The sequence below is a fragment of the Cupriavidus pauculus genome (assembly GCF_022179805.1).
GTDB lineage: Bacteria > Pseudomonadota > Gammaproteobacteria > Burkholderiales > Burkholderiaceae > Cupriavidus > Cupriavidus pauculus_E.
Genome location: NZ_BPUO01000008.1, coordinates 56,302 through 283,766, shown reverse-complemented (window position 1 = coordinate 283,766; position 227,465 = coordinate 56,302). Strand labels below are relative to the sequence as shown.

The following is a 227,465-nucleotide window of genomic DNA, read 5'->3' as shown; positions in this document are numbered from 1 at the left end:
CCGCCTGCTCGGGAATCACGTGGTCGGCACGGTACAGCCGCTCGTCAGTCATCACCAGCGTGGCCAGGTTGCCAAACGTGAACGAGCGGTAGATCTGGATGTTCTGGAACGACGTATCGGCCTGGTTGAAGCTGACGTCGGCCGGCATGAATTCGAACCACGCCTGGCTGGCCGCGCGCCGGCGTGCGGTGCGCGGCGTGGCATCGTCGGTGGCGGTGTAGGTCTGGTGGTCCTGCCAGCAGTCGTCCGAGAACTCGTGGTCGTCCCAGATGCCGATCACCGGAAAGCGTGCGTGCAATGCCTGCAGGCGCGGATCGCTACGGTACGACTTGTAGAGATAGCGATAGTCGTCGATGGTGGTTGCGTAGGTGCCATCGGCGGTGGCCGTGCCGTTGGGCAGGGTCAGGTTCGCATGGCGGCTTTCGACCTTGCCGGTCTGGAACGCCGCGCCCACGGTCTCGTAGATGTAGTCGCCCATGTGGACCACGAAGTCGAGGTCCTCGTTGACGATCTCTTCCATGCCGGCCCAGTGGTTGACGCTCCAGTCCTGGCAGGTGATGAACGCGAACTTCAGTTGCGACACCGGCGTGCCGGCAGCAGGCGCGGTCTTGGTGCGGCCCACCGGGCTGGTCTGGCTGCCGACGACAAAGCGGTAGTAGTAGGTGGTGCTGGCGGCCAGCCCGGTCACCTTGTTGCGCAGCGTGTAATCCCAGTCCGGCAGGGCGCTCAGGGTGCTGTTGACGAGCAGTGTGCCGAAGTCCGCTTGCGTCGACACCTGCAACTGTACCTTGACGGCCTTGCCGCCATTGTTGCCATTGACGCGCGTCCAGAGCATGACGCTGTCGGGTTTCGGATCGCCGGAAGCCACGCCCTGCAGGAACGTGAAGGTGGGGCCGGGGTCGGTGGCGGGCGGGGTAGTGGGGGTGGTGGACGGGTTGTCATCGCCACCGCAGCCGGCGAGGCCAGTGGTGGCCACCGTCACGGTGACGAAACTTCCCCATTGCAGAAACTGGCGGCGATCCATCTGGCGTTCCCTCTCTTGTGAGATGTGATGTAGAGAACGCAAATTGTTCGGCCGCCCTGTGACCGCCTTGTGTCGGGATGCCGCCCCGATTAGAGCTTTCCTACGAAGTTCTTACGAAGCCTGGGCAGCCGCCGCGTCGGGCAGGCGGATATCGGACAGGTCCCAGCGCGGCGTGACGCCGTAGTCGTAGCCATGGCGCGCCAGTTGCGGCGCGGCCTGCAGGCGCATGGCGCCGGCAAACGCGATCATCGCGCCGTTGTCCGTGCAGAAGGCCAGGTCGGGGTAGTACACGTCCACCTTGCGACGCCGGCCCATTTCATTCAGGCGCTCGCGCAGCTGGCGATTGGCACCGACGCCGCCGGCCACCACCAGGCGCTTGTGGCCGGTCTGCTTCAGCGCGTTGAACGACTTGGCGGCCAGCACGTCGACGATGGCATCGACGAACGATCGCGCCAGGTTGGCCCGGTCCTGCTCGCAGGCATTGCCGAGCTTGCGCGTCTGCGTCAGCACGGCGGTCTTGAGACCTGCGAACGAAAAATCGAGATTGCCGGAATGCAGCATGGGCCGGGGCAGCTCGAACGCGCCCGGATTGCCGAATTCGGCCAGCCGCGACACCTCGGGGCCACCGGGGTAGCCCAGACCCAGCAGCTTGGCGGTCTTGTCGAACGCCTCGCCGGCGGCATCGTCCAGCGTTTCGCCCAGCAGCGTGTAGTCGCCGATGCCTTTGACTTCCATGAGCTGGGTATGGCCGCCCGACACCAGCAGCGCCACAAACGGGAACGGCGGCGGGGCGTCGGTCAGCAATGGCGACAGCAGGTGGCCTTCCAGATGATGGACGCCCACCATCGGCACGTTCAGCGCAAAACCGAGTGCATTGGCCACCGAAGCCCCCACCAGCAGCGCGCCGGCCAGGCCGGGACCCTGCGTGTAGGCGATGGCGTCGATGTCCTCGCGGCGGCGGTCGGCCTCGGTCAGCACCTGCTGCAGCAACGGCAGCACGCGGCGGATATGGTCGCGCGACGCCAGTTCGGGTACTACGCCACCATATTTGCGATGCATGGCGATCTGCGAGTGCAGCGCGTGCGAAAGCAGGCCGGCCCCGGTGTCATAGAGGGCCAACCCGGTTTCGTCGCAGGAGGATTCGATACCGAGGACAAGCATGGGGAATTCTGGTGCGGCCGGCTGGGTTCGGGCTGCAACTGCAGCGATCGTGCCGGCAAAAACGGAAGGTCAGCAGGGTAGCACACCCCGCCCGCATGCGCTCGTGCGGCCGTCATTCGCTACAATCGCGGCTTCTTGAAAGGGCAACATGACACAAGGCAGGCAGGACCGGTTCGACGTGGCGGTGCTGGGCGCGGGAGCGGCCGGCATGATGTGCGCCGCCGTGGCCGGACAGCGCGGCGCGCGGGTAGTACTGATCGACCATGCCACCCGGCTGGCCGAAAAGATCCGCATCTCGGGCGGCGGCCGCTGCAATTTCACGAACCTGCAGGCCGGCCCGGCCAATTACCTGTCGAACAATCCGCATTTCTGCCGCTCTGCGCTGGCGCGCTACACGCCACGCGATTTCCTGGACCTGCTGCGTCGCTACAACGTCGGCTGGCACGAGAAGCATCGCGGCCAGCTGTTCTGCAACGAGAGCGCCGAGGACATCATCGCGCTGCTGCGGGCCGAATGCGACGCCGGCAGCGTGCACTGGCAGACCGGCTGCGGCATCGACGAGATCCGCAAGGAAGGCGACGATTACCTGCTGCTGACCACCCAGGGCCCGGTGCGCGCCGGGGCCGTGGTGGTGGCCACGGGTGGATTGTCGATCCCGAAGATTGGCGCCACGGACCTGGGCTACGGTATCGCCCGCCAGTTCGGGCTGAAGACCGTGGAAACGCGGCCGGCCTTGGTGCCGCTGACGTTCGACGGGCAGGCATGGCAGCCGTTCGTGCCGCTGGCCGGGGTGTCGATGGAGATCGATATCGCCACAGGCAGCGGCAAGACGGCTGGCGCGTTCAAGGAAGACCTGCTGTGGACCCATCGCGGACTGTCGGGCCCGGCGGTGCTGCAAATCTCCAGCTTCTGGCGGCCCGGCACGCCCATCGAGATCGACTTGTTCGACGGCGAAGATGCCGCCGCCTGGCTGATCGGGCACAAGAAGGGCAGTCGCAAGCATCTGGATAACCTGCTGGCCGAGCGCCTGCCGTCGCGGCTGGCCGACGCCTGGTGCGCGGCGGTGGGCCTGTCCGGCGGGCAGCCGGTGGCTGACATGCCGGACAAGTCGCTGCGCCAGTTGGGCGAGACGCTGAACCGCTGGCGCCTGGTGCCGTCGGGCACCGAGGGCTACAAGAAAGCCGAAGTCACGCTGGGCGGCGTGGATACCAAGGGCCTGTCGTCGGCGACGATGATGGCCCGCGAGGTGGCCGGGCTGTACTTCATCGGCGAGGTGGTGGATGTGACCGGCTGGCTGGGCGGCTACAACTTCCAGTGGGCCTGGGCATCGGCCGTGGCAGCGGGAGAGGCCGCGGCGGAGGCGGCCCGAGGCGCCTCCGCCTAGTCCACCATGTGCAGTGTGGCAGGCCTTGCGATACAATCGATGCCTACAAGACGGCTGGCGGGGCGGCGACACCGAACGCTTCGCGCCAGCACGAAACCCGCTGTGGCCAATGGCCCCCGCGGGTTTTTGCGTTATGGTCCAAGTTGCACCTTAATTCTGGAAGATTGCCATGTCCCTGAAAGCCCGCGTCAATGAAGACATGAAGGCCGCCATGCGCGCCCGCGAAACCGAGCGCCTTGGCACGATCCGGCTGCTGCTGGCCGCCATCAAGCAGCGTGAAGTGGACGAACGCGTGGAACTGGACGATGCCGCCGTGACTGCCGTGATCGACAAGATGATCAAGCAGCGCAAGGACTCCATCAGCCAGTTCGAGCAGGCTGGCCGCGATGACCTGGTCGCCAAGGAGAAGGCCGAGCTGGACGTGCTGGTGGCCTATATGCCCGCGCAGATGTCCGAGGCCGAAGTGGCCGCCGAAGTGCAGAAGGCCGTCACGGAATCCGGCGCCGCCGGTCCGCAGGACATGGGCAAGGTCATGGGCCTGGTCAAGGCCCGCCTGGCAGGCCGCGCCGACATGACTGCCGTGTCCGCTCTGGTCAAGGCTGCGCTGGCGCCGAAATAATTGACAGTTGCATCAGATATAAGCAGGATTAGTAGTCGCGAAGCGCGGAGTTGCCGCCGGGTTGACGGCACTTGGCGGACAATGTCGGCAAAGGCCGGCACTCCGTTGCCGCTGCACTACAATGGTTCGATAGCTGCCGGGAGACGTTCCGGTCACGCATTTCATAAAAATGGCTGCTGGCGTGTCTGGCAAGCCTTGGTATCAGGACGGTCAGTCGGGTGATTCCGCAATCCTTCATTCAGGACCTGCTCAACCGCGTGGACATTGTCGACGTGGTGGGTAAGTACGTGCAGTTGAAGAAGGGCGGGGCCAACTTCATGGGGCTGTGCCCGTTCCACAACGAAAAATCCCCCTCGTTCACGGTATCGCCGACCAAGCAGTTCTATCACTGCTTCGGATGCGGTGCCCATGGGTCGGCCATCGGCTTCCTGATGGAATATTCCGGGCAGTCGTACCCCGATGCCGTGCGCGAGCTGGCCCAATCGGTCGGGGTGTCCGTCCCCGAGGAGCGCAACAGCCTGCCGCCGGCCCAGCGGGCGGAGCAGCAGGCCAAGTCCATTGCGCTGAGCGACGCCATGTTGCGCGCCACCGATTTCTACAAGAAACAGCTACGCGGCGCGCCGCAGGCCATCCAGTACCTGAAGGGCCGGGGCCTGACCGGCGAGATCGCGGTGCGCTTCGGCCTGGGCTATGCGCCGGACGACTGGCAGGGGCTTGAGGCGATATTCGGCAGTTATCGCGATGACGCCATCGCCGCGCCGCTGGTGGAAAACGGACTGCTGATCGAATCGCAGGACAAGCGCGACGCCGACGGGAAGCCCCGCCGGTATGACCGGTTCCGCGACCGGATCATGTTCCCGATCCGCAATACCAAGGGCAACGTGATTGGTTTTGGCGGCCGGGTCATGGGGCAGGGTGAGCCAAAGTACCTTAACTCCCCCGAAACACCGCTGTTCAGCAAGGGAACGGAGCTCTATGGCCTGTTCGAGGCGCGCCACGCGATCCGCGAGAATGGCTACGTACTGGTGGTGGAAGGCTACATGGATGTGGTGGCGCTGGCCCAGCTCGGGTTTGCCAACGCGGTGGCCACGCTGGGCACGGCATGTACGCCGGTGCATGTGCAGAAGCTGATGCGCCAGACTGACGCCGTGGTCTTCTCGTTCGACGGTGATGCCGCCGGCCGCCGGGCAGCCCGGCGTGCGCTGGAAGCCTGCCTGCCCCATGTGGCGGACAACAAGACGATCCGCTTCCTGTTCCTGCCCGCCGAGCACGATCCGGACAGCTATGTGCGCGAAGAAGGCACCGACGCGTTCGCGCGCCAGGTGCAGAACGCCATGCCGCTGTCGCGCTTCCTGCTCCAGATCGTCACGGAAGAGCAGGATCTGCGGCAGCCGGAAGGGCGCGCCCGGGCCCAGTTCGAGGCCAAGCCCCTGCTGCAGGCCATGCCGGCTGGCGGGCTGCGGCTACAGATTGTGCGCGAACTTGCCGATGCTACCGGTACGACGCCGGCCGAGATCGAGGCGGTGTGCGGCCTGGGCAGCGATTCGTCGCGTGTCGGACGCTTCTCGCAGCCACGCCCGCGCGCCCGTCGCCAGGCGCCGACGGGGCTGGAACAACAGGTGATCCAGTTGCTGATGAGCTATCCGGCCCTGGCCGGCCGGCTGGACGATGACGCCCGGGCGTTGCTGCTGGACCCCCATCGGCCCGAAACCGAGGTGCTGGCGCACCTTGTGGCGGCCTGCGATGGCATCCAGGGCACCACGAATTTCGCGGCCTTCAATGAGCAGCTGGCCCAGACTCCGTTCGCCGATGTGTATGCGGCGGCGCGGGCAGCGGTATTGAAGGATGAAATGGAAGAAGCGCAAGCGACACTTGAATTCGACGGCGCCGTCCACAAGCTGTTGGCAGACCCGTTGCAACGCGAACTCGAGGCGTTGCTGGGTGCAATTCAGGCGGGCACGGCTAGCGACGACGACAAGGCGCGCTATCGCTGGCTAATGCCGGAAGTGCAGCGTAGGCGACAGATGGGCTGGCGGCCGGTATCGGCCGAAGACGAGTAGTCGGCACGCAAAAAAACGGGAAGAACGTAGAAGACACGATTTTTGGCTTGAGCCTTGTGCAAGTGATCCCAACTGAAAGAAAGTTCGGGGGTCTAATCGCTTAAGCCTTGATTTTTCAGGTGAAAACCCCACCTGACAGGAAGCCGGGGATTGGCGACGTGCTACAATGCCCGGTTTGGATTGCGAAATCTCTCTCCATTACTGGCGAAAGTGAGCGTGCCAATGGCAAAGGCCAAAGCAACCGAAAGGGCAGCCGAGAAGGTGCCCTCCAAAGCTCCCCAATCAGGGAGCGGCAAGGCGTCCGTGAACACAACGGCGGCGAAGACATCGACCGCGTCAGTCAGGACGACATCAGCCCGGTCTGCGCCAGCAAAGTCCGCGGGGAGCACTTCGGTGCCCGCCGGAACCACTTCCGCCAGGAATCGCACATCCGAAAATTCAAAGCCCTCGACTTCGGCACGCGAGAGCAGCAGCAGCGCCAATACAAGCGGCAGCAATGCCGCTGCAACAGTGAAAGGCAAGAGTATCACCGTGGCGAAACAGCAGAATACCGAAGTCGAGAGCAAGCGTGCGGCAACGACGGCCGGCACCCGGACCAGCAGCGCCAAGGCAGGCGCCGCTGCAACCGCGCCGAAGGCCCGTGCCGCAACTCCCGCACCCGCAGCATCCGAGCGTCCCGCAGCGCCGGCAGTCAAGCCGGAGCCGAAGAAGCGTGGCCGCAAGCCTAAGGCCGAGATGCAGCAAGACAGCACAACCGAAGACGTGACTGAAGAGCTTTACGACAACGACGCGCCCGCCACGCCCGCGGCGGCTCCCAAGACCGAGAAGCAGAAGGCCAAGGACCGCAAGGCCAAGGAAAAGGCGCTGCTCAAGGAGTTTGCTTCTTCCAATCAGGCTGGTAGTGAAGAAGAACTCGAGGTCCGCCGCCAGAAGCTCAAGGCGCTGATCAAGCTGGGCAAGTCGCGTGGCTACCTGACCTATGCGGAAATCAACGATCACCTGCCGGACGACATGGTCGATTCGGAAACGATCGACACGCTGGTCGCCACGCTGAACGACATCGGTATCGCCGTCTACGAACAGGCGCCGGACGCCGAGACGCTGCTGCTGAACGACAACGCCCCGTCGGCCACCAGCGAGGAAGAGGCCGAGGAAGAAGCCGAAGCCGCGCTGTCGACCGTCGACTCCGAATTTGGCCGTACCACCGACCCGGTCCGCATGTACATGCGTGAAATGGGTACGGTGGAGCTGCTGACGCGCGAAGGCGAAATCGAGATCGCCAAGCGTATCGAAGCCGGTCTGAAAGACATGGTCATGGCCATTTCGGCCTGCCCGGTCACGATTTCGGAAATCCTGGCCAGCGCCGAGCGCGTGGCCAACGAAGAGATCAAGATCGACGAATTCGTCGATGGCCTGATCGACCCGAACGCCGAGGAAATGCCGGACAACTCGCCGGCCGCCCAGGCCGCTGCGGCGGATGACGAGGACGAGGAGTCCGAGGAAGACGGTGAAGAGGGCGAGGAAGACGAGGACGACGACGGCGGTGCCGGCGCCGGTGCCTCGGCACGCCAGCTCGAAGAACTCAAGGTTGCCGCACTGGAGAAATTCCGTGTGATCGCCGAGCAGTTCGACAAGATGCGCCGTGCGTTCGAGAAAGAAGGCTACAAGTCCAAGCCGTACGTGAAGGCCCAGGAAGCGATCCAGGCCGAGCTGATGGGCATCCGCTTCACCGCGCGTAACGTCGAGCGCCTGTGCGACACGCTGCGTGGCCAGGTGGACGAAGTCCGCAAGCTGGAACGCGCCATCCTGAACATCGTGGTGGACAAATGCGGCATGCCGCGTTCGGATTTCGTCGCCCGCTTCCCGGGCAACGAGACGAACCTGGACTGGATCGAGACCATCGTCGCCGACAACAAGGGCTACAGCATCATCGTCGAGCGCAACGTGCCGGCCGTGCACGAGCTGCAGCAGAAGCTGATCGACCTGCAGGCCCGCGTGGTGCTGCCGCTGAAGGAGCTGAAGGACGTCAATCGCAAGATGTCCGAAGGCGAGAAGCGCGCCCGCGAGGCCAAGCGTGAAATGACCGAGGCCAACCTGCGTCTGGTGATCTCGATCGCGAAGAAGTACACCAACCGTGGCCTGCAGTTCCTGGACCTGATCCAGGAAGGCAACATCGGCCTGATGAAGGCGGTGGACAAGTTCGAATACCGCCGTGGCTACAAGTTCTCCACGTACGCCACGTGGTGGATTCGCCAGGCCATCACGCGTTCGATCGCCGACCAGGCTCGTACGATCCGTATTCCGGTTCACATGATCGAAACGATCAACAAGATGAACCGGATCTCGCGCCAGATCCTGCAGGAAACCGGCAACGAGCCGGATCCGGCAACGCTGGCCGAGAAGATGGAGATGCCCGAGGACAAGATCCGCAAGATCATGAAGATCGCGAAGGAACCGATCTCCATGGAAACGCCGATCGGTGACGACGACGATTCGCATCTGGGCGACTTCATCGAAGACACGAACACGCTGGCCCCGGCCGAAGCGGCGCTGCATGGTTCGATGCGCGACGTGGTCAAGGACGTGCTGGACAGCCTGACGCCGCGCGAAGCCAAGGTGCTGCGCATGCGTTTCGGTATCGAAATGAGCACGGACCACACGCTGGAAGAAGTCGGCAAGCAGTTCGACGTCACCCGCGAGCGTATCCGTCAGATCGAGGCCAAGGCACTGCGCAAGCTGCGCCACCCGAGCCGCTCCGACAAGCTGAAGAGCTTCCTGGAAGGCAGCTAAGTATCACGCCTTCTAAGGGCCTCTAGCTCATGCCTGGTTAGAGCAGCGGACTCATAATCCGTTGGTGCCGTGTTCGACTCACGGGAGGCCCACCAACTTGCGTTGTAGAAAAAGGGGTTACGGTTATGCCGTAACCCCTTCTTTTTTGCCGGGGCGGTACTTGGCCGCCAAGCATCGATGTTGACTCCTCAAGCTTAGGGTTTCGTTCCCGTTAAGTATTCAGTGCGTGCCGGTGCCTTGCGTGTCGTGCACGCGGCTGAATATCGAAGGAACTAAACATGTTGCAAGATCGCGCTCCGTCTGCCGGAGCCAATGCGGCGGGCAAACCGCTGACATCCAGACAGGCCGCCTTGAGCGATATTGCCCGCTGGGCCGACATGGCGATGTTGCTGACGATGCTGTGCTCGGCAGCGGCGGCTGTCGCCATCGGCCTGCACTACTACACGCTGACACTGGCGCTGACGGTTGCCGTGGGGCTGGTGGCAGCCGGCGCCGGGGTATTCGCCGTGGCGCGCGGCACGCGGCTGAGTGGGGCTGTGCTGACTGCGGCAAACGTGGGCATGGTCGTACTGCATATCCAGTTGTCGCACGGCACGACGGAATTCCACTTTGGCGTTTTCGTGCTGCTGGGGCTGCTGCTCGTGTATCGCGACTGGCGTCCGCTGGTGTTTACCGCAGCGCTGTTCGCGGTTCACCATATCCTGTTCGATCGCCTGCAAGCGTGGAATTTTCCGTTCTACTGCACTTCCTCGGCCGACTTTGCGCGCGTGCTGCTGCATGCCGTGTACGTGGTCGTGCAGACCGGTATCGAAATAGTGCTGGCGTTGCAGTTGCGGCGGGCTGCCGTGGAAGGCGCGGAGTTGTCGGCGCTGGTGGCGCAGGTGGATAGCGGCGAGCGGATTTGCCTCGATGTGACGCACGTTGCGGTCAGCGTCCCGACGGCAGTGGCATTGCAGGCGGCCATCACGCGGATGGCGGGGGCGATGTCGGAAGTGCGCACGGCCGCCATGGCGGTTGAGGATGCCGCGTCGGAAATCGCCAGCGGCAGTATCGATCTGAGCGAGCGCACCGAGCGCCAGGCGTGGGACGTCCAGCAGACCGCTTTATCGATGCAGCAGATTCACGCCGCCGTGCAGAATGCCGCGCAAACGGCCGGCGAAGCGAATGCACTGGCGGGCGAAACATCGGACGCGGTGACCGAAGGTGGCGAAGCGGTCGGGCGCGTGGTACAGACGATGGACGGCATCTCGGCCTCGGCCGACCGGATCGCGGAGATCACGAGCCTGATCGACAGCATCGCGCTGCAGACCCATATTCTGTCGCTGAACGCATCGGTGGAGGCCGCCAGGTCGGGGGAAGCCGGCCGTGGGTTCTCGGTGGTGGCCACCGAAGTCCAGCAGTTGGCCCATCGCACGTCGACGGCGGCGCGCCAGATTCGCGAGCTGATCGGCGAAAGCAGCGCGTGCGTGGAGCAGGGCAGGCAGCAGGTAGCCGCCGCGCATGGCGGAATGACGCATATCGTGAGCAAGGCGCGTCGCGTCAGCGAACTGATCCGGAAGATTTCAAGCTCCACCGATCAGCAGGCGCAGGGCGTCGGGCATGTGGGCGAAGCGGTGGCCCATATCGACGATACGACCCGGCAGAACGCTGCGCTGGTGGAAGAGAGCGCGGCGGCAGCCGAAAGCCTCAAGAGCCAGGCGGTGCGACTGAACGCGGTGGTGGATCGCTTCAATCTCAGGGGTGCTGGCGCGGGGCTTACTTCCATGCGTACTTGAGCCCCACCCGCACCGCGTACTGGTAGTAGCTCTGCTGCCCCCAGGATCCCGACACGTTGGTCCAGGCCGTGAAGCCCTTGCCGAGGTCGGCGTTCAACCCGAGCTTCAGCTCCAGGCGATTGTGCGGATAGAGCGTGCCCACCGGCACCTGGTTGAACGAGATGCTGCTGTCGGTGTCGCTGTACCACCAGTTCACGGTCACGTAGGGCTGGTACTTGCGGCCGTCGGTGCGCTCGTAGGTGCGATGGGTGCGGATGCCCAGCCGGGTGATGATGCCGGAGCTGTCGGTGCCGCGCACGCGCGTGCCGTTGGGCTCGGTGATGTCGTCCTCGTTGTAGTCCACGTAGATCAGTTGCGCCTGCGGCTCCGCCACCCAGCCATCGCGCAGCGGCAGCGCGTAGCCGACCTCGCCTGACAGCCCCAGTCCCTGGGCGTTGTACTTCACGGCGGGCAGCAGGTCGCCCTCCACGCGGTTGGTGAACCAGCCGTACTGGAACCACGTATCGACGTAGGTGCCCAGCCGGTTCTCGTCATTCTGGTACCACGTGCCATAGGCGCCCACGCTCCAGCCTTCGACCTTGCCCTTCGCGTGGAACACGTTGCCGGCGGCGTCGGCGGAGGTGCTTGCGTTGCCATAGCTGGCCATCAGGCCCGCGTGCGCGCGATCCGTTTCCGAACCCACCTGCCATTTGGCGATCTCGAGGCCGCCATGCAGCAGAAAGGCGTCGGTACTGGTCTTGTTGATGCCATCCTTGCTGCGACTGCCTTGCCAGTTGCCGACCACGCGCAGCCAGCCGGCCCGTGGCTTGTCGTCGGGCTTGGTGAAGCCTTGCGTTTCCACATACTGCGGTTCGCCCAGCCGGTCGTGCAGGCTGTGCACGAACATCTGGCCGGCAAGCCTCTGGTTGGCCAGATAGGCGGCCACTTCGGGCCGGTACAGTGCCTGCGGGTTTGGGGTGGGTGCGGCCCCGCGTTCGGAGCGCAGGTACCAGACGTCGGGATTCGCGCCGTTCTGGTCGCCCCGGAACAACCCATACTCGTAGACGCCGGCCACCGCGCGGCCGTTCAGCGCGAACGCGTTGGGGTCGCTGGCGGAGGGCGATGGATTCGTGAGTGCCACCACGGCGATGCCCGAGCCCTGCGTCAGCGCGCCGTCGCCGCCCACGTTGTTCACGGCAATGCGGGTGGCGCCGCGCGCCCCGGTGGACCTGGCGTCCACGACGAGCATGTCGGCTGTTAGCGCCGCCTTCATTCAGCACGGCATTGAGCTTGAGTGGCCCTCCGTTGGAGACAAAGGTGCCGCCGCCGTTGGCGCCGGCCGTCTGTCCGCCCGTAATCAGCAGCACATTACCGACAGCGGTGCCGCCGCCAGCAACGTCGACGATGCCGTTGTTTGTGAACGTCTTCACACACAGCAATTGGCCTTGCACGGCGCCACCCTGCGTGGGGGGTGTTTGCGGCCTGGCCGAGTGGCAGGTAGGCGCCCGTGGTGTCGAAGCTGACGATGGCATCCGCCGGCGCGCGAATCGTCGCGCTGCTGCCGGGCTGCGGTGCAAGCAGCAACGTGCCGCTGTTGTCGATGATGTTGGCCTGGCTGGTGCCCGGGTTGGCGATGGCCACTTGCCAGGCGTCGCGCTGGCCCGATCCCGTGCTGTCCTGGAACCTGCGCAGGGTCCACTGGCCGCTGTTCGTCAGTTGCGTGGACGATGTCGCGGCGGTCACGATGCCGGTCATCTGGCCCGTGTTCCGTAAGATAAGGCTGCCGGCCGCGCCCGAGTCGGCCTGCACGGCGATGTCGCTCAGTGCGGAGAGGCTCCCGCTGTTCGTCACCGACTGGGCCGGGCCTCCCACAAGGATGGCGGCGCTAGTGCCCCACCCGGCGGAGATCGGCTGGCTGCTGCCCACGTCGACGTTGCTTTGCGTGGTGGCCTCGATGCCCGACGAATTGTTGCCGATGGTCTGGATGGTGCCGTTGCCGGCGACCGAAACCGTCGCGGCGCCGGTACCCTGCGCCACAATGCCTTGCGAGTTCGTACTGCCCAGCGTCTGGATCGATCCCGTGTTGACGATCTGGTGCGCATCCGTGGCCGAGTAGCTCCACAGGCCGCGCTGGTTGTTGCCGCGCGCCAGCAGCGCGCCCGCATTCGAGATGGTGACCGTGCCCGTGCCGGTACCGCCGCCGAACGCTGAGCCGGCCACGATGACGGCGCCCGATCCGTTCACGTCGATCAGTGGCCCCGTGTAGGTGATGCTGACCAGGCTGCCCAGCGTGGTGGCCTGCAGGCCGAACGATCCGCCCGCCGAACCGTCGCTGCCACCATTGTTGGCATGGGTGATGATCGTGCCGCCCGCGCTGATCGACACCGGCGCGGTGGCCGAGTTGTTGGTGGCGTAGATGCCCTTGGCATTGGCATTGAAGGTTTCGAGGCGGGTACCGCTGTAGTTGACCGACACCGCGTTCGTATTCGAATGGGCCCGGATGGCTCCCGAACCGTCGCCAGACGCCGAGATGGCGCCGCTGTAGTCCACGACCGCCGTACCGTTCTCGGCCGACATGATGATGCCGTACGCCCGGCCCGTGCTCAGCGCGCCAATCACGTTGATGTCGCCCGTGCCGATGACCTGGGCGTTGCCCGTGCCCCGGGCAATCACATAGATGCCGCGCGAGCCCTCGGCCGCGCCGGCATTGGTGGCGCTGCCCACGGTCAGCGTGCAGTTGTTGACGATCTGCACATCGCCGCCCGCCAGGCCGCCCATGGCATAGATGCCGTGTCCCTGTATGCCCGTGGTAGTCACGCCGCCGCTGTTGACGATGGTAACCGCGCCGCCAGTACTGCTGGCCCGGATGCCGCTGCCGGCCGTGCCGTTCGTGGAGATGGTGCCGGTGTTCGCGATGGAGATCGGCCCGGTCACCGCTTCGGCCAGGATGCCGAACGCGTTCTCCTCGATTGCGCGGACGTTCGCGCCGTTGGTGATCGTGACGCTGCCACTGCCCGTATTCTTCGCGCACGCCGGCGTGGTTCGCGCGGCCAGCCTCGGGGCCCGGATCACTGGGGTCTTCCACGCCATTCGTGTTGTCGACGACGATGGAGACACCTTGCGCCACCTCCACGGTGGCGGCACCTGCGCCGGTGGTCTTGGCCCACATGCCATTGCCGCCCACCACGGAAATCTCGCCGGCACCCTTGTGGAACACGTTGGCCGCGCCCCCACCTGTGGCGTTGGCGTCCAGCCCTTCATGCTCGTTGCCATTGACCCCGTTCGTGATGTTGAGCGTGGTGCCGGCCGTGACCGTGATTGTGGCGGCGCCGAGCGTGTTGTTGGTGGCCGACGCGCCATCGAGCGCATTGACGCCGCCGAGCGTGACGTTGGTCGTGCCGCCGTCGAACGTAACCGTGGAATCGCCAAGTCCACCGAGCACCTGGGTCTGCACGGCGCTGGCATTGGCGGTGGCCGAGTTGTTCGTGATCGTCGATTCGTTCACGGTCACCGATACGTTGGCCTCGCGCGCGGTCGCACGGATGCTGGACCCGGCCAGGGAGCCAAATACAGAGCCGGCCGATACACCGATGTCCGCCGGCGTGCCGGTGGCCGGGGTGCAGATCAGACCGCCTGGGAATGTGCTGGAGATGTCGGTGCCGCAGCGATTCGTCACCTGTGCGACCGCGGGCGAAGTCTGGACGCCACCGAGCCCGACCGCCGCAGCCGTTCCTAGGCAGATACCGCGCACGCGTATCCCGGGCGGTGGCGTGTGCCTGTGTGTGGGTCTCCGGTGCTCAGTCGTGCGCCAGCCAGCCATGGCGTGCCCCTTGTTCTTGTCGAATCCCGGGGTTTCATTGTTGGGTGCGGCGGCAGAGACCGTTACTGAAAGATTTCTTTCTGCGAATCAAATTAAAATGCAAAAATCGACAAATGAGCGAGTGTTCGACGAACCGCCAGGACTGTGGTGACGTTGCATGCACCCGTCGATGAGGCAAGCCTCACATGCGATGGTCGTGCATGGCGCCGCCGCTCAGGTCCACCATGTCGGCCGTCACCTCGGCAAAGCGCAGCACCTTGCCGCCATGGGCGTCGCAAAACCGGCGCGCCGCGTCTTCCTTGCGGAACCCGGCGATAGTGGGGCCCATCGACCCACGGCGCGCGTTGCCCACCACATAGAAGCCGGTCCGGGCGTCGAACCAGTGCCCGCGCGGCTGCTCCCAGTCGGCCAGTTCCATGTCCTGCGTGAACACGGCGGTGACCTTGCGAACCTGCTCGGGCCGCAACAGCGTGCTGAACATCTCCACGGTGTCGCAGTACCAGACGGGGCGCGTTTGCTCGCCGAAGAAGATCTGCGCCTTCGGGCCGGGGTAGTCGGCCAGCAGCATGCCGTCCAGGTCGCACGTGGTGGCCGCATCGAATGCAGCGGGAGAGATCGCAACCGACGCCTTGGGCGAGCACGCGGTCAGCAGACCGTGCAGTGGAAGAAGGGCCAGTCCGCCAAGCAACTGGCGACGGGCTGATCGGATCGAGGTCATGCGCGGAATCTCCAGATGGCAAGCAGCAGTGGCGCGGCGATCCACGCCAGCATGGCGCCGGCAAGTGCCCAAGGGTTGGCCAGCGCGGCCGGTACCACGCTGGACAGACCGTACAGGTCGCGTACGGCGTCCAGCGAAAACACGTTGACGATGCGGAACAGGTCGGCCGGGTTCAGCAGCAGCATCGCGGCCACGGCCGCATCGCCAAGCCCGCCACCGGTGGCCACCAGCACGCCAAGCAGCAGCAGGTCGAAGACGAGCACGAAAAACAGCCAGAGCGCGATGGCCAGCCCCGACGCGCGGGCCCGATCGCGCGCCACCACCGACAGCAAGACGGCGATGCTCAGGAACGCCAGCCCCAGCAGCACGGCGCTGCCGACAAAGCGCAGGAACTGCGCGAGCATGTCTGGGCCGAACCGCGCGAACAGCAGCCCGCCCACCGTGGCAAAGCCGGCTAGCGTCGACAGCGTCAGCGCCGCGGCCAGGCCCAGGTACTTGCCCAGCAGCAGCTCCAGGTGCGTGACCGGGTACGACAGCAGCAGGTCCAGCGACCCGCGCTCGCGCTCGCCGACGATGGCGTCGAATCCCAGCAGCAGCGCGATCATCGGAATCAGGTAGATCGCCAGGCTGACCAGGCTGGCCACCACGAATGCGGCCGAGCGCATGCCGATCTCGCCCTGTTGCGCGCCGCCGAAGTAGCCGATGACCAGCGAGAACGCCGCGAAGACCAGCGCGATGGCCAGTACCCACCGATTGCGCAGCCGGTCGCGGAATTCCTTGTGCGCCACTGTGGCGATCTGGCGCCATTCAATGCACGGCATGGCGGGCCTCCGTGCCAAACAGCGCGTCTTCCAGCGTGGGCTCGACGACGCGCAGGTCGTCGATGCAATCGGCCAGCAGGTTGATCAGCGCCATCTTGCCTTCGCGCGGACAGTCGAGTCGCAAGTCCAGCCCGGCGCCGTCGAAGCCCACCTCGGGAAGCGCCTCCAGTCTGCGCAGGATCACGGGCAGTGTGCCGGGCACCATGCGTACGTCGATGCGCAGCGGCGTGCTGTGGCTCGCGCGCAGCGCGGCAACCGTACCCAGCGCCTGCACCTTGCCGTTGACCAGCAGCGCCAGACGGTCCACGCGCTCCTGCAGTTCGCTGAGGATGTGCGAAGTGATGACGATGGTGACGCCCGCCTGCCGCTGCTCGTGCAGGATCGCGTGCACGTCGCGCAGCGCCAGCGGGTCCAGGCCGTTGCTGGGCTCATCCAGGAACAGCACGCGCGGCGCGCCCAGCAGCGCCTGCGCAAAGCCCAGCCGCTGGCGCATGCCTTTCGAGTACTCCCGCACCGGGCGCCGCGCCGCGTGCGTCAGTCCGAAGCGGTCGAGCAGGGCGGGGCAGTCGCGCGGGTCCACGCCCTTCAGCCGGGCGAAGAAGCGCAGCGTCTCCAGTCCGTCGAGGTTGTCGTAGAGCACGAGGTTTTCCGGCAGGTAGCCGATGCGGCGGCGCGCCGCACGGAAAGCGGCGGTGCCGACGGTGGCGCCGTCGATCTCGATCGTGCCGTGCGATGCGGGCACCAGGCCCAGCATCATCTTGAACAGCGTGCTCTTGCCGGCGCCGTTGTGGCCGATCAGGCCGAACATCTCGCCGGCGTGTAGTTGCAGGCTCACGCCGTCGACGGCGCGTACAGTGCCGTAGTGCCGGGCCACGTCGCGCAGCACTACCGTTGCGGCCGCATCGCGGTGGGCTTCAGGGTTTTTCATGCCACTGCCTCCATGACGAGGGCGGGTGATCGGGCGTCATGCGCGGCGCGGCATCGACCACGCCCGGTACGCGCATGACGGGAAACTGCCGGGACACCACGCGCAGTGCCTGCACAGCCGGGCTGGCGAACAGCAGCTTGACGGCAGGGTGCTGCCACGTCAGGCGGTCCACCACGTCGTTGGCCTCGTAAGGCACGTCGCCAATGCCGTCGCCATTGCGGTCCCAGCCCAGGTAATTGCTCCAGTTATTGCCGCCGGGCTGCCCGGGCGCGTCGCCCCAGCGCTCGTCGCGGGCGCCTACATAGCGCACCTGCTCGCGGTTGCCGATGAAGTCGTTGCGCTGAACCACGTTGCGCGTGGAGCCGGCCGACAGGTGCACGCCCACGCGGTTGCCCACCACCAGGTTGCCGCGCAGCGTGATGTACTCGGCGTCGTAGATGAAGAAGCCGCGCGCGTTGTCGGCGACGATGTTGTGCTCGACCACCGCGTCCTGCACCGTGCGCAGCATGATGCCGTGGTCGGCATTGCCCCACGTGCGGTTGTTGCGCACGGTCTGGTCGCGTACCTCCATCAACGCCAACCCGCCCCGGTTGCGGTAGCTGTCGTTGTCCTCCCAGAGGTTGTAGTACGAATTCATGTAGTGGCTGCCGTAGCGGCTGTGGTGCAGCCGGTTGCCACGAAACACCGCGTGGTGCGAGACATCGACGTAGAGCGCGTCGCGCACGAAGCTGATCTGGTTGTCGACGATGCGCGCGCCGCGCGTGTTGTAGAGCTGGATGCCATTGCCGCGCTGCGACGACTGGTAGTCGCGCTTGCCGGTAATCACGTTGCCCGTCACGCGCACGTCGTTGGCTTTCTCGATCCAGAGCCCGAACAGGTTGTAGGTGAGTTCGCAGCCCGAGACGATGGCGCGGTGCGCGCCCGGCATGATGTAGATGCCGGATTCCTGATGCTTCAGGCTGTCGCCCGAATCGCTGACGATTAGGCCATCGAGCGTCACGTCGGTGGCGGTCACGGTAATCGTGTTGCCACGCAGCCCGCCACTGATCGTAGGCCGCCCGATGCCGCGCAGTACCAGTGGCTTGTCGACGCGCAGGTTCTCTGCGTAGCGGCCGCGCGCAATCCGGATCTCGTCGCCTGCATGTGCCGCCGCGATGGCATGCTGGATCGATTCGCCGGGCCGCACGTCGATCACGGCCGCGCCCGCCAGGTTTGACAGCAGCGCGGCGCCGAGCAGCGAGAGCCGGAGGCGGTTGATCATGGCGATGCCTGCTTGTCGGTGGTGTCGGCAACCGGCACTATCGGGATGTAGTACCCGTCGCGGCCGATGGCCGTCACCGGCAGGCCCGCACGTTCGCGCCGCTTGCGTTCCTTGGCCAGCGGCGGGCACGCGTGGGTATCGGTATAGAGCACCATGCAGTCCAGGCACAGCAGGCATTCGCGCGGATCGATGCGGCCCTTCGCGTCGATGGCCTGTGATCCACAGCCGACGGCACAGGCCTTGCAGCGTGTGCAATCGGGTTTGCGGCGCAGCGCGAACAGCCGGAACATGCTGGGGATGGCCAGCGACGCGCCCAGCGGGCACAGGTACTTGCAGTAGGGGCGTTCCACGAACAGCGACACGCCCAGGATCGCGCAGACAAACAGCCCGAACGGCCACGCACGGTTCTGGATGCCAACCAGGAACGTGGTCTTGAACGGCTCCACCTCGGCAAGCTTCTCGGCCAGTCCCATCGACAGAAGCGACACGCCCAGCAACCCGGCGAACACCGCGTATTTGAGCCACTTGAGTGTGTGGTGCACTTTGGCCGGCAACTGGAACTGGAAGCGCCTGAGCCCGATCAGCCGGCCGACCTTGAACATCGCCTCGGACAGCGACCCGAACGGGCACAGCCATCCGCAGAACAGCCCGCGTCCCCACAGCAGCACGGTAACGGCGATAAAGATCCAGAACAGGAACAGGAACGGGTCCGACAGGAACAGCGACCAGCGCCACTGGAACAGCAGCGCGTGCACCCACGTCAGCACCTGCGTGACCGACGGCTGGGCCATCGCCCCGAAGCCGACGAATACGATGCTGACGGCCCAGGCGCTGTACTTGAACGCATTGACCGGCCACTTGTTACGCTGGGTGGCGCGGCGCGTGAGCTTGTCGCGCAGGGCGTGCACCACGGCCACGGCGATCAGGAAGACGGCGAACAGGCCGATGCCGACGGCACGGCTTTTCCAGACCCGCACCCAGGGCGGGGCGGGCGTCTCCACCTTGGGCCGTCCGCCTTCGAGCAGGCTGGCGGGTAGCCAGTACTCGGCGTCGAAGTTCGCGAACGTGCGCGCGCCGGTGGCGCGGTCGACGCGATTGCCAAGGAACACCAGCTTCCACGGCCACGCCGCCGAAAAGGCGCTCGAACGCACGATGAAGATCGCCGACTCGGTGGGCGCCGGCGCGTCGTCGGGCGCCAGGCCGTAGAGGTTCAGGTAGTCGAGATCGCGAAACGTGAAGGTGTCATCGCCCTGGCGGATCTGCACGCGATCATAGAGGCCGCCACGCACGAAGCCGGAGCCCTTGAACGATTCCCGGCCCGCCGTGCGAATCACAAAGATCGCATGGTCTCCCGCGCGCAGGCCCTGCCGCAGGTTCTGCCAGCCGCGTTCGCCCAGCACTGCGCGGCCGACATCGGGATGATTGAGGTCACCGAACCACAGCTCGATGAACGGCTCCGATGATGCCTCCAGGCCAACCTGCTTGGCCTCGATACGCAGGCGCTGCACCAGTCCCTGGGCCACCATGTCCTTCCACTTCGGCGGAACGCTGGCCGAGGCGAAACGCGCCGGCTCGCGCCGCACCGGCGCCAATATGCCGACTTGCCGGGCTACCGCCGCACCCGAAGTCGTCACCACCTGGTTCTGGGCGATGACGGTCACGGTGGCGCCCGAGATGGCATCTACGCCGAGCACGCCCTCGTCGGGGCGCGCGCTGCCGATCTCGATCTTGTCGGTCACGGACTTGCCAAGGTACTGCGCATTGAAGCGCGGCAGCGCGGTTTCCGGAATGCCAAGCAGCAGGATGGGCTCGGAATGCTTGAGCACCTGGATGCCGACGAAGCGGCCGGTGCTATCCATGCCGATCAGCGTCACCACGGGCTTGCCGGAGTACGCCGGCGTGTCGGTGATATCGGTCGACAGCATCACGTAGCCGAGCTTCGGCCGCTTGCCATCAGCGCCGGCCGGGCCGTATGCCTCTACGTAGGGCGGCTGGCCCATGCGCGTGGAGAACGAAGTTGCGCCGGGAAACACGTCGCCGCAGGCCACGCGTGCGCACAAGTCGGGTGTGGTCGACAGGTCGGCGGGCAGATGCGCTTCGTAGGCCGAATCGGCCATGGCAGGCTGCCGCGCATGGGCGGCCAGAAACAGCACGGCCACCAGGACCGCGCGAAAGACGGAAGGGAGTGACATGGCTCGGGGGCGCCGCCAGCCACGCGTGTGGGACACGCGGCCGGCAGGGCAAGGTCAGGCTTCGACGATCATGCGCGTACGCATTTCCAGGTGCAGTGCGTGGCAGAAGTGCGTGCAGTAGCACCAGAACACGCCAGGCTGGTCCGCGATGAACGTCACCGAGGCTGTTTCCTGCGGATTCACGATGAAGTTGATGTTGTACTTCGGGATCGCAAAGCCGTGCGTCAGGTCCTCGACCTTGTCCAGGTTGGTCAGGATCAGCGTCACCTCGTCGCCTTTCTTGAGCTTGAACTCGCGCAGGCTGAACACCGGCGCCTGCGACGTCATGCGCACGGTGACCTTCCGGCCGTTGCGCGTCACGCCGGACTGGTCCGGGCTGACCGCCAGCGGGAAATCGCCCATCGTGTAGACCTGCTTGGGCTGCACGAGGTCGCGCTTGAAGATGATGAAGTCATGCGGCTCGCCGCGCACCGGGTGATCAGCCAGCAGCACCATCTTGTCGCCCGAGATATCGACGATCTGCTCGTTCTCGGCATGCAGCGGCCCTACCGGCAGAAACCGGTCCTTCGAGAACTTGCAGCCCACGGCCAGGTATTTGCCGTCGGCGGCCACCGTTTCCGATTGTGACGCGTTGACGTGCCCCGGCTGGTACTGCACGTCGAGCCGGTCCACCACGTACTTGGCGCTCTTGTCGCCCTGGTGGAAGCGGATGGCTGCGTCGACGTTCCACTTCACGAGCTGGCTGTCCAGGAACAGCGTGGTGTACGCGTTGCCGCGCCCGTCGAACGCGGTGTGCAGCGGCCCGAGGCCCAGTTCCACTTCGGCCACGATGGCGTCGTCGATCTTTTCCATCTTGCCGTCGAACCAGTCCAGCACCTTCGACAGTTCGATCACGGTGCACGTGGGAGACAGCTTGCCGGCGCAGATGAAGTACTTCTGGTCCGGGCTGGCGTTCACGCCGTGCGGGTTCTTCGGCACCGAGACGTAGGCGGTCAGCGCGGTCTTGGGGTCCTTGTTGGCGGCGTGGGTGCCGTCCACCACCGGCACCTTCGAGTCGCCGTAGGTCTTGAACTTGCCGGCCTTCACGGCGGCTTCGATGCGGGCGATGTTGAAGAACAGGCAGGCATCGCGCTCGGCGGACATCATGTCCTCGAAGTGCGCGCCGTTCTCGGTGTTGTACTGGTTGGTGGCGGCCAGCTTGCCGTCGTAGGACGTGGCCACGAGGTCGCAGTTGCCGTCGATCAGCACCTGCCAGCGCACGGCCATGGTCTCGGCATCGACGCACGAAAACAGGCTGCGGTACTTCGTGCCGTCGTCGGTCGGCGTGTTGGGCAGCGGAATCGCGAACTCGGCGCCGCAGAACACGCGGGTGGTGTAGTTGATGGCCGGGTCCACCGGGTCGCGCTTGTCCGGGAAGATGCCGTGGAAGCCCTGGACGTTGGGCAGTTCGGTGATCTTGTCGCAAACGAAGTAGTCGAGCCGGATGCGCGCAATCCGCGAGTTGATCTTGTCGTTGATCCACGCGTAGCGGCCGTCGTAGTTGCCGTCCTTGTACGACGCGTGCGTGTGGTGCGTGTCGCCCACGGTGTAGCGCAGCGAGCCATCCGGCTTGGTGCCCATGACCCGCTTGGACTCGTTGGTGATGCCCCAGCCGACCAGCGCATCGGGAACGAAGCACGGAATGCGCAGCAGCTCGCGGCCCGACGGCATGCCCAGCACGCGCATGTCGCCTGTGTGGCCGCCGCTCCAGAGACCGTAGTACGTGTCGAGTTCACCGGGCTTCGGGTGCACCCCGGCGGCGCTGCCGCCATGCGCGGGCGCCGATGCGGGCTTGCCTTCGCTGCTGGCACCGGCCACGGCGGTGTTCTTGTCGGAACATGCGGCAATGCCTGCCAGACCGGCCATGGCGGCCGTGCCCAGGAACTGGCGGCGCCCAAATCCGCCGGCAGCGTTCCTGTTCTCGTTGTGATTGCTCATTGAGACCCTCGGGAGGAAAGTGGCCGGTAGCGCCGGCCTGTCATGAAATCGCACTGGAACTGGCGAGATATTCATGGCACTTCGGAGGAATGGGATTGATGGCGGTCAACGATTCAAGCGAATTGCGATTCCAAACAACACTCTCATCTGATCCACATCGCGCAGCTTGCCGCACGGGTTCGTGCGTTCCTAGAATGGCCGACGTACAAACGGAAACGGAGCGGGGTCATGCGGCAGCAGGCGACAGTGAGGTCGGCACGCGAAGCCATGCGGCGCAGGTGCGTCGCGGCGCTGCCGATGCTGGCCATCGCACCATGGCTGCCGGCGATGGCCGGCGGGCGCATCGCGCAGTCATCGCGCACGCTGATGGGCACGCGCGTCGACATCACGCTCGATGGCGTGGACGCATCGGTGGCGAATGCGGCGATGCGGGCTGCGTGGTCGGAGATGACGCGCCTGGCGGACATGATGAGCCGCTACCAATTGGGCAACGCGGTGCACGCCATGCACCTGTCGGCGGGGCTGCAGCCGGTTGTGGTGCCGGCCGAGATGATGCGCGTGTTGAGCGCGGGGCAGGCGGTAGCGGCGCGCAGCGAGGGCGCGTTCGACATGACCGTCGGCGCGTTGACGGCCTGGCGCTTTGATCAGTCGATCCCCGTGGTGCCGTCGGCCGATGAAATCGCCAGGGATCTGCCGCTCGTGGATTTTCGCGATGTTGTGCTGGACCCGCACCGGCAGACCGCGTTCCTGCGCCGCAGGGGCATGCGCGTCGACCTGGGCGGCATCGCCAAGCTGCCGATTCTGCAGGCTGGCATGGCGGTACTGAAGTCGCATGGCGTGACGTCAGCCATGATCAATGGCGGCGGCGATGTGCTGGTCATCGGCCAGCGAGGCGGCACAGGCTGGCGGATCGGCGTGCGCGATCCCGTGGCGCCGGACAGGCTGCTTGGCGTGCTCGGTGTGCAGGGCGATACCGTGGTGGCCGCATCAGGCGACTACGAGCGCGCGTTCACGGTGGCGGGCCGGCGCTATCACCATATCCTCGATCCGCGCACCGGCATGCCGGAACAACGCATGCGCGGCGTGGTGCTGCTGGCGCGCGATGTCGACGCAGTCAACGGCATGGGGCCGGCGATGATGGTGGCGGGGCAGGGGGCTGCCCGGCGCTGGCTGGCCGGCATGCCTGGGGTGGAGGCGCTGATGGTGGAAGCTTCCGGCGAACGCTGGATGTCCGCCGGCATGCGGCGCCGCCTGGCTTAGTGACTTAATGGCTCAGTCAGCCACGGCCACGGCCACCGTCACCTGCTTCAGCGCGTGGAACGGCTCTAGCTGCGATGGCGTGGCTTCGCCATCGGTCACCAGCGTCCAGGCGCGTTCGAGCGGGGTCCAGTGCTGCTGGCGCGCGCGGCCGAGCTTGGTCGAATCGACCAGCACGAAGATGTCGGCCGCCTGGCGGATGATGCATTCCTTCAGATACGCCTGTTCCGCGCTGGCCTCGCACAGGCCCACGCCGGCCACGACGCCATCGGCGCCCAGGAACGCCTTGTCGACGCTGATGCGTGACAGCGCCACCTGTGCCAGCGGGCCGAAGGTGCCCATGCTCGACGGCCGGACATCGCCGCCGATCAGCGTGACGCGGATCTTGGGTAGCCCGGCCAGGGCCGTTACGGCCAGCAGGTTGGTGGTGTAGACGTGCAGGTCTTCGCGCGCGGCCAGCAGGCGGGCCAGTGCGGCGGCCGTGGTGCCGCTGTCGAGCAGCACCGCGTCGCCGTCCTGCACGTAGCTTGCCGCCAGGCGCGCAATGGCGTCCTTCTGGTCGCGCTGCAGCGCCTTGCGTTCTTCGAGCGAGGCTTCGGGCTCGTGGCCGCCCACCTGCATCAGCGCGGCGGCGCCGCCGTAGGTGCGCACGATGCGGCCTTCGCGCGCCAGCGCGGTCAGGTCGCGGCGCACGGTGGCTTCCGACACGCCCAGGCTGGCGGTCAGGCGTTCGACGTTGGCCTCCTCGCCCGCAAGCACGAGTTGGAGGATGGCGCGGCGACGGTCGGCGGCTTTCATGACAGGGGCGGAATGAAAAGGGGGATCGAAAAATGATCCCCGATCTTACAGCAGCGCCAGCGCGATCAGGCGCGGCGCGTGGCCAGTTCGGCGCCCTGACGCAGCGCTTCGAGCAGGCTGCGTTCGTCGGCGATGCCCTTGCCGGCGATGTCGAACGCGGTGCCGTGGTCCACCGAGGTGCGGATCACCGGAAGGCCGACGGTGATGTTCACGCCTGCTTCCAGGCCCAGCACCTTCACGGGGCCGTGTCCCTGGTCGTGGTACATGGCCACCACGAGGTCGAAGTCGCCCCGGCCGGCGCGGTAGAACAGCGTGTCGGCCGGCAGTGGGCCTTCCACGTCCACGCCTTCGGCGCGCAGCGCTTCCACGGCCGGAATGATCTTCTGCTCTTCTTCGCCCTGGCCGAACAGGCCGTTCTCGCCCGCATGCGGGTTGATGCCGCAGACGCCGATGCGCGGTGCAGCGATGCCCGCGCGCTTGAGCGTGGTGTTGCCGCGCTCGATCGTACGACGCACCAGGCCCGGCTCGATCTTGCGGATCGCATCCATCAGGCCGATGTGCGTGGTCACGTGGATCACGCGCAGCTGGGGCGCCACGAGCATCATCGACACTTCCTGCGTGCCGGTCAGGTGCGCGAGCATCTCGGTGTGCCCCGGGAACTTGTGGCCACCTGCGTGCAGCGCTTCCTTGTTGAGCGGCGCGGTGCAGATGGCATCGATCTTGTCTTGCTGGGTCAGCTGCACGGCGCGCTCGATGTAGCGGAACGCGGCGTCGCCGGCCACGGCGGACAGCTTGCCAAACGGCAGGTCTTCAGGGATCAGGCCCAGGTCGATGACGTCGATGGTGCCTTGCTCGAAGCGGGCTTCGTCGGGCGACTGGATCGCGCGCATCTTGAGCGCCGAGCCGACCAGGCGGCCGGCCTGTTCCAGCCGGCGCGCATCGCCAATCACCAGCGGGCGGCATTGGGCGTAGACGCTGTCGTGCGCCAGGCTCTTGACGATGACTTCGGGGCCGATCCCCGTGGCATCACCCATCGTGATGCCGATTACCGGAATGTAGTCGCTCATTTGTCCATGTCCCGTTCGTGGGGAAAATCAATCTTGGCGCATGGCTTGCCAGGCAAGCCAAAGCGCGGCCTCGGTGCCGAACGCGCCCGCCTTGGTGGCAATGCGGCGCGTGGGGCCCGTTGTGGTTTCGGATAGCGGCACGCCGGCTTCTACCTCGCGCTTCAGCGCCAGTGCGCCGATGCCGGCGGCGGCCAGCATGGCACGCGCCGTCTCGCCGCCAGTGGCGATCAGGCCGCCAACGTGCTGGAAGCTGGGCAGGATCAACTGTGCCAGTGATGTCGACAGCTGCGGCCCTTCGGCCGGGTCGAATGCGTCGTCGCGGCCGATGCTCACCAGCATGTCGCGGCCTGCCGCCAGGCATTCGGCGATTTCCCGCGCGGCCTCGGTCCAGTCCGCGTGGCTGGCGCCTTCGCGCAGCGCTTGCGGCGGCACCACCAGCGAGTCGATGCCGGCGCGCTCGACCAAATAGCTGGCCTGCTTGCCGGACACGCCCGACATGCTGCCGACCAGCGTCAGGATCGGACCGGTGTGATAGTCGGGGGCGCTTGCCGTGCCAGTCTTGGCGACTGGTGCCGCCTGGGCCAGCGCGCGCGCCAGGCCGCCCGATCCCACCCAGAACACCGGGGTGTCGAGTTCGAGCGAAGCCTGGGCCAGCGCCAGCAGGTCCTGCTCGGCTTCGGCATCGCACACCACGGCCTGGAAGCCCTGGCCGAGCCATGCCTTCAGTTGGTCCTGCACCGCCGCCATGCCGGCGCGCAGCGTGTACAGCGAAATGCGCGCGGTGCGCACGCCTTGAGCGTCCAGCAGTGCCACCATGTCGGCGGTGCCGGTCAGGCCCTCAAGGCGCCAGATATCGGTGTCTTCGAGCGGTTGCCCGTTGACGAACATGCGGCCGTCGCGCGTGACGCGACCCGTGGCCGGAAACGCCGGCGCGACGATGGCCAGGCCGGCCACCGGCTGCAGCGCGGCGGTCTCGGCAGCCCAGTTGCCGCGCAGCGTGGAATCGATCTTCTTGTAGACCCGGCGATCGGCACCATTGCCGTGGAGCCAGGCCGACAGATTGCGAGCGGCCGCGTCGGCAGGCGCCATGCGGCGGCTGTCGACGTCGGTGGCCACCACCTGGGCACCGCCAACATCGGCGGCCGCGTCCAGCGTGACCACCGTGCGCGCGCCGTGCGCGGCAAAGCCAATCGCGCAGTCGGCGGCGCCGGACAGGTCGTCGGCGATGATCAGCCAGCTCATGCGGCGGTCCTGGCCAAGGCGGCGCCGGACTTCATCGCCACGCGGCGTGCCACGAAGGCGGTCAGCAGCGGGGTCAGCACGGCGGTTACCACCACGCAGGCTGCGACCAGGATCGTCGCGTGCTTGGCGGCTTCGGTATAGACCGGATTGGCCGCCGCCACCAGCGTTGGCACTGCTGCCGCGTTGCCGGCGGTACTGGCCGCGGCTACCCCGGCCACGCCGGTGCCGCCGCTCAGACGGTCGGCGATGTAGAGCGTGAAACCGGTCACGATCACCACGGCAACGCCCAGGCCCAGGCCGAGCATGCCGGCCTGCCACACCTTGTGCAGGTCCAGCCCGGCGCCCAGCGCCAGCGCGAAGAACGGAATCATCACCGGCACGGCCTTGCTCAGGAAGTCGCGCATCTCGCGGTCGAGATTACCCAGCAGCATGCCCAGCATCAGCGGCAGGATGCTGCCCACCAGCGTGGGCCACGGAAAGGCAGCCAGACCAGCCACGCCCAGCGTGACCATGGTCAGGAACGGACCCGACTCCAGCGACATGATCGAGTAGGCGCCCACGTCCTCGGGCTTGCCGTACTGGCCCATCAGCGCCATGTACAGGCCGCCGTTGGTGTCGTTCATCGCGGCCACCACGGCCAGCGTGGACAGGCCCGCGAACATGCCGGCGCTGACCGGCGACTCGCCCAGGAAGTGGCCCAGGATCACGCCCAGCACGATGGCGGTGCCAACCTTGGTGCCAAACAGCACGCCGCCTTTCTTGATGATGTAGGGGGTGGCCTTGATGCTGATGCTGGCACCCATGCAGACATAGAAGACCGCCAGGATCGGCAGCGCGCCCGTGAACAGGGCATTGGTGAACGAACCAAAGAACTTCGGACCCTCCGGGGCAAACGTCGCGACCAGCGAACCGATCAGCAACGGCACGATCATCATGCCGCCCGGCACGCGCTCGATGGCGCGCTTGATATGAATCTGCATCGTCGTCTCCTGCCGCGTGGGGTGCGGCAACTGTGTTGTACGCAGGCGTTTGATCGGGTTTTGATCGATCTTGATCGAATCGATCAAACGTGGGGCGAAGTGTAGGCCAATCGCCAGGATTTGACTAGTTTGATCAATAATTTGATCGAAATGATCATTTGGCCACTTGCGTCCCTGCTTGCGACCTCGCAGCACACACCTGCGCTATCGTATGGCTCTTGCTGCCCATTCACCGCTTACCCATCGAAACCAGGAGCCCACCATGAGACTGATCGGCATGCTCGATTCCCCCTACGTGCGCCGTGCGGCGATTTCGCTACGGCTGCTCGGCCTGCCCTATGAGCTGGAGCAGGTATCGGTCTTTCGTACCTTCGAGCAGTTTCGCGCGATCAATCCCGTGGTCAAGGCCCCTACGCTGGTTTGTGACAACGAGGTGGTGCTGATGGATTCGACGCTGATCATCGATTACGCCGAGGCGCTGGCCGGCCGCAGCCTGATGCCGGCGCACCTGGCCGCACGCCAGCGCGCGCTGCGCATCGTCGGCGTGGCGCTGGCCGCCTGCGAAAAAGCCGTGCAGAACGTCTACGAACACAACCTGCGGCCTTCGGAAAAGGTGCACCAGCCTTGGGTGGAGCGCGTCAATGGCCAGCGTGTCAGCGCGTTCGCTTTGCTGGAATCCGAGATGAAGTCCGTACCCGTGCCCGCCGACGAGCAGGCGCTCGACCAGGCCGGCCTGACGGCGGCCGTGGTGTGGACGTTTACGCAGGCCATGCTGCCGGGACAGGTGGATCCGGCAGAGCACCCGGCGCTGGCTGCGTTCACTGCAGCGGTGGAGGGGTTTCCGGCGTTCCAGGCACTGCCGCACGAGTGAGCCGGGAGGGTTGACGACACAACTGGTCCCACCGTGTTCGATACCCCACCAAGACCCCCACATTCGGGTGATGTGGCATCAGCCGCGATGCCTCAGCATACCGGCGGGGCAAAAGGATCCTTGCCCCGCTACCACTTCAGCCCCGCGACCTCCCCGGCCAGCGGGGCTCTTTCATTGGGGCTGCGAATATCTTCAGCGCGCCTTCAGGATCGCCTCAATCTGCGCGGCGGCTTGCCGTAGCGGCGGCAGGTAGTGTTGTTCGAGATAGGCCTGGTCGCGGCTGCCCAGCACCATGCTCAGGCCCAGGCCCGCCACGGTCTTGCCGGTCTGGTCGCGTAGCGGCACGGAGATGCCCGCGAAGCCATCGACGAGTTCGCCAACCAACGTGCAATAGCCGTCGGCGCGCACCTGGGCGAGCTTCTTGGCCAGGGCCGGGCGTGAGCTGATCGTGAACGGGGTGAGCTTGCGCAGCTCGGCGTCGGCCAGGTAGGCAGCGAGTGCCTCGTCGTCGAGCCCCGCGAGCAGCACGCGGCCCAGCGAATGGGCGTAGGCCGGCATGCGGCGGCCGATGGCCATGTCCACGCGCAGCAACTGGCGCGGTTCCTCGCGCGCCACCAGCACCACCGATTCGTGATCGAGCATGCCGATCGAGCAGCTTTCGCCGGCCTCGGCGCACAGCGCCTGCAGGTAGGGGCGCGCCAGTTGCGGCAGGTTCATCGACGCAAAGTAGGCGTAGCCCAAGTCCATCACCTTTGGCGTCAGCACGAACTGACGTCCCTGCTGCGCCACATAGCCGTTGTGTGCCAGCGTCAGCAGCAGCCGGCGCGCGGCGGCGCGCGTCACGTCTAGTTGTTCGGCCACGTCCTGCATGGTCAGGCGCTCCACGCCTGTGGCGTACAGGCGCAGCAGTGCCAGGCCCTTGGTCAGGGAATCGAGCAGTTCTTCCTTCTTGGGAATGTCGATGGCGTCTTCGGAGGTCAGGGCGTCGCTGCGCGGCATGTGGAATCGGAAATGGGGGGTATCTGCGGGTCAGACCTGACTTGCGTCCTCGTGCCCGATCCGTATGATAGGCGTTTTGCGAACATTTGTTCGCGGAACGTGGATCGGTGAAAACCACGACACCACGACAGAACAAGAACGAGGAGATGGCGATGAAGGTGATCACCACCGCGCAGGCGGCGGAAATCGTCCAGAGCGGCTGGACCGTGGCCAGCGCCGGCTTTGTCGGCGCGGGACATGCTGAGGGCGTGACCGAGGCGCTGGAGCAGCGCTTTCTGCGCGACGGCCTGCCGCGCGACCTGACGCTGGTCTATTCGGCCGGGCAGGGCGACCGTGGCGCGCGTGGAGTGAACCACTTCGGCAATGCCGGCATGACGCGTGCCATCGTGGGCGGGCACTGGCGCTCGGCCACGCGGCTGGCCACGCTGGCGATGAACGAGGAGTGCGAGGGCTTCAACCTGCCGCAGGGCGTGTTGACACATCTGTATCGCGCCATCGCGGGCGGCAAGCCGGGCATGCTGACCAAGATCGGCCTGCATACCTTCGTCGATCCGCGCACCGGCCAGGACCCGCGCTACCACGGCGGCGCCATCAACCAGCGTGCGCGTGAGTCGATTGGCGCCGGCACCGCGAACTGGGTGGAGGCCGTGGACTTCCGGGGCGACGAATACCTGTTCTATCCAAGTTTCCGCATCGACTGCGCGCTGATCCGCTGCACGGCCGCCGACCCGCGCGGCAACCTGAGCACGCATCGCGAGGCGTTTCACCACGAACTGCTGGCGATGGCGCAGGCCGCGCACAACTCGGGCGGTATCGTGATCGCGCAGGTCGAATCGCTCGTGGACTTCCACGAGAACCTGCAGGCGATTCATGTGCCCGGCATCCTGGTCGATTACGTGGTGGTCAGCGAACAGCCCGCGCATCACCAGATGACGTTTGCCGAGCCGTACAACGACGCGTACGTGCGTCCATGGCGCGGCGAAAAGGCCGAGGCTGCCGAAAAGGCGAAGGAAGCGCAAGTGCTGCCGTCGGCCAGCACGCCGCTGGACGCGCGCACGATCGTGCAGCGCCGCGCCGTGATGGAGCTGGCCGCGCGCCGGCCGCGCGTGGTGAACCTGGGTGTGGGCATGCCGGCCGCCGTGGGTGCGCTGGCCCATCAGGCCGGACTCGATGGCTTCACGCTGACCGTGGAGGCGGGCCCCATCGGCGGCACGCCGGCCGACGGGCTTAGCTTCGGCGCGTCGGCCTATCCCGAGGCGGTGGTCGACCAGCCCGCACAGTTCGATTTCTATGAAGGCGGCGGCATCGACCTGGCCATCCTGGGGCTGGCCGAGCTTGATGGCCACGGCAACGTCAACGTGAGCAAGTTTGGCGAAGGCGAGGGCGCGCTGATTGCCGGCGTGGGCGGCTTCATCAACATCACGCAGAGCGCGCGTGCCGTGGTGTTCATGGGCACGCTGACGGCCGGTGGACTCGAAGTGAATGCCGCGAATGGCAAGTTGAGGATCGTCAAGGAAGGGCGGGTCCGCAAGATCGTCCCCGCGGTATCGCACCTGAGCTTCAACGGGCCGTATGTGGCTTCGCTGGGTGTTCCCGTGCTGTACGTGACCGAGCGCGCCGTATTCGAGATGCGCACCGGCGTCGACGGCGAGGCCCGGTTGACGCTCACCGAGATCGCTCCCGGCGTGGATCTGCAGCGCGACGTGCTCGACCAGTGCGCCACGCCTGTGGCCGTGGCGGCGGACCTGCGCACGATGGACGCGCGGCTGTTCCAGCCGGGCGTGATGACGCTCTGAAATATTAGAAAGGCGGCCGGCTGTACCCGGCCCATATTGGAGGAAACACTGTGCAACACCGTCGTCAACAACGTCGTCTGGCGCTATCCGCGCTGGCCCTGGCAGCCGCGCTGCCGTTTGTTTCCGCGTCCGCGCTGGCGCAGAACTTTCCGGACAAGCCGATTCGCCTGGTGGTGCCATTCCCGGCGGGCGGCCCGACCGATACCGCCGCGCGTATCATCGGCCAGAAAATGAGCGAGACACTCAAGCAGCCGATCGTGATCGACAACCGCCCGGGCGCATCGGGCACCATCGGCACCGAAACCGTGGCCAAGTCCGCGCCCGATGGCTACACGCTGGTCATGCTGGCCACGCCCACGCTGCTGGCGCCGCACCTGCTGCCGCGCAAGGGCTACGACATCTTCAAGGATTTCACGCCGGTTGGTAACGCCTACGAACTGCCGATCGTGATGGTGGTGAACCCGACCGCGCTGCCCGATGTGACCGACCTGCAGTCATACATCGCCCGCGCCAAGGCCGCGCCCGGCAAGATGAACTACACCAGCGCCGGCAATGGCAGCTTTGGCCACCTGTCGACCGAACTGCTGAAGAACCTGGGCCATTTCGACGTGCAGCACGTGCCGTACAAGGGCAGCGCGCCGGCGATCTCGGATCTGCTGGCCGGCCAGGTGCCGATGATGTTCTCGGACATGATTGCCGCGCTGCCGCACATCAAGGCGGGCAAGCTGCGTCCGATCGCGGTGGGGTCGGCCAAGCGCGTGTCGTTCGCGCCCGACGTGAAGACCGTGGCCGAGCAGGGCTTTCCGGGCTTCGACGCGTCGTCGTGGGGCGGGCTGCTGGTGCCGGCCGGCACGCCCAAGGATGTGGTGGCCAAGCTGTCCGACGCGCTGAAGGGCGCGCTGGCCGACTCGACCGTGCAGCAGAAGATGCTCGGCGCGGGCACCGTGGCCTCGTACCAGACGTCCGAGCAACTGACCTCGCGCATGCAGAACGACTACGCGAAGTGGGGCAAGGTGATCAAGGACAACGGCATCAAGAGCGACTGATCCTTGCAGGGCGGCGCGCCGGGTCCCGCCAAAGGGTGCGTGGACCGGGCCGGCGCGGCCGCATCGTCGTGGCTCAGGCCTGCACCTGCAGCGTCTGCTGGAACTGCGACACCCCATGCAGGTCACGAAGGTCCACGGTCATCGCGCGCGACGCGGGATCGATATTGACCTCGCCAAAGAACTGGAAGCCCGCGAACGGCGACATGTTCTGCGCGGTGGGCGCCTTCTGGTAGACCACGCGCGGGCCGAACGTATTGTCGAGCGGGTTCGGGCCGAAGCTGCCCGCATTGAGCGGACCGGCCACGAATTCCCAGAACGGATCGAAATCCTTGTACACGGCGCGCTCGGGCGAGTAGTGGTGCGCGGCGCAGTAATGCACGTCCGCCGTGAGCCACACCACGTTCTTCAGCCCCGCTTGCTTGATGCGCGTCAACAGCCGTGCGGTTTCGAGTTCGCGACCCAGGGGCGGACCGTCGCCGTTGGCGATGGCTTCCCATTTCGGGCGTCCTTGCGCGTCCTTACCGTCAGGAACACCCAGGCCGATCGGCATGTCGGCGGCAATCACCTTCCAGGTGGCCTGCGACGCGCTCATCTCGGCCAGCAGCCAGTCCAGTTGCGCATTGCCCAGGAAAGGGGTGGCCGCGCTTTCGGCCGTCTCGCGGTTGTAGCCGTTCGGGCCACGGAAAGTGCGCATGTCCAGCACGAACACATCGAGCAACGGGCCGTAGGCGATCTTGCGATGCACGCGCTCGGCCAGACCCTGGCGGTGCCAGCGCATCGGGGCGTTTTCCAGAAAGGCGCGGCTGCCGCGCGCCACCAGCAGGCGCACATCCTTCTCGGTGTAGCGCGCGTCGGCCGACAGGTCCTTCGAATCGGACCAGTTGTTGGTCACCTCGTGGTCGTCCCACTGCCAGATCTGCGGCACTTCGCTGGCAAAGCGGCGGACATTGGCGTCCATCATGTTGTAACGATGGCGGCCGCGGAATTCCTTGAGCGTCTCGGCCACCTTGCTGACTTCCTCGGTGACGACATTGCGCCAGATGCGGCCATCCTCGGCTTTCTGCTCGGCCGTGATCGGGCTGTCGGCGTAGATCGTGTCGCCGCTGTGGATGAAGAAATCGGGGTTGCGCTGGCGCATGGCGTCGTAGATGCGCATGCCGCCCAGATCGGGATTGATGCCCCAGCCCTGGCCCACGGTGTCGCCCGACCACACAAAGCGTACCGGCCGGTCTGCTGTCATCGCGCGGGTGCGGAAGGTGCCGGCCATCCAGTCGCCTTGGCTACGGCGCTGCTCGAGTGCTTCAAAGGCCACGCGCACGTGGTACTGCTGGCCCGGCAGCAGGCCGGTCAGTTGGGTGCGTGCGGTGAAATCGGTCTCGGCGGCGGCCTGCGGCCCTGAAATGCGCAGGGCGTTACGGAAATTCGCGTCAGTGGCGTATTCGACCACCATGCGCGACAGCTGCCCGGCCCGCGCCCAGACCACCAGGCCGTCGTCCGATGGATCGCCTAGCTGGATGCCGTCGGGCGCCGCCGGGCGGCCGGAAGCCACCACGGCCGGTGCCGCCAAGGATGCGGGGCCGAGGATGGCAAGGCCGGCGCCCAGCCCCAGGAATCGGCTGGAAGTGCGCAGGAAGCGGCGGCGGGTGGCGTCGGAAGGCTGTTGCGTAGGCTGATTGGTCGTCATGGCGGGTCGCGTCTGATGGTGATTGGATCACGTGGCCGGGGCGCTATGCTCGCCAGCTTTTGTGACGCGTTGTTGACACGTCATTGACATGTCAAACGCCGATACTGCCCAGCGGGCCCGGTGTCCGCTGCCCGACTCTGATGGTAGAATCCAAGTCTTTGATTTTCCGGGCAATTCATCTTTTCGCGTGATTCCTCCGCGATTCGGCCCGTTGAACCGTTCCAGACGCGTGTCCGTTGCCTCGGCTCCGCGCCCTGCACAGACACTCCATTGATGACGATGACGAACACCCCAGACCAGACCCCAGCAGCAGAGCAAACGTTCGAGAGCTTCGGGCTGGATGCGCGCATTCTGCGTGCCTTGTCCGACCAGGGCTACACCAAGCCCACGCCAATCCAGGCACAAGCCATTCCCGTGGTGCTGCTGGGCAAGGACGTCATGGGCGCCGCACAGACCGGCACCGGCAAGACGGCCGGCTTTGCACTGCCGATCATCCAGCGCCTGCTGCCGATGGCCAACGCCAGCGCATCGCCGGCACGCCATCCGGTGCGCGCGCTGATGCTGACGCCCACGCGTGAACTGGCCGATCAGGTCTACGACAACGTGGCGCGCTACGCGCAGCACACGGACCTGCGCAGCACGGTGGTGTTCGGCGGCGTCGACATGAACCCGCAAACCGATGCGCTGCGCCGTGGCGTGGAAATCCTGGTGGCAACGCCGGGCCGTCTGCTCGATCACGTGCAGCAGAAGTCGGTGAACCTGTCGCAGGTGCAGATGCTGGTGCTGGACGAGGCGGACCGCATGCTCGACATGGGCTTCCTGCCGGACCTGCAGCGCATCATCAACCTGCTGCCGGCCCAGCGCCAGACGCTGCTGTTCTCGGCCACGTTCTCGCCTGAAATCAAGAAGCTCGCATCGAGCTACCTGAAGCTGCCGGTGACGATCGAAGTGGCGCGCAGCAACTCGACCAACGAGAACGTGCGCCAGCTGGTCTTCCCGGTGCAGGACGGCCACAAGCAGGCTGCCGTGGTGCATCTGCTCAAGCAGCGCGCCACCGAGCAGCAGTCCAAGCAGTGCATCGTCTTTGTGAACAGCAAGATTGGTTGCTCGCGCCTGGCGCGCCATCTGGAGCGCGAGGGCATCAACGCCGCCGCCATCCACGGTGACAAGACGCAGACCGAGCGCATGCAGACGCTGGAAGGCTTCAAGAATGGCTCGATCGACGCGCTGGTGGCCACCGATGTGGCGGCTCGTGGCCTCGACATCCCGGCCATGCCGTGCGTGATCAATTTCGACCTGCCGTTCAGCGCCGAAGACTATGTGCACCGCATCGGCCGTACCGGCCGCGCCGGTGCCAGCGGCGATGCGCTGTCGATCTACGTGCCGGGCAACGATGACCGCCTGCTGGCCGACATCGAGAAGCTGATCAAGCGCAGCGTGCCGCGCGGCAAGCTCGACGGCTTTGATCCGACCGGCGAGCGTGCGCGTCAGGAAGAATCCGACCGCCGCCGCCAGCGTACCGAAGTGCGCCGTCCGCGTGAAAACGGTGGTGAGAGCGAGGAACAGCCGACCTCGCGCCGCCGTCGTACCGAGCCCAATGGTGGTCCGGCGTTCCGTCCGTCCGACGATCCGTTCTTCTCGCGTCCGTACGAGCCGTCGGGCAACTACACGCCCGCGCCGAAGACCGAAGACCAGCTTGCCGCAGCACTCGCGCGCGGCCGTCAGGCGCCCAAGCGTCCGGTGGCAGCGCTGCTGGGTGGCGCGCCGCGCAAGTCGTAATTCTTGTAGTTCTCTACGGGCGACCAGGCATCAGCCACTGACTCGCCCACTGCTCCGTTGCCGCCTCCAGCCAGGTGGCGGCGGACGCCTCCCCATTCACGATACCCAGGTGCGCACCGGCTTGCCGCAGCGCGTGCAGGGGCTCGTTCGTGTCCAACGCCAGCGCGCCACTCTGCTTGCTTAGTTTTTCGCCAACCGCGTTGACCACGACGGGCACGTGCAGGTACGACGGCGTGGGCAGGCCCAGCAGATGCTGCAGATGGATCTGGCGCGGCGTGGAGTCGAGCAGGTCGGCGCCGCGCACGATATGCGTGATGCCTTGTTCGGCGTCATCGACTACCACGGCCAGCTGATAGGCCCATAGCCCGTCGGCGCGGCGCAGTACGAAATCACCGAGTTCGGTTTCCAGATCCTGGCACTGGCGCTGCTGCCAGCGATCTTCAAAGCAGATGGTGGCGGCCGGGCCGTCGGGCACGCGCACGCGCCAGGCGCGCGGCAGCTTGCCGTGCAGGCCGGTTCGGCAGGTGCCCGGGTAGCCCAGCGTCTGGTGCCGCTCGCGCACGTGCACCAGCGAATCGGCGATTTCCTTGCGCGAGCAGCCGCACGGGTACAGGTTGCCGGCCGCATCGAGCCGGCGCAGCGCATCGGCATATAGCGATTCACGGCGGCTTTGCCAGACCGGCGGCTCGTCGGGATGCAGGCCCAGGGCTTCCAGCGTGCGCACGATGCCGACGTCAGCGTCCTTCACGCAACGCGGATAGTCGATGTCTTCGATGCGCACGAGCCAGTCGCCGCCATGGGCGCGGGCGTCGAGCCAGCTGGCCAGCGCCGTGACCAGGGAACCGAGATGCAGGGGGCCGGTCGGGGAGGGGGCGAAACGCCCCCGGTAGCGTTGCGGCATGCGGGGCTGTTACTCGAACGACTCCAGTTGCTGGGGAGCCTGCTGCATCAACGCCTGCGCCAGACGCGGATCCTCGAGCTTGCTGGCCCACCACTGCAGCGCCTTGCCGCGCGTGTTGGTTCGCCACGCGGCCTTGAACGTGCCGGGCGCGCGCACTTCCACCGTCTCGCGTACCTGCAGGATGCCGCTTTCGATATGGGGCTGCGCCATCGGGGCCGGCAGCCAGCCGCAGCCCAGGCCGCGGATCTGCGCTTCGAGCTTGTCGCGCATGGTGGGCACCACCAGTACGTCCTGGCCGGCCAGCACGCCGTGGGTACGGGCGGGCAGGTTGCGCGACGTATCGCCGACGGCCACGATGCGGTGCTTGGCGATCTGGATCGTCGTCAGCGGACCTTCCTCGGTGGCCAGCGGATGGTGGGCAGCCACCGCGAACACGAACGGGATCGTACCCAGCGGCCGCACCTGGAAACCTTGCGTGCTGGGCAGTTCGTAGGCGCCGCCGATGATCATGTCGGCGCGGTTGCTGACCAGCGCATCCCAGGTGCCGCCCAGCACTTCCTTCGAGAAGCGCAGCCGCGTGGCGGTGTTCTCGGCATAGAAGTCCTGGATCACGGGCATCAGCGCGCGGAAGTTGATCAGGTCATCAACGGCGATGTTCAGGTTGGCTTCCCAGCCCGTGGCCAGGCGCTTGACGCGCCGCGCCAAGTCGTCGGCCGCGTGCAGCAGGTGGCGCCCCTCGTCCAGCAGGGCGCGACCGGCGGGGGTCAGCTCGGCGCGGTGGCGCCGGCGGTCGAACAGCAGCACGTCGAGGTCTTCCTCGAGCTTGCGGACGACATAGGTCAGGGCCGAGGGCACCTTGCCCATTTCGTGGGCGGCGGCGGCAAAACTTCCCTTGCGCTCGATGGCGTCAAGGACTTCGAGGGATTCGAGTGACAGGGGCATATTCAGAATTTCTGAACAACTGCTTCTAACGCGGTGCCCGCCAATATACTCCCGCTCCCCTAAACTGCCTAGCATCGAAACGCCGCCGACCCCGCAGCAAAGAGCCGCAGGGTCTGATTCCAGGCCACAAGGAGGGCCATCAAAATGATTGAAATCCGTAAGTCAGAAGAACGCGGTTTTGCGGACCATGGTTGGCTCAAGTCGTATCACAGCTTCTCGTTTGCCGATTACTACGACCCGCGCCATATCCAGTTTGGCCCGCTGCGTGTGATCAATGAGGACCGCGTGGCGCCCGGCATGGGCTTTGGTACCCATGGCCACCGCGACATGGAAATCATCAGCTATGTGCTGGAAGGCGAGCTGGCGCACAAGGACAGCATGGGCAACGGCAGCGTGATCCGCCCGGGTGACGTGCAGCGCATGAGCGCCGGCACCGGCGTGCGCCACTCCGAATACAACCACGCGGCCAATGACACGACGCACTTCCTGCAGATCTGGATCGTGCCGGACCAGCAGGGTATCGAGCCCGGCTACGAGGAAAAGCGCTTCGACGCCGCTGACAAGCGGGGCCGCCTGCGCCTGGTAGGCAGCCGGGATGGTGCCGAGGGATCGGTCGTGATTCACCAGGACGTGCGCCTGTTTGCTGGCCTGATCGACGGCGATGAGACTGCATCGCTGGCGCTGCAGCCGGGTCGCAAGGCCTATGTGTATGTGGCACGTGGCGGGGTCAGCATCAACGGCCAGGTGCTGGAAACCGGCGACGCCGCCAAGCTTGAGGACGTGGGTACCGTGGATCTGTCCAAGGGCGCCGACGCCGAAGTGCTGGTGTTCGACCTGCCGGCATGACCATCGCAGCCGCACAAATGCCTGCCACCCCCTGGCGGGCATTTGTGTTGGATCGGTCATTGGTTTACCCGTAACGAGTGCTTACAGGTACTTGGACATCTTGCCGCTATGCTATCGTCTGGCTATCCGCCATGCGACCGGCGCGGCACATCGCCGCGCGCCGATTAATCGTCACGCGATGACCTTCGTATCCATTCTCCTGGCGCTGATTGCCGAACAATTCCGTGCGCTCGGCCGGAACAACCCCATCACCGACATCGTGCGTGTGCTGGGTGACCGGGCCGAACATGCATTCGATACCGGCCGGCCGCGCGATGCCGCGCTGGCCTGGTTGACCGTTGTACTGCCACTGACGCTGGCAGCGGTGGTCGTCCACTATCTGCTGGCGTCGATCAGCGTCGCCCTGACGCTGGTCTGGAACGTCCTGCTGCTCTACCTGACGCTGGGTTTCCGGCAGTTCAGCCACTACTTCACCGATATCCACGAGGCGCTGAACCGCGACGACCTGCATACGGCGCGCACGCTGCTGCATGAATGGACGGGCCTCGACACGTTGGAGATGCCGGTCAGCGAGATCGTGCGGCATACGCTGGAAGCCGCCATCGTGGCGGTGCACCGGCATGTGTTCGGGGTGTTCTTCTGGTTCCTGGTGCCGATCGGGCCAGGCGGTGTGGTGCTGTACCGCACGGCCGAATTCCTGAATCGCCAGTGGAACCTGCCGTCCAACGAGCGCAGCCCGGCACTGGGCCGCTTCGCGGCGCGGGCCTTCTATCTGCTGGACTGGATTCCGTCGCGGCTGACGTCGATCGGGTTTGCCATCGTCGGCAATTTCGAGGACGCGGTCTATGCGTGGCGCAATCACGCGCGCAAGTGGAACGATGCGGTGAACGGTATCTTGCTGGCCAGTGGCGGCGGCGCGCTGGGCGTGCGGCTGGGCCAGCCCCTGGCGGAAGAGGATTCCAGCGTCATGCTGCGCACCAGCCTGGCCGGCGTGGACTACGCACCCGGCATGGGCGATGCCGACCCGGTGCCGCCCGAGTACGGCGCGGACCCCGGTGTCCGCACGCTGCAGTCGGCGGTGGGCCTGGTCTGGCGCGCCGTGATCCTGTGGATGCTGCTGCTGGCGATGATCTCGCTGGCGCTGTGGGTGGGCTGAGGATTTTTCGCACCCCGCTCGGTTTGCTCCCCTCTCCCATGCAATGGGAGAGGGGCGGGGGTGAGGGCCCAGCGGTTCAAATTGCGATTCGTCGTGGATTGAGCCGCTGGCCCTCACCCCCAACCCCTCTCCCGCACGCGGGAGAGGGGAGCAGGTCTTCAATCAGCGTTCTTCCCGCAGTGCCAGCACGCGGCGAACTGCGCCTCGTGCCATTCCCCGCACTGACGGCACTGCCAGCGGGGCCCCGGCGAAGGATTCGCGGCCGCTTTCAGCACGGCCCATGCCTCGGCCTCATCCCCATCGTTCACGATCCACACCTGCGGCGCGCTCTCGTTGAGCGGGATGTCGCCGGCCGCGCCTGCCAGCCACGTATTGCGGACCTCGGCGCCGATGCCCGCGGCGCGCAGCAGGTTTTCGCAGTGCGCGGCATGGACCAGCGATGGCGTCCTCAGCAGCAGTTTCATGATCGGCGCGACAAGCCAGTAGTGCGCCTAACTTACCACGGCTTTTGCTGCCGCGATTCGTGCAGCAACTGGGTGTAAAGCTGATGGCGGCGCGGCGAGATCGCGCCGGCGTCGATGGCCGACAGCACGCCGCAGCCCGGCTCGTTGATGTGATGGCAGTTGTAGAACCGGCATTCGGTCAGGCGCTGCCGGAACTCAGGAAACGCGCGCTCCAGCATGCCTTCGCTCAGGTGGTGCAGGCCGAATTCCTGGAAGCCCGGCGAATCGATCAGGTAGCCAGGCTTTCCGTCCACCACGGCCCACTGCGCCGGCAGGTGATAGAGACGCGTGAACGTGGTGGTGTGCTTGCCCGAATCCAGCTTCGCGGAAATCTCGCGCGTCTGCGCTTCCACACCTGGAATCAGCAGGTTCAGCAGCGACGATTTGCCCATGCCCGACTGCCCGATCATGATGCTGGACACGCCCGCCGTGCGCGGCTGCAGCGCGGCCAGCGCCTCGTCGGGGCGGCCGTGCACCGAAAGATCCAGCGTGTCGTAGCCAAGGTCCTGGTAGAGCTTCAGGCGGCGGCGCGCGTCTTCGAGCCGCTCGGTCAGGTCGATCTTGTTCAGGATCACCAGCGGGCGGATTTCCAGCGCCTCGGCCGACACCAGCGCGCGGCCCAGCAGGTCTTCCGAGAAGCTCGGCTCGGTGGCCAGCACGATGATGACCTGGTCGATATTGGCCGCCAGCAGCTTCGACTTGAACTGGTCGGACCGGTGGAGCAGGTTCTTGCGCGGGTCGATGCCGGTGATCACACCCTGGTCGGCCGAGGCAAGCTCGATGCAGACGCGGTCGCCCACGGCCGCGTCGCTCTTCTTGCCGCGCGGGAACGCATGCAGGTGCGAGCCATCGCTGCGTTCCACCACGTAGTGGCGGCCATGTGCGGCGACGATCAGTGCGGATTCCGAATCGGCTCCATTGCCCCGGCCAGCACCCTTGCCGGCATTGTGATGGCGTGCGCTGCGGTTCATGCGTGCGCCAGCAGGCGGTCGATCCGCTGGGCTGCGGGCGGATGCGAGTAGTAGAAGGCGCTATAGATCGGGTCGGGCGTCAAGGTGGAGGCGTTGTCTTTGTAGAGCTTGACCAGCGCGGACACCAGATGGCCCGCATTGGTCTGGTGGGCGGCAAATTCGTCCGCTTCGAATTCATGCTTGCGCGACGACTGGCTGGCCAGCGGGCCCAGAATGAACGTGAACACGGGCAGCGCCAGGAAGAACAGCACCAGGGCCAGCGCGTGGTTGCTGGCGTTGAAGTTGGGCAGCACGCCCAGGCCCGTGAAGAACCATTCGCGCGTGGCCAGCCAGCCCAGCACGGCCAGGAAGACCAGCGACAGCGCGAACGTGACCGCGATCATCTTGGCCACGTGGCGGCGCTTGAAGTGGCCCAGTTCGTGGGCCAGAACCGCTTCCACTTCCTCGCCATCCAAGCGCGCCAGCAGCGTGTCGAAGAACACGATGCGCTTGGCCGCGCCAAAGCCGGTGAAATAGGCGTTGCCGTGCGCGCTGCGCTTGCTGCCATCCATCACGAACAGGCCCTTGCTTGCAAAGCCGCACTTGCGCAGCAGCGCCTCGATGCGCTCGCGCAGGGACTCATCGGCCAGCGGCTCGAACTTGTTGAACAGCGGGGCGATGTAGGTTGGCACGATCACCTGCAGCAGCAGGCTGAAACCCACCCATAGGAGCCAGGTGTACAGCCACCAGAAGCTGCCGGCACGGTCCATCAGCCACAGCACGGCCAGCAGCAGCGGCAGGCCCAGCACGCAGGCCACCAGCGCCATCTTGGCCAGGTCGGCCAGCCACAGTCCGAGCGTCATCTTGTTGAAGCCGAAGCGTTCCTCGATCACGAACTGGCCGTAGAGCGAGAAGGGCAGGTCGAACAGCCCGCCGATCACCGCCACGCTGGCGATCAGCGCCACGCCGTAGGAGTAGCCGCCGCCGTCGAAGACATGAAGCCAGAACTGGTTCAGCGCGTGCAGGCCGCCCAGCATCGTGAAGCCGATCAGCACGGCGGCGCCGGTCATCACTTCGAGCATGGAAAGGCGGGTGCGGGCCACAGTGTAGTCGGCCGCCTTCTGGTGCGCGGCGAGCGTGATGGTGTCGGCAAACCGCTCGGGCACCGCGCCGCGATGGCGCGCCACATGGCGGATCTGGCGCGAGGCGAGCCAGAGTTTGGTCAACACCATGATGACCAGGGCGGCAAGAAAGATAAGCGTGAACATCGGCAAGCCTTGTTGGCGATGGCGCGGCGCAGCAACGGAAAAGCCGAAGGTGCGCCACATGCCATCCGGGGCAGATATGCGAGAATTATAAATTGTTCGCCCCGGCCCACCCGCCGTTTGCTGGGCGATTTCCTCCGAATTCCATATCGAGCCGTACCGCCAGATGACAAGTCCCGCCGCATCCTCCGTAAAAAGTGAAAACAACCTCGTCTGGCTGGATATGGAGATGACCGGGCTGCAGCCGGACACCGACCGCATCATCGAGGTGGCGGTGGTGGTGACCGACTCCGAACTCAATATCCTGGCCGAAGGCCCCGTGCTGGTGATCCATCAGTCCGACGCGGTGCTGGACGGCATGGACAACTGGAACAAGGGCACGCACGGCCGTTCGGGCCTGATCGACAAGGTCAAGGCGTCCACGCTGACCGAAGCCCAGGCCGAGGCCGAGCTGATCGCCTTCCTGAAGCGCTGGGTACCGGCCAGCAAGTCGCCGATGTGCGGCAATTCGATCTGCCAGGACCGCCGCTTCATGGCCCGCTACATGCCCAAGCTCGAGGCGTTCTTCCACTACCGCAACCTCGACGTCTCGACGCTGAAGGAACTGTGCAAGCGCTGGGAGCCGGCCATCCACAAGGGTTTCCATAAGCGCCAGCTGCATACGGCGCTGGCCGACATCCTGGAATCGGTCGAAGAACTGCGCTACTACCGCCAGCACTTCATCAAGACGCAGGCCGAGGCGGCCGCGTCGTTCCCGGCAGCTGCAACGGCAACTCCGGCAGCACCGGAAGCCCCCGCCGCTCCGGCCGCGTAACCCGCGAAGAGAACCATCCCGGCGGGCGGGTTCCAGCAGGGGCCGGCCGTGCCGCCCGTGTCTGTCACCCGCCGCCCCATGTTCACGCGCATCGTATCGATCATCACGCCCGTCATCCTGATCATCCTGATCGGGTGGATATACGGGCGGCGCGCCCATCCCGACATGGCGGGTATCAACAAGGCGATGCTGGAAGTGATCGCGCCGCTACTAGTGGTGTCGGCCTTCATCAGCAAGGATTTCGTGCTGGCGGACCATCTGGTGCTGCTGGCCTGCGCCATCGCCGTGGTGATCGGCTCGGGCATCCTGGCCTGGGTCGTGGCGCGCGTGAGCAACGCCAACCCCCGCACCTTCGTGCCGCCGATGATGTTTAACAACAGCGGCAACATGGGCTTGCCGCTGTCGGTCTTCGCGTTTGGCCAGGTAGGGCTGGCGCCGGCCGTGGCGCTGTTCGCGGCATCGAACCTGATGCATTTCACCATCGGGATGAAAATCGTCAACCGCCATGCGTCGATGGCGCAGATCGCGCGCAATCCGATGGTGCTGGCTACCGTGGTGGGCGTGGCGCTGTCGCTGGCGCGGCCGGTCTTTTCGCTGCCCGATCCGGTTTATGAATCGATCAAGCTGCTGGGCGATTCCACGGTGCCGCTGATGCTGTTCGCGCTGGGCGTGCGCATGAAGGACGTGAGCCTGCGCAACTGGGGCATGGGCGTGCTGGGCGCGGTGGTCTGCCCGCTGGCCGGTATCGCCGTGGCGCTGCTGCTGGCGTGGTGGGTGCCGATGACCGACCTGCAACGCGGGCTGCTGTTCGTGTTCGCGTCACTGCCGCCGGCGGTGCTGAATTTCCTCGTGGCTGATCACTACCGGCAGGAACCCGACCAGGTGGCGTCCATCGTGCTGCTGGGCAATATCGCGGCCGTGGTGTTCGTGCCGATCGGGTTGTACCTGGGGCTGAAGTAGCCCCGCAGGGCAATCAGACCGTCGGTCCCGGTTTCGGCCGGACCGCGCTTTTCGGCCGGAACGCCTTCACGATGGCCTCGTTCGTTTCGACATACGGCCCGCCGATCAGGTCGATGCAATAGGGCATCGCGGCAAACACGCCCTGGACGATCACGCGGCCTTCCACGTCGCGCAAGCCTTCCAGGGTTTCGCGGATGGCCTTGGGCTGGCCCGGCAGGTTGACGATCAGCGCGGCCCGGCTCGGCGTCTCGCGGATAACGGCCACCTGCCGCGACAGGATGGCCGTCGGCACGAAGTGCAGGCTCACCTGGCGCATCTGCTCGCCGAATCCGGGCATTTCCTTGGTGCCCACGGCCAGCGTGGCCTCGGGCGTGACATCGCGCCGTGCCGGCCCGGTGCCGCCCGTGGTCAGCACCAGATCGCAGCCCGCCACGTCGACGAGCTCGATCAGCGTGCGTGAAATCAGCGGCTGTTCGTCAGGAATCAGCCGTTCCACGGCCTGCCACGGCGAGGTCAGCGTCTTGCCGAACCAGTCGCGCAGCGCTGGAATGCCTTCATCCTGGTAAGTGCCGGATGAGGCACGGTCAGAAATGGAAACAAAGCCGACCACCAGCTCGTCGGGGTGATTGCGGGGGACGGGGGCGGTCAGCGGCGGATTCATGCTTCGGGTTCCTCGGGGGTCTCGGGCTTGTCGGCAGGCTCGTCTGGCTGGCCGGCGTCGAGCGCGGCCTTGATGGCCTGGAACAGCTCGCGGTAGTACTTCGGCGGCTTGCTCATTTCCTTTTCCTTGCGCGCGTTGCGGATGATGTTGCGTACCGACTGCACGTCCAGGCCCGGGTGTTCGCCCAGGAACTTGGTCAGGTTGGCGTCGTCGGCCAGCAGCAGCTCGCGCCAGCGCTCGATCAGGTGCATCTTGGCCGTCTCGGCCTTGCTGGTGCCCTTGAAGCCGTCCAGCGCGGCGCGGATGGCGGCCACTTCGTCGTCGTCCAGGCCACGCATGACCTTGCCGACAAACTGCATCTGGCGGCGCTTGCCTTCGTGGCTGGTGATCTTGCGGGCGGCCAGGATGGCGTCGGACAGGGCCTCGGGCATGGGTACGCGGGCCAGGCGGTCCTTGGCCAGCGCCTCGAGCTCGACGCCCAGATCCTGCAGCGCGGTCATGTCGCGCTTGCGCTGGGACTTGCTCTTGGGCAGGTCGTCGTCGTCTTCCGGGGCAAAGGCGCCCGGGAAACGGTCGTTGGAGTTGTTACGGGTATTTCGCGTCATGGACGGCATTTTATCTTGCTATGATTCCCGTTTGCACCTTTGAACTCGCCCGCCCAAACATGAGCCAGACCGCCGAACAGACCGCGCATTTCACCTATACCCAGGACCAGCTCAAGGCCATGGCGGCCGATGTGCTGCGCGTGGCACGCGAACTTGGCGCGACGGACGCCGCCACGGAGATCTCCGAAGGCAGCGGCCTGTCGGTGACGGTGCGCAAGGGGCAGGTGGAAACCATCGAGCAGAACCGCGACAAGGTGGTGGGCGTGTCGGTCCTGATCGGCCAGCGCCGCGGCAACGCCAGCACGTCCGATTTCTCGCCGGCCGCGCTGCGCGCCACGGCCGAGGCGGCCTACAACATCGCCCGCTTCACGGCGGAAGACGACTGCGCCGGGCTGGCCGAGGAAGAGTTGCTGGAGCGCGATCCGCGAGACCTAGACCTGTTCCACCCCTGGGAAATCGATGCAGCCGGGGCGATCGACATTGCAAAGCGTGCCGAGGCGGCATCGTTCGCGGTATCGCCGAAGATCAAGAACAGCGACGGCGCCAGCGTGTCGGCGCAGCATTCGCAGTTCGTGCTGGCTACGTCGCGGGGCTTCGTGGGCGGCTATCCGTATTCGCGCCATTTCGTCTCGGCGGCGCCGATCGCTGGTTCGGGCGCCGGCATGCAGCGTGACGACTGGTATTCGTCCAAGCGTTCGCCCAAGGCGCTGGCCGAGCCGGAAGCCATTGGCCGCTATGCCGCCGAGCGCGCGCTGGCGCGACTGAATGCCCGCAAGCTGTCCACGCGCAAGTGCCCGGTGCTGTTCGAGGCGCCGCTGGCCGCTGGCCTGCTCGGTGCCTTTGTCCAGGCGGTTTCGGGTGGAGCGCTGTACCGCAAGTCGACGTTCCTGTACGACACGCTGGGCAAGGCCGTATTCGCACCCCACATCCAGATCAATGAACGGCCGCATGTGCCGGGCGCCATGGGCAGCGCGCCGTTCGACGAAGAAGGCGTGCGCACCCACGCCCGCGACGTGGTGCGCGACGGCGTGGTGGAGGGCTACTTCCTGTCGACCTACTCGGCGCGCAAGCTTGGCATGAAGACCACCGGCAATGCCGGCGGCTCGCACAACCTGACGCTGAGCAGCTCGCTGACGCAGCCGGGCGATGACTTTGCCGGCATGCTGAAGAAGCTGGGCACCGGCCTGCTGGTGACCGAGCTGATGGGGCAGGGCGTGAACTACGTGACGGGCGACTATTCGCGCGGCGCGTCCGGTTACTGGGTCGAGAACGGGATCATCCAGTACCCGGTCGAGGAAATCACGATCGCCGGCAGCATGGTGGAGATGTTCAAGCAGATCGTCGCCGTGGGCGCCGATGCGCTGGTGCGCGGCACCAAGGAAACGGGCTCGATCCTGATCGAGCAGATGACGATCGCTGGGAATTAAGGGCGGTCACGCCTGCCTGGTTTTACTCCCCTCTCCCACAAGTGGGAGAGGGGAGCACCCATCCAAAAAGTCTTACTCCTCGCCCGACGGCGGCCGTTCGTACGTCACGAACGCGTAGTCGAACCCATTCGACTCCGAATGGTGGGTTTCGCGCGAGACTTCCATCCACGTCGACCTGTCCACTGCCGGGAAGAACGCATCGCCGGGCACATCGGCGTCGATTTCGGTGACGATCAGGCGGTCGGCCGAAGGCAGCGCTTCCGCGTAAAGCTGGGCGCCGCCAATCAGGAATACCTGCTCCACGCCCACGCACAGCCGCTGGGCGTCTTCGAGCGAGCCCACCACTTCGGCACCTTCCAGCTTCAGGCCGCGATTGCGGCTCACCACGATATTGCGGCGACCGGGCAGCGGACGGCCGATCGAATCCCAGGTCTTGCGGCCCATGACGATCGGCGCGCCCAGCGTGGTGCGCTTGAAATGCTGCAGGTCCTCGGGCAGCCGCCACGGCAGCGTGTTGTCGCGGCCAATCACGCCGTTGCGCGCACGCGCAACGATCAGGGTCAACAGCGTCATACGGCCACCGGTGCCTTGATGGCCGGATGCGACTCGTAGCCCACCAGTTCGAAATCGTCGTACTGGTAGTCGAAGATGCTGGCCGGCTTGCGCTTGATGCGCAGCGTCGGCAGCTTCATCGGCTCGCGGGCCAGTTGCGTCTGTACCTGCTCGAAGTGGTTGCTGTAGATGTGGCAGTCGCCGCCGGTCCAGACGAAGTCGCCCACGTCCAGGTCGCATTGCTGGGCAATCATGTGCGTCAGCAGCGCGTAGCTGGCGATATTGAACGGCACACCCAGGAAGATGTCGGCGCTGCGCTGGTACAGCTGGCAGCTCAGCTTGCCATCGGCCACGTAGAACTGGAAGAACGCATGGCACGGCGGCAGCTTCATCTGCGGGATCTCGCCCACGTTCCAGGCGGACACGATCAGGCGGCGCGAATCGGGGTTGTTGCGGATCTGCTGCATCACCTCGCTGATCTGGTCGACGTGGCGGCCGTCCGGCGTGGGCCACGCGCGCCACTGGTAGCCGTAGATCGGCCCGAGTTCGCCATTGGCGTCGGCCCATTCGTCCCAGATCGTGACGCCGTTGTCCTTCAGGTACTGGATGTTGGTCGAGCCCTGCAGGAACCACAGCAGTTCATGGATGATCGACTTCAGGTGCAGCTTCTTGGTGGTGACCACCGGGAAGCCCTCGCTCAGGTCGAAACGCATCTGGTAGCCGAACACCGAGCGCGTGCCGGTGCCGGTGCGGTCGGACTTTTCGGTGCCTTGTTCGAAAACATGGCGCATGAAGTCGAGATACTGTTTCATCGGCGCGGAATGGGATGTGGGGAATGTGATGTCGGCTTTCTGGCCGGAAGCGGGGATTTTAGCCTGAGAACGAAAATGGCCGCCCGGAGGCGGCCATTTTTACGTCAGGTCAGCCAGATCAGTGGCTTTCCACCGGCTTCTGCGTGGTTTCGCGGCTTCCGCGACGCTTCTGCGTCAGGTAGCCCCCGCCCAGCACGCCACCGATGATCACCACGTACAGGCCCCAGTAAATGACCGGCTGGCTTTCGAAGAACGCCTTCGTGACGGGCTCGTGCAGCACCATCTTCACCGCGGTGAAGGCCAGAACGCCTGCGCCGATGTAGATGACCGACGGAAAACGGGCCATCAGCTTGAGCACCAGGCTCGAACCCCAGACCACGATCGGGATACTGATCAGCAGGCCCAGCACCACCAGCAGGAAGCTGCCGTGGGCCGCGCCGGCCACGGCCAGCACGTTGTCCACGCCCATCACCGCGTCGGCGATGATGATGGTCTTCATGGCACCCACCAGCGTGCTGGCGCCAGCACCGTGCTCGTCGCCATCTTCCTCGGCGGCCAGCAGCTTGTAGGCAATCCAGACCAGCGCCAGGCCACCAACCAGCAGCAGGCCGGGGATCTTGAGCAGCCAGACCACGCCGATGGTCATGGCCGAACGGACCACGACGGCACCGATGGTGCCCCAGATAATGGCTTTCTTCTGCAGATGGGGCGGCAGGTTGCGCGCCGCAAGGGCGATCACGATGGCGTTGTCGCCGGCCAGCACCAGGTCAATGACGACGATCGACAGCAGCGCTGTCAGGAACTGCATCGTGAACAGATCGGTAAACCACTCCATGTACGCTCCTCAGGTACGGATAAAAAGCTGCTGGCCAATGGGCCGGCAAGGGTTTTTTGTTGCACCTGGGATTTACAGCGAGCGCCGGAAGTGAAATGGGGCCGCCTTTGCAAACCATAAAAACCAGGTGTGCAAAGGTCTTGCTCGACTGACTGGCGCGGAATGCGCGCCAGGGTCAGCACAACCGGAGACGTGCGGACGTCTCGGAATGACGATTGTGCTAAGGGCACGGATGCCCCCAAGCTACTCCCCTTTTACTTCCCTCTTTGGAAGGGATCGTGTCCGCCGGAAGCTCCGGTGAACACGTTGGACGCGATTATAAGGGAAGTGCGAGAAAAAATGTTGCACTGCTAGCTCGGGGTTTGTATGTATTCAGGTTGAGACATGGATGCCGTCTGACGCCGGCTTGCAGTTTGTAAAGTGATGCAACGCGTCACACGCGTATAAGCATATGCACCTATGCTATGTGGATCGGTTCGCGCAGATGTGCACCAGACTTGACAGGAGCGCATCCCAAACCGGGTCCGCATGCACCCTTGGTGTCATTGCGGAGATTTCGCGAGGGATTCACCGTAGTGCCCATCGACAACAAGGAAACGTCATGCCGGCCCCCGCTACGCTCCAGACGCCCGACACCCAGACCCGCCTCAAGTCCAGCAAGACCCCCCACCAGAACGGCCACGCCACCCCGGAAATCGCGCCCGAGCCGCGCATCATCGTCGGCAATGGCCACGCCCGCACCAACGGCACGCCGCAGCCCGAATTCGTGCAGCAGTACCGCGAAGACAGCAACGCGCTGCGCGCCGAGATCGCCCAGGGGTTGAGCGGTGCCCAGGCCAGGATCAGTCCGAAGTTTTTCTACGATGTGCTGGGCTCCAGGCTGTTCGAGGCCATCACCGACCTGCCCGAGTACTACCCCACGCGCACCGAGGCGTCGATCTTCGCCACGGCCGCGCCGGCCATTGCCGCGCGCGCGGGCAGCGGCTGCGTGCTGATCGACCTGGGCGCCGGTAATTGCCAGAAGGCCGCTCGGCTGTTTCCGAGCCTGCAGCCGGCCCAGTACGTGGCGCTCGATATTTCGGTGGAATTCCTGCGCGGCACGCTGGCCAACCTGCAGCAGCAGAACCCCCAGATTCCGATGCTTGGGCTCGGCGCCGACCTGTGCGGTCCGCTGGACCTGCCCACCAGCGTCAGGCGCGGACGGCGCCTGTTCTTCTATCCCGGTTCCAGCATCGGCAATTTCACGCCGATCGATGCGTTGGCGCTGCTGCAGCGGCTGCGCGCGGCGGCGGGCCCCGGCGACGGCGTGCTGATCGGCGTAGACTTGCACAAGGACACCGACACCCTGGTGGCCGCCTATGACGATGCGCTGGGCGTGACCGCCGCGTTCAACCGCAACGTGCTGCGCAATGTGAACCGCATCGTCGGTAGCGACTTTGCGCTGGAAGACTGGCGGCACGCGGCCACGTTCGATGTGCAGGCGTCGCGTATCCAGATGCACCTGCAGGCCGAGCGCGACGTGACCGTGCGCTGGCCTGACGGCGAGCGGCGCTTCGCGGCGGGCGAACGCATCCATACCGAGGATTCGCACAAGTACCGGCCCGACGATTTCGCGATCCTGCTCGAAGCTGCGGGATTCACGGATCCCGTTTGCTGGACCGATCCGCGCGGCTGGTTCGCGGTGTTCCACGCGCGCGGCTGAGCGCGCGCCGCCTGGCGGTAGCCGCGCCGCCAGCAGGGTGGAAAGGCACTGGCCGGAACGCGCGCGAACGTGGTGTCATAATGCGCGCAGCCGGCCCCGGCCGGCACCGATATTCACCCTCCGACACGGATTCCTCGATGAGCGGCTTCTCCATGCTTCCCGATCTCCACTTCACCGGCGGCACGGCGGGCTGGCCCGACGCGCGCCGGTTGCCGCGCGAGGGGTTGGCGCAAGCGCTGGTGGAGTCGCGCAACCGCACGCTGGCATGGCTGGGTGCATTCGGCCAGACCCGCAAGGGCTGGACCGTGCCGCGCCAGTACGACTGCAATCCGCCGCTGTGGGCGTTGGGCAATATCGCCTGGCATGCCGAGTGGTGGTGCCTGCGCGGCGTGCGGCACCTGGAGCAGGGCGGCATCCGTCTGCCAGTGGCCAGCGAGCCGTCGCTGCTGGACGGCGCCGACGAATGGTTCGACCCGGATCGCATCGGCCCCGACGAGCGCTGGGAAATCGCCTTGCCCGACGTGGCGGTGGTGAAGCACTACGCCACGCAGGTGCTCGATGGCCTGCTGCGCCGCATTGCGCTGCTGCCCGACGATAACGACGACACGCTGTACCCGTTCCGCCGCGCCCTGCACTACGAGGACGTGCAGGGCGAAACCGTGGCCGCGCTGCTGCAGGCGCTGGAACTGGCGCCGGCCGAGCCGGCATCGATTGCGCCGATGGGCGCGGTGGCCTCATCCGGCACGCTGCATTTCCCGGGCGGCAACTTCACGCAGGGCTGGCCGGAGCAGGGCGGATTCGCCTGGCCCGACGAAATTCCGGCCCAGAAGATCTATGTGCCCGCGTTCGAGATGGATGCGGCGCTGGTCACCAACGCCCAGTTCCTGGAATTTATCGAGGACCACGGCTATGAGCATCCGTCGTACTGGTCCACGGCCGGGCGGCAGTGGCTGATGACGCAGGAGCGGTCGGCGCCGCGTTATTGGGCGCGCCACGCGGTGAGCCGTAGCTGGGTGGTATCGCGCTTTGGCACCGAGCGCACGCTCAATCCCGACGAGCCGGTGCGCCACGTGACGCTGTTCGAGGCGCAGGCGTGGTGTGTGTGGGCAGGACGCCGCCTGCCACAGGAAGTGGAATGGGAGCTGGCGGCCACGCAGAATCGCGGGCTGCAATGGGGCGCGCTGCGCGAATGGACGGCCACCCCTTACGAGCCATACCTGGGGTTTGCCGCCGAGCCGACCGATGGCGAGATCATCGGCCGCTTCGGCACGCATCAGGCAGTGCGCGGCGTGTCGTTCGCGAGCCCGCAGCGGCTGCGCCATGTGCGGGCTCGCACGGCGCTGCTGCCGGAGGATGATGTGTCGTTTGTTGGGTTCCGGACCTGCGAGATCTAGTATTTGTTTTAGCGCCCCTCTCCCGCACGGCGGGAGAGGGGAGCAAGAGAACCCCCCCAAGAAAAACCGCAGCAATAAAAAAAGGCACCCGCAGGTGCCTTTTTTACTTTCCAGCTTTAGTGCTTAGCGCTCGTAGCGCGAGCGGCTGTTGCCGTTGCGCTGGCCGCCGAAGCCGCCACGATCGCCACCGCGGTCGCCGAACTTGCGGTCGCCGAAGCTGCGCTGCTCGCCGCCGAAGCCACCGCGGTTGCCGTCGCGCTGGCCGCCTTCACGGTTGCCGTACGAACGCTGTTCGCCGCCGAAGCTGCGATCGCCAAAGCTGCGCTGCTGGCCTTGACCCTGGCCTTGACCTTGGCCCTGGCCACGATAGCCGCCGCCGTTGCCACGGTCGCCGAAGCCGCGCTGCTCGCCGCGATCGCCAAAGCCACGTTGTTCGCCACGATCGCCGAAGCCACGGTTTTCGCCGCCGAAGCTGCGTTGCTCGCCACGGTCACCGAAACCACGGTTGCCGTCGTTGCCGAACTTGCGGTCGCCGAAGTTACGGTCGCCAAAGCTGCGCTCGCCGCCTTCGCGGTTGCCGCGATAGCCGCCGCCGTTGCCGTTGCTGTTGCCACGGTAACCGCCGCCGTTGCTACGGAAGCCGTCACGGCCGCCGCCCGGCTTGCCGCCGAAGTTCGAACGCGGCTTGGGCGTACGACGCGGCTCCAGGCCTTCGATCACCGAAGCGTCGATGCGGTTGTTCGTGAAGCGCTCGATACGGCGCCACTGGAACACGTCGCCGTGGTTCACCAGGTTGATGGCGATACCCGAGCGACCGGCACGGCCCGTACGGCCAATGCGGTGCACGTAGTCTTCAGCCTGCTTGGGCAGGTCGAAGTTCACCACGTGGGTGATATCGGGCACGTCGATGCCACGGGCGGCCACGTCGGTGGCCACCAGGATGCGCAGGTTGCCGCGGCGCAGGGCGGTCAGCGTGCGGTTACGCGCGCCTTGCGTCATGTCGCCGTGCAGGGCGCCAGCGGCAAAGCCGGTGTCCGACAGACGCTCGGCCAGCGAATCGGCGTCGCGCTTGGTAGCCGTGAACACGATGGCTTGCTTCAGGCCGGCGTCGCGCAGCAGGTGGTCCAGCAGGCGTTCCTTGTGCGACATGTCGTCGGTGTAGTGCAGGCGCTGCTCGATGTTGCTGTGATCGGCGCGTGCGGCGGCGATCTCGATGCGTTGCGGGTCCTTCAGCTGGCGCGAGGCCAGTTGCGCGATGCGGGCGTCCAGCGTGGCCGAGAACATCAGCGTCTGGCGCGATGCCGGCGTGGCAGCCACGATGGCGTCGATGTCATCGGCAAAGCCCATGTCCAGCATGCGGTCGGCTTCGTCGAACACCAGCATGTCCAGCGCGGACAGGTCGATACGGCCGGCTTCGATATGGTCAAGCAGGCGGCCCGGCGTGGCGACCAGGATGTCCGGCATGCGCGACAGCATGGCCAGCTGCTTCGGGTAGGGCATGCCGCCCAGGATGCTGGCGCAGACGATGCGGCGCAGATGGCGGCCATACTTGGCGGCGGCTTCCGTGACCTGCAGGGCCAGTTCGCGCGTCGGCGTCAGCACCAGCAGCGACGGCTGTGCGGCGGCCGGACGGGGGCGCTTGCCCTTCATGCGCTTGGCCGGTTCGGTCGGACGGTTCGGGGCCGGCTTCTCGCTGATGCGCTGGATGGCGGGCAGCATGAACGCGGCGGTCTTGCCCGAGCCGGTCTGGCTCGAAACGAGCAGGTCGCGGCCAGCCAGGAAGGCGGGAATGGCCTCGGCTTGAACCGGAGTGGGGTTGTTGTAGTTGGCTTCAGCCAGGGCGCGCAGGATGGCGGCGTCCAGGCCGAGGTTGGCGAAGCCACTTTCCACCGCTTGCGGCGCGTCGGCGGCGGCCGGCGCTGCATCGGCGTTGAGCATGGCGTCGAGCTTGTCGAGCGGGCTCACGGCAGCGGCGGGCGTGGCGGATGCGTCGGCGGCGGAAGCAATAGGCTGCTCCGCACGGAAATCTTCGTGCTGGGTCATGTCGTACGTGATTAAAAATGCATGGCACCCTGGGGCATTGTGATGCTCGAGGGTAGGCGCAAGTGCAAAGTCTTAAAAAAGGCTTCGGCGCCAATCGGAAGGCCGTACGACAGACTCAGCTGGCAATACGGCGGCAGGCAGGGGAGGCGACTGGTCAATCAGGCAGACCGGCCGAAAAATCCCTGGCAGGCAAACAGCGCATCAATTCGGCTGTTCATCAGGATCGGAGACGAGGCGACGTCAGGTGAGCGGTGCGTTCTGGCCAGGCACCTGTCGGAACTTCGTGTGATGACAGAGGCAGGGAGCAGATCTTGGGAGGTAGCGGATACGCCACGGCGTGTTGCCTTCGGGCGCGGTGCGGAACTCACAGTGCGAAACTCACGGCGCGGAGTATAGCAGAACGTCGAAATTTTTGTTGCACCGCGAAAAGACGCAAACGTAATCAAACGTAAGCGCATGCGGCCGGGGCATCGCTTGAATGTCGAGGCGCGCTGCCTATACTGCAAACGCGGGCATGCATGCCCGTATGGGGTGGACGGATCAGCCCCGCTGATTCTGCCTTTGGCAAGGTTCGCTTGCCGCTCGGCACCGGTATTGCGGTCATTGATGCCACTGCCAGGTTTCCTCCGACTGTCCGGGTGGTCCGGATGGGCGTCCGCGTCATGGGCGGAATCCATGGGAAACATGCTTGGCAAGGGAATGACCGGAATCAGCCGGTGACGTAGACCCAGGAGATCCGGGCCCGTCCGCAACCAAAGCCCGCCAATTACTTGGCGGGCTTTTCTTTTTTTAGACCAGCTGAGCGTCGCGCGCAGATGAAGCTGACTTACTTGCGCGTGGCTTTGGTCTCCCGTTCCTGCCCTGCAACCTGCGATGTGCCGGGGAATCCCTCCGGATACTGGATCAGTCGTGCAAGCGTGGGGCGTCGGTGCGCTTGCCAGCGATAGCTGCCGGCAAGCCGTGCGCCACCGATGATGGCCGTCATGGCCTCGCGGTCGAGGTCCATGTTCTCCGACAAATCCTTGATGACGATCACTGCCATGGCGTTCTCCAGCATACGGGCCTCGCCGCGGCCGGCCTGAATGGCACCGGTCGGGCAGCGCCGGGGCAGGCGCGGGCCCGATTCAGTATAGGCGAACGGTCCCGCCGCATGCGCAGCGCACGAGACAGGACCGCTCCTGGACGCGCGGCACTCAGGCCACTGCCAGGTTGCCGCCCCATTGCGTCGGCTTGATGTTCAGCGCGAGGTTGCCCAGGTCGACGCCGACAATCTTGTTGTTGTTGAACGCGGCAACGTTCACCTGCTGCAGCTGCTGCACGCTCTGGTTGATATTGACGTTGACGTTGGCCAGCGGGCCGGTGGCGGCTATCTTGCCGAGCCAGTCTGCGCCGCCACGGATGGCGCGCAGCGATTGTTGGTCGAGGTCCTTGCTGACGGCAAGGTCGCGGACGATGATCGATGACATGGTGGACTCCTTGAAGGCGGATGCGGCGTGTCTGATGTGGGCCGGTGCTGGCGGGCGCGAGGGCGCTGCCCGCCAGCCTGGCGAATCAGGCGTTGTTCTGGGCGTACTGGTTCGTCGTCACGTTGTTGTGCATATGTTCCTGGAACGCGGAACCGTTGCCGAAGTAGTTGCCGACCTGCTGCATCTGCTGGTTCTGCTGGTCGATCTTGACGTGCGAGTCGAACGACAGCTTCACCGGGGCGTAGACGCTGGTCCACGGGGCGATCAGGCCCAGGCCGCCGCGTACCGACTTCATGCGGGTGGCTTCGAGGGTGGTGGTGCTGGACAGGTCGAGGATGGTCAGGGTGCTCATGGCAGTCTCCTAAGGGGCGATGATGGTAAGGCGATGGGTGGCGATGGTGCCGGTGTAAAACCTGGGTGCGTCCGTGCTCAGGCGGGGTGGTACACGTTGTTCTGCGCGTACTGGTTCGTCGTCACGTTGTTGTGCATGTTTTCCTGGAAGGCCGAGCCGTTGCCGAAGTAGTTCGTGACTTCCTGCATTTGCTGGTTCGACTGCTTGACGTCGAACACCTTGTCGACCGACAGCTTGAACGGGCTGTAGACGGTGGTAACGGGCAGGAAGGCGATGCCGCCGCGTACGGCTTGCCGCTTCTTGGCGTCGAGGGTTTCGGTCGAGGACAGGTCCTTGATGGTCAGCGTGGTCATGGTGGTCTCCTAAGGTAAGGAAGGTGGTGCTTTGGGTCAGGTTTGTCGAGCATCGGGTTGGTGTCGCGCTCGGACCAGATATCGCAGCAAGCGTGCCAGCGCGGGCCATGTCCGCGAAAAAAAACGGCGAGGCGTTGTGGCACAAGGGTTTGCGGGAAAACGGGTGGTGTGGGCCTGGCCGGCGCGGCAGGGCGGTGGCCCGCGAAGTGATGGGGCCCGGCCAACAGAAAGGTGTCGGGTGTCTGCGCGGCAGCAACGGGCAAGGTGGCGCGGCGCCGCAGTGTGGGATTGCGAATGGCCGGAGTGCGCACTAGTATCCATCGAAGGCCATGCGCCGTGACGCAACGGTTCCGCCTCAAAACTACTCGTCGGGATGCACCGGATGTCCAGCCTGACCGAACTCATACGGAATTTTCAGCGGGGCAGTTTGAGCCGCGACGAATTCCTCGCATCGGTGGATTTGGCCCTCAAGGACGATCAGACCGACTCCACGCAGTTCGCCCGCGTGCTCTCCGAGGAGCACACGCGATTTCCATTGCCGCCGGCCGTCTACGCCGAAGTCATGCATCGCATCGACTCGCACATGGCCACCCAGTTCGACCCGGTGGGCGAAGTGCAGCATCCGGTTCAGCACGACACGCAGCACGATGCGCGGCACGACATGCCTGGCGAGGAAACCCGCATCGTGCCCGAGGCACCGTCGCCGCTCAGCGGCATGACGGGCGGCCACACGGGCAATACAGGCAGCAATACGGGAAGCAACACGGGCAGCAATACCGGTAGCAGTACTGGTGGCCAGAGCGGACATTTCACGGGCGGTTACGTGCCGTCGGGACCCACCAAGGGCGTGGGCGATACGCTGAACGGGCGGTTCGTGCTGGAGGAATGCCTGGGCGTGGGCGGCATGGGCACGGTCTACAAGGCGCTGGACCTGCGCAAGCTCGAAGCATCAGACCGCAAGCCGTACATCGCCATCAAGGTGCTGAACATGCAGTTCAGCGGCCATCCAAAATCACTGATCGCCCTGCAGCGCGAGGCGCGCAAGGCACAGCAACTGGCGCACCGGAACATCGTCACGGTGTACGACTTCGACCGCGACGGCCCCACGGTCTTCCTGACCATGGAATACCTGCAGGGCAAGTCGCTCAACCGGGTGCTGCGCACGCCCGAGTTCCAGGGGCTGCCATACATAAAAGCCATGCCGATCATCGTCGGCATGGGCAGCGCGCTGGCCTACGCGCACGAGCGCGGCTTCGTGCATTGCGACTTCAAGCCCGCCAACGTGTTCCTGACCGATCGCGGCGAGGTCAAGGTCATCGACTTCGGCATTGCGCGCGGCTTCCAGCAGCCTGCCGACGACGCCGATCAGACCGTGTTCGATCCGGGATCGCTGGGCGGCATGACGCCGGCCTACGCCAGCCCGGAGATGTTCGAGCATCGCGAGCCCGATCCGCGTGACGATATCTACGCGCTGGCCTGCGTCAGCTACGAGCTGCTGACCGGGCGGCATCCGTTCAACCGGATGTCGGCCGCCGAGGCACGCGTCAAGAGCCTGCGTCCCGAGCAGCCCAAGGCGCTATCGCGTGGGCAGTGGAAGGCGTTGCGCCAGGCGTTGTCGCTGGACCGCGCCACGCGTACGCCGACGGTCAAGCAGTTCCTCGCCGGCCTTGGCGGCGAGACGCAGGAAGGCGGCGTGCGCCTGCCGGTGATTGCCGGCAGCGTGATTGCCGGCGTGGCGCTGGCCACTGGCGTGCTGGTCTACTTCTGGCGCAACCACGTGTCGACGCCGGACACCACGCCGCCGACGCAGGCCGAAGCACCGGCACCGTCCACTCCTTCCGCGCCGCCGCCACCGGAGGCGGTGCCGCTGAAACCCGAAGCAGTGGCCCAGGTGATCGCGGCCACGCCGTGCTCGCTGTTGACCGCCAACATCGAAGGCAACACGCTGCTGGTTAGCGGCTACGTTGCCGAGTCGGCGGCGGACGGCCTGCGCGACAAGCTCAACAAGGTGTCGGGCGTGAAATCGCTTAAGCTCGACGCCCAGCCGCTGGCCAACGACAAGTGCGATGTGGTGCGGCTGGTCGCGCCCTACTGGTCGGGCGGCCGCAAGGCCGGAGAAAAGGCCGGGGCAGCGCTGCGCACACGCGGCGGCACGCAACTGGCCGAAGGCACGCCGCTGGTGCTCGACATCAATACGCCGCCGCACGACTCGTATGTCTATGTTGATTATTTCTCGGCCGATGGCAAGGTGGCCCACCTTGTGCCCAGCGGACGCATCCAGGGCAACCAGGCGCCGGCCAGCTACAGCGCCACGGTGGGCGACAGCGGGGATTGGGTCATCTCGAAGCCGTTCGGTACCGAACTGGTGGTGCTGCTGACCACGCCCGCGCCGCTGTTCACCACGCGGCGGCCCGAAGTGGAAACGCGCCAGGAATACCTGCGCGCGCTGGAAAAGCCGCTGGCGCAGATGGCCGGCAAGCTGGGGCGCGATCAGATCAGCGCCGACATCGTGCAGATCTCGACACGCGCCAAGTAGTCTCAGCGGCCGTGGAACGCGCTACTTTGCATCCCGCAACACGCGGAACCCGTTCTGCGACTGCCGCACGCTGGAGCTGTACTTGAAGCGCGTGGATGACACCATGTAGCTGGCGCCCTCGCGCCACGATCCGCCTCGGATCACGCGTGCCGTGCAGGCCGGCTCTTCCCAGGACCTGCCATCGGTCGGCGCGTTCTTGTACGAGCTGTGCCAGCAATCGGACACCCATTCCCAGACGCTGCCGTTCATATCGTGCAAGCCGAACGGGTTGGCCGCGAACGACCCGACGTTGGCCGGCGCGGCGTCGCTCCATGGGTCGCCGCAGTCCTTGCAGTTGGCGTTGCCCTTGCTCATCTTGTCGCCCCACCAGAACGCGGAGCTGGTGCCGCCGCGCGCCGCGTATTCCCATTCGGCTTCAGTGGGCAGGCGATAGGTCTTGCCGGTGGTCTTCGACAGCCACGCCACGTACTGCTGCGCGTCGTCCCAGCTGACGTCACGGACGGGCGCGTTCTTGGCCTCGGGCGGGTTGGTGGCGATGCGCGGGCAGGCGTTGGCGTCGGCGCACACGTTCCACTGCTCCACCGTGACCTCGTACTTGCCGATGGCGAACGCATTGCCCACGTTCACGTGATGCGGCGGCTTCTCGGCGGGATCGCTGGTATTGCTGCCCATCGTGAAGCCGCCCGGATTCACGGCGATCATCACCGGGCACTGCGGACAGTCGCGCGACTCCGCGCCACGCGCCTCGGCCGGCCTTGCCGCGCCGCCGGCTGGCGCTTCCTTGCCTTCGGCCGGATAGGTCACCGTTCCCTGCGCAATCGCGCCACCCGCGCGCGTGCGCGGCTGCCCGGCGGCGCCGGCCGTGGGCGGCGTGGGTGCCGGGGCAGGCGTGGGCTTGGCGGCGGGTGCGGGCTTGGGCGGCTCGGGCTTCGCTTCCGCCTTGGTGTCGGGCTTGGTGGCTGGGGGCTGGGCGGCCGGGGGCTGCGCGGCCTGTGCTGGCGCGGTGGCCTTGATGCGTTCGAGCCGGGACTTGGCCAGCGCCGCGAAGCGCCCATTGGGGTACTGCTTCAGATAGGCCTCGTAGTCCGCGGCGTAGGTACTGTTCTTGATCGAATCCCAGAACGTCAGTTCGTACTGCTCGTCGCTGTTCTTGGGCAGGATGCCTGCGTGGGCTGATGGCGGCAGCAGGCTGGCGCCAGGCCATGCGTTGCCCGATGGTGGCCCATGCAACGCCGCATCCATTCCCGGGCCGAGTGCCAGCAGCGCTACGAAAAATGCTTTCCGCCACATATTCATCCCCTTCAGGATCGCCGCGGCATGCGGTGTGGAGTTGCCGAGACGCGGTACCGGCCGTTTCAAGATAGCACAGCCCTTGTGGCGTGAAAGTTCGCTTTTTGGTGTCTTCCGACCTACGCTTCAGGACACATCGCCGAGCGCATCAAGAACATCCACCAAGAATCCGCTCCCCCGCGGGAATACCGTGTGAAGCGGACAGTTCTCCGGGAGGAGCCGCCATGTCCAGACGATCCCTGCTGCACGCGCTCGCGGCCGCATTCCTGGCCAGTTGGACGACATTCGCGATACCGCTCACGCCGGCCCCCAAGGGCGCGGAGACGTACATCATCTGGCCCGCCGACGGCACGGTCATCGAGGGCGGCAAGCTCTGGGTGCGCATGGGGCTCAAGGGCATGGGCGTCTGTCCCAAGGGCATCGAACGGCCAAACTGCGGACATCACCATCTGCTGATCGACGTCGACCTGCCGCCGCTGGACAAGGAAATCCCGAACGATCGCAATCACCTGCACTTTGGCGCCGGTGAAACCGACGCGCGCATCGAACTGCCTCCGGGCAAGCACACGTTGCAGCTGCTGCTGGGCGACAGCAAACATGTACCGTTCGATCCGCCGATTTACTCCAAGAAGATCACGATCACTGTGCGCTAGCGCACACAGGCGCGAACGGGGGAGCCATGACCCATTTCAGACCGATGCTTATCGCGGGCATGACGTTGCTGTCCGCCGGTGCCATGCTGTACGCGGGCCTGGCGCGCGCCGCCGATGCGTCCGCCCCCACGGCATCGTCGCCCCATGCCGGCCACGCCATGGCGCCCGCAGCCGCCAGCGCGGCCTCGGGGCCCACGCCGGCACCGAAGAATGCCTATCTCTATATTGGCTTCCCGAACAACAACCAGACGCTGCAGGCGGGCAAGCCCATCAAGGTGTGGTTCGGGCTGCGCAACATGGGCGTGGCGCCCAAGGACGTCAAGTATCCGAACACGGGCCACCACCACCTGCTGATCGATGTCGACCTGCCACCGCTGGACAAGGAAATCCCGAACGACCGCAACCACCTGCACTTTGGCGCGGGCGAAACGGAAACCACCATCGAGTTGCCGCCGGGCAAGCACACGCTGCAACTGCTGATGGGCGACGAGAAGCACATCCCGACCAATCCCCCGATCTACTCGAAGAAGATCACGATCTATGTGAAATGACCGGTCAAGGGCTCGGAGCGAAAAGGCGGGGCGGTCCGCCTGTCTCCGATACGGCGCACAGCGATGTGCGCCGCTTTTTTTGGTGAGCGGCGCAAGCCAACAGTGTGTGGACGGCTGTCGGTGACCGTCCAACACCTTGCCTGGCGCTGGCCGTCAGCGAAATCTCCGTCCGAAACCCGCAAAGCCTTGCTCTACAAGCGTTTCCAGACTTTTTTCATCGGCCTGGCCCGGGCTGGCACGCTTGCTGCGATATCTGGTCCGAGCGCGACACCAACCCGATGCTCGACAAACCTGACCCAAAGCAGCACCTTCCTTCTCTAGGAGACCATCATGACCACGCTGACCATCAAAGACCTGTCCTCGACCAAAACCCTCGACGCCAAGAAGCTGCAGGCAGTACGCGGCGGTATCGCACTGTTTGCCCCGTACACCTCGATCTACACGCCGGTGAGCCTGTCGTTCGACTCGCACAAGACGATCACGCAATCGAACCAGCAGATGCAGTCGGTGGCCAACTACTTCGGTAACGGCTCGGCCTTCCAGGACCATATGCACAACAACGTGACGACGAACCAGTACGCCCAGAACAACGCTTGATGATCCGTACGGTTCAGGCGGCACCGGCGTCGCAGGCCAGCCAATAGGCCATCGACGTACCAGCCGCACGGGGAGCTTGCGCCGGGGACACCTCCGCCCCGGCGCTTTTTTTGCCCTTTTTTTCGTCCGCTTCTCGCGGACACGCACACCGAGGTTGGCGTACGCCGGACGCCGACCCACAATACAGAACGAACGCCAGGACGCTCTGCCACGGTCCGCTGGCGCTTCAAGCAGGAAGCCATCGTGAACGCAATCGCCTTCGCTCCGCATCGCAAGTGCCTGTTGTCGGGCCTCGCCTTGTCCGTGGTGCTGCTGGCCGGCTGTGCCGATTTCCGCCCGCCCGAATACAACCGGCCCGAAACGCCGGCCAAGGCGGCGTGGAGCGGCAACGAATCGGTCAGCGTTTCGCCCACCGAGACGATCCTGCCGAACTGGTGGCAAGGCTTTGGCGATCCGTTCCTGGACCAGCTCGTGGCCAAGGCGCTGTCCGGCAACTACGACATCAAGGTGCTGGCGGCACGCATCCGCGTGGCCAATGCCCAGATTTCCGAGGCACGCGCTGGCGCGCTGCCCGTGTTTGACATCGGCGCCGGGCTGGACGTGAGCAAGACCACCGGCCAGCCGGTATCGCGCACCTACAACCTGGGCGGCACGGTGAACTGGGACATCGACGTCTGGGGCAAGGTCGAGAAGGGCGTCCAGGCGCAAACCGCCGAGTTTCGCGCCACCGAGGCCGACTGGCGTGCCGGATACCTGGCGCTGGCGTCCGATGTATCGATCACGTACTTCACCATCCTGCTGCTCGACGAACAGATTGCGCAGCAGCGCCGCACGGTGGGCCGTAACAACGACATTCTGGGCACGTACAAGGCCATGCTGGCCAACGGGCTGCTGCCGCAGATCCGGGTGATGCAGCAGCAGGCCGAAATCAACCGGCTGACCAAGGACCTGCTCGAATTTCAGCGCTCGCGCAATGTGGCCGAGAACGCGCTGGCCACGCTGGTGGGCGTGCCTGCCGGCGAGCTCAAGGTGCCGCCGGGCAAGCTGCAGGACCGTGTGAAGCTGCCCGTGGTGCCGGCCGGGCTGCCGTCGCAACTGCTGGCCCGGCGGCCCGACATCGTCGCCGCCGAGTATCGCGTGCTGGCGGCCTACAACCTGGTGGGCCAGGCCCGGCTGGCGCAACTGCCCAGCATCAGCCTGACCGCGCGTGGCGGCACGGCCAGCTTTGCGCTGTCCGACCTGATGAAGTCGTTCACGTTCGGCTTCATGCCCAGCATCAACCTGCCGATGCTCGACCCGAACGTGCGTGCCCGGGTGAAGACCACCGAGGCCAATGTCGGCGTGGTCGAGAACGAATACGGCCGCACCGTGATGACCGCGTTCGAGGAGGTGGAAAGCGCACTCGTCAACGTCGACGCCCACAAGAAGCAGCGCATCGAACTGCAGCAGCAGGTGAGCCAGCTACGCGTGGTGGGCGCGCAGATCGAGGCCCAGGCGCGCGAAGGCATCGCATCGCAGCTCGACGTGTTCGAGTCGGAACGTTCGCTGCTGTCCGCCGAGCAATCGTTGTTGGCCGTGCACCAACAAATCCTGGCCGATACCGTCACGCTGTACAAGGCACTGGGCGGCGGCTGGCCCGATGTGAACGTGCGCAATGGACGCACGGACACCACCGCCGATGCCGCACCGGCCCCCGGCGCGCCGGTGCCCAAGGCGGCGCGTTAGTCGCAGCGGCGCACAAAGCGTTGCAACCCTGAAACCCGCACCGCGCATGCGTTTGCGCAACGCTGCGCCGCAGCGCATTGACTCCCCCTGAGCGTGGCCTACTATGTTCTTACCCGTGACCTGCCGCCCCCTTGCCGACGCCTGCCGCCCCGCGTGCAGCGTTGCCTCGCGGTCGCGCGCCACGGGCCGCACTGTTGGCTCAGTTGAAACATGACGCGCGACGAAGCTCCTTTCATGGATGTGCCGGTCATGGCTCCCCGGCCGGGCCAGGCGTTCGATGTCCTGCTGATGCCGGTGTCGCGCCCCGAGCTAGGCGAAATCCGCATCGACGAAGACCTGTTCGCGATCGGGCGCGGCGAGGCGCCATTCGCCGCGTATCCAACCGAAGCCATCTCGGTGCTGTCGCGGCGCCACGCGCGTATCTTTTCCGAGGACGGCGCGGTCTATGTGGCCGACCTGGGCAGCAAGAACGGCACACGCGTGAACGGCGACACCGTTGCGCAGCAGCCGGCCCGGCTGCGCGATGGCGACGAAGTCAGTTTCGGCGCCGATCTCGCGTATCGCGTCAGGCTCTACGCGCGCCCGCCGGAAGCCGAGCCGCCCCGTGTGGCCGTCACGCTGGTGCCGATGCGCGAGGACCTGGGCCTGCAGCCCGTGATCATCGGCGGCTTTCCGTTCATGGTCAGCAAGGCCGACGACACGTTTGCCCGCTATCGCGACAACTATCCGCACCAGGTGAACTACCTGTCGCGCCGGCACGCCCATGTGTATCTGAAACAAGGCGTGCCATGGATCGAGGACCTGGGCAGCACCAACGGCACGTTCGTCAATGGCGTGCGGCTGCGCGACCAGTCGGTGCGGCTGGAACCCGACGACGTGGTGGCGTTTGGCGGCAGCCACTTCGTCTACCGCGTGGGCATCGAGCACGAGGCTGACGCCGATGCCACGGCCACTAGGACATCGCTGGCCGGCATGGCGCCGCCGGCATCACTCGAAGCATCCGCCGCGCAGCCGCCGCTCAACGGCGCGGGCGCCGCCATGCCGGTCGATGTCGACCCCGACAAGACCACGTTCGTGGGCGCAGCAGATTCCTTCCTCGACATCTTCTGCATGGATTACCCCGCCGCGCAGGAGGATGAAGTCAACCCCGAGGCCATGCCCGACGCGGCCGATGCCGCGCATGCACCGGCACCGCGCGGCCGCGTGACGATGATGGTGGTGGAGGCGCTGCGCAACTTCGGCATCCGCGACCGCCACCAGGTGGAACGGGCCGCCCGCGTGGCAATCCTGGTGATTGCCGTGCTGGTGATCGGCGGCGGCTATATCTGGTGGCGCGGCGCGCCGGACCGGTCGCTGCAGGCGCTGGTCGACGAAGGCAAGTACGCGCGGGCCGCCGAGGTGGCGGACAAGGTGCTGTCGCGCCGGCCCGACGAGACCCACTACAAGACGCTGGGTGCCGAGGCGTTGATGCGTGGCTACGTGCCGCAGTGGGCCACCCGGCTGCAGGCCGGCGACTTCACCGGCGCCGGTGCCGTGCTCGACGAGATGCGCGCGCGCAGCCAGCACAATCCCGATGGCCAGGCGCTGATCACTCAACTGGCCTGGGTGGGCGACCTCGAACAATATGTGGCGCAGCGCGGCGGTATTGAAGGCCCGATCCGCATGTATGCAGATGAAGCGCGGATTCGCGACCTGCTGCAGCGCTGGGAGGACGACACCGCGTCGCACCAGCGGCTGCTGGGGCGCATTGCCAACGATGTGCCGCCATTTCGCGATACCTACGCGCGGGCGCTGAGCGATCTGCGTCGCCTGCAGAACGACGAATCGGTGCTGCTTGCCGCCGTCGACCGGCTCGACGCGGCCATCGCGACGGAACTGGGCCGTGACCAGCCCGAGGCGCTGCAATCGATGCTGGTGGAGTACAAGGACAAGTACGCGCGGCTGTCGGGGCTCGATGCGGTGGAAAGCGACCTGCGCCAGTACACGGCCATGATCCGCTCGCTGCGCGACCGGGCCCCGGGGCCGTTGGTGGCGCAGATGCTCAAGGCGAAGTTCGCGACGCCGCCATTCCAGACCGCCTACCAGAAGCTCAAGGCCGCGCGCCTGCCCGGCGAAGACGTGCAGAAGCAATACGTGGCTGCGAGCAAGGCATGGGAGCAGGGCGACGGGGTGGCGGCCATTACCGCGCTGAAGGCCGTGACGGCAGGGCCGTGGGCGGCGGATGTGGCACGCGACGTCGCGCACAAGGAGCAGGTGCTGTCGCAATACGCGGCGGTCAAGGCCGCACGCGGCACGCCGGGCTACGAAGACCAGTTGCTGGGGTTCTATGCCTCGCTCGACCCCGAGGCCGACGCGTTCTTCGCCAAGGTCGTGGACGCCGACGTCAACACGATCCGCGACGCGGCATTGCGCCGCGCCAACATGCTGCTGAACCGCGCAGCAACGTCGTGGCGCCAGTATCGCAACAACGGCCTGATCGCCGGCGAGCAACGGCTCGAAGCAGGCATCTCGGCCAAGTTCCGCAGCCAGGCCAAGCTGCTGGCCGATGCGCAGGAAGACGCGCGGCAGGGCTTGCGCATCTATGCACAGTTGAAGATTGATGACACGGCGCAGTGGAGCAAGATCCGCGACGACATCCAGGCCGAGATCGACGCCCAGCGCCGCTCGCTGACCGACTTGCGCATGGTGCTGGACCCGGCGGTGCTCAAGGCCAAGCTGGCGCTGGTCGGCGAGGGCAGCCCGGAGGGTGCCAAAGACAGCACCAAGGATGCCGCCAAAGACAGTGCCAAGGACGGCGCCACGACTGCCGCGAAACCCGAAGCCGGAGCCACGCCATGAAGGACGAGAACCGCGACCACAAGCTGCGGCCGCTGACAGAGGCCCTGGACGACCACAGCGCTGAAGGCATCGCGCTGCTCAGTGCCGAGCCGCGCAGGCTGACGCTGCTGACGGTGGTGACCACGGCCGTGCTGGTGCTTTGCTCGGTGCTCTGGTCGTTCTTCGGGCACGCGGATGTCATCGTCACCGCGCAGGGCACGCTGGCGCCGGAGTCCGAGGTGCGGCGGTTCTACGCGCCGGTGGATGGCGAGCTGGTGGACCTCTACGTGGCCGAGGGCCAGCCCGTATCGAAGGACGACGTGGTGGCGCGGCTCAACGCGCGTGGCGCGATCGAGGCTGCGGCCAACGCGCTGCAGGCACAGCTCAAGCTGGAGGATGCCGAACGCGAGTGGAAGCAGTTTCCGGAGCGCAAGGCGCTGCTGGAACGCCGGGCGTTGGCGCTGAAGCAGCAGATCGAACTCAATACGCGCCAGCACGAGAACCGGCTGGCCGAAGGCACCACGCGGCTGGCCGAGCAGCAGCGCGCGCAACTGACCGAGGCGCGCAGCAACCTGGAGAACGCGCGCCGCGCCCGCGAGTTCGCGCGCCAGGAGCAGGACCGTTATGCACGGCTGTTTGCGTTGCCGGCAGGCGGCGGGGTGTCGCAGTCGCAGGTCGAGGCCAAGCGCGCCACCACGCAGGAAGCCGAGAACAACCTGCGCGTGGCGCAGTCGCGGCTGGCCGAACTGGATGCACGGCTGGCGCAGCAATTGACGCAGGCCAGCGCGCAACTGGAAGGCAGCGGCCAGGAGCTGGCCAGCCTGCGCGTGCAGTACGACGCCGCCGTGCGCGAGATCACGGGCACCGAGGACAAGCTGCGCCTGCAGGTGCAGACGGCCCGGCTTGTGGCCGATGCAGCGGCACGCATCAAGTTCGAGAACATCGACAAGGACAACTTCCTGCTGATCCTGGCACCGGTGTCGGGCGTGATCACCGATGTCACGTCGACGCAGCGCGGCGACAAGGTGCAGGCCAATACGCCGCTGGGCGGCATCGCGCCCAAGGACGCGCGGCCCATGCTGCGCATCGAGATTGCCGAGCGCGACCGCGCGTTCCTGCGCGAAGGGCTGCCTGTCAAGCTCAAGTTCAGCGCGTTTCCGTACCAGCGTTACGGGCTGATCGCGGGCACGCTCGAATACATCTCGCCGGCCACCAAGCCATCGGGGCCGGACAAGCAGCCGGTGTACGAGGGGCGCGTGCGGCTGGCACAGGACTACTACAGCGTGGCCGCCAGCAAGTATCCGCTGCGCTACGGCATGACCGCCACGGCCGAGATCGTGGTACGGGAGAGGCGCCTGATCGACCTGGGGCTCGATCCGTTCAGGCAGGTCGCAGGTTGAACCGTGAGGAGAGGGCGATGACAGCCATCGTACGCATCGACGACGAAGTGATCGGCGTCGACGAATTCGTGAGGGTGCTGAAGCTGACCGGCCAGTTCGAGGGGCTGGTGGAGCAGTTGGTGCGAGACAAGCTGACCGCGCACGCGGCGCGCCGGCACGGCGTGAAGCTTTCGCCGGAAGAGGTGCAGGAGCGCGCGGATCAGTTCCGGCGCGTGCACGGCCTGCACCGCGCGTCGGACATGAACCACTACCTGGACGCGCTGAACATCACGCTGGACGAGTTCGAGAACTTCATCACCGACAGCCTGTACCAGGAAAAGATGATGGAGCAGGTGGGCACGGAACAGGCCGTGGAGACGTACTTCCAGCTCAACTCGCCGAAGTTCGACAGTATCGAGGTCAGCCATATCGTGGTGGATACCGAAGGCAAGGCCAAGGAACTGGTGTCGTATCTGCAGGACGACCCCGACAGCTTTGCCGAGATGGCCCGCGAGCACTCGATTGCCGATACGCGCGAGCAGGGCGGCGATATCGGCAAGGTGCTGCGCGGCTCGCTCAAGGGCGATATCGAGGCCCGCGTGTTCAATGCCGAGGCTGGCGACCTGCTGGGGCCGTTTCCGGCGCCGGACAAATCATTCTTCGAGGTGTTCCTGGTGCGCGCCAAGCATCCCGCGCGGCTGGACCCCGACGTGGTGGTGGAGATCCGGCGGCTGTTGCGCGAGGAATGGCTGATGGCGAGGGCGCAGGAACATGTCATCGAAGCCCGCTAGCGAAGCGGCCGCCGCGCCGGCCCCGCAGTCGCCCGTCGGGCAGTCGCTGGCCGACTTCCTGGCGACCGTGGAGATCCTGTCGCCGCTGACGCGCGACGAGATCGAGCGGCTGGCCGCCAGTGCGCAAACGCTGCATTTCGGCTTTGGCGACACGGTGTGCAATGCGGGCGAGCCCGCCGACGGCATCTTTATCGTGCGTGCAGGGTCCGTGCGCGTGTTCAACGAGGAACACGGCAAGGAAATCAGCATGGGCGTGCGCAAGACCGGCGAGGTGTTCGCCGATATCGCGCTGCTGCGCGAGTATCGGCATGAGTCGTCGGTGCGGGCGTCGGGCAAGACCGAGCTGATCGTGATTCCGCGCAGCGTGTCGGAGCCGGCGGTGGGTGGTAATCCGGCTGCGCTGGCGTTTATCACGAGCTACGTGGCCATCAGTTCAGCGGGCGGCTTCGTGGCGCGGCTGTTCGATCTGCGCGGCAAGCTGGACAAGACGGAACTGGAAGACGCGGTGCGCAGCGTGGGCGTGAAGCGCGTGGCGGCGGGCAAGACCATCCTGCAGCAGGACGGCCGCGAGGACCGCCGTCTCTACGTGGTGCGCCAGGGCACGGTGCGCGTGGAGCGTGAGGAAGACGGCGATATGTTTGCGCTGGCCACGCTGGGGCAGGGCGAGATCTTTGGCGAGCGGGCCTGCGTGATGCGGCAGGAGCAGGTGGCATCGGTCGTCGCCGAGACCGACACGCGGCTGCTGGTAATTCCGGAGAAGACCGTCCAGTTGATCCTGGAGCGCAATGCGCGCCTGCGCGAGGTGCTGGAGGAACGCATCCGCACCGTGGATCGCGAACTGCACCGGCAGAAGAAACTGGCCGAGCGGCGCAAGCGGCCCGTGCTGCTGGACCTGCATTCCAAGCCCGAACTGGGCGAACGGTTGATCCGCCGCTTCGCGCTGGTGGAGCAGGCCGAGGAGATGGACTGCGGCGCCGCGTGCCTGGCGATGGTGTGCCGCCACTACGGCATTCCGATGACGTTGGGCAAGCTGCGCGAACTGGCCAATGTGACGACGGCCGGCGCCACGCTGGACAGCCTGGCGCGTGCGGGCGAATCGCTGGGCTTCACGGCGCGCGGCGTGCAGTGCACGCGCGATGCGCTGATGGGATTCGAGCTGCCGTTCATCATCCACTGGGAGGGCTATCACTACGTGGTGGTCTACGGCGTGTCGTCGCGCTATGTGTGGATAGCGGACCCGGCCATCGGCTTCCGCAAGATGAGCACCGAGGAATTCGAGCGCGGCTGGAGCGGCACCTGCCTGCTGTTCTCGCCCGGTGCCCAGATGAACGAGCTGGCGGTGTCGCGGTCGCCGTGGCTGCGGTTCATCAGTTACCTGTCACCGTACAAGCGCATCCTCGGGCATCTGTTCCTGGCTACGTTCGTGATCCAGGTGCTGGGCGTGGTGCCGCCGCTGATCATCCAGAACATCCTCGATGGCGTGGTGGTGCACCAGAACATCGGGCTGCTGCACCTGCTGATACTGGGGCTGGTGATCTCCAATGTCTTCACACAGCTCATGGTCACCATACGTGCGTATCTGGCGAACTTCATGGTCCGCAATATGGACTTCGCGATGATGTCGCACTTCTTCAAGCACACGCTGTCACTGCCGCTGGGGTTCTTCGCCAAGCGCAAGACCGGCGACATCTTCGCGCGCTTCCAGGAAAACCAGACCATCCGCGCGTTCCTGACCGAGTCCACGGTGACCACGGCCCTGAACCTGCTGATGGTGTTCATCTACTTCAGCATCATGTTCCTCTACAACGTGAAGCTGACGCTGCTGCTGATTGCGTTCGTGATACCGATCGCGGCGCTGACGGTGGTGGTGACGCCCAAGGTCAAGACCTACGCACGCGAGGTGTTCGCGGCCTCGACCGATGCCAAGGCGTATCTGATGGAAACGCTCGGCGGCGCGGAGACCGTCAAGGGCATGGGCATCGAGCGGCCCGTGCGGCTGCGCTGGGAACGCAAGTACGCCAAGGCGCTGGACAAGCAGTACCAGGCGCAGTCGTTCCACATCCTCGTGGGGCTGGTCAGCCAGGTGCTGAACGCGGCCACCACGATCACCATCCTGTGGGTGGGCGCCACGCTGGTGCTGGAGCGCGAACTGACAATTGGCCAGCTCATTGCGTTCAACGCGTTCATGGGCAGCGTGCTGGCCCCGCTGATGGGGCTGGTGGCGTTGTGGGGGCAACTGAATGACGCGGGCGTGGCCATGGAGCGGCTGGGCGACGTGCTGGACCTGGAGCCCGAGCAGAGCGCGACGGACGTGATGTCGCGCGTGTCGCTGCCAGACCTGCAGGGCGAGATCCAGTTCGATGGCGTGTACTTCCGCTACGGCGGCGAGGACACGCCCTACGTGCTGGAGAACATCAGCTTCCATATGCGGCCCGGCGAGATGGTGGCCATCGTCGGACGCAGCGGGTCGGGCAAGACCACGCTGGCCAAGCTACTGGTGGGCTTCTACAAGCCGTCGGACGGGTCGATGAAGGTGGACGGCTACGACATGAACGTGATCGACACCGAGTTCTTCCGCGCGCAGGTGGGCTATGTGATGCAGACCAACCTGCTGTTCTCGGGCACCGTGGCCGAGAACATCGCCTGCGGCGAGGACAGCCCCGACCGGCGCCGCATCGAGGAGGTGGCCAAGATGGCCGACGCCCACGCGTTCATCTCCAAGCTGCCGCTCGGCTACGAGCAGGTGGTGGGGGAGCGCGGCATCGGGTTGTCGGGCGGGCAGATCCAGCGGCTGTGCATTGCCCGCGCGCTGTATCACGATCCGCGCCTGCTGGTGTTCGACGAGGCCACGTCGGCGCTGGACACGCAGTCGGAAAGCAACATCCTGGCGAACATGCAGGAAATCCTGCGTGGCCGCACGGCCGTGATCATTGCGCACCGGCTCAGCACGATCATGCAGGCGGACAAGATCCTGGTGCTGTACGAAGGCGGCATCGTGGAGCAGGGGCGGCATGAGGAATTGCTGGAGCGCCGCGGCATGTACTACCAGTTGGTCCAGAAGCAGTTGAGCGCGGCATGAAGCTATACAACCCCACCCCTGCCACGTCCGCGGTGTCGTTCGCGGGCCTGATCGAACGGATCGAGATCCTGCGCTCCACGCTGCGCTGGTCTTCGCGGCTGGAACGCCCCGACATCGAGAAGCTGCTCAAGCAGGCCACTACGCTGCGTGACGAGGTGATGGGCCTGTCGCACAAGGAGCGCTTTGTCGCCGCCGCGTCGGCCACGGGCGAGCCCGAGGAAGAAGTGGTGGAGCCGGTGGAGATGTCCGCCCGCGAGCGGCGCCAGGCGCTGATGGAGCGCAGCTTTATCTTCGAGGGCACGTTTGGCGACAATCCGAAGCTGCTGGAATCACTGGAAATCGCCGAGAAGGCGGCGCCTACCGATCTGCCCGTGCTGATCGACGGCGAGAGCGGCACGGGCAAGGAGCTGATGGCCAAGGTGATCCACGCCAACGGCGTGCGCAACGAGAAGCCGTTCATCTCGGTGAACTGCGGCGCGATTCCCGACAGCCTGCTGGAGTCCGAACTGTTCGGACACAAGAAGGGCGCCTTCACCGGCGCGGCCAACGACCGGCGCGGCAAGTTCGAGAGCGCGCATACCGGCACGATCTTTCTCGACGAAATCGGCGAGCTGCCGCTGACCGGGCAGGTCAAGCTGCTGCGCGTGCTGGAGGCACACGAGATCCAGCGCGTGGGCTCAGACGAGGTGATCGCCGTGGATACCCGCATCGTGGCGGCCACCAACAAGGACCTGCGCAGGATGAGCCAGGACGGCACGTTCCGTGAGGACCTGTTCTACCGGCTCAGCGTGATCCACGTGACGTTGCCCGCGCTGCGCGAACGGCGCGACGAGATTCCGCTGCTGGTGGCGTACTTCGGTGACGAGGCGGCCGGCCTGCTCAAGCGCCGGCCGGTGAAGCTGACGCCCCGGCTGCGCGACTTCCTGCTGCACTACGAATACCCGGGCAACATCCGCGAACTGCGCAACCTGATGTACCGGCTGTCATGCCTGGCGGGCGACACCGCCGATTTCATCCACCTGCCGCAAGACATCCGCCCCAAGCCGGCCGGCACTCCGGTGGCGGCCGCCATTGGAGGCAAGCCAACCGTGACCGACCTGAGCACGGCTACATCGCTCAGCGAAGCCAAACGCGCCGCCAGCGACGAAGCCGAGCGCGCGTTCCTGGAGCGCGGCCTGCAGGAGGTGGGCGGCACGGTGGCCGAACTGGCGCGCCGCTTCGACATGAACCGGTCCCACATCCAGATGCTGCTCAAGAAGCACGGCATCCACTCGAAGGATTTCCGGAACAACCGGCAGGTGGATGGGAAGTAGGGGGAGTAGAGGAAGCAGAGTCGGCCCCTCAAACCTCCGGATTCAGCAACGTCATGTCCGAGCCGCCGCCGATGTCCTCGGCGCGGATCACCACCACCGACACGTTGTCGCGCCCGCCGTTGTCGAGCGCCTGCCGCAGCAGCGCGTCGGCCGCCATGGTGGGGTCGGCGGCGTTGGCCGCCAGGATGGCGCCGATCTGGTCGTCCTCGACTTCGTTGCTCAGGCCGTCGCTGCACAGCAGGAACACGTCGCCATCGCCGATTTCCAGCGTCAGGCGTTCGAGGTCGAGCGTGGCGGCCGCGCCCACGGCGCGCGTGATGGTGTTGTGGGCGGGGTGGTGGCGGGCTTCCTCGGCCGTGATCAGTCCGCGCGCCTTGAGGCGTTCCACCTGGCTGTGGTCGCGCGATAGCTGCTTCAGGTGGCCGTCGCGGAACAGGTAGAGCCGGCTGTCGCCGGCCCACAGGCAACTGCAGCGGCGCTCGCAGGCCAGCAGCACGACCACGGTGCTGCCGATCACGCGCACCTTCAGCTTCAGCGCTTCGTCGATCAGTAACTGGTTGACGGTCTGTATCGCAATGCGTGCGTTCTCGGCAGCGCCCTCCAGGCTCGCAGGCGCGGGCAGCGCCGACAACGCCTGGACCACCGCGCGACTGGCGAAATCGCCCACCGCATGGCCGCCCATGCCGTCGGCCACCACCCAGATGCCCTGTTCGGGGATGGCCAGGCAAGCGTCCTCGTTGCGCTCACGCACCCGGCCGACGTCTGTGCACGCGGCCGAGGTCCAGCGGAATTGCGATACGCAGGTCACGGCATGCTCCTGCGCGGACCGATTTCGTTCCGCGCATAAGGCGCCCCCGGGGCGCCGGGTATCTGGAAGTCACCGCGAAAGTCCTGCCGAACGGCGCTGCAGGACTCAGACCAGTCGTCCCTTGTTGCGGGCGTCCATGGCGGCGTCGACCGTAATCGTCGAATTCGGCGCCGTGTTCTGGACGTTCACGTTCTGGAACTGATTGTTCATCTGATCAGCATAGAAGCTGTAGTTGATCTCGTAAAAGTTCACGACGGGCAACGCGCTGGGGCGCGACTGCACATAAGGCTGGATCCAGCCGAAAACCCAGGGTGCGCCGCCGCCCCGCACGGACGACATGGCGCGGAAATCCAGCTCACGGTGGGCATTCAGATCGCGGATGGTGACGGTCGCCATGATGGGTCTCCTTGGGCGGGCATCGGAAAGTGGGTGCTTGTATGGAGCAAGCGGTGTGCCACGCGATAGATGTGATGTCCGCGACTTCCCAATCGCTGGAAGTGCCGCATCGGGCTTTTCAGGCGCTGGGGCGGTTGGTAGCCGACCAACACTCGCGGCGGGGCTGGTGGTTGGCGACCATCAGTCGGGCTGGCTGGCGGAACCGCCCGAACCCGCCCAACGTGAACCATGCCGCTGACGGCCATCGACCAACACAATGCGCAAGATTCTGTTGGCATGCGGCCGACGAACTGGCGTTGCCGGAAACGCCCCATATCCCGCCAGCCCATGTTTCACCGTGGTTCGGGTCCACTGGCACGCTTGATGCGGTTGGGTAGGCACCAACGCAGTCCTGACTGCCAGCCACCGACACCGAATCGAGACCCGCCATGAACGCCCAAGACCAACAAGAAATCAGCCGCCTGGACGATACCTACCTGCCCGGCTCCCATCTCGTGACGGAACGCAATGGCTACGCCCACCATGGCATCTACACCGGCCGCGGCCGCGTGATCCACTACACCGGCTTCTGCCACGCGCTGCACGCCGGCCCGGTGGAAGAAACCTCGCTGGAACAGTTCGCCGACGGCCACACGGTGGCAGTCAAGTCCGAACCCTGCGCACGCTACCTCGGCACCGAAGCCGTGATCCGCGCCCGCAGCCGCCTGGGCGAAGACCGCTACCACCTGCTGACCAACAACTGCGAGCACTTCTGCACGTGGTGCCTGCTGGGCCAGGCCCGCAGCGAACAAGTGGAAACCTGCCTGCGCAACCCCGGCACCGCGATGGTCACGGTGCTCCATATGGCCCTGGCCGTGCTGTCGAGCGTCCACCTCGTCGGCCTGCATACCGCCTGAACCCCCGCCACCTTCCAACTTTCACTGAGGGAGCCTGCCATGTCCGGACTGATCGACTGGGAAAGCTGCGACACCCGCACCGGCCGCGCCTGCCACCGCCGGTGCGGACCGGGCAGCGCCAGCACCCATACGCACCACCACCGCGCCGGCCAACCTGCCCGCCGCGATGTCCCCGCCGCCACCGAGTTTGCTATACTGCGCCCCGTCTTGCGACTCGCCCGCCGTAGCGCGGCGCGAACCCCCTGCAGACGGTCCGCTCGCCGTAGTTCAATGGATAGAACGAGCGCCTCCTAAGCGCTAGATACAGGTTCGATTCCTGTCGGCGGGACCATAAACAAGTCTTTAGCGGCTCTCCGAAGTTCTCTCCCCAGCCATAAATCAAGGCCATCTGGTCTTTCGACGTTCACCAGAGTTCGCGGTGAACCGTTGGCAATCCGTCACTTTTTGGGGCATTCTCTTATGCCCGGATTATCGGTGCCCCTACGCGATGCCCCGTACGGTAGAGCCTCTCATGCGCGACATCGATGGCTACGAGGGTGACAGGGTGACGCGCCTGGCGCTGCAGTTCATGGCGCTGACGTTCGTGCGCACCACGGAGATGATCCAGGCGCAATGGGACCCTTCGAAGCCGGCTCCAGCTTGACGTTCTTGGCTCGTTCACGGTCAAATACCGCCGCAATGTGCCCGCAGCGAGTCAATGAATCACAAACTTTGTAACATCCAGGCGCTGCGTGGTATCGCGGCGCTGATCGTTCTGCTAGCCCACGTTGGAGGGCTGGGCGGCCTCTATCCATTTCTCCCTAAGTTTCCTGCCGGGTGGGGTGTATTCGGGGTGGACGTCTTCTTTGTGATCAGCGGGTTCATCATGTTCTACGTTACGCGAAGCACGTGGGGACAAGGAGCTCGGTTCATGCTGTCACGTGCGGCGCGAATATACCCTCTATGGTGGGTCTGCTTGCTATTGGAGGCGCCATGGATGTTAGGCTACCTGTCAGGAAAGACGGATGAGTATTTCGCCTATGCGGCTAAATCGTTTTTTCTTTTTCCTGCATTGAGCCCGAGCTTCGAGTTGTATCCACCGCTGGTCCCCGGGTGGACGCTCATCTATGAGGTGTTTTTCTACTTTGTGTTTGCCGCGACGATGCTTACGCCACGGCGCTTTGTGTCTCTGAAGATCTTGGCGGTGTTCCTGTGCGCGCTCGTGGTGGGTTCAGTACTACCCGAAAAGTCAGCCCTTAAGGTGTTCTTCTCCAACCCCATTTACTTTGAGTTCCTCTTCGGAATCGCGTCCGCTGAGCTTTTCTTGGCCGGCAGACTGAGCAAGCGCATCGCTGTGGGGGCCGCACTCACCGGGGTTCTTTTGGTGCTGGCCATTTCGCTGGGGCCGAAGCTGACGCCCATGCAGTTTGAGTCGTTCCGGTTTGTATTGTTCGGCATTCCCGCTGCATGCGTTGTGCTTGTCGCACTCTGGCTAGAGGTTGAGGGCTTTCAGGCTGGGCGTTGGCTCACCCGCCTTGGCGACGCCTCTTACTCGATCTATCTCAGCCACGAGCTGCCGCTAGCTAGCATTCCGGCGACGCTGGTCGCCTATGGACTCACGGGTAATGGGACGCTGGCGATAGTCATGATCGGATGTTCCGCAGTCGCGTGCGGCTTGGCTACCCACTACGTTGTGGAGAGGCCGATCCATCGTTGGACGACGTTGCTTCTTAATTTGTGGCGGCCGCCGAGGCGCGCTGCGTCCCCTATGAGATAGCCGGCCGTCCGCTGTCGCTCTGTCCATCCCCTCCGTAGCCCAGTTGGGAGGAGACATAAAGCCTAGTTGATCGCCTTGCGGGTGGCGGGCTGCGCGGAAGGCGCTACCCTATGAGACCTGCAATAGCCCTAAAGGGGCTATTGGTCAAGGCCGCAAGGACGATGGAAGCGAGCGAGTCAGTTCAGCGTTCACGCGCGGCGCTTGCTGACGCCACTGGTAGAGGCGTGGGATTTTTGGTTCCACGAATCTATGAATCAGTATTGGAACCACGAGTCCGAGTGTGCATTCCACTAAGACGTGTGGCAGTAGTCCGGTGATGCCTTGGCTGTCCATGAAGAATTTTGCCAATGCCATCGGGGGGATGTGGAAGATGTAGATGGCCATGCTGATGCGGCCAAGGTATGTAAGGACTCGACCGACAGGCGACTCGCTGGGAATCAGTGCTGATACGACAGACGTGAAGGCGATCCCTATCGCGGCGAATCCTAGTACTTGAACGGTACGCGGGGCATCAGGAGCCAACCCGACAAAGTTCAGCACGCTGCCGAAGAGAAAGAGTGCGCCAAGGCCGGCGGCGATACCAGACGGGGAGGGGCCATCCGAGCCCGCGACGCCCATCGCACGCGACAAGTGAATGCCGGCAACGAAGTAAATAAGAGACTCAGCGATCTGCCTGACGATGGTGTGAGGCAGTAGGCCAGACAACATGAATGTCGCTGCCGCAATAGCCGAAAGAACAGCGAGTGGCTTCATCGCTTTCGGCAGTCGGTAGATGGCTGCGAAAAGAAAGAAGCAGACCGCGAGCGCATACAGAAACCAATAGTGATAGATCGGCTTGTAGTAGATGGCCGAAATCTGGCGAACGCCTTGGACGTCAGTAAACCCCGTGGTTTTGCCTAGCGCGTAGCGGTAGGCGCCCTCAAATATGGACCAGATTACGTACGGGTAGACAATCGTCCGTACCTTGTCGATGACAAACTCGGACGTTCCTCGTTTCGTCAGGCTGTGCTCTGCAAATATGCCTGACAGCATGAAGAACAACGGCATGTGGAAGCTGTAGATAAGGCCGGTAAGGGCCAGCGCCGCTTTGTCCGTGTAGAGGTACTGCGTAGAGTGACCGATCACGACGAGGAGGATGCCGATACCTTTTGCGCGGTCGATCCAGTCCGTTCTTTGCATTTTTTGTTTTGTAGCCGCGATGTTTCGTTTCTGATACAGAGCGCGGCAGTATAGCAATCCGGTCATGCCTGCCCTTGAGCGGGCTTTTTTCATTTCTGGAGGACGTATGCCATTTACCAGAGCAGACCAGCTTCCGGGCGGGCAGAACATGGCCGCGTTCCTCGACATGCTGGCGTTCAGCGAGGGTACAGACAACGGCGTGCAGCGGACAGCCAATCACGGCTATGACGTGGTGGTCGGGCGGCGCGGCAGCGTTGGGATCGGCCATCGCAGTGAAGTTCATTCCGGGGAACTGGTGGCAGCGCGGCGGTGGAGCGGTTCGGCCTGGTGCCGGGCAGCTATACCCACATGCTTGCGGTTGCCGCTTCCGCGGTGTTCGGCCTGGCGATCGTCAACAACGGGATGCAGCGGATTCCCGAGTGGATGAACGCCATCCGGCGCCGTCTCACGGGGAGCTGAGATGCAGAGCATCAACCTGGTAGCGAACGCCATTATCTTCGCCGGCTCGATCTGGGCCGTGCTCACGCACAAGGTACCAAATCGCACGGGCGGTGCGCTGGTCTTGTTGCTGGTTAACTTCGCCGCGCTCGGCAACATGGTGTCCCCCTGGGCCTGCCACAGCGACCCGGAGGTGGCACTCAACGCGGCCGTCGCGCTGGGCGTGCTGTGGGGCGTCTGGCGGTTGGAGCTGCGGCACCACTGGAGGCCCCATGAGCATTCTTGATCCGCGCGCTGCGCTGGCCGCGATTCCCTGGCGCGCGCTCGGCGCCGCGCTGCTGGCCCTGGCCATCTTCGCCGCCGGCTGGGTAGCCAACGGCTGGCGCAAGGATGCCGAGATCGACCGGATGAAGACGGCCAGCGCTCAGGCTGATCTGGCCGGCGCCAACAAGGCGCTCGACGATCTCGGCAAAGCCAGCGCGACCATCCAGACAAAGGCCAATGAGTTCAACGCCAGCCAGGCCGCGCTGACCGCCAAGGTCGACCAAGCCGTGATGGAATTCCGAAATGCGAAGAAGCCTCTGCCTGTGGATTGCCGCCCTGACGATTTCCGGGTGCGCAAGCTGTCCGACGCAGTCGACGCGGCCAAGCAAGCCGCCTCCGCTCGATAGCGCGCTGGCCGCTCCGTGTCGAATCCCCGACGCGCCGGCAGCCGCTGACTATGACGCTTGGCAGGAATGGGTGATGGGGGACGTGCTGAAGGCGCTAGGGGAGTGTGCGGCCAAGCACCGGAAGACGGTGGAGGTGTGGCCTCGGTGATTTAAGCCGTCTTACGCCCATCGCGGAACATCTCAACGGAAACCATTTTGTGAGCGAGCCTCATACACTGTTCTTTAAAGAACGGGTACTTTGGCGATACCTCATGTGCATGCGCGCAGACATAAGCCACTATGTCAGATAGCTCCAATAGTGGATGCTCATCAGCCTTAATAATTCTTGGATTAAGTTTCAGCGTACCCTCTGGTTCATCGCTAAGGGTATAGCTCAATGTTCCATCGGCACGCCGATTCGCGCCAAAATAATCAATCTTTGATTTCTCTTCTGATATAAAAAATTCGGTTTCTCGCGCCGATGGTGCCCCGGGATATTCGGTCCCAGTTGCCGCTGTCATAAGAATTGAAAAAAAACTCTTATGGTCATCACCAACTGGATTGTCGTGCCATTCTCCCTGCGCATCCATTACTGTGAGGAATTCTCCAAGTGCGGATCTTGCGTTGGGAATTGTAGTGTAGGCGTACCGAATGAAAGCGCGGCTCTCCGCCATAATTCCAATGGCGTGGGCGATAACGCTGCGGGCGTCATTCGTGTTGAGGTGTGAGATATTGTGCTTCTGGCGTTGATCAGGGCTAAGTAGTACTCTGCAATGGATGGGTTCTTAGTCTCTAGTATCAAGTGCAACACCCGTGATGAGGTAGGGTGTTGGAATGAAGAATTACAGCCATTTGAGTGCGGAAGAACGAGCGCTCATCATGATCGAACGCGGCAAAGGTAGCAGCATCAGGGCGATAGCGCGTGTGCTGGGACGAAGTGGCTCGACGGTGTCGCGCGAGTTGGCGCGCAACCTCGAAGTCGGGTCGACGCGGTACAACGCGACACAGGCTGCGTTGACTTATCAGGCCCGTCGGCGGCGTTGTGTGCGTCGGCGCAAGCTCGTTGCCGGGAGTGCTTTGTACCAGCGTGTGCATGACCAATTAATCTACTGGCGCTGGTCCCCGCAGCAGATTGCTGCGAGACTTCGGCGTATGTACCCAGATGCCCCCGATCAGCACATCAGCCACGAAACGATTTACGCGGCAATTTACGCGCACCCGCGCGGTGGACTCAAGCAGGCGATGATTGACGCCTTGCGCCAGGAGAAACCGGCTCGCGGGCGCAGGCGAACGAGCCTTGCGGGCGGGAGTTTCGTCCCGCAAGCGCTGCGTATCGTCCATCGCCCCGAGGAGATTGCGCTGAGGCAATGGCCCGGCCACTGGGAGGGCGATCTCATCAAAGGGGCATTTAATCGTTCTTGCGTCGGCACGCTGGTCGAGCGCAAGACGCGCTTTGTCGTGTTGTGTCGCATGGACGGCTGTACGGCCCAGGACGCGCTCGAGGGCTTCACGCGGCAGATGAAAAGGCTGCCGGTGTTCCTCAGAGAAAGCCTGACGTACGACCGCGGAACGGAAATGACTTGCCATGTCGAACTTGCGAAGAGCCTGAATCTCGATATCTGGTTTGCCGATCCGCATGCCCCTTGGCAACGTGGCAGCAATGAGAACACCAATGGCCTGTTGCGTCAGTTTTTGCCTAAGGGCACAGATCTTTCGCAGGTCACACAGACCCAGCTCAACGCTATTGCCAAATTGCTCAACGGACGGCCACGTCAAACACTCGGCTGGGATACGCCTGAAGAGGCAGTGGCCAAGGAACTGGAAGCCGAAAAACTAGCTAAACGTTGCACTTGACTCTTGAGACCGCCGTTTATGTATGGGGAGCTGAAATTTTTTCTTTAAGTTGATAAGTTTTCGTTCAATAAATTTCGCCCTGGTTCTAGCAACGTAAACTACTGCGTATATTAGAATTTCTCCGTATCTACATTCGTCTCCAAACGCGACAAATCTCGATGCGGTATGGTTCCCGAAATATGTAATGCGATTGTTCATGGTTGATCTAAGCGTCTGAGACTGGTCGTCAGGTCTTGTGCCTTCCACTCGCTGGCCGGCGGCTCGACGCCGAACAAGTTTCGGAGCGCCGAGCGCTGAACGGGTGCGGAACTCACGAACATTGGTCTGCCTCCGATGTGGAATGGACAATGGTACCCCGAGCCTCGGCAAATGCTGCCGCCCAGACTGTTTCGGCAAGCCCGCGCCAACCGTAGCTGCTAGCAGCCCGCTGGATGGCTTCCAACTTCCAGATGCGCTTGAACGCCTCAGGATCGAAGTCGGCGCCTGTGATCAGGCTTGTTTGCCTTGGCGTGCTCGCCCAGCCCGTTCTCCCATCCGTGAAACCCCTTCGATTCGGTGCCCGCGTGTAGTCGATCCATCGCCGCCAAGAGGGGTGTGGCGACCTGCCGGACGCGACCGCTACGGCCGACTATGATGTGATGCGTGGCAGGAATGGGGGATGAGGGACGTGCTGAAAGCGCTAGGCGCGTGCGAATCGAAGCATCGGAAGACGGTGGAGGCGTGGCCGCGCTAGGACGGGGGAGTTGCCCGGCTCACGGTACAATGGCCGCCTCTTAGCAGAGCCTAGCCGGAAAGGGGGCACTTACCATGGGCGCTATCGCAACACGCACGCTCCAAAGGGTGGACTGATTCATGGGCGGAATCGCAATGTTCGGCGCGTTTGCGTGGTTTTGGTTTACGGGCGCTAGGCGCGCCGCATTAGTTGTCGCGGGCATCATGGTGTTGGGCATCGTTGTGTTCCTCACGAACAACGACGGGCGCACATGCGGGGATCGTACGTGGTTCTGCGATGTCATGCCGGGTGCGTTGATGGCCCTCCGTGTATCGCCACGTTGCCAGGATGCTGATGATCAAGTGAAAACCCGCATTTTCACTGAGGAACGTGTCGATGCCGAAGTGCGTCGGCTTGTCAGTACAGGGGTTTGCCAGTTCGAAGCCATCGCACGCTTACACACCGGATGGGGAGCACAGTTCGCACCGGAGTATCTCGCTCGCTACGGGAACCGCAAGAAGTAGACGCCGCACCTATGGCCAGAGTTTCCATTTAGGGGCACGGGAAGGGGCATCGAAACTATTCACAATCCAGTCTGCCCTCAAGATAAAGGGCTGTAGCCGACTTTAGGGTTCCTGTCGGCGGGACCATCAAATATCCGCGGTCGTTCTCCCCAATTCTTGCTCGCTGCCCATCTCGGCGCGGGGTATCACGATTGAAGGCATCGCGCCACCAGCGCGCGAATCGCCGTCCGAGCCCCCCTTCCATCGGCAAACCTCAACAAACCGCTATCATGTAGCCCGCACGCCGCAGCCGCGGCGTGCGTGTCCTGCCTTTCACTGCCAAACCATGCCCCTTTTCCGGACGCCCTTGCGTTGGCTTCCAGCGCTAGCCATGTTTGCCGCCGCCTCTGTGCTGGCTGTGCAGCCGGCGTCCGATCCCGCGTTGAACGACACGTCGGGGTGTACGGCGCTGATCGATATCGTTCAGGAGAGCCTGCGGGGGGAGATCGACGTGGTGTGTCCCAAGGAGGGCAAGGACGCTTGCGAGGTCAAGAATGGGCAGGTGCGGGCGTTGCTGGAGATCATCGAGGAACGGCGCAAGCGCAAGGATGACGAGTGCGAGACGCTGGCGCAGGTCAACCGGCTGCTGCGCGCGTTGCCGCCCAAGAGCTGAGGCGGCGGGCCGGCGCGCGGGCTAGGACGCTGGCCGGGTCAGTGGCTCATCTTCGAGAAAAGCTGGATCACGGCCACGCCGGCGATGATCAGGGCGATGCCGACGACGGCGGCCAGATCAGGCACCTGCCGGTACAGCACCACCGCGATCATCGTTACCAGCACGATGCCGGCGCCCGACCAGATGGCGTAGGCCACCCCCACCGGCACGGTTTTCATCACCTGCATCAACAGCCAGAAGGCGGCCACGTAGCCGACTACGACCAGTACGCTGGGCCAGAGGCGCGTGAAATTCTCGGCGGCCTTGAGGCTGCTGGTGGCGATGACTTCGGCGACGATGGCCAGGGCGAGGAGCAGGTATCCGTTCATGGCGGGGCGAGAAAAGGCTGAAAATCGGAAGAAAACGGCCCAAAAGCGATGCTTAAGGCGCTCGACAAGGCCGTTATGCGGGACGCAACCTGTCAGAGTCTGCAAAACAATGCCAGAAATGCCGAAGATCCAGACGCCATGCGGGTTTCGGGCGGTTTGGATTACCCTCCCACACGGTGGTTGTGCATTAGGCGATACAGGTCTTGAATGCAGTCATAAGCTAAAGCTGCCCGGCGTTTGAAACGAGGCGGCCAGAATAAAGTCGCGGCGACACAAGCACCAGTGGCCTGACCATGCCGGCATCAAAAAAATGCGCCGGCGGCGGGTCTCGGTAGACGGGATCAAGGGGAGCTGTATGAAGAACGAACTGGGTGCGGCCACTGCGTGGCCTGCCATCCGGCGGCCGGCCGACGTCGAGGGAACGTCCGCCGACCGCACCGGCCATGGCGAAGCCGTGGAGGGCGTCTGGCAGAACACCATTGCCGCCGCCGATCATGCGCTGGAGGAAGCATCCCGCATCCAGCGGGGTGTCCAGCAAAATCTCAAGCTGATGCAGGAAGTGCGGGCTTTGCGCGAGGAACTGCGCCGCGCCCATACCGAGGTCGATCGCTATCGCGGCATGCATGGGCGGGTGGTGGTCGGCATGCGCCAGCTCGAGGAGGATCACGCTGCCGAAACGACGCGCCTGCACGCCGATAACGAGATGCTGCTGGTGCGGCATCGCGTCTACAAGCTGCTGGCGGAGCATTACGGCACGGCGGCGCTGCGTTTCGAGCCGGCCGTATTTGCCGAGCATCGTGACAGGGTGCTGGAACACGTGCTGTTCCAGCGCCGCAAGGGCGTGCCGGTGACGGAAATCACGGCCGCCGAACTGGCTTTTCTGCTGCTTTGAACCAGCACGGGCGGCCCGGCGCCGCCCGGTTGGCAGCGCCTTAAGCCGTCTTGGCCTCGCGCGGCCGGAGTACCAGCAACGCGAGCATGCCTCCGACCACGCCCCAGAACGCCGAGCCCACGCCGGCCAGCGTCATGCCCGAGGCCGTGATCATGAACGTCAGCAGCGCGGACTCGCGTTCGGCCGGCGTCTGCATGGCCACGGTCAGTCCGTTGGCAATCGATCCCAGCAGTGCAAAGGCCGCCACGGCCACCACCAGCGCCTTCGGAAACGCGGCGAACAGCGCCGCGATGCTGGCCGCCATCACGCCCATGGCGAGGTAGCCGATGCCGCAGACCACGGCGGCCATGTAGCGGCGCCGCGGGTCCGCGTCGGCTTGCGGGCCGGTGCAGATAGCCGCCGTAATGGCCGCCAGGTTGATGCCGTGCGATCCGAACGGGGCCAGGATGGCCGATGCCAGGCCCGTGACCGTGATCAGCGGGCTGGCTGGCACGTGGTAGCCGTCGGCACGCAGCACGGCCAGCCCGGGGATGTTTTGCGAGGCCAACGCCACGATGAACAGCGGCACGGCGATGCTGACGAATGCCGACAGCGAGAATGCCGGCGTGGTCCACACGGGCAGGGCCACCGCGAAATGGAACTGGTCGAAATGAAGCTGCCCGAGCGCGCCCGCCAGCGCCACGCCAAGGGCCAGCACGCCCGGCACGGCATAGCGCGGCCACCAGCGGCGGCCCGCCAAGTAGGCGGCAAACATCGCCAGCAGCAGCACCGTCTGGTACTGGGCATGGACGAACACATCCACGCTGATGCGGAACAGGATGCCGGCCAGCAGCGCCGACGCAATGCTGGCCGGCAGCGCCTTCATGAGCTTGTCGAACCAGCCGGTCATGCCGGCCGCCGTCATCAGCAGCGCGGCCATCAGGAAGGCGCCGACCGCTTCGGCGTAGGGCACGCCTGGCAGGCTGGCAATCAGCAGCGCGGCGCCGGGCGTGGACCACGCTACCACCACCGGCACGCGCATGAGCAGCGACAACCCCAGCGTGGTGACGCCCATGCCGATCGACAGCGCCCAGATCCATGACGCCACCTGGGCGTCGGTCAGGTGCGCCGCCTGGCCGGCCTGGATCATCAGCACCAGCGAACTGGCGTAGCCAGTCAGCAGGGCGATCAGCCCGGCCACAACGGTGGAGACGGATAGATCGGACAGCTTCAGGGGGGCGGCGGACATGGCGTTACGTGCGGATAGCGGCAGGGGGCGCTATCTTCGCACGATTCGTTCGCACGGCTTTCTCCCGGCACCACTGCCGGGAGGATGGGTTGCTGCTGTCAGTCCGCCACCTTGTCGCTCGGGAACTTGAACGAATCGCGCAGCAGGTAGCTCATCGGGATGTCCAGCGTGATGCCGTTGGGCGGAATCGGCTGCTGGAACCACTTGCGGTAGAGCTTCTGCGTGTCCTGGTCGTAGATCGAGGCGATCATGGCCTTGTCGACCAGCTTCTTGAACTCGGCGTCGTGCTTCGACAGCATGATCGCGTACGGCTCGATCGTGAGCAGGTCGCCGGTCACGGCCAGCGACGCCGGGTTTTTCGCATTGGCGCGCAGGCCGAACAGCAACACGTCGTCCATCACGAAGGCATCGGCCTTGCCCGATTCCACCATCGCGAACGCCTCGGCGTGGTCCTTGGCCTCCACTACCTTCCAGCCCATGGCGCCAGCCTCATCCATCTTGCGGATCATCTCCAGCGGCGTGGTCTTGGTGGTGGAAACCACGGTCTTCCCGCGCAGGTCGCTCCATTTGCGGATGCCCGAATCCGTCTTCACGAGCATGCGGCTGCCGGCAATGTAGTGCGGGATGGTGAATGCCACCTGGTCGCGGCGGTCGCGGTTGTTGGTGGTGGACCCGCACTCCAGGTCCGCCTTGCCGTCGACGATGGACGGAATGCGCGAGGCCGGCGTCACCGGCACCCATTCCACGCGCAGTTGCGGCAGCTTCAGTTGCGTGCGCAGGGCGTCGGCCACCTTCAGGCACAGGTCCACGGCATAGCCCATGGGCTTGCCGTCCACCACGAACGAGAAGGGCACCGAGCTTTCGCGGTGGGCAATGCGGATCGCGCCAGTCTGCTGGATGCGGAGCACCACGGAATTTGGCGTGGCTGCTTGCGCTGTCGGCATGGCCGGCAGGCAGAGCAGGGTGGCTAGGGAAAATACGACAGACGCCAGGCCTCGGAACGAGGCAAGGCGCGGCAGGCCCGAATTGGTCATGAAAGACACCCGTCGAAAGTTTTTAGGGAAATAACCCTGGCGGCGCGTTAGCCGTCCGCCCATGGCCGGATGCTTCCGGCTCTATGACTACTGTTTACCGCGGTGCTGCTGTCGTTGTGCTTTCGGAGAAAATCCGATGCCGGATTGTTCCACGGGCGACTGGCAAGGCACAACTGTGGACGCTAGTGGCGGCGTTCAACGTCCCCGGCGCGCAACGCTCCGGCGCGCCGCAGGTTGACGGGGAGTTTCCCTTACGGATTTGTCCGACTTCTGGCGCGCGCCGCCGCTGGCTATGCTTCAGTCGTGCCTTGCGAGCAGGGCACCGAGGAGAGACTCTTGGGGCCCGTTCAGACGAACGGGCCTTTTCTTTTTTGCGCGCCGCGCGCCGGCAACGGCCGTCTGGCCTGCGTCGTCTACAATTCGGGCCTGCCCGCGCGCCGGCTTTCGTGGCCGGCGCCGCTTATCCGTCCTCGCACATCATGGCCCTGTTTTCCATTACCGACGCCCAACTGGCCTTTGGCCACGTGGCGCTGCTCGACCATACCGATTTCTCGCTCGAAGCCGGTGAACGCGTTGGCCTGATCGGCCGCAACGGCACCGGCAAGTCGTCGCTGCTGCGGATCGTGTCTGGCGCCTCCGCGCCCGACGACGGGCTGATCGCACGCCAGAGCGGCGTGACTTCGGCCTATGTTGCGCAGGAGCCACAGTTCGCGCCCGGCATCACCGTGTTCGACGCGGTCAGCCAGGGCATGGGCGCCGCGCACGACCTGCTGCTGCGCTACGACGCCGCGCTGGCCAAGCTCGAAACCCATCACGACGAAGCCACGCTGGCCGAACTGCACCGCGTGCAGGCCGAACTCGATGCCGCCGACGCCTGGCAACTGCGGACCCGCGTGGAAACCACGCTGGCCCGGCTGCAGCTGGACCCGCACGTACGGGTCGATGCGCTGTCCGGCGGGCTGCAAAAGCGCGTGGCGCTGGCGCAGGGCCTGGTGGCCGAGCCGGACATCCTGCTGCTCGACGAACCGACCAACCACCTTGATGTGGAAGCCATCCGCTGGCTGGAAGACCTGCTGCTGGGCTTCCGGGGCAGCGTACTGCTGATCACCCACGACCGCGCGTTCCTGGACCGCGTGGCCACCCGCATCGTCGAACTCGATCGCGGCAAGCTGCTGTCGTTCCCGGGCAATTTCGCGGCCTACCAGACGCGCAAGGCCGAACTGCTGGCCAACGAGGCCGTGGAGCAGGCCAAGTTTGACAAGCTGCTGGCGCAGGAAGAAGTGTGGATCCGCAAGGGCGTGGAAGCCCGCCGCACGCGCAGTGTGGCGCGGGTGCAGCGTCTGGTGGACATGCGCAACGAACGCGCCCAGCGCCGCGAGGTGCAGGGCAATGTGAAGTTGGAAGTGTCGCAGGCCGACCGCTCGGGCAAGATCGTGTCGGAACTGACCAATGTGTCGAAGTCGTACGGCGACAAGGTGGTGGTGCGCGACTTCACGGCAACCATCATGCGTGGCGACAAGGTGGGCCTGATCGGCCCGAACGGTGCCGGCAAGACCACGCTGCTGCGGCTGATCCTGGGCGATCTCGCGCCCGATTCGGGCACCGTGCGCAACGGCAGCAACCTCCAGGTGGCGTACTTCGACCAGATGCGTACCGCGCTGGATCTGGAAAGGTCGCTGGCCGACACCATCAGCCCGGGCAGCGACTGGGTCGAGGTCAACGGCCAGCGCAAGCACGTGATGAGCTACCTGGGCGACTTCCTGTTCGCGCCGGAGCGCGCGCGGTCGCCGGTCAAGTCGCTGTCTGGCGGCGAGCGCAACCGCCTGCTGCTGGCGCGCCTGTTCGCCCGGCCGGCCAACGTGCTGGTGCTGGACGAGCCGACCAACGACCTGGACATCGACACGCTCGAACTGCTGGAAGAACTGCTGCAGGACTATCCCGGCACCGTATTCCTGGTCTCGCACGACCGCGCATTCCTGGACAACGTGGTGACGTCGACCATCGCGGCCGAAGGCGACGGCCAGTGGCGCGAATCGGTGGGCGGGTATTCCGACTGGGAAGAGCAGTCGGCCCGTGCGCAGGCGTTGCAGGCGGCCAAGGGCGAGCCGAAGCCGGCTGAGGCGCTCAAGACTGCCACGCGCGAGGCACGTGGTGCCAATCGCACGGTCAAGCTGTCGTACAAGGAACAACGCGAGCTTGACGGGTTGCCCGAGCGCATCGCGGCACTGGAAGGCGAGCAGAAGCCCATCGGCGCCCAGCTTGAGGACGGTTCGCTCTACGCCACCGACCCGGCCCGCGCCGCCGAACTGGCCTCGCGCCACGACGACATCGAGATGGAACTGCTGGAAGCGCTGGAACGCTGGGACGTGCTGGAGAAGAAGACGAAGGGCGAGGGCTGATCCATCGCTTCGGGTTTGCTCCCTTAGTTGTCTCCCCTCACCCGCAAGGCGGGAGAGGGGAGCAAAAAGCGTGGGAGAGGGGAGCAAACAAACGAGGGAGCCGGCCAGCGCCAGCTAAAACCTCACCCGCACCAAGCCAGCACCATATTCGTCAAATCCACCATGAACGCTGGGCGCAGGTAAGCCATGAACCCCAGCGTCAGTACCGCCGCCAGCGCCACATAGCCAACCCCACGCGCCCAGGTCACGTCAGACTCCCACCGGCTGCGGGCGCACCAGCGCCTGCTCGCGGATTGGCAGGTTGACCAGCGCGGCCAGCACGCCCAGCGCAATCGCCAGAATCCACACGATGTTGTAGCTGCCGGTGCGGTCAAACAGGTAGCCGCCCAGCCAGGCACCCAGGAAGCTGCCGATCTGGTGCGAGAAGAACACCACGCCCGACAGCATCGACAGGTACTTCACGCCAAACACCTGCGCGATGATGCCGTTGGTCAGCGGCACCGTGGACAACCACAGGAAGCCCATCAGCGCGGCAAAGATCCAGGTGCTCCAGGCCGTCAGCGGCAGCAGCAGGTAGCCGGCGATGACGATGGATCGGGCAATGTAGATCGACGACAGCAGGTAGCGCTTGGGCATGCGCTGCCCCATAGCGCCGGCCGTGTAGGTGCCGAATACGTTGAACAGGCCGATCAGCGCCAGCGCCACCGTGGCGATCTTCACGTCGACCAGGCCCCGGTCCTTCAGGTACGGCGCCAGGTGCACGCCGATGAACACCACCTGGAACCCGCACACGAAGTAGCCCAGCGTCAGCAACTGGAAATTACGGTTGCCGAACGCCTCGCGCGTGGCTTCGCCAATGGTCTGGTGGTGGCCGCCGGTGCTGGTCCCCATGTCGGGCTCGCGCAACGTAAAGGCCAGCGGCAGCATGAAGCACGCCAGGAAAGCCAGGATGTACAGCGCGTTCTGCCAGCCCGCGGTGGAAATCAGCGTCTGCTCGACCGGAATCATCAGGAACTGGCCGAACGATCCGGCCGCCGCGGCGATGCCCATGGCCCACACGCGCTTCTCGGCGCTGGCTACCCGGCCAATCACGCCATAGACCACGCTATAGGTAGTGCCCGACTGCGCGATGCCGATCAGCACGCCGGCGCCGGTGGCAAACGCGGTGCCGCTGGTGGCCATCGCCATCACGATCAGGCCGGCCACATAGAGCACCACCCCGACGATCATGATGCGCATTGCGCCGAACTTGTCGGCCAGCGCGCCGGTAATCGGCTGGCTGGCACCCCACATCAGGTTCTGCAGCGCCAGCGCAAACGCAAAGGTCTCGCGGTTCCAGCCGTGGGTCTGGGTGATCGGCAGGTTGAACAGGCCAAAGCCATGCCGGATGCCCATCGAAAGGGTGACGAGAAGGCCGCCGCACACGAGCACGGTGGTCAGGGAAAGTTTTCGGTCGGTCATGTCGGGCTCGGATTGTCTCTATTGTTCTCTCTGCGCTGGCCTTGTCGTTCTTGCGCGCCTGGGGGGCGATCTGGCGGCCGGCGCCTAGTGTAAGCCGGGCACCGATTTCGTGCCCGACTACGTATTCCGGCGGCTTTCCATTCGGATGACCCGGCGCGTCGATCCATTACAATGCAGCGCATCCCGGCCGCGCACGGCCGGCAAGACCAATATCCGTATCGACTCCATGGCGAGCAAAACCAGTCAGTACAGCGAATCTTCCATCCGGGTCCTGAAGGGCCTGGAGCCGGTCAAGCAGCGCCCCGGCATGTACACCCGTACCGACAACCCCCTGCACATCGTGCAGGAGGTGATCGACAACGCCTCGGACGAAGCGCTGGGCGGCTACGGCACAGAGATTCTCGTGACGCTGCACAAGGACGGCAGCATCAGCGTGGAAGACGACGGCCGCGGCATTCCGGTCGGCATGCACCCGGAAGAAGGCGTGCCCGTCGTGGAAATCGTCTTCACGCGCCTGCACGCGGGCGGCAAGTTCGACAAGGGCAAGGGCGGCGCGTACGCGTTCTCGGGCGGCCTGCACGGTGTGGGTGTGTCCGTGACCAACGCGCTGGCCACGCGGCTGGACGTGACCGTCTGGCGCGACGCCGCGCAGTCGACGCTGACCTTCGAGCACGGCGGCGAAGTGACCCGCCCGCTGGAAACGCGCAAGCTGGAGCGCGGCGAGAAGAAGAACGGTACGCGGGTGCAGGTATGGCCCGATGCCAAGTACTTCGATTCGCCCGCCATTCCGATGGCCGAGCTGCAGCGTCTGCTGCGCTCCAAGGCCGTGCTGCTGCCGGGCGTCAAGGTGACGCTGGTGCTGGAAAAGACCGGCGAGTCGACGGTCTGGCAGTACGAGCAGGGCCTGAAGGGCTACCTGGTGGAAGCGCTGGCCCAGGGCAGTGGCGCGGAGCTGGTGATCCCGATGTTCGAGGGCGAGCACTTTGCCGATCCGGACAAGAATGCCGGCGAGGAAGGGTTTGCCGAAGGCGAAGGCGCATCGTGGGTGGTGGCCTGGACCGAGGAAGGCGCCCCGGTGCGCGAATCGTATGTGAACCTGATTCCCACGCCGGCCGGCGGCACGCATGAGTCCGGCCTGCGCGAAGGGCTGTTCCTGGCCGTGAAGAGCTTCATCGAGATGCACTCGCTGCAGCCCAAGGGCGTGAAGCTGATGAGCGAAGACGTGTTCGCGCGCGCTTCGTTCGTGCTGTCGGCCAAGGTGCTGGACCCGCAGTTCCAGGGCCAGATCAAGGAACGCCTGAACAGCCGCGACGCCGTACGCCTGGTGTCCACGTTCAGCCGTCCCGCGCTGGAACTCTGGCTGAACCACCACGTGGACTTCGGCAAGAAGCTGGCCGAACTGGTGATCCGCCAGGCCCAGGCCCGCACCCGTGCCGCGCAGAAGGTGGAAAAGAAGAAGGGCTCCGGCGTGGCCGTGCTGCCCGGCAAGCTCACCGACTGCGAATCGACCGATATCACGCGCAACGAGATCTTCCTGGTGGAAGGTGACTCGGCCGGTGGTTCGGCAAAGATGGGCCGCGACAAGGAATTCCAGGCGATCCTGCCGCTGCGCGGCAAGGTGCTGAACACCTGGGAAACCGAGCGCGACCGCCTGTTCGCGAACAACGAAGTGCACGACATCGCCGTGGCCATCGGCGTCGACCCGCATAGCGCCGACGACGAGCCCGACCTGTCGAACCTGCGCTACGGCAAGATCTGCATCCTGTCCGATGCCGACGTGGACGGCGCGCACATCCAGGTGCTGCTGCTGACGTTGTTCTTCCGCCATTTCCCGAAGCTGATCGACCTGGGCCACGTCTGCGTGGCGCGCCCGCCGCTGTTCCGCGTGGATGCACCGGCGCGCGGCAAGAAGCCGGCGCAGAAGCTCTACGCGCTGGACGAAGGCGAGCTGGAAGCCATCCAGGACAAGCTGCTCAAGGACGGCGTCAAGGACGGTGCCTGGCAGATCTCGCGCTTCAAGGGCCTGGGCGAAATGAGCGCCGCGCAGCTCTGGGAAACGACGATGAATCCGGACACGCGCCGGCTGCTGCCGGTGGCGCTGGGCGAATTCGACCTGCCGCAGACCGTGACGATGATGAACATGCTGATGGGCAAGGGCGAGGCGTCGCAGCGCCGTAGCTGGCTCGAAGAGAAGGGCAACGAGGTGGTGGCCGACATCTGACGGCAGCCACACGGGCAAGGAGCGACGATGCAGGAACGAAGCGGACAACAGCGATGGAAGGGGCGGGCGAGACGCCTGGCCTGCGCGCTGGCTGTGCTCGGCTCGTTCGGCATCGCCGCGCCGACCCATGCCGCGCTCTGGGGCTATATCGACGGTGAGGGCGTGGCCCACTTTGCCGATACGAAGCTTGACGAGCGCTACAAGCTGTTCATGAAGGACGGCGGGCAGTTCGATTCCGCCGACCTGGGCCATCGCGGCGTGATCACGCTGGGCGACAAGTCGAGCCCGGACAAGGACAAGCTGTTCCGCTACCTGCTCAACCACCCGAACCTGCGCACGGTCGATCCGCTGATCCAGCAGGCAGCCCAGGCGCACGACGTGGATCCGGCCCTGGTGAAGGCGGTGATGGCGGTGGAAAGCGGCTTCAACGCGTCGGCCGTGTCGCCGAAGGGTGCCATCGGGCTGATGCAGGTGATTCCGGATACCGGCGCGCGATTCGGCGTGGCCGCCGACAAGCGCCGCACGGTGGAGCAGAAGCTGGCCGACCCGAGGCTGAACATCTCCGCCGGCGTGCGCTATCTGCGCTTTCTGATGGAGCTGTTCCCGAACAACCTGGATCTGGTGCTGGCCGCGTACAACGCCGGCGAGGGCGCGGTGCAGCGCTACAACAACCAGATTCCGCCGTTCCCCGAAACACGCCAGTACGTTACGACCGTGCTGGAGTTCTACCGGCTGTACCAGCCGTCGGCCGGCGGGGTCATCCGTACCGGCGTGGCGGCGGACCGGGTGCGCATGGTCATTGGCGGCGGGCGCCGGCCGATGCCCTGACGCGACGGTTGCAGGTTTCCGGGTGCTATTTCCGGCGGCCTCGTCACCCACTTCCATTAGAATCCCACGCTGACTGCAATAGCCGGAAGCCTGGCGCGCCCGCGCCTGGCATGCCGAACCCTTGCCAACCATGGATCAAGCAGATACTACGTTTCAGCCCGAAGAGCCGGCGGATTCGCTGACGCTCGCGCGGTACGCCGAACGCGCCTACCTCGATTACGCCGTGAGCGTGGTCAAGGGCCGTGCGCTGCCCGAAGTGGCCGACGGCCAGAAGCCCGTGCAGCGCCGCATCCTGTACGCCATGCAGGCGATGGGGCTGCGCTCCGACGCCAAGCCCGTGAAATCGGCCCGCGTGGTCGGCGAGGTGCTGGGTAAATTCCACCCGCACGGCGATCAGTCGGCGTACGACGCGCTGGTGCGTCTGGCGCAGGACTTCTCGCTGCGCTACCCGCTGATCGACGGCCAGGGCAACTTTGGCTCGCGCGACGGCGACGGCGCCGCGGCGATGCGCTACACCGAAGCCCGCCTGACCCCGATCTCGCGACTGCTGCTCGACGAGATCGACATGGGCACGGTGGAGTTCGTGGCCAACTACGACGGCTCGGAAGAAGAGCCGAAGCTGCTGCCCGCGCGCCTGCCGTTCGTGCTGCTGAACGGCGCGTCCGGTATTGCCGTGGGCATGGCCACCGAAATCCCGCCGCACAATCTGCGTGAAGTGGCGGGCGCCGCCGTGGCGATGATCCGCAACCCGAACATCTCGCTGGCCGAACTGCTGGCGATCATGCCGGGGCCGGATTACCCGGGCGGCGGCCAGATCATCTCGCCGGCGTCGGAAATTGCCCAGATCTACGAGAACGGCCGCGGCAGCCTGAAGGTGCGCGCGCGCTGGACCATCGAGGAAATGGCGCGCGGGCAGTGGCAGATGGTGGTGACCGAACTGCCGCCGAACACGTCGGCGCAGAAGGTGCTCGAGGAAATCGAGGAAATCACCAATCCGAAGATCCGCACCGGCAAGAAGGCACTGACGCCCGAGCAGACCCAGCTCAAGACCACGATGCTGGCCTTGCTGGATGCCGTGCGTGACGAATCCGGCAAGGATGCGCCGGTGCGCCTGGTGTTCGAACCCAAGAGCAAGAACGTCGGCCAGCAGGAATTCACCCAGACGCTGCTGGCGCATACCAGCCTGGAATCGGGCGCGCCGATCAACCTGGTGATGATCGGCACCGATGGCCGTCCGCGCCAGAAGGGCCTGCAGGAGATTCTGCGCGAGTGGATCGAATTCCGCTTCGAGACGGTGACCAAGCGCACGCGCTTCCAGCTGAACAAGGTGGAAGACCGCATCCATATCCTGGAAGGGCGGATGCTGGTGCTGCTGAACATCGACGAGGTGATCCGCATCATCCGCGAAAGCGACGATCCCAAGCCCGCGCTGATCGAGGCGTTCCGCCTGAGCGACCGGCAGGCCGAGGACATCCTGGAAATCCGCCTGCGCCAGCTGGCCCGCCTGGAAGCGATCAAGATCGAACAGGAACTGGCCAGGCTGCGCGACGAACAGGCCGAGCTGGACGTGCTGCTGAAGTCCGAGACCATGATGCGTCGCAAGATCATCAAGGAGATCGAGCAGGACGCCAAGCAGTACAGCCCGGAAGACAAGGACCCGCGCCGCACGTTGATCCAGGAAGCCAGCCGCGCCGCGGCCGAGGTGAAGGTGATCGACGAGCCCGTGACGGTGATTGTTTCCGGCAAGGGTTGGGTGCGCACGCGCCAGGGCCATGGCCACGATCCGTCGCAGTTCACGTTCAAGGCCGGCGACGCGCTGTATGGCACGTTCGAATGCCGCACCGTGGATACGATGCTGGCGTTCGGCAGCAACGGGCGCGTCTACTCGGTGGCCGTGTCGGGCCTGCCGGGCGGACGCGGCGACGGCGTGCCCGTCACCACGCTGATCGACCTGGCCCCCGGCTCGCAGATCGCGCATACGTTCGCGGGCGGCGCCGAGCAGCGCATGCTGATCGCCACGGCCGGCGGCAATGGCTTCGTCACGAAGGTGGGCGACATGATCGGCCGCCAGAAGGCCGGCAAGGCGTTCGTAACGCTGGACGATGGCGACACGATCATGCAACCGGCACCGGTTGGCGAGGACGCCACGCATATCGCGTGCTTCTCAGCCAACGGCCGCCTGCTGCTGGTGGGGCTGGACGAGGTCAAGGTGCTGTCGGCCGGCGGCCGTGGCGTGATCCTGATGGAGCTTGAGCCGACGGAAATGCTGGAACAGGCCGTGGCGGTAGGCGCACCGGGCCTGCTGATCTCGGGCACCGGCATGCGCGGCGGCAAGGTGCCGCCGCAGAAGCTGTCCGGCAAGACCCTGCTGCCGTACGTGGGCAAGCGTGCCCGCAAGGGCAAGGCGATTGAGCCAAGGCTCAAGGAAGTGAAGCTGGAAGCGGTGAAGGCGCCGGAGTAAGGCTTGCTTTCTGGCTGTTTGCTTCCCTCTCCCGCAAGGCGGGAGAGGGGCTGGGGGTGAGGGCATAGCGGTTCAAATTGCGACATCGTCGGCAAGCAGAGCCGCTGGCCCTCACCCCCAACCCCTTTCCTACTTCGCGGGAGAGGGGAGCCCGTCCGGCGGCACATTGATTGCAGCTGCCCCCATCTTCAAACGCGACCCCCTCTTGCCGAACCGTGATGGCTGGCTTCCCCCGTGGGTGGCCGGACTGCCGTACCATGTCGGCACCTTGCCGATTCCGCACGGCAGGCCCCCTCATCACGATCATGTCCTCCACGCCCCTCGTCGTCGAGCCAGAGCTCGCCCCGCCGCCCAACGCCCGTACGCTGTTCTTTGAATTTGCCCGCATGGGCCTGTCCGGTTTCGGCGGGGTGCTGCCGTTCGTGCGGCGCTCGGTTGTCGAGCGCAACCGCTGGCTCGGTGACCGCGATTTTGTCGAGATCCTGAGCCTGGGGCAGGTGCTCCCTGGCCCCAACGTGATCAACCTGGCGCTGATGCTTGGCCTGCGCTTCGCGGGACTGCGGGGTGCCGTGGCGGCGTTCAGCGGGCTGGTGTTCGTGCCGATGGTGGTGGTGCTTTGCGCGATGGGTTTGTACCTGCGCTACCAGGACGTCCCACAGGTGCGCCAGATGCTGGCTGGCATGACCGCCGTGGCCGCCGGGCTGGTGCTGTCCACCGGTGTGAAGCTCGCGCAGAGCCAGCCGCGCTCGGTGCGGGCGGTGGCCGTGGGGGCGGTGGCGTTCGTGGCGATCGGGTGGCTGCGCTGGCCGCTGCTGCCGGTGATGGCGGTGCTGGTGCCGGTGGCGCTGGTGCTGGAATACCGCGCGATGCGCAAGGGGGCGTGATGGCATCGCCCGAAATCCTGCGCGACCTGCTGGGCCACTTCGGCATGCTGTCGCTGCTGGCCGTGGGAGGCGGCGGCACCGTGATTCCCGACATGCACCGGTACCTCGTGGAGTCGCGCCAGTGGATGACCGACGAGCAGTTTGCGGCGCTGTACGCCATCTCGCAGGCGTCGCCGGGGCCGAACATCCTGTTCGTGGCGCTGTTCGGCTGGCAGGTGGCCGGGGCGGCCGGCGCGTTTGCGTCGATGCTGGGTATCTGCGGACCGTCGAGCGTGATCGCGCTTGGCTTCGAATACTTCGCCGGACGCTCGCCGCACGCCGTGTGGCCGTCGCTGATCAAGCGCGGGCTGTCGGCGCTGACCATCGGGCTGTTGATGTCGACGGGCTGGGTGCTGGCCACGAGCGTTGACCATAGCTGGACAGCCGTGGCGGTGACGCTGGTGACGGTGGGGTTGATGCTGAAGACGAAGGTGCACCCGCTGGTGCTGGTGGCGCTGGGCGCCGGCGCCGGGCTGCTGGGGCTGGTGTAGCCCCAGGCAGCGGGCTTACTTCAACGGCAGTACGAGGATAGTGGCCGCGGCCGGGCGCGCACGCATCGCGTCAAGCCAGCGTTCCAGGTTGGGCCTGGGCGCATGCGGCACCGGCGTACCCAACCAGCGGTGCGCGGCGCAGGCCAGCGAGATGTCGGCCATCGTGAAGCGGTCGCCGCCGATGAACTCGCGGTTGGTCAGGGCATCGTCGAGCATCTTCGCCAGCGGCTCAGTGCGCTCGCACGCCTTGTCGATGATGGCCTGGTCGCGCCGGTCTTCCGGCGTACGCACCATCTGCAGGAACGCGTGGACCATGGCCGGGCTGAACGTGGTGGTCTGCCAGTCCATCCAGCGGTCGGCCGATGCGCGCGCCTTCACGTCGGACGGCCACAGCGTGCCTTCGCCATAGCGCGCGCACAGGTAACGCACGATCGCATTCGACTCCCAGAGCACAAACGGCTCGCCGGCCACATCGGTGTCGCGGAAATCCTCGATCACCGGGATCATCCGGTTCGGATTCAGGCGCACGTACGCTTGCGCGTCGAGTTCGCCCTTCTGGTTGCCGATATCGATGCGCTCGTGGTCCAGGTGCAGCTCTCGCGCGCACCAGACCACTTTCTGCACATTGATCGACGACAGGCGGCCCCAGATGCGCAGCATGGTTTGCGGCTCTTCCCGTTCCATGTCGTCGACCTTCCTCAGGCAGCGCGCGGTTGCGGCGCGGCCTTGGCGATGGCTTCGCGGAACACTTCGCCCAGGATCTTCACACCCTGCTCGATACGGTCCTGCGGCACGGTCACAAACGCCAGACGCAGCGTGTTCATGCGCGGATTGCCGGCATAGAACGGCGCGCCCGGCACGTAGGCCACGTTGCGGCTCACGGCTTCTTCCAGGATCTTCATGCTGTCCAGTCCCTCGGGCAGCTCCACCCAAATGAACATGCCGCCTTCGGGCGCATTCCACGACACGCCTTCGGGCATATGGCGCTTCAGGGCGTCCAGCATGTAGGCGCACTGCTTGCCGTAGAGCTCGCGGATCGTCGGGATGTGCGTTTCCAGCAGGCCGTCCTTGACCGTCTCGTAGGCAATGCGCTGCGTGAAGGTGGGCGTGTGCAGGTCCGATGCCTGCTTGGCCTGGCACAGCTTGAAGTGCAGGTCGGGCGGGGCGATCACGAAGCCCAGGCGCATGCCCGGTGCAAGGATCTTCGAGAACGATCCCATGTAGATCACGCCGTCCGGGTTCATCGACAGCAGCGTGGGCAGCGTGCTGCCGGTGTAGCTCAGTTCGCCGTACGGATCGTCTTCCACCAGCAGGATGCCCAGTTCCTGCGCGCGCTTGACCAGCGCCTGGCGGCGCTCCAGCGGCAGGCGGCGGCCCGTGGGGTTCTGGAAGTTCGGCAGCGCGTACAGGAAGCGCGCGTTGGCGGTCAGCTCGGGCGTCAGCGCCTCGGGCACCAGGCCGTTTTCGTCGGTCGGGATCGACACGAACTCGGGTTCGAACAGCGAGAACGCCTGCAGCGCGCCCAGGTAGCTCGGCGTTTCCACCAGCACCGGGCTGCCCGGATCGATCATGACCTTGGCGATCAGGTCCAGCGCCTGCTGCGACCCCGTGGTGATCATGACGCGCTCGACGCCCACGTTGTAGCGCTTTGCCACGAACTCGCGCAGCGGCAGATAGCCTTCGGTGGCGGCGTACTGCAGCGCGCCTTGCGGGTTATCGGCGAATACACGGGCCACCGCCGCTTCCATGGCCGCTACCGGGAACGACGCCGGAGAGGGCAGCCCGCCGGCGAACGAAATAACTTCCGGACGCTCGGTGACTTTCAGGATTTCGCGGATGGCCGAGCTGGTCAGTTGCTGCGCCCGGCGGGAGATGGCCCATTTCATGATTGGTCTCGTGGTGGGGATTACATGTGCCGGGCCCGTGGGCCCGGCGGTGTCTCTGGTTTCTTGGTGCGGCAGGTATTGCGTTCGTCGATTAAATTTCGACGATCATTTCAATTTCCACGCAGGCGCCCAGCGGAATCTGCGCCACGCCGAACGCGCTGCGCGCGTGCTTGCCCTTCTCGCCAAACACTTCGGCCAGGAATTCCGAGCAGCCGTTGGTCACCAGGTGCTGCTCGGTGAATTCGGGGGTGGAGTTCACCAGGCTCATGACCTTGACGATGCGCTTCACCTTGTTCAGGTCGCCGATGTGGGCGTGCAGCGTGGCCAGCAGATCGATGGCGATGCTGCGCGCGGCCTGCTTGCCAGCTTCGGTGTCGATGTCCTTGCCCAGCTTGCCGGCCCACGGCTTGCCGTCGCGGCGGGCGATGTGGCCCGACAGGAATACGGTGTTGCCGGTGGTCGCGGCCATCACATAGGCGGCGGCGGGGGCGCTGACGGCGGGAAGTTCGACGCCAAGTTTGGCAAGGGTGTCGTAGACGGACATGCGGTGACTCCTGTCAGTGAATGCGTCCTGGGAGGATGGGGGGCGTTTCTCCGGCCATGGGGGCCGGTGACGTGGCGGGTGCCGTGTTGCGCACGGCGGCGCGTCGGCCAAGGGCCACCACGGCGATCACCGCCACTGCGAAAGCGACGGTGGGGGCATCGAGGGGCTCGGCCAGGATCACGGCGCCGCCCGCCAGCGTGAGGAACGGCTGCAGCAATTGTATCTGTCCTACGCGCGCCACGCCGCCTTTTGCGAGCCCGGCGTACCAGAACAGGAAACCGATGAACATCGAGAACACCGACACATAGGCCATGCCGGCCCAGGCGCGCGGCGACGCGGCGGCAATCTGGGCGCCGTGCGTCAGCGTCAGCCAGGCCACCACGGGCGCCAGCACCGGCAGCGACACCACCAGCGCCCAGCTGATGGTTTCCAGCCCGCCGAGTTCGCGCGACAGCTTGCCGCCTTCGGCATAGCCTAGCGCGCCCAGCACCACGGCCAGGAACAGGAACCAGTCGGCATGCTGCAGGCCGCCCGCGCCCTGCCACAGCGCAAAGCCCACGACGAGCGCGCTGCCAGCCAGGGCCGAGATCCAGAAGGCCAGCGATGGGCGCTCGTTGCCGAACCATGCCGCGAACACGGCTGTGGCCAGCGGCAGCAGGCCGATCACGATGGCGCCGTGCCCAGCCGGCACCTCGCGCATCGCCAGCGACGAGAACAGCGGGAATCCCACCACCACGCCCAGCGCGGTCACGGCCAGCCGCAGCCACTGGCGGCCGCGCGGCCGCGCCTGCGCCGCCAGCGCGCCGCGTGCGGCCAGCAACGCCAGCGCCAGCAAGGCGGCAATCACGGCACGGGCCAGCGCCACGAACGTGGCGTCCAGCTCGGCCACGGCCATGCGCGTGAACGGCAGCGTCTGGCTGAAGATCGCCACGCCGATGAAGCCCAGCAGCATGCCGCCGGAAGGAGGGTGGTTGTGTTTCATGATGCTCGACTCGGTGGGGCTCGGTTGGGGCTGGGGCTCAGTGAGGGAGTGCGGCAACGGCCATCCATACCGCCGTCAGGGCCAGCGCCAGGCCCATCGCGCCGTTGAACCAGCGCACGCGGTTGCCCTGCATCAGCCACTGGCGCAGCGACGCGCCCAGCACGCCATAGGCACCATTGCTGCAGAAGCCGAACGACGCGAACAGCACGCTGACCAGCAGCACGCGCTGCGCCAGCGACGGGGCGCCTTCCATATAGGACGCGGCCACGGCCAGCGCCATCATCCACGCCTTGATGTTGGCGAACTGCATGGCCACCGATTGCCAGACATTGAGCGGCTTGAGCACGTTCTTTTCGGCCAGCGACGTGCTGCGCGCAATGCGCAGCGCCAGCCAGAGCAGGTACAGCACGCCGGCCACGCGGATCAGGATGGCCAGCGTCGGGCTGGCCAGGATCAGCGCGCCCACGCCGGTGGCGCACAGCGTGATGATGCTGGCAAAGCCGACAGAGACGCCAAAGCAGTGCGGCAACGTGGCGCGCAGGCCAAAGTTGGCGCCCGTGACGGCCGCCACCGTGGTGTTCGGGCCGGGCGTGAAGGCGCCCACCGCGAGCAGCGTCACCAATGCGAGAAACTGGGCCATCGACAGGCCGGTCAGCCAGGGTTCCATGCCGCTCATCCAATCAGGCGAAGTTGACGGTCACGCGCCGATTGGTGCGGCTCTTCTTTTCGATCTTGGTCACCACCATCGTGCCGATCTCGCCGGTATTGGCCACATGCGTGCCGCCGCACGGCTGGCGGTCCACGCCGGGAATCTCGATGATGCGGATGGTCGACGTGCCGGCCGGGGGCGCTGCGCCCACCGTGCGCACCAGGTCGGGCTGGGCGGCCAGTTCCTCGGGCGTGATCCGCTCGATGGCCACCGGCGTCTTGGCGTCGATCAGGGCGTTGAGCTGCTCGGTCAGCACGGCCTTGTCGAGCGTGGATTCGGGCAGGTCGAAGTCGATGCGCGCGGAATCTGGCGAGATGCCGCAGCCCGTGACCGGCACCGGAATCAGCGATCCCAGCAGGTGCAGGCAGGTATGCATGCGCATCAGCCGGTGCCGGCGCGCCCAGTCGATCTTCACCTCGACGCGGTCGCCCACGGCCAGCGCGGGGCTGTCGGGTGCGGGCACGTGCAGGATGCGGGTGCGGTCATCGGCATAGACCGTATCGGCTAGCACCACCACACGGCCGTCGGCCGTGGTCAGCGTGCCGGTGTCGCCGGCCTGCCCGCCGCTGCGGGCGTAGCAGACGGTCTGGTCGAGCTCGATGCCCGCCTCGCTTGTCGCCACCACGGTGGCCTGACAGTGGTCGAGGTAAGCGTCGTCGTCGAAACGCTTGATGGTGGTGGCGGACATGGGCGGGGGCTCCTTGGTGTCATTCTGTGGTTTCAGCGCAGGGTCTTGAGGTCCGCTGGGGTGTCGATGTCGGCCGTCAGCAGCGGCGGCCCGTCGGTCTGTTCGATGTCGATCAGGTCCGTGGCGCCAATCCAGGCCAGGCCCTGCCGCAGCAGTTCGGCATGCGGATGCTGGCCGCGCAGCCGGCGCAACGCCAGGTCCTGGCGCGGCAGGCTCACGCCCGGATGGCCCGCCACGTCCCACTGGATCAGGGTGGGGAACAGGCCCTCGCCGGCGCTGGCCGCTTCGCCGTGCCAGGTGGGCAGGGCGCCGTCGTCGGGCACGGTCAGCCGCCAGTGCAGCGCGCCGCGATCCATCGGAATGGTCGGGGCGATGCGGTCGGGATACTGGGCCTGCCAGCGCGACAGGTCGGCGGGGCGCTCCACGCGTGCCGCCCAGTGGGCCAGGAACGGACCGTCGCGCAGGCGCTTCTGCATCAGGTCGCTGTCCAGGCCGAACCAGCGCGGACGCGCCGGGGCGGCGGCGTTGGGATCGATAGCAATCACTTCGAGATACATGCCACCAAACATGCCCAGCACGCGGTTGTGCGTGCCCATGCGCGGATGGGCGCCGCCGGTCTGCGGCGCGATACCCAGCAGGTTGGCAACATGCTCGGCACCCGATTCCAGGTCGGGCGCGGCAATCACGAGATGGTCAATGGCAAGTTTCATTGTTGGTTGATGGTAGTCAAGCTTGTCGGTACAGTACCGATACAGTTGAGCAAATCGTCTTCAGTACAGTTCCGGGAGCGCCACATGGACAGCAATCAGAAGAATCGCGGTGGCAGTGATAGTGCCTCAATCGGCACGTCCGGTGGGGCGTCCACGGGCACGCGGCCGCTGCGGCTGGTGATGCCGGCGGCCGGCCATCCGCAACTGCCCGACCCGATCCCGTCGGCCCAGATGACGCTGGTCGAGCAACTGACCGAATGGGCCCGGCTGCGCATCGACGAGCGGGTGTTCCGTGCCGGCATGCGCATGCCGTCGATCCGCCAGTTGGCCACCGAGAAAGGCATCTCGCGCTTTACCGTGGTGGAAGCCTACGAGCGGCTGGTGGCGCTGGGCTATCTGGAATCGCGGCGCGGCTCGGGATTCTATGTGCGAGACCGGCTGCCGCATGCGTCGGCGGTGGTGCCGGCCGCGTCGCCGTCCATCCGCAATGTCGATGTCACCTGGCTGCTGCGCAGCATGTTCCATTCCGCCGAGAGCCACAAGGCGCCGGGATGGGGATTCCTGCCCAACGAATGGCTCGATGGCGAACTGCTGTCCGGCGCGATGCGCAGCCTGGGACGCCAGCCGGGCGGGCACTTCCTGTCCAGCGGTACGCCGATGGGCTTCCTGCCGCTGCGGCAGCAGTTGCGCACCCGGTTGGAGGAGCTGGAAATCGGCGTCACGCCGGACCAGATCGTGATGACGTCTGGCATTACCCAGGCGTTCGACCTGATTGCGCGGCAATTCCTGCATCCGGGCGATACCGTGGTGGTGGGCGATCCGGCCTGGTTCGTGATGTTCGCGCGTTTTGCCACGCAGGGCGCCAACGTGATCGGGGTGCCCTATACCGCCGACGGCCCCGACCTGGAAGCCCTGGAGCGGATTGCGCAGGCCCACAAGCCGAAGCTGGTGGTGGTGAATTCGGTGCTGCACAACCCCACGGGTACGTCGCTGTCAGCGGCGCGGGCGTTCCGCCTGCTGCAACTGGCCGAACAGTACGGGTTCACGATCGTCGAGGACGACATCTATTGCGACCTCTGCCCGCCCACCCACGCCGCCACCCGGCTCGCCAGCCTGGACCAGCTCAAGCGGGTGATCTACCTGGGCAGTTTCTCGAAGACGCTGGCCGCCAACCTGCGCGTGGGCTTTATCGCCGCCAGCCCCGATCTGGCCGTGACCCTGACCGACAGCAAGCTGGTCACCGGCATGGCCACACCGGAAATCAACGAAAGAATGGTCTACAAGGTGCTGACCGAAGGCCACTACCGCAAGCACACCGAACGGGTGCGGGTGCGTCTGGACCGCGCCCGCGACGAGACGCGCGAGCAGATCGAGCGGCTGGGTATCCGCATCTTCCCGGGCCAGTTGGCCGGCATGTACCTGTGGGCCGATACCGGCGTGGATACCAATGTCATTGCCACGGCGGGCCACGAGGAAGGCTATCTGTTCGCCCCGGGCAGCCTGTTCTCGCCGTCGCAGATGCCATCCACCTGGACGCGGTTCAACGTGGCCAGCAGTAGCGACCCGGGCATGCTGCGCTTCCTGGCCAACCAGATGGACCGCCTGTCCGGCCTGCCGACCGCCTCGGGCGCCTGAACCCACCCCCGGGGGGCTTGAAAAAGCCGCCCGCCGACCCTATTTCCTGCGCCAACGACCCGCTCCGGACACCAGGGGCAGGGCACCTTTGCGCAACGTTTCCATTCAAGAGGAGAACCATGACCGCACCGCACGAGACGATGAGCTTCCAGGCGGAAGTGAAGCAGTTGCTGCACCTGATGATCCACTCGCTGTACAGCAATAAGGAAATCTTCCTGCGTGAGCTGGTATCGAACGCTTCGGACGCCACCGACAAGCTACGCTTCGAGGCCATCGCGAATCCGGCCCTGCTCGAAAACGATGCCGACCTGGCCATCCGCATTGAAGTGGACCCCGCCGCCCGCCTGCTGAAGATCACCGACAACGGCATCGGCATGAGCCGCGACGAGGCGATCCGCAACCTGGGCACCATCGCCCGGTCGGGTACCAAGGAATTCTTCCAGCAACTGTCCGGCGACCAGCAGAAGGACGCGGCGCTGATCGGCCAGTTCGGCGTGGGCTTCTATTCGGCCTTCATCGTGGCCGACAAGGTCAGCGTGGAAACCCGTCGCGCCGGCCTGCCTGCCAGCGAAGCGGTGCGCTGGGAAAGCGCCGGCGATGGCGAATTTACGATCGACGCAATCGACCGTGCCGAGCGTGGCACCACGATCACGTTGCACCTGCGCGAAGGCGAAGACGATTTCCTGTCGTCGTACCGCCTGCAACACATCATCCGCAAGTACTCGGACCACATCTCGCTGCCGATCCGCATGCCCAAGGAGGAATGGGATGCCGAGACGCAGCAGCAGAAGCAGACCGGCGAATGGGAGAGCGTGAACCAGGCCAGCGCGCTCTGGACGCGCAGCAAGTCCGACATTACGGACGAGCAGTACCAGGCGTTCTACCAGCACATCGCCCACGATCACGATGCGCCGCTGGCCTGGACGCACAACCGCGTGGAAGGCCGCAGCGAATACACGCAGCTGCTGTACATCCCGGCCCGCGCACCGTTCGACCTGTGGGACCGCAATCACAAGGCCGGCCTGAAGCTGTACGTGAAGCGCGTGTTCATCATGGACGACGCCGACCAACTGCTGCCGTCGTACCTGCGCTGGGTCAAGGGCGTGGTGGATTCGGCAGACCTGCCGCTGAACGTATCGCGCGAACTGCTGCAAGAAAGCCGCGACGTGAAGGCCATCCGCGAAGGCTGCACCAAGCGCGTGCTGTCGATGCTGGAATCGCTGGCCGATAGCGAGGACGAAGCCGAACGCGCCAAGTACAAGACGTTCTGGGAACAGTTCGGCCAACTGCTGAAGGAAGGCACCGGCGAGGACCACGCCAACGCCGAGCGCATTGCCAAGCTCCTGCGCTTTGCCACCACGCAAGGCGACACGGCCGAGCAGTCGGTGGGGCTGGCCGAGTACGTGGGCCGCATGAAGGAAGGCCAGGACAAGATCTACTACGTCACGGCTGACACCTGGACCGCTGCCAAGTCGAGCCCGCACCTGGAAGTCTTCCGCAAGAAGGGCATCGAGGTCGTGCTGCTGACTGACCGCGTCGACGAATGGATGCTGTCGCATCTGCGCGATTTCGACGGCAAGGAACTGGTGTCCGTGGCGCGTGGCGACCTGGACCTGGGCGCACTGGCCGACGAAACCGAAAAGGCCGAGCAGGAGAAGGCGACCACCGAATGGAAGGACGTGGTGGAACGCGCCAAGACCGTGCTGGAAGGCCAGGCCAAGGACGTGCGCGTAACGCTGCGCCTGACCGATTCGGCATCGTGCCTGGTGTCGGACGACGGCGACATGAGCGGCTACCTGCAACGCCTGCTGAAGCAGGCCGGCCAGAAAGCCCCCGACGCCCAGCCGATCCTGGAACTGAACCCCGAGCACGCGCTGGTGAAGAAGCTGCGCGACATGCCCGAAGGCGACAGCTTCAACGACCGCGTACGCGTACTGTTCGACCAGGCCCTGCTGGCCGAGGGCGGCATGCTCGAAGATCCGGCTGCCTATGTGCAGCGGGTGAACCGGCTGCTGGCCTGATGGTGTGGGTGGGGGTTTGAAGAGCCCTCACCCCTGCCTTCGGTTTGCTCCCCTCTCCCGCGAGCGGGAGAGGGGCGGGGGAGAGGGTCAGCCTCTCAACTACCCACCACATCCCAACCCGACCCGATGACCACCAAACGCTGCTTCCCCCCGGTCGTCGACCAGCACACCCGCGTGCTGGTGCTCGGCAGCCTGCCGGGCGAAGTCTCCCTCGCACAATCGCAGTATTACGCGCACAAGCAGAACCGCTTCTGGCATTTGATGAGCGACGTACTTGACGTCGACCTCGTCGGCCTCGCCTACGCGCAGCGGCTGGAGGCCCTCCGCAACCACCACGTGGGCCTGTGGGACGTCGTGGCCGAAGCGCGCCGCGACGGCAGCCTGGACAGCAACATCAAAGACCATCAAGGCAACGATCTGCTCGGCCTGATCGCCACCCTGCCGAACTTGAAGGCGATTGCCTTCAACGGCGGCACGGCGGCGAAGATCGGCGAAAGGGCGCTGGGCGAACACGGCGACAAACACGGTGCCCAACACGCCATCGTCAAGTTGCCATCAAGCAGCCCCGCCTACACGCTGGCGTATGCAGAAAAGCTGATCGCGTGGCAGGCGCTACGCGCGTGGTTAGATTAGCGTGGCGAGCAACGCCGCCGGTCAGTCGAGCTTCGGCTGTGTCGCCGCATAGCTAGGCCGCGCACGCATGACCGCATGGCCGCGTCGGATGTTCGGCCGCGTTTCCAGCAGCGCCTGGCTCTCGGGGAACATCCCCAGGTATTCGACGATCGGAGCGAGAAACAGATCCGCCATCGACAGCGCATTACCTACCAGGAAATCGCGGCCACCGTACGCCTGCTCCAGCGCGTCTAGCTGTTTGGCCATTTCAGGCACGGCCGCCTCGATGGTCTGGCGGTCGGGCTGGCCGTTCTCTCCCTTTGGAAACACGTACTGCAGCACGTAGCGGCGCACCATCGTGTCGTAGGCGTGGCAGTTGATCAGGCTGATCCACTGCTCGTTGCGTGCGCGGGCGGTGGGGCCGGTCTGCGGAATCAGGTTGGTGCCACCGAAGACGTCATTGAGATAGCTCAGGATGGCGCGCGTTTCGTAGAACTCGATCGGACCGTCGGTGAATGCTGGAATGCGTCCGAACGGATTGTGCGCGAGCAGTTCGTCGTCGCGTGGTGTCAGCGGCTTGAGCGTGTAGCGCAGCCCCTTTTCCTCCAGCGCCAGGCGAACCGTACGGACGTAGGTGCTGCGGCCATCGCCATAGACCGTCAGCGTGCCCGCGCTGCCTTCGGGGTCCAGGTAGTCGCTCAGGTTGTTGAAGACGGATTGCCAGCCACTGTCGTGCGAATCGCGGATCGCGGCGTCCGGGAATCCGCTGTGCCGCATGTGGAGATGAGTGCCGCCGTCCTTGTCGGTCAGCGTGACTTCGATCAGCGTGCGTAGTCCGGCGGGCAGTTCCGCGCCGCCTTCCCATTGCCACGTGTAGGCCAGGAAGTCGGCACGGTCGATCCGCTGGTACTCGCCGCCGACGATGTGTTGCTCGCCATCGCTCGCGCCAACCGCGATCCGGTACTTGCCGCCCACGCGTGCATCGGCACGCGCTTCCAGCACCTTCATGCCGCGCGGGCAGTGCCAGACGGCCAGCGCCGACTCGTTGGTAAAGGCATCGAAAACCCGCTCGCGCGGCGCACGAATCTGGCGGGTCAGTTCCAGCTGAAAGGTAGCCGCTTCGCTCATGACTTGTTCCCCTTGTCCGATGTGACGATGGTGTCCGGATGCGCCTGCTCGACAAAGGCCGCAAGCCTGTCGAGGTTGTCTTCCCAGTACCGCCGGTAGGTTTCCAGCCAGCCATGCGCATCGCGCAGGGCACCGGGCCGCAGATGGCAGATACGCCAACGTGCATTGACCTCGCGCTCGATCAGCCCGGCGTCGGCCAGCACCCGAAGATGCTTGGAGATGGCGGGGGCAGACATGTCGAACGGGCGAGCCAGCTCGCTGACTGGCGCTTCGCCCTCGGACAGACGCGCCAGGATGGCGCGCCGCGTGGGATCGGCCAGGGCGGCGAAAACAGTGGAAAGCGGATCGGCGGCATTGGGCATGCGCTCATTTAACTCATTGGTTAAATGAAGATCAAGGGGTGTTACAACTGGCTCGGGGGCCGCTTAGGGTGGAGGAGGTTACGGAGGTTTTCTGCAGCCCTGGCGCGAGCACCCCAAGCCGGCATGCCACCGGCCCGGGATGCGCTGGGCGTCTCAAGAGAGAAAGGAAGCGGCCGCTCAGGCCGTGGTATTGACGATGTTGCCCGTGGCGCTGCCCGTGGCTTCCTGGTACGCCTCTGTCAGCTTAGCCATGGCTTGGGACAGTGCCGCCTGCGTGGCAGTCACGCCGGCTTGCAGCGTGCCGACCGTGCTGGACTTGGTCAGTTCGTCGGTCGGGGCGGCCTGTGCGGACGCCAACTGGGCCATCTGGGCGGCCAGTTGCTTCTGCAGCGCTTCGATCTGCTGCTTCAGGGCCTTGATGACGGCCGATTCGCTGTCCTCGCTGCTTTCGGTGCTGCCGGTGTCGGCTGCCTTGCCTGCGCCGCCGGGGCCGGCGATGCGGCCGCCGCCGTTGGCGGGTGCCGACGAGGACGATGCCGCGCTGGCTGTGCCGGTGCCGGTGGCCTGGCCTTCGGCGGTGTCGGCCGTGGCGGCGTCCGCGGGCCGGGTGTAGCGATGGGTGCTTGTGATCGTGGCGTCACTGGCCAGGCTGACCTGTGGTGTCACGCTGCTGATGGATGTCATTGTTGGAGTCCGATCGAAGAGAGAGCCCACAGCTTTCAACGGACGGTTGACGCTAAAACTTTAGGGTGACGGACGGGGTCTTACCGGCTTCTGTCACAATCGCGGCTGTCCGGCTTTCGGGCGCCTCTCACAGGAAACGGATTCCATGTTGTCCTCCCTTGGTCTCGGCGGTATTGGCGGTATCGGCCTGCACGTCATCGTGGCGATCTTCTTCGCCGTGCACGCCGTGCGCACCCACCAGAACATGTACTGGCTGCTGTTGCTGTTCCTCTTCCCGGGGCTCGGCAGCATCGTCTATTTCTTTGCCATCTACCTGCCGGGCCTGCGCCAGACGCGCGGCGCGCAGGTAGCCAAGCGGGCCATCAACCAGATGGTCGATCCGCATCGCGCGGTGCGCGAGGCGCGCCAGGCATTCGACCGCGCGCCCACTGTCGATCACCGCATGCGCCTGGGCGCCGCGCTGCTGGACACTGGCAACGCGGCCGAGGCGCTGGAACACTACGAGGCCGCCGCCAATGGCCCGTTTGCCTCCGACCCGGCGTTGCTGGAAGGCATGGCACGTGCGCAACTGGCCACGGGGCGCCATGCCGAGGCCCAGGCCACGCTGGAGAAGCTGTTCGCGGGGAATCCGCGTGCGCGCGACCAGTCCGGTCCGTCGCTGCTGTACGCCCGTACCCTGGCGGCACTCGGTGCGCCGGGCACGCGCGACGCGTTCGAGCGTGCGCTGACCAATGCCAGCGATGTGGCCGCGCGCTGCCTGTTTGCCGACTGGCTGGTGAAACAGCCCGACGCCGCAGACAAGGAACGTGCGAAGTCGTTGTATTCCGAAATCGTTCATGACGCGCGCCACTGGCCGCGTCATGCCCGCGAGCACAATCGCGAATGGCTGCAGCGCGCGCAAGCGGCGCTGGGCCAATGATCCGCGCCCTGGGCGCACTTTTTTCTTCCATGACGCTTCTGAAACGCAAATCTATCGAGGCGGTGGCCTCGCGCCGCCCCGCGCGCGGCGACCGTGAGTCCTCGCGCAAGAACCTTTCCAAAGAAGCCGACGAAAAACGCATGAAGCCGCGTTTCGCGCCGGTCACGTTCTCCGAGATGGACGGCGTGCGCTACCTGCATTTCGGTACCGAGTGGGTGCAGGGCGCCATGCGCCTGCGCAAGCCCGAAGCCATCGAGCTGGAGTACGCCCAGCAGATGATGGCGTGGCTGCTGTTCCTGTCGCCGGCGGCCGCCGATTTCCACGTGGCGCAGCTCGGCCTGGGCGCGGCGGCGCTGACCAAGTTCAGCCATCGACATTTCGCGCGTGCCAAGGTCACGGCCGTGGAATTGAACCCGGCCGTGATCGTGGCGGGCCGCAGCATGTTCGGCCTGCGTGAAGACGACGCGCGCCTGACCGTGCGCGAGCAGGACGCTTGGGACTATGTGATGGATGGCGCCAACACGGCCGCGATCGACGCGCTGCAGGTAGACCTGTACGACGCCACGGCTCGCGGCCCGGTGCTGGACACCACGGCGTTCTACCGCGCTTGCCGCCGCGTGCTGAAGGCGCCCGGCGTCATGACCATCAACCTGTTCGGCGACCACGACAGCTTCCCGAAGAACATCGCGCGCATTTGCGATGCCTTCGACAATCGTGTGCTGGTGTTCCCGGAAGTGCACGACGGCAACGTCATCGCGCTGGCCTTCAATGGCCCGGCGATCGACGTGTCATGGGAAACGCTGGAGGCGCGTGCGGAAGTGATCGAAGCCACGACGAAGCTGCCGGCGAAGGACTGGGTCGGCAAGCTGCGCGCGGCGAATGCGCGGCAGGAGGAGCGGTTGGTGATTTGAGGTTTTTCCCCCCTCTCCCGCGCGCGGGAGAGGGGCTGGGGGAGAGGGCAACGAGGCTCTGCTTGCCGATATGTGGCAATTTGAACCGCTGGCCCTCTCCCCCGACCCCTCTCCCGCCTTGCGGGAGAGGGGAGCAAACCAACGGGAGAGCAAACCAAAGCGGGAGCAAACACAGGGGAGCTAACCCCCGGGCGACGCCTTATTCCTTATGGAAAAACTGCGCCAGCGACCACTCATCCGTGCGCGCCTCGTACTTGAGTCCCTTGCGCATGGCCCACATCGCAAGCTGGCTGTGCGACGGGATGATCGCGTGGTCGTCCAGCGCGGCCTTGGCGGCCGTGCGGGCGTTCTGTTCGCGGTCCTTGTCGCTTGACACCGTGGTCAGCGATGTCTCGATCAGCTGATCCAGCTTCGGATTGCTGTACTTGCCCCAGTTCCACGTGCCGTAGCCGGTCTTCGGATTCGGCGTGCCGGTGATGGAACGCAGCGCCACGTCGGCGGCCGCCGAACCCCAGCCCAGCATCTCGAACGAGAAATCGCCCTGGCGGGCGCGCGTGAAGTAGCTGGCCACCGGCAACGTTTCCACCTTGGTCTGGATGCCGATGCGGGTCAGCATGCCGGCGGTGGCCTGCGCCACCTGGGCGTCGTTCAGGTAGCGGTTGTTGGTGGCGTGCAGCGTCAGCGCGAAGCCGTCGGGATAGCCGGCGGCTGCCAGCAGCTTCTTCGCGCCTTCCACGTCATAGGCGTCGGGTTTGGTGCCCGGATGGCCAAAGATCTGCGGCGAGACGATCGACGACGCGGGCACGGCCAGACCTTCCATGATGCGGCTGACGATGGCGTCGCGGTTCAGCGCCTTGCTGATCGCGGCGCGCACGCGTGCATCCTTGAACGGATTCTTGCCCAGCGGCTTGCCGGCCTTGTCGGTGACGAAGGGCGGGTTGTCGCGCGACTGGTCCATTTGCCAGAAGATCGTGCGCCATGACGTGGTCTGCTCGATCTTGAACTTCGGGTTCTGCTTGAGCTTGGCCACGTCGGCGGCCGGAATGCTCTCGATCACGTCGACGTCGCCCGCCAGCAGCGCGGCGGTGCGCGCGCCGTTGTCGGTCAGGATGCGGAAGACGGCGCGGTCGAATTCAGGCTTCGGGCCCCAGTAGTCGGGATTGCGCTGCATCACGATTTCCTGGCCGCGCGCAAAGCGCACGAACTTGTACGGGCCGGTGCCGATCATTGCCTTGCCGGAGTCGAAATCGGCCTGGCTCAGGTCCGCGGCCACCTTCTTCGGCATGATCGGCACGCTGTTCAGGTCGTTGGCCAGGTTGGCGTAGTTCGGCACGTTCATCGTCAGGCGCACGGTCAGCGCGTCGGGCGTGTCGATGCGGGCGATGGGCTTGGTGTAGCTGGTGAACGATCCCGGGGCGTTGGTCAGCTTCTCGGGGCGCTCCAGCGAAGCCTTGACGTCCTCGCTGGTGAACGGCGCGCCGTCGTGCCATTTCACGTTGGGTCGCAGCTTGATTTCCCACGTAATGGCGTTGACGGGCTTCCACGACAGCGCCAGGCCGGGAATGTAGCGGGCGTTCTTGTCCATGAACACCAGCGACTCGAATACGTGCAGCGCGATGGCGTTGTTCGGGCCCGCATTGTTCCAGTGCGGGTCCATCGAGGTTACGTCGGCGGCCAGGCCGATGCGCAGGTCCTCGGCTTGCGCGGCGGCGGCGGGCAGCAGCGTAAGCGCTGCGGCACTGAATGCGATCGACAGGGAAGCTTGCAGCAGCGTGCGGCGGATCATCGTCAGGCTCCTCGTACGGTCCGGGTGAAGGGGATGGGCGCTATTGTGCCGCCAAATGTACTCCGATGTTCGATACATGCCAGGCGCCGTGCGGGTGCCCGGTACAATCGCGGCCATGTTTGCCAATTCCCGCACCATCTCGTCGGCGCAGACCGATATCCACGAACACCTGGCCGCGCGCGTGCGGCGCCATCTGGACGAGCCGTTCCGCAAGCCCGTCGGCGCTCCTAGCCAACAGGCGTTTGATGCGGCCATCGACGCCTGGCAGCGGGCCGGCGGCAAGCCCCTGATTATCGATGCGGGCTGCGGCATTGGCGAGAGCACGCTGCGGCTGGCCACGGCCTATCCGGACCACTACGTGATCGGCGTCGATCAGTCCGAAAAGCGATTAACCGCTGGCAAGGATTGGTGGGAAGGCGAGATGCCGGCGAACTTTCATTGGGCACGCGCGGATCTGGTGGATGTCTGGCGCCTGCTGCAGCAGGGCAGTGTGCCAGTGGTGCGGCACTATGTGCTGTATCCCAATCCATGGCCCAAGATTGGCCACCTGGGCCGGCGCTGGCAGGGGCACGCGGTGTTTCCGGCGCTGGCCGCGTGTGGCGACTATCTGGAATGCCGCAGCAACTGGAAGATTTATATCGACGAGTTCGCCGCCGCGCTGTCGATGGTGGGGCGGGATGTCAGGGTGGAGCAGTGGCAGCCCGAGACATTCATGACGCCGTTCGAGCGTAAATACTCGGCGTCGGGGCATGCGCTGTGGCGCTGCGTATCGGGCTCTCCCCTCCCGCAGGGCGGGTGAGGAGAGCGAACCACGGGCGGGTGTGTGCCTAGTGGAACAGCGGTTGCTGCGTCGGGGCGTCTTCGGGCAGTTCGGCGTGCACGATTTCACCCGAGCGGTCCGCGTAGAGCGGGGTGCCGCAGTCTTCGCAGTATTCTGGATCGAACAGTGCGGCGTGGCGGAAGATGTCTTCCACGCCGGCGTTGCGCAGTTCCTCGCAGATCTGCTCCACCGGATTGCCTTTTTCCTCGGCATCGATCTCGCCGGACTCGCGTCCGTACACGGGCCAGACGATGCCGTAGATCACATCCTTCTCGCCGCGCATCGTGAAGCCGACGCGGTATTCCTCCACCACTTCCTCGCCGAATCCCGCCACCACAGCGGCCAGTTGGCCAGCCGGGATGTCGAGCGTGCCGCAGAGGTAGTTCACGGCCGCGCGCACGGTCAGCGGACGGATGCTCTTGTCCGATTCGCGGCACGACAGGAAGAAGGCGTCGGGCAGCAGCAGTTCGAACTCGCAGCCCGGCAGCAGCACGGCGATGGTCGGCTGCACCTGGTTGCGCCATTGCTCCAGGCACACCGAGCGCTCGGCGTGGTGTTCCTTGGCATCCTCCTGCCAGCGGAACAGGGCGCCTTCGTGCGGTGCCACCACCACGGCCAGCAGGTAGCGCGGATCGGCCAGGATCGGTGCCGTTTCCGGCAGGTCGCGCATGTCCACCTTGGGCATGACGCCGGCCATCGCGGCCGTCGCAAGCTTGTGCGTCAGCGCAAACGTGTCGCTGTGGCTGCGCGGCAGCTGGTCGATGCTGTAGAGGTAGGGCGCCAGCGCGACCTTGGTATCGGTGGCCAGCACGTGGGCGCCGAGGTGCACCGCCAGGGTCTGGGCCAGTTCGGGCTTCAGCGCGCCCGAGGGAATCGCGTAACGGGTGTGGGCCAGGATCGGGGCCGCGATCAGCAGGGCATCATGCTTGACGCCGTCAATCTCGATCGTTGCCGATTCGGCCAGGGTTTCCGCCTGTTCGGCCAGTACGTCGGACGCATCGGCATTGTGCTTGAACAGGTGTTCGAGCGCCGCGTCGAGGGCGGTCTGGCTGCCATTCTTCAGCAGGCGGTAAAGCCGCTGAGACAGCCGCCGCTCCCAGTATCCGTCCTCCATGCGGCTGCCCGAGGCGTCCAGGGCCAGCGCATCGGCCACCAGCCGCTCGGCGTCAGGCGAGAGTCGGGGAGAAGACTTGGGGCGAAAACCTGCCATATATATAAAGCGTCCGTTTTTACGTAAAACGGTATTCTACCCGCTGCGTTGACAGGTGCAGTTCTCGCGAACCCTTGTACGGCGCTTACTTTTGGGTGGCCGGGGCGTGCGATTCGGTGGTGTGCGACTCGCCGCCCATCGACACGTCGCCGCCGCCCTTGGTGAGCAGGTACAGCGCCGCGCCGGCAATGACGACGAATGCGATCAGGATCTTGGCCATGGTTTGTCTCCAGTCTGTAGGTATAGGCAACGCTCAGGATGCGTGCTGACCAGTCTGGCAGCGGAGTCTTGCGCGGAACTTACGGGGCTGGGTGGGGATTACCCCGAACCGGGCGCCGGAATGAAAAGGGGAGAGGGGGTGGCGTTCGACACGCCTCCGGTCCTCTCCCCAGGCCCCCTCCCCGAGCGGGAGAGGGCAGCACTACGAGCGATTCTTACGCCACCAGCAGTTGACGCAGCACAAACGGCAGGATGCCGCCGTGGTTGTAGTAGTCCACCTCGATCGGCGTATCGATGCGCAGCAGCACCGGCACGCGTTGCGTGTCGCCATTGCTGCGGTGGATGACCAGCACCACGTCCTGCTGCGGCTTCAGGTCGCCTTCGATGCCTTCCACGTCGAAGGTCTCGTTGCCGATGATGCCCAGCGACTGCACGCTGTCGCTGCCCTTGAACTGCAGCGGCAGCACGCCCATGCCTACCAGGTTGGAACGGTGGATCCGCTCGAAGCTGCGTGCGATCACGGCCTTCACGCCCAGCAGCTGCGTGCCCTTGGCCGCCCAGTCGCGCGACGATCCGGTGCCGTACTCTTCGCCGCCGAACACCATGGTCGGCGTGCCTTCGGCGATGTACTTCATGGCGGCGTCGTAGATCGACATCTCGTCGCCGGTCGGCTGGTGCAGCGTGATGCCGCCTTCCACGCGCGAACCGTCCGCCTTCGGCGGAATCATCAGGTTCTTGATGCGCACGTTGGCAAACGTGCCGCGCATCATCACCTCATGGTTGCCGCGACGCGAACCGTAGCTGTTGAAGTCGGCCTTGAGCACGCCGTGCGACAGCAGGTACTTGCCTGCCGGCGACGTGTCCTTGATCGAACCGGCCGGCGAGATGTGGTCGGTCGTCACGGAATCGCCAAAAACGCCCAGCGCGCGGGCGCCACGGACGGTCACGGCCTCGTTGCTCGGCTCCAGCGTGAAGTCCTCGAAGAACGGCGGCTCGGCGATGTAGGTCGACTTGGGCCAGTCGTACACCTGGCCCTTGGTGCCCTTGATGTTCGCCCAGAGCTTGCTCGGCTTCTTCACCTGCTCGTAGTTGCCCTTGAACGTCTTGGCGTCCAGCGCGAACTTCAGCAGGGCCTGGATTTCTTCCGACGTCGGCCAGATGTCGCCCAGCCAGATGTCGCGTCCGCCCTTGCCCTTGCCCACCGGCTCGGTCATCAGGTCGCGCGTCACGTTGCCGGCGATGGCGTAGGCCACCACCAGCGGCGGCGAAGCCAGGAAGTTGGCGCGGATGTTCGGGTGGATGCGCGCCTCGAAGTTGCGGTTGCCCGACAGCACGGCGGCCGCCACGATGTCGTTGTCGACGATCGCTTCGTTGAGTGCCGGCGTCAGGTCGCCCGCGTTGCCGATACAGGTGGTGCAGCCGTAGGCCGTCACGCCGAAGCCCAGCTTTTCCAGGTAGGGCAGCAGGCCGGTGGCGGTCAGGTACTCGGTCACCACGCGGCTGCCCGGGGCCAGCGACGTCTTGATGTGCGGCGCCACGTTCAGGCCGGCTTCCACGGCCTTCTTGGCCAGCAGGCCGGCGGCCAGCAGCACGCTCGGGTTCGACGTGTTCGTGCACGACGTGATGGCTGCAATCAGCACATCGCCGCTCTTCACCTTCACGCCGTCGGCGTTGACGAATTCGCGGTTCAGGTCGGCGGCATCCTTGTTGAAGCCGTTCTCGGCCACGGGCTTCGAGAACAGCGACGCGAACGTGCTCTTGACGTTGCCGATCTCGATGCGGTCCTGCGGACGCTTGGGGCCCGCCAGCGACGGTGCCACGGTGCCCAGGTCCAGCGTCAGCGTCTTGGTGTAGTCGATGTCGCCAGCACCCGGCACGCCAAACATTTCCTGCGCGCGGAAGTAGCCCTCGAACGCGGCGATTTCCTCGTCGGTGCGGCCCGTGCCACGGAAGTAGTCGATGGTCTTCTCGTCCACCGGGAAGAAGCCCATGGTGGCGCCGTACTCGGGCGCCATGTTGCCGATGGTGGCGCGGTCCGGCGTGGTCAGGCTGGCGGTGCCTTCGCCGAAGAACTCGACGAACTTGCCCACCACCTTCTCGCGGCGCAGCATTTCAGTGATCGTCAGCACCAGGTCGGTAGCGGTCACGCCTTCGCGCAGGCGGCCCTTCAGTTCCACGCCCACCACGTCAGGGGTCAGGAAGTACACGGGCTGGCCCAGCATGCCGGCTTCAGCCTCGATGCCGCCCACGCCCCAGCCCACCACGCCGATGCCGTTGATCATCGTGGTGTGCGAATCGGTGCCGACCAGCGTGTCCGGATAGTAGACGCCGCCCTTGTTATGGACGCCGCGGGCCAGGTATTCCAGGTTCACCTGGTGCACGATGCCGAAGCCCGGTTGCACCACGCCGAACGTGTCGAACGCCTGCATGCCCCACTTCATGAACTGGTAGCGCTCGTTGTTGCGCTGGAATTCCAGTTGCATGTTCAGGTCCAGCGCCTTCTTCTCGCGGAAGTGGTCGATCTGCACGGAGTGGTCGACCACCAGGTCCACCGGCACCAGCGGCTCGATCTTCTTGGGGTTCTTGCCCATCTTCTCGGCCACGTTGCGCATGGCGGCCAGGTCGGCCAGCAGCGGAACGCCCGTGAAGTCCTGCAGCACCACGCGCGCCACCACGAACGGAATTTCGTCCACGCGGTCGGCGGTGGGCTTCCAGTTGGCGAGTTGGCGGACGTGTTCCTCGGTGACCTTCTTGCCGTCGCAATTGCGCAGCACGGATTCGAGGACGAGGCGGATGGAAATGGGCAGGCGCTCGATCTTCACGCCCAGCGCGCGGCCCAGTTGAGGCAGCGAGTAGTACTGGCCGGAGCCGCCCGTGGCGAGTTTGAATTCCTGGAGGGTTTTATTGAGATTGTGGGGCATTGCCTGACTCCAATCGAGGGATGACGCGGGACTCTGCTTCTGGATACTTGTTCTTCAGACCCCGGTGCGCGGAAGGGTTCCGCCGCCATGCTTGCGGCGCGGCCGGCAGTAGCCCGGACGCGCACCGTTACAACGATTCGGTACAGCCGATGCCCGCGCGGCCAGGACAAACACGCCGCGCGGATATGAGGCAGGTGAGACTTTACTGCTTCGGCGCCGCTTGTGCAGCAGGCTGGGCGTCAGCGGCGGGTTGGGCCGGTGCCATCAGCAGCGGCGTGGCCACCGGTGCGCGCAGGGCGCCGGCTTGCGTCGGGGCCGAACCGCCGGCCTGCATGTCGGCGCTCTGGCATTCATCGGCCAGGCGCTGGCCCAGGTTCTTGTTGAACAGCATGGCCTTGCTCGGGATCACAACCAGGTCCAGACCCGAGGCCTGGTCGAAGTAGCGGTCGGCGCCGGTGACGGTGCTCTGGCGCGGCAGGCGGTAGTTGCGGCCGTCCCAATGCACGGTAATCACTTCGTCGCGCAGCATGTTGCCGCTGATCCAGATGGCGTGGCCCAGTTCGCACTGCCACTTCTCACCAGCCGGCACGACGGCGGGGGCGGCGGCGGCAGCCTTGGTGCTCGTCTTCTTGGCGGGCGCCTTCTTGGTGGCTGCCGGCTTCTTGGCGGGCTCCTGGGCCAGCGCGGCGCCAGCGGAGGTCAGGGTCAGGGCGCCAATGCAGGCAGCCAGCACGAGTTGTTTCATGTGGGTTCCTTCCGGATTGCTTGGGTAGTCAAGGGGGCTCGTTGTGGTGAACAGTCCGGCGGCGCTTCAAGGTGTATCACGTAGCGCCTCGGCAACTTTCCGCCGCTATTCTCTACGATTTGTCTGACAGGGCGAAGCCCGTCAGACATTGGTTACACAATCGCGCGCGGATGGTTTGCCATCGGGCACTTGACGGCAAGAAAGAGCAGTTTTCGCGTGTGATCGCATGAAATTGGCTTCACTCGAAGAACAAATCGACAACGGGCGGCGGCAGCCGGGTGCCCGTGGCGTGGGCACGTTGCAACAGTGACCAGTAGTAGCGATAGCTGGCGCGGTCGTGCAACTGGCCGTCATGGCGAATCGGCGCCCAGTTGTTTTCGTGGGCTGCCAGCAGGATCTGGCTGGCAGCGCCGATCTCGCCGTCGCTAGGCCGGAACGCCGCCACGATCGGCTCGATCTGTCCCGGGTGGATGCTCCATTTGCGCAGGTAGCCAAATTCCGCGCGGGCCCGCAGCGCATCGGCGCCAGCGCGCTCGGGTTGCTGGACGTCGGTGCTGACGTTGTGCGACGGGACCTTGCCGTGACGATGGCAGGCCGCGGAAATCTCCAGCATCGCGCGGCGGATCAGCGGGTGCTCGAACTGTCCCGGCGAGCGCATGGCATCGCCCGGAATGGCGCCGTGGTGAGCCGAGACAAAGTCCATCAGCCCGAAGCTCAAGCATTCCACCTGCACCAGCGACGCAATCTCGAACACCTGTTCCAGTGCTGAATGTGTCTCTATAAGCACATGAATTGGGATGTGCCGGGCAATGCCGGCCGCGCGCGCGACTTGATTGACATGGTCGGTGACGCGGGCCACCTCGACCACGTCGGTGACCTTGGGCACCACGACGTAGGCCAGCCGGGCGCCGGCGGCGGACACGAGTACGTCCACATCTTCGCGCCAGCTCGGGTGGGCCGGATCATGGATGCGCACGCCCACGCGGTTGTGGGCGTTGTCGGCGCTGTTGATCAACTGGGCGCAGAGCAGGGCGTGCTCGCGCTCCAGGCCAACGGCGGCGCCGTCCTCGCAGTCGAACGTAATGTCGAACACGGGGCCAAGCGCTTGCTGCAGGGCAAGCGACTTGCGCATGAGCTTTTCGCTGCCCGCATAGTGATCGCAGACCGGCAACTGGACCGGAATGGCTTCGCCCTGGAACAAGACCTCGGATGGATGCACGTTGATATACGTCTGGAACGGGGGGTTATTGTGAAGACAAAACTGTCGCCCAATGCAAAACCGGGGTCCGCGCCGATTTTTCGATCGATGCGGACCCCGGTTTCATGAGCGGGAAGCTCTAAAAAAGATCAGCCCAGCAGGTGTTGCACGCCGGCACGCTCTTCTTCCAGTTCCTTGAGCGTGATGTTGATCTTTTCCTGGCTGTAGGCGTCGATTTCCAGGCCTTGCACGATTTCGTACTTGCCGTTGGCCGTGGTCACCGGGTAGCCGAACATGACGTCCTTCGGAATGCCGTATTCGCCGTTCGACGGGATGCCCATCGTGACGACCTTGCCGTTCGAACCCAGCACCCAGTCGTGCACGTGGTCGATGGCGGCGTTGGCAGCCGAAGCAGCCGACGACAGGCCACGTGCCTCGATGATGGCGGCGCCGCGCTTGCCAACGGTCGGCAGGAACACGTCGTTGTTCCACACCGGATCGTTGATCATGTCCTTGACGCTCTTGCCGTCGACGGTGGCGTAGCGGTAGTCGGCGTACATCGTCGGGCTGTGGTTGCCCCACACGAACATCTTCTCGATCGATGCCACCGGCTTGCCGGTCTTGGCGGCGATTTGCGACAGGGCACGGTTGTGGTCCAGGCGCAGCATGGCGGTGAAGTTCTCGCGCTTCAGGCTCGGCGCGCTCTTCATGGCGATGTAGGCGTTGGTGTTGGCCGGGTTGCCCACCACCAGCACCTTCACGTCGCGGCTGGCCACTTCGTCCAGGGCCTTGCCCTGCACCGTGAAGATCTGGGCGTTGGCTTCGAGCAGGTCCTTGCGCTCCATGCCCTTGCTACGCGGACGGGCACCCACCAGCAGGGCGACGTCGGCGTCCTTGAAGGCAACCTTGGGGTCGTCGGTGATGACCACGCCAGCCAGCAGCGGGAACGCGCAGTCTTCCAGTTCCATCACCACGCCCTTGACGGCGGCCTGGGCTTGCGGGAGGTCGAGCAGTTGGAGGATGACCGGCTGGTCTTTGCCGAGCATGTCGCCGTTGGCGATGCGGAACAGCAGGGAATAGCCGATCTGGCCAGCGGCGCCGGTGACTGCGACGCGCATTGGGGCTTTAGCCATGAGTAAGTCTCCAAACGAAAAGAGGGGGTAACCGGTCGGTGGAGCTGGCCGTCCAGGGGCTGGAACGGGCCGGCGCATCACCGGGTGCTGGTTCGCGTATCGCCACGGGGCAGGCGGGCATCCGCCGGGAGCCCGCGCACTTGCGTCTGGCCGGCGACAAGGAGCGCGCGGGCCGTGGGCAGGCGTCGTGGACGACAAGGCGTAAGTCTACTACTGCTGCGTGGTGCGTCGCATCCGGAAGGTTTCAAAAAAGGAGGGCAGGGTAGCCCGGGAGAGACCTGGCGGGGGCGGCGGCGCGGACCTGCGCGAGTGTAGGGTGAGCCCTCATTGATGTCAATTCATATGTCTTATATAAGACATAAGACATTTCATAGCGCGCTGGACGCGATTCTCGCTTTTGTGGTTGAATCCGGCCTATGTCATCCCTGCCTACGTCCCCGTCCGCGTCTGCCCCCAATGGCACGCCGGAGCCTGGTGCGCCCCAGAACGGCGCCGGGACGCAGCCGTCCGCGAATCCCGCCGCCGCGCCGTCGCCCACTTTCAGTCCGCTCTACCAGCAGATCAAGGCCCTCATCATGCAGAGCCTGCAGACCGGCGAGTGGAAACCGGGCGACATGATCCCGAGCGAGATGGACCTGGCTGCGCGCTACAAGGTCAGCCAGGGCACGGTCCGCAAGGCCATCGACGAGCTTGCCGCCGACAACCTGGTGGCCCGCCGGCAGGGCAAGGGCACGTTCGTGACAACCCATCACGAGGATGTGGTCAAGTTCCGCTTCCTCCGCCTGGTACCCGACGAGGGTGAACCCCATTACGGCGCCAGCCGCGTGCTCGAATGCAAGCGGCTGCGGGCGCCGGCCGAAATTGCCAGGCTGCTCGATATCCGTACCGGCGACAGTGTCGTGCAGATCCGCCGGGTACTGACGTTTTCCAATGAAGCCACGGTGCTGGACGAGATCTGGCTGCTGGGCGCCAACTTCAAGGGCCTGACGGCCGAGAAGCTTACCGAGTGGAAGGGCCCGATGTATGCGCTCTTCGAGGCCGAGTTCGGTACGCGGATGATTCGCGCCACGGAAAAGATTCGGGCCGTGGCTGCCGATAATACGGCTGCCGAGTTGTTGTCGGTGGCGCCCGGGTCGCCGTTGCTGTCGGTGGAACGTGTGTCGTTCACCTATGGCGACCGTCCCGTGGAAGTCCGGCGCGCGTTGTATGTCACGACGCGGCACTACTATCAGAATGATCTGAGCTGACGTGCCATGACCATGGAAAGTCTGTCCAGTACGCTGACTATTGTCTTGCGTAAATGGGACGTGCGCCGACCATTGTCATTCGTGAATGCAATGGCTGGATATTTCGGCGTGGAGTTGGTGCACGCGTTGTCGCGTGCGATTGTCGGGCATGCCGGGTTGGTGCGCGATAGTCGAAAATTATTGGTGCGCCGCGCAACAAAGGCGCTAAAATCACGCCGATTTGCTCCCCTGCATCCATTTGCATCCAGTGGACCCACACATTTGATGCAGTTCGGTGCATTCACGGTAACCGCTGTGAAGCGCCAATGCAATCGGGGGTAATGGCAGTGTCGTTCTTTTGCAGTTTTCTTTTCACCGCAAATGGGGTCTCGCATGGCTGAAGCCGCCAACAAAGCCAGGCCGGAGTTCCGGAACATCGGTATCGCGCAAATCTCGCGCTACCGGTTGCCCTGGGCCGGCAAGGTATCCATCCTGCATCGCGTAAGCGGTGCCATGATGTTCATCCTCCTTCCTTTCGTTCTGTACCTGTTCGAACAGAGCGTTACCTCCGAACTGAGCTTCGCGAAGTTTTCGGCCCTACTGTCCAACGGTTTTGTCAAGCTGGTGATCCTGGCCCTGATCTGGGGCTATCTGCATCACTTCTGCGCTGGCATCCGCTTCCTGCTGCTGGACGTTCACGTCGGCGTCTCGAAGCCCGCCTCGGCCACGTCGGCCAAGGCCGTGCTGGTCGTCAGCCTGCTGCTCACCCTGGCTTTCGGGCTGAAGCTTTTCGGCCTGTTCTGAGGAGAGTCACGTGGCAAATAACAATATTGGTCCCAAGCGTCTTGTCGTCGGTGCGCACTACGGTCTGAAGGACTGGCTTGCGCAACGCGTTACCGCAGTCGTCATGGTGGTGTTCACCGTGGTGCTCGCCGTGGTGTATCTCGCCTTCGGCAATCCTTCGTACGAAGGCTGGTCGGGTCTCTTCGCCAACCAATGGATGAAGCTCCTGACGTTCCTGACTATCCTGTCGCTGCTGTTTCACGCCTGGATCGGCATTCGCGACATCTGGATGGACTACGTAAAGCCGATGGCCGTGCGCCTCGTGCTGCAAGTTCTTACGATTCTGTGGCTCGTCGGTTGTGCGGGCTACGCTGCTCAGATTCTCTGGAGGGTGTAATAAATGGTCGCAGTCAAGACTGGATTGCCGCGTCGTAAATTTGACGTGGTCATCGTCGGGGCGGGCGGCGCTGGGATGCGCGCATCCCTCCAGCTCGCGGAAGCCGGCCTGAGCGTGGCCGTGCTGTCGAAGGTGTTCCCGACCCGCTCGCACACCGTGGCGGCGCAGGGCGGTATCGGTGCCTCGCTCGGCAATATGAGCGAGGACAACTGGCACTACCACTTCTACGACACCATCAAGGGCTCTGATTGGCTGGGTGACCAGGACGCCATCGAGTTCATGTGCCGTGAAGCCCCCAACGTCGTGTACGAGCTCGAACACTTCGGCATGCCGTTCGACCGTAACGCCGATGGCACGATCTACCAGCGCCCGTTCGGCGGCCACACGGCCAACTACGGTGAAAAGCCCGTGCAGCGTGCCTGCGCCGCGGCTGACCGTACCGGCCACGCGCTGCTGCACACGCTGTACCAGCGCAACGTGCGCGCCAAGACCCACTTCTTCGTGGAGTGGATGGCACTGGACCTGATTCGTGACGAAGAAGGCGACGTGCTGGGCGTGACCGCGCTGGAAATGGAAACCGGCGAAGTCTATATCCTCGAAGCCAAGACCACGCTGTTCGCGACCGGCGGTGCCGGCCGGATCTACGCGGCTTCCACCAACGCCTTCATCAACACCGGTGACGGCCTGGGCATGGCAGCGCGCGCTGGCGTGCCGCTGGAAGACATGGAATTCTGGCAGTTCCACCCGACCGGCGTGGCCGGCGCGGGCGTGCTGATCACGGAAGGCGTGCGTGGCGAAGGCGGCATCCTGCGTAACAAGGATGGCGAGCGCTTCATGGAGCGTTATGCCCCGACGCTGAAGGATCTGGCGCCGCGTGACTTCGTGTCGCGCTCGATGGACCAGGAAATCAAGGAAGGCCGTGGTTGCGGCCCGAACGGCGACTACGTGCTGCTCGACCTGACTCACGTCGGTGCCGAGACCATCATGAAGCGTCTGCCGTCGATCCGCGAAATCGGCATGAAGTTCGCCAACGTCGACGCGATCAAGGAACCGATCCCCGTCGTGCCGACCATCCACTACCAGATGGGTGGCATTCCGACGAACTTCCACGGTCAGGTCGTGGTGCCGAAGAACGGCAACCCGAACGAAGTCGTGAACGGTTTCTACGCAATCGGCGAATGCTCGTGCGTGTCGGTGCACGGCGCCAACCGCCTGGGCACGAACTCGCTGCTGGATCTGGTGGTGTTCGGCCGTGCGGCCGGCAACCACATCGTCGCCAACGCCAGCAAGCAGAAGGAACACAAGCCGCTGCCGGCCGACGCCGCTGACCGCGCCATGGCCCGTCTGGCCAAGCTGCAGGCAACGAGCTCGGGCGAGTACACGCAGGACGTGGCCAACGACATCCGCCGCAACATGCAGTCGCATGCCGGCGTGTTCCGTACGCAGAAGCTGATGGACGAAGGTGTCGAGCGCATCCTGGAAGTGGCCGAGCGTGCCGACAACATCCACCTGAAGGACAAGTCCAAGGTCTTCAACACCGCACTGGTGGAAGCCCTGGAAGTGGCCAACCTGGTCGAAGTGGCCAAGGCAACGATGATTTCGGCTGCAGCTCGCAAGGAATCGCGCGGTGCCCACGCACACAGCGATTTCCCGAACCGCGACGACGACAACTGGCTCAAGCACTCGCTGTTCTACAGCGAAGGCAACCGCCTGGACTACAAGCCGGTGAAGATGCAACCGCTGACGGTGGAATCGGTTCCGCCGAAGGCCCGTACGTTCTAAGCGGCGCCAGAAAAAACAGGACCCACAGAAATGAAGCGTATTTTTGAAGTCTACCGCTACGATCCGGACAAGGACGCAGCCCCCCGCATGCAGACGTACGAGGTTGAGCTCGACGGTCACGAGCGCATGCTGCTGGACGCACTGGTCAAGCTGAAGAAGCTGGACGAGACGATCTCGTTCCGCCGTTCGTGCCGCGAAGGCGTGTGCGGTTCGGACGCGATGAACATCAACGGCAAGAACGGCTTGGCCTGCCTGACGAACATGCGCGAGCTGCCGGACCGCATCGTGCTGCGTCCGCTGCCCGGCCTGCCGGTGGTGCGCGACCTGATCGTCGACATGACGAACTTCTTCAAGCAGTACAACTCGATCAAGCCGTTCCTGATCAACGATGAGCCGCCGCCCGAGAAGGAGCGTCTGCAGTCGCCGCAGGAACGTGACGAGCTGGACGGCCTGTACGAGTGCATTCTGTGCGCAAGCTGCTCCACGTCGTGCCCGTCGTTCTGGTGGAATCCGGACAAGTTCGTCGGCCCCGCCGGCCTGCTGCAAGCCTACCGCTTCATCGCGGACAGCCGCGACCAGGCTACGAACGAGCGTCTGGACAACCTGAACGACCCGTACCGCCTGTTCCGCTGCCACAGCATCATGAACTGCGTCGACGTGTGCCCGAAGGGCCTCAATCCGACGAAGGCGATTGGCAAGATCAAGGAACTGATGGTTCGCCGCGCTGTTTAATTGGCCGGTATAAACTGCCTTCTGCGTGGCGCGTCACACGCTGCGCAGACAGGCAGTCTGCAGAGCTTGTAGTTGTTGTAGTTGATGTAAGCGGCGCGTCAGCCCGATGCGATATCAAGTCGGGCTGGGCGCCGGTCAAAGAAGGCTGACCATGAGTCTTTCCACCACTTTCTCCCATCAGGCCGACCCGCACAAGCGTGCCCGTCTTCGCTGGCGCGCCCGCCGCGGCCTCCTGGAGAACGACATCATCGTCGAACGTTTCTTCAACCGTTACGAGGAGAGCCTGTCCGATGAGGACGTGGCATCGCTGAGCGAGCTGTTCGAGCTTAGCGACAACGAGTTGATGGACCTGCTGCTTGTACGCAAGGAGCTGGACGGTGAGCTCGACACGCCCCCGATGCAACGGGTACTCAGCCTGCTGCGTTCGGTCTGAGTTTGGTCAACACTATTATTCACAGTATTTGAAGGAACCGACATGACGCCGTCCGATGTGAAAGCCACGCTATCGTTTTCCGATGGTTCCCCCAGCGTTGAGCTGCCGATCTACCAGGGCACCGTTGGCCCGGATGTGATCGACATTCGCAAGCTGTACGGTCAAACCGGCAAGTTCACCTATGACCCGGGGTTCATGTCGACCGCTTCGTGCAACTCGAAGATCACCTACATCGACGGTGACAAGGGCGAGCTGCTGTATCGCGGCTTCCCGATCGAACAACTCGCGCAAAAGTGCGATCACCTCGAGACCTGCTACCTGCTGCTGAAGGGCGAACTGCCCAACGCCAAGCAGAAGGAAGAGTTTGTGAACTCGGTGATGAACCACACGATGGTTCACGAGCAACTGCAATTCTTCCTGCGCGGTTTCCGCCGCGACGCCCACCCGATGGCCGTGCTGACGGGCCTGGTTGGTGCGATGAGCGCGTTCTACCACGACGCAATGGACATCGACGATCCGCACCAGCGCGAGATCTCGGCCATTCGCCTGATCGCCAAGATGCCGACCCTGGTCGCCATGGCGTACAAGTACAACATCGGCCAGCCGTATGTGTACCCGCAGAACGACCTGTCGTACTCGGGCAACTTCATGCGCATGATGTTCGGCACGCCGTGCGCACCGTACACCGTGAACCCGGTGCTGGAACGCGCACTGGACCGCATCTTCATCCTGCACGCCGACCACGAGCAGAACGCGTCGACGTCGACGGTTCGCCTGGCCGGTTCGTCGGGCACGAACCCGTTCGCAGCCATCGCCGCCGGCGTGGCCTGCCTGTGGGGTCCGGCCCACGGCGGCGCGAACGAAGCCGCGCTGAAGATGCTGGAAGAAATCGGCAGCGTCGACAACATCAACGAGTTCATCAAGCAGGTCAAGGACAAGAACTCGGGCGTGCGCCTGATGGGCTTTGGCCACCGCGTGTACAAGAACTACGATCCGCGCGCCAAGCTGATGCGCGAGACCTGCCATGAAGTGCTGAACGAACTGGGCCTGCACAACGACCCGCTGTTCAAGCTGGCCATGGAACTGGAAAAGATCGCGCTGGAAGACGAGTACTTCGTGAGCCGCAAGCTGTACCCGAACGTGGACTTCTACTCGGGTATCGTGCAGCGCGCACTGGGCATCCCGACCTCGCTGTTCACCTGCATCTTCGCCCTGGCACGTACGCCGGGCTGGATCTCGCAGTGGGAAGAGATGATCACCGATCCGGAATACAAGATCGGCCGCCCGCGCCAGCTGTTCAACGGCAACGCCGCCCGCGACGTGCCGGACATGGCCAAGCGCTAAGCCGCCATACGCATCACCTTGCAGTGAAGAACGCCCCGGCATGCCGGGGCGTTTTTATTGGGTGACCGCAGGTCGGGGGCGGGAGCAACCCCTGGGGCAGGGTCGGCCATGCACAACTGTTGTGAAACCGCATTTCGGTGATGCTTCCTGCCGTTGGAAGGTTGCAACTGGTGGCATAAGTTGTCGGGTTTTCCTCAATGGGGATCAAGTTCGCTTCATCAGGGTGCAACTTTCCCCCTATAATGCGGGCTGCTTTGCCGACCGGCAGCCGGGCCACCCTTCCGGCCAGCCGTGTTGGAGAAGCGGGGCAGGCGAAGCGCTTGCGCAATAGAGAACGCATCAACGTTGTCTTTCCGAACTAAGGTGGCCGTGGCATCTTTCGATGTGCGGACGCCGACACATGCCGGGCCCCGCATTCGCTTCACTGTCTTCATCGCAGGCCCGTCTTCCGCATTGGGCCGTACCGTTCGCCACGTCAGGCGGCGCCTCTTCCTCGCGGGTGTTGTTCGATTGCGCCGGTCATGCCGACTCTGCCCGGAATGACCCAATACATAATCGAGGAGCTCCTGATGACGCTGTCCCGTCTCACGTCTACTGCCATGGCCGCCGTGCTTGCCACTGCCGGTCTCGCTGCCTTTAGCTCGGCCAACGCCGAAACCATCAAGATCGCCATTGCCGGCCCCATGAGCGGCTCGGTTGCCCAGTACGGCGACATGGTCAAGGCCGGTGCCCTGACCGCGATCGAACAGATCAATGCGGCAGGCGGCGCCAACGGCAACAAGTTCGAAGCCGTGCTGATGGACGATGCCTGCGAGCCGAAGCAGGCCGTGGCCGTGGCCAACAAGGTCGTCAGCCAGGGCATCCACTACGTGATCGGTCACGTGTGCTCGGGTTCGACCATTCCGGCATCGGATATCTACGAGAACGAAGGCGTCGTGATGGTCACGCCGTCGGCTACCGCGCCGCAACTGACCGAAACGAAGAAGCGCAACTTCATCTTCCGCACCATCGGGCGTGACGACCAGCAAGGCCCGGCCGCTGCCCAGTACATCATTGGCAAGGTCAAGCCGAAGAAGGTTGCCGTGCTGCACGACAAGCAGTCGTACGGCCAGGGCATCGCCAGCTCGGTGAAGAAGGACCTGGAAGCCGCCAAGATTCCGGTGGCAGTGTTCGAAGGCATCAACGCCGGCGATTCGGACTACTCGGCCGTGATCACCAAGCTGAAGTCGCAGGGCGTGGACTTCGTGTACTTCGGCGGCTACCACCCGGAAATGGGCCTGCTGCTGCGCCAGGCGCGCGAGCAGGGCGTGAAGGCCACGTTCATGGGCCCCGAAGGCGTGGGCAACAAGGACGTGACCGCCATTGCCGGCCCGGCTTCGGAAGGCATGCTCGTGACGCTGCCGGCCGACTTCTCGGCCGATCCGGCCAACGCTGGTCTGGTGAAGGCTTTCGCCGACAAGAAGCGTGACGCCAACGGTCCGTTCCAGATGCCCGCGTACGCCGCCGTGAAGATCATCGGCGACGCCATCGCCGGTGCCAAGAGCACGGATCCGACCAAGGTGGCTGCGTACATGCACAAGAACGCATTCACCACGCCGATCGGCAAGGTCGAATACGACGCCAAGGGCGACCTGAAGTCGTTCAAGTTCGTCGTCTACACGTGGCACAAGGACGCCACGAAGACCGCCGCCAACTAAACCCGGCGCCATCCTGGCGAAACGCCCCGCTGCCGATCCGGCTTGCGGGGCGTTTTGGTATCGGTTCGATGTCGGTTAGTCGCCACATAAGGGCGGCCGGCATCGCGCATCGGACTTCCCGATCCACAAGGTCCCCCGCATGAACGAATTCCTTCCACAGTTCACCCAGCAGCTGGTCAACGGCCTGACGCTGGGTGCGATCTATGCGCTGATCGCCATCGGCTACACGATGGTCTACGGCATCATCGGCATGATCAACTTCGCCCACGGCGAGATCTACATGATCGGCGCCTACGTGGGCTTGGTCACGTTGACCGCCATTGGCGCGCAGGCCGGCTATCCGCTGCCGCTGGTGCTGGGCGCCGCGCTGCTGGTGTCCGTGGCCGTGACCGGCTGCTATGGCTATGCCGTCGAGCGCGTGGCGTATCGCCCGCTGCGCGGCGGGCCGCGACTGGTGCCGCTGATCTCGGCCATCGGCATGTCGATCTTCCTGCAAAACTATGTCCAGATCGGGCAGGGCGCGCGTGACGTGTCCGTGCCGCTGCTGATCTCGGGTGCCATCGAATTCCAGATGGGCAGCGACTTCACGGTGACCGTGCCGTATTCGCGCCTGTTGATCGTCGGCGTGACGCTGGTGCTGATGATTGCGCTGACGCTGTTCATCGGCCATTCCCGCATGGGCCGCGCCTGCCGCGCCTGCGCGGAGGACATGCGCATGGCCAACCTGCTGGGCATCGATACGAACCGCGTGATCTCGTTCACGTTCGTGCTCGGCGCCATGCTGGCCGCCGTGGGCGGCGTGCTGATCGGGCTCACCATCGGCAAGCTCAATCCCTTCATCGGTTTCATTGCCGGCATCAAGGCGTTCACGGCCGCGGTGCTGGGCGGTATTGGCAGCATTCCGGGCGCGATGCTCGGTGGCGTGCTGCTGGGCCTGGCCGAGACGTTCGCATCGGGCTACATGCCGGCCGAATACAAGGACGTGGTGGCATTCGGCCTGCTGGTGCTGGTGCTGTTGTTCCGTCCCACCGGGCTGCTTGGGAAGCCCGATGTGGAAAAGGTGTAAGGGGAGGACGACATGACTCAAGCGACTTCGATTTCGCGGGCGTCCGTCCCGCAGGCGTCGGTATCCGACACGCTGAAGAACGCGGTGACCGCCGCCATCCTGACGGCCATCCTGACCGTGCCAGTGCTGGGCCTGCAGCTCAAGCTCGACGGCTATAAGGTGGTGCTGGAGCCGCACTGGCGGCCGGTGTGGATTGCCGTGGGCCTGGTGTTCCTGTTCCAGCTCTGCAAGCCGTTCCTGCTGCGCGCGCGTAGCGCCGTGACGCTGCCCTCGCTGCCCGCCATGGGCGCAAAGCACCAGCGCGTGGCGGTCTGGGTACTGCTGGCCGTGGGGCTGGTGTTCCCGTTCTTCGGCTCGCGCGGCGCGGTGGACGTGGCCACGCTGGCACTGATCTACGTGATCCTGGGCCTGGGCCTCAATATCGTGGTGGGCTATGCCGGCCTGCTCGACCTGGGCTACGTGGGCTTCTACGCCGTGGGTGGCTATACCTACGCGCTGCTGAACCAGTACTTCGGCCTGACGTTCTGGGAATGCCTGCCGCTGTCGGCGGGCCTGGCGGCAACGTTCGGCTTCGTCCTGGGTTTTCCGGTGCTGCGCCTGCGCGGCGACTACCTGGCCATCGTGACGCTGGGCTTTGGCGAAATCATCCGCCTGCTGCTGAACAACCTGACCAGCCTGACCGGCGGACCGGACGGCGTGTCGGGCATTCCGAAGCCGACGGTGTTCGGCATCGAGATGGCACGCAGCGCCAGCGTGGAAGGTGCGCAGACGTTCCATGACCTGATCGGCATTCCGTACACCGGCCAGCACATGGTGATGTGGCTGTACCTGCTGGCGCTGGTGCTGGTGGGCTTCACGCTGTTCGTGACCAGCCGGCTGATCCGCATGCCGATGGGCCGCGCCTGGGAGGCGCTGCGCGAAGACGAGATCGCCTGCCGCTCGCTGGGTCTGAATCCCACGCGCATCAAGCTGTCCGCGTTCACGCTGGGCGCATCGTTCGCCGGCCTGGCCGGTGCGTTCTTTGCCGCGCGCCAGGGCCTGGTCAATCCGGAGTCATTCACGTTCATCGAATCGGCGCTGATCCTGGCCGTGGTGGTGCTGGGCGGCATGGGCTCGCAACTGGGCGTGATCCTGGCCGCGATCCTGCTGACGATCCTGCCCGAGGTGGCGCGCGACTTTGCCGAATACCGCATGCTGATCTTCGGCCTGGTGATGGTGTTGATGATGATGTGGCGTCCGCAGGGCCTGCTGCCCGCTAGCCGTCCCCACGTGGAGCTGCCGCGATGAGCACTGAAATGCTGAAAGTATCGGGCCTGCAGATGCGCTTTGGCGGTCTGCTGGCCGTGGACGGCATCGAGTTCGATGTGCGTCGCGACGAGGTCTTCGCCATCATCGGCCCCAACGGCGCCGGCAAGACCACCGTGTTCAACTGCGTGGGCGGCTTCTACAAGCCCACCGCCGGCGAGGTGATGCTGGACGGCCATTCGATCGCCCGCAAGCCCAGCCACGTGGTGGCGCGGCACGGACTGGTCCGCACGTTCCAGAACATTCGCCTGTTCAAGCAACTGACCGTCGTGGAAAACCTGATGGTCGCGCAGCATCGGCAGGTCAAGGCCGGGCTGCTGCACGGCCTGCTGGCGACGCCCGCCTACCGCCGCGCCGAGCGCGAGGCGCTGGGCCGCGCGGCCGAGTGGCTGGAGCGCATGGGCCTGACCGCCGTGGCCAACCGCGAGGCTGGCACGTTGTCTTACGGCCACCAGCGCCGGCTGGAGATCGCGCGCTGCATGATCACCAAGCCGCGCCTGCTGATGCTGGACGAGCCGGCGGCGGGCCTGAACCCGCAGGAAAAGATCGAACTGCAGCAACTGATCGACCGCCTGCGCCGCGAGTTCAACATCTCGGTGCTGCTGATCGAGCACGACATGAGCCTGGTGATGGGCGTGTCGGACCGCATCCTCGTGATGGAGCATGGCAAGCCGATCATGATCGGAAAGCCCGAGGAAGTGCGCAACGACCCGCGCGTGATCAAGGCCTACCTGGGAGAGGACTGATGCTTAAGCTGGAAAACGTCCATACCCACTACGGCGCCGTCGAGGCCCTGTCGGGGGTGTCGATCGAGGTCAACAAGGGGGAGATCGTCACCCTGATCGGCAGCAACGGGGCCGGCAAGACGACGCTGATGATGACCGTGTGCGGCACGCCGCGCGCCTCCAGCGGCCGCGTGCTGTTCGAGGGCCAGGACATCACGCGCCGGAACACGCACGAGATCATGCGCCTGGGCATGGCCATTTCGCCGGAAGGACGCCGCGTGTTCCCGAGCCTGACCGTGCTCGAAAACCTCAAGATGGGTGGGTTCTTCTCCAGCCGTCATGAGATCGAGGCGGGCATCGAGCACGTGTTCAAGCTGTTCCCGCGCCTGAACCAGCGCGCCAGCCAGCGTGCCGGCACCATGAGCGGTGGCGAACAGCAGATGCTGGCCATCGGCCGGGCGCTGATGAGCAAGCCCCGCCTGCTGCTGCTGGACGAGCCCACGCTCGGCCTGGCGCCGCTGATCATCGCGCAGATCTTCGACATCATCCGCACGATCCGCGAGGAAGGCGTGACGGTGTTCCTGGTGGAGCAGAACGCCAACAAGGCGCTGCAGGTGGCCGACCGTGGCTACGTGCTGGAAACCGGCAAGGTGGTGCTGGCGGACACCGGCGCCAACCTGCTGGCCAACGACCGCATCCGCGCGGCGTACCTGGGCGGTTGATACCGACCACGTAGCGCCGATATGCGCTCCCCTCTCCCGCGCGCGGGAGAGGGGTAGGGGGAGAGGGCAAGCGGTCCAAATTGCCATTCGTCGGCAAGCAGAACCGCCGACCCTCACCCCCAACCCCTCTCCCACGGCGTGGGAGAGGGGAGCTTCCCGCCAAGGGGGCATCCAAAGCCCCTTCGCCATCCACGAAATCCCCCTTTCGCCAATGACCGCCGCCCGGGCGGTGCGGGCTGCCCATCGGCGGCGGGCCTGCGTGGCATAATCGATTGCGATGTCAAGCAATCACCGGCTCCGCCGGAAAAGCAGCAAAATAGCCTGCTTGCCCGCGACGGCATCCGGAAAACAAATTCCCCTGCAAACAACGCGCGGATTCGCGTCGTTCGTGTCCATCGGGTACGAACGGACGGTCTGCCCCCCCGCATCATGGCCAAGACGCTCTACGACAAACTCTGGGATGACCACACTGTCCACGTCGAGGAAGACGGCACCACGCTGCTCTACATCGACCGTCATCTGCTGCACGAAGTAACCAGCCCGCAGGCCTTCGAGGGCCTGAAGCTGGCGGAGCGTCCGGTATGGCGCATCAGCGCGAACCTGGCGGTGTCCGATCACAACGTGCCGACCACCGACCGCACGCAAGGCATTGCCGATCCGATCTCGAAGCTGCAGGTCGATACGCTGGACGCCAACTGCGACGCCTACGGCATCACGCAGTTCAAGATGAACGATCACCGCCAGGGCATCGTGCACGTGATCGGGCCGGAGCAGGGCGCCACGTTGCCCGGCATGACCGTGGTCTGCGGCGACTCGCACACCAGCACGCACGGCGCGTTCGGCGCGCTGGCGCACGGCATCGGCACTTCCGAAGTGGAACACGTGCTGGCCACTCAGACGCTGCTTGGCAAGAAGGCCAAGAACATGCTGATCAAGGTGGAAGGCAAGCTGCCGCGCGGCTGCACCGCCAAGGACATCGTGCTGGCCATCATCGGCAAGATCGGCACGGCCGGCGGCACGGGCTACACGATGGAATTCGCTGGTTCGGCCATCCGCGACCTGACGATGGAAGGCCGCATGACCGTCTGCAACATGGCGATCGAAGCCGGCGCGCGCGCCGGGCTGGTGGCCGTGGACGACGTGACGCTGGAATACGTGAAGAACCGTCCATTCGCGCCGCAGGGCGTGGAGCTGGAGCAGGCTGCCGCCTACTGGCGCACGCTGCATTCCGACGCTGGCGCCCACTTCGACAAGGTGGTGGAGCTGCGTGCCGAGGATATCCGCCCGCAAGTGACCTGGGGCACGTCGCCCGAGATGGTCGTCAGCATCGAAGACCGCGTGCCGGACCCCGAAAAGGAAAAGGACGCGAACAAGCGCAACGCCATGGAGCGCGCGCTGGAGTACATGAACCTGCAGCCGAACATGCCGATGGAGTCGATCAACATCGACAAGGTGTTCATCGGGTCGTGCACGAACAGCCGTATCGAAGACATGCGCGCGGCAGCCTGGGTGGTGCAGAAGCTGGGCCGCAAGGTGGCGTCCAACGTGAAGCTGGCGATGGTCGTGCCGGGTTCGGGGCTGGTCAAGGCGCAGGCCGAGCAGGAAGGGCTGGACAAGGTGTTCAAGGCGGCTGGTTTCGAATGGCGCGAGCCGGGCTGCTCGATGTGCCTGGCGATGAACGCCGACCGCCTGGAACCGGGCGAGCGCTGCGCGTCCACGTCGAACCGCAACTTCGAGGGCCGTCAGGGCGCCGGTGGCCGTACGCACCTGGTAAGCCCGGCCATGGCCGCCGCGGCCGCGATCGAAGGGCATTTCGTCGACATCCGCAAACTCGGCTGATAGCCGGGACGGGTCAACTGGTCAACCACGACTTTCGAAAAGAGAGAACATGAAAAAGATCGTGATCACGCTGCTGGCATGCCTGGGCATGCTGCAACTGGCTGGCTGCAACACGATTGCCGGCTTTGGCAAGGACACGCAGGCTGCCGGGCAGGCCCTCGAGAACGCCGCCCGGAAGTAAGGACACATCATGGACAAGTTCACAGTACACAGCGGCCTTGTGGCGCCGCTCGATCGCGAGAACGTCGATACCGACGCGATCATCCCGAAGCAGTTCCTGAAGTCGATCAAGCGCACGGGCTTTGGTCCGAACCTGTTCGACGAGTGGCGCTACAAGGACGTAGGCCAGCCGGGCCAGGACAACAGCCGCCGTCCGCTGAACCCGGACTTCGTGCTGAACCAGTCGCGCTACCAGGGCGCATCGATCCTGCTGGCGCGCAACAACTTCGGCTGCGGCAGCTCGCGCGAGCACGCACCGTGGGCGCTGACGCAATACGGCTTCCGCGCCGTGATCGCGCCGAGCTTCGCCGACATCTTCTTCAACAACTGCTACAAGAACGGCCTGCTGCCGGTGGCGCTCAGCGAACTGCAGGTGGACCACCTGTTCAACGAGACCAACGCGTTCCCGGGCTACCAGCTGACGATCGACCTCGATCGCCAGGTGGTGGTCACGCCGGGCGGCGACAGCTATTCGTTCGACATCGCCCCGTTCCGCAAGTACTGCATGCTGAACGGTTTCGACGATATCGGCCTGACGCTGCGCCACAACGACAAGATCAAGGCTTACGAGGCCGAGCGCCTGACGAAGATGCCGTGGCTTGGCAACCGCGTGGTTGGCTGAAGCGGACCGGATAACAACCTACCAGGAAGAAACATGAAGATTGCAGTCCTGCCGGGCGACGGCATCGGCCCCGAGATCATTGCCGAGGCCGTCAAGGTGCTCAACGCGCTCGACGAAAAGTTCGAGATGGAAACCGCGCCCGTGGGCGGCGCCGGCTACGAAGCCGAAGGCCACCCGCTGCCGGAGAACACGCTGAAGCTGGCCAAGGAAGCCGACGCCATCCTGTTCGGCGCCGTGGGTGACTGGAAGTACGACAGCCTGGAGCGCCCGCTGCGCCCCGAGCAGGCCATCCTGGGCCTGCGCAAGCACCTGCAGCTGTTCGCCAACTTCCGTCCGGCGATCTGCTATCCGGAACTGACCGGTGCGTCGAGCCTGAAGCCCGAACTGGTGGCCGGCCTGGACATCCTGATCGTGCGCGAACTGAACGGCGACATCTACTTCGGCCAGCCGCGCGGCGTGCGCGAGGCGCCGGACGGCCTGTTCAAGGGCGCCCGCGAAGGCTTCGACACGATGCGCTACAGCGAGCCGGAAATCCGCCGCATCGCCCACGTGGCGTTCCAGGCCGCGGCCAAGCGCGGCAAGAAGCTGTGCAGCGTGGACAAGGCCAATGTGCTGGAGACGTTCCAGTTCTGGAAGGACATCGTGATCGATGTCAGCAAGGAATATCCGGACGTCGAGCTGTCGCACATGTACGTGGACAACGCCGCGATGCAACTGGTGAAGGCGCCGAAGAGCTTCGACGTGATCGTCACCGGCAACATGTTCGGCGACATCCTGTCGGACGAGGCCGCCATGCTGACGGGCTCGATCGGCATGCTGCCGTCGGCTTCGCTGGATGCCAACAACAAGGGCCTGTACGAACCGTCGCACGGCTCGGCACCGGACATCGCCGGCAAGGGCGTGGCCAATCCGCTGGCCACCATCCTGTCGGCGGCGATGATGCTGCGCTACTCGCTGAACCGCGCCGAGCAGGCCGACCGCATCGAGACCGCCGTCAAGAAGGTGCTGGCCCAGGGCTACCGCACCGGCGACATCCTGACGCCGGGCTGCAAGCAGGTTGGCACGAAGGAAATGGGCGAAGCCGTGCTGGCCGCGCTGTAATCCGCCATCGCTGCCGGTTTGCTCCCTCTCCCGCAACGCGGGAGAGGGGCCGGGGGTGAGGGCCGGGCGCTTCAAGATGCGAAAACGCAATTTGATGCCCATTTCCCTCACCCCCAAACCCCTCTCCCGCGTGCGGGAGAGGGGAGTCAAGGTGGTGGCGAGCTACAAAACGCCGTAATTCCGCCTGCGGCGTTGCCGCAAATTCGTGTAGACTCTCCCGTCATGGCCCGTATCCACCAGTCCCTCCTGACTGCTTGCACGACTCGCACCGCTACCGGCGGCGCGATTGGCATGGGTGCGCGCGGCCTGACCGCAACGACGATTAAAACCATTACCAAAACGATCCCCTAGATCGTTCGTCGTGCCTGCCCGTCTTCCCCGCGCAGCCACGCCGGGCGAGGAAAATGGCGGGGAAGTTCACATCACATCGAGGTAAGTCATGATTGTAGGTCTCGTCGGTTGGCGAGGAATGGTCGGCAGCGTCCTGATGCAGCGCATGCAGGAAGAGCGTGATTTCGACCATATCGAGCCCGTTTTCTTCAGCACGTCCAACGCTGGCGGCAAGGCCCCGGCCATGGCCAAGAACGAAACCACGCTGAAAGATGCGAACGACATCGACGCGCTGAAGAAGTGCGACGTGGTGCTCACCGCCCAGGGCGGCGATTACACGAACGATGTGTTCCCGCGCCTGCGTGCTGCGGGCTGGAATGGCTACTGGATCGACGCGGCTTCGTCGCTGCGCATGAAGGACGACGCCATCATCGTCCTCGACCCGGTGAACCTCGGCGTGATCAAGGACGCGCTGTCCAAGGGCGTGAAGAACTTCATCGGCGGTAACTGCACGGTCAGCTGCATGATGATGGGCCTGGGTGGCCTGTTCCAGCACGACCTGATCGAGTGGATGACCTCGATGACCTACCAGGCCGCGTCGGGCGGCGGTGCACAGCATATGCGCGAGCTGCTGACGCAGTTCGGCACGCTGAACGCCGCGGTCAAGCCGTTGCTGGACAATCCCGCTTCGGCCATCTTGGAGATCGACCGCCAGATCCTGGCCACGCAGCACGGCCTGTCGGCTGACGAAACCAAGCAGTTTGGCGTGCCGCTGGCCGGCAACCTGATTCCGTGGATCGACAAGGACCTGGGCAACGGCGTTTCCAAGGAAGAATGGAAGGGCGGCGCCGAGACCAACAAGATCCTGGGCCGGGGCGAAGGCTTCGTGGGTGCCACCGGCGCCAGCCCGATCGCAGTGGACGGCCTGTGCGTGCGGATCGGCGCCATGCGCTGCCATTCGCAAGCGCTCACTATCAAGCTGCGCCGCGACGTGCCGCTCGACGAGATCGAGGGCATGCTGGCTGCCAACAACGAGTGGGCCAAGGTAGTGCCGAATACGCGTGAGGCCAGCATGAAGGACCTGACGCCGGCCGCCGTGACGGGCACGCTGACCATTCCGGTTGGCCGTCTGCGCAAGATGCAGATGGGCGGTGAGTACCTGTCGGCCTTCACGGTGGGCGACCAGCTGCTGTGGGGCGCCGCCGAACCGCTGCGGCGTATGCTGCGCATTCTGATCGAGGCTTGAGCCCCGGTTTGCCTCGCTGCTTTCGTTGCGGGGAGGCAACAGAATAGGCCGCTTTCCGAGCAACGCCGCGCATCAGCGCGGCGTTGTCGCATGTGGAGCGCTTTTTTTCACGGGCTTGCGTCACAATACGCCGGCATGCGCTTGGCCACGGGGTCATCGCCGCCGTGCATTTGAGTGGACGGCAGCGACATTGGGCGAGTACCAGGACTGGCGGCAAGCCAGACCGGTTTCGAGCCCGCCAGCCAGCCATTTGTTGGGATTCGGGTTAACTTTTGCTACTAAAACCATAAATGGAGCACGAGGTGAGTGTGAGCCTACATCGCCGGAAAGATGCGCCTAATGTCCGTCAGCGCTGGTCAACGCTGGCCTTTACGGCACTCGGTCTGCTGCTTGCGCAGCCTGCCGCGTACGCCGCGGGGTTCGGGCAATTGAGGGTTCAATCCAACCTGGGGCAGCCGCTCCAGGCTGAAATCGATATCACTGGGGTGACGCCTGAAGAAGCTGACAGCCTGGCTGTCAAGCTGGCGCCGCCCGCCGCCTATTCACGTGCAGGGCTGACCTATCTGTCGGCCATTTCCAGCGTCAGGCTCGAGGTGCAGAAGCGTGCGAACGGCAGCTACGTGGCTACCGTGCGTTCCAACCAGCCGCTCAGCGAACCGTTCGTCGACATCCTGGTCGACATGAGCTGGTCCAGCGGCAAGGTCACGCGAGCCTATACGTTCCTGCTGGATCCGGCTGGCGCCAAGCCGTCGAACCAGGCATTCTCGCCCACCACCATCGTGCAGGCCGCCACGCCCGACGCGTCGCCGGCCACGGCACCCGCGCCGGCCCCGGTTGCCGCCGCACCTGGCATCGCACCGACGCCGGCTCCAGCCCCTCGTCAGCCGCGCCGTGCCGCCGCGCCGGCCCCGGTTACCGATGGCGTGGCCGCCAATGGCGCCTACACCGTGCAGCGTGGCGATACCCTGTATTCCATCGCCGGCGATGCTGCCCAGGGCGCGGATTCGGTGTCGCTGGAGCAGATGCTGCTGGCGCTGTATCGCAACAATCCCAATGCCTTCATCGGCGGCAATATCAACCGGATCAAGTCGGGTGCCGTGCTGAAGGTGCCGAGCGCCCAGCAGGCGCAATCGGTCAGCCCGCGTGATGCGCGCCGCGAAGTCGTGGCCCATACGCAAGGCTTCGACAGCTATCGCAGTCGCCTGGCCGCTGCCGCCGCCGCGAAGTCGGTGGATGCGGGCACGGGCCGCGAGCAATCGGGCAACGTGACGGCGCGCGTGCAGGACACGACCGTGCCGAACGCCGGTCCGCGCGACGAACTGAAGCTCTCGAAGGCCGACAAGGGCGCGCAAGCCAAGGCGGAAGCCGAGGTGGCCAGCCAGCGCAAGCTGAAGGACGCCGAGTCGCGCGTATCCGATCTCGAGAAGAACATCTCCGACATGCAGCGCCTGATGGAGCTGAAGAACGCGGAGATCGCAAAGCTTAACCAGAGCAGCCAGGCGGCCAAGGCCGCCGCACCGGCTGCCGCTGCAGCCACCGCTGCTGCGGCAGCGGCTCCGGCTCCGGCGGCTGGCAAGCCGGCGGACGCCGCCGCGGCGCCTGCCCCGACCGTGGTCCCGGCCGAGCCGGCCAAGGCCGAGGCGCCGAGCACGGCCACGCCGGAACCGGCACCGGCCGCCACGGCTGCAGCCCCGGCTTCCGAGCCCGCTGCTGCAACGTCTGCCGCCGCCGCATCGGCTCCGCAAGCCGCTGCTTCGGCCCCGGCCGTCGCCAAGAAAAAGCCGCCTGTCATCCAGCCGGTGCCCCAGCCGTCGTTCATCGACGAGCTGCTTGGCAACCCGATGCTGCTGCCCGGCGCGGGTGTGCTGGTTGCGTTGCTTGGCGGATATGCGTACTATCGCCGCCGCCAGAAGCAGAAGGCGAGCGAAAGCACCGGTTTCGGTGACAGCATCCTGTCTCAGGAAAGCACGGTCATGGCGGGCGGACATTCCCTGTTCGGCACCGCTGGTGGCCAAAGCGTCGACACGTCGCAGCACAGCGTGTTCGGCGCCGACTTCCGCATCGGCAACAACTCGCACGAGGCAACGGAAGTAGACCCCATTGCCGAGGCTGAGGTGTACATCGCGTACGGACGCGACGTGCAGGCCGAGGAAATCCTGCGCGAAGCGTTGCAACAGAATCCGGAGCGTCAGGCCATTCGCCTGAAGCTGCTGGAGATTTACAACACTCGTCAGGATGTGGAAGGTTTCCGAGTGATCGCAGAAGAAATGTTCGCCCAGGTAGGCGGACAAGGCGCGGACTGGCAACAGGTCGCGGAAATGGGTCGCAAGCTGGACCCGAGCAATGCGCTGTACCTGTCGGTGGCGCCGGAAGTCGTGGCGGAAGCCGATACGACCACGCCGGTTGCTGACCAATGGCGGACGCAGGATCCCGCTCATTCGACGCAGCAGGCAGCCCCGGTATCGGCCATGCCGGACCTGGCCCTGCCGCTGGACGCCTTCCCGGCGCCAGCGCCGGGGGAGCCCATCGTGGCACCGGAGTTGGCCTCGCTGGTATTCGGTAACGACGACCTGGCAGTGCCGGTGGCACGTCTCGACGACGTTCTGGACGCGCGTCACGATGACGGCCTGGATCTGCCGTCGGATGCGTCCGATCGTCACCTGGCCGAAGTGCCGGCGCTCGACACCCCGACGCGCTCGCGTCCGCTGGAGTTCGACATGTCCAGCCTGTCGCTGGACCTGAACGCCGCGAAGCCGGAGGCAGGCGCCGTGGCCGAGCCGGCACCGGTGGCCACGTTCGATGCACCGTCGCTGACGGAATCGACCGTGCCGCTGCCCGCGCCGACGATGCTGCAGAACGGCCGCCTGGTCGAGCCGATCGACCTGACCCGCGTGACGTCGGAAGGCCTGGGCGATTCCACGCACGGTGTCTCCGCCAGCACGCTGTCGGCCACCGGCATGGACGGCAGCCGCGACATGCAGATCAAGATCGACCTGGCACGCGCCTACATCGAGATCGGTGACAAGGAAGGTGCCCGCGAACTGCTGCAGGAAGTGGTGGAGCAGTCGGACGACCCGCTGCAGACCGAGGCCCGCACGCTGCTGCGCGAGGTGGCCTGAAGCGGCATGGCCCGCGGGTTTCGACCCAAAGGCCGGTATGATGCGGGGTTTGCGGCACGCCGGTGACACGGCGTGCGGTAGCCCGAAGCGATGCGCCGGAAGCGTCCCTTCCGGCGCATTTTGTTTTTGGGCATCGCCACACTCATGAATCGCATCGCCATCGGACTTCACTACGACGGCTCGGCCTTCTCCGGCTGGCAGTCGCAGCCTCACCGCAATACCGTACAGGACTACCTGGAAGACGCCATCGAGCGCTTTGCCGGGACACGCCTGCTGACCACGGTGGCGGGGCGGACCGACACCGGCGTGCATGCGCTGGGCCAGGTGATCCATCTCGATACCGAACTCGACCGCGACAAGTTCTCGTGGGTGCGCGGCGTCAACGCGTTCCTGCCGCCGTCCATCGCGCTGCAGTGGGCCGAGCCGGTCGACCAGAATTTCCACGCACGCTTTCTGGCCTACGAGCGCATGTACTACTACGCGCTTTACACCGGGCCGCATCGTGTGCCGATGCTCCACTGCCGTGCCGGCTACCAGATGCTGCCGCCTGGGAAACGACTCGATGTCGAAGCGATGCGCGAGGCATCGGCATGCCTGCTGGGCGAGCATGATTTTTCCGCGTTCCGCGCCGCCGAGTGCCAGGCCAAGTCGCCGGTCAAGACCATGTACGACGTGACGATCCGCGAAGACGGCAACTGGGTCTTCCTGCGGTTTCGCGCCAGTGCCTTCCTGCACCACATGGTGCGCAACCTGATGGGATGCCTGGTGGCCGTGGGACGTGGCCGTTATCCGGCGCAATGGATGGCCGAAGTGCTGGAAGGCCGCAACCGCCAGAAGGCTGCGCCCACATTCATGCCCGACGGCCTGTACCTGGTCGACGTGAAGTATCCTGAGCCGTACCAGCTTCCCCGCGCGGACGCGTCCGCCAGTTTCTTCCACGGAGTGTTTGCCGATGGCCCCGAACATGGCGCCTGATACCAGCCTTGTGTCTCCGCGTACACGCATCAAGATCTGCGGCCTGACGCGCGAGGAAGACGTGCGCGCGGCCGTGGATGCCGGCGCCGACGCCATCGGCCTGGTGTTCTACGGGCCAAGCCCCCGTCATGTCGATGTGGCGCGCGCGGCCGCGCTGGCCGAGCAGGTGCCGCCGTTCGTGACCGTGACCGGGCTGTTCGTCAACGCCGACGCCGAGGAAGTGGCCCACGTGGCCGAGCGTGTGCCGTTGACGTTGCTTCAGTTCCACGGCGATGAGACGCCCCAGCAATGCACGGAGATCGCCCGGCGTTGCCGGCTGCCGTTTATGCGCGCTGCCCGTGTGCGGCAGGGGCTTGATTTGGTAGAATTCGACGATCAATACCGTGACGCCGCCGGCCTGTTGCTCGACGCCTTCGTGGAAGGCTACGGCGGTGGCGGCCACGTCTTCGACTGGACCCTGATTCCCGCTCAATGGCTTCCGCCCAATCCAACCAGCCTGTCCACCAGCGACGCACCTCGCATCGTTTTGAGTGGTGGGTTGAACGCGCAAAACGTCGCTGGTGCGATTGAGCGCGTGCGCCCCTATGCCGTCGATGTCAGCAGCGGCGTGGAGGCGTCCAAGGGTGTGAAGGACCACGCCCGCATTGCCGCGTTCGTGCGCGCCGTGCGGATGGCGGATGCGGGGCAGGCCGGCAACTGAGCCGGCGCCCGTCGTCCGCCTGACCCGCCCGAGCCGTGCCGGCCCCCGGCAACCCGATCCCGAATTTGATGCGTTGTTGCCGTGCCGCGCGCGGCCAACGCCACCTGAGAGCCTGGACATGTACGACTTGCCCGATTCCCGAGGCCATTTCGGCCCCTATGGCGGTAGCTTCGTCTCCGAAACGCTGGTTCACGCGCTGGACGAACTGCGCGATGCCTACGCGCACTACCAGCACGATGCGGACTTCAACGCCGAATTCCAGCGCGAGCTGAAACACTTCGTCGGCCGTCCGTCGCCGATCTACCACGCACAGCGCTGGAGCGAGGTGCTGGGCGGCGCGCAGATCTACCTGAAGCGCGAAGACCTGAACCACACCGGCGCGCACAAGATCAACAACGTGATCGGCCAGGCGCTGCTGGCCCGGCGCATGGGCAAGAAGCGCGTGATCGCCGAGACCGGCGCCGGCCAGCACGGCGTGGCCACGGCCACCATCGCGGCGCGCTTCGGCATGGAATGCGTGGTCTACATGGGCGCCGAGGACATCAAGCGCCAGGCCGCCAACGTCTACCGCATGAAGCTGCTGGGTGCCACGGTGGTGCCGGTGGAAAGCGGCTCGAAGACGCTCAAGGACGCGCTCAATGAAGCCATGCGCGACTGGGTGACCAACGTCGAATCCACGTTCTACATCATCGGCACTGTCGCTGGCCCGCATCCGTATCCGATGATGGTGCGCGACTTCCAGTGCGTGATCGGCGAGGAATCGAAGGTGCAGATGCCCGAGCTGACCGGCCGCCAGCCGGACGCTGTGATCGCCTGCATCGGCGGTGGATCGAACGCGATGGGCATCTTCTATCCGTATATCGAGCACAAGGACGTGCAACTGATCGGCGTGGAAGCCGCCGGCGATGGCCTGGAAACGGGCCGTCACGCGGCGTCGCTGACGGGCGGCTCGCCGGGCGTGCTGCACGGCAACCGCACCTACCTGCTGCAGGACGAGCACGGCCAGATCATCGAGACCCATTCGGTATCGGCCGGCCTGGACTACCCGGGCGTGGGCCCGGAGCATGCATGGCTCAAGGACATCGGACGCGCCCAGTACGTGTCGATCACCGATGACGAGGCACTGAAGGCGTTCCACGATTGCTGCCGTATCGAAGGCATCATCCCGGCGCTGGAGTCGAGCCACGCCATCGCCTATGCATGCAAGCTGGCCCCGACGCTGTCGCGCGACAAGCTGCTGCTGGTGAATCTGTCCGGCCGTGGCGACAAGGACATGCACACTGTGGCCGAACGTGCGGGGTTGAAGCTCTGATGCGCGTGCTGCCTCCTGAAACCGCATCGTCGAAGGTGGAAGAGGGCGGCGCCGCGGCGCCGTTCGACATCCTCGACACCGAAGCCGTCCGCCTCTTCCAGGAAGACGCGCTCGAAGGCATCAATCGGATTGCCGACGGATCGGTGGACCTGATCGTCGCCGACCCGCCCTATGGCCTGGGCAAGGACTACGGCAACGATTCGGACCTGCTGTCCGGCGACGCCTACCTGGAATGGTCCGAACGCTGGATGGACGCGATCATCCCGAAGCTGGCGCCCAAGGGCACGCTGTACCTGTTCTGCACGTGGCAATACTCGCCCGAGCTGTTCGTGATGCTCAAGAAGCGGCTGACGATGATCAACGAGATCATCTGGGACCGCCGCGTGCCGAGCATGGGCGGCACCACGCGCAAGTTCTCGTCCGTGCACGACAACATCGGCTTCTTTGCCCGCCAGCGCGACTACTACTTCGACCTGGACCCGGTGCGCATTCCGTATGACGCCGAGACCAAGAAGGCGCGCAGCCGTCCGCGTTTCGAGGGCAAGAAGTGGCTGGAAGTGGGCTACAACCCCAAGGACCTGTGGAGCGTTCCGCGCATCCATCGCCAGGACCCCGAGCGCGCCGACCATCCCACGCAGAAGCCGCTGGAGATCGTCGAGCGCATGGTGCTGTCGAGCTGCCCGCCGGGCGGCGTGGTGCTGGACCCGTTCACGGGCAGCGGCACCACGGCGGTGGCCTGCGTGCGCCACGGCCGGCGCTTTGTCGGGTTCGAGATGAATCCGCAATACGCCGCGCTGGTGCGCGAGCGCGTGACGGCCGCCCAGCCGGTGTACGCGCCGATCCAGCCCGATGTTCCCGAAGACGCTCCGGCGGCTGCCAACGACGATGCCAATGAAGAGGCATCGCCGGTGCAGCGCCTTATCTGATCCTGATGGCCAACGACATGTCCCGTATCCAGAAGACTTTCGCGGCACTGGCCGCGCAGCAGAAGAAGGGCCTGATCCCGTTCATTACCGCCGGCGATCCGGCGCCCGCGCTGACCGTGCCGCTGATGCATGCACTGGTGGCAGGTGGTGCCGATGTGATCGAGCTTGGCGTGCCGTTCTCCGACCCGATGGCCGACGGCCCGGTCATCCAGCGCGCTTCCGAGCGTGCCCTGGCGCAAGGCGTGACGCTCACGCAGGTGCTGCAGTGGGTGACTGAATTCCGCAAGACCAATGACACCACGCCCGTGGTGCTGATGGGCTATGCGAATCCGATCGAACGCATGGGCGACGAAACCTTTGCCAAGGCCGCGGCGGCCGCTGGCGTGGACGGCGTGCTCGTGGTGGACTATCCGCCCGAGGAGTGCGAAACGTTTGCGGCGCTGATGCGCGCCAACCAGATGGATCCGATCTTCCTGCTGGCGCCGACGTCGACCGACGACCGCATCGCCGCTGTGGCGAAGGTGGCCAGCGGTTACCTCTACTACGTGTCGCTCAAGGGCGTGACCGGCTCGGCCACGATTGACCTGGACAGCGTGGCTGCCCGCCTGCCGCTGATCAAGCAGCACGCCAACCTGCCCGTGGGCGTGGGCTTCGGCATCCGCGACGCGCAGACGGCACGTGCCATCGGCAGTGTGTCGGACGCCGTGGTGATCGGCAGCCGCCTTGTGCAACTGCTGGAAGACACCCCGCGCGAACAGGCCACCGAGGCGCTGCAAGCATTCATCGCCGATATCCGCCAGGCGCTGGACGCCTGACCGGCCGCATTCTGCGTGACGCTCGCGTGACGACTTGCCGATAAAAAACGCGCCGATTGTGCTTGTTTGAGTCTCAAGCATCACAATTGGCGCGTTTTGCTTAGGCGAGACGTGCCGGGCGTGGTAAATTCGCGCACCTGATCCCTGCCGTCCCTGTGTCCGACCTCTCAGAAAGGGGCGTCGACGCGCGGGCCGCAGCTATCCGAAAGGAGCTTTCATGAGCTGGTTGGATAAACTCCTGCCTCCCAAGATTCAACAGACCGACCCCTCCACCCGCAAGGGCATTCCGGAAGGGCTGTGGGTCAAGTGCCCGTCGTGCGAGTCCACCCTGTACCGCACCGACGTGGAAGCCAATCTGCACGTCTGCCCGAAGTGCGACCACCACATGCGCATCCGCTCGCGCGAGCGGCTGGACAAGCTGCTGGACGCCGAAGGCCGCTATGAAATCGGCCAGGAAATCGTGCCGGTGGACGCGCTGAAGTTCAAGGACACGAAAAAGTACCCGGATCGCATCAAGGCCGCCATGGAAGACACGGGCGAGACCGACGCGATGGTGGTGGTGGGTGGCGCGATCCACACCATCCCCGTGGTCGTGGCCTGCTTCGAATTCGAGTTCATGGGCGGTTCGATGGGCTCGGTGGTGGGCGAGCGCTTCGCGCGTGGCGCGCAAGCCGCGCTGGAGCAGAAGGTGCCGTTCATCTGCGTGACCGCCACGGGCGGCGCGCGCATGCAGGAAAGCCTGTTGTCGCTGATGCAGATGGCCAAGACCACGGCCATGCTGAACCAGCTGTCCAACGCCAAGCTGCCGTTCATCAGCGTGCTGACCGACCCGACCATGGGTGGCGTGTCGGCATCGTTCGCCTTCCTGGGCGACGTGGTGATTGCCGAGCCCAAGGCGCTGATCGGCTTTGCCGGCCCGCGCGTGATCGAGCAGACCGTGCGCGAGAAGCTGCCGGAAGGCTTCCAGCGCGCCGAATTCCTGCTGCAGAAGGGCGCCATCGACATGATCGTCGATCGTCGCCGCCTGCGCGCGGAACTGGCCCAGGTGCTGGCACTGCTGCAGAAGCAGCCGGCCGACGCGGTGGCCTGACGCGGTAGCGTGATTTGCAGGACAATGGCGCGGGTGCAACCACCCGCGCCATTTTCTTTTTAGTCGTGTCGTAGAAAAGCATGCCCATCTTCCATAACCTCCCCGACTGGCTTCAACATCTGGAAACCGCCCATCCCGTGGGCATCGACATGGGTTTGACGCGCATTACGCGCGTCAAGGAAGCGCTGGGTCTGCGCATCGACGCCGTGGTCTTCACGGTGGGCGGCACCAACGGCAAGGGGTCGACCTGCGCGATGCTCGAACGCATCCTGCTGGAAGCCGGCTACAAGGTGGGCCTGCATACGTCGCCGCACCTGATCACGTTCAACGAGCGTGCGCGCCTGAACGGCGAGCAGGCCACCGATGCGCAGCTACTACCGCACTTCGAGGCCGTGGAGCGCGCCCGGACCAGCTTTGCCGACCCGGTCAGCCTGACGTACTTCGAATTCACGACGCTGGCGATCATCCACATGTTCGCAGCCGCCGGACTGGATGCGATCGTGCTGGAAGTGGGCCTGGGCGGCCGGCTCGACGCGGTGAACGTGATCGATACGGACTGCGCGGTCATCACCAGCGTCGACATCGACCACACCCAGTACCTGGGCGATACGCGCGAGAAGATCGGCTTCGAGAAGGCCGGCATTTTCCGCCCCAACGTTCCGGCGATCTGTGGCGACCCCGTGCCGCCGCAATCGGTGATCGACCATGCCGAGGCCATCGGCGCCGACCTGTGGCTCGTGGGCCGCGATTTCCGGCATCAGGCCGCAGGGGGCCAGGAACGCCAGCAATGGGACTGGACGGGCCGCGACCGCAAACTCAACGGCCTGGGCTACCCGGCACTACGTGGCGCCAACCAGTTGCTGAACGCCTCGGCGGCCCTGGCAGCACTGCAGGCCATGCGGCCACGGCTGCCGGTCAGCGCCCAGGAAGTGCGCAACGGGCTGGCGTTCGTCGAACTGCCGGGCCGGTTCCAGGTCATGCCGGGACGCCCGGCTGTGATCCTGGATGTGGCGCATAATCCGCACGCGGCGGCCACGCTGGGCCAGAACCTCGAGAACATGGGGTTTTTCCGCTACACCTATGCGGTGTTCGGCGCGATGGCGGACAAGGATATTGCCGGGGTGCTGCAGCACGTGGCCGACAAGGTCGACCACTGGTGCCTGAGCGACCTGCCCACGGAGCGCGCCGCCACGGCCGCGCAGTTGCGCGAGGCGCTCGATACGACGGGCTTCCGGGAAGGGCCGGACAATACGGCCGCGTGCTTCTCGAGTCCGGAACTGGCGTATCGCGATGCCATCGAGAGAGCAACCGAGAATGATAGAATCCTGGTCTTCGGATCGTTCTATACCGTGGCAGGCGTGATGGCATATCGCGCCACGCAGGCCAACTGAAAAGCCGGCTGAACTCCCGGGCCGGAACGACATCACACCGAACTCCACACTTTGGGCATTTATGGGCCTGCTTTCGCTGTTCTCGTCCCGCAAGGGCACTGATCCGGCACCCGAACGCGGTCGCCGCACGCGCACAGAAACAGGCGCCGGCGCATCCCGCCGGTCCGCGGACGAGTACGCCGACCGGCTGGGCGATGACAGCCTCGATCCCGACTTTCCCCAGAAGCAGCGCGCCCGCCGCCGCCTGATCGGCGCCGTCGTGCTGCTGGCCGCCGCGGTCATCGTGCTGCCGATCGTGTTCGAGCACAAGCCGCGTCCTGTATCCGACGACGTCGCAGTGAGCGTGGCCAACGGCCAGGGCGCACAGAAGCCCAAGGTCGAGGCGCGCAAGGCCCAGGCCCTGCCGCCAGCGGCCAATGCCGGCCGCAACGACGCCGCGCTGGACGCCGGCGAGGAGATCGTCAACACGCCCGCAACGGACAAGCCGAAGGCCGACGCCAAGCCCGACACGAAAGTGGCCGAGGCCAAGCCCGTGGACGCCAAGCCCGCAGACAAGCCGGCCGACAAGCCGGCGGACAAGTCCGCGGCAAACTCCAAATACCTGATTCTGATCGGCGCATTCTCCTCGGAGGAGCGCGCCCGTAACTGGCTGGCCAAGCTCAAGGAGAGCAAGGTGCCGGCCTACGTGGAAAAGAAGACCATGGCCGATGGCGACCGGATCCTGCTGCGCGCGGGTCCGTTCGTCGGCCGCGATGCCGTCGACGCCGCCGACAAGAAAGTGCGCTCGATCGGCCTGACCTCGAAGATCGTGGAGCAGTAACGTCCCGGACGATAACGTTCCGATTGCAGGGCGGCGATTTGCCCCCATCTGACAGGAAGCGGCGTAGCACGCATGGCTTTTACTTTCTTTGACTATGGCGTGGCCTTCATCCTGGTGGCGTCGGCGCTGATTGGCGTGTTGCGTGGCCTGGTGCGCGAGGTACTGGCGTTGGTGGGCTGGGTCGTGGCGTTCGTACTGGCCTATCACTTTGGCGGCATGGCCGCGAAGTGGATGCCGGAAGCACTGCCCGGTGGCGAACTCACCCGCAGCGCGCTCGGTTTCCTGGCCGTGTTTTTCGGCACGTGGATCGTGTCGGCGCTGGCGGGAGCCATCCTGGGCCAGTTGCTGGAAACCACGGGCCTGAAGCCGGCGGATCGCGGCCTGGGCCTGGTTTTCGGGCTGGCGCGGGGTGTGCTGATCGTGATGCTGGTCGTGGTGGTAGCGGGGCTCACGAAGCTGCCGGACGAGCCATTCTGGCGGGACGCGGTGTCGCGCCCGTATGTGATGCAGGCGATGGACGAGCTGCGGCAATGGTTGCCGCCCGACCTGGCCAAGTACGTAAAGACATGAATCGAGACGCGAGCGCTTGAAGGTTGGACGCTCGCGGCGCAGTATCAACGCAGGTTCCGTCGCGTACATGACGGAACGGCGCCCCTGAATTATTTTGCCTTTCCTGGGAGTTCGGCATGTGCGGTATCGTCGGCGTGGTTTCCACCAGCCCTGTCAACCAACTGATCTATGACAGCCTGCTGCTGTTGCAACACCGCGGACAGGATGCAGCCGGCATCGCCACGGCCAACGGCAGCACCTTCCACATGCACAAGGCCAACGGCCTGGTGCGCGATGTCTTCCGCACGCGCAACATGCGCGGCCTGCCGGGCACGTCCGGCATCGGCCAGGTGCGTTACCCGACCGCCGGCTCGTCGAGCGAGGAAGAGGCCCAGCCGTTCTACGTGAACGCGCCGTACGGCATCATGCTGGCTCACAACGGCAACCTGACCAACTCGGATCAGCTGCGCGAAGAGATGTTCCGCCGCGACCGTCGCCACATCAACACGCGTTCGGACTCCGAAGTGCTGCTGAACGTGCTGGCCGACGAACTGCAACGCGCCAGTGGCGGCAACGCGCTGACGCCGGAAACGATTTTCAAGGCCGTGGCCGGCATGCACCGCCGCGTGAAGGGCGCCTACGCCATCACCGCGCAGATTTCGGGCTATGGCCTGCTGGCAGTGCGCGATCCGTTCGGCATCCGCCCGCTGTGCATCGGCAGCGTCGACACGCCGACCGGCAAGGAATACCTGATTGCGTCGGAATCGGTGGCACTGGAAGGCATGGGCTACACGATGGACCGCGACGTGGCACCCGGCGAAGCGATCTTCGTCGACCTCGACGGCCAGCTCCACAGCAAGCAGTGCGCCGACAATCCGCAACTGACGCCTTGCATCTTCGAATACGTGTACCTGGCCCGTCCGGACTCGTGCATCGACGGCGTGCCCGTCTATGACGCACGACTGCGCATGGGCGACTACCTGGCCGAGAAGATCCGCCGCGAAGTGCCGGCTGGCGAGATCGACGTGGTCATGCCGATTCCCGATTCGAGCCGTCCGGCCGCCATGCAGGTGGCCAATGCGCTGGGCGTGCCGTATCGCGAAGGCTTCTTCAAGAACCGCTACGTTGGCCGCACGTTCATCATGCCGGGCCAGGCGGTGCGCAAGAAGTCGGTGCGCCAGAAGCTCAACGCCATGGGCGTGGAGTTCAAGGGCAAGAACGTGCTGATCGTCGACGACTCGATCGTGCGCGGCACCACGTCGTTCGAGATCGTGCAGATGGCCCGTGACGCCGGCGCCAAGAAGGTGATTTTCGCGTCGGCCGCGCCGCCCGTGAAATTCCCGAACGTGTACGGCATCGACATGCCCACGCGCAGCGAACTGGTGGCCCACGGCCGTACGGACGAGGAAGTGGCGCGCATGATCGGCGCCGACCAGCTCGTCTACCAGGACGTGGAAGCGATGAAGCAGGCCGTGCGCGACATCAACCCGAACCTGCGCGATTTCGACGCGTCGTGCTTTGATGGCAAGTACATCACCGGCGACATCGACGACGCCTACCTGGATCGCCTGGAAGCATCGCGCGGCCAGGAAGACGACCGTGATGCCGGCAACGGCGCGGAAACCGAGCGTTCGCAGTTGCACCTGCAGCGTTCGAGCGGCAACGAATAACGACTACGAGCATGAGCGATCCGTTCCAACCCGAGTCCTACGGCATTGACACCCTTGGCGTGCGCGCCGGCACGCTGCGTAGCAGCGAGTTCATGGAGCACTCGGAGGCGATGTACCTGACCTCGAGCTTCTGCTTCGACAACGCCGCCGAAGCCGCCGAGCGCTTTGCGAACTCGGAAGAGGGCTACACGTATTCGCGCTTCACCAATCCGACCGTGTCGATGTTCCAGTCGCGCCTGGCCGCGCTGGAAGGCGCCGAGGCCTGCATGGCCACGGCGTCGGGCATGAGCGCCATTCTGTCGGTGGCGCTGGCGTCGCTGCAGGCTGGCGATCACCTGGTCAGCTCGCGTTCGATCTTCGGATCGACGATGACGCTGTTCAACACGATCCTGGCCAAGTTCGGCGTGGAGACGACCTACGTCGACAGCACCGACCTGGCGGCCTGGCGTGCGGCCGTGAAGCCCAATACGAAGCTGTTCTTCCTGGAAACGCCATCGAACCCGCTGACCGAAGTCTCGGACATCGCGGCGATTGGCGACATCGCGCACAACGCGGGCGCGCTGTTCGTGGTCGACAACTGCTTCTGCTCGCCCGCCCTGCAGCAGCCGATCAAGTTCGGCGCCGATGTGGTGGTGCATTCGGCCACCAAGCATATCGACGGACAGGGACGTGTGCTCGGTGGCGCCGTGCTGGGCAAGCGCGACTACATCATGGGCAAGGTGTTTCCGTTCGTGCGCACCGCGGGTCCGACGCTGTCGGCCTTCAACGCATGGGTGATGCTCAAGGGCATGGAGACGCTGGCCATCCGCATGGAGCGCCATTCGCAGAGCGCGCTGACGCTGGCCCAGTTCCTGGAGTCGCATCCGGCCGTGAATCGCGTGTTCCATCCGGCGCTGAAGTCGCACCCGCAGTACGAGGTGGCCAGCCGCCAGCAAAGCGGTGGCGGTGCGATCGTGTCGTTCGAGCTGAAGGGCGACACGCCCGAGCAGATGCGTGCCAACGCCTGGCGCGTGATCGACAGCACGAAGCTGTGCTCGATCACCGGCAACCTTGGCGACACACGTACCACGATCACGCATCCGTACACGACCACGCACGGTCGCGTGGCCCCGGAAGCGAAGGCCGCTGCCGGTATCACCGAGGGTCTGATCCGCCTGGCCGTGGGCCTGGAGTCGGTCGAAGACCTGAAGGCCGATCTGCTGCGCGGCCTCGGCCAGTAACAGTTGGCTGACGTTCTTCTCCCGCCTGGGCGGGGGAGGAACCCTTTCCCTCAGCGCAGCATCCGCCTGCGCAGCAGCACCAGCGCCACCATCAGCGCCACCGCCGCATAGGCCGCCAGCACGATCACGTGCAGCGCGGCGTTTTCCACCGGTCTCCCCAGCATCAACGGACGAATCAACGCCACGGCGTGCGCCAGGGGCAGCACCTGGGTGGCTTGCCGCGCGCCTTCGGGCAACTGTTCGAGCGGGAAGAACACGCCTGACAGCAACAGCATCGGCGTCATCACCAGCGTCTGGTAGAACATGAAGAAGTCGTAGCTGGGCGCCAGCGCGGTGACGATCATCGCCAGGCTTGCAAACGCGATGCCGGCCAGTACGATCACCGGCAGCGCGGCCAGCGCGCTGGGGAACTGCGCATAGCCGAGCAGGCCGGCCACGAGCATGATGGCCGAGCCGGACAGCACGGCCTTGCTGGTGGCCCACAGCACCTCGCCCAGCACCACGTCGCCCAGCGTCAGCGGCGCGTGCATGATCGCCTCCCACGTACGCTGCACGTGCATGCGCGAGAACGCCGAATACATCGACTCGAAGCTGGCCGACATCATCACGCTCGACGCCGTGGTACCGGCCGCCAGGAAGGCGATATACGACACGCCATTCACCTGGCCCACCAGCAGGCCAAGCCCCAGGCCCAGGCCGAACAGGTAGATCATCGGATCGGCCAGGTTGCCGATCATCGACGGTATGGCCAGCTTCTTCCAGACCATGTAGTTGCGGTACCAGACCATCATCCAGTTGCGCGCGTTGCGCGGCAGCAGCGGCTGGGGATAGTGCTGGCGCGGAATGTCCGCCGCCGGTGTTGTCGTCACGGCGGCGTCGGGATTGCGTGGATCCTGTTCGCTCATGTCGGTCTCAGTCTCTCATCTCGCGGCCGGTCAGCTTGAGGAACACGTCCTCCAGGTTGGCCGGCCGGTGCAGATAGCGCACGCCGCCCTTGCCGTGCAACGCGGCCAGCAGCGCATCGGGTTCGCGCACATAGAAGAACAGCGTCTCGCCGCGCGTTTCGCAGCGGTCGGCCAGTGGCGTCAGCGTGTCGCGCAGCGGCTCCAGTTCGTCGCCATAGACTTCCACCACGTCGCAGCCAATCTCGCGGTCGATCAGCTCGTGCGGCTTGCCCTCGGCAATCTTGCGGCCTGCGTCGATCACGCAGAGCCGGTTGCAGAGCCGCTCCGCCTCTTCCATGAAGTGCGTGGTCAGCAGGATGGTCTTGCCCACGGCCAGCAGCGACTTGAGCCGCTCCCAGATCAGGTGGCGTGCCTGAGGGTCCAGGCCCGTGGTGGGCTCGTCCATCACCAGCAGGTCGGGATCGTTGATCAGCGCACGCGCCACGGTCAGCCGGCGGCGCATGCCGCCCGACAGGTCGCGCACCTGGGCATTAGCCTTGTTTTCGAGCCGGGCGAATTCCAGCAGCTTGGGCACCCGTTCGGCGATCTGCGCCGACGACAGGCCAAAGTAACGGCCGAAGATGCGCAGGTTCTCGATGACCGAGAAGTCCGGGTCGAGGTTGTCGAACTGCGGCACCACGCCCACGCGCATACGCGCCTGCGGGGCCCGCTGCGGAATCGGTTCGCCGCACAGCATCAGCGTGCCGGAGGCTGGCGTGGTCAGGCCCAGCAGCATGCGCAGCGTGGTGGTCTTGCCGGCGCCGTTGGGGCCCAGCAGGCCGTAGCACTGGCCGGGTTCCACTTCGAGATCGAGGTTGTCCACGACGACCTGGTCGCCGTAGAGCTTGCGCACATTGCGCATCTGGAGGATGGCAGTCAAGGTAAGTGTCCTTGCAAGCGATACCCGCCATTATGCAGGCCATCGCGTGACGCATTGTTGGTGCATCGCAGGCAAGACAATTCCATTGCTGCAGGGTATCGGCGGGGTGGCGGAGTGGGGTGGACAGGCGTACCCTCGATCGTTTGAGAACGACGAAGACAAAGACAAGGAGACGACATGTCCTTCGAACACTGGATCACGTTCGTGCTGACCAGCGCGGTCCTGCTGATCATTCCCGGTCCGACCATCCTGCTGGTGATTGGCGATGCACTGGCGCATCGCGGCCGCAGTGCCTATGCCACCGTAGCCGGCGTGGCGGCGGGAGACCTGACGGCCTTCACGCTGTCGATGGCTGGCCTGGGCGCGGTCCTGGCGACCTCTGCCACGCTGTTCACGGGCCTGAAGTGGGCTGGGGCGGCTTACCTGGTGTACCTGGGGGTGCAGGCGCTGCGGACGGCCAATCGTGCCCGATCGCTCGATGTGGCGTCGCAGTCGGGCAGCGGTAGCCAGCGTTTTGCCAAGGCCTGGCTGGTCACGGCGCTGAACCCGAAAAGCATCGTGTTCTTTGTGGCGTTCGTGCCGCAGTTCATCGACGCCAAGCTGGCCTTCTGGCCCCAGGCCGTGGTGCTGATCCCGACGTTCGTGGTGCTGGCTACCGCCAACGCCATGGTCTACGCGCTGCTGGCGCGTTCGCTGGCTACGCGCCTGACCTCGCAGCGCGCCCAGGCCAATGTGCAGCGGGCCGGGGGCATCACGCTGATCGGTGCTGGCGCGTTGATCGCCACGCGCACCTGAGTCCACCAGAATCAGGACGAAAAAAAACCGCCAGATAGCTGGCGGCTTTTTGGGCAGTGCGCGAATCAGTAGAGCTTCTTCGGCAGCATTTGCATGCGCAGACGCTTGCGCAGGCGAGCCTCGGCAGCCTTCTTCTTGCGCTTGCGCTCGGTCGTCGGCTTTTCGTAGGCGGTGCGGCTCTTCAGTTCCACGATCAGGCCAGTCTGCAGAATGGCGCGACGGAAACGACGCATTGCAACTTCAACGGGCTCGCCCGGTTTCAGAACGATCTTAGTCAATTCAGTCCTTCAGGGATACCGCCAGGGGCGGTGGGTTCAAGGGAGGGAAACATGTCACGTGGGGCTCCGGAGCCTTCCGAGACGGTGGTATCGCACGCGACGGCGAATGCCGCGGTGCGCCCCCTAGAACCTGCTGTGGACCGAAATCCGTACTGCCTGTGTCAGGGGTGACGGGCCAAATTTTCCTAGCTAGGTAAAAACTTGGCGACTACCAGTTTCCGTGAATATTGCGCAAGTAATACGCCGGTAAGCTTTTACAGGTATACCTGCCAGCAGTCAAGCGATTCAGGGCAATCCAAGATGATACCTCAGAAAATGTGCTGGGGTACCTGCAATCGAGAGTTTTGCGCGAAGGCAACAGGTGAGAAGCGAGACGCTGTCGGCAGTGTGAATGCCGGGAGGGGAGTGCGGTATTCCGGCGCCACCAAAAGAAAAAGGCCGATGCTTTCGCATCGGCCTTCGCCTTGAATTTTTTGGCTCCCCGACCTGGGCTCGAACCAGGGACCTACGGATTAACAGTCCGGCGCTCTACCAACTGAGCTATCGGGGAACAGCTGAGAAGGAAATTATAACCAGCTTCTCTTCGTTTCGTCAACAACTTTTTAACGTTTTGTTTTCGTCAGAAGTTGTTGCTAAAACTCTGGTTCGCCTCGAAACCGGCCTGCAGTGGGCGTTTCCGCCTTTTGCTGCGTTGCCGTGTTCAACAGCGAGGCCGCATTATAGCCAGCTTTTTTGGGAATGCAAACAAAAAAATCGCCCGGGGGCGACTTTTTTGCATTGGGTTCGAAAGGATCAATCGAACACCGGCGATTCGACGCCCAGCACCTTGTGCAGCTTCGGCGAAGTCGTCGTGTATTGCATGTGGATCTTCTTGTCCGGGAAGATGTACGGCGCGGCGCCAAACGCTGCCAGCGCGGCTTCGTGGAAGCCGGACAGGATCAGCTTCTTCTTGCCGGGGTAGGTGTTGATGTCGCCCACGGCGAAGATGCCCGGGATGTTCGTCTCGAACTTCTCGGTATCCACCTTGATCTGCTTGCGCTCCAGGTCCAGGCCCCATTCGGCGATCGGGCCCAGCTTCGGCGACAGGCCGAAGAACACCAGCAGGTCGTCCACCGGCATGCGGCGGGTCACGCCGTCACCGCCGGTCACCTTGATCTCGGTGAGCACGCCGTCTTTCTCTTCATAGCCGCCAATCTGGCCGACCATGAATTGCATTTCCATCTGTTCGCACAGGTCGCGCATCTTGGCCACTGAGGCCGGTGCGGCGCGGAAGCCGTCGCGGCGATGGATCAGCACGATCGACTCGGCCTTGCCGTGCAGGTCCAGCGCCCAGTCCAGCGCCGAATCGCCACCACCGACGATGACCAGGTTGCGGCCGTGGAAGCGGGCCGGTTCCTTTACGCGGTAGAACAGCTGCTTGCCTTCGAACTTGTCGATGCCTTCCACCTTGACCGTGCGCGGCTGGAACGAACCCACGCCAGCGGCGATGAAGATGGTCTTGGTGATGAACTGGGTGCCGAGCGACGTCTCGACGAAGAAGCGGCCGTCTTCGCGGCGCTCCACGACGCTGACTTCCTGGCCCAGGTGGAACGTGGGCGAGAACGGCTCGATCTGCTTGAGCAGGTTGTCGGTCAGTTCCTGGCCCGTGCAGATGGGCACGGCCGGAATGTCATAGATCGGCTTGTCCGGATACAGCTCCACGCACTGACCACCCACCACCTTGAGCGAGTCGATCACGTGGGCCTTGATTTCGAGCAGGCCGAGTTCGAACACCTGGAACAGGCCAACGGGGCCCGCGCCAACGATCAGCGCGTCGATTTCAAGCGGCTGGCCGCCGGTATTGCCGCCAGCGTGCTGGGTCGCGTCGGCCACGGGATTTGGAATGCTCAAGTCCATATTCGTCCTGATACGTTGTGGGCACGGCAGGTGCCCGGTATTACGGGAAAGCGCGTGGGGACGGCTTTCTGTGACACTGGCCAGGCGACCCCGGCATGATTGGCCGTGGCTTGTTGCCGCCTGCGCGTCAAACTCTTCTTAGCGCTGCAGGTATTGCAGCTTGTCAGTGGCGTCCTTCCATTCCTCGGCCTCGGCCAGCGGGGCCTTGGTCTTGGTGATGGACGGCCAGTTGCGGGCCAGGTCCGCGTTCAGATCGATGAACTGCTGCTGGTCGCCGGGAACATCTTCCTCGGCATAAATCGCGTTCACCGGGCACTCGGCCACGCACACGGCGCAGTCGATGCATTCGTCGGGATCGATGGCCAGGAAGTTCGGGCCTTCGCGGAAACAATCGACCGGACACACATCAACGCAGTCGGTGTAACGGCAACGGATGCAGGCTTCGGTGACAACGTGAGTCATTTCGGTTCCAGAAAAACGGATCGGTCTTCGATGGGGATATTGTCCAAGGCCGGATTCTTGCCCGACGCTCTTGCGAGTTACCCGCTGCGCGTAAAACTTCGCGCGTGTCAATCGGTATAACTTGGGGCGAGCGAGGGCCGAGGCCTTTCAAAGACCGATATTGTAGCTGAGCCTTCTCGCAAGGATAGCCAGTCTATATAGCCTGGTCAGATAGTTTTCTTATTTCTTTATGTACTTCCGGTGCCATTTCAGGCCAGAAGCGGCCTGCGGCGCCATTTTTCCGGTCAATCCGTGGCCGCGAAGCGGATCAACGGACTACTATTCCCCTGTGTCATGCGTGGCTTTTCGGGGGTGCCGGGTGCTGTCGCAGCCGCTTCGCCAACCGCAGTCGGACCTGTTTCCATCCTGATCGGGGGCAATCTTGCAAGGGACATTCTCATGTCGGCCAGCCTGGGCGTTGCGTCTCGCGGGCGCCGTGGTTTGCGCAGTGCTGGCGGGGGGCGCGATGGCCCAGCCAGCGCCGGCCCGCCCGGGCGAGATGGCCGACAGCGTGGTGTCGCGCCTGGTGGCGTGGCGCGCGCGGACTGACCAGCCGGTGGCGCTGACCGCGCTGACCGCGTTCGACTGGGACAGCTTCAGCGTGGTGCGCACACCCGCCGGCATGGCCCTGGCCAACTGCAACCGCGAGGGCTTCCTGCCCTGCGACAAGGACCTGCAGCCGCCGCCCGACGCGCTGATCCAGGTCCTGCGCTTCGACCGCGCGGGACAGGCCGTCTACCAGGAACGCATCATGGTGGCATCTGGCAATTTCGCCGATCCGCTGCCGGCGGCCGTGCCGCGCACCCAGGCCACGCTGGTGACCTGCCACGACGACCATGGCCAGCGGCTGTGGTGCCTGCAGTCACAGCGGCCACTGCGCCAGGCGCCGCCGGCGCTGCGAAGTCTCGATGGCGGGTGAGGCGCCATGCCATGGCCATGGCATGGGCGGCGCGCACATCGGGCGCGTGACTTTCGGTTAGCATGATGGCCTGACTTCGCCGCGCCCCCAGCCTTGGCTTCGCTATGATCATCCGTTCCCTGCTCGACACCGACCTGTACAAGTTCACGATGATGCAGGTGGTGCTGCACCATTTTCCGCAGGCCCAAGTGGAGTACCGGTTCAAGTGCCGCAACGCCGGCGTCGACCTGACGCCGTACGTGGACGAGATTCGCGATGAAATCCGGCAACTGTGCGACCTGCGGTTTTCGGACGACGAACTCGAGTACCTGCGCAGCATGCGCTTCATCAAGAGCGATTTCGTCGACTTTCTCGCGCTGTTCCATCTGAACCAGAAGTACGTGGTGGTGCAGCCGTCGGCGCAGGGCAACGGCGAGATCGACATCACGATCCGTGGGCCGTGGCTGCATACGATCCTGTTCGAGATTCCGCTGCTGGCCATCGTCAACGAGGTCTATTTCCGCCGCACGCAGCCGCAGGCTGATCTGGACGAGGGGCGCCGGCGGCTGGAGGCCAAGCTGAAGCTGCTGAAATCGTCGCCTTACGCCGATTGCGTGATCGCGGACTACGGCACCCGCCGGCGGTTCTCGCGCGACTGGCAGGAAGAGGTGCTGCTGTCGATGCGCACGGTGCTTGGGCCCCAACTGGCCGGCACCAGCAACGTCCACTTCGCGCGGGCGCACAGCATGACGCCGCTTGGCACGATGGCGCACGAATACCTGCAGGCCTGCCAGGCGCTGGGGCCGCGCCTGCGCGACTCGCAGGTGTACGCGCTGGAGAACTGGGCGCGCGAGTATCGTGGCGACCTGGGTATCGCGCTGTCGGATACTTATGGATTCGACGCGTTCCTGCGCGACTTCGACCTGTATTTCTGCAAGCTGTTCGACGGCGTGCGGCACGACTCGGGCGACCCGTTCGAATGGGGCGAACGGATGATCGCGCACTACGCCGCCAATCGCGTGGATCCGCGCAGCAAGACGCTGATCTTCAGCGACGCGCTGGACATTCCCAAGGTGATCGAGCTGTACGAGCGCTTTCATGGCCGCTGCAAGCTGGCCTTTGGCGTAGGTACGAACCTGACGAACGACCTGGGCTACAAACCGCTGCAGATCGTGGTCAAGATGGTTCGATGCAACGGCCAGCCGGTGGCCAAGTTGTCCGATACGCCCGAGAAGACCATGTGCGACGACCCCGGCTACCTTGCTTACCTGCGGCAGGTGTTCGAAATTCAGCCCGTCGCTTAAATCGATTCACGCGCCCGACCGGCGCGGGTTTCTTATAATCGCCGTGCCCCCGCAACCCTTCAGGTCAATCACCATGGAAACGAACGCCGCCCGTGACCGCATCTTCGCCCGCATCCGTGCCGCACAGGGCAGGGGGGCGGCAGTGACGCAGGGCGAACGCGAGGCCGTGGCCGACTACCTGGCCCGCCACCCGCAGGGGCCGCAGCCGGAGGTGGGCGCGGATCTGGTCGAAGCGTTCAGCGTGCAGGCGCGCAAGTTGGCGTCCACGGTGGACCGCGTGGCTACGCTGGCGGACGTGCCGGCCGCGGTGCTGCACTACGTGGATGGGCTGAAGCTGGTGCGTCGCGCGGTGGCGTGGACTGGCTTTGATGCGCTGCCGTGGGCGGCCCAGGGCCTGGAAGTGGAATGCCGCCCGCCGGTGCGCGAGCCGCAGGCCGATCGCGAGCACGGCGATCTGGTCGGCATCACCGGTTGCTTCGTGGCCATTGCCGAGACCGGATCGCTGATGCTGCTGTCCGGCCCCGATACGTTCGCATCGGCCGCGTTGCTGCCGGAAACCCATATTGCCGTGGTGCCGGTGTCGCGCATCGTCGCCAACCTGGAAGAAGCGTTCACGCGCATGCGCGCCGAACATGGCCAGCTTCCGCGTGCCACGAACATCATCAGCGGTCCGTCGCGCACGGGCGATATCGAGCAGACGATCGTGCTTGGCGCGCATGGCCCGTACCGCGTGCATGTGATCCTGGTCGATCAGGACTGACCGCACCTCCGGGCCTTGGCGCTGCGGCCCACTGTGAGGCCGCGTCGGTGCATTTTCAGACCTTTCTCAAAAGGGTTTGCTTTACACTGAGTCCTTCGCCGCGTGCTGCCGTCCCAACGCCCTGGTAACCACACCGGACGCGTGCGCCTTTTCGTCTGTCTCGCCGCCCCGGACTGTCTTGGGGTGTGTGTTGCGATCAGGGAGATTGTTGTCCGATGCGACGTGTTGCCACGCTGCTGCCTCAGTATTTGCTTGCCACGCTGCTGCTTTCGCCCGCCTGGGCGCACGCGGCCGATTTCGATGGCGCCGCGCTGTCGCCCGTTTGGGGCGTGCCGTTTGCCGGCATCCTGTTGTCGATTGCCCTGTTCCCGCTTGTCGCGCCCAAGTTCTGGCACCACCACTACGGCAAGATCGCCGCAGCCTGGGGCCTGCTGTTCCTGGTGCCATTCGCGCTGCAGTTCGGCTGGCACGCGGCCGCCGCCAACACCGTGCATGCGCTGCTGGCCGAATACGTTCCGTTCATCGTCCTGCTGACCGCACTCTATGTGGTGGCGGGCGGCATTTGCGTGCGGGGCAACCTGCATGCGACGCCGAAGCTCAACACCGGCATCCTGGCGCTGGGCACGGTGCTGGCCAGCCTGATGGGCACCACGGGCGCCGCGATGCTGTTGATCCGTCCGCTGCTGCGCGCCAACGACAACCGGCGGCATGTGGCCCACGTGGTGGTGTTCTTCATCTTCCTGGTGGCCAATGCCGGCGGCGCGCTGACGCCGCTGGGCGATCCGCCGCTGTTCCTGGGCTTCCTGAAGGGCGTGGAATTCACGTGGACGCTGCGCAATATCCTGCCGGAGACGCTGTTCATCTGGGCGGTGCTGCTGGTCCTGTTCTACGTGGTCGACCGGTACTACTTCCTCAAGCGGGAAGAGGAGTTGCCGATGGCGCAGGACCCGACGCCTGATTCGGCGGGTATCAAGCTCGAAGGCAAGATCAACTTCCTGCTGCTGCTGGCGGTGGTCGGGCTGGTGCTGATGAGCGGGCTGTGGAAGCCGGGCATTGCGTTCGACGTGATGGGCACCGAGGTGCCGCTGCCCGCGCTGGTGCGCGATGTCCTGCTGGTCTCGGTCACGATCGTGTCGCTGCTGGCCACGCCGCATTCCGCACGCAGCGGAAACGAATTCAACTGGGAACCGATGCTCGAAGTGGGCAAGCTGTTCGCCGGCATCTTCCTGACCATCATCCCGGTCATCGCGATGCTCAAGGCCGGCACGGCGGGCGCGTTCGCGGGCGTGATCCATGCGGTCAGCGACAGCAACGGGCAGCCCATCGACAGCATGTACTTCTGGGCCACCGGCATCCTGTCGTCATTCCTGGATAACGCGCCGACGTATCTGGTGTTCTTCAACACTGCCGGCGGCGACGCCACCACGCTCATGACGCGCGATGCCTCGACCCTGGCCGCCATTTCGGCCGGTGCCGTGTTCATGGGCGCCAATACCTATATCGGCAACGCGCCCAACCTGATGGTCAAGGCGATTGCCGAAAGCCGGGGCGTGCGTATGCCGAGCTTCTTCGGCTACATGGCGTATTCGTGCGCCGTGCTGGTGCCGCTGTTCCTGGTGATGACGTTCCTTTTCTTCCACGTATGACTGCCATGAAGCCCTCCGTCCTGGTCACCCGCGCGATCTTTCCCGACGTCATCGAGCGTCTGTCGCAGTACTTCGATGTCGATGACAACCAGCCCGACCTTGTGCTGGACGCGACGGCGCTGCGCCAGCGGCTGGCGGGCAAGGCGGGCGTGCTGGCCAACGCGGCCGATCGTATCGATGCCGACGTGATCGCGGCATTGCCGGGCTTGCGGGCCGTCTGCAACATGGCGGTGGGCTATAACAACCTCGATGTCCCGGCGCTGACTGCGGCGGGCATCGTCGCCACCAACACGCCGGATGTGCTGACGGAAACCACGGCCGATTTCGGCTGGGCCTTGCTGATGGCCACCGCGCGCCGCGTGACCGAGAGCGAGCATTACCTGCGCGCCGGCAAATGGGAGCGCTGGAGCTACGACATGCTGGTGGGCATGGATCTGTACGGCAGCACGCTCGGCATCCTGGGCATGGGACGCATCGGCCAGGGCCTGGCCCGCCGTGCGGCTGGCTTCGGCATGCAGGTGCTGTATCACAACCGCAGCCAGTTGCCGGCAGATATGGAGCAGTCGCTCAATGCGCGCTACGTCAGCAAGGCGGACCTGCTGAAGCAGTCCGATCACCTGATTCTCGTGCTGCCATATAGCCCGGAAAGCCATCACGCAATCGGTGCCCCGGAGCTGGCGCTGATGAAGCCGACGGCGACGCTCATCAACCTGGCGCGTGGCGGCATCGTCGACGACGGCGCGCTGGCTGCAGCGCTGCGCGACCGCAAGATCTTCGGGGCGGGGCTCGATGTATTCGAAGGCGAGCCCAGCGTGCATCCCGACCTGCTGACCGTGGCGAACGTCGTGCTGACGCCGCACATTGCCAGCGCATCGGAGAAGACGCGCCGCGCCATGGCCAACCTGGCAGCCGACAACCTGATCGCGGCGCTCGATGCTGGCCCGCAGGCCGGCAAGCCGGCCACCGTGATCAATCCCGAAGTCATGCCGAAGCGCCGCTGAGCATTTCGAGCGGTAAATTCTCATGGACCTGGTACCTCTGCTGACCCTGGTTGCCGTCGTGGCGGCCGTGATATTGCTCGCCGTCCTGCTGTTGCGCCAGTCGCGCCACGATGGCGGCGACCTGTCGCCCATGCTCGGCGATCTGCGTGACGACGTGCGCGAGGACACCGCGCGCGGCCTGGAACGTCTGGAGCGCGAACTGCGCACCGAGCTGGCCGAGATGGCGCGCGGCAATCGCAGCGAAGCGGGGCAGCAGATGCTGCGTTTCCAGCAGCAACTGTCCACGCAACTGACCAGCATCGCCACGGTACAGCAACAGCAACTGGCGCAGATGTCCGAGGCGAACGAGCGCCGGCTGGCCGATGTGCGCGCCACGCTCGAACGCAAGCTGCAGGACATCGAAGCCAACAACGCGGCCAAGCTCGAGGAAATGCGACGCACCGTGGACGAGAAGCTGCACGCCACGCTGGAGCAGCGCCTGGGCGAATCGTTCAAGCTGGTGTCCGACCGTCTGGAGCAGGTGCACCGTGGCCTGGGCGAAATGCAGATGCTGGCGCAGGGGGTAGGGGATCTCAAGCGCGTGCTGACCAACGTGAAGACGCGCGGCACGTGGGGCGAAGTACAGCTGGCCATGCTGCTGGAGCAGATACTGACGCCAGAGCAATACGGCAAGAATGTGGAGACCGTGCGGAATTCCGGTGCACGGGTCGAATTTGCTATCCGGCTGCCGGGCCGGGAAGTCGAAGGCGGCCCGGTTTGGCTGCCCATCGATGCGAAGTTTCCCAAGGAACAGTACGAGCGGCTGATCGATTCGCAGGAGCGTGGCGACGTCGACGGCGTCAATACTGCGAGCCGGGAGCTGGAAGTGGCCGTGCGCCGCGAGGCGCAGACGATTGCGGAGAAGTACCTGGCGCCGCCGGCCACTACGGACTTCGCCATCCTGTTCCTGCCGACCGAAGGGCTCTACGCCGAAGTCTTGCGCCGCCCCGGCCTGACAGACCTGCTGCAGCGCGATTTCCGGGTCACCGTCGCTGGCCCCACGACGCTGACAGCGCTGCTGAACAGCCTGCAGATGGGATTCCGCACGCTGGCGCTGGAAAAGCGATCGAGCGAGGTGTGGGAGGTGCTGGGCGCCGTGAAGACCGAATTCGGCAAATTCGGCGAGGTCCTGGCAAAGACGCGCGACACGCTGGTGCGCGCGGCACGCAATATCGAGCAGGCGGAAGTGCGGACGCGGCAGATGGAGCGCAAGCTCCGGAACGTGGAAGCGCTGCCGGGCGAGATGGCGGAACAGCTATTGGGAACGGCTGGCCCGGTGGGCGGATCCACTGCGGATGCCGCCCCGGCCGATGAAGCTGGCGAGAGCGCCGTGACAAATGCGGGGCAGCACGAGGACAGGCTGATCTAGCACCATCCTGCGGGTTACTCAGTTGCGATCTTCTGGAGCCAGTTCGCGGACGTGAACCTCGATGCCGCCGAAGCGTTCCGCCACCCAGTTATAGGCGCGGCATCCCAGCCACAGCAGACCGAAGCCGATCAGCGCGTTGAGAATCAGGGCCGTGACGACCGCGATGCCCGGCAACTCGCCGTAGCGCACGAACGCGACGAACAGGCCCATGGCCACGATTGGTACCGAAAAGCACAGATAGACGAGCACAAGTGCACGTGCTGTCTTGACGGGATGGAGGTACGCGATCTCCTGGTGCATGACGACAGACAAGATATTGGGGGGGTTCGGATTTTCGTGCTGCAAGTGTAGCGATTGGTGCCTGCGACGCCTAGCCTGCCTGACCGACGGATGAGGCATTTCCGCCGGCAATCCGTGCTTTCGAACAAAGAGTGCAGCACAAAAACGACACCCGACTGCGGTTACTAAATGTGCCATTAAGGTACGAGACCCATTGCGCATGAATACGTTCGATTCATACGCGCCGGACGATGTTCCGCGTGGCGGGACATCGTCGGGATCGAAGCTTTTGAAGCTGACCTTCGGGAATCAGATCAAGCCGTCGAACAGCATGATCTGCACCGTGTCGCCAGCGGCCACCGACCCCTGATCGTGATCCAGGATGACGAAGCAATTGGCTTCGCTCATCGACCGCAGTACGCCGGAGCCTTGCTGACCGGTCAGGCGCACCTCCAGCTCACCGTTGGCGTCCGGCGCGACGATACCGCGCTGGAATTCGGTGCGTCCGGGCTTCTTGCGGATTGGCATCGTCGTACGCACGCGGATGCGGGTCAGTGGCGCGGCCTGGGCACCCATCAGGCGGTGCAGGGCGCCGCGCACGAAGTGGTAGAACGTGACCATCACCGCCACGGGATTGCCGGGCAGGCCAAAGAGCATCGCGTTGTGGCCGTTCGACGAAATCTGACCGAAGGCCATGGGCCGGCCGGGCCGCATGGCGATCTTCCAGAACGTGACGTCGCCAAGCTTTTCTATGATCTGCTTCGTATAGTCGGCATCGCCGACCGATACGCCACCGGACGTGATGATCGCGTCGGCATTCTCGCAGGCACTGCGGAAGGCGGCTTCCATGGCTACGGGTTCGTCGCGTACCACGCCCATGTCGATCAGGTCGACGTTGAGGCGGCTCAGCATGCCGTGCAGCGTGTAGCGGTTCGAGTCGTACACGCAGCCGGGATCGAGCGGCTCGCCAATCGAGCGCAGTTCGTCGCCCGTGGAAAAGAATGCCACCCGCAGGCGCCGCCGCACCTTCACTTCGGCCACGCCCAGCGATGCCAGCATGCCCAGGTCGGCCGGCGTCAGGATACGGCCCGCCTGCAATGCCGCTTGCCCGCGCGCCAGGTCTTCACCGCGCAGGCGGCGGTTGTCGCCGGCACGCACGGCGTCGGGCGCAAAGCGGATCAAATTGCCGCCAGCCTGGATCTCAACGAATTCCTGCGGGATCACCGTATCGCAGCCGGCCGGCATGATCGCGCCGGTCATGATGCGGACGGCCTGGCCTGCCTGCGCCTCGCCACCAAACGCATTGCCCGCGTAGGCGGTGCCGATGACCTCCAGCGCAATGTCGCCGTCGCCCTGTGCCAGTGCCTGGCCCGCGAACGCATAGCCATCCATGGCCGAGTTGTCGTGGGCGGGGACGTCGATGGAAGAGATGACGTCGAATGCCAGCACGCGGTCCAGCGCGGCGCGAATCGCCAGTTGTTCGATGCCTTGCACTGGGTCCACGACGTCCGCAATGATGGCATTGGCCTGGTCCACCGGCATGGCCGTGGGATCGTAGTCGGACTGGCAGGAGATGACGGAGGTCAGCGAAGGCATGAGTCTGGGTCGTGGCACGTGGTGCGTGCCGGCGATCAAGGAGATGGGTGAGAGTCTAGCGCCTAGCCCGGGCCGGCGTCCGCTTCATGCTGGCGAAGCTCGTCGAGCGTGTTGATGTTGGCAAAGGCCAGGGCGTCCTCGAACATGACCTGCGCCAGCCGCTGGCTCGTGATCCAGCTTTCGATCTTGCGGTTGCCGGCTTCGACATAGGCGCGCAGGCCGTCGGCGATGGTCACCGGCATCAGGCAGAACACCGGCTGCAGACGGCGGCGGCCGTCGGCGTCGACGGTCACTGGCACGGCGATGTCGGCATTCTCTGTGGCGATGGCCGCGGCCAGGCGGGCCACCAGGTCGATGGGCAGGAACGGCGTGTCGCAGGGCGCCGTCACCATCCACCGCGTCTGGCAATGGGCCAGCCCGGCCAGCATGCCGGCCAGCGGACCCGCGAAGTCAGGAATGACGTCGCCAATGACCGGGACGCCAAAGGCCGCATAGCGGTCGGGATTGCGGTTGGCGTTGATCAGCATCGGGCCGGCCTGTGGCGACAGGCGCCGCAGCGTGTGCTCAACCATCGGCGTGCCCTGGAACGGCTGCAGGCCCTTGTCGGTGCCACCCATCCGGCTGCCGCGGCCGCCGGCCAGGATCAGGCCCGTGATGTCGTCGCGTGCAATCATCAGCCGCCGATATACGACATCTCGATCTTGCTCTCGGCGCGCGCGGCGCGTACGGCTGGATCGCTTCGCTGCTCGGAATAGTTGTCGGTACGTGCCTGCCACACCTGGGCAATGGCGTTGCCGATTTCCAGGTCGCTGTGCTCGCCGCGCAGCAGCGCGCGCAGGTCGTAACCTTCGGTGGCGAACAGGCAGAGATAGAGCCGGCCTTCGGTGGACAGGCGGATGCGGCTGCAATCGCCACAGAACGCGTGCGTCACGCTGGAGATCACGCCGATCTCGCCGCCACCGTCACGATAGCGCCAGCGCTCGGCAGTTTCGCCCGAATAGTTGGCCTGCACCACTTCGAGCGGAAACGCCTCGTCGATGCGGCGCACGACGTCGGCGGACGACAAGACTTCGTCCATCTGCCAGTGATTGCTGGCCCCGACGTCCATGAACTCGATAAAGCGGACGATGATGCCGCTGTTACGGAAATGCCGCGCCATCGGCACGATTTCCTGGTCGTTCGTGCCGCGCTTGACCACCATGTTCACCTTGATGGGGGCCAGGCCCACGGCTTGCGCTTCCTCGATCCCATGCAGCACGTCGCGCACGGCGAAGTCGACGTCGTTCATCTTGCGGAACGTGGTGTCGTCTATGGCGTCCAGGCTCACGGTCACGCGCGACAGACCCGCGTCGCGCAGCGATCGTGCCTTGCGTGCCAGCAGAGAGGCATTGGTGGTCAGCGTCAGGTCGAGCGGCTTGCCCGACACGGTATCGATGCGCGCCAGCATTTCCACCAGGCGCTCGACGTTCTTGCGCAGCAACGGCTCGCCGCCCGTCAGCCGGATCTTCTCCACCCCCTGGGCCACGAACAGGCGCGCAACCCGCTCAATTTCCTCGAAGCTCAGCAGTTCGGAGTGGGGCAGGAACGTGTAGTCCTTGTCGAACACTTCCTTCGGCATGCAATAGACGCAGCGGAAGTTGCAGCGATCGGTCACGGAGATGCGCAGGTCGTGCAGCGGCCGGCCCCGTGTGTCGGCCACGAACCCGTTAGGCGCCAGCAGCCGCGACGGAATGCTCGGCACCATCGATTTGTATCGATGGTCGCGCAGGTCGAAGATCGGAATGACAGTGTCGGTCATGGCAGAGTGGGGCCGTGGCTCACCGGCGCCAAAGGCGGCGCGGGGCCGTTCTGCCTGCATTCTAGCCGAGGGCGGCTTCACGCCGCGCGCAACACTGTCGTGACAGAAGTACAGATGACGGCACCGCACGGCGGCACAGTTGGCGGGTTTGTGCCAGGTCACGTCGACGACACAACCGCGCATATGAAAAAAGGGACGGCGGATGCCGTCCCTTTTTGTTCTGGTTGCCCAGATTGCAGCTGGTTACTGCTGCTGTTGTTGCTGTTGCTGCGCCTGCTGGTTGCCCGTTTCCACGAGGACCATCGGGCCTTCAGGCAGCGGCGGCAGCGGCTTGCGCTCGCGCGGGGCGCGCGGCGCCTGCTCGATGCGGGCCGCAGCTTCCTGCGCTGCAGCATGCTTGGCGGTGTCGGTGCGGACCCATTCCAGGCCAGCCGTTGCCAGCATGGATTCCAGCGCCGGGGCGCTGGTGCTGACCGGTGCCGGAGCCGCCGGGGCTTGCGCCACGACCGGGGCCGGCGTTTCGACGGCTGCGACCGGGGCGGGCACTGCTTCCGGCATCACGATGACCGGCTCGGGAACCACCGGGGCAGTCGCGACCGGAGCCGGGGCTTCCACAGCCGGGCTTTGCGGCGCGACGGTTTCCACAGCCTGATAGGCAGGGGCGGGCGTGACAACCGGCGACGGTTGCGGCTCGGCGACGGCGGCGAAGACCGGTTCGGCTGCCGGAGCCGGCTTGGCGACCGGCTCGGGCGACACTTCCACCGCGGCGGGAGCGACCGGCTCGGTGCGCGCCACAGCCACGGTTTCGACCGGGGCGACGGCGGCGACCGGAGCGACCGGAGCGACCGGAGCGACCGGGGCGGCGACCTGAACCGGCTGGGCTACTGCCGATGCCGACTCCTCTTCCGATTCGGTCACGCCGGCGCTGACTTCCGCCAGGCTGCCTTCGTTGACTTCCAGGTTGGTACCGTCTTCGCGCTCGCGGCGATAGCGGTTGCGGCCACGGCGGTTGCGGCGGCGGCGTTCTTCGCCTTCGCCACCTTCCGTAGTGGTGTTTTCATCACCTTGCGCGCCTTCCGGAATATCGACGGCCGTGATGACTGCCGGAGCAGCCTGGGCGGCTTCGAATGCGGACTGCTGGGCCACGCCCTCGACATTCAAGGCCGATTCCTCGGTCTCGCGGGCCTCGCCACGCTCACGCTGGCGCTCGCGTTGACGCTCGCGACGTTCCTGATTGCGCTCGCGGCGGGCTTCGGTACGTTCGCCTTGGGCCACTGCCGGAACGGCCGGCTGCTGGCCTTCGCGCGGAGCGCGCGGTTGACGCTCGCCACGCGGCTCGCGGGGTTCACGCTGCTCACGTGCTTCACCGCGCGGGGCTTCCGCACGGTCGCCACGCTCGGCGCGATCACCACGTTCGGCACGATCGCCGCGCTCACCACCACGTTCACCACGTTGGCCACGGCCCTGGCGGTCGCCACGTTCGGTGCGCTCACCGCGCTCGCCGCGTTGCTCGCCACGGCCCTGACGGCCTTCGCCACGCTCGCCACGCTGGCCGCGTTCGCCACGGCCCTGGCGGCCTTCGCCGCGAGCCTGGGTTTCAGCGGCAGGCTTGGCCGGCTCGGCCACCGGAGCCGGTGCCGGCTTGGCACCGAACAGACCCTTCAGCCATGCGACGAAACCGCCGCTTGCCACCGGCTGGGTTGCCGGGGTCGGGCGCGCCGCAGGGGCTTCCTGCTTCGGAGCGCGCTCGGCGCGCGGCACCGAGACCGGAGCCGGCGCGTCGGGCGTGATGCCCTTGACGGCGGCCTCCTGGCGCGGACGTGCGTCTTCCTTCTTGCGGCTGCTGTAGCTGGTGTCGGCTTCCAGTTCCTTCGCGGCGGCCTCGGCCATGCGGTAGCTGGCGGTCGAATCTTCCAGGCGCGGATCGTCGTGGCGCAGACGCTCCAGCTTGTAGTGCGGCGTTTCCAGATGCTTGTTCGGAATCAGCAGCACATTGACCTTGAATCGCAGTTCGATCAGGTTGATGTCCTGGCGCTTCTCGTTCAGCAGGAATGCGGCCACTTCCACCGGCACCTGGCAGTGGATGGCGGCCGTGTTTTCCTTCATCGCCTCTTCCTGGATGATGCGCAGCACCTGCAGGGCGGACGATTCGGTATCGCGGATGTGACCTGTTCCATTGCAACGCGGGCAGGTGATGTGCGAGCCTTCCGACAGGGACGGACGCAGGCGCTGGCGCGACAGTTCCATCAGGCCGAAGCGGCTGATCTTGCCCATCTGCACGCGGGCGCGGTCGTGGCGCAGGGCGTCCTTCAGGCGCGTTTCCACGTCCTTCTGGGCCTTGCCGGACTCCATGTCGATGAAGTCGATCACGATCAGGCCGCCCAGGTCACGCAGGCGCAGCTGGCGGGCGATTTCGTCGGCCGCTTCCAGGTTCGTGCGCAGCGCCGTTTCCTCGATGTCCGCACCCTTGGTGGCGCGGGCCGAGTTCACGTCAACCGACACGAGGGCTTCGGTATGGTCGATCACGATGGCACCGCCCGACGGCAGCATCACCATGCGCGAGTACGCCGATTCGATCTGGTGTTCGATCTGGAACCGCGAGAAGAGGGGCACGTCGTCCCGGTACTTCTTCACGCGGTTCATGTTGTCGGGCATGACCACGCTCATGAAGGCGCGGGCCTGCTCGTAGATTTCGTCGGTATCGATCAGGATCTCGCCGATATCGGGCTGGAAGTAATCGCGGATGGCGCGGATGACCAGGCTCGATTCCAGATAGATCAGCAGCGGGGCCTTGTTGTCGCCGGCGGCGCCGTCGATGGCCTTCCACAGTTGCAGCAGGTAGTTCAGGTCCCACTGCAGCTCTTCGGCGGCACGGCCGATACCGGCGGTGCGGGCGATGATGCTCATGCCTTCCGGCACTTGCAGCTGTCCCATCGTCTCGCGCAGTTCCTGGCGGTCTTCGCCTTCGATGCGGCGCGACACGCCACCACCGCGCGGGTTGTTCGGCATCAGCACCAGGTAACGGCCGGCCAGCGAGATGAACGTGGTCAGGGCCGCGCCCTTGTTGCCGCGTTCTTCCTTTTCAACCTGGACGATCAGTTCCTGGCCTTCGTGCAGCGCGTCCTGGATGCGCGCGTTGCGCACGTCCACGCCGTCCTTGAAGAAGGCGCGCGCCACTTCCTTGAACGGCAGGAAGCCATGGCGCTCTTCGCCGTAATTGACGAAGCACGCTTCCAGCGAGGGTTCGATACGGGTAATGACACCCTTGTAGATGTTGCCCTTGCGCTGTTCGCGCCCGGCAGTTTCGATGTCGATGTCGATCAGTTTTTGTCCATCGACGATCGCGACGCGCAACTCCTCCTGTTGCGTCGCGTTAAACAGCATGCGTTTCATCGCAATACCTCACTCCAGTGTCGCGGGAGCCCAAAGGGTCATGAGTGGGTCATGCCCGCGACGGTCCAGGGAGCACGCGAGGAAAGAGAGCGGGGCGGGAGAATTGCCGGAGTTGCCGGAAGCGTCATGAGACGCGGCCGGCTGGGCGCGGGTGAAAGGAGAGGGTGTCGGCGTCCGGTCATCCGCAAAAGTCTGCGGGCGGTCCGCTGCTGGGTCGGGAGAGGGCAAATGGGCCTGCTCCTGAATGCAGCGATGTCTGGCGGATGCCGGCGGGCCGGGGGCGAGGGCAGCATGTCCGCCGTGCCAACGGCACGGCCACGCTGTCCGTCGCAGCCGGGCCGGGATGGCCAGGACGCGTCAAAGAGCAAGTCATCCGGACGCAGCAGTCGCATGCCTTTGCCAATCTGACCTGTCCGCTGGCGGGCGCGCCGCTGCTTCTTCGCGTTCTGCGCTCGGGCGCCGGTGCCAGATCGTCGAACTACGACGACCCTCGGCAAATCGCGGCCGATACTGCAGGTCAGATGGCAGGGTGCCTCCTGCCGGGCCGGCACCGGTTCCCGGTGCGGGCGGTCTTCTCTCACCGATGCGGATGCCCTTGGAAGAGCACCCACATTGAATTCTTTTCTACCTGAACACTCTGTTTCCACGTGTCGGCCGGCTAAAAGCCGAAGCCGCCTCTGGGCGACTTCCTGCGCGCCGGCGCGGCGCGTGCGTGCTGCTGATTGCTGCCATTTGCCTGTCTGGCGCCTGCGGGGTACGCAACATGCGGGAGACGGGCCGGGCTGGCGGCAACCCGAAGTGTAAAATGCGAGATCTCGCGCGGATACTGGTGGGACTACCCAGGGAAATCGCCTGGGCATCCTGCATATTCCGTTCCGGTTCGCCGCAAAATGGCAGGCATTCCGGTAGGGGTTCGCGCCAAACTTCGCTTACACAGGTCGCACATTCCTGGTCTTTGGCCGGGAACGGCCGGGAAATTATATTGAAAATGAATGAGTTACGCCATCAAATTGAAACGGAGCCGCGCTCCCGCCCGAGCGGACTCCAGGTGGCGTATGTCACGATCGACGAAAGCTCCGAAGGGCAGCGCATCGACAACTTTCTGCTAAAGGCGGCAAAGGGTGTGCCCAAGAGCCACATCTACCGGGTTTTGCGGTCCGGAGAGGTGCGCGTCAACAAGGGTCGTGTAGACGCCACTTACCGGCTGCAAATGGGCGATGTGGTGCGGATTCCGCCGATGCGCGTGGCCGAAAAGGCGCCCGAATCCAATTTCGTACCGGCCGGCGAGTTTCCGGTGCTGTTCGAGGACACCCATCTGCTGATTATCGACAAGCCGGCCGGCGTGGCCGTGCATGGCGGCTCGGGCGTGGCGTTCGGTGTGATCGAGCAACTGCGCCGTGCGCGTCCCGACGCCAAGTTCCTGGAACTGGTGCACCGCCTGGACCGTGAAACCTCGGGCGTCCTGATGCTGGCCAAGAAGCGCTCCGCGCTGGTAAATCTGCATGAGCAGATCCGGGGCAACGCCATGGACAAGCGGTATTTCGCCTGCGTGGCCGGCGAATTCCAGAACGCGCGCCAGCACGTGAAGCTGCCTCTATATAAGTACACCACGGCCGATGGTGAGCGCCGCGTGCGGGTGCAGGCCGATGGCCTGGCGTCGCATACGGTTTTCAATCGCGTCAAGGCATTCCAGGATTACACGCTGCTGGAAGCCGAGCTGAAGACGGGGCGTACGCACCAGATCCGGGTGCATTTGCAGTCGTCGGGCTTTCCAATCGTCGGCGATGAGAAGTACGGCGATTTTGCGCTCAACAAGGCGCTTTCTCGCGGCGGCGCGAAGCCGGGGATCAAACGGATGTTTCTTCACGCCCATCGCCTGACGTTTATCCACCCGAATACCGGTGAGCCGATCACGGTATCTGCGCCCCTGCCAGCCGAATGTGTCGATTTTTTGCAACAATTGACCCAGACCGGTACCGCTCCGTGAAGATTGGCGCACGCGCCAGCCCCCTAACTGCCACACTTTTCGCATCGACCAAGGACCGCAATGGCCAGGCAGCGCTTTGACCTGATCGTTTTCGACTGGGATGGAACCCTGATGGATTCCACGCCCACCATCGCCAAGTGCATTCAACTGGCCAGCCGCGACCTGGGCTTGCCGGTGCCCGATGACAGCGCCGCCAGCCATGTCATCGGACTGGGCCTCAAGGACGCGCTGTCCTATGCCGTACCGACGCTCGACCCCGCCGACTATCCGCGCCTGGCCGAGCGCTATCGTTTTCACTTCCTGACCCGCGACGCCGAACTGGTGTTGTTTCCCGGCGTACGGGAAATGCTCGAGGCGCTGCACGCCGAGCATTACTTCCTGGGCGTGGCCACGGGCAAGACCCGCGTCGGACTGGAGCGCGCGCTGGCCAGCACCGGCCTCGGCCAGCTGTTCGATGCCACCCGTTGTGCCGACGAGACGTTCTCGAAGCCGCACCCGGCGATGTTGCATGAGCTGACGCGCGAACTGGGCCAGGACATTGCACGCACGGTGATGATTGGCGATACCACGCATGATTTGCAGATGGCGATCAATGCGGGTGCGCAGGGGCTGGGCGTATGCTACGGCGCACACCCGGCCGATTCGCTGCGATCGATGTCGCCCGTGCATTGCGCCGAGTCGATCGCCGACCTGCAGGACTGGCTGCTTGCACATGCCTGAAAGCGGGATGGAGCCACGCCGGCTGTGCGCGGCGGACGAGCTGGTCGATGGCGGTGCCGGGGTGCGCTTTACCGTACACCTGGCGTCGCGCAACATCGCCGCATTTGTCATCCGTTATGACGGCGTTGCCCACGGCTACCTGAACCAGTGCGCCCACGTGCCCATGGAGCTCGACTGGCAGGAGGGACAGTTTTTCGATAGTGCGGGCCTATACTTGATGTGTGCGACACATGGCGCGACGTATGCGCCGGACACCGGCCTTTGCGTGGGCGGCCCTTGCCGGGGCGCCGCGCTGGCCAAACTCCGCATCGAGGAACGCGAGGGCGCTGTCTTCTGGCAGCCCGAAGCCCCTTTTTTTCCGCCCGACGCCAGCTGAGCGGAGCCGGGTCATCGTTTGACGCTTGAGTCCATCTGCATGACAGAACAGCAAAAACCGCCATCGCCATCCGATCAACTCGGTCAAACCGATCCCCGCGACGAGACACTTGAGACGGCGCCACGCGCCGACTTCCCGCTGGAAAGCGAGCTGAAGGCCGGCGATGACGCCGCGCGGCGCGAGGCCGACGAACGTCGTGCCCGCCTGGCGGGCGAGGCCGCGGGTACGCCGGTGGGCGCCAGCGCTGCCGGTGGCGGCTGGGAACGCGACGTACTGGAAAAGGTGCTGATGGCCAGCCTGCGCGAGCAGCGCGCGGCGCGGCGCTGGAAGATCTTCTTCCGCCTGGTCGGGCTCGGCATCGTGGCGCTGATCCTGTTCGCGATCATCGACTTCAAGAGTGACGGGATCACTAGTACGGCAGGCCGCCACACCGCCATGGTCACGCTGGAAGGCGAGATCGCAGCCGGTACGCCGGCCAGTGCCGAATCGATCAACGCGTCGCTGCAGGCTGCATTTGCCGATTCCACGGCGGCCGGCGTGATCCTCAAGATCAACTCGCCCGGCGGTTCCCCGGTGCAGGCTGGCATCATCAATGATGAGATCCATCGCCTGCGCAAGCTCTATCCGGACAAGCCGTTTTATGTCGTCGTGGAGGAAATCTGCGCGTCGGGCGGCTACTACGTGGCCGCCGCGGCTGACAAGATCTATGTCGACAAGGCCAGCATCGTCGGTTCGATCGGCGTGCTCATGGACGGCTTCGGATTCACCGGCCTGATGGATAAGCTGGGCGTGCAACGCCGGCTGTACACGTCCGGTGCCAACAAGGGCATGCTCGATCCGTTCTCGCCCGAAGTGCCGCGCCAGAAGGGGTTTGCCGAGTCGATGCTGAAGGAAATCCACCAGCAGTTCATCAACGTGGTCAAGGAAGGCCGTGGCGATCGGCTCAAGAACGATCCGGATCTGTTCTCCGGTCTGTTCTGGTCGGGCGAGCGCGCGGTGGAACTGGGCTTGGCGGACGGGCTGGGTAGCGCTGATTACGTGGCCCGCGACCTGTTCAAGGCCGAGGACATCGTCGACTACACGGTCAAGGAAAACATTGCCGAGCGGGTGGCCAAGCGGTTTGGCGCAGCCATGGGTTCGGCGGCGATGAAAATGATGCTGATGAACGCAACGGCGCCTTCGGTGCGCTAATAAGTAAGAGGGGCTCCGCCCGCCACGTCGTGGTCGGGCGGACGGCCTGCTGGCCTTACTGCGCCAGCAGCGAAAAGATCGCCGGCCGCTTGTGAAGTTCGAGGCGGTCCGGACGCCACGCCGAGATGGGCAGCGTGACAATTGTCTCGGTGGGCAGCGTGAGGTCCACGGCGATCGACAGCAGCGTCGTGCCCGAACAATGCTGGCGCAACGCATCGAGCAACGTGCCGTTACGGTACGGCGTTTCGATCCAGACCTGGGTTTGCTGGCCCTTTCGCGACCGCTGCTCCAGATCCCGCAGTTTCTTTGCGCGCTCGTCGGCGTCGACGGGCAGGTAGCCGTTGAACGCGAAACTCTGGCCATTCAGGCCGGATCCCATTACCGCCAGCAGGATCGAACTGGGACCGACCAGCGGACGCACGGTGATACCGCGCGTGTGAGCCAGCCGCACGAGGTCGGCGCCAGGGTCGGCCACGGCGGGCACGCCCGCCTCGGAGAGCAGGCCGCCATCGCGTCCCGCCGCGATGGGATCGAGCAGCGCAGCCAGTGCCTCGGACTTCGTGTTGACGTTCAGCTCGCGGATCTCGATCTGCTGGATCGCGTGCGCAAGCGGGGCGGTTTCGCCGAGCTTCTTGAGAAAGGCGCGCGCCGTCTTGGCGTTTTCCGCCACCAAGTAGTCGAGCCGCGCTGCAATCTGCTGCACGCCGGCTGGAATGACGTCCAAGACGGGGTCGAATTCGTCGCGCTTGCCCAGCGTGTTGGGAATCAGGAACAAGGTGCCGGCCATGGTTCAGGCTCCAAAGAACGGATAGCCGGCCTGGCGCAGCATGCCGGTCAGTGCAATCAGCGGCAAGCCGATCAGGGCGGTGGGGTCGTCCGACTCCACGCGCGACAGCAGGGCGATGCCGAGCCCTTCGGCCTTGGCGCTGCCGGCGCAGTCGTACGGTGTCTCGATACGTAAATAAGTATCGAGCTCCGTATCGGTCAACTGGCGGAAAGTGACCTGGGTCTGGACGTCGGTGAGTTGCGCCACGCCGGTGCGGCTGTCAAGCAGGCACAGCGCCGAATGAAAAGTGACGGTCTTGCCGCGCATGAGCTGAAGCTGCGCCAGCGCCTTTTCATGGTTGCCCGGCTTGCCGATCTGCATGCCGTCGAGCGTGCACACCTGATCGGACCCGATGACCAGCGCGCCCGGATGCCGCGCGGCGATGGCCTCGGCCTTCAGCCGTGACAGTCGCAGCGCGGTGGCCTCCGGCGATTCGCCGGGCAGCGGGGTTTCGTCGATGTCCGGCGTGGCCACTTCGAACGGAATATTCAGGCGGCCCAGCAGTTCGCGCCGGTACGGGGAGCTCGACCCCAGGATCAAGGTGGGGCGGGTGTCGGATGACATATGGAAGACGCCAAAAAGCGGTGGAGAAACGGTTTGCGGCTTGTATACTTTGACCGTTCCTGAAAAATCAACGTATAATCGCGCGTTTGGCTGCACAGGCACATACGTTGCCAGTACGGTGTAGCGAACAATGCATTTCTGCGATTCAGTATGAGTCAGCCGTCCCAGCCAGCGGCGTTCGCCGTGGCCTTCGACCTGCGTGAAACCGATCTCTTCGCCTTCTGCCGCAAAGCAGGCCAGGTGACGGGAGAAGTGCCGGTGCGCGATTTGCCGCGCATCTTAGCCGAGACGGCCGCCGATGCGCCAGCATCCGCCGCGGACGAGACCTTTGCGTACACGCTGAACGGTTTCGTGCGCGAGGACGCTGCCGAGCCGGGCGCCCCGGTATCGCAGCGCCTGTTCGTCGATGTGACGGTAGACGGCCAGGTCTGGCTCGACTGCCAGCGCTGCCTCGGGGTATATCCCGAGTCGATCGCGACGGAGATGCGCTTTGAAGTGGTGGCCAGTGAAGAGGCTGCCGACGACATATCGATGGATGACGACGAGCTTGACGTGATCGTGGGCTCGAAGAAGTTTTCGGTACTGGAACTGATTGAAGATGAAGTGCTGTTGGCGTTGCCTACGGCACCGAAGCATGAAGTCTGCCCAACGGTGCACGAGTCGCTCGTGACCGGTGCAGACGGCGAGGTGGAGCCCGAGGCGCCACCCGAGGAAGAAAAACGGCCATCGCCCTTTGCGGCGCTGGCCGGCCTGAAGACCAAACACTGAAGCCGCGCTGGGCGCGGCCGGTAAAGGTCTTCAAGGTAGAGGTCAAGCATCCGGCCGGGCCCCGGCTACGCCTTGCGCAGGATGCGTGTGTTAATATCGCAAAATTCTCGAAGGAGTCATCATGGCTGTTCAACAGAACAAGAAGTCGCCGTCCAAGCGCGGCATGCATCGCTCGCACGACCATCTGTCGGTTGCCCCCCTGGCCGTTGAGCCGACCACGGGCGAAACCCACCTGCGTCACCATGTGAGCCCCAACGGCTACTACCGTGGTCGCAAGGTCATCAAGACCAAGAACGACTGACCAGGTCGTCTGGCGTGACCCTGTGTCTCGCTCGCGCACGTTGTCAGGTGTAAAACAGGAAAGCGGCAAGCTCGTTGCCGCTTTTTTGTTGGGCGCTCGGCGCCCGCACCGCAGCGTATCCGCGCGTCCGGCTGGTTGCGTCCCCGCGAACCGATGCGGCGGGTGCCGGCGCGCTTTCCGTATCTGGAAACAATGACGATCAAGCTCGCTATCGACTGCATGGGCGGTGATCACGGCGTGGCCGTGACAGTGCCGGCAGCGATCAGTTTTCTTTCCCGTCACGACGACGCCGAGATGATCCTGGTCGGCTTGCCCGACGCCATCGGCGCGCAGCTGAAGAAGCTGCACGCATCGGATCATCCGCGTGTGACCATCGTGCCCGCGACCGAAGTCATCACCATGGATGACCCGGTGGAAGTGGCGCTGCGCAAGAAGAAAGATTCTTCGATGCGCGTGGCCGTGACGCAAGTCAAGCAGGGCAACGCTGGCGCCTGCATTTCAGCGGGCAATACCGGCGCATTGATGGCGGTTTCGCGATACGTCCTCAAGACACTTGAGGGTATCGAGCGTCCCGCCATCGCCACCACGATTCCCAACGAACAAGGCTGGGGCACCACGGTGCTCGACCTCGGCGCCAATGCCGACTGCGAACCCGAGCATCTACTGCAGTTCGCACGCATGGCCGAGGCCATGGTGGCCGTTGTGGATCACAAGGACCACCCGACGGTGGGCCTGCTCAATATCGGCGAGGAAGTCATCAAGGGCAACGAGGTGGTGAAAGCCGCCGGCGAGCTGCTGCGCGCTTCCGAGCTCAACTTCTACGGCAACGTGGAAGGCAACGACATCTTCAAGGGCACGACCGACATCGTCGTGTGCGACGGCTTTGTGGGCAATGTGGCGCTCAAGAGCACCGAGGGCCTGGCCAAGATGATCGGCAGCATGATCAAGGAAGAGTTCACGCGCTCGTGGTTCACCAAGCTGCTGGCCGCCGTGGCCATGCCGGTGCTGTCGCGCCTGGCGCGCCGGCTGGATCCGGCCCGCTACAACGGCGCGTCGCTGCTGGGGCTGCGCGGGCTGGTGATCAAGAGCCATGGCTCCGCTGATGCCCATTCTTTTGAGTGGGCGATCAAACGCGGGTATGATGCGGCCAGAAATGGCGTCATCGAGCGCATTGCCAAGGCCTTTGCCAACAAGTCCGGTGCCGCTGGCGCCGCGACGGGCGGCCCGGAGACAGATTCACCGGACCCACATTCCGATACCCGTGCCGCTTGAGGCCACGCCCGCTGCGGCGGGTGGTGGCTGGACGGTTTGCCCGATGGCCTGGCCACGGTGAACCGGCGAGCACTACGATCCGACATACTCATGACCAAGTACGCAAAAATCATCGGTACGGGGAGCTATCTGCCCCCGCGACGCGTCACGAATCACGACCTCGCCGCCCAGCTTGCCGAAAAGGGGATCGAGACCAGCGATGAGTGGATCGTCTCGCGCAGCGGCATCTCGGCACGCCACTGGGCCGAGTCCGATGTCACGTCGAGCGATCTGGCCGTCAAGGCCGCCGAGCAGGCAATTGCCGCGGCCGGCATCGACCGCCAGGACATCGACCTGATCATCGTCGCGACTTCCACCCCCGATTTCGTATTCCCGAGCACTGCCTGCCTGGTGCAGCAGAAGCTTGGCATCACGAACCACTGCGCGGCATTCGACCTGCAGGCCGTCTGCTCGGGCTTTGTCTATGCCATGTCGACGGCGGACAAGTTCATTCGCAGCGGCTCGCACAAGAACGTGCTCGTGATTGGTGCCGAAGTGTTCTCGCGCATCCTCGATTTCAACGACCGTACCACTTGCGTGCTGTTTGGTGACGGTGCCGGTGCAGTGGTGCTGTCGGCTTCGGACGAGCCGGGCATCCTGTCGTCGGCCATGCATTCGGACGGCAATCACGTGGATATCCTCTGCGTGCCGGGCAACGTGTCGGGCGGCGCCATTGCTGGCAACGCCTTCCTGCACATGGACGGTCAGGCGGTGTTCAAGCTGGCCGTGACGGTGCTGGACAAGGTGGCGCGCGAAGCTATCGCCGCAGCCGAGATGCAGGCCGATGAGATCGACTGGCTGATTCCGCATCAGGCCAATATCCGCATCATGCAAGGCACGGCCAAGAAGCTGGGCCTGCCGGCCGAGCGCATGGTGGCGACGGTGCATGAGCACGGCAACACCTCCGCCGCATCGATTCCGCTGGCCCTGGACGTGGCCGTGCGCGATGGCCGTATCCAGCCGGGTCAGACCGTGCTGCTGGAAGGCGTCGGCGGCGGCTTCACGTGGGGCGCGGTGCTGCTGCGCATGTAATATGCGGCCGGTGCGGGCGATCAGCGTATCCGCATCGACACGAAAACATTGAATAGCCAGGACTGGATTTCCGATGAAATTCGCATTCGTTTTCCCCGGACAGGGTTCGCAGTCGGTCGGCATGCTGAACGCGTTTGCCGACAATGCGGTGGTGCGCGCCACGCTCGAAGAAGCGTCGACGGCGCTGGGCCAGGACATTGGCAAGCTGATTGCCGAAGGTCCGGCGGAAGAACTGAACCTCACGACCAATACGCAGCCCGTGATGCTGACGGCAGCGGTTGCCGTGTACCGTGCCTGGCTCGACGCCGGCGGTCCGGCGCCGGCGCTGGTGGCTGGTCACAGCCTGGGTGAATACTCGGCGCTGGTGGCGGCGGGCGTGATCCCGTTTGCCGAAGCGGTGCCGCTGGTGCGCTTCCGCGCGCAAGCCATGCAGGAAGCCGTGCCGGTAGGCGAGGGCGGTATGGCCGCGATTCTCGGCCTGTCCGATGACGACGTGCGCGCCGCGTGCGCGGAAGCCGCGGCGGCTGGTGCCGGCGTGGTGGAAGCTGTCAATTTCAACGCGCCGGCGCAGGTCGTGATCGCGGGCAACAAGGCCGCCGTGGAAAAGGCATGTGAGATCGCCAAGGGCAAGGGCGCCAAGCGCGCGCTGCCGCTGCCGGTTTCGGCGCCGTTCCACTCGTCGCTGCTGAAGCCCGCCTCGGACCGCCTGCGCGAGCGCATGGCCGGACTGGCTTTCTCGTCGCCGGCAATTCCGCTCGTGAACAACGTCGATGTGGCAATCGTCAACGATCCGGCCCAGATCAAGGATGCGCTGGTTCGCCAGGCTGCAGCCCCGGTGCGCTGGGTCGAATGCGTGCAGAAGATGGCCGCGGAAGGCGTGACCCACGTCATCGAATGCGGTCCGGGCAAAGTACTGTCTGGTATGACCAAGCGCATCGACGGCAACCTCGTCGGTGGTGCAATCTTTGATCCGGCGTCGCTGCAGGAAACGCTGGCGCTGCTGAAATAAGACCAAGGAACGAACGCAACATGAGCAAGACTCTGGAAAATCAGGTCGCGCTGGTAACGGGCGCCTCGCGTGGCATTGGCCGCGCCATCGCGCTGGGACTCGCGCGGCAGGGCGCTACCGTGATCGGTACGGCCACCAGCGAATCGGGTGCGGCCAGCATTGGCGAATACCTGGCGGCCGAAGGGCTGAAGGGCAATGGCGTGGTGCTGAACGTCAACGACGCTGCCCGCTGCGACGCCGTGATCGACGAGATCGTGAAGGCCCATGGCGGCCTGGCGGTGCTGGTGAACAATGCCGGCATCACGCAGGACCAGCTGGCCATGCGCATGAAGGATGACGACTGGACTGCGGTCATCGAGACGAACCTGACGGCGGTGTTCCGCCTGTCGCGTGCCGTGCTGCGCCCGATGATGAAGGCCCGTGGTGGCCGTATCATCAACATCACTTCGGTGGTGGGTTCGGTGGGTAATGCCGGGCAGATGAATTACTCGGCGGCCAAGGCCGGCGTGGAAGGCATGACCCGTGCGCTTGCCGCTGAAATCGGCAGCCGCAATGTAACGGTAAACTGCGTGGCGCCGGGCTTTATCGATACCGACATGACCAAGGTCCTGTCGGAAGAACAGCACGCTGCGCTGAAAACCCGCATTCCGCTGGGCCGCCTTGGTCAACCGGAAGACATCGCCAACGCGGTGGCTTTCCTGGCCGGCCCGCAAGCCGCTTACATCACGGGCACTACGCTGCACGTGAATGGCGGCATGTATATGAACTAAGGAATTGAGCTGGCTTCGGTTTCGAGGGAGAAGCCGGAAGAAGCCGGCTGAAGTTGTAGTTTTTGAAACCAATCGGGCGCGAATCTTGCAAAGGTTGGCAGGCGGATTTTTTGTGGTCCAAACCTGCTAAAATGCGCCCACTTTTTGTCGAACTTCCCTGGAGGGTTACATGGACAATATCGAACAACGCGTCAAGAAAATCGTGGCTGAACAGCTTGGCGTGGCCGAGGCAGACATCAAGAACGAATCGTCGTTCGTGAATGATCTCGGTGCGGACTCGCTGGACACGGTTGAACTCGTGATGGCGTTGGAAGATGAATTCGGCATGGAAATTCCGGATGAGGAAGCCGAGAAGATCACGACCGTGCAACAAGCCATCGACTACGCCACCGCGCACGTCAAGGCCTAAGCCGTCGTCATCATATTCCGAGCCACAGAAGGCGCATGGGCGGGGCCGTCACGGTCCTGTCATGCTGTTTTCTGTGGCTTTCGTCTGTTCGAAGAAGCTGAATTGGAAAGGTTCCGCGCAGTGTGCCCATGCCATGAATTGTCGGCAGGCGCAGCGGGATCCTGAAGCATTCCGGTTTTACTTCACGCACTCGTAGGAAAATATAGTGAGCCGTCGTCGCGTCGTCGTCACTGGGCTTGGCCTTGTGTCTCCGGTCGGAAACACGGTTGCCGAAGGCTGGGCCAACCTGGTAGCCGGCAAGTCCGGCATCGCCACCATTACCAAATTCGATCACTCCGCCCTGGCTGTGCATTTCGCCGGCGAAGTGAAGGGCTTCAATGCCGAGGATTACATCCCCGCCAAGGAAGCCCGCAATATGGATACGTTTATCCATTTCGGCATTGCGGCCGGCACCCAGGCGCTGAAGGACAGCGGCCTGGAAATCACCGAGGCCAATGCCGATCGCGTCGGCGTGCTGGTGGGTTCGGGCATCGGCGGTCTGCCGATGATCGAAGACACGCAGATGACGCTGGCCAATCGCGGCCCGCGCCGGATTTCGCCGTTCTTCGTACCGGGTTCGATCATCAACATGATCTCCGGCCACCTGTCGATCATCCACGGCATGCGCGGTCCGAACCTGGCCGCCGTGACGGCTTGCACGACCGGCCTGCACAGCATCGGCCTGGCTGCCCGCCTGATCCAGGCTGGCGACGCCGATGCGATGGTGGCCGGCGGTGCCGAATCGACGGTGTCTCCGCTCGGTATCGGCGGCTTTGCCGCCGCTCGCGCGCTGTCCACCCGCAATGACGATCCGGCGACGGCTTCGCGTCCGTGGGACAAGGATCGCGACGGTTTCGTGCTGGGTGAAGGCGCTGGCGTGCTGGTGCTGGAAGAGTACGAAGCGGCCAAGGCACGTGGCGCACGCATCTACGCCGAGCTGGTTGGCTTCGGCATGAGCGGTGACGCGTACCACATGACCGCGCCGAGCACTGACGGCCCGCGCCGCTGCATGGCCGCGGCGCTCAAGGATGCCGGCGTGAACGCGGACGAGGTGAACTACCTCAATGCGCATGGTACGTCGACGCCACTTGGCGACAAGAACGAGTCCGACGCCATCAAGCTGGCGCTGGGCGACGCCGCCTACAAGGTTGCGGTCAACTCGACGAAGTCGATGACCGGCCACCTGCTGGGTGGCGCCGGCGGGCTGGAATCGGTCTTCACGGTGCTGGCGATCCACAACCAGGTATCGCCGCCGACCATCAACATCTTCAACCAGGATCCGGAATGCGACCTGGACTACGTGGCGAATACCGCCCGTGAAATGAAGATCGATGTGGCCGTGAAGAACAACTTCGGCTTCGGCGGCACCAACGGCACGCTGGTTTTCCGCCGTATCTAAGCGCGCGATACGTTTTTCGCGCGGTGCCGGACCCATCCGCTTGTGATGGATGGGTCCCGGCCCCATCTGTGCACCTCCCCAAGGCCGTCTCTGCCTTCGTTCCGCGGGTTGCACACACGCAACCGCCACGCGTTGACTGTGGAACCAAATAGCGTAGCCGCAGTCACAGAATGCGCTCCGAGATACCCGATGGCGCCCCGATCGTAGGTAAAATACAACGCTTGTCGTGACGACGAAACCAAGAGATACACTGCAGCAGGTGAACCATTCGTGAGCGAACGCGAAGCCGATCAGCTTCTAGTTGAACGCGTCCAGCAGGGCGACAAGAAGGCCTTTGAATTGCTGGTGGTCAAGTACCACCGCAAGATCATCCGTCTCATCTCGCGCCTTGTCCGTGACCCCGCCGAAGTGGAGGATGTGGCGCAGGATGCCTTTATTAAGGCGTACCGTGCCTTGCCCCAGTTCCGGGGGGAGTCCGCCTTCTACACCTGGCTGTATCGAATCGCCGTCAACACTGCCAAGAACTACCTGGCGACCCAGGGACGCCGCCCGGAATCGTCCAGCGATATCGATGCCGAAGAGGCTGAAACTTTTGCGGACGGTGAGCAACTAAGGGATATCAATACGCCGGAGTCCATGCTCCACACGCGCCAGGTTGCCGATACGGTGAACCGCGCGATGGAAGCATTGCCGGAAGAATTACGTACCGCCATCACGCTGCGCGAGATCGAAGGCCTCAGCTATGAGGAGATCGCGGAGGCGATGGGGTGCCCGATCGGCACGGTGCGCTCGCGGATTTTCCGGGCGCGCGAGGCGATCGCCGAGAAATTGCGACCCCTGCTGGGAACGGCAGAGGGCAAGCGGTGGTAAGTGAGAATGTCGTGCAGCCAGCGTTGCAGCCTATTCCTGCATCGATAAACGACAAGCGGTAGTGACGGGATTTATCGGTGTTCAATGGAATTTCTTGGGGTTGGAAATGGGTCAGGCTCATAAGCAGTCGGTTCATGTAATGGAAGCAGCGGAGCAGGTCTCGATCCTGATGGATGGGGAACTCGCGGCGCACGAAGTCAGTGCGGCACTCGATATCGCAAAGGACGATGTCGGGATGGCCGACTGGTCGATGTACCAACTTATCGGTGACACGCTGCGTTCGGAAGAATTGACGCACGCGGGTTCTACCGCCGATTTTCTTTCCAAATTTTCCGCGCGGCTCGAAGCCGAGCCGCACGTGCTGGTGCCCGCCGTGGCCGCGGCCGGGCGTCACCGCCTGCTGGTGCGTCCGTCGTGGGTGCGTCGCGTGGTGCCTGGCACCGCAATCGCCGCCGCCGTGGCTGCGGTCAGCTGGGTCGTCGTGCCGCAAATGCGCGGTACGGGCGATGCCGGTGCGCCGGATGCCATCGTGGCGCGTGTCGAGCAGCAACCGGGTGGCGCAATGAAGGCTGGCGTCCCGGCCGCTCCCGTACAGGGCGGTATCGTTACGGTGTCGGCGGACAACGCGCAGATGATTCGCGATCCGCGACTCGATGAATACCTGCGTGCGCATCGCACGTCTGTCGCAACGGACGCCTTTGTGCCGACCATGCGTACAGTGGCCAATGGTGCCAATTTCTCCCAGGACAATTCGCAGGAATAATGCCGGACATGCATAAAGGACCGTCGCCCGCCGATGTCGTGGGTGCACACGGAAAGAAGGGCCTGCGCAGGTCCTTTTTTCTGGCCTTGTGTCTGACCGCTGCTGCAGCGACTGCGCAGCCGTCTGATAGCACGCTGAGCCGCCGCGATGCCACCGCGTGGCTCACCAAGATCCACCGTGCGGCGCAGCGCGAGAATTACGTCGGAACGCTGATCTACCAGCGCGGCAGCGTCATGCATGCCTCGCGTATCCAGCATTACAGCGACCTCGTGAACAACGAGTACGAGCGGCTGGAAACGCTCGACGGCAAGCCGCGCGAAGTCTTGCGCCAGAACGATGTGGTGCACAGCCTGATTCCCGAGGCAAAGCTCGTCGTGATCGAGAAACAGGAAGCCAAGGATCGCTTCCCGGCGCTGCTGGCGACGAACAAGAGCGACGTGCTCGATCTGTACGACATGCGCAAGCTGCCGGCCGAGCGTGTGGCCGGCGTCGAGTGCGAAGTGTTCTCGCTGGAACCGCACGATACGGCCCGCTATGCGGTGCGTCTGTGGGCCGACAAGAATTCCGGCCTGCTGATGCGCGCGCAGACGATCGGCGAGGGCAACAAGGTGCTCGAGCAGGTGGCGTTTTCCCAGGTCGATATCGGCGTGCCCTCCGACAAGCAGCGCATCCTCAGTGCGATCAAGGGCGCGAGCTCGTGGAATCACTACGAGGTTAGCTATCAGCCGGCCAATATTGCCGATGAGGGCTGGACGATCAATGCGCCGATCAAGGGTTTCCAGAGAATTCGCGAAGTCCGCCGTCCGCTTGGCGAACTGCGTGCCCCGACACTAGGCAGCAAGCCGGCCGGCGTGTTCGAGGTATTGCAGGTGGTCTACAGCGACGGCCTGACTGGCCTGTCGGTGTTTATCGAGCCGGTTTCCGAACAGCGCGCGCGCCGCGAAGGCGTGGCTTCACTGGGTGCCACCCAGGTGGTGGTGCGACGGGTGAACGACTACTGGATTACCGTGGTCGGCGAAGTGCCTGCCGCCACTGTGAAGCAGTTCGCAGCCGGCGTGGAGTACCGTCCGCCCAAGGCGCTACACTGAACGAATCTTGGCGTGGCGGCGACGGGGCAGCGAATCCCGCGCCGGACCACCAGGCAGTGCGCTTCGCAGGTGCTCGGCCCAGCCAGCCGCGAAGCATCCGTTTCTCGCTGATTCTCCCGGGAGTTCGTCGATGATTTCCAGATCCCCCGCCCTGGCGCGGGCCATGGTCATGGTGGCCATGCTCGTGCTTGGTCCGGCCATTTCCGAACTGGGTCATGCCCAGGCCGCGGCTTCGAATTACAACCTGCCTGATTTCACGGACCTGGTGGAAAAGGCCAGTCCCGCCGTGGTCAATATCCGCACCACCGAGCGGATCCGGTCGCGCGGCAACTCGCCCGAGGACGACGAAATGGCGGAGTTTTTCCGCCGCTTCTTTGGCGTGCCGATGCCTGGCGCCCCGACGCCGCCCCGGCGCGGTCAGCCGCAGACCCCGCCGCAGGGTGAAGAGCAGAGCCGGGGCGTGGGTTCGGGCTTCATCATCAGCCAGGACGGCTATGTGATGACCAACGCCCACGTGGTGGCCGATGCCGAAACAATCTATGTCACGCTGCCCGACAAGCGCGAGTTCAAGGCCAAGTTGATTGGCTCGGACAAGCGTACCGACGTGGCGCTGCTGAAAATCGACGCAACCGGCCTGCCGCGCCTGGCCCTGGGCGATTCGGACAAGATCCGTCCCGGCGAATGGGTGCTGGCCATCGGCTCGCCGTTTGGCCTCGACAACAGCGTGACCGCGGGTATTGTGTCGGCCAAGGGTCGTGATACCGGTGATTACCTGCCGTTCATCCAGACCGACGTGGCCGTGAATCCCGGCAACTCGGGCGGCCCGCTGATCAACCTGCGCGGCGAAGTCATCGGCATCAACTCGCAGATCTACAGCCGCAGCGGCGGTTACATGGGCATCTCGTTCGCGATTCCGATCGACGAAGCGATGCGCGTGACGGAGCAGCTGAAGGTCAGCGGCAAGGTGACGCGTGGCCGGATCGCCGTGGCGATCAGCGACGTGTCCAAGGAAGCCGCCGATTCGCTGGGCCTGGGCCGTGCCCGGGGTGCCCTGGTGGGCAGTGTCGAACCGGGCGGACCGGCCGAAAAGGCGGGTATCGAGGCGGGCGACATCATCCTGAAGTTCAATGGCCGTGATATCGAGAAGGCATCCGACCTGCCGCGCATGGTGGGTGATACCAAGCCCGGAACGCGGGTGCCGCTGCAGGTATGGCGCAAAGGTCAGACGCGCGACGTGCAGATCACCGTGGCCGAGCTGGAGCCTGACAACGCCAAGACCGCGTCCCGCAAGGGCGACCGCAAGGGCAACAGCGGCGACGAGCAGTCGGCTGCCAAGCCCAACGCACTGGGCCTGATCGTCAACGACATCCCCGAGGCCCGCCTGCGCGAGCTGAAGGTCAAGTCCGGCGTGGAAGTGGAGACGGCGGACGGCCCTGCGGCGCGTGCCGGTATCCGTCCGGGCGACGTGATCCTGCGCGTGGGTGACACCGACGTGACGGGCGCCCGCCAGTTCAATGACCTGGTCAAGGGGCTCGACAAGAACCGCATGGCCGCCGTGTTCGTTCGTCGTGGCGACGCGACGCAAGTACTGACCCTGCGGCCCAGCCAGGGCCGCTGAGGCTTCGGGCGCCAGCGGGCGCCCGAAGCCGCAAAGGTCGCGCCGGATGCCCTCCGGCGCGACCTTTTTTGCGAGGTGCATGAAACGCCATCCCGCAAGTCTCCGAATCATGGTCCGCGAAGGCATTTCGCGCGACGGAAGTCCTTGAAAATCCTGTAAAATCGCGGATTGGCGCAAAACCTTGCGCCCCCACTTTTTTGCCGCGCCCGCGCCATCCTGATCTGCCGGACAGCGTTGGCGTTCTCCAGATACTAGATGGACCACATTCGTAATTTCTCGATCATTGCCCACATCGACCATGGCAAATCCACCTTGGCCGACCGGATCATTCAGCGCTGCGGTGGGCTGTCCGATCGGGAAATGGAAGCGCAGGTCCTCGATTCGATGGATATCGAGAAGGAACGCGGCATCACCATCAAGGCCCAGACCGCTGCGCTGAGCTACAAGGCACGCGACGGCAAGGTCTACAACCTGAACCTGATCGACACCCCGGGGCACGTCGACTTCAGCTACGAAGTCAGCCGCTCGCTGTCGGCCTGCGAGGGCGCGCTGCTGGTGGTGGACGCGTCGCAGGGCGTGGAAGCCCAGACCGTGGCCAACTGCTACACCGCGATCGAACTGGGCGTGGAAGTGGTGCCGGTGCTGAACAAGATCGACCTGCCGCAGGCCGATCCGGACAGCGCGAAGCAGGAAATCGAGGACGTCATCGGCATCGATGCCAGCGACGCCACTCCGTGCTCGGCCAAGACTGGCCAGGGCGTGGAAGACGTGATCGAGGCGCTGATCGCCAAGGTGCCGGCGCCCAAGGGTGACGCAGACGCGCCGCTGCAGGCGCTGATCATCGATTCGTGGTTCGACAACTACGTGGGCGTCGTGATGCTGGTGCGCGTGGTGAACGGCGTGCTGCGTCCCAAGGACAAGGTCCTGCTGATGGCCACGGGCTCCCAGCATCTGGTGGAGCAGGTTGGCGTGTTCTCGCCGAAGTCGGTCCAGCGCGACGCGCTGACGGCGGGCGAGGTGGGCTTCGTGATCGCGGGCATCAAGGAACTGAAGGCCGCCAAGGTGGGCGACACGATCACCACGATGGCCAAGCGTGCCCCCGAGCCGCTGCCGGGCTTCAAGGAAGTCAAGCCGCAGGTGTTTGCAGGCCTGTATCCGGTGGAATCGAACCAGTACGAAGCACTGCGCGAATCGCTGGAAAAGCTGCGCCTGAACGATGCATCGCTGCAGTTCGAGCCCGAAGTGTCGCAGGCACTGGGCTTTGGCTTCCGTTGCGGTTTCCTGGGCCTGCTGCACATGGAAATCGTGCAGGAGCGCCTGGAGCGCGAATTCGACATGGACCTGATCACGACCGCGCCGACCGTGGTCTATCAGGTGCAGCAGCGCGACGGCACGACGGTCACTGTGGAAAATCCGGCCAAGATGCCCGATCCGAGCCGGATCGACGCGATCCTGGAGCCGATCGTCACGGTGAACCTGTACATGCCGCAGGAATATGTCGGGTCGGTGATCACGCTGTGCACGCAGAAGCGTGGCTCGCAGATCAATATGAGCTACCACGGCAAGCAGGTGCAGCTCACGTACGAAATTCCGATGGCGGAAATCGTCATGGATTTCTTCGACCGCCTGAAGTCGGTGTCGCGCGGTTATGCGTCGATGGATTACGAGTTCAAGGAATATCGCCCGTCGGACGTGGTCAAGGTGGATATCCTGATCAACGGCGACAAGGTCGACGCGTTGTCCGTGATCGTGCACCGCTCGAACTCGCAATACCGTGGCCGCGAAGTCGCTGCCAAGATGCGCGAGATCATTCCGCGCCAGATGTACGACGTGGCCATCCAGGCGGCGATCGGCGCGAACATCATCGCGCGTGAAAACGTCAAGGCGCTGCGCAAGAACGTGCTGGCCAAGTGCTACGGCGGCGATATCTCGCGCAAGAAGAAGCTGCTGGAAAAGCAGAAGGCAGGCAAGAAGCGCATGAAGCAGGTGGGTACCGTGGAAATCCCGCAAGAGGCCTTCCTGGCGATCCTGCAGGTGGACGAAAAATAAGCGCACGCACTGGCAATAACACGCCGGCGAAAACCAACAAACATCATTTCAAGCCGTCATGAATTTCGCACTGATCCTTTTTGTGCTGGTGGTCATTACGGGCATTGCCTGGGTTGCTGACAAGCTGGTATTCGAGCGTCAACGCCGCAGCACGACGCAACTGGCGCTGGCTGAATTCGACGCCCAGCGCCAGCACATGCAGGTGGTGCAGGCGGGTCCGGAGCTGGATCGTTCGCGTGCGAAGCTGGCCGAGGAAAAAATGCGCCAGCCGTGGTGGCTCGAATATTCGGCGAGCTTCTTCCCGGTGATCCTGGCGGTTTTCGTGCTGCGCTCGTTCGTGGTGGAGCCGTTCAAGATTCCGTCTGGCTCGATGATCCCGACGCTGCTGATCGGCGATTTCATCCTGGTGAACAAGTACGACTACGGCATTCGCCTGCCGGTGGTGAACAAGAAGATCATCGATATCGGCGAACCGCAGCGCGGCGACGTGATGGTCTTCCGCTACCCGAAGGACGAGTCGCTCGACTACATCAAGCGCGTGATCGGGGTGCCGGGTGACGTGGTGCGCTACGAGAACAAGAAGCTGACCATCAACGGCAAGCCGGCGGAATACAGCGCGCTGCCGGATTATCTCGATGAAGAGCGCCTGTCCTATTCGAAGCATTTCACCGAAAAGCTGCCGGACGGCCCCGAACATGGCATTCTGAACGACTCGGACCGTCCCGCCTTCGTGGCTGGCGCCGATCCGGATTTTCCGTTCCGCGAAAACTGCACTTACAATCAGCAGGGACTGACGTGTAAAGTGCCGGAAGGTCACTATTTCGTCATGGGGGATAACCGTGACAACAGCCTGGATTCCCGATACTGGGGCTTTGTGCCGGACAAGAATATCGTCGGCAAGGCTTTCATGATCTGGATGAATCTGGGCAATTTCGGGCGCGTGGGGTCGTTCAAGTAATACGCTTGGGGATGCCGCGCAGCGCAAAACACTCAATAAAGAGGGCAGCGCAATGGGTCAGAAGTCTTTGGGTTACAGGGGGAAAGTCCGCGTTTCTGTGAAGAATAAGTCACGTGGATTTTCGATGGGTTCGATGCTGGTGGTTGTCGCGCTGGTGCTGGCGGTAGCGTTGCCGGCGGTAAAGTCGATACCCAGCATGCTGGAATATTTCTCGGTCAAGCGCGCGACGAATTACGCGCGCGACCGGTCGAATAACCGCAAGGAAGTGGCGGCGAATTTCGACAAGCAAGCCCAGATCGACAATATCAGTTCGATCCGGGGCGAGGATCTGGATGTGAACGAGGACGAGGCCGGGCGGATTCGCTCGATCGGCTTCGAGTACCGGACCGAAGTCAAGATCTATGGTCCGTTGAGTTTTTTGATTACCTATTCGGGAACGCAGTAAAGACATGACCCTCGATGCCTTGCAGCAACGTCTCGGCTACCGATTCAGCAAGCCCGAATTGCTGCAGCAGGCGCTCACGCATCGCAGTCACAGTGCAAATCACAACGAACGCCTGGAATTCCTGGGCGATTCCGTGCTGAATTGCGCGGTGGCGGACATGCTCTACGGCATGTTCGGCAAGCTGGACGAGGGCGACCTGTCCCGTGTGCGCGCCAATCTGGTCAAGCAGCAGGCGCTGTACGAAATCGCGCAGATGCTGCAGTTGTCCGATGCGCTGCGGCTGGGCGAGGGCGAGCTCAAGAGCGGCGGTTTCCGCCGCCCGTCGATCCTCGCCGACGCCCTTGAAGCCATTGTTGGCGCGGTGTTCCTGGACAGCGGGTTCGATGCCGCCCGGGCGTTGATCCGCAAGCTGTATATCCCCATTCTGGAGCAGGTGGACCCGCGCACGCTGGGCAAGGACGCCAAGACGCTGCTCCAGGAGTACCTGCAGGGTCACAAGATTGCCCTGCCGCAGTACAACGTCATCGCCACGCACGGTGCGGCGCACAGCCAGCAATTTGAAGTCGAATGCATCGTGCCTAAACTGGAGGTGCGCGTGTTCGGTACCGGGGCCTCGCGCCGCGCGGCCGAGCAGGCGGCGGCCAAGCTGGCGCTGGACGAAGTCCAGAAGCTCGTGCCCCAGTTGCTCAAGCGCAGCCGCGCCGAGCGAACGGGCAAGACACGCAAGCAGCCGGTACCACCGGATCCCCAGTTGTCTCTCAGGTTGAAGGAATGACCGATTCTCTCCCTCCGCAGCAGCCTGCGGCGGACCCCTCCGGCGCCCCGGCTTTCCGCTGCGGCACCGTGGCCATCGTTGGCCGCCCGAACGTGGGCAAGTCCACGCTGATGAATGCACTGGTTGGCCAGAAGGTCAGCATCACGTCGCGCAAGGCCCAGACTACACGGCATCGTATCGTCGGCATCCAGACCACGGATGACACGCAGTTTGTGTTCGCCGATACCCCGGGTTTCCAGACGCGTCACGCCAGTGCGCTGAACCGCTCGCTGAACCGGGCGGTCACATCGACGCTGTCGTCGGTGGATCTGGTGCTGTTTGTCGTCGAAGCCGGCTATTTCGGCCCCGATGACGAGAAAGTGCTGACGCTGCTGCCGAAGAACACGCCGGTGCTGCTGGTTTGCAACAAGCTCGACCGCCTCGGCGAGGGCCGCACCGAAGTCATGATGCCGTTCCTGGAACAGATGGGGCAGCGCTTTCCGTTTGCGGAAGTGGTGCCGATGTCGGCCAAGACGCACGATCATATCGACCGCCTGCTGGCCATCATCCGCCCGTACCTGCCCGAAGGCGAGCCGATGTACGACGTCGATGCGATGACCGATCGCAGCGAGCGGTTTCTGGCATCGGAAATCATCCGCGAGAAGGTGTTCCGCTGGACCGGCGACGAGTTGCCGTACACGAGCACGGTCGTGATCGACAAGTTCGAGACGGAAGGCCGGCTGCGTCGGATTTTCGCCACGATCCTGGTCGAGCGTGACGCCCACAAGGCAATGATCATCGGCAACAAGGGTAGCAAGCTCAAGCAGATTTCCACCGAGGCCCGCCTCGACATGGAAAAGCTGTTCGATGGCAAGGTCTACCTGGAGATGTGGATCAAGGTCAAGAGCGGCTGGGCCGACAACGAAGCGAGACTGCGCGCCTACGGCTACGAGTGAGCAAGATGCCTGACGTGCGCCGCGCCGCCGCGCCGCGTGCGCGCAGTGCCGACCCGATCGCCGAAGAAGCCGCCGAGGTGCTGGAGTCTGGCGCGATCCCCGCGCTGAACCCGGCCGTGGCGGCCGGGCGCGAGATGATGGATCGCGCGATGCGCATCGTTCCGGCCCGCTCGGAGTTGCGCGTCACCAACGAGGCGGGGTTCGTGCTGCATGCCTATCCCTACCGCGAAACCAGCCTAATTCTCGACGTCTTCACGCGCGACCACGGCCGCATGGCCATGGTGGCCAAGGGCGCCAAGCGCCCGCACTCGGCGCTGCGCCCGGTGCTGCAGCATTTCCATCCCATCTCGCTGTCGTGGACCGGGCGCGGCGAAGTCAAGACGCTGACCAAGGCCGAATACGTGGGCGGCATGCTGCCGCTGGCCGGCGACGCGTTGCTGTCGGGCTTCTACCTGAACGAACTGCTGCTGCGGTTCTGCCCGCGCGAAGATGCGCATCCCGCGCTGTTCAAGCACTACATGATCACGCTGACGCGGCTGGCCCATGGTGAATCGGCCAGCCTGGTGCTGCGCAGCTTCGAACGTGTACTGCTGCAGGAAACCGGCTTCGCCGTTGGGTTCGATCAATGCGTCAAGTCGGGCGAGCGCGTGCAGCCGGGGCTCGACTACGTCTACCAGCCAGAGCGCGGCGTGCGGCGCGCCCATGCCAGCGATCCGTCGAGCTGGCCGGTGGTGGCGGGGCAGACGCTGCTTGATATGGCGCAGGACGACTACTCGCGCGCACAAACGGTTACGCAAAGCCGCGCACTGATGCGGTTCCTGCTGCATTATTATTTGCAGGGCGAGCCGCTGAAAACGCGCCAGATCCTGATTGATCTGCAATACCTCTGATTCCCAAATTCTTTGAGCAAGCTGGCATGATCTTCCACGCGAATCCCGGGGTCATCGACCTTGGCATCAATATTGATCACGTTGCCACGCTGCGCAATGCGCGCGGCACGGTCTATCCCGATCCGATCCAGGCAGCGCTGCAGGCCGAAGAGGCCGGCGCCGACCTGATCACGCTGCACCTGCGCGAGGACCGCCGTCATATTCGCGATGCCGATGTGCGCGCGCTGCGGCCAAAGCTGACCACGCGCATGAACCTGGAGTGCGCGATCACGACGGAAATGCTCGACATCGCCTGCGAGATCAAGCCGCAGGACGTGTGCCTGGTGCCCGAGAAACGCGAGGAAGTGACCACCGAAGGCGGCCTCGACGTGGCGGGACATTTCGAGCAGGTCAGCGCCGCATGCCGGCAACTGGCCGACGCCGGCATCCGTGTGTCGCTGTTCATTGACGCGAATCCAGAGCAGATTGCCGCCGCCGCTGCGTGCAAGGCGCCGGTGATCGAGATTCACACGGGCGCCTATGCAGAGGCGCATACGCCGGCCGAGCAGGAAGCGGAATTCCAGCGCGTGGCGCAAAGCGTGAATGCCGGACTGAAGCATGGTCTGGTCGTAAACGCCGGCCATGGCCTGCACTACACGAACGTCCAGCCCATCGCCGCGCTGCCGGGCATCAAGGAGCTGAACATCGGGCATGCCGTCGTGGCGCATGCGGTGTTCGTCGGCTGGCAGAACGCGGTGCGCGAGATGAAGGCCATCATGGTTGCCGCGCGCCTGGGCACCCGCTATCCCGTGCCAGGGCAGGCAGCGTGATCTACGGCATCGGCACCGACATCATCCAGATTGATCGCGTGCAGGGCGTGATGGAACGCACGCGTGGCCGCTTTGCGGAGAAGGTGTTGGGGCCGCGCGAACTGAAGGTCTATCACGCACGCAAGGCGCGCTCCGAAAAACGTGGCCTGGCATTCTTGGCCACGCGCTTCGCGGCCAAGGAGGCTTTCTCGAAAGCCATTGGCCTGGGCATGCGCTGGCCGATGACCTGGCGCGCGATGGAATTGCTGAACCTGCCTTCCGGCGAGCCGACTCCGCAGTGCGCGGGAGAACTGGCCGACTGGGTGCGGGAACGCGGCCTGACCATTCGGGTCAGTGTCAGCGATGAACATGAGTATGCGGTCGCCTTCGCGATCGCGGAGCGGACCGGCCAGCCCGGGACGCTGCCTGAACCAGCCTCGAACTGAATCGATATGAACAATAAAGTGTCCGGCAAGCGCCCGGGTCCCGTGGTGCTCGATGTCGTGGGCAAGCAGCTCAATGCCGACGACGAACGACGCATTGCCCATCCGCTGACCGGGGGCGTGATCCTGTTCGCGCGCAACTTCGAATCGCGCGCGCAACTGGTGACGCTGACGCGTGCAATCCGCAATGTCCGCGACGATGTGCTGATCTGCATCGACCACGAAGGCGGACGTGTACAGCGCGCCAAGACCGATGGCTTCACGCACCTGCCGGCCATGGCCAAGCTGGGTCAGCTGTGGGACCGCGACGTGCTGCTGGCTACCAAGGCCGCCATTGCTTGCGGCTATGTGCTGGCAGCCGAGCTGCGCGCCTGCGATATCGACCTGAGCTTCACGCCGGTGCTGGACCTGGACTTCGGCCGCAGCGGCGTGATCGGCGACCGCGCGTTCCACGCCGATCCGCGCGTGGTCACCATGCTGGCCAACCATCTGACGCACGGCCTGCTGCTGGCGGGCATGGCCAACTGCGGCAAGCACTTCCCGGGACACGGCTACGTGGAGGCCGACTCGCATGTGGCCGTTCCGGTTGACGAGCGCCCACTCGACGAGATCCTCGCGCATGACGCGCGCCCGTACGACTGGATGGGCCCGGCCCTGGCCTCGGTCATGCCGGCCCACGTCATCTATCCGAAGGTGGACCCGAATCCGGCGGGCTTCTCCCGCCTCTGGCTGCAGGACATCCTGCGCGCCCAGATGGGTTTCGAAGGCGTAATTTTCAGCGACGACCTGAGCATGGAAGGTGCCAGCGTGGCTGGCACCGTGACGCAGGGCGCCAAGGCCGCGCTCGATGCCGGGTGCGACATGGTGTTGATCTGCAACAGCCCCGAGAAGGCCGACCAGTTGCTGGCCGAACTGGGCACGCCGGCCGGCAAGGCATCGCAGCGCCGTATCCGCAAGCTGTTTGGCCGCAGGAAGCCGCTGGACTGGAACAAGCTGGAGCAGGAAGGTGAGTACCGCGCCGCGCTGCGTCTGCTCAAGGATCTGGAACTAGTCCGCTAAGCCGCCGGCAAGACTGGCGGGCAACAAAAAAGGCAGCCGAGGCTGCCTTTTTTGTTTGCATCGCGCCGTGAAGCTTAGTTGGCGCGGCTGCGGTATTCGCCGGTACGCGTGTCGATTTCGATCTTGTCGCCAATGTTGCAGAACAGCGGCACTTGCAGTTCGAAGCCGGTATTGATCTTGGCGCCCTTGAGCACCTTGCCCGACGACGTGTCGCCCTTGACGGCCGGTTCCGTGTAGATGATTTCACGAACCAGCGTCGTCGGCATTTCCACCGAGATAGCCTTGTCGTTGTAGAACACCACTTCCACGTTCATGCCGTCTTCGAGGTAGTTCAGCGAGTCACCCATGCTGTCCTTCTCGACTTCGTACTGGTTGAATTCGGTGTCCATGAACACGTACATCGGGTCGGCGAAGTACGAGAACGTGCATTCGCGACGATCCAGCACCACCACTTCGAACTTGTCGTCGGCCTTGAAGACCGACTCGCCCGGGGCTTCCGTCAGCAGGTTCTTGTACTTCATCTTGACGACGGCGGCGTTACGGCCCGACTTGTTGTACTCGGCCTTTTGAACCACCATCGGGTCGGAACCGATCATGAACACGTTGCCGACGCGGAGTTCCTGTGCGATTTTCATCTGAACTGTCTTCCTGAAAAAAATGGTCCGGGCGTTAGGAAGCCCGGAAATCGGTATGGCGAAGGCGCGCAGCCGGCAGTTTGTTCTTGGGCCTTGAAACTTGGCTCGCCATCAAAATCAACCCGCTATTTTACCTGATTTTCGCCAAAAGCCACCAGATTCGCTGCCAGGTCGCCCAAGTGCTGCAATTGCCGCTGCCAGCGGTCCATGCCGGCCGTCAACGCCGGCAGTTGTGCGTGTAACGACGCCCAGTCGGGCGCGTTGCCATAGCCGTTCCAGGCATGCGAGAACGAGGTCAGCGCGGCGGATGCCTCCGGCGCCACGCCTGCGCGCGCGAACCGGGTCAGCCAGGCATCGAGTTTGATGTGGTGCGCATTGTCTTCCTGGGGATAGATCTGCCAGATCATCGGCCGTGCGGCCCAGTGGGCCCGCACGCAGGAATCCTCGCCGCGCACGAAATTGATGTCGCAGGCCCATAGCAGCTCGTCGTAGTGTTCCTGACGAACAAACGGAATGCCGTGGACCACGAGATTGCGGCGATAGTGCGTGGTGCCCGGCGCCAGGTCGGCGCCCAGCCATTCGGCGATCTGCGTGGCGGCCAGCCCCTGGGGGACAAAGCACTCGATGGTCGTGCTGCCGTCGCGCCATTGCTCCAATAGCGCGGGCGTGGCCGGGTTGGCGTAGGCGAAGAGACTGACCTTCAGCGCTCCACCGGTCGGCTGCACGCCAAGCCGATGCCAGAGCGTGGCCTGGGCGGCGGGGCTGGTGCGAAACGTGTCGCGCGATGCGCCAAGCATCGATTCGCGCAATAGCCCGCCTGTGCCTCGGGCAAATCCGGGGAAGAAAAAGTACTTGGTCAGAGGCAGGCGAGGGTGGGGCGATGCCATGGCGTGGTGCTCGCTGACCCAATCCTCGGCGCTCAGGTATTCCAGGTTGATCCAGACCGGCTTGCGCGGCGCGCTGGCCATCGCGGCCAGAAGCGTTTCGGGCAGGTTGCAGGCGAAGGCTTCGATCACGGCGTCATGCGGCGCTGGTGCCTCGAACGGGCTGCCGGGCCGGGGATCCCATTGCCTGACGTCGACGCCCGACAGGCGCTGGTGCGCGGCGGTCGGGTCGATTTCGGGCGCCAGCCGGGTGAAGCTGGCCAGGTCGTCCACCCAGAGCCGTACCGCATGGCCGTGTTCCTGCGCCAACTGACGCGCCAGCCTCCAGCAGACGCCGATGTCGCCGAAGTTGTCGATGACGGTGCAGAAGATGTCCCAGGATCGGATTGCCATTGGTGCGTGCAGTGACGGGTCGACCGCCAAGAAGGCGGCGGACGAATTGCTCTAAACTTGCGATTCTAGGCCAGCGCCCTGTGTGGGCGCATCAAATGGCGCACCCTATTCGTCCAATCCTCCCCCGATGCCCGAGCAGGAACCCGTCCCCCCGACCGATCCCGTATTGTCCGAATCCAGCGCTGCGCCGGTGACGACGCCCGAGCCGTCCGATGCGCCGGACTTCGACCCACGTCCCATCCTGGCACGGATGCCGGGTCTGCCCGGGGTCTATCGCTACTTCGATGCCGACGGCAACGTGCTCTACGTGGGCAAGGCGCGCGACCTGAAGAAGCGCGTATCGAGCTATTTCAACAAGACCCAGCTATCGCCACGCATTGCCATGATGGTGGGCAAGATCGTGCGGATCGAGACCACCGTGGTACGCACCGAGGCCGAGGCCTTGCTGCTGGAGAACAATCTCATCAAGGCGCTGGCGCCGCGCTACAACATCCTGTTTCGCGATGACAAGTCGTATCCGTTCCTGAAGCTGACGGGCCACAAGTTCCCGCGCATGGCGTACTACCGTGGGGCGACCGATCGCAAGCACCAGTATTTCGGGCCGTTCCCGAGCGCGCATGCCGTGCGGGAAAGCATGCAGATCCTGCAGAAGGTGTTCCAGTTGCGCACCTGTGAAGACACCGTGTTCAACAACCGCACGCGACCGTGCCTGCTGCATCAGATTCATCGCTGCACGGCGCCGTGCGTGAACGCGATTTCGCCGGAAGACTATGCGCGCGACGTGGGCAACGCCGCGCGATTCCTGCAGGGCCGCGAGACCGAGGTGCTGGAAGGTCTGCAGCAGAAGATGGAGTCGCACGCAATGCAGCTTCAGTTCGAGCAGGCCGCGGCGGTACGCGACCAGATTGGCGCGCTGTCGACGGTGCTCAAGCGCCAGGCGGTGGAAGAGGTGGGTCAGGCGCGCGACATCGACGTGCTGGCCGTGGCGGTGCAGGGCGGCCGTGCGTGCGTGAACCTGGCCATGGTGCGCGGCGGGCGGCATCTGGGCGACAAGGCCTATTTCCCGGCCCACGCTGACGAGGCGGCCATGATCGTCGAGGAAAGTGACGACGCCAGCGATGACACCGGCGAGGTGGCGGGCGAGGCGGGCAGCGAGGCTGTTGTCGTTGATGCTGGCCCGCTGTCGGTCGACCGGATCGCGGCGCGGGTGCTGTCGGCCTTCATGGTCCAGCACTACCTGGACCAGGCGCCGCCGCCGATCATCGTGGTCAGTCATCTGCCCGCCGACGGGGCCGTGGTGGAGGCGTTGTCGATGCAGGCTGGACGCAAGGTCGCGCTCGTCAAGCAGCCACAGGGGCAACGCAAGGTCTGGCTGGAGATGGCGACGCAGGGTGCGGGCCTGGCGCTGGCCCGACGGCTGGCCGAGCAGGGCAGCCAGGAGGCGCGCACCCGCGCACTGGCGGAGACCATCTGTCTGGATATGGAAGACCTGGCCATGCTGCGTATCGAATGCTTCGATATCAGCCATACGGCGGGCGAGGCCACGCAGGCGTCATGCGTGGTGTTCCATCACCACGAGATGCAGAACAGCGAGTATCGGCGCTTCAACATCACGGACATCACGCCCGGCGACGACTACGCGGCGATGCGCCAGGTGCTGACGCGTCGTTACCAGAAACTGGTGGAGCAGATTCAGGAAGACGGCGGCGACCCCAATGCAGAAGGGGCCGAAGGCGTGCCTCGCATGCCGCGCGTGGTCCTGATCGACGGTGGCAAGGGACAGGTCGAGGTGGCGCGGCAGGTGTTCGAGGAGTTGGGGCTCGATATCGGCTTGCTCGTAGGCGTGGCCAAGGGCGAGGGCCGCAAGGTGGGGCTGGAGACGCTGGTGTTTGCCGATGGCCGTCCGTCGCTGGAACTGGGGCAGGGCAGCGCGGCGCTGATGCTGGTGGCGCAGATCCGGGACGAAGCCCACCGGTTTGCGATCACGGGCATGCGCGCCAAGCGGGCCAAGGCGCGCACCACATCGCGGCTGGAGGAAATCGAGGGCGTTGGCGCGCGGCGTCGGCAAAGGTTGCTGACGCGGTTTGGCGGCCTGCGCGGCGTGATGGCGGCCAGTATCGACGAGATTGCCAGCGTGGACGGCATCTCGCGCACGCTGGCCGAGGAAATCTATCGCCAGCTTCACTGACGTCGGGCCCTGTGCGGGTGTTGGGCGCCTATCGGCCTGAAATTTACGGGTTCGGGCCGAAATCGGCGACAATCGCGCAATCCGCCTTGGCGACCACATCGCAGACCGCCAGTTTCTGGCGCCAGAACGCACCGCCCATGCCCCTGAACATTCCCATCCTGCTGACCTGGCTTCGTGTGGCCATGATCCCGCTTGTCGTCGGGGTCTATTACCTGCCAGAGGCGTGGCTGCCGATGCATACCAAGAACGTGACGGCGGCGTCCTTCTTCATCATTGCCGCAGTCACTGACTGGCTGGACGGCTTTCTGGCCCGGCGCTGGAACCAGACCTCGGCGTTCGGCGCCTTCCTGGACCCCGTGGCTGACAAGCTGATGGTCACTGCGGCGTTGCTGTCGCTGCTGGCGCTGGGTCGCGTGGCCGACCTGATCGCGCTGGTGATCATCGGCCGCGAAATCACGATCTCGGCACTGCGCGAATGGATGGCGCAGATTGGTGCCTCGAAGAGCGTGGCCGTCAACTTCCTGGGCAAGCTGAAGACCACGGTGCAGATGGTGGCCATTCCACTTCTGTTGTTCAACGATTCGCTGTTCGGCCTCGACGCATCGATGCTCGGTACGTTGATGATCTACGTGGCGGCGGTGCTCACGCTGTGGTCGATGTTCTATTACATGAAGCTCGCGTGGCCGCAGATTCGCGAGCGCAGTGATGCGCTGAGCGGGGCACGTACGCAAAAATGAAAAACCACGCAAAAAGTTGTTGACGAGCCGGTTCGTCCTTTGCAATAATCTCGTTCTCGCTGCTGACGACGCAAACGAAAGCAGCAAGAAAGGCGGTACTTAGCGTAAATTGTCAGCATAAAGCTGCGCAGTTAAAAGAAGTTGCGCGATAGTCTGCTTTTCGGTAAGATGCAGGGCCCTGCGGGAGTAGCTCAGTTGGTAGAGCGCAACCTTGCCAAGGTTGAGGTCGCGAGTTCGAGACTCGTCTCCCGCTCCAGGTTAATGGCATCCGGTGACCTGATGAAGTTGATCAGATCGGCGGAACGGCAGCGCAAGTTGCCATGGCAGTAAAAGTTGTACGCGGGAGTAGCTCAGTTGGTAGAGCGCAACCTTGCCAAGGTTGAGGTCGCGAGTTCGAGACTCGTCTCCCGCTCCAATCCCAAAGGGAAGCAGCGCTTCCCTTTTTCATTAGCGGTATCGCTGAATTAGCGGTATCCATGTTGGGATGGTGTCCGTTGCAGTGCGCGAGTACGACCAGCGCAGCGAATCCGGATACAATCCAGCATCGTCACCTGGCGGGGTGGCAGAGTGGTTATGCAGCGGCCTGCAAAGCCGTGTACGCCGGTTCGATTCCGACCTCCGCCTCCAGTTTCAAGCCGACGGCGCCCATGTGGCGCCGTTGTGTTTTCCAGCGCCGGTATTCGCCAAAATCCCCAGGTTTCTTAACCTTGCTCTCGTCCTGAGCGGCGTGCATCGCATGTTACATTACGTCATGCCGTACGCATCCGGGACGGCGCCTGTCGTGGCAAGCCACCTCGCGTAGTCGTATTCCGGTGCATTCCTTCCGCCGCGGCGCTCGACGATTCGTCACGCACCCGCGGCCAGCGGCTCGCTCTTCCCCGTACCACGAGCAATATTCGATCTGCTTTTCTTTTTTCCCATGGCGGCGTGCGCTTGCGCGGCGCACACGCGGGAAGGCAGGCGGGCGCGCCGTTGGTTCATCCCAGATCATCGAGACAACCGGAAAGGACCCAGCCGCATGCACCACGCCACTCCACTTATCAGCACCATCGTTGGCGGCATCGTGCTGGCGTTCGTCCTGGGCGCCATCGCCAACCGGTTCCGACTGCCGCCGCTGATCGGCTACCTGTGCGCCGGTATCGTCGTGGGGCCGCATACGCCCGGCTATACGGCGGATCAAGCATTGGCTCCGGAACTGGCGGAGCTTGGGGTGATCCTGCTGATGTTCGGCGTGGGCCTGCATTTTTCGGTCAAGGACCTGCTGGCCGTGAAGAAGATCGCGATTCCGGGGGCGATCGTGCAGATCGGTATCGCCACGGCCCTGGGCATGCTGGTGGCGTGGGGTTTCGACTGGCATTGGGGGCAGGGCCTTGTCTATGGGCTCGCCCTGTCGGTGGCCAGTACCGTCGTGCTGCTGCGCGCCCTGCAGGAGCGTGACCTGATCGAGTCGCAACAGGGGCGTATCGCCGTGGGCTGGCTGATCGTGGAAGACCTGGCGATGGTCCTGACGCTGGTGTTGCTGCCTGCGCTGGCTGGCCTGCTCGGTGGCGGGCCGCAAGGCGAGGCCGCCGGTGCATCGGCGCCCACCACGATGGACGTGCTGATCGAGATCTTCGCCACGCTGGGCAAGGTGGCGGCTTTCGTGGCGGTGATGATGGTGATTGGACGGCGGTTCATTCCGTGGATGCTCGAACGCATCGTCTGGACCGGCAGCCGCGAACTGTTCCGCCTGGGTGTGCTTGCCGTGGCGCTGGGCGTGGCATTCGGCGCGTACTCGCTGTTTGGCGTGTCCTTTGCGCTGGGTGCGTTCTTCGCCGGCATGGTGCTGGCCGAATCGGAGTTCAGTCACCGGGCCGCGGAGGAATCTTTGCCCTTGCGTGATGCGTTCGCCGTGCTGTTCTTCGTGTCGGTCGGCATGCTCTTCGACCCGATGGTGCTGGTGAACGACCCGTGGGGCGTACTGGCGACGCTGCTGATCATTGTGGTGGGCAAGTCCGTGGCCGCGCTGGGCATCGTGCGCGTGTTTGGCCACAGCAACCGCGTCGGGTTGACGATTGCCGTCAGCCTGGCGCAGATCGGCGAATTCTCGTTCATCCTGGCCAGCCTTGGCGTCTACCTGAACATCCTGCCCGAGCGCGGCCAGGCGCTGATTCTCGCGGGTGCACTGCTGTCGATCCTGCTCAACCCCGTGCTGTTCCACTTGCTCGACCGGTACTCGGCACGCGTGGATGGCAAGAAGCAGGGCGATCCTCAGCCGGCCTGATCCGGCGTCACGGCGGCGGTCACCACCGGGGCCGCGCCGCGCAGGTACTCCGTGAAGGCGAGCAGTCCCTGCGTGGGGAATTTGTCCTGATGGACCACCAGCTGCAGGGGGCGAATCACACGCGGCAGGCCGCTGCGCAGCGCCACCAGCAACCCACGCTCGATTTCGTCGCGGACCACATGTAGCGACAGGCAACTGACGCCAAATCCGCTCATCACGGCGCGCTTGATCGCCTCGGCGTTGCCCAGCTCCAACGCAAAACGTAGCGCGCCGAGTTCCGGCACCAGCCGCGCCTCGATGATCTCGCGCGTGCCCGACCCGGGTTCGCGGACGATCCAGTCGGCTTCGCGCAACATGTCGTGGAGGATGGCAGGGTCATCGCCGATCTTCGCCAGCGGGTGCGACGGACCCACGATGACGGCCATCTCGTCGTCGCACCAATGCACGCTGCGCAGGTCGCGCTCGTGGCTGGTCCCTTCGATCAGGCCGATATCGGCCTCGAATTTCATCAGTGACTGCAGCACGTCCTGCGTATTGCCGATGCGGAGATCGAGCGTGCACGGGCCGGTCTGCGCATGGCGGAACCCTGCCAGCAGCGCGGGCAGGATGTAGCTGCCAATCGTGTTGCTGGCCGCGATGCGCAACTGCACGCCGCCTTCCGAAGCAAACCGTTCCAGTTCATGTGCCTGATCCAGCAGCGACAGGGCACGCGGGAAAAACTGGCGGCCTGCTTCGTTGATGGCCAGGCGCCGCGCCACGCGGTCAAACAAGGCGCCGTTCAAGGCACGTTCGAGCTCGGATAGCGATGCGCTGACGGCCGACTGGGACATTGCCAGCGAGTCGGCGGCCGCGATGGTGCTGCCGTGCTGGGCAACGGCAACAAATACCTGAAGCTGGCGCAAAGTCAGGCGGAGCGGGCGCTGTTCCATGTTCTATCGATATAACTGATTACGCATAACGATATTACCCGTTTTACGGGTTACGAGCGGGTGCGTACTCTGCAATACATCGAACAAAAACCCAAGTCGCTGCCATGTCCACGGCTCCTGCCCCCCACTCGATCCCGGTTGCCATTGCCCCGTCCACGCTGACGTTGTGGCGCAAACGCATCCTGACGCTGGTGCCCTTGGGCGCTATCGCCTGGCTGGCGCAGGTGTTGGCCGACCATCCCGCCATTTCCCAATATGGGCTGTCGGCGCTGACGCTGGCGATGTTTGCCGGGATGATCGCCGCCAACACGATGCCCAAGCACTGGCTGACGCCGCTGGCGCCGGGCATGCAGGTGGCCCGTCACCACATGCTCAGGCTCGGCGTGGCCTTGTACGGCCTGCGTCTGACCTTCGGCGCGATTGCCGCGCTGGGTGTCGGTGGCGTGGTGGTGCCCCTGCTGATGCTGGTGGCGACGCTGCTGTTCGGCACCTGGGTCGGATCGTCGTTTTTTGGATTGAGCCGCCGCGAGGCCATTCTCGTCAGTGCCGGCAGTGCGGTCTGCGGCGCGGCGGCAGCCATCGCGGTGTCTTCCGTCGTGCGTACTGATGATCGCCAGACTGCTGTTGCCGTAGCCACGGTCGTGCTGTTCGGCACGGCTGGCATGCTGCTCTACCCGTGGATCTACGAACTGGCCACGCAACATTGGCACCTTGCAATCAGCGAGCGCGCATTCGGTATCTTCACCGGTGCGACGCTGCACGAGGTGGCGCAGGTGATCGCTTCGGGCAAGATGGTCAGCGATGCCACGGCCGATGCCGCCGTGGTGGCGAAGATGGTACGTGTTCTGGCACTTGGCCCGCTGCTGCTGATCATGGCGCTCTGGCCGCGCACGAGCTGGTCGCAAGAAGCTGGTGGCACGCGCAACCTGAAGGGACTGCTGCGTTCGGTGCCTTGGTTCGCGGTGGGGTTTGTCGCGGTGATGGCGCTGAATTCGGCCGAACTGGTGCCGATGACCTGGAAGCCCGCGCTGACGGCGCTGGACAACTGGCTGCTGGCCTGCGCGATGCTTGCCATCGGCCTGCATACGCGCATCGGCGATCTGCTGCGCGCTGGCCGCAAGCCGCTGGCGCTGGCCGGGCTGCTGTTTGTCTTCCTGATGGTGGTGGGCGCTACGCTCTGCGCGATCCTGGTCTGATCGACTGACGGGCGCTGAGGCGGGAAATCTGGAGGGGGAGAGCGTTGGTGCGGCCGACGGGGGTCGAACCCGTAAGCCCGTAAGAGCGGCAGATTTTAAGTCTGCTGAGTCTACCAATTTCTCCACGGCCGCACGGCAAGCCCGGTATTGTGGTGGCTACGACGACAGTAAGCAAGCGAATACGTCGCACGCCATATGTGATCCCGCTGTTACCGGCGGTAACAATGTCAATACCTCCGTTTCACCTCGGAATCGGTGACCTCGTACAATAACGAGTAACAGGACTGCACCTAGCACCTGTTTCTTCCTAACTCATAGAGGCACGATCATGAAACGTTGGTTGTTCGCAGCATTCGGTGTAGCCGCCGCGCTGGCGTCGGGCGCTGCAATGGCGCGTGTGAACGTCGACGTCGCGATCGGTGTTCCTGGCGTCGTGGTGGGTGGTCCTGCGTACTATCCGCCGGCACCTGTCTACTACGCACCGCCCCCGCCTGTCGTGGTGGCACCGGCTCCGGTCTACTACGGTCCGCCTCCGGTGGTGGTCCGTCCGGCTCCGGTCTATTACGGCGCGCCGCGCTACTACGGCGGTGGTCCTCGCTACTACGGTGGTGGCCCGCGCTACTACTACGGCCCGGGCTGGCGTGGACGCGGCGGCTACGGATACGGTGACGGGCACGGCCACGGTCATGGGCATCACCACTGATCGATGATCCGTCCCAGATCATTGAAAGACATTTGTTGAAAAAGCCCCTCACGGGGCTTTTACTTTTTCCGCGTCATGCGATCCGGCGTGGATGCGCATGACGCAAGTAGGTTCCCGGCAAAAATCGTCGCTCAAAGTTTTTGATGCGTCTGGTCAAGCCTTCTGGATTTTGTACTACGGGTTTCCCCCTAAACTGACCCATGTGACGTCGCTCCCACAGCAAGGCTCCCAGGTTTCGCAGGCTGATGGCGCGGCGCCCGTCGTCAAACAGAATAGGGGATTCACATGGCTTTCAAACAACGCCTGGCATCGGCTCTCGCAATCGGCGCGCTTGCCGCGCTTTCGACCTCGGCTTTCGCCGCACCGGTCAAGTACGACATATACAGCGGTGGGCAGCGTGCCACGGACACGCGCGATGTGTATCTGGATGGCGCTCGCATCAGCAACCGCGATGGTTTCACTGACGGGGCGCGCGCTACCGGGTCGCGTGACGTCTTTTCGGACGGCGCACGTGTCAATGACCGGCGCGACTCGTTCACGGACGGTGCCTGACGCCCAGGGGTATTCGCCTCATCAGATAAAGGCTCGCCACAGGCGGGCCTTTTTCATGCCCGAACGACCGTGCGGGCAGGGCAGGCGTTGAGCGTCAAGCCATCACAAGGTGAAGCACTTTCAACCTCGGCGGGTCGCCAATCGGCCATTTTCGGCGGGACTGGCGCGATATACTGCAGTCTCAACCCTGACCGATGGAGAGAGGTATGCAGCAGAAAACCGTACTGACGGCTGATGACGTGAAGAAGGTGCTGGTCGCCGCCGAGGCAGAGGCCACGGCCAACAACTGGGCTGTCACGATTGTTGTCGTCGACGACGGTGGCCATCCGCTTGGCTCGATCCGCCTTGATGGCGTCGCGCCGATCTCGGCCTACATCGCCACGGAAAAGGCGCGCACGGCGTCGCTGGGCCGTCGCGAATCGAAGATCTACGAAGACATGATCAACAACGGCCGCTACTCGTTCATGACGGCACCGGTGCTGCAAGGCATGCTCGAAGGTGGCGTGCCTATCGTCGTGAACAACCAGGTGGTGGGTGCCGTGGGCGTGTCGGGCGTGAAGTCCACCGAAGACGCGCAGATCGCTCGCGCTGGTATCGCCGCGCTGGGCATCTGATTTGGAAGCGGGGTGCCGGTGCTTGTGCGCCGGCACCATGCAAAAGCCCCGCAGGCGCAATGCCTGCGGGGCGGAATAAAAAGGTGGCATGGCTGGCATCGGCCGGTCAGGCAAGGGGTCTGAAGTTCTTGCCTGACAGGGGATTCCGATCGTCTGGCTACTGCCTAACACCCGTTGGACGGGTGGTCCCCACAAAAGTCTTTACAGAGATCCGACCGGCTTACTTGGTCAGGATCAGCTTGCCGTATCGCGTAACGCGCAGCGTATAAACGTCGCCGTTATGCAGGATAGGCAGGGTCGTGGCGCCATGCATGATTGCATCGAGCGGCACGGCGGGCGTGTCGGTGTTGCTGGCCGGGGCCTGGCGCATCAGCGCTTCCAGTCGGGCGGGCAGGGCGGCAACGGCCGACTTGACCGATTCGAGCGCCGACGAGGCACCCGAGGAAGAAGCGTTGGCCTCGCGGCTTGCCTTAGGGGCAACCTCCACGCGGCGCAGGGAAAGGCGGCGGCGCGTGACTTCACGCGGTTGCGACAGCGGCAGGCTCAGAGTGCTCATTGTTTTCTCCGTTCGAAGTATCCGTTCGTCCCTTAGGGGCGGTGGATGTCTGCTCGATCCGCGTTTGCGAATCACGATGGAAGAATCTTAAATGAGAACCGTTATCATTACAAGCAACTTCTCATGAAGTTACATCTGTGACGTATTCGTGAGTGTTCGTGGCGATGCGCGACATGAGGCGCCGCCCGGGACATGCGCCGACATGGCATCAAAAAAACAAAACGGGCACCCTGGAGAGGGTGCCCGTTTTGTCGAAACATCCGATCGAAACAGCCGATCGTAGCGATGGATCAGTGCTTGGGTTCGGTGATGAAGCCGATCTTGCCCAGGCCGCCGTGCTGCGCGGCGGCCATGACCTCGGCCACGCGCTCATAGCGAACCTCGCGGTCGGCGCGCAGGTGCAGCTCGGGCTGCGGCTCAAGTTGCGCCGCTTCCGCAATGCGCTGCTCCAGCTGCTGCGAATCCACTTCCTGCTGGTTCCAGAACACCTTGCCCTGTGCATCGACGGAAACGTTGATGTTCTGGGGCTTGGTGTCGTTGGGTTGGTTCGTCGCACGCGGCAGGTCGATCTTGACCGCGTGGTTGATGACGGGAATCGTGATGATGAAGATGATCAGCAGCACCAGCATGACGTCCACCAGCGGCGTCATGTTGATTTCGCTCATCACCTCGTCGTCGTCTGCGTCGAGAGTACCGAATGCCATGATGCTTTCCTTCGGGCGCTTGGAGAGCCAGCGCTTAGTTCTTCACGGCCAGACGCATCGACGCATCGTCGGAAGCGCGCGTGGCGGAGGTCGGACGCACGCGGGCGCCGGTCACGAAATAGGCGTGCAGGTCGTGCGCGAAGCGGTTCAGCTTGCTGATCACGCCCTTGTTGCCACGGCTCAGCGCGTTGTAACCCAGCACGGCGGGGATAGCCACGGCCAGGCCGAAGGCGGTCATGATCAGCGCCTCGCCCACGGGGCCGGCAACCTTGTCGATGGTCGGCACGCCCGAGGCGCCAATGCCGATCAGCGCGTGGTAGATGCCCCACACGGTACCGAACAGGCCGACGAACGGCGCGGTGGAACCCACCGAAGCCAGCACGGCCAGGCCGGATTGCATGCGGGCCACGGCCTCGTCGATCGAGCTCTTGAGCGAGCGGGTCAACCAGTCCGAGATGTCCAGTGCGTCATGCAGCTGCGGCTGGCTGGCGCGGTGGTGCTGGGCGGCTTCCTTGCCGGTGATTGCCAGCGTGCGGAACGGGTTGGCATCGCTGGCGCCGAGGGTGTCCAGGGCGTGGTCGAAGTCGTCCGAATGCCAGAAGCGCTTTTCCGCGCCATGGGCCATCTTCTTGAGGCGGACCAGATCCCACGCCTTGGTGAGAATCACGATCCACGACGCGAGCGACATGATCAGCAGAATGATGGCGGTCGCGCGCATGACGAAATCGCCTTGCGACCAGAGGTGGGAGAGTCCGAGGTCCTGCATGGTGGTTCCTGAAAAGTTCTGTGTTTAGGGTATCGGAAAAATTCCGGGAAATCAGTTCAGCTCGAATTTGATCGGTTGCTGCGCGGTCGCGGCCATGGCCCGGCCGTTTTCCATGTACGGCTTGCAGCGGATCGCCTTGGCCGCGGTCAGCGCCGCGTCGTCGAGACGTTCGGAGCCGCTGGTCTTGGAAACCACAGCCTTGACCACCTTGCCGTTCTCGTCGAAGTTCAGGCGAATCGTGGCGGTGCCGGTTTCACCCATGCGCTGCGACTGGCGCGGATACACGGGCTGCGGTGGCGAGCACGCCATTTCGCCGATGCCCACGGCACGCGGCGCGGCATTGGTGGCGGCCGGCGGCGGTGCGGGCGGCTCCGGTGCAGGCGGCGCGGGCGGGGCCGGCGGCGCTTCGATCGCGGTCGGCGACGGCGGCAGCGATGCCACCGGCGTCGGCGTCGGTTGCGGCTTGGGCGGCGTCGGGCGCGGCGTCACGACCTTGACCTGCTTGGGCGGCGCGGGCTGCGGCTTGGGAGGTTCGGGGGCGGGTGGTTCCGGCTTCGGCTGCTCCATCGGAATGATGCGGGCCATGATTTCCGGGGCGATCACGGCCTCGGTCAGTTTGCGAGCCAACCCGCTTTGGATCAGGTACAGCAGTCCGGCGTGAAACAACAGGACGGCAAGAGTGATCTTTAAAAATCGTTGATCGAACATGAGAGGAACGACAGGTACGACAGGTGTACACCTTGCGGCGCAATCACTTGCGGTAGAACAGGATCAGCGAGATACCACATCCGACCAGCAGGCTCAGTAGCAATTCCATGATGATAACGCTCCAAAGAAACACAGCTGTTAAGTAACCGGTTACAGAGGGGAGCGCCACTCTTGGGCAGCGTATCAGCGCGATAGTATAAACGATAATGATTCTTATTTGTTGCACATTGTGCAATGCGTGACGGTCTTCGTTACGTCTTTCATTGCGTGCGCCACACCAATTCGCCCGCCGATGTCGGGCCGGCGTTGCGTGGGCCCGCACGCGCCAAGGCGTGCCGCCGATGCCCCACTTGCGGAAAACCGCGCTACGATTAACAGGAATCCCCCAGTTAGCGGCAGACACGGCACAGGTCAGGCGCTCCCCGCGGTCCGGACGCCCAACGCCCTGTGCGAAGGGAACCAGCCATGGATTTCACCCGTTTTGCTGAAGACGACCGCACGATGGACGACCGCAGCACGATGCTGCGTACGTCGTCCGGGCCGGCGGGAACCTCGGCGCTCGACTGGATGTGCGCCCAGTTCGCGCTGCGCGTGGTCTGCGCGCTCGGGCCGCGTTTCAATCTGCGCAGCAACATCAACGACGTGCTGACCGTCAGCGCGCAGGAAATGGTGTGGCCGTACGGCGTAGTGCTGCGCGTGCAGCGCTTCCTGTCCGCGCGCTGCGCCGACATGCCGGCGTGGAAGGGCGCGTCGCGCTTGTCGCCCGAGGAATTCCTGGAGCGCCACGGCCAATGGAACAGTGCCTTCGATGAAAGCGCGCTGTTTTACTACCTGGACGAATACGTCAAGCACCACGCCAAGGACATGTTCGCGGTGTTCGCCGCATCGTCGGCGGCCATCGCGGCACGGCTCGATGGCGAACGCGTGCTGCTGGTGCGCAATATCGACATGCTGAGCCACGTGCTGAACTTGCCCGAGCACGAGCGCAAGCTGCTGCTGTACGCGGCGCTGGCCAAGTACAAGCGCGACCTGCGCGCGGTGATGGTGGACTGCAAGGTGGCGCACAGCCAGGAGGCGTTCCAGATCCTGTCCGGCCTGACGGGCGCCAATCCCGGCGATATTGCCGCATCGTTGCGTCCGGGGTCTCGGCTGGAAACACTGAATCTGATCGAGCAGCCTCTGCCGGAGAACAGCGTCACGGACCTGGGCGACCTGATGCGCCTGTCCGACCGTCTGCTGCACGTGCTGCTGGGCAACTACGCGAGCGAGGCAGAGATGATGGCGGTCTTCACGCGTCCTGCCGCGCCGCCGACGCTGGGTACCAGCGACTATCCGCATGTCGAGACCGATGCGCGTTACCTGACGGCGTTGCTCGGCAACGCTACGCGCCAGAACGCGTCTGGCGTGAATGTGCTGATCTACGGCACGCCCGGCACGGGCAAGACGGAATTCGCGCGGCTGGTGGCGCGCGAAGCGGGTTGCGAGTTGTACGAGGTGGATTGCTTCGACCGCGACGGCAACAGCCTGTCGGGCAAGGATCGCTACAGATCGTTGCAGGTGTCACAAGCCTTCCTGCGCGGACGTCCGCGCACGGCGCTGCTGTTCGATGAAGTGGAGGACGTCTTCCCGGGCAGCGCGCGCGAACTGATGAGCCTGTTCGGACAGGAAGACACACGCGGGTCGGTCAACGGCAAGGCCTGGGTGAACCAGACGCTCGAACAGAACCCAGTGCCTGTGATCTGGATTTCGAATTCGATCCGCCAGATCGATCCCGCCTATCTCCGGCGCTTCCAGTTCCACCTCGAACTAAAGATTCCGCCACCCCAGGTGCGCGAGAACATCATCCGCAAGCATCTTGGCAGCCTGTCGGTCAGCGATGCCTTCGTGGCGATGCTGGCCGCCCGCAAGACGCTGACGCCGGCCCAGGTGCAATCGGCGGCGCGCTTTGTCGAGCTGGCGCGGCCCGACGTAGATGAGCCAGTGGAGGCACTGATCCTGCGGCAGCTGGAACACGCCGACCGAGCGATGGGCCTGCGTCCCGAGGCCGAGGCGCGTCCGGTGGTGACCCACTATCGGCTCGACAACCTGAACCTGGAAACGCGCTACGCGGTGGACAAGGTGGTGCAGGCGCTGGGTGCGCGCAAGCGTGGCACGCTGTGCTTCTACGGGCCGCCGGGCACGGGCAAGACGGCGCTGGCCGAGCACATCGCGCAGGCGCTCGACCTGCCGCTGATGATTCGCCGCGCGTCGGACCTGATGAGCAAGTACGTGGGTGAAACCGAGCAACAGATCGCGGCGATGTTCGCGCGCGCCGAGGAAGATGGCGCTGTGCTGCTGCTCGACGAAGCCGACAGCTTCATGCAGAGCCGCCAGCAGGCGGTGCGCAACTACGAGGTGTCCGAGGTCAACGAGATGCTGCAGGGCATGGAGCGCTTCAATGGCATCTTCGTTTGCACCACGAACCTGTTCGACCGGATCGACGAGGCGGCGCTGCGTCGTTTTTCCTTCAAGATCCGCTTCCTGCCGCTCAAGCCCGCGCAGCGCGAGACCATGTTCGTCGACGAAGCGCTCGACGGCGACGCCGGCCGCATGACCGACGCAATGCGGCGCGATCTCGATGCGATGGACTGCCTGACACCTGGCGATTTCGCCACGGTCAAGCGCCAGTCAGTGGTATTGGGCGAAGCGTTGACGCCCGATGAATTCATGGCGCAACTGCGCCAGGAGCATGCCGTAAAGCCCGACGTGCGCAATCACAAGCCCGTGGGCTTCATTCGGTAACGGCGACCGGGGGCGCCGGTTCGATGGCCACGGTCTCGGCGTCGGCCTCCACGCGCAGCAGCGTCCATGCCATGTCGCGCAGATGCGCGGCGTCCTTGGTGGACACATAGCGGATGGTTGGCGTGGCCTCAGGGTTGGCCGCCAGGTCGAATTCGGCGAGCTTGCGCGCGAGCTGCCGCGCAATGGCCGTACCGGTATCGATCAGCGTCAGGCGGTTGCCCACCATGTCGCGGATCGTCTCCGACAGGAAAGGGTAGTGCGTGCAGCCCAGCACCAGCGTATCGGCGCCCGCATCGAGCATCGGCTGCAGATAGGCATCGAGCTTCTCGCGGATCGCCGGGCTCGATATTTCACCTTGTTCGATCAGCGAGACCAGGCCGTGCCCGGCCACGCACAGGTACTGGCTGTCCTGCGCCTGCGATGCCAGCAGCCGGTTGAATTTGGCGCTCTTGAGCGTGTTGGCGGTGGCCAGCACTCCGACGACCTTGCTTTGGCTTTGGGATGCTGCGGGCTTCAGGCCCGGTTCCACGCCGATGATCGGCACGGCCAGCCGCTCGCGCAGTGTCTGCACCGCATGCATGGTCGCGGTGTTGCACGCAATGACCAGCGCCTTGCAGCCCTGTGCCAGCAGCCATTCGCAGACCTGCAGCGTGCGGTCCTCGACAAAGCGCTCCGGCTTCTCGCCATAGGGTGCGTAGCGTGAATCGGCAACGTAGATCAGCGATTCATGCGGCAGCATGGCCCGCACTTCGCGCAGGACCGACAGGCCGCCAAGGCCAGAATCGAAAATGCCGATGGGGGAGGCGTTCACGCAGAGAGGGGAGGGATGGAGGGGGTTGCTCCCCTCTCCCGCTTGCGGGAGAGGGGCGGGGGTGAGGGCATTGCGGTTCTGCTTGCCGAAACGCGGCAATTTGGACCACCGCGCCCTCACCCCCAACCCCTCTCCCGCCGAGGCGGGAGAGGGGAGCCAGGACAGCAAGGGAAGGCTTAGGCCGCAGCGACCGGAATCTTGCCGATCTTTGCTTGCCACTCGGCGGGGCCGGTCTTGTGCACCGACGTGCCCGAGCTGTCCACGGCCACCGTCACCGGCATGTCCTTGACGTCGAACTCGTAGATCGCTTCCATGCCCAGGTCTTCGAAAGCCAGCACCTTGGCGCCACGGATTGCCTTCGACACCAGGTAGGCGGCGCCGCCCACGGCCATCAGGTAGGCCGACTTGTGCTTCTGGATCGATTCGATCGCCACGGGGCCGCGCTCGGCCTTGCCGATCATCGCGATCAGGCCGGTCTGCGACAGCATCGTCTCGGTGAACTTGTCCATGCGGGTGGCGGTGGTGGGGCCAGCCGGGCCAACCACTTCGTCGCGCACCGGATCCACGGGGCCCACGTAGTAGATCACGCGGTTCGTGAAGTCGATGGGCAGCTTCTCGCCCTTGGCCAGCATGTCGGCGATGCGCTTGTGCGCGGCATCGCGGCCGGTCAGCATCTTGCCGTTCAGCAGCAGGGTCTGGCCCGGCTTCCACGAGGCCACTTCTTCCGGCGTCAGGTTGTTCAGGTCAACGCTCTTTGACGTTTCGGTGTCCGGTGCCCATTCCACCTTCGGCCAGGCGTTCAGGTCCGGCGCTTCCAGCTTGGCCGGGCCGCTGCCGTCCAGCGTGAAGTGCACGTGACGGGTGGCTGCGCAATTCGGGATCATCGCCACCGGCTTCGACGCAGCGTGCGTCGGGGTAGCCATGATCTTGACGTCCAGCACGGTGGCCAGGCCGCCCAGGCCCTGCGCGCCAATGCCCAGCGCGTTGACCTTCTCGTACAGTTCGACGCGCATTTCCTCGACCCAGTCACGCGGGCCGCGGGCGATGATGTCCTGGATGTCGATGGATTCCATCAGCGATTCCTTGGCCATCAGCATCGCCTTCTCGGCGGTGCCGCCAATGCCGATGCCCAGCATGCCCGGCGGGCACCAGCCGGCGCCCATCGTCGGCACGGTCTTCAGCACCCAGTCGACGATCGAGTCGGACGGGTTCAGCATGACGAACTTCGACTTGTTTTCCGAGCCACCGCCCTTGGCGGCTACCTGGATGTCCACAGTGTTGCCCGGCACCACTTCATAGTGGATGACGGCCGGGGTGTTGTCCTTGGTGTTCTTACGGGCGCCTTCCGGCGGGCTGACGATCGAGGCGCGCAGCACGTTGTCGGGGTGCGTGTAACCGCGGCGCACGCCTTCGTTGATCATGTCGCTCAGGCCCATCGTGGCGCCGTCCCAGCGGACGTCCATCCCCACCTTGACGAAGATCGTGACGATGCCGGTGTCCTGGCACAGCGGACGCTTGCCTTCGGCGCACATACGGCTGTTGGTCAGGATCTGCGCAATGGCGTCCTTGGCCGCGGGACTCTGTTCCAGCTCATAGGCACGGCCCAGGCTGGTGATGTAGTCCATCGGGTGGTAATAGCTGATGTACTGCAGCGAGTCGGCGACGCTCTGGATGAGGTCTTCTTGCTTGATGACTGTCATTTTGTGGGGGAGGGCAGCGGTGAAACACAGCCCGGGATGATACACCGTGGCGACGACGGCTGTATGGCCTGCATACAGTCGTCGACACCTTTGGTCGGGTATTGCGATGGGGCGAAGACATCACCCCGGCGGGGCAGTCTGGTCAGTGTGCCTGTTGCGCCGCACCATCGGTGCCGGCGGCGCCATGTCCGGGCGCGGGGTGCGGATGCGACACCATGCGGTCCACCCAGGCCATGGCCAGCGCGGACGCCAGGAAGGCCACGTGGATGATGACCTGCCACATGATCGTATGCGTGCTGCGCTGCTCCGCATCGATGAAGGTCTTCAGCAGGTGGATCGACGAGATGCCGATCAGCGCCATCGACAGCTTCACCTTCAGCACGCCGGCGTTGACGTGGTCCAGCCACTCGGGTTCGTCGGGATGGTTGTCGATGCCCAGGCGCGAGACAAAGGTCTCGTAGCCGCCCACGATCACCATGATCAGCAGGTTCGAGATCATGACCACATCGATCAGGCCCAGCACCACCAGCATGATCTTGGTTTCGTCGTAGGTGGTGACGTGCGACACCAGGTGCCAGACCTCGACCAGGAAGTGATAGACGTACACGCCCTGCGCCACGATCAGGCCGAGGTAGAGCGGCAACTGCAGCCAGCGCGAGGCAAAGATGATGCGTGGGATGGGGCGTAGCGGGGTTTGTTGTGCCATGGGCGGAGCGAAGCGGAAGTGAATGTCGCCAGACAATTGAAGTGGGGGCTGATTGTACCGTGCGCCCCATGACACCCGGCAGCGCAAAAAGGTAACCGGCCGCTACGTTCGGGTATTCCGGCGCGGCGCAAGGTAGCTGTGCTAACTTAGTAGAGCCGACTGCACTTGTGCCCCAGTCTCCCGCGCCCCCGCTCGCCAAAAGCTGTTGCATCGCACCATCCGCCTCGCGGCGGACGCGCGCCATCGGCAGGTTTGGCTGTCGGGTCTCACCGATGCTTGACCGTCAGGTTTAAGTAAGGCGCTGAGCGTACCTTGCACCCAAAGCAGTCAAAGCCAAACAGGAGACAACCCATGTCCGCCATCGAGTCGGTGATGCAGGAGCATCGCGTTTTCAATCCCCCCGAGGCATTCGCGAAGAACGCCGCCATCCCGAGCATGGAGGCGTACAACGCCCTGTGCGCCGAGGCCGAGCGCGACTACGAGGGCTTCTGGGCGCGCCACGCCCGCGAGCTGCTGCACTGGCACAAGCCGTTCGCCAAGGTGCTCGATGAAAGCAACGCGCCGTTCTACAAGTGGTTCGAGGACGGCCAGCTCAATGCGTCGTACAACTGCCTGGACCGCAATATCGAGAAGGGCATCGGCGACAAGACCGCCATCGTCTTCGAAGCCGACGACGGCACCGTCTCGCGCGTCAGCTACCAGGAACTGCTGGCCAAGGTCAGCCGCTTCGCCAATGGCCTGAAGGCGCTGGGCATCAAGAAGGGTGACCGCGTGGTCATCTACATGCCGATGTCGGTCGAAGGCGTGGTGGCCATGCAGGCCTGCGCACGGATCGGCGCCACGCACTCGGTGGTGTTCGGCGGTTTCTCGGCCAAGTCGCTGCAGGAACGCCTGGTTGACGTGGGTGCCGTGGCACTGATCACCGCCGACGAGCAGATGCGCGGTGGCAAGGCGCTGCCGCTCAAGGCGATTGCCGACGAAGCGCTGGCGCTGGGTGGCTGCGAAGCCGTCAAGAACGTGGTGGTCTACCGCCGCACCGGTGGCAAGGTCGGCTGGACCGAGGGTCGCGACCGCTATATGGAAGACGTGGCGGCCGGCCAGCCCGACCATTGCGAAGCCGAACCGGTGGGCGCCGAGCATCCGCTGTTCGTGCTCTACACGTCGGGTTCCACGGGCAAGCCGAAGGGCGTGCAGCACAGCACCGGCGGCTACCTGCTGTGGGCGCTGATGACCATGCGCTGGACGTTTGACCTCAAGCCCGAGGACATGTTCTGGTGCACCGCCGATATCGGCTGGGTCACCGGCCACACCTATATTGCCTACGGTCCGCTGGCGGCCGGCGCCACGCAGGTGGTGTTCGAAGGCGTGCCGACGTACCCGAACGCCGGCCGCTTCTGGGAAATGATCCAGCGCCACAAGGTCAGCATCTTCTACACGGCGCCTACCGCGATCCGTTCGCTGATCAAGGCGGCCGAGGCCGACGAAAAGATCCATCCGAAGCAGTACGACCTGTCCAGCCTGCGCCTGCTGGGCACCGTGGGCGAGCCGATCAATCCGGAAGCCTGGATGTGGTACTACAAGAACATCGGCAACGAGCGCTGCCCGATCGTCGACACGTTCTGGCAGACCGAAACTGGCGGCCACGTGATCACGCCGCTGCCGGGCGCCACGCCGCTGGTGCCGGGTTCGTGCACGCTGCCGCTGCCGGGCATCATGGCGGCCATCGTCGACGAGACCGGTCAAGACGTGGCCAATGGTAGTGGCGGCATTCTGGTGATCAAGCGTCCGTGGCCGTCGATGATCCGCACCATCTGGGGCGATCCGGAACGCTTCAAGAAGAGCTACTTCCCCGAGGAACTGGGTGGCACGCTCTATCTGGCCGGCGACGGCTCGATCCGCGACAAGGACACCGGCTACTTCACGATCATGGGCCGGATCGACGACGTGCTGAACGTGTCGGGCCACCGCATGGGCACGATGGAGATCGAATCGGCATTGGTGTCGAACCCGATCGTCGCCGAAGCCGCCGTGGTGGGCCGCCCCGACGACACCACGGGCGAGGCTATCTGCGCGTTCGTGGTGCTCAAGCGCTCGCGCCCCACGGGCGACGAGGCCACCAAGATCGCGGCCGAGCTGCGCAATTGGGTCGGCAAGGAAATCGGTCCGATCGCCAAGCCCAAGGACATCCGCTTCGGCGACAACCTGCCCAAGACCCGCTCGGGCAAGATCATGCGCCGCCTGCTGAGGTCGCTGGCCAAGGGCGAGGAAATCACGCAGGACACCTCGACGCTGGAGAACCCGGCCATCCTGGACCAGTTGAAGCAGGCGCAGTAACGCAGTAACGTCCGTTCATGCACGCTGTGCGCTGGCGTGAATCCCGTTGTGCCCGCCCCGGCATTCGCCGGTGCGGGCACAATGCATTTGTCACCCGTCTTCCGACCTGATGCCAGACACCCAGTCCCGCTTTCGCCACCGGCTGATGCTGTACTACGGCCTGTTCACGCTGGGCCTGTTCGGCTTTGTCGGCATGATGGCGCTGCTCGAGCATTCGAACGCCGATGCGCTGTGGCTGGGCTACGTGTTCCTGTTCGTCACGATCGCGATCTATGCCTGCATCGGCCTGATCTGCCGCACCTCGGACCTCAACGAATACTATGTGGCCGGCCGGCGCGTGCCGGCCATGTTCAACGGCATGGCCATCGCGGCCGACTGGATGAGCGCCGCGTCGTTCATCGGCCTGGCCGGCATCATCTTCGCGTCGGGCTACGAGGGGCTGGCCTATGTGATGGGCTGGACCGGCGGCTACTGCCTGGTGGCCTTTCTATTGGCGCCGTACCTGCGCAAGTACGGCGGCTACACGATTCCCGATTTCCTGGCGGCGCGCTATGGCAACGGCAAGCCGGGCGGCAATATCCCCGTGCGCGCGATTGCCGTGCTGGCGGCGTCGCTATGCTCGTTCGTCTACCTGGTGGCGCAGATCCAGGGCGTGGGGCTGATCGTCACGCGCTTCATCGGCGTGGAATTCGCGGTGGGCGTGTTCTTCGGGCTCGCGGGCATCCTGGTGTGCTCGTTCCTGGGCGGCATGCGCGCGGTGACGTGGACGCAGGTGGCGCAGTACATCATGCTGATCGTGGCCTTCCTGCTGGCGGTGTCGCTGATCGCATGGAAGCACCACCAGCAGGTGTTGCCGCAGGTGAGCTACGGCAGTCTGCTGCAACGGATCAATGCCGAGGAGAAGCGGCTCGAACGCGATCCGGCCGAGCAACAGGTGCGGGACATGTTCCGGCAGCAGGCCATCGAACTGCAGGACCGCATTGCCCGGCTGCCGCTGTCGTTCAACGAAGAACGCCAGATCCTGGATGCGCGTCTGCTGGAACTGCGCGCCCGCAACGCGCCGCTGCGCGAGATCAAGACCGCGGAGCGCGAGCGGCAGGCATTCCCGGTGGATGCGACCGATGCGCAGCAACAATGGACGCAGATGCGAGAGGAAGCCCTGGCGCGCAGCCAGCCGGCCACTTCCTCCACCGAACCGTATCCGGCTGCATCGGAACAGGAACGCAAGACGCGCAGGCTCAACTTCGTGCTGCTGGTCTTCTGCCTGATGGTCGGCACCGCAAGCCTGCCGCACATCCTGACGCGGCTCTACACGACGCCGTCGGTCAAGGAGACCCGCAACTCCGTGGCCTGGGCCGTGTTCTGCATCGCGCTGCTGTACGTCTCGGCCCCGACATTGGCCGCGCTGGTCAAGGTCGAGTTCTTCCAACACCTGGTGGGCACGCCATACACCGAACTGCCGCAATGGGTAGTACAATGGCGCAAGGTCGATCCGCCGGTGTTCGGCATCCGGGACATCAACGGCGATGGCATCGTGCAATGGGCCGAGATCCTGATCCAGCCCGACATGATCGTGCTGGCCGCACCCGAAATCGCCGGACTGCCCTATGTGATCTCCGGCCTGGTGGCGGCAGGCGCGCTGGCCGCGGCGCTGTCCACGGCCGATGGCTTGCTGCTGACCATCGCCAACGCGCTGTCGCACGACGTCTACTATCACATGATCGACCGCCAGGCGAGCCACCAGCGCCGCGTGACCACGGCCAAGGTGGTGCTGCTGGGCGTGGCACTGTTTGCGTCATACGTGACGTCGCTGCGGCCCGGCAACATCCTGTTCCTGGTGGGCGCGGCATTCTCGCTGGCCGCCTCGAGTTTCTTCCCGGTGCTGGTGCTGGCCATCTTCTGGCGCCGCACGACAGCCGCTGGCGCCGTCGCCGGCATGGCAACCGGCCTGGGCGTGGCGGTGTACTACATCTTCGTGAACTACCCGTTCTTCACCCGCATGACAGGCATCTTCGGCAACCGCTGGTTCGGCGTGGACCCCATCGCCTCAGGCGCCTTCGGCGTGCCGGCAGGGTTTGCTGCGGCGATTCTGGTCAGTTTGATTACGCCGAGGAATGCGCCGGTGATTGATCGGTTGGTGAATTATTTGAGGAAGGGGTAGGGAAGGTCGGAAGAAACGAAAACGCCCGCTGACGCGGGCGTTGGAAATCTCTGGCGGGGAGAAGGGGATTCGCCTACACACGCGCAGGCCGCGGATTCGCTTGCAAGCGAATCCCTTCGAATCCCCTGCGCAAGCCAAACTATTGGCTTGCTTCTCTCCGGAAACGAAAACGCCCGCTTGCGCGGGCGTTCAAATTCTGGCGGAGAGAAGGGGATTCGAACCCCTGATAGGCTATTAACCTATACACGCTTTCCAGGCGTGCGACTTCAACCACTCATCCATCTCTCCGGGAAGTCGCGGATTATAGCAGAGCCGACGCGGGTGTCTAGCAGTGATGCAGTGCATCGTCATGCCGTGACGGCAAGTGGCTTCGGCGGCGTCCGCGTGGGTTGCGTCTTGCGTTAATATCTGACTGGTCAATTATTTTCGCGTGACCTGGACGCGAGCATCGAGACTTCCCTGCATGAGCGATTTGGAAATATTGGAGCGTGGCATCGAGCTGGATGGCACGCAGCGCGCCAACCCGTTGTCTGCCAGTTTTGCGTCGAGCTACGCGGGCATCATGGCGTTCGTGGCCGTGGCGAGCGAAGGAAACTTTGCCAAGGCGGCTCAGCGGCTGGGTATCGGGCGCTCGGCGGTCAGTCGCAATGTCTCGAAGCTGGAAGCCCAGTTGAATACGCGATTGTTTCTGCGCACCACGCGTACGACGACGCTCACGCGCGAAGGCCAGCGCTTCTACGACAACTGCCATCTCGGCGTGACGCATATCGTCGATGCGATGCGCGAGATGATCGATCTGCGTACGGGGCCGCCCAGTGGACTGGTGCGCATCAGCTCGTCACTGTGTTTTGGTCGACGCGTCGTGGCGCCGCTGCTCGAACGCTTTTCCAAGGTCTATCCAGGCATCGACCTGGAACTGCTGCTCGACGACCGGCCGACCGACTTTGTGTCGGACGATATCGACGTGGCGTTCCGCAATGGCCGTATCGAGGACTCGGCCATCGTCGGCAAGCTCCTGATGCCGATGCAGATGATCATGGTGGCATCGCCCGCGTATGCGCAGGAATACGGGCTGCCCGAAACCCCCGACGATCTAGTCGCGCATCAGTGCATCAACTATCGCTTCTGGCATGGCCGCCTGTTCGAGTGGGAATTCAATGTCGACGGCCAGTTGCGCAAGTACCAGCCCGCTCCCCGGCGTACTTTCAATGACTTTGAACTCGTGCTCGACGCCGTGCTGCAGGGGCAGGGCATCGCACAGACGGCGGGCTACCTGGTGCGCGAGCACATTGCCGCCGGGCAACTGGTGGTGGCAATGCCTTCGTATGCGCCGTCCGATCGCGGCCACTATCTCTGCTACCTCAGCCGCCAGCACCTGCCCGCGCGCATTCGCGTGTTCATCGACTTCATGACCGATGCGATCCGGGCGCTCGATTTCCGGTGCGACGGCGACGCAATAACCTGAGCCCCAAAAAAAGTGCCCGCTGCGCGGGGGCGAGCGGGCCGGGATAAATGTCATGGGGTCAATCATGACTGGGGTTGATTGTCTTCTAATGTATCTCCGGCGTCTTCCCTACGGTGGAGGGGAAGTTTCCGTTGCGGCGTGGTTGTCCTGTCAACCTGCGCGGCGCTTGCCGCCGCCATGTTCCTGCCCGATTCGAACGCGCTGATGATCCCCGACGTCATGGTCGCGTTGAGGCTGGCCAGCGCGACGGCGGTTGCGCTGGCGGCAATCCAGATGTTCCATTTCAGCGATCGGGTTTCCCGGCGCGTTTCCAGGAATTCCTCGCGGTTCAGCTTGAGCTGTTCCGTGAAGCGGACCTCGTGCTCCCGCTGCCGCTCATGCAACGCGGCAAACTGAACGTCCACGCGTTCGCGTTCGAGCCGGAAGCCACGGTCCATCTCGGCGCTCAGGCGATCGAACCCGCGATTCATCTCGCCGGACAACTGCTCGATTCGTTTTTCGGTTGCCGCCGCGCGCTTGTCCATGGCGGCGAAGCGCGCGTCGATGCGTTCGAGCGGCTGGTCCAGACGCTCGTCGAAGCGCCGCAGGTGCGCGTCGAATTCGCCCCAGGTCACCGTGTCCGTACGATAGTGGCGTCTGCCCGATCGATGTCTGGTCTGTCCTCGCATATTGGTAAGCCTCCTTGGCCTGAACTGTTCAGCCCTGACTCTCGCGTGTTTTCGCTCCGATTGATATGAGACGATTCGCAAAGTCGGACAGTCCCGCCTACCATGCAAGGACACCCACTTCACCGGAGCCCCGCATGTCGAAGGAAAACGGAGGATTTGCCGTGTCGACGCTGATCGCATTTGCCGTGGCCGGCATGGCGTTCACCGCATCGCTGGTTCTGGCGTACTACGCCACGCACCCCGAGAGGATCGGCAGGCAATAACGCGGGCGAAGCAGGGCGCAGGCGGCGCTGCTCAGGCCGCGAGGGCGCGCGTCACGCGATTGCGGCCGCTGCGCTTGGCTTCGTAAAGGGCTTCGTCGGCGCGGCCGTAGGCGTGCTCGAAGCTGCGGCCCTGGGCCGACCAGCTGACGCCAAAGCTGGCGGTTACCTGGCGGTTCACGGGCGGCGGAAAGCCGAGGTCGGCAATCGCGCGGCGCATCTGCTCGGCCAGTTCCAGCGCGTCGTCCATGGATATTCCAGGCAATAGTGCCGCGAATTCCTCGCCCCCCACGCGCCCGATGGCGCCTTCCGCGCGGACGGTGTCCTTCAGACAGGCTGTCACGCCGCAGATCACGGTGTCACCGGCCGGGTGCCCGAAATCGTCGTTGAGCCGCTTGAAGTAGTCGATGTCGAGCACGATCAGCGCCAGGCTGCCGCGCGCCAGCGCGGCCGTGGCGCGGTCGATCACGGCGCCGCGATTCAGGGCGCCGGTCAGCGTGTCGTGCGTGGCCCGATATTCAAGCTCCTGTGCCAGCTCCTGCAGCCGGTGGTTCAGCCGGTTCATTTCCAGCTCTTCGCGGTCGCTGCGCCGGATCAGTCGGCGCGTTTCCCGCATGAGCCGTTCGTAGTAGCTGATCAGCTGGCCGAGCGTATGGCGATAGGCTTCCTCGCCCGCGTCGACGTCGCAGAACACGGCCTTGGCGTGCGCTAGGGCGCTGTTCTCCGATTCGAACAGGTCCGGTTCCGACATGGCTGCGGCGGAGGGCATGTCGCGCGGTGCGTTCAACTGCTGGTGGTCACTTCGTCGATGAACTCGATGGCGGGAAAGTCATCGTGCAGTTCCTGGCCGAATTCCAGGATCGTGTCGTCGTCCTCGTCGTGGAACCAGTGCAGTGTGACGTGGTTGCCGCGTTCGGCCGCCTCGTTGAGCGCGTCGAACATGCTGAACAGCATCTTGGTGCTGGAGCTGTTGAAGTACGTCAGGGCCACGTTCACGGTGATGTCCGTGTCCTCGCAGTCCGTCAGGTAAGTGCGCAGGCGGCTCAGGGCTTCGCCGTAGAACACGGCGGCATTCTCGGGATACGACTCGCCCTTGAGCGAGAGCGTGTGCCGCGCGAAATCGAAGCTCACTTCCGGCGAGCTTGGCGTGGCGGCGATAAACAGGTTTTCCATGGCGTTCTGTGCGATCGGTCGGGTCAGATGGTGGCGACGAGCTGAAACATCGTCGAAACCGGGTCCGTATCGATCGGCTGAAAGTTGTACTCCAGGGGCGCGCTGGCATCTCGCGCCATCGTCAGGAAGCCGAGCCCGGCGCCCTTGCTGCCCTCGGGGGCGTCCGCGCGCAACGTTTCCTTGTAGGCGCGCTTGATCTCTTCCAGTGTCATGGTCCGCACCTTCTCCAGCGAGCCGCGCAACTGCTCCACGCGGGCCGAGGAAACCGGGTTCGAACACATCAGTCGATAGTGCTCGTCCACCATACTGATGCAGACCGACCCGTGGCGCAGCTGGCCATCGGGCTGCGACGGCGCCGTCAGCGAATCCGAGGAATAGTGCACGATGTTCTGCGCCATCTCCACGAACGACGAGAACAGCTTGCGCCGCGTGGTGCCATCCACGCCGCTCACGGTAAGCTGCAGGCGCACCGCATCGGACATGGCGGCGATGATGTTCTGCGAAAAGTAGCCGACGTAGTAGAAAATCACGTTGCGTTCCCGAGCCATCTGGAAGAAAGGCTCAAATTCCTTGTCAATCGATTGTGCGGCGGTCATGGGCAAACGGTTGGGTGCGCAAAACGTGAGTCATTGCGCACGGAAGCAAAAGAAGGTCAGGTCGTCGCGGCGGCGCTGCTCGCCTTGCCACGTGCGATGCACGTCCAGCACGGCGTCGCTGATCTGCGCGGCCGACGCGTCGCGCCGCGCGCAGATCGCCTCGCGCATGCGGCGCTTGCCAAACGCGATTTCCTTGGGCCCGCCGATCTGGTCGATCAGGCCGTCGGTGGTCACGAATACCAGCGTACCGGTCTGCGTGGGCACGGTGCCGTTCTGCCAGACGTAGTCCATGGTGGTGTCCACGTAGCCCACGCCCATGCGCGCGCCGTTGATCATCTCGCCATCGGCGTCGCCGGGCTGCAGCACGAACAGCGACGATTTCGCGCCGGCGAACGTGAGCTGGCGCGTGGCGTTGTCGAACCAGAAGAACGCGGCATCCAGGCCATCGTCCGATTCCGAGGTGTCGCGCAGCGGGCGTGCTTCGCCAACCCGTTCGCGGTCCGTCTGGCCCAGCATCTGCTTGATGCCACGGTTCACGGCCATCAGCAGTGCGCCCGGATCACGCGGGCCCAGTTGCTCCAGCGCCTGGGTCAGCAGCGACGACGCAATCAGTGTCATGAAGGCGCCCGGCACGCCGTGGCCGGTGCAGTCGGCCAGCGCGGCGAACCAGCCATCCTTGAACGCGGCAAAGTGATAGAAGTCCCCGCCCACCACGTCGCGCGGCTCCCACACCAGCGCGGCGTCGGCCAGCGTGGCAGTCAGCGTTTCGCGCGA

General features: G+C 64.7%; 209 protein-coding genes, 8 tRNA genes and 1 pseudogene (2 of these 218 only partly in view). 129 read left to right on the top strand and 89 right to left on the bottom strand.

The genetic code is table 11. The features are described 5' to 3' along the window. Together MFF62_RS18805 and tsaD are read right to left on the bottom strand one after the other, a co-directional pair. Positions 1–1,024, bottom strand: the 5' portion of a protein-coding gene (locus tag MFF62_RS18805) for an alkaline phosphatase D family protein (protein ID WP_238264637.1). The gene continues 998 nt to the left of window position 1, outside the view; only the first 1,024 of its 2,022 coding nucleotides appear in the window; the start codon lies at positions 1,022–1,024; its stop codon lies beyond the left edge, outside the window. Positions 1,025–1,135: 111 nt separating this feature from the next. Then, positions 1,136–2,185 carry a tRNA (adenosine(37)-N6)-threonylcarbamoyltransferase complex transferase subunit TsaD gene (gene tsaD, locus MFF62_RS18800; RefSeq protein ID WP_238264636.1) on the bottom strand — a complete coding sequence of 350 codons (1,050 nt, stop codon included), beginning with the start codon at positions 2,183–2,185 and terminating at the stop codon, positions 1,136–1,138. 148 nt (positions 2,186–2,333) lie between these two features. Between tsaD and MFF62_RS18795 the strand changes: the two genes are divergently transcribed. From MFF62_RS18795 to dnaG, 3 genes are all read left to right on the top strand, one after another. Beyond that, entirely contained in the window at positions 2,334–3,569 is a 1,236-nt protein-coding gene (locus tag MFF62_RS18795; RefSeq protein WP_238264635.1) for a BaiN/RdsA family NAD(P)/FAD-dependent oxidoreductase, read from the top strand. Positions 3,570–3,738: 169 nt separating this feature from the next. Further along, positions 3,739–4,188 (top strand): GatB/YqeY domain-containing protein, encoded by a 450-nt coding sequence (locus MFF62_RS18790; RefSeq protein WP_238264634.1) that lies wholly within the window; start codon positions 3,739–3,741, stop codon positions 4,186–4,188. 218 nt (positions 4,189–4,406) lie between these two features. Beyond that, positions 4,407–6,248, top strand: coding sequence for a DNA primase (gene dnaG / locus MFF62_RS18785; RefSeq protein ID WP_238264633.1), 1,842 nt, complete (start codon positions 4,407–4,409; stop codon positions 6,246–6,248). A gap of 161 nt (positions 6,249–6,409) precedes the next feature. Here the strand turns inward: dnaG and MFF62_RS18780 are convergent, their stop codons facing one another. Then, on the bottom strand, positions 6,410–6,769 hold the full coding sequence (locus tag MFF62_RS18780; protein ID WP_238264632.1) for a hypothetical protein: 360 nt from the start codon (positions 6,767–6,769) through the stop codon (positions 6,410–6,412). Here MFF62_RS18780 and rpoD point away from each other — a divergent pair. The 3 genes from rpoD (at position 6,759) to MFF62_RS18765 (ending at position 10,813) form a co-directional block, all read left to right on the top strand. Next, the gene (rpoD, locus tag MFF62_RS18775; protein WP_238264631.1) at positions 6,759–9,038 is read left to right on the top strand and encodes an RNA polymerase sigma factor RpoD; all 2,280 of its coding nucleotides are present in this window, start codon (positions 6,759–6,761) and stop codon (positions 9,036–9,038) included. The two genes, MFF62_RS18780 and rpoD, sit on opposite strands and share 11 nt — an antisense overlap. A 16-nt stretch (positions 9,039–9,054) precedes the next feature. After that, positions 9,055–9,133 (top strand) — tRNA-Ile (locus tag MFF62_RS18770). 255 nt (positions 9,134–9,388) lie between these two features. Beyond that, on the top strand, positions 9,389–10,813 hold the full coding sequence (locus MFF62_RS18765) for a methyl-accepting chemotaxis protein (protein WP_238264630.1): 1,425 nt from the start codon (positions 9,389–9,391) through the stop codon (positions 10,811–10,813). Here the strand turns inward: MFF62_RS18765 and MFF62_RS18760 are convergent. Then, positions 10,794–12,041: an autotransporter family protein gene (locus MFF62_RS18760; RefSeq protein ID WP_238264629.1), complete on the bottom strand. Its 1,248-nt coding sequence runs from the start codon at positions 12,039–12,041 to the stop codon at positions 10,794–10,796. The genes MFF62_RS18765 and MFF62_RS18760 overlap by 20 nt on opposite strands. Positions 12,042–12,160: 119 nt before the next feature. After that, positions 12,161–13,882, bottom strand: coding sequence for a beta strand repeat-containing protein (locus MFF62_RS18755; RefSeq protein WP_238264628.1), 1,722 nt, complete (start codon positions 13,880–13,882; stop codon positions 12,161–12,163). 218 nt (positions 13,883–14,100) lie between these two features. Between MFF62_RS18755 and MFF62_RS18750 the strand changes: the two genes are divergently transcribed. Next, the gene (locus tag MFF62_RS18750) at positions 14,101–14,763 is read left to right on the top strand and encodes a hypothetical protein (protein WP_238264627.1); all 663 of its coding nucleotides are present in this window, start codon (positions 14,101–14,103) and stop codon (positions 14,761–14,763) included. 30 nt (positions 14,764–14,793) lie between these two features. On the opposite strand, the gene MFF62_RS18745 is transcribed toward MFF62_RS18750, so the two are convergent. Genes MFF62_RS18745 through nosZ form a run of 6 tightly spaced genes read right to left on the bottom strand, consistent with a single transcriptional unit; the run spans position 14,794 to position 22,509 of the window. Further along, on the bottom strand, positions 14,794–15,330 hold the full coding sequence (locus tag MFF62_RS18745; RefSeq protein ID WP_238264626.1) for a nitrous oxide reductase accessory protein NosL: 537 nt from the start codon (positions 15,328–15,330) through the stop codon (positions 14,794–14,796). Further along, complete coding sequence (locus MFF62_RS18740; protein WP_238264625.1) at positions 15,327–16,151, bottom strand: ABC transporter permease; 825 nt, start codon at positions 16,149–16,151, stop codon at positions 15,327–15,329. Before MFF62_RS18740 ends, MFF62_RS18745 begins: the two co-directional genes overlap by 4 nt. Further along, a complete protein-coding gene (locus MFF62_RS18735) occupies positions 16,138–17,079 on the bottom strand; it encodes an ABC transporter ATP-binding protein (protein ID WP_238264624.1) in 942 nt (313 codons plus the stop codon). The genes MFF62_RS18740 and MFF62_RS18735 overlap by 14 nt, the downstream gene beginning before the upstream one ends. Continuing rightward, entirely contained in the window at positions 17,066–18,340 is a 1,275-nt protein-coding gene (locus tag MFF62_RS18730; RefSeq protein WP_238264623.1) for a nitrous oxide reductase family maturation protein NosD, read from the bottom strand. Before MFF62_RS18730 ends, MFF62_RS18735 begins: the two co-directional genes overlap by 14 nt. Then, positions 18,337–20,532 (bottom strand): NosR/NirI family protein, encoded by a 2,196-nt coding sequence (locus MFF62_RS18725; RefSeq protein WP_238264622.1) that lies wholly within the window; start codon positions 20,530–20,532, stop codon positions 18,337–18,339. Before MFF62_RS18725 ends, MFF62_RS18730 begins: the two co-directional genes overlap by 4 nt. Positions 20,533–20,586: 54 nt before the next feature. After that, positions 20,587–22,509, bottom strand: coding sequence for a TAT-dependent nitrous-oxide reductase (gene nosZ, locus MFF62_RS18720; RefSeq protein ID WP_238264621.1), 1,923 nt, complete (start codon positions 22,507–22,509; stop codon positions 20,587–20,589). Positions 22,510–22,776: 267 nt separating this feature from the next. Between nosZ and MFF62_RS18715 the strand changes: the two genes are divergently transcribed. Continuing rightward, positions 22,777–23,769, top strand: a complete 993-nt coding sequence (locus MFF62_RS18715) for an FAD:protein FMN transferase (protein WP_238264620.1) — start codon at positions 22,777–22,779, stop codon at positions 23,767–23,769. 12 nt (positions 23,770–23,781) lie between these two features. On the opposite strand, the gene MFF62_RS18710 is transcribed toward MFF62_RS18715, so the two are convergent. From MFF62_RS18710 to MFF62_RS18695, 4 genes are all read right to left on the bottom strand, one after another. Beyond that, a complete protein-coding gene (locus MFF62_RS18710) occupies positions 23,782–24,564 on the bottom strand; it encodes a DeoR/GlpR family DNA-binding transcription regulator (protein WP_238264619.1) in 783 nt (260 codons plus the stop codon). Between the two features lie 65 nt (positions 24,565–24,629). Continuing rightward, positions 24,630–25,631: a 4-hydroxythreonine-4-phosphate dehydrogenase PdxA gene (gene pdxA / locus MFF62_RS18705; protein WP_238264618.1), complete on the bottom strand. Its 1,002-nt coding sequence runs from the start codon at positions 25,629–25,631 to the stop codon at positions 24,630–24,632. Between the two features lie 27 nt (positions 25,632–25,658). Next, entirely contained in the window at positions 25,659–26,873 is a 1,215-nt protein-coding gene (locus MFF62_RS18700) for a four-carbon acid sugar kinase family protein (protein WP_238264617.1), read from the bottom strand. Continuing rightward, a complete protein-coding gene (locus tag MFF62_RS18695) occupies positions 26,870–27,853 on the bottom strand; it encodes a 2-keto-3-deoxygluconate permease (protein ID WP_238264616.1) in 984 nt (327 codons plus the stop codon). Before MFF62_RS18695 ends, MFF62_RS18700 begins: the two co-directional genes overlap by 4 nt. A 262-nt stretch (positions 27,854–28,115) precedes the next feature. Here MFF62_RS18695 and MFF62_RS18690 point away from each other — a divergent pair, with 262 nt between their 5' ends. After that, positions 28,116–28,724: a glutathione S-transferase family protein gene (locus MFF62_RS18690; RefSeq protein WP_238264615.1), complete on the top strand. Its 609-nt coding sequence runs from the start codon at positions 28,116–28,118 to the stop codon at positions 28,722–28,724. A gap of 192 nt (positions 28,725–28,916) precedes the next feature. On the opposite strand, the gene MFF62_RS18685 is transcribed toward MFF62_RS18690, so the two are convergent. After that, positions 28,917–29,723, bottom strand: coding sequence for an IclR family transcriptional regulator domain-containing protein (locus tag MFF62_RS18685; protein WP_238264614.1), 807 nt, complete (start codon positions 29,721–29,723; stop codon positions 28,917–28,919). Between the two features lie 152 nt (positions 29,724–29,875). On the opposite strand from MFF62_RS18685, the gene MFF62_RS18680 reads away from it, so the two are divergent. Then, positions 29,876–31,519: an acyl CoA:acetate/3-ketoacid CoA transferase gene (locus MFF62_RS18680; protein ID WP_238264613.1), complete on the top strand. Its 1,644-nt coding sequence runs from the start codon at positions 29,876–29,878 to the stop codon at positions 31,517–31,519. Between the two features lie 50 nt (positions 31,520–31,569). Then, on the top strand, positions 31,570–32,565 hold the full coding sequence (locus MFF62_RS18675) for a Bug family tripartite tricarboxylate transporter substrate binding protein (RefSeq protein WP_238264612.1): 996 nt from the start codon (positions 31,570–31,572) through the stop codon (positions 32,563–32,565). A gap of 73 nt (positions 32,566–32,638) precedes the next feature. Here MFF62_RS18675 and MFF62_RS18670 read toward each other — a convergent pair whose 3' ends face one another. Further along, complete coding sequence (locus tag MFF62_RS18670) at positions 32,639–34,249, bottom strand: alkaline phosphatase D family protein (RefSeq protein ID WP_238264611.1); 1,611 nt, start codon at positions 34,247–34,249, stop codon at positions 32,639–32,641. Positions 34,250–34,522: 273 nt separating this feature from the next. On the opposite strand from MFF62_RS18670, the gene MFF62_RS18665 reads away from it, so the two are divergent. After that, complete coding sequence (locus MFF62_RS18665; protein WP_238264610.1) at positions 34,523–36,028, top strand: DEAD/DEAH box helicase; 1,506 nt, start codon at positions 34,523–34,525, stop codon at positions 36,026–36,028. A gap of 13 nt (positions 36,029–36,041) precedes the next feature. Here MFF62_RS18665 and gluQRS read toward each other — a convergent pair whose 3' ends face one another. Next, positions 36,042–36,929, bottom strand: coding sequence for a tRNA glutamyl-Q(34) synthetase GluQRS (gene gluQRS, locus MFF62_RS18660; protein ID WP_238264609.1), 888 nt, complete (start codon positions 36,927–36,929; stop codon positions 36,042–36,044). 9 nt (positions 36,930–36,938) lie between these two features. Continuing rightward, on the bottom strand, positions 36,939–37,871 hold the full coding sequence (locus MFF62_RS18655; protein ID WP_238264608.1) for a LysR family transcriptional regulator: 933 nt from the start codon (positions 37,869–37,871) through the stop codon (positions 36,939–36,941). A 144-nt stretch (positions 37,872–38,015) separates the two neighbouring features. Here MFF62_RS18655 and MFF62_RS18650 point away from each other — a divergent pair, with 144 nt between their 5' ends. After that, positions 38,016–38,717: a pirin family protein gene (locus MFF62_RS18650; protein ID WP_238264607.1), complete on the top strand. Its 702-nt coding sequence runs from the start codon at positions 38,016–38,018 to the stop codon at positions 38,715–38,717. 178 nt (positions 38,718–38,895) lie between these two features. Next, the gene (locus MFF62_RS18645; RefSeq protein WP_238264606.1) at positions 38,896–39,873 is read left to right on the top strand and encodes a CobD/CbiB family protein; all 978 of its coding nucleotides are present in this window, start codon (positions 38,896–38,898) and stop codon (positions 39,871–39,873) included. A 158-nt stretch (positions 39,874–40,031) separates the two neighbouring features. On the opposite strand, the gene MFF62_RS18640 is transcribed toward MFF62_RS18645, so the two are convergent. The 3 genes from MFF62_RS18640 to MFF62_RS18630 are packed head-to-tail and all read right to left on the bottom strand — an operon-like array spanning position 40,032 to position 42,594. After that, on the bottom strand, positions 40,032–40,337 hold the full coding sequence (locus MFF62_RS18640) for a putative signal transducing protein (RefSeq protein ID WP_238264605.1): 306 nt from the start codon (positions 40,335–40,337) through the stop codon (positions 40,032–40,034). Positions 40,338–40,369: 32 nt separating this feature from the next. After that, the gene (gene rsgA / locus MFF62_RS18635; protein WP_238264604.1) at positions 40,370–41,347 is read right to left on the bottom strand and encodes a ribosome small subunit-dependent GTPase A; all 978 of its coding nucleotides are present in this window, start codon (positions 41,345–41,347) and stop codon (positions 40,370–40,372) included. Further along, on the bottom strand, positions 41,344–42,594 hold the full coding sequence (locus tag MFF62_RS18630; RefSeq protein WP_238264603.1) for a M48 family metallopeptidase: 1,251 nt from the start codon (positions 42,592–42,594) through the stop codon (positions 41,344–41,346). The genes rsgA and MFF62_RS18630 overlap by 4 nt, the downstream gene beginning before the upstream one ends. A 163-nt stretch (positions 42,595–42,757) precedes the next feature. On the opposite strand from MFF62_RS18630, the gene orn reads away from it, so the two are divergent. Then, positions 42,758–43,405 carry an oligoribonuclease gene (gene orn / locus MFF62_RS18625; RefSeq protein ID WP_238264602.1) on the top strand — a complete coding sequence of 216 codons (648 nt, stop codon included), beginning with the start codon at positions 42,758–42,760 and terminating at the stop codon, positions 43,403–43,405. A gap of 78 nt (positions 43,406–43,483) precedes the next feature. Further along, entirely contained in the window at positions 43,484–44,365 is an 882-nt protein-coding gene (locus MFF62_RS18620; protein WP_238264601.1) for an AEC family transporter, read from the top strand. A 13-nt stretch (positions 44,366–44,378) separates the two neighbouring features. On the opposite strand, the gene mog is transcribed toward MFF62_RS18620, so the two are convergent. Together mog and yjgA are read right to left on the bottom strand one after the other, a co-directional pair. After that, on the bottom strand, positions 44,379–45,026 hold the full coding sequence (gene mog, locus MFF62_RS18615; protein ID WP_238264600.1) for a molybdopterin adenylyltransferase: 648 nt from the start codon (positions 45,024–45,026) through the stop codon (positions 44,379–44,381). Beyond that, positions 45,023–45,631, bottom strand: coding sequence for a ribosome biogenesis factor YjgA (gene yjgA, locus MFF62_RS18610; RefSeq protein WP_283205356.1), 609 nt, complete (start codon positions 45,629–45,631; stop codon positions 45,023–45,025). Before yjgA ends, mog begins: the two co-directional genes overlap by 4 nt. Before the next feature lie 59 nt (positions 45,632–45,690). Here yjgA and pmbA point away from each other — a divergent pair, with 59 nt between their 5' ends. Further along, on the top strand, positions 45,691–47,058 hold the full coding sequence (gene pmbA / locus MFF62_RS18605) for a metalloprotease PmbA (protein ID WP_238264598.1): 1,368 nt from the start codon (positions 45,691–45,693) through the stop codon (positions 47,056–47,058). A gap of 72 nt (positions 47,059–47,130) precedes the next feature. Here pmbA and MFF62_RS18600 read toward each other — a convergent pair whose 3' ends face one another. From MFF62_RS18600 to MFF62_RS18590, 3 genes are all read right to left on the bottom strand, one after another. After that, complete coding sequence (locus tag MFF62_RS18600; RefSeq protein WP_238264597.1) at positions 47,131–47,631, bottom strand: dihydrofolate reductase; 501 nt, start codon at positions 47,629–47,631, stop codon at positions 47,131–47,133. After that, positions 47,628–48,422, bottom strand: a complete 795-nt coding sequence (locus MFF62_RS18595) for a thymidylate synthase (RefSeq protein ID WP_238264596.1) — start codon at positions 48,420–48,422, stop codon at positions 47,628–47,630. The genes MFF62_RS18600 and MFF62_RS18595 overlap by 4 nt, the downstream gene beginning before the upstream one ends. A gap of 118 nt (positions 48,423–48,540) precedes the next feature. Then, entirely contained in the window at positions 48,541–49,257 is a 717-nt protein-coding gene (locus MFF62_RS18590) for a TerC family protein (protein WP_238264595.1), read from the bottom strand. A gap of 601 nt (positions 49,258–49,858) precedes the next feature. On the opposite strand from MFF62_RS18590, the gene egtD reads away from it, so the two are divergent. Together egtD and MFF62_RS18580 are read left to right on the top strand one after the other, a co-directional pair. Next, a complete protein-coding gene (egtD, locus tag MFF62_RS18585) occupies positions 49,859–50,959 on the top strand; it encodes an L-histidine N(alpha)-methyltransferase (RefSeq protein ID WP_238264594.1) in 1,101 nt (366 codons plus the stop codon). A gap of 137 nt (positions 50,960–51,096) precedes the next feature. Continuing rightward, the gene (locus MFF62_RS18580; RefSeq protein ID WP_238264593.1) at positions 51,097–52,353 is read left to right on the top strand and encodes an SUMF1/EgtB/PvdO family nonheme iron enzyme; all 1,257 of its coding nucleotides are present in this window, start codon (positions 51,097–51,099) and stop codon (positions 52,351–52,353) included. 123 nt (positions 52,354–52,476) lie between these two features. Here the strand turns inward: MFF62_RS18580 and MFF62_RS18575 are convergent, their stop codons facing one another. The 5 genes from MFF62_RS18575 to MFF62_RS18555 all read right to left on the bottom strand — a co-directional run bounded on the left by MFF62_RS18575 (position 52,477) and on the right by MFF62_RS18555 (position 56,567). After that, entirely contained in the window at positions 52,477–54,396 is a 1,920-nt protein-coding gene (locus tag MFF62_RS18575; protein ID WP_238264592.1) for a DEAD/DEAH box helicase, read from the bottom strand. Positions 54,397–55,222: 826 nt separating this feature from the next. Continuing rightward, on the bottom strand, positions 55,223–55,438 hold the full coding sequence (locus MFF62_RS18570) for a hypothetical protein (protein ID WP_238264591.1): 216 nt from the start codon (positions 55,436–55,438) through the stop codon (positions 55,223–55,225). Positions 55,439–55,589: 151 nt separating this feature from the next. After that, positions 55,590–55,862: a hypothetical protein gene (locus MFF62_RS18565; protein ID WP_238264590.1), complete on the bottom strand. Its 273-nt coding sequence runs from the start codon at positions 55,860–55,862 to the stop codon at positions 55,590–55,592. Between the two features lie 85 nt (positions 55,863–55,947). Then, on the bottom strand, positions 55,948–56,214 hold the full coding sequence (locus MFF62_RS18560) for a hypothetical protein (RefSeq protein ID WP_238264589.1): 267 nt from the start codon (positions 56,212–56,214) through the stop codon (positions 55,948–55,950). A 77-nt stretch (positions 56,215–56,291) separates the two neighbouring features. Next, positions 56,292–56,567 carry a hypothetical protein gene (locus MFF62_RS18555; protein WP_238264588.1) on the bottom strand — a complete coding sequence of 92 codons (276 nt, stop codon included), beginning with the start codon at positions 56,565–56,567 and terminating at the stop codon, positions 56,292–56,294. Positions 56,568–56,949: 382 nt separating this feature from the next. Here MFF62_RS18555 and MFF62_RS18550 point away from each other — a divergent pair, with 382 nt between their 5' ends. After that, positions 56,950–59,103, top strand: coding sequence for a serine/threonine protein kinase (locus MFF62_RS18550; protein WP_238264587.1), 2,154 nt, complete (start codon positions 56,950–56,952; stop codon positions 59,101–59,103). Between the two features lie 21 nt (positions 59,104–59,124). Here MFF62_RS18550 and MFF62_RS18545 read toward each other — a convergent pair whose 3' ends face one another. Next, complete coding sequence (locus MFF62_RS18545; protein WP_238264586.1) at positions 59,125–60,393, bottom strand: formylglycine-generating enzyme family protein; 1,269 nt, start codon at positions 60,391–60,393, stop codon at positions 59,125–59,127. Between the two features lie 224 nt (positions 60,394–60,617). Between MFF62_RS18545 and MFF62_RS18540 the strand changes: the two genes are divergently transcribed. The 9 genes from MFF62_RS18540 (at position 60,618) to MFF62_RS18500 (ending at position 73,298) form a co-directional block, all read left to right on the top strand. Then, entirely contained in the window at positions 60,618–61,046 is a 429-nt protein-coding gene (locus tag MFF62_RS18540) for a DUF4399 domain-containing protein (protein WP_238264585.1), read from the top strand. Positions 61,047–61,204: 158 nt separating this feature from the next. After that, a complete protein-coding gene (locus MFF62_RS18535; RefSeq protein WP_238264756.1) occupies positions 61,205–61,597 on the top strand; it encodes a DUF4399 domain-containing protein in 393 nt (130 codons plus the stop codon). A gap of 330 nt (positions 61,598–61,927) precedes the next feature. Beyond that, positions 61,928–62,194: a hypothetical protein gene (locus MFF62_RS18530; RefSeq protein ID WP_238264584.1), complete on the top strand. Its 267-nt coding sequence runs from the start codon at positions 61,928–61,930 to the stop codon at positions 62,192–62,194. Positions 62,195–62,446: 252 nt separating this feature from the next. Next, on the top strand, positions 62,447–63,919 hold the full coding sequence (locus MFF62_RS18525) for an efflux transporter outer membrane subunit (RefSeq protein WP_238264755.1): 1,473 nt from the start codon (positions 62,447–62,449) through the stop codon (positions 63,917–63,919). Positions 63,920–64,129: 210 nt separating this feature from the next. Further along, on the top strand, positions 64,130–66,757 hold the full coding sequence (locus MFF62_RS18520; protein WP_238264583.1) for an FHA domain-containing protein: 2,628 nt from the start codon (positions 64,130–64,132) through the stop codon (positions 66,755–66,757). Next, positions 66,754–68,136, top strand: coding sequence for an HlyD family secretion protein (locus MFF62_RS18515; protein ID WP_238264582.1), 1,383 nt, complete (start codon positions 66,754–66,756; stop codon positions 68,134–68,136). The genes MFF62_RS18520 and MFF62_RS18515 overlap by 4 nt, the downstream gene beginning before the upstream one ends. 17 nt (positions 68,137–68,153) lie before the next feature. Continuing rightward, complete coding sequence (locus tag MFF62_RS18510; RefSeq protein ID WP_238264581.1) at positions 68,154–68,906, top strand: peptidylprolyl isomerase; 753 nt, start codon at positions 68,154–68,156, stop codon at positions 68,904–68,906. Continuing rightward, positions 68,887–71,985 (top strand): peptidase domain-containing ABC transporter, encoded by a 3,099-nt coding sequence (locus tag MFF62_RS18505; RefSeq protein WP_238264580.1) that lies wholly within the window; start codon positions 68,887–68,889, stop codon positions 71,983–71,985. Before MFF62_RS18510 ends, MFF62_RS18505 begins: the two co-directional genes overlap by 20 nt. Further along, a complete protein-coding gene (locus MFF62_RS18500; RefSeq protein ID WP_238264579.1) occupies positions 71,982–73,298 on the top strand; it encodes a sigma-54 interaction domain-containing protein in 1,317 nt (438 codons plus the stop codon). Before MFF62_RS18505 ends, MFF62_RS18500 begins: the two co-directional genes overlap by 4 nt. Positions 73,299–73,326: 28 nt before the next feature. Here MFF62_RS18500 and MFF62_RS18495 read toward each other — a convergent pair whose 3' ends face one another. Beyond that, positions 73,327–74,106: a PP2C family protein-serine/threonine phosphatase gene (locus MFF62_RS18495; protein ID WP_238264578.1), complete on the bottom strand. Its 780-nt coding sequence runs from the start codon at positions 74,104–74,106 to the stop codon at positions 73,327–73,329. 105 nt (positions 74,107–74,211) lie between these two features. Continuing rightward, complete coding sequence (locus MFF62_RS18490; RefSeq protein WP_238264577.1) at positions 74,212–74,502, bottom strand: hypothetical protein; 291 nt, start codon at positions 74,500–74,502, stop codon at positions 74,212–74,214. 428 nt (positions 74,503–74,930) lie between these two features. Between MFF62_RS18490 and MFF62_RS18485 the strand changes: the two genes are divergently transcribed. From MFF62_RS18485 to MFF62_RS18475, 4 genes and pseudogenes are all read left to right on the top strand, one after another. Continuing rightward, positions 74,931–75,398 carry a lecithin retinol acyltransferase family protein gene (locus tag MFF62_RS18485; RefSeq protein ID WP_238264576.1) on the top strand — a complete coding sequence of 156 codons (468 nt, stop codon included), beginning with the start codon at positions 74,931–74,933 and terminating at the stop codon, positions 75,396–75,398. Between the two features lie 256 nt (positions 75,399–75,654). Further along, positions 75,655–75,729: transfer RNA gene (locus MFF62_RS18480), tRNA-Arg, on the top strand. A gap of 168 nt (positions 75,730–75,897) precedes the next feature. Next, positions 75,898–76,038, top strand: a pseudogene (locus MFF62_RS30795) (integrase); the annotation flags it as partial. Between the two features lie 57 nt (positions 76,039–76,095). Further along, entirely contained in the window at positions 76,096–77,154 is a 1,059-nt protein-coding gene (locus MFF62_RS18475; protein ID WP_238264575.1) for an acyltransferase family protein, read from the top strand. A 144-nt stretch (positions 77,155–77,298) separates the two neighbouring features. Here the strand turns inward: MFF62_RS18475 and MFF62_RS18470 are convergent, their stop codons facing one another. After that, the gene (locus MFF62_RS18470) at positions 77,299–78,483 is read right to left on the bottom strand and encodes an acyltransferase family protein (protein ID WP_238264574.1); all 1,185 of its coding nucleotides are present in this window, start codon (positions 78,481–78,483) and stop codon (positions 77,299–77,301) included. A 159-nt stretch (positions 78,484–78,642) separates the two neighbouring features. Between MFF62_RS18470 and MFF62_RS18460 the strand changes: the two genes are divergently transcribed. The 3 genes from MFF62_RS18460 to MFF62_RS18450 are packed head-to-tail and all read left to right on the top strand — an operon-like array spanning position 78,643 to position 79,442. Then, entirely contained in the window at positions 78,643–78,792 is a 150-nt protein-coding gene (locus tag MFF62_RS18460) for a hypothetical protein (protein WP_238264764.1), read from the top strand. Position 78,793: 1 nt separating this feature from the next. Further along, positions 78,794–79,057, top strand: coding sequence for a hypothetical protein (locus MFF62_RS18455; protein WP_238264573.1), 264 nt, complete (start codon positions 78,794–78,796; stop codon positions 79,055–79,057). Beyond that, positions 79,044–79,442 (top strand): hypothetical protein, encoded by a 399-nt coding sequence (locus MFF62_RS18450; protein ID WP_238264572.1) that lies wholly within the window; start codon positions 79,044–79,046, stop codon positions 79,440–79,442. The genes MFF62_RS18455 and MFF62_RS18450 overlap by 14 nt, the downstream gene beginning before the upstream one ends. Before the next feature lie 149 nt (positions 79,443–79,591). Here the strand turns inward: MFF62_RS18450 and MFF62_RS18445 are convergent, their stop codons facing one another. After that, positions 79,592–80,011, bottom strand: a complete 420-nt coding sequence (locus MFF62_RS18445) for a hypothetical protein (RefSeq protein ID WP_238264571.1) — start codon at positions 80,009–80,011, stop codon at positions 79,592–79,594. A 244-nt stretch (positions 80,012–80,255) separates the two neighbouring features. Between MFF62_RS18445 and MFF62_RS18440 the strand changes: the two genes are divergently transcribed. The 3 genes from MFF62_RS18440 to MFF62_RS18430 all read left to right on the top strand — a co-directional run bounded on the left by MFF62_RS18440 (position 80,256) and on the right by MFF62_RS18430 (position 83,163). Further along, on the top strand, positions 80,256–81,275 hold the full coding sequence (locus MFF62_RS18440; RefSeq protein ID WP_238264570.1) for an IS30 family transposase: 1,020 nt from the start codon (positions 80,256–80,258) through the stop codon (positions 81,273–81,275). An 852-nt stretch (positions 81,276–82,127) separates the two neighbouring features. Beyond that, positions 82,128–82,511, top strand: coding sequence for a hypothetical protein (locus tag MFF62_RS18435; protein WP_238264569.1), 384 nt, complete (start codon positions 82,128–82,130; stop codon positions 82,509–82,511). 370 nt (positions 82,512–82,881) lie between these two features. Continuing rightward, positions 82,882–83,163, top strand: a complete 282-nt coding sequence (locus MFF62_RS18430; RefSeq protein ID WP_238264568.1) for a hypothetical protein — start codon at positions 82,882–82,884, stop codon at positions 83,161–83,163. Between the two features lie 38 nt (positions 83,164–83,201). On the opposite strand, the gene MFF62_RS18425 is transcribed toward MFF62_RS18430, so the two are convergent. Further along, positions 83,202–83,531: a DMT family transporter gene (locus MFF62_RS18425; protein WP_238264567.1), complete on the bottom strand. Its 330-nt coding sequence runs from the start codon at positions 83,529–83,531 to the stop codon at positions 83,202–83,204. Positions 83,532–83,886: 355 nt separating this feature from the next. On the opposite strand from MFF62_RS18425, the gene MFF62_RS18420 reads away from it, so the two are divergent. After that, positions 83,887–84,423: a hypothetical protein gene (locus MFF62_RS18420; protein ID WP_238264566.1), complete on the top strand. Its 537-nt coding sequence runs from the start codon at positions 83,887–83,889 to the stop codon at positions 84,421–84,423. Positions 84,424–84,463: 40 nt separating this feature from the next. Here MFF62_RS18420 and MFF62_RS18415 read toward each other — a convergent pair whose 3' ends face one another. Then, a complete protein-coding gene (locus tag MFF62_RS18415; protein ID WP_238264565.1) occupies positions 84,464–85,651 on the bottom strand; it encodes a benzoate/H(+) symporter BenE family transporter in 1,188 nt (395 codons plus the stop codon). 98 nt (positions 85,652–85,749) lie between these two features. Beyond that, positions 85,750–86,685: an amino acid ABC transporter substrate-binding protein gene (locus tag MFF62_RS18410; protein ID WP_238264564.1), complete on the bottom strand. Its 936-nt coding sequence runs from the start codon at positions 86,683–86,685 to the stop codon at positions 85,750–85,752. Between the two features lie 479 nt (positions 86,686–87,164). Between MFF62_RS18410 and MFF62_RS18405 the strand changes: the two genes are divergently transcribed. Beyond that, complete coding sequence (locus MFF62_RS18405) at positions 87,165–89,084, top strand: ATP-binding cassette domain-containing protein (protein WP_238264563.1); 1,920 nt, start codon at positions 87,165–87,167, stop codon at positions 89,082–89,084. Positions 89,085–89,333: 249 nt separating this feature from the next. On the opposite strand, the gene MFF62_RS18400 is transcribed toward MFF62_RS18405, so the two are convergent. After that, positions 89,334–90,545 carry an MFS transporter gene (locus tag MFF62_RS18400; protein WP_238264562.1) on the bottom strand — a complete coding sequence of 404 codons (1,212 nt, stop codon included), beginning with the start codon at positions 90,543–90,545 and terminating at the stop codon, positions 89,334–89,336. A gap of 226 nt (positions 90,546–90,771) precedes the next feature. Here MFF62_RS18400 and MFF62_RS18395 point away from each other — a divergent pair, with 226 nt between their 5' ends. The 5 genes from MFF62_RS18395 to MFF62_RS18375 all read left to right on the top strand — a co-directional run bounded on the left by MFF62_RS18395 (position 90,772) and on the right by MFF62_RS18375 (position 97,469). After that, entirely contained in the window at positions 90,772–92,766 is a 1,995-nt protein-coding gene (locus tag MFF62_RS18395) for a DNA topoisomerase IV subunit B (protein ID WP_238264561.1), read from the top strand. Positions 92,767–92,793: 27 nt separating this feature from the next. After that, entirely contained in the window at positions 92,794–93,594 is an 801-nt protein-coding gene (locus MFF62_RS18390; protein ID WP_238264560.1) for a lytic transglycosylase domain-containing protein, read from the top strand. A 130-nt stretch (positions 93,595–93,724) separates the two neighbouring features. Beyond that, positions 93,725–96,055 carry a DNA topoisomerase IV subunit A gene (parC, locus tag MFF62_RS18385; protein ID WP_238264559.1) on the top strand — a complete coding sequence of 777 codons (2,331 nt, stop codon included), beginning with the start codon at positions 93,725–93,727 and terminating at the stop codon, positions 96,053–96,055. Positions 96,056–96,360: 305 nt separating this feature from the next. After that, a complete protein-coding gene (locus MFF62_RS18380; RefSeq protein WP_238264558.1) occupies positions 96,361–96,939 on the top strand; it encodes a chromate transporter in 579 nt (192 codons plus the stop codon). Continuing rightward, a complete protein-coding gene (locus MFF62_RS18375; protein ID WP_238264557.1) occupies positions 96,939–97,469 on the top strand; it encodes a chromate transporter in 531 nt (176 codons plus the stop codon). The genes MFF62_RS18380 and MFF62_RS18375 overlap by 1 nt, the downstream gene beginning before the upstream one ends. 15 nt (positions 97,470–97,484) lie before the next feature. On the opposite strand, the gene MFF62_RS18370 is transcribed toward MFF62_RS18375, so the two are convergent. From MFF62_RS18370 to MFF62_RS18340, 7 genes are all read right to left on the bottom strand, one after another. Further along, positions 97,485–98,129: a glutathione S-transferase family protein gene (locus tag MFF62_RS18370; protein ID WP_238264754.1), complete on the bottom strand. Its 645-nt coding sequence runs from the start codon at positions 98,127–98,129 to the stop codon at positions 97,485–97,487. 38 nt (positions 98,130–98,167) lie between these two features. Continuing rightward, on the bottom strand, positions 98,168–99,355 hold the full coding sequence (locus MFF62_RS18365) for an aminotransferase-like domain-containing protein (protein WP_238264556.1): 1,188 nt from the start codon (positions 99,353–99,355) through the stop codon (positions 98,168–98,170). Positions 99,356–99,446: 91 nt separating this feature from the next. Beyond that, entirely contained in the window at positions 99,447–99,899 is a 453-nt protein-coding gene (locus MFF62_RS18360) for a RidA family protein (RefSeq protein WP_238264555.1), read from the bottom strand. Between the two features lie 13 nt (positions 99,900–99,912). Continuing rightward, on the bottom strand, positions 99,913–100,881 hold the full coding sequence (locus MFF62_RS18355; RefSeq protein WP_238264554.1) for a DMT family transporter: 969 nt from the start codon (positions 100,879–100,881) through the stop codon (positions 99,913–99,915). Positions 100,882–100,918: 37 nt separating this feature from the next. Continuing rightward, entirely contained in the window at positions 100,919–101,548 is a 630-nt protein-coding gene (locus MFF62_RS18350) for a LysE family translocator (protein ID WP_238264553.1), read from the bottom strand. Positions 101,549–101,561: 13 nt separating this feature from the next. After that, entirely contained in the window at positions 101,562–102,278 is a 717-nt protein-coding gene (locus MFF62_RS18345; RefSeq protein ID WP_238264552.1) for an alanyl-tRNA editing protein, read from the bottom strand. Between the two features lie 32 nt (positions 102,279–102,310). Then, a complete protein-coding gene (locus MFF62_RS18340) occupies positions 102,311–102,988 on the bottom strand; it encodes a VOC family protein (RefSeq protein ID WP_238264551.1) in 678 nt (225 codons plus the stop codon). Positions 102,989–103,168: 180 nt separating this feature from the next. Here MFF62_RS18340 and MFF62_RS18335 point away from each other — a divergent pair, with 180 nt between their 5' ends. The 3 genes from MFF62_RS18335 (at position 103,169) to MFF62_RS18325 (ending at position 107,277) form a co-directional block, all read left to right on the top strand. Then, positions 103,169–104,623, top strand: a complete 1,455-nt coding sequence (locus tag MFF62_RS18335) for an aminotransferase-like domain-containing protein (RefSeq protein WP_404990787.1) — start codon at positions 103,169–103,171, stop codon at positions 104,621–104,623. A gap of 119 nt (positions 104,624–104,742) precedes the next feature. Then, positions 104,743–106,644, top strand: coding sequence for a molecular chaperone HtpG (htpG, locus tag MFF62_RS18330; protein WP_238264549.1), 1,902 nt, complete (start codon positions 104,743–104,745; stop codon positions 106,642–106,644). Positions 106,645–106,770: 126 nt separating this feature from the next. Continuing rightward, complete coding sequence (locus tag MFF62_RS18325; protein WP_238264548.1) at positions 106,771–107,277, top strand: DNA-deoxyinosine glycosylase; 507 nt, start codon at positions 106,771–106,773, stop codon at positions 107,275–107,277. 21 nt (positions 107,278–107,298) lie between these two features. On the opposite strand, the gene MFF62_RS18320 is transcribed toward MFF62_RS18325, so the two are convergent. From MFF62_RS18320 to MFF62_RS18310, 3 genes are all read right to left on the bottom strand, one after another. Further along, positions 107,299–108,384, bottom strand: coding sequence for an SRPBCC domain-containing protein (locus MFF62_RS18320; RefSeq protein ID WP_238264547.1), 1,086 nt, complete (start codon positions 108,382–108,384; stop codon positions 107,299–107,301). After that, a complete protein-coding gene (locus tag MFF62_RS18315; protein ID WP_238264546.1) occupies positions 108,381–108,746 on the bottom strand; it encodes an ArsR/SmtB family transcription factor in 366 nt (121 codons plus the stop codon). Before MFF62_RS18315 ends, MFF62_RS18320 begins: the two co-directional genes overlap by 4 nt. 177 nt (positions 108,747–108,923) lie before the next feature. After that, on the bottom strand, positions 108,924–109,430 hold the full coding sequence (locus MFF62_RS18310; RefSeq protein WP_238264545.1) for a hypothetical protein: 507 nt from the start codon (positions 109,428–109,430) through the stop codon (positions 108,924–108,926). Positions 109,431–109,575: 145 nt separating this feature from the next. Between MFF62_RS18310 and MFF62_RS18305 the strand changes: the two genes are divergently transcribed. Next, entirely contained in the window at positions 109,576–110,349 is a 774-nt protein-coding gene (locus MFF62_RS18305) for a tetratricopeptide repeat protein (protein WP_238264544.1), read from the top strand. Positions 110,350–110,378: 29 nt separating this feature from the next. Further along, positions 110,379–111,260, top strand: coding sequence for a class I SAM-dependent methyltransferase (locus tag MFF62_RS18300; RefSeq protein ID WP_238264543.1), 882 nt, complete (start codon positions 110,379–110,381; stop codon positions 111,258–111,260). Positions 111,261–111,459: 199 nt separating this feature from the next. Here the strand turns inward: MFF62_RS18300 and MFF62_RS18295 are convergent, their stop codons facing one another. Next, positions 111,460–113,046 carry an ABC transporter substrate-binding protein gene (locus MFF62_RS18295; protein ID WP_238264542.1) on the bottom strand — a complete coding sequence of 529 codons (1,587 nt, stop codon included), beginning with the start codon at positions 113,044–113,046 and terminating at the stop codon, positions 111,460–111,462. 115 nt (positions 113,047–113,161) lie between these two features. On the opposite strand from MFF62_RS18295, the gene trmB reads away from it, so the two are divergent. Beyond that, complete coding sequence (gene trmB / locus MFF62_RS18290) at positions 113,162–113,845, top strand: tRNA (guanine(46)-N(7))-methyltransferase TrmB (protein WP_238264541.1); 684 nt, start codon at positions 113,162–113,164, stop codon at positions 113,843–113,845. A 28-nt stretch (positions 113,846–113,873) separates the two neighbouring features. Here the strand turns inward: trmB and MFF62_RS18285 are convergent, their stop codons facing one another. From MFF62_RS18285 to MFF62_RS18265, 6 genes are all read right to left on the bottom strand, one after another. Further along, entirely contained in the window at positions 113,874–115,076 is a 1,203-nt protein-coding gene (locus MFF62_RS18285) for a DUF2863 family protein (RefSeq protein ID WP_238264540.1), read from the bottom strand. Positions 115,077–115,161: 85 nt separating this feature from the next. Then, positions 115,162–115,296, bottom strand: coding sequence for a hypothetical protein (locus tag MFF62_RS30790; protein WP_283205355.1), 135 nt, complete (start codon positions 115,294–115,296; stop codon positions 115,162–115,164). Positions 115,297–115,510: 214 nt separating this feature from the next. Beyond that, complete coding sequence (gene acnA / locus MFF62_RS18280) at positions 115,511–118,216, bottom strand: aconitate hydratase AcnA (RefSeq protein ID WP_238264539.1); 2,706 nt, start codon at positions 118,214–118,216, stop codon at positions 115,511–115,513. Between the two features lie 202 nt (positions 118,217–118,418). Next, entirely contained in the window at positions 118,419–118,961 is a 543-nt protein-coding gene (locus MFF62_RS18275) for a hypothetical protein (protein WP_238264538.1), read from the bottom strand. Between the two features lie 238 nt (positions 118,962–119,199). After that, positions 119,200–120,180 carry an HpcH/HpaI aldolase/citrate lyase family protein gene (locus MFF62_RS18270; RefSeq protein WP_238264537.1) on the bottom strand — a complete coding sequence of 327 codons (981 nt, stop codon included), beginning with the start codon at positions 120,178–120,180 and terminating at the stop codon, positions 119,200–119,202. Between the two features lie 128 nt (positions 120,181–120,308). Then, positions 120,309–121,292: a malate dehydrogenase gene (locus tag MFF62_RS18265; protein ID WP_238264536.1), complete on the bottom strand. Its 984-nt coding sequence runs from the start codon at positions 121,290–121,292 to the stop codon at positions 120,309–120,311. A 416-nt stretch (positions 121,293–121,708) separates the two neighbouring features. Here MFF62_RS18265 and MFF62_RS18260 point away from each other — a divergent pair, with 416 nt between their 5' ends. The 30 genes from MFF62_RS18260 (at position 121,709) to MFF62_RS18115 (ending at position 153,448) form a co-directional block, all read left to right on the top strand. Continuing rightward, positions 121,709–122,539 carry a GntR family transcriptional regulator gene (locus MFF62_RS18260; RefSeq protein ID WP_238264535.1) on the top strand — a complete coding sequence of 277 codons (831 nt, stop codon included), beginning with the start codon at positions 121,709–121,711 and terminating at the stop codon, positions 122,537–122,539. Between the two features lie 6 nt (positions 122,540–122,545). Continuing rightward, positions 122,546–122,860, top strand: a complete 315-nt coding sequence (locus tag MFF62_RS18255; protein ID WP_238264534.1) for a hypothetical protein — start codon at positions 122,546–122,548, stop codon at positions 122,858–122,860. Positions 122,861–122,911: 51 nt separating this feature from the next. Then, positions 122,912–123,322, top strand: a complete 411-nt coding sequence (sdhC, locus tag MFF62_RS18250; protein WP_238264533.1) for a succinate dehydrogenase, cytochrome b556 subunit — start codon at positions 122,912–122,914, stop codon at positions 123,320–123,322. A gap of 10 nt (positions 123,323–123,332) precedes the next feature. Next, positions 123,333–123,698 carry a succinate dehydrogenase, hydrophobic membrane anchor protein gene (gene sdhD, locus MFF62_RS18245; RefSeq protein ID WP_238264532.1) on the top strand — a complete coding sequence of 122 codons (366 nt, stop codon included), beginning with the start codon at positions 123,333–123,335 and terminating at the stop codon, positions 123,696–123,698. A gap of 3 nt (positions 123,699–123,701) precedes the next feature. Next, complete coding sequence (gene sdhA, locus MFF62_RS18240; RefSeq protein WP_238264531.1) at positions 123,702–125,480, top strand: succinate dehydrogenase flavoprotein subunit; 1,779 nt, start codon at positions 123,702–123,704, stop codon at positions 125,478–125,480. Positions 125,481–125,510: 30 nt separating this feature from the next. Continuing rightward, positions 125,511–126,212 (top strand): succinate dehydrogenase iron-sulfur subunit, encoded by a 702-nt coding sequence (locus MFF62_RS18235; protein WP_039008575.1) that lies wholly within the window; start codon positions 125,511–125,513, stop codon positions 126,210–126,212. Positions 126,213–126,363: 151 nt separating this feature from the next. Then, entirely contained in the window at positions 126,364–126,645 is a 282-nt protein-coding gene (locus tag MFF62_RS18230; protein ID WP_404990782.1) for an FAD assembly factor SdhE, read from the top strand. Between the two features lie 42 nt (positions 126,646–126,687). Then, the gene (gene gltA / locus MFF62_RS18225) at positions 126,688–127,989 is read left to right on the top strand and encodes a citrate synthase (protein WP_238264530.1); all 1,302 of its coding nucleotides are present in this window, start codon (positions 126,688–126,690) and stop codon (positions 127,987–127,989) included. A 569-nt stretch (positions 127,990–128,558) separates the two neighbouring features. Next, complete coding sequence (locus MFF62_RS18220; protein ID WP_238264529.1) at positions 128,559–129,686, top strand: branched-chain amino acid ABC transporter substrate-binding protein; 1,128 nt, start codon at positions 128,559–128,561, stop codon at positions 129,684–129,686. 139 nt (positions 129,687–129,825) lie between these two features. Then, positions 129,826–130,752: a high-affinity branched-chain amino acid ABC transporter permease LivH gene (gene livH, locus MFF62_RS18215; RefSeq protein ID WP_238264528.1), complete on the top strand. Its 927-nt coding sequence runs from the start codon at positions 129,826–129,828 to the stop codon at positions 130,750–130,752. 12 nt (positions 130,753–130,764) lie between these two features. After that, the gene (locus tag MFF62_RS18210; RefSeq protein WP_238264527.1) at positions 130,765–132,039 is read left to right on the top strand and encodes a high-affinity branched-chain amino acid ABC transporter permease LivM; all 1,275 of its coding nucleotides are present in this window, start codon (positions 130,765–130,767) and stop codon (positions 132,037–132,039) included. Then, the gene (gene livG / locus MFF62_RS18205; protein WP_238264526.1) at positions 132,036–132,803 is read left to right on the top strand and encodes a high-affinity branched-chain amino acid ABC transporter ATP-binding protein LivG; all 768 of its coding nucleotides are present in this window, start codon (positions 132,036–132,038) and stop codon (positions 132,801–132,803) included. Before MFF62_RS18210 ends, livG begins: the two co-directional genes overlap by 4 nt. Then, complete coding sequence (locus tag MFF62_RS18200) at positions 132,803–133,504, top strand: ABC transporter ATP-binding protein (RefSeq protein ID WP_238264525.1); 702 nt, start codon at positions 132,803–132,805, stop codon at positions 133,502–133,504. The genes livG and MFF62_RS18200 overlap by 1 nt, the downstream gene beginning before the upstream one ends. 429 nt (positions 133,505–133,933) lie before the next feature. Further along, positions 133,934–135,343: a 3-isopropylmalate dehydratase large subunit gene (gene leuC, locus MFF62_RS18195; RefSeq protein ID WP_238264524.1), complete on the top strand. Its 1,410-nt coding sequence runs from the start codon at positions 133,934–133,936 to the stop codon at positions 135,341–135,343. Positions 135,344–135,392: 49 nt separating this feature from the next. Next, a complete protein-coding gene (locus MFF62_RS18190; RefSeq protein ID WP_066733342.1) occupies positions 135,393–135,524 on the top strand; it encodes an entericidin A/B family lipoprotein in 132 nt (43 codons plus the stop codon). A gap of 9 nt (positions 135,525–135,533) precedes the next feature. After that, on the top strand, positions 135,534–136,184 hold the full coding sequence (leuD, locus tag MFF62_RS18185; RefSeq protein WP_238264523.1) for a 3-isopropylmalate dehydratase small subunit: 651 nt from the start codon (positions 135,534–135,536) through the stop codon (positions 136,182–136,184). Between the two features lie 33 nt (positions 136,185–136,217). Then, positions 136,218–137,285, top strand: a complete 1,068-nt coding sequence (leuB, locus tag MFF62_RS18180) for a 3-isopropylmalate dehydrogenase (protein ID WP_238264522.1) — start codon at positions 136,218–136,220, stop codon at positions 137,283–137,285. Positions 137,286–137,724: 439 nt separating this feature from the next. Beyond that, complete coding sequence (asd, locus tag MFF62_RS18175) at positions 137,725–138,861, top strand: aspartate-semialdehyde dehydrogenase (RefSeq protein WP_238264521.1); 1,137 nt, start codon at positions 137,725–137,727, stop codon at positions 138,859–138,861. Positions 138,862–139,163: 302 nt separating this feature from the next. Beyond that, the gene (locus MFF62_RS18170; RefSeq protein WP_238264520.1) at positions 139,164–141,980 is read left to right on the top strand and encodes a motility hub landmark protein FimV; all 2,817 of its coding nucleotides are present in this window, start codon (positions 139,164–139,166) and stop codon (positions 141,978–141,980) included. Between the two features lie 144 nt (positions 141,981–142,124). Then, positions 142,125–142,955, top strand: a complete 831-nt coding sequence (gene truA, locus MFF62_RS18165; protein ID WP_238264519.1) for a tRNA pseudouridine(38-40) synthase TruA — start codon at positions 142,125–142,127, stop codon at positions 142,953–142,955. Then, positions 142,933–143,655 (top strand): phosphoribosylanthranilate isomerase, encoded by a 723-nt coding sequence (locus MFF62_RS18160; RefSeq protein ID WP_238264518.1) that lies wholly within the window; start codon positions 142,933–142,935, stop codon positions 143,653–143,655. Before truA ends, MFF62_RS18160 begins: the two co-directional genes overlap by 23 nt. Before the next feature lie 118 nt (positions 143,656–143,773). Further along, on the top strand, positions 143,774–144,967 hold the full coding sequence (trpB, locus tag MFF62_RS18155) for a tryptophan synthase subunit beta (RefSeq protein WP_238264517.1): 1,194 nt from the start codon (positions 143,774–143,776) through the stop codon (positions 144,965–144,967). After that, positions 144,967–145,893: a DNA-methyltransferase gene (locus MFF62_RS18150; RefSeq protein WP_238264516.1), complete on the top strand. Its 927-nt coding sequence runs from the start codon at positions 144,967–144,969 to the stop codon at positions 145,891–145,893. Before trpB ends, MFF62_RS18150 begins: the two co-directional genes overlap by 1 nt. Positions 145,894–145,910: 17 nt before the next feature. Then, on the top strand, positions 145,911–146,708 hold the full coding sequence (trpA, locus tag MFF62_RS18145; RefSeq protein WP_238264515.1) for a tryptophan synthase subunit alpha: 798 nt from the start codon (positions 145,911–145,913) through the stop codon (positions 146,706–146,708). Between the two features lie 217 nt (positions 146,709–146,925). Next, positions 146,926–147,798, top strand: coding sequence for an acetyl-CoA carboxylase, carboxyltransferase subunit beta (gene accD, locus MFF62_RS18140; protein WP_238264514.1), 873 nt, complete (start codon positions 146,926–146,928; stop codon positions 147,796–147,798). A gap of 80 nt (positions 147,799–147,878) precedes the next feature. Continuing rightward, on the top strand, positions 147,879–149,189 hold the full coding sequence (folC, locus tag MFF62_RS18135) for a bifunctional tetrahydrofolate synthase/dihydrofolate synthase (RefSeq protein ID WP_238264513.1): 1,311 nt from the start codon (positions 147,879–147,881) through the stop codon (positions 149,187–149,189). A 61-nt stretch (positions 149,190–149,250) separates the two neighbouring features. Then, positions 149,251–150,009, top strand: a complete 759-nt coding sequence (locus MFF62_RS18130) for an SPOR domain-containing protein (protein ID WP_238264512.1) — start codon at positions 149,251–149,253, stop codon at positions 150,007–150,009. 72 nt (positions 150,010–150,081) lie between these two features. Further along, positions 150,082–150,579 carry a CvpA family protein gene (locus MFF62_RS18125; RefSeq protein ID WP_238264511.1) on the top strand — a complete coding sequence of 166 codons (498 nt, stop codon included), beginning with the start codon at positions 150,082–150,084 and terminating at the stop codon, positions 150,577–150,579. 116 nt (positions 150,580–150,695) lie between these two features. After that, positions 150,696–152,228: an amidophosphoribosyltransferase gene (gene purF / locus MFF62_RS18120; protein ID WP_238264510.1), complete on the top strand. Its 1,533-nt coding sequence runs from the start codon at positions 150,696–150,698 to the stop codon at positions 152,226–152,228. Positions 152,229–152,239: 11 nt separating this feature from the next. Then, entirely contained in the window at positions 152,240–153,448 is a 1,209-nt protein-coding gene (locus MFF62_RS18115; RefSeq protein ID WP_238264509.1) for an O-succinylhomoserine sulfhydrylase, read from the top strand. Between the two features lie 50 nt (positions 153,449–153,498). On the opposite strand, the gene MFF62_RS18110 is transcribed toward MFF62_RS18115, so the two are convergent. Continuing rightward, positions 153,499–154,353, bottom strand: coding sequence for an ABC transporter permease (locus MFF62_RS18110; protein ID WP_238264508.1), 855 nt, complete (start codon positions 154,351–154,353; stop codon positions 153,499–153,501). Positions 154,354–154,360: 7 nt separating this feature from the next. Beyond that, positions 154,361–155,254: a nodulation factor ABC transporter ATP-binding protein NodI gene (gene nodI, locus MFF62_RS18105; protein ID WP_238264752.1), complete on the bottom strand. Its 894-nt coding sequence runs from the start codon at positions 155,252–155,254 to the stop codon at positions 154,361–154,363. 195 nt (positions 155,255–155,449) lie between these two features. Here nodI and MFF62_RS18100 point away from each other — a divergent pair, with 195 nt between their 5' ends. Then, entirely contained in the window at positions 155,450–156,067 is a 618-nt protein-coding gene (locus tag MFF62_RS18100) for a LysE family translocator (RefSeq protein WP_238264507.1), read from the top strand. A gap of 65 nt (positions 156,068–156,132) precedes the next feature. On the opposite strand, the gene rpsU is transcribed toward MFF62_RS18100, so the two are convergent. The 4 genes from rpsU to fdxA form a co-directional block, all read right to left on the bottom strand. Further along, positions 156,133–156,345 carry a 30S ribosomal protein S21 gene (rpsU, locus tag MFF62_RS18095; protein WP_008648415.1) on the bottom strand — a complete coding sequence of 71 codons (213 nt, stop codon included), beginning with the start codon at positions 156,343–156,345 and terminating at the stop codon, positions 156,133–156,135. Between the two features lie 474 nt (positions 156,346–156,819). Further along, positions 156,820–156,895, bottom strand: a tRNA-Asn gene (locus tag MFF62_RS18090). Positions 156,896–157,137: 242 nt separating this feature from the next. Next, the gene (locus tag MFF62_RS18085; protein WP_238264506.1) at positions 157,138–158,241 is read right to left on the bottom strand and encodes an NAD(P)/FAD-dependent oxidoreductase; all 1,104 of its coding nucleotides are present in this window, start codon (positions 158,239–158,241) and stop codon (positions 157,138–157,140) included. Between the two features lie 138 nt (positions 158,242–158,379). Continuing rightward, on the bottom strand, positions 158,380–158,703 hold the full coding sequence (fdxA, locus tag MFF62_RS18080; RefSeq protein ID WP_238264505.1) for a ferredoxin FdxA: 324 nt from the start codon (positions 158,701–158,703) through the stop codon (positions 158,380–158,382). 505 nt (positions 158,704–159,208) lie between these two features. Between fdxA and MFF62_RS18075 the strand changes: the two genes are divergently transcribed. The 6 genes from MFF62_RS18075 to MFF62_RS18050 all read left to right on the top strand — a co-directional run bounded on the left by MFF62_RS18075 (position 159,209) and on the right by MFF62_RS18050 (position 165,759). Continuing rightward, positions 159,209–159,661 carry a hypothetical protein gene (locus MFF62_RS18075; RefSeq protein WP_238264504.1) on the top strand — a complete coding sequence of 151 codons (453 nt, stop codon included), beginning with the start codon at positions 159,209–159,211 and terminating at the stop codon, positions 159,659–159,661. A gap of 104 nt (positions 159,662–159,765) precedes the next feature. Further along, the gene (gene pncB, locus MFF62_RS18070) at positions 159,766–160,944 is read left to right on the top strand and encodes a nicotinate phosphoribosyltransferase (protein WP_238264503.1); all 1,179 of its coding nucleotides are present in this window, start codon (positions 159,766–159,768) and stop codon (positions 160,942–160,944) included. 73 nt (positions 160,945–161,017) lie between these two features. After that, complete coding sequence (locus MFF62_RS18065) at positions 161,018–161,704, top strand: LutC/YkgG family protein (protein WP_238264502.1); 687 nt, start codon at positions 161,018–161,020, stop codon at positions 161,702–161,704. A 215-nt stretch (positions 161,705–161,919) separates the two neighbouring features. Next, the gene (locus MFF62_RS18060) at positions 161,920–163,350 is read left to right on the top strand and encodes a sodium:proton antiporter (RefSeq protein ID WP_238264501.1); all 1,431 of its coding nucleotides are present in this window, start codon (positions 161,920–161,922) and stop codon (positions 163,348–163,350) included. Between the two features lie 5 nt (positions 163,351–163,355). After that, positions 163,356–164,351, top strand: a complete 996-nt coding sequence (locus MFF62_RS18055) for a 2-hydroxyacid dehydrogenase (RefSeq protein WP_238264500.1) — start codon at positions 163,356–163,358, stop codon at positions 164,349–164,351. A gap of 22 nt (positions 164,352–164,373) precedes the next feature. After that, a complete protein-coding gene (locus tag MFF62_RS18050) occupies positions 164,374–165,759 on the top strand; it encodes a DNA recombination protein RmuC (RefSeq protein WP_238264499.1) in 1,386 nt (461 codons plus the stop codon). An 18-nt stretch (positions 165,760–165,777) separates the two neighbouring features. On the opposite strand, the gene MFF62_RS18045 is transcribed toward MFF62_RS18050, so the two are convergent. From MFF62_RS18045 to MFF62_RS18025, 5 genes are all read right to left on the bottom strand, one after another. After that, entirely contained in the window at positions 165,778–166,059 is a 282-nt protein-coding gene (locus MFF62_RS18045; protein ID WP_238264498.1) for a hypothetical protein, read from the bottom strand. A 288-nt stretch (positions 166,060–166,347) separates the two neighbouring features. After that, positions 166,348–167,634, bottom strand: a complete 1,287-nt coding sequence (gene moeA / locus MFF62_RS18040; protein ID WP_238264497.1) for a molybdopterin molybdotransferase MoeA — start codon at positions 167,632–167,634, stop codon at positions 166,348–166,350. A 62-nt stretch (positions 167,635–167,696) separates the two neighbouring features. Then, positions 167,697–168,308, bottom strand: coding sequence for a molybdenum cofactor guanylyltransferase MobA (gene mobA / locus MFF62_RS18035; RefSeq protein WP_238264496.1), 612 nt, complete (start codon positions 168,306–168,308; stop codon positions 167,697–167,699). After that, positions 168,308–169,432 (bottom strand): GTP 3',8-cyclase MoaA, encoded by a 1,125-nt coding sequence (gene moaA, locus MFF62_RS18030; protein WP_238264495.1) that lies wholly within the window; start codon positions 169,430–169,432, stop codon positions 168,308–168,310. Before moaA ends, mobA begins: the two co-directional genes overlap by 1 nt. A 243-nt stretch (positions 169,433–169,675) precedes the next feature. Beyond that, positions 169,676–172,825 carry an Rne/Rng family ribonuclease gene (locus MFF62_RS18025; protein WP_238264494.1) on the bottom strand — a complete coding sequence of 1,050 codons (3,150 nt, stop codon included), beginning with the start codon at positions 172,823–172,825 and terminating at the stop codon, positions 169,676–169,678. Between the two features lie 988 nt (positions 172,826–173,813). Here MFF62_RS18025 and MFF62_RS18020 point away from each other — a divergent pair. Genes MFF62_RS18020 through MFF62_RS18005 form a run of 4 tightly spaced genes read left to right on the top strand, consistent with a single transcriptional unit; the run spans position 173,814 to position 177,099 of the window. Further along, positions 173,814–174,812, top strand: coding sequence for an RluA family pseudouridine synthase (locus MFF62_RS18020; protein WP_238264751.1), 999 nt, complete (start codon positions 173,814–173,816; stop codon positions 174,810–174,812). 60 nt (positions 174,813–174,872) lie between these two features. Next, a complete protein-coding gene (locus tag MFF62_RS18015) occupies positions 174,873–175,532 on the top strand; it encodes an HAD-IA family hydrolase (protein ID WP_238264493.1) in 660 nt (219 codons plus the stop codon). Then, positions 175,525–175,908 carry a Rieske (2Fe-2S) protein gene (locus tag MFF62_RS18010; RefSeq protein ID WP_238264750.1) on the top strand — a complete coding sequence of 128 codons (384 nt, stop codon included), beginning with the start codon at positions 175,525–175,527 and terminating at the stop codon, positions 175,906–175,908. Before MFF62_RS18015 ends, MFF62_RS18010 begins: the two co-directional genes overlap by 8 nt. Positions 175,909–175,947: 39 nt before the next feature. After that, complete coding sequence (locus MFF62_RS18005; RefSeq protein WP_238264492.1) at positions 175,948–177,099, top strand: S49 family peptidase; 1,152 nt, start codon at positions 175,948–175,950, stop codon at positions 177,097–177,099. A 55-nt stretch (positions 177,100–177,154) separates the two neighbouring features. Here the strand turns inward: MFF62_RS18005 and MFF62_RS18000 are convergent, their stop codons facing one another. Both MFF62_RS18000 and MFF62_RS17995 read right to left on the bottom strand, forming a co-directional pair. Beyond that, a complete protein-coding gene (locus MFF62_RS18000; protein WP_238264491.1) occupies positions 177,155–177,886 on the bottom strand; it encodes an SAM-dependent methyltransferase in 732 nt (243 codons plus the stop codon). A 3-nt stretch (positions 177,887–177,889) separates the two neighbouring features. Continuing rightward, complete coding sequence (locus MFF62_RS17995) at positions 177,890–178,489, bottom strand: Maf-like protein (RefSeq protein WP_238264490.1); 600 nt, start codon at positions 178,487–178,489, stop codon at positions 177,890–177,892. A 150-nt stretch (positions 178,490–178,639) separates the two neighbouring features. Here MFF62_RS17995 and MFF62_RS17990 point away from each other — a divergent pair, with 150 nt between their 5' ends. The 21 genes from MFF62_RS17990 (at position 178,640) to nagZ (ending at position 198,208) form a co-directional block, all read left to right on the top strand. Continuing rightward, the gene (locus MFF62_RS17990; protein WP_238264489.1) at positions 178,640–179,257 is read left to right on the top strand and encodes a DUF177 domain-containing protein; all 618 of its coding nucleotides are present in this window, start codon (positions 178,640–178,642) and stop codon (positions 179,255–179,257) included. A gap of 121 nt (positions 179,258–179,378) precedes the next feature. Then, entirely contained in the window at positions 179,379–179,558 is a 180-nt protein-coding gene (gene rpmF / locus MFF62_RS17985) for a 50S ribosomal protein L32 (protein WP_008644820.1), read from the top strand. A gap of 192 nt (positions 179,559–179,750) precedes the next feature. After that, on the top strand, positions 179,751–180,830 hold the full coding sequence (gene plsX / locus MFF62_RS17980; protein ID WP_238264488.1) for a phosphate acyltransferase PlsX: 1,080 nt from the start codon (positions 179,751–179,753) through the stop codon (positions 180,828–180,830). 90 nt (positions 180,831–180,920) lie between these two features. Beyond that, the gene (locus tag MFF62_RS17975) at positions 180,921–181,901 is read left to right on the top strand and encodes a beta-ketoacyl-ACP synthase III (RefSeq protein ID WP_238264487.1); all 981 of its coding nucleotides are present in this window, start codon (positions 180,921–180,923) and stop codon (positions 181,899–181,901) included. A 73-nt stretch (positions 181,902–181,974) separates the two neighbouring features. Beyond that, positions 181,975–182,910, top strand: coding sequence for an ACP S-malonyltransferase (fabD, locus tag MFF62_RS17970; RefSeq protein WP_238264486.1), 936 nt, complete (start codon positions 181,975–181,977; stop codon positions 182,908–182,910). A 20-nt stretch (positions 182,911–182,930) separates the two neighbouring features. Further along, positions 182,931–183,680 carry a 3-oxoacyl-ACP reductase FabG gene (gene fabG, locus MFF62_RS17965; RefSeq protein ID WP_238264485.1) on the top strand — a complete coding sequence of 250 codons (750 nt, stop codon included), beginning with the start codon at positions 182,931–182,933 and terminating at the stop codon, positions 183,678–183,680. A 169-nt stretch (positions 183,681–183,849) separates the two neighbouring features. After that, entirely contained in the window at positions 183,850–184,089 is a 240-nt protein-coding gene (gene acpP, locus MFF62_RS17960; RefSeq protein ID WP_008644813.1) for an acyl carrier protein, read from the top strand. A 205-nt stretch (positions 184,090–184,294) separates the two neighbouring features. After that, a complete protein-coding gene (gene fabF / locus MFF62_RS17955; protein ID WP_238264484.1) occupies positions 184,295–185,527 on the top strand; it encodes a beta-ketoacyl-ACP synthase II in 1,233 nt (410 codons plus the stop codon). A gap of 270 nt (positions 185,528–185,797) precedes the next feature. Further along, positions 185,798–186,397, top strand: a complete 600-nt coding sequence (rpoE, locus tag MFF62_RS17950) for an RNA polymerase sigma factor RpoE (protein ID WP_238264483.1) — start codon at positions 185,798–185,800, stop codon at positions 186,395–186,397. Positions 186,398–186,503: 106 nt separating this feature from the next. Next, entirely contained in the window at positions 186,504–187,160 is a 657-nt protein-coding gene (locus MFF62_RS17945; protein WP_238264749.1) for a sigma-E factor negative regulatory protein, read from the top strand. Positions 187,161–187,168: 8 nt separating this feature from the next. After that, positions 187,169–188,248, top strand: coding sequence for a MucB/RseB C-terminal domain-containing protein (locus tag MFF62_RS17940; protein WP_238264482.1), 1,080 nt, complete (start codon positions 187,169–187,171; stop codon positions 188,246–188,248). A 130-nt stretch (positions 188,249–188,378) separates the two neighbouring features. Next, positions 188,379–189,866: a DegQ family serine endoprotease gene (locus MFF62_RS17935; RefSeq protein WP_238264481.1), complete on the top strand. Its 1,488-nt coding sequence runs from the start codon at positions 188,379–188,381 to the stop codon at positions 189,864–189,866. A 255-nt stretch (positions 189,867–190,121) separates the two neighbouring features. Further along, entirely contained in the window at positions 190,122–191,915 is a 1,794-nt protein-coding gene (gene lepA, locus MFF62_RS17930) for a translation elongation factor 4 (RefSeq protein WP_238264480.1), read from the top strand. A 58-nt stretch (positions 191,916–191,973) separates the two neighbouring features. Further along, complete coding sequence (lepB, locus tag MFF62_RS17925) at positions 191,974–192,873, top strand: signal peptidase I (RefSeq protein WP_238264479.1); 900 nt, start codon at positions 191,974–191,976, stop codon at positions 192,871–192,873. Between the two features lie 124 nt (positions 192,874–192,997). After that, on the top strand, positions 192,998–193,318 hold the full coding sequence (locus MFF62_RS17920; protein ID WP_238264478.1) for a DUF4845 domain-containing protein: 321 nt from the start codon (positions 192,998–193,000) through the stop codon (positions 193,316–193,318). Between the two features lie 4 nt (positions 193,319–193,322). Beyond that, positions 193,323–194,093 (top strand): ribonuclease III, encoded by a 771-nt coding sequence (rnc, locus tag MFF62_RS17915; RefSeq protein ID WP_238264477.1) that lies wholly within the window; start codon positions 193,323–193,325, stop codon positions 194,091–194,093. Then, the gene (era, locus tag MFF62_RS17910) at positions 194,090–195,028 is read left to right on the top strand and encodes a GTPase Era (RefSeq protein ID WP_238264476.1); all 939 of its coding nucleotides are present in this window, start codon (positions 194,090–194,092) and stop codon (positions 195,026–195,028) included. The genes rnc and era overlap by 4 nt, the downstream gene beginning before the upstream one ends. A 5-nt stretch (positions 195,029–195,033) precedes the next feature. Further along, complete coding sequence (gene recO, locus MFF62_RS17905) at positions 195,034–195,918, top strand: DNA repair protein RecO (protein WP_238264475.1); 885 nt, start codon at positions 195,034–195,036, stop codon at positions 195,916–195,918. Positions 195,919–195,944: 26 nt separating this feature from the next. Next, on the top strand, positions 195,945–196,727 hold the full coding sequence (pdxJ, locus tag MFF62_RS17900; protein WP_238264474.1) for a pyridoxine 5'-phosphate synthase: 783 nt from the start codon (positions 195,945–195,947) through the stop codon (positions 196,725–196,727). Further along, a complete protein-coding gene (gene acpS, locus MFF62_RS17895; protein WP_238264473.1) occupies positions 196,724–197,152 on the top strand; it encodes a holo-ACP synthase in 429 nt (142 codons plus the stop codon). The genes pdxJ and acpS overlap by 4 nt, the downstream gene beginning before the upstream one ends. Before the next feature lie 6 nt (positions 197,153–197,158). Beyond that, positions 197,159–198,208 (top strand): beta-N-acetylhexosaminidase, encoded by a 1,050-nt coding sequence (gene nagZ, locus MFF62_RS17890; RefSeq protein WP_238264472.1) that lies wholly within the window; start codon positions 197,159–197,161, stop codon positions 198,206–198,208. A 74-nt stretch (positions 198,209–198,282) separates the two neighbouring features. Here nagZ and efp read toward each other — a convergent pair whose 3' ends face one another. Together efp and earP are read right to left on the bottom strand one after the other, a co-directional pair. Next, positions 198,283–198,843 carry an elongation factor P gene (efp, locus tag MFF62_RS17885; protein WP_238264471.1) on the bottom strand — a complete coding sequence of 187 codons (561 nt, stop codon included), beginning with the start codon at positions 198,841–198,843 and terminating at the stop codon, positions 198,283–198,285. A gap of 125 nt (positions 198,844–198,968) precedes the next feature. After that, positions 198,969–200,120, bottom strand: a complete 1,152-nt coding sequence (gene earP, locus MFF62_RS17880; RefSeq protein WP_238264470.1) for an elongation factor P maturation arginine rhamnosyltransferase EarP — start codon at positions 200,118–200,120, stop codon at positions 198,969–198,971. Between the two features lie 127 nt (positions 200,121–200,247). On the opposite strand from earP, the gene uvrC reads away from it, so the two are divergent. From uvrC to MFF62_RS17850, 6 genes are all read left to right on the top strand, one after another. Continuing rightward, a complete protein-coding gene (gene uvrC / locus MFF62_RS17875; RefSeq protein WP_238264469.1) occupies positions 200,248–202,308 on the top strand; it encodes an excinuclease ABC subunit UvrC in 2,061 nt (686 codons plus the stop codon). Between the two features lie 137 nt (positions 202,309–202,445). Next, entirely contained in the window at positions 202,446–203,045 is a 600-nt protein-coding gene (gene pgsA / locus MFF62_RS17870) for a CDP-diacylglycerol--glycerol-3-phosphate 3-phosphatidyltransferase (protein WP_238264468.1), read from the top strand. A gap of 180 nt (positions 203,046–203,225) precedes the next feature. Then, positions 203,226–203,301 (top strand) — tRNA-Gly (locus MFF62_RS17865). Between the two features lie 83 nt (positions 203,302–203,384). Then, positions 203,385–203,460, top strand: a tRNA-Gly gene (locus MFF62_RS17860). A 138-nt stretch (positions 203,461–203,598) separates the two neighbouring features. Further along, positions 203,599–203,672: transfer RNA gene (locus tag MFF62_RS17855), tRNA-Cys, on the top strand. Between the two features lie 391 nt (positions 203,673–204,063). Next, positions 204,064–205,308: a cation:proton antiporter domain-containing protein gene (locus MFF62_RS17850; RefSeq protein WP_238264467.1), complete on the top strand. Its 1,245-nt coding sequence runs from the start codon at positions 204,064–204,066 to the stop codon at positions 205,306–205,308. Here MFF62_RS17850 and MFF62_RS17845 read toward each other — a convergent pair. Then, the gene (locus MFF62_RS17845) at positions 205,296–206,237 is read right to left on the bottom strand and encodes a LysR family transcriptional regulator (RefSeq protein WP_238264466.1); all 942 of its coding nucleotides are present in this window, start codon (positions 206,235–206,237) and stop codon (positions 205,296–205,298) included. The two genes, MFF62_RS17850 and MFF62_RS17845, sit on opposite strands and share 13 nt — an antisense overlap. 104 nt (positions 206,238–206,341) lie before the next feature. Here MFF62_RS17845 and MFF62_RS17840 point away from each other — a divergent pair, with 104 nt between their 5' ends. Then, the gene (locus MFF62_RS17840) at positions 206,342–207,433 is read left to right on the top strand and encodes a YeiH family protein (protein WP_238264465.1); all 1,092 of its coding nucleotides are present in this window, start codon (positions 206,342–206,344) and stop codon (positions 207,431–207,433) included. A gap of 45 nt (positions 207,434–207,478) precedes the next feature. Here MFF62_RS17840 and MFF62_RS17835 read toward each other — a convergent pair. Continuing rightward, a tRNA-Leu gene (locus MFF62_RS17835) sits at positions 207,479–207,565 on the bottom strand. Positions 207,566–207,761: 196 nt separating this feature from the next. Between MFF62_RS17835 and MFF62_RS17830 the strand changes: the two genes are divergently transcribed. The 3 genes from MFF62_RS17830 (at position 207,762) to MFF62_RS17820 (ending at position 209,302) form a co-directional block, all read left to right on the top strand. Next, the gene (locus MFF62_RS17830) at positions 207,762–208,136 is read left to right on the top strand and encodes a hypothetical protein (RefSeq protein WP_238264464.1); all 375 of its coding nucleotides are present in this window, start codon (positions 207,762–207,764) and stop codon (positions 208,134–208,136) included. A gap of 285 nt (positions 208,137–208,421) precedes the next feature. After that, complete coding sequence (locus MFF62_RS17825; RefSeq protein WP_238264463.1) at positions 208,422–208,688, top strand: hypothetical protein; 267 nt, start codon at positions 208,422–208,424, stop codon at positions 208,686–208,688. A gap of 206 nt (positions 208,689–208,894) precedes the next feature. Next, a complete protein-coding gene (locus tag MFF62_RS17820; protein ID WP_066730950.1) occupies positions 208,895–209,302 on the top strand; it encodes a heme-binding protein in 408 nt (135 codons plus the stop codon). Between the two features lie 220 nt (positions 209,303–209,522). Here MFF62_RS17820 and MFF62_RS17815 read toward each other — a convergent pair whose 3' ends face one another. The 5 genes from MFF62_RS17815 to MFF62_RS17795 form a co-directional block, all read right to left on the bottom strand. Next, positions 209,523–209,858: a hemin uptake protein HemP gene (locus tag MFF62_RS17815; protein WP_238264462.1), complete on the bottom strand. Its 336-nt coding sequence runs from the start codon at positions 209,856–209,858 to the stop codon at positions 209,523–209,525. Positions 209,859–210,148: 290 nt separating this feature from the next. Then, on the bottom strand, positions 210,149–210,562 hold the full coding sequence (locus MFF62_RS17810; RefSeq protein WP_238264461.1) for an ExbD/TolR family protein: 414 nt from the start codon (positions 210,560–210,562) through the stop codon (positions 210,149–210,151). A 34-nt stretch (positions 210,563–210,596) separates the two neighbouring features. Then, positions 210,597–211,328, bottom strand: a complete 732-nt coding sequence (locus MFF62_RS17805) for a MotA/TolQ/ExbB proton channel family protein (protein ID WP_238264460.1) — start codon at positions 211,326–211,328, stop codon at positions 210,597–210,599. Positions 211,329–211,379: 51 nt separating this feature from the next. Further along, complete coding sequence (locus MFF62_RS17800; protein WP_238264459.1) at positions 211,380–212,036, bottom strand: energy transducer TonB; 657 nt, start codon at positions 212,034–212,036, stop codon at positions 211,380–211,382. Between the two features lie 43 nt (positions 212,037–212,079). Then, positions 212,080–212,439, bottom strand: a complete 360-nt coding sequence (locus MFF62_RS17795; protein WP_238264458.1) for a hypothetical protein — start codon at positions 212,437–212,439, stop codon at positions 212,080–212,082. Positions 212,440–212,501: 62 nt separating this feature from the next. On the opposite strand from MFF62_RS17795, the gene MFF62_RS17790 reads away from it, so the two are divergent. Then, positions 212,502–214,817: an AAA family ATPase gene (locus tag MFF62_RS17790; protein ID WP_238264457.1), complete on the top strand. Its 2,316-nt coding sequence runs from the start codon at positions 212,502–212,504 to the stop codon at positions 214,815–214,817. Here the strand turns inward: MFF62_RS17790 and murI are convergent. From murI to MFF62_RS17775, 3 genes are all read right to left on the bottom strand, one after another. Then, positions 214,807–215,628 (bottom strand): glutamate racemase, encoded by an 822-nt coding sequence (murI, locus tag MFF62_RS17785; RefSeq protein WP_238264456.1) that lies wholly within the window; start codon positions 215,626–215,628, stop codon positions 214,807–214,809. The two genes, MFF62_RS17790 and murI, sit on opposite strands and share 11 nt — an antisense overlap. Before the next feature lie 176 nt (positions 215,629–215,804). Then, positions 215,805–217,328, bottom strand: a complete 1,524-nt coding sequence (locus tag MFF62_RS17780) for a fumarate hydratase (protein WP_238264455.1) — start codon at positions 217,326–217,328, stop codon at positions 215,805–215,807. Positions 217,329–217,470: 142 nt separating this feature from the next. After that, a complete protein-coding gene (locus MFF62_RS17775) occupies positions 217,471–218,034 on the bottom strand; it encodes a TIGR00645 family protein (protein ID WP_238264454.1) in 564 nt (187 codons plus the stop codon). A gap of 351 nt (positions 218,035–218,385) precedes the next feature. On the opposite strand from MFF62_RS17775, the gene acs reads away from it, so the two are divergent. After that, entirely contained in the window at positions 218,386–220,368 is a 1,983-nt protein-coding gene (gene acs / locus MFF62_RS17770) for an acetate--CoA ligase (protein ID WP_238264453.1), read from the top strand. A 109-nt stretch (positions 220,369–220,477) separates the two neighbouring features. Then, positions 220,478–222,529 (top strand): VC_2705 family sodium/solute symporter, encoded by a 2,052-nt coding sequence (locus MFF62_RS17765; protein WP_238264452.1) that lies wholly within the window; start codon positions 220,478–220,480, stop codon positions 222,527–222,529. A gap of 197 nt (positions 222,530–222,726) precedes the next feature. Here MFF62_RS17765 and MFF62_RS17760 read toward each other — a convergent pair. Next, positions 222,727–222,817: transfer RNA gene (locus MFF62_RS17760), tRNA-Ser, on the bottom strand. 175 nt (positions 222,818–222,992) lie between these two features. Here MFF62_RS17760 and MFF62_RS17755 point away from each other — a divergent pair. Continuing rightward, positions 222,993–223,994 carry a LysR family transcriptional regulator gene (locus tag MFF62_RS17755; RefSeq protein WP_238264451.1) on the top strand — a complete coding sequence of 334 codons (1,002 nt, stop codon included), beginning with the start codon at positions 222,993–222,995 and terminating at the stop codon, positions 223,992–223,994. Between the two features lie 62 nt (positions 223,995–224,056). Here the strand turns inward: MFF62_RS17755 and MFF62_RS17750 are convergent, their stop codons facing one another. Further along, a complete protein-coding gene (locus MFF62_RS17750; RefSeq protein WP_238264450.1) occupies positions 224,057–224,608 on the bottom strand; it encodes a hypothetical protein in 552 nt (183 codons plus the stop codon). A 188-nt stretch (positions 224,609–224,796) separates the two neighbouring features. Here MFF62_RS17750 and MFF62_RS30785 point away from each other — a divergent pair, with 188 nt between their 5' ends. Beyond that, entirely contained in the window at positions 224,797–224,925 is a 129-nt protein-coding gene (locus MFF62_RS30785; RefSeq protein ID WP_283205353.1) for a hypothetical protein, read from the top strand. A 31-nt stretch (positions 224,926–224,956) separates the two neighbouring features. Here MFF62_RS30785 and MFF62_RS17745 read toward each other — a convergent pair whose 3' ends face one another. The 4 genes in view from MFF62_RS17745 to MFF62_RS17730 are tightly spaced (at most 32 nt apart) and all read right to left on the bottom strand, a layout consistent with a single transcriptional unit that may run on beyond the window. Continuing rightward, positions 224,957–225,673: a GGDEF domain-containing protein gene (locus MFF62_RS17745; protein ID WP_238264748.1), complete on the bottom strand. Its 717-nt coding sequence runs from the start codon at positions 225,671–225,673 to the stop codon at positions 224,957–224,959. A 32-nt stretch (positions 225,674–225,705) separates the two neighbouring features. Next, positions 225,706–226,095 carry a DUF1987 domain-containing protein gene (locus MFF62_RS17740; RefSeq protein WP_238264449.1) on the bottom strand — a complete coding sequence of 130 codons (390 nt, stop codon included), beginning with the start codon at positions 226,093–226,095 and terminating at the stop codon, positions 225,706–225,708. Positions 226,096–226,118: 23 nt separating this feature from the next. After that, complete coding sequence (locus tag MFF62_RS17735) at positions 226,119–226,691, bottom strand: SiaB family protein kinase (protein WP_238264448.1); 573 nt, start codon at positions 226,689–226,691, stop codon at positions 226,119–226,121. 30 nt (positions 226,692–226,721) lie between these two features. Beyond that, positions 226,722–227,465, bottom strand: the 3' portion of a protein-coding gene (locus MFF62_RS17730; RefSeq protein WP_238264447.1) for a SpoIIE family protein phosphatase. Its footprint extends 516 nt past the window's final position; only the last 744 of its 1,260 coding nucleotides appear in the window; its start codon lies off the right edge, out of view; the stop codon is at positions 226,722–226,724.

What these genes read in the sequence shown, in the direction of transcription:
- tsaD (WP_238264636.1), bottom strand. Translation starts at nt 2,185, where the DNA reads ATGCTTGTCCTCGGTATCGAATCCTCCTGCGACGAAACCGGGTTGGCC.
- MFF62_RS18795 (WP_238264635.1), top strand. Translation starts at nt 2,334, where the DNA reads ATGACACAAGGCAGGCAGGACCGGTTCGACGTGGCGGTGCTGGGCGCG.
- MFF62_RS18790 (WP_238264634.1), top strand. Translation starts at nt 3,739, where the DNA reads ATGTCCCTGAAAGCCCGCGTCAATGAAGACATGAAGGCCGCCATGCGC.
- MFF62_RS18760 (WP_238264629.1), bottom strand. Translation starts at nt 12,041, where the DNA reads ATGCTCGTCGTGGACGCCAGGTCCACCGGGGCGCGCGGCGCCACCCGC.
- MFF62_RS18755 (WP_238264628.1), bottom strand. Translation starts at nt 13,882, where the DNA reads ATGGCGTGGAAGACCCCAGTGATCCGGGCCCCGAGGCTGGCCGCGCGA.
- MFF62_RS18745 (WP_238264626.1), bottom strand. Translation starts at nt 15,330, where the DNA reads ATGACCTCGATCCGATCAGCCCGTCGCCAGTTGCTTGGCGGACTGGCC.
- MFF62_RS18740 (WP_238264625.1), bottom strand. Translation starts at nt 16,151, where the DNA reads ATGCCGTGCATTGAATGGCGCCAGATCGCCACAGTGGCGCACAAGGAA.
- MFF62_RS18735 (WP_238264624.1), bottom strand. Translation starts at nt 17,079, where the DNA reads ATGAAAAACCCTGAAGCCCACCGCGATGCGGCCGCAACGGTAGTGCTG.
- MFF62_RS18730 (WP_238264623.1), bottom strand. Translation starts at nt 18,340, where the DNA reads ATGATCAACCGCCTCCGGCTCTCGCTGCTCGGCGCCGCGCTGCTGTCA.
- MFF62_RS18725 (WP_238264622.1), bottom strand. Translation starts at nt 20,532, where the DNA reads ATGTCACTCCCTTCCGTCTTTCGCGCGGTCCTGGTGGCCGTGCTGTTT.
- nosZ (WP_238264621.1), bottom strand. Translation starts at nt 22,509, where the DNA reads ATGAGCAATCACAACGAGAACAGGAACGCTGCCGGCGGATTTGGGCGC.
- MFF62_RS18715 (WP_238264620.1), top strand. Translation starts at nt 22,777, where the DNA reads ATGCGGCGCAGGTGCGTCGCGGCGCTGCCGATGCTGGCCATCGCACCA.
- MFF62_RS18710 (WP_238264619.1), bottom strand. Translation starts at nt 24,564, where the DNA reads ATGAAAGCCGCCGACCGTCGCCGCGCCATCCTCCAACTCGTGCTTGCG.
- pdxA (WP_238264618.1), bottom strand. Translation starts at nt 25,631, where the DNA reads ATGAGCGACTACATTCCGGTAATCGGCATCACGATGGGTGATGCCACG.
- MFF62_RS18700 (WP_238264617.1), bottom strand. Translation starts at nt 26,873, where the DNA reads ATGAGCTGGCTGATCATCGCCGACGACCTGTCCGGCGCCGCCGACTGC.
- MFF62_RS18695 (WP_238264616.1), bottom strand. Translation starts at nt 27,853, where the DNA reads ATGCAGATTCATATCAAGCGCGCCATCGAGCGCGTGCCGGGCGGCATG.
- MFF62_RS18690 (WP_238264615.1), top strand. Translation starts at nt 28,116, where the DNA reads ATGAGACTGATCGGCATGCTCGATTCCCCCTACGTGCGCCGTGCGGCG.
- MFF62_RS18685 (WP_238264614.1), bottom strand. Translation starts at nt 29,723, where the DNA reads ATGCCGCGCAGCGACGCCCTGACCTCCGAAGACGCCATCGACATTCCC.
- MFF62_RS18680 (WP_238264613.1), top strand. Translation starts at nt 29,876, where the DNA reads ATGAAGGTGATCACCACCGCGCAGGCGGCGGAAATCGTCCAGAGCGGC.
- MFF62_RS18670 (WP_238264611.1), bottom strand. Translation starts at nt 34,249, where the DNA reads ATGACGACCAATCAGCCTACGCAACAGCCTTCCGACGCCACCCGCCGC.
- MFF62_RS18665 (WP_238264610.1), top strand. Translation starts at nt 34,523, where the DNA reads ATGACGATGACGAACACCCCAGACCAGACCCCAGCAGCAGAGCAAACG.
- gluQRS (WP_238264609.1), bottom strand. Translation starts at nt 36,929, where the DNA reads ATGCCGCAACGCTACCGGGGGCGTTTCGCCCCCTCCCCGACCGGCCCC.
- MFF62_RS18655 (WP_238264608.1), bottom strand. Translation starts at nt 37,871, where the DNA reads ATGCCCCTGTCACTCGAATCCCTCGAAGTCCTTGACGCCATCGAGCGC.
- MFF62_RS18650 (WP_238264607.1), top strand. Translation starts at nt 38,016, where the DNA reads ATGATTGAAATCCGTAAGTCAGAAGAACGCGGTTTTGCGGACCATGGT.
- MFF62_RS18645 (WP_238264606.1), top strand. Translation starts at nt 38,896, where the DNA reads ATGACCTTCGTATCCATTCTCCTGGCGCTGATTGCCGAACAATTCCGT.
- MFF62_RS18640 (WP_238264605.1), bottom strand. Translation starts at nt 40,337, where the DNA reads ATGAAACTGCTGCTGAGGACGCCATCGCTGGTCCATGCCGCGCACTGC.
- rsgA (WP_238264604.1), bottom strand. Translation starts at nt 41,347, where the DNA reads ATGAACCGCAGCGCACGCCATCACAATGCCGGCAAGGGTGCTGGCCGG.
- MFF62_RS18630 (WP_238264603.1), bottom strand. Translation starts at nt 42,594, where the DNA reads ATGTTCACGCTTATCTTTCTTGCCGCCCTGGTCATCATGGTGTTGACC.
- orn (WP_238264602.1), top strand. Translation starts at nt 42,758, where the DNA reads ATGACAAGTCCCGCCGCATCCTCCGTAAAAAGTGAAAACAACCTCGTC.
- MFF62_RS18620 (WP_238264601.1), top strand. Translation starts at nt 43,484, where the DNA reads ATGTTCACGCGCATCGTATCGATCATCACGCCCGTCATCCTGATCATC.
- mog (WP_238264600.1), bottom strand. Translation starts at nt 45,026, where the DNA reads ATGAATCCGCCGCTGACCGCCCCCGTCCCCCGCAATCACCCCGACGAG.
- yjgA (WP_283205356.1), bottom strand. Translation starts at nt 45,631, where the DNA reads ATGACGCGAAATACCCGTAACAACTCCAACGACCGTTTCCCGGGCGCC.
- pmbA (WP_238264598.1), top strand. Translation starts at nt 45,691, where the DNA reads ATGAGCCAGACCGCCGAACAGACCGCGCATTTCACCTATACCCAGGAC.
- MFF62_RS18600 (WP_238264597.1), bottom strand. Translation starts at nt 47,631, where the DNA reads ATGACGCTGTTGACCCTGATCGTTGCGCGTGCGCGCAACGGCGTGATT.
- MFF62_RS18595 (WP_238264596.1), bottom strand. Translation starts at nt 48,422, where the DNA reads ATGAAACAGTATCTCGACTTCATGCGCCATGTTTTCGAACAAGGCACC.
- MFF62_RS18590 (WP_238264595.1), bottom strand. Translation starts at nt 49,257, where the DNA reads ATGGAGTGGTTTACCGATCTGTTCACGATGCAGTTCCTGACAGCGCTG.
- egtD (WP_238264594.1), top strand. Translation starts at nt 49,859, where the DNA reads ATGCCGGCCCCCGCTACGCTCCAGACGCCCGACACCCAGACCCGCCTC.
- MFF62_RS18580 (WP_238264593.1), top strand. Translation starts at nt 51,097, where the DNA reads ATGAGCGGCTTCTCCATGCTTCCCGATCTCCACTTCACCGGCGGCACG.
- MFF62_RS18575 (WP_238264592.1), bottom strand. Translation starts at nt 54,396, where the DNA reads ATGACCCAGCACGAAGATTTCCGTGCGGAGCAGCCTATTGCTTCCGCC.
- MFF62_RS18570 (WP_238264591.1), bottom strand. Translation starts at nt 55,438, where the DNA reads ATGGCAGTGATCGTCATCAAGGATTTGTCGGAGAACATGGACCTCGAC.
- MFF62_RS18565 (WP_238264590.1), bottom strand. Translation starts at nt 55,862, where the DNA reads ATGTCATCGATCATCGTCCGCGACCTTGCCGTCAGCAAGGACCTCGAC.
- MFF62_RS18560 (WP_238264589.1), bottom strand. Translation starts at nt 56,214, where the DNA reads ATGAGCACCCTGACCATCCTCGACCTGTCCAGCACCACCACCCTCGAA.
- MFF62_RS18555 (WP_238264588.1), bottom strand. Translation starts at nt 56,567, where the DNA reads ATGACCACGCTGACCATCAAGGACCTGTCCTCGACCGAAACCCTCGAC.
- MFF62_RS18550 (WP_238264587.1), top strand. Translation starts at nt 56,950, where the DNA reads ATGTCCAGCCTGACCGAACTCATACGGAATTTTCAGCGGGGCAGTTTG.
- MFF62_RS18545 (WP_238264586.1), bottom strand. Translation starts at nt 60,393, where the DNA reads ATGTGGCGGAAAGCATTTTTCGTAGCGCTGCTGGCACTCGGCCCGGGA.
- MFF62_RS18540 (WP_238264585.1), top strand. Translation starts at nt 60,618, where the DNA reads ATGTCCAGACGATCCCTGCTGCACGCGCTCGCGGCCGCATTCCTGGCC.
- MFF62_RS18535 (WP_238264756.1), top strand. Translation starts at nt 61,205, where the DNA reads ATGGCGCCCGCAGCCGCCAGCGCGGCCTCGGGGCCCACGCCGGCACCG.
- MFF62_RS18530 (WP_238264584.1), top strand. Translation starts at nt 61,928, where the DNA reads ATGACCACGCTGACCATCAAAGACCTGTCCTCGACCAAAACCCTCGAC.
- MFF62_RS18520 (WP_238264583.1), top strand. Translation starts at nt 64,130, where the DNA reads ATGACGCGCGACGAAGCTCCTTTCATGGATGTGCCGGTCATGGCTCCC.
- MFF62_RS18515 (WP_238264582.1), top strand. Translation starts at nt 66,754, where the DNA reads ATGAAGGACGAGAACCGCGACCACAAGCTGCGGCCGCTGACAGAGGCC.
- MFF62_RS18510 (WP_238264581.1), top strand. Translation starts at nt 68,154, where the DNA reads ATGACAGCCATCGTACGCATCGACGACGAAGTGATCGGCGTCGACGAA.
- MFF62_RS18505 (WP_238264580.1), top strand. Translation starts at nt 68,887, where the DNA reads ATGTCATCGAAGCCCGCTAGCGAAGCGGCCGCCGCGCCGGCCCCGCAG.
- MFF62_RS18500 (WP_238264579.1), top strand. Translation starts at nt 71,982, where the DNA reads ATGAAGCTATACAACCCCACCCCTGCCACGTCCGCGGTGTCGTTCGCG.
- MFF62_RS18490 (WP_238264577.1), bottom strand. Translation starts at nt 74,502, where the DNA reads ATGGCGACCGTCACCATCCGCGATCTGAATGCCCACCGTGAGCTGGAT.
- MFF62_RS18485 (WP_238264576.1), top strand. Translation starts at nt 74,931, where the DNA reads ATGAACGCCCAAGACCAACAAGAAATCAGCCGCCTGGACGATACCTAC.
- MFF62_RS18475 (WP_238264575.1), top strand. Translation starts at nt 76,096, where the DNA reads ATGAATCACAAACTTTGTAACATCCAGGCGCTGCGTGGTATCGCGGCG.
- MFF62_RS18470 (WP_238264574.1), bottom strand. Translation starts at nt 78,483, where the DNA reads ATGTTCTGCCCGCCCGGAAGCTGGTCTGCTCTGGTAAATGGCATACGT.
- MFF62_RS18455 (WP_238264573.1), top strand. Translation starts at nt 78,794, where the DNA reads ATGCAGAGCATCAACCTGGTAGCGAACGCCATTATCTTCGCCGGCTCG.
- MFF62_RS18450 (WP_238264572.1), top strand. Translation starts at nt 79,044, where the DNA reads ATGAGCATTCTTGATCCGCGCGCTGCGCTGGCCGCGATTCCCTGGCGC.
- MFF62_RS18445 (WP_238264571.1), bottom strand. Translation starts at nt 80,011, where the DNA reads ATGGATGCGCAGGGAGAATGGCACGACAATCCAGTTGGTGATGACCAT.
- MFF62_RS18440 (WP_238264570.1), top strand. Translation starts at nt 80,256, where the DNA reads ATGAAGAATTACAGCCATTTGAGTGCGGAAGAACGAGCGCTCATCATG.
- MFF62_RS18435 (WP_238264569.1), top strand. Translation starts at nt 82,128, where the DNA reads ATGGGCGGAATCGCAATGTTCGGCGCGTTTGCGTGGTTTTGGTTTACG.
- MFF62_RS18430 (WP_238264568.1), top strand. Translation starts at nt 82,882, where the DNA reads ATGTTTGCCGCCGCCTCTGTGCTGGCTGTGCAGCCGGCGTCCGATCCC.
- MFF62_RS18425 (WP_238264567.1), bottom strand. Translation starts at nt 83,531, where the DNA reads ATGAACGGATACCTGCTCCTCGCCCTGGCCATCGTCGCCGAAGTCATC.
- MFF62_RS18420 (WP_238264566.1), top strand. Translation starts at nt 83,887, where the DNA reads ATGAAGAACGAACTGGGTGCGGCCACTGCGTGGCCTGCCATCCGGCGG.
- MFF62_RS18415 (WP_238264565.1), bottom strand. Translation starts at nt 85,651, where the DNA reads ATGTCCGCCGCCCCCCTGAAGCTGTCCGATCTATCCGTCTCCACCGTT.
- MFF62_RS18410 (WP_238264564.1), bottom strand. Translation starts at nt 86,685, where the DNA reads ATGACCAATTCGGGCCTGCCGCGCCTTGCCTCGTTCCGAGGCCTGGCG.
- MFF62_RS18405 (WP_238264563.1), top strand. Translation starts at nt 87,165, where the DNA reads ATGGCCCTGTTTTCCATTACCGACGCCCAACTGGCCTTTGGCCACGTG.
- MFF62_RS18400 (WP_238264562.1), bottom strand. Translation starts at nt 90,545, where the DNA reads ATGACCGACCGAAAACTTTCCCTGACCACCGTGCTCGTGTGCGGCGGC.
- MFF62_RS18395 (WP_238264561.1), top strand. Translation starts at nt 90,772, where the DNA reads ATGGCGAGCAAAACCAGTCAGTACAGCGAATCTTCCATCCGGGTCCTG.
- MFF62_RS18390 (WP_238264560.1), top strand. Translation starts at nt 92,794, where the DNA reads ATGCAGGAACGAAGCGGACAACAGCGATGGAAGGGGCGGGCGAGACGC.
- parC (WP_238264559.1), top strand. Translation starts at nt 93,725, where the DNA reads ATGGATCAAGCAGATACTACGTTTCAGCCCGAAGAGCCGGCGGATTCG.
- MFF62_RS18380 (WP_238264558.1), top strand. Translation starts at nt 96,361, where the DNA reads ATGTCCTCCACGCCCCTCGTCGTCGAGCCAGAGCTCGCCCCGCCGCCC.
- MFF62_RS18375 (WP_238264557.1), top strand. Translation starts at nt 96,939, where the DNA reads ATGGCATCGCCCGAAATCCTGCGCGACCTGCTGGGCCACTTCGGCATG.
- MFF62_RS18370 (WP_238264754.1), bottom strand. Translation starts at nt 98,129, where the DNA reads ATGCTGCGCATCTGGGGCCGCCTGTCGTCGATCAATGTGCAGAAAGTG.
- MFF62_RS18365 (WP_238264556.1), bottom strand. Translation starts at nt 99,355, where the DNA reads ATGAAATGGGCCATCTCCCGCCGGGCGCAGCAACTGACCAGCTCGGCC.
- MFF62_RS18360 (WP_238264555.1), bottom strand. Translation starts at nt 99,899, where the DNA reads ATGTCCGTCTACGACACCCTTGCCAAACTTGGCGTCGAACTTCCCGCC.
- MFF62_RS18355 (WP_238264554.1), bottom strand. Translation starts at nt 100,881, where the DNA reads ATGAAACACAACCACCCTCCTTCCGGCGGCATGCTGCTGGGCTTCATC.
- MFF62_RS18350 (WP_238264553.1), bottom strand. Translation starts at nt 101,548, where the DNA reads ATGGAACCCTGGCTGACCGGCCTGTCGATGGCCCAGTTTCTCGCATTG.
- MFF62_RS18345 (WP_238264552.1), bottom strand. Translation starts at nt 102,278, where the DNA reads ATGTCCGCCACCACCATCAAGCGTTTCGACGACGACGCTTACCTCGAC.
- MFF62_RS18340 (WP_238264551.1), bottom strand. Translation starts at nt 102,988, where the DNA reads ATGAAACTTGCCATTGACCATCTCGTGATTGCCGCGCCCGACCTGGAA.
- MFF62_RS18335 (WP_404990787.1), top strand. Translation starts at nt 103,169, where the DNA reads ATGCCGGCGGCCGGCCATCCGCAACTGCCCGACCCGATCCCGTCGGCC.
- htpG (WP_238264549.1), top strand. Translation starts at nt 104,743, where the DNA reads ATGACCGCACCGCACGAGACGATGAGCTTCCAGGCGGAAGTGAAGCAG.
- MFF62_RS18325 (WP_238264548.1), top strand. Translation starts at nt 106,771, where the DNA reads ATGACCACCAAACGCTGCTTCCCCCCGGTCGTCGACCAGCACACCCGC.
- MFF62_RS18320 (WP_238264547.1), bottom strand. Translation starts at nt 108,384, where the DNA reads ATGAGCGAAGCGGCTACCTTTCAGCTGGAACTGACCCGCCAGATTCGT.
- MFF62_RS18315 (WP_238264546.1), bottom strand. Translation starts at nt 108,746, where the DNA reads ATGCCCAATGCCGCCGATCCGCTTTCCACTGTTTTCGCCGCCCTGGCC.
- MFF62_RS18310 (WP_238264545.1), bottom strand. Translation starts at nt 109,430, where the DNA reads ATGACATCCATCAGCAGCGTGACACCACAGGTCAGCCTGGCCAGTGAC.
- MFF62_RS18305 (WP_238264544.1), top strand. Translation starts at nt 109,576, where the DNA reads ATGTTGTCCTCCCTTGGTCTCGGCGGTATTGGCGGTATCGGCCTGCAC.
- MFF62_RS18300 (WP_238264543.1), top strand. Translation starts at nt 110,379, where the DNA reads ATGACGCTTCTGAAACGCAAATCTATCGAGGCGGTGGCCTCGCGCCGC.
- MFF62_RS18295 (WP_238264542.1), bottom strand. Translation starts at nt 113,046, where the DNA reads ATGATCCGCCGCACGCTGCTGCAAGCTTCCCTGTCGATCGCATTCAGT.
- trmB (WP_238264541.1), top strand. Translation starts at nt 113,162, where the DNA reads ATGTTTGCCAATTCCCGCACCATCTCGTCGGCGCAGACCGATATCCAC.
- MFF62_RS18285 (WP_238264540.1), bottom strand. Translation starts at nt 115,076, where the DNA reads ATGGCAGGTTTTCGCCCCAAGTCTTCTCCCCGACTCTCGCCTGACGCC.
- MFF62_RS30790 (WP_283205355.1), bottom strand. Translation starts at nt 115,296, where the DNA reads ATGGCCAAGATCCTGATCGCATTCGTCGTCATTGCCGGCGCGGCGCTG.
- acnA (WP_238264539.1), bottom strand. Translation starts at nt 118,216, where the DNA reads ATGCCCCACAATCTCAATAAAACCCTCCAGGAATTCAAACTCGCCACG.
- MFF62_RS18275 (WP_238264538.1), bottom strand. Translation starts at nt 118,961, where the DNA reads ATGAAACAACTCGTGCTGGCTGCCTGCATTGGCGCCCTGACCCTGACC.
- MFF62_RS18265 (WP_238264536.1), bottom strand. Translation starts at nt 121,292, where the DNA reads ATGGCTAAAGCCCCAATGCGCGTCGCAGTCACCGGCGCCGCTGGCCAG.
- MFF62_RS18260 (WP_238264535.1), top strand. Translation starts at nt 121,709, where the DNA reads ATGTCATCCCTGCCTACGTCCCCGTCCGCGTCTGCCCCCAATGGCACG.
- MFF62_RS18255 (WP_238264534.1), top strand. Translation starts at nt 122,546, where the DNA reads ATGACCATGGAAAGTCTGTCCAGTACGCTGACTATTGTCTTGCGTAAA.
- sdhC (WP_238264533.1), top strand. Translation starts at nt 122,912, where the DNA reads ATGGCTGAAGCCGCCAACAAAGCCAGGCCGGAGTTCCGGAACATCGGT.
- sdhA (WP_238264531.1), top strand. Translation starts at nt 123,702, where the DNA reads ATGGTCGCAGTCAAGACTGGATTGCCGCGTCGTAAATTTGACGTGGTC.
- MFF62_RS18235 (WP_039008575.1), top strand. Translation starts at nt 125,511, where the DNA reads ATGAAGCGTATTTTTGAAGTCTACCGCTACGATCCGGACAAGGACGCA.
- MFF62_RS18230 (WP_404990782.1), top strand. Translation starts at nt 126,364, where the DNA reads ATGAGTCTTTCCACCACTTTCTCCCATCAGGCCGACCCGCACAAGCGT.
- gltA (WP_238264530.1), top strand. Translation starts at nt 126,688, where the DNA reads ATGACGCCGTCCGATGTGAAAGCCACGCTATCGTTTTCCGATGGTTCC.
- MFF62_RS18220 (WP_238264529.1), top strand. Translation starts at nt 128,559, where the DNA reads ATGACGCTGTCCCGTCTCACGTCTACTGCCATGGCCGCCGTGCTTGCC.
- livH (WP_238264528.1), top strand. Translation starts at nt 129,826, where the DNA reads ATGAACGAATTCCTTCCACAGTTCACCCAGCAGCTGGTCAACGGCCTG.
- MFF62_RS18210 (WP_238264527.1), top strand. Translation starts at nt 130,765, where the DNA reads ATGACTCAAGCGACTTCGATTTCGCGGGCGTCCGTCCCGCAGGCGTCG.
- livG (WP_238264526.1), top strand. Translation starts at nt 132,036, where the DNA reads ATGAGCACTGAAATGCTGAAAGTATCGGGCCTGCAGATGCGCTTTGGC.
- MFF62_RS18200 (WP_238264525.1), top strand. Translation starts at nt 132,803, where the DNA reads ATGCTTAAGCTGGAAAACGTCCATACCCACTACGGCGCCGTCGAGGCC.
- leuC (WP_238264524.1), top strand. Translation starts at nt 133,934, where the DNA reads ATGGCCAAGACGCTCTACGACAAACTCTGGGATGACCACACTGTCCAC.
- MFF62_RS18190 (WP_066733342.1), top strand. Translation starts at nt 135,393, where the DNA reads ATGAAAAAGATCGTGATCACGCTGCTGGCATGCCTGGGCATGCTGCAA.
- leuD (WP_238264523.1), top strand. Translation starts at nt 135,534, where the DNA reads ATGGACAAGTTCACAGTACACAGCGGCCTTGTGGCGCCGCTCGATCGC.
- leuB (WP_238264522.1), top strand. Translation starts at nt 136,218, where the DNA reads ATGAAGATTGCAGTCCTGCCGGGCGACGGCATCGGCCCCGAGATCATT.
- asd (WP_238264521.1), top strand. Translation starts at nt 137,725, where the DNA reads ATGATTGTAGGTCTCGTCGGTTGGCGAGGAATGGTCGGCAGCGTCCTG.
- truA (WP_238264519.1), top strand. Translation starts at nt 142,125, where the DNA reads ATGAATCGCATCGCCATCGGACTTCACTACGACGGCTCGGCCTTCTCC.
- MFF62_RS18160 (WP_238264518.1), top strand. Translation starts at nt 142,933, where the DNA reads ATGGCCCCGAACATGGCGCCTGATACCAGCCTTGTGTCTCCGCGTACA.
- trpB (WP_238264517.1), top strand. Translation starts at nt 143,774, where the DNA reads ATGTACGACTTGCCCGATTCCCGAGGCCATTTCGGCCCCTATGGCGGT.
- MFF62_RS18150 (WP_238264516.1), top strand. Translation starts at nt 144,967, where the DNA reads ATGCGCGTGCTGCCTCCTGAAACCGCATCGTCGAAGGTGGAAGAGGGC.
- trpA (WP_238264515.1), top strand. Translation starts at nt 145,911, where the DNA reads ATGTCCCGTATCCAGAAGACTTTCGCGGCACTGGCCGCGCAGCAGAAG.
- accD (WP_238264514.1), top strand. Translation starts at nt 146,926, where the DNA reads ATGAGCTGGTTGGATAAACTCCTGCCTCCCAAGATTCAACAGACCGAC.
- folC (WP_238264513.1), top strand. Translation starts at nt 147,879, where the DNA reads ATGCCCATCTTCCATAACCTCCCCGACTGGCTTCAACATCTGGAAACC.
- MFF62_RS18130 (WP_238264512.1), top strand. Translation starts at nt 149,251, where the DNA reads ATGGGCCTGCTTTCGCTGTTCTCGTCCCGCAAGGGCACTGATCCGGCA.
- MFF62_RS18125 (WP_238264511.1), top strand. Translation starts at nt 150,082, where the DNA reads ATGGCTTTTACTTTCTTTGACTATGGCGTGGCCTTCATCCTGGTGGCG.
- purF (WP_238264510.1), top strand. Translation starts at nt 150,696, where the DNA reads ATGTGCGGTATCGTCGGCGTGGTTTCCACCAGCCCTGTCAACCAACTG.
- MFF62_RS18115 (WP_238264509.1), top strand. Translation starts at nt 152,240, where the DNA reads ATGAGCGATCCGTTCCAACCCGAGTCCTACGGCATTGACACCCTTGGC.
- MFF62_RS18110 (WP_238264508.1), bottom strand. Translation starts at nt 154,353, where the DNA reads ATGAGCGAACAGGATCCACGCAATCCCGACGCCGCCGTGACGACAACA.
- nodI (WP_238264752.1), bottom strand. Translation starts at nt 155,254, where the DNA reads ATGCGCAATGTGCGCAAGCTCTACGGCGACCAGGTCGTCGTGGACAAC.
- MFF62_RS18100 (WP_238264507.1), top strand. Translation starts at nt 155,450, where the DNA reads ATGTCCTTCGAACACTGGATCACGTTCGTGCTGACCAGCGCGGTCCTG.
- MFF62_RS18085 (WP_238264506.1), bottom strand. Translation starts at nt 158,241, where the DNA reads ATGGACTTGAGCATTCCAAATCCCGTGGCCGACGCGACCCAGCACGCT.
- fdxA (WP_238264505.1), bottom strand. Translation starts at nt 158,703, where the DNA reads ATGACTCACGTTGTCACCGAAGCCTGCATCCGTTGCCGTTACACCGAC.
- MFF62_RS18075 (WP_238264504.1), top strand. Translation starts at nt 159,209, where the DNA reads ATGGCCCAGCCAGCGCCGGCCCGCCCGGGCGAGATGGCCGACAGCGTG.
- pncB (WP_238264503.1), top strand. Translation starts at nt 159,766, where the DNA reads ATGATCATCCGTTCCCTGCTCGACACCGACCTGTACAAGTTCACGATG.
- MFF62_RS18065 (WP_238264502.1), top strand. Translation starts at nt 161,018, where the DNA reads ATGGAAACGAACGCCGCCCGTGACCGCATCTTCGCCCGCATCCGTGCC.
- MFF62_RS18060 (WP_238264501.1), top strand. Translation starts at nt 161,920, where the DNA reads ATGCGACGTGTTGCCACGCTGCTGCCTCAGTATTTGCTTGCCACGCTG.
- MFF62_RS18055 (WP_238264500.1), top strand. Translation starts at nt 163,356, where the DNA reads ATGAAGCCCTCCGTCCTGGTCACCCGCGCGATCTTTCCCGACGTCATC.
- MFF62_RS18050 (WP_238264499.1), top strand. Translation starts at nt 164,374, where the DNA reads ATGGACCTGGTACCTCTGCTGACCCTGGTTGCCGTCGTGGCGGCCGTG.
- MFF62_RS18045 (WP_238264498.1), bottom strand. Translation starts at nt 166,059, where the DNA reads ATGCACCAGGAGATCGCGTACCTCCATCCCGTCAAGACAGCACGTGCA.
- moeA (WP_238264497.1), bottom strand. Translation starts at nt 167,634, where the DNA reads ATGCCTTCGCTGACCTCCGTCATCTCCTGCCAGTCCGACTACGATCCC.
- mobA (WP_238264496.1), bottom strand. Translation starts at nt 168,308, where the DNA reads ATGATTGCACGCGACGACATCACGGGCCTGATCCTGGCCGGCGGCCGC.
- moaA (WP_238264495.1), bottom strand. Translation starts at nt 169,432, where the DNA reads ATGACCGACACTGTCATTCCGATCTTCGACCTGCGCGACCATCGATAC.
- MFF62_RS18025 (WP_238264494.1), bottom strand. Translation starts at nt 172,825, where the DNA reads ATGAAACGCATGCTGTTTAACGCGACGCAACAGGAGGAGTTGCGCGTC.
- MFF62_RS18020 (WP_238264751.1), top strand. Translation starts at nt 173,814, where the DNA reads ATGAATGAGTTACGCCATCAAATTGAAACGGAGCCGCGCTCCCGCCCG.
- MFF62_RS18015 (WP_238264493.1), top strand. Translation starts at nt 174,873, where the DNA reads ATGGCCAGGCAGCGCTTTGACCTGATCGTTTTCGACTGGGATGGAACC.
- MFF62_RS18010 (WP_238264750.1), top strand. Translation starts at nt 175,525, where the DNA reads ATGCCTGAAAGCGGGATGGAGCCACGCCGGCTGTGCGCGGCGGACGAG.
- MFF62_RS18005 (WP_238264492.1), top strand. Translation starts at nt 175,948, where the DNA reads ATGACAGAACAGCAAAAACCGCCATCGCCATCCGATCAACTCGGTCAA.
- MFF62_RS18000 (WP_238264491.1), bottom strand. Translation starts at nt 177,886, where the DNA reads ATGGCCGGCACCTTGTTCCTGATTCCCAACACGCTGGGCAAGCGCGAC.
- MFF62_RS17995 (WP_238264490.1), bottom strand. Translation starts at nt 178,489, where the DNA reads ATGTCATCCGACACCCGCCCCACCTTGATCCTGGGGTCGAGCTCCCCG.
- MFF62_RS17990 (WP_238264489.1), top strand. Translation starts at nt 178,640, where the DNA reads ATGAGTCAGCCGTCCCAGCCAGCGGCGTTCGCCGTGGCCTTCGACCTG.
- rpmF (WP_008644820.1), top strand. Translation starts at nt 179,379, where the DNA reads ATGGCTGTTCAACAGAACAAGAAGTCGCCGTCCAAGCGCGGCATGCAT.
- plsX (WP_238264488.1), top strand. Translation starts at nt 179,751, where the DNA reads ATGACGATCAAGCTCGCTATCGACTGCATGGGCGGTGATCACGGCGTG.
- MFF62_RS17975 (WP_238264487.1), top strand. Translation starts at nt 180,921, where the DNA reads ATGACCAAGTACGCAAAAATCATCGGTACGGGGAGCTATCTGCCCCCG.
- fabD (WP_238264486.1), top strand. Translation starts at nt 181,975, where the DNA reads ATGAAATTCGCATTCGTTTTCCCCGGACAGGGTTCGCAGTCGGTCGGC.
- fabG (WP_238264485.1), top strand. Translation starts at nt 182,931, where the DNA reads ATGAGCAAGACTCTGGAAAATCAGGTCGCGCTGGTAACGGGCGCCTCG.
- acpP (WP_008644813.1), top strand. Translation starts at nt 183,850, where the DNA reads ATGGACAATATCGAACAACGCGTCAAGAAAATCGTGGCTGAACAGCTT.
- MFF62_RS17945 (WP_238264749.1), top strand. Translation starts at nt 186,504, where the DNA reads ATGGGTCAGGCTCATAAGCAGTCGGTTCATGTAATGGAAGCAGCGGAG.
- MFF62_RS17940 (WP_238264482.1), top strand. Translation starts at nt 187,169, where the DNA reads ATGCATAAAGGACCGTCGCCCGCCGATGTCGTGGGTGCACACGGAAAG.
- MFF62_RS17935 (WP_238264481.1), top strand. Translation starts at nt 188,379, where the DNA reads ATGATTTCCAGATCCCCCGCCCTGGCGCGGGCCATGGTCATGGTGGCC.
- lepA (WP_238264480.1), top strand. Translation starts at nt 190,122, where the DNA reads ATGGACCACATTCGTAATTTCTCGATCATTGCCCACATCGACCATGGC.
- lepB (WP_238264479.1), top strand. Translation starts at nt 191,974, where the DNA reads ATGAATTTCGCACTGATCCTTTTTGTGCTGGTGGTCATTACGGGCATT.
- MFF62_RS17920 (WP_238264478.1), top strand. Translation starts at nt 192,998, where the DNA reads ATGGGTTCGATGCTGGTGGTTGTCGCGCTGGTGCTGGCGGTAGCGTTG.
- rnc (WP_238264477.1), top strand. Translation starts at nt 193,323, where the DNA reads ATGACCCTCGATGCCTTGCAGCAACGTCTCGGCTACCGATTCAGCAAG.
- era (WP_238264476.1), top strand. Translation starts at nt 194,090, where the DNA reads ATGACCGATTCTCTCCCTCCGCAGCAGCCTGCGGCGGACCCCTCCGGC.
- recO (WP_238264475.1), top strand. Translation starts at nt 195,034, where the DNA reads ATGCCTGACGTGCGCCGCGCCGCCGCGCCGCGTGCGCGCAGTGCCGAC.
- pdxJ (WP_238264474.1), top strand. Translation starts at nt 195,945, where the DNA reads ATGATCTTCCACGCGAATCCCGGGGTCATCGACCTTGGCATCAATATT.
- nagZ (WP_238264472.1), top strand. Translation starts at nt 197,159, where the DNA reads ATGAACAATAAAGTGTCCGGCAAGCGCCCGGGTCCCGTGGTGCTCGAT.
- efp (WP_238264471.1), bottom strand. Translation starts at nt 198,843, where the DNA reads ATGAAAATCGCACAGGAACTCCGCGTCGGCAACGTGTTCATGATCGGT.
- earP (WP_238264470.1), bottom strand. Translation starts at nt 200,120, where the DNA reads ATGGCAATCCGATCCTGGGACATCTTCTGCACCGTCATCGACAACTTC.
- uvrC (WP_238264469.1), top strand. Translation starts at nt 200,248, where the DNA reads ATGCCCGAGCAGGAACCCGTCCCCCCGACCGATCCCGTATTGTCCGAA.
- pgsA (WP_238264468.1), top strand. Translation starts at nt 202,446, where the DNA reads ATGCCCCTGAACATTCCCATCCTGCTGACCTGGCTTCGTGTGGCCATG.
- MFF62_RS17850 (WP_238264467.1), top strand. Translation starts at nt 204,064, where the DNA reads ATGCACCACGCCACTCCACTTATCAGCACCATCGTTGGCGGCATCGTG.
- MFF62_RS17845 (WP_238264466.1), bottom strand. Translation starts at nt 206,237, where the DNA reads ATGGAACAGCGCCCGCTCCGCCTGACTTTGCGCCAGCTTCAGGTATTT.
- MFF62_RS17840 (WP_238264465.1), top strand. Translation starts at nt 206,342, where the DNA reads ATGTCCACGGCTCCTGCCCCCCACTCGATCCCGGTTGCCATTGCCCCG.
- MFF62_RS17830 (WP_238264464.1), top strand. Translation starts at nt 207,762, where the DNA reads ATGAAACGTTGGTTGTTCGCAGCATTCGGTGTAGCCGCCGCGCTGGCG.
- MFF62_RS17825 (WP_238264463.1), top strand. Translation starts at nt 208,422, where the DNA reads ATGGCTTTCAAACAACGCCTGGCATCGGCTCTCGCAATCGGCGCGCTT.
- MFF62_RS17820 (WP_066730950.1), top strand. Translation starts at nt 208,895, where the DNA reads ATGCAGCAGAAAACCGTACTGACGGCTGATGACGTGAAGAAGGTGCTG.
- MFF62_RS17815 (WP_238264462.1), bottom strand. Translation starts at nt 209,858, where the DNA reads ATGAGCACTCTGAGCCTGCCGCTGTCGCAACCGCGTGAAGTCACGCGC.
- MFF62_RS17810 (WP_238264461.1), bottom strand. Translation starts at nt 210,562, where the DNA reads ATGGCATTCGGTACTCTCGACGCAGACGACGACGAGGTGATGAGCGAA.
- MFF62_RS17805 (WP_238264460.1), bottom strand. Translation starts at nt 211,328, where the DNA reads ATGCAGGACCTCGGACTCTCCCACCTCTGGTCGCAAGGCGATTTCGTC.
- MFF62_RS17800 (WP_238264459.1), bottom strand. Translation starts at nt 212,036, where the DNA reads ATGTTCGATCAACGATTTTTAAAGATCACTCTTGCCGTCCTGTTGTTT.
- MFF62_RS17790 (WP_238264457.1), top strand. Translation starts at nt 212,502, where the DNA reads ATGGATTTCACCCGTTTTGCTGAAGACGACCGCACGATGGACGACCGC.
- MFF62_RS17780 (WP_238264455.1), bottom strand. Translation starts at nt 217,328, where the DNA reads ATGACAGTCATCAAGCAAGAAGACCTCATCCAGAGCGTCGCCGACTCG.
- MFF62_RS17775 (WP_238264454.1), bottom strand. Translation starts at nt 218,034, where the DNA reads ATGGCACAACAAACCCCGCTACGCCCCATCCCACGCATCATCTTTGCC.
- acs (WP_238264453.1), top strand. Translation starts at nt 218,386, where the DNA reads ATGTCCGCCATCGAGTCGGTGATGCAGGAGCATCGCGTTTTCAATCCC.
- MFF62_RS17765 (WP_238264452.1), top strand. Translation starts at nt 220,478, where the DNA reads ATGCCAGACACCCAGTCCCGCTTTCGCCACCGGCTGATGCTGTACTAC.
- MFF62_RS17755 (WP_238264451.1), top strand. Translation starts at nt 222,993, where the DNA reads ATGAGCGATTTGGAAATATTGGAGCGTGGCATCGAGCTGGATGGCACG.
- MFF62_RS30785 (WP_283205353.1), top strand. Translation starts at nt 224,797, where the DNA reads ATGTCGAAGGAAAACGGAGGATTTGCCGTGTCGACGCTGATCGCATTT.
- MFF62_RS17745 (WP_238264748.1), bottom strand. Translation starts at nt 225,673, where the DNA reads ATGTCGGAACCGGACCTGTTCGAATCGGAGAACAGCGCCCTAGCGCAC.
- MFF62_RS17740 (WP_238264449.1), bottom strand. Translation starts at nt 226,095, where the DNA reads ATGGAAAACCTGTTTATCGCCGCCACGCCAAGCTCGCCGGAAGTGAGC.
- MFF62_RS17735 (WP_238264448.1), bottom strand. Translation starts at nt 226,691, where the DNA reads ATGACCGCCGCACAATCGATTGACAAGGAATTTGAGCCTTTCTTCCAG.